Source organism: Paenibacillus ilasis (assembly GCF_043195395.1).
In the GTDB taxonomy this organism is placed as follows: Bacteria; Bacillota; Bacilli; order Paenibacillales; family Paenibacillaceae; genus Paenibacillus_AQ; species Paenibacillus_AQ lautus.
The window spans coordinates 1,139,206-1,369,891 of record NZ_JBHDJG010000001.1 but is presented as its reverse complement, the minus strand read 5'-3'; the positions used below and the strand labels follow the sequence as shown (position 1 = coordinate 1,369,891).

At 49.5% G+C, this 230,686-nt stretch carries 220 protein-coding genes, 3 pseudogenes and 1 riboswitch (2 of these 224 running past the window's edge); of the genes and pseudogenes, 64 read left to right on the top strand and 159 right to left on the bottom strand.

Translation table 11 applies throughout. The features are described 5' to 3' along the window. The 6 genes and pseudogenes from ACETK5_RS06625 to ACETK5_RS06600 all read right to left on the bottom strand — a co-directional run. Positions 1 to 3,209 carry the 5' portion of a GH32 C-terminal domain-containing protein gene (locus ACETK5_RS06625; protein ID WP_394054737.1) on the bottom strand. The gene continues 628 nt to the left of window position 1, outside the view, so only the first 3,209 of its 3,837 coding nucleotides appear in the window; it begins with the start codon at positions 3,207 to 3,209; its stop codon lies off the left edge, out of view. 89 nt (positions 3,210 to 3,298) lie between these two features. Further along, a complete protein-coding gene (locus ACETK5_RS06620; protein WP_394054735.1) occupies positions 3,299 to 4,183 on the bottom strand; it encodes an ROK family protein in 885 nt (294 codons plus the stop codon). 43 nt (positions 4,184 to 4,226) lie between these two features. After that, positions 4,227 to 5,690 carry a glycoside hydrolase family 32 protein gene (locus ACETK5_RS06615; protein WP_394054733.1) on the bottom strand — a complete coding sequence of 488 codons (1,464 nt, stop codon included), beginning with the start codon at positions 5,688 to 5,690 and terminating at the stop codon, positions 4,227 to 4,229. Positions 5,691 to 5,776: 86 nt separating this feature from the next. Next, positions 5,777 to 7,379 (bottom strand): annotated as a pseudogene (locus tag ACETK5_RS06610) (ABC transporter substrate-binding protein). A gap of 57 nt (positions 7,380 to 7,436) precedes the next feature. Further along, positions 7,437 to 8,318: a carbohydrate ABC transporter permease gene (locus ACETK5_RS06605; RefSeq protein WP_100538159.1), complete on the bottom strand. Its 882-nt coding sequence runs from the start codon at positions 8,316 to 8,318 to the stop codon at positions 7,437 to 7,439. A 16-nt stretch (positions 8,319 to 8,334) separates the two neighbouring features. Further along, positions 8,335 to 9,258, bottom strand: coding sequence for an ABC transporter permease (locus ACETK5_RS06600; RefSeq protein WP_326114107.1), 924 nt, complete (start codon positions 9,256 to 9,258; stop codon positions 8,335 to 8,337). 508 nt (positions 9,259 to 9,766) lie between these two features. On the opposite strand from ACETK5_RS06600, the gene ACETK5_RS06595 reads away from it, so the two are divergent. Further along, positions 9,767 to 10,804 carry a LacI family DNA-binding transcriptional regulator gene (locus ACETK5_RS06595; protein WP_326114090.1) on the top strand — a complete coding sequence of 346 codons (1,038 nt, stop codon included), beginning with the start codon at positions 9,767 to 9,769 and terminating at the stop codon, positions 10,802 to 10,804. A gap of 136 nt (positions 10,805 to 10,940) precedes the next feature. Here the strand turns inward: ACETK5_RS06595 and ylqF are convergent, their stop codons facing one another. The 13 genes from ylqF to wecB all read right to left on the bottom strand — a co-directional run bounded on the left by ylqF (position 10,941) and on the right by wecB (position 21,359). After that, complete coding sequence (gene ylqF, locus ACETK5_RS06590; protein ID WP_394054731.1) at positions 10,941 to 11,807, bottom strand: ribosome biogenesis GTPase YlqF; 867 nt, start codon at positions 11,805 to 11,807, stop codon at positions 10,941 to 10,943. A 53-nt stretch (positions 11,808 to 11,860) separates the two neighbouring features. Then, a complete protein-coding gene (gene lepB, locus ACETK5_RS06585) occupies positions 11,861 to 12,475 on the bottom strand; it encodes a signal peptidase I (protein WP_036663956.1) in 615 nt (204 codons plus the stop codon). 102 nt (positions 12,476 to 12,577) lie between these two features. After that, a complete protein-coding gene (gene rplS, locus ACETK5_RS06580; RefSeq protein ID WP_015736355.1) occupies positions 12,578 to 12,922 on the bottom strand; it encodes a 50S ribosomal protein L19 in 345 nt (114 codons plus the stop codon). A 240-nt stretch (positions 12,923 to 13,162) separates the two neighbouring features. Beyond that, positions 13,163 to 13,306, bottom strand: coding sequence for a hypothetical protein (locus tag ACETK5_RS06575; protein ID WP_164817561.1), 144 nt, complete (start codon positions 13,304 to 13,306; stop codon positions 13,163 to 13,165). A gap of 110 nt (positions 13,307 to 13,416) precedes the next feature. After that, the gene (locus ACETK5_RS06570; protein ID WP_394054728.1) at positions 13,417 to 15,222 is read right to left on the bottom strand and encodes a collagen-like repeat preface domain-containing protein; all 1,806 of its coding nucleotides are present in this window, start codon (positions 15,220 to 15,222) and stop codon (positions 13,417 to 13,419) included. A 185-nt stretch (positions 15,223 to 15,407) separates the two neighbouring features. Further along, positions 15,408 to 16,223 (bottom strand): tRNA (guanosine(37)-N1)-methyltransferase TrmD, encoded by an 816-nt coding sequence (gene trmD / locus ACETK5_RS06565; RefSeq protein ID WP_326118787.1) that lies wholly within the window; start codon positions 16,221 to 16,223, stop codon positions 15,408 to 15,410. Positions 16,224 to 16,226: 3 nt separating this feature from the next. After that, a complete protein-coding gene (gene rimM / locus ACETK5_RS06560; protein WP_127594326.1) occupies positions 16,227 to 16,748 on the bottom strand; it encodes a ribosome maturation factor RimM in 522 nt (173 codons plus the stop codon). Between the two features lie 111 nt (positions 16,749 to 16,859). Further along, positions 16,860 to 17,090: a KH domain-containing protein gene (locus ACETK5_RS06555; protein WP_006211360.1), complete on the bottom strand. Its 231-nt coding sequence runs from the start codon at positions 17,088 to 17,090 to the stop codon at positions 16,860 to 16,862. Between the two features lie 21 nt (positions 17,091 to 17,111). Further along, a complete protein-coding gene (gene rpsP, locus ACETK5_RS06550; protein WP_006211361.1) occupies positions 17,112 to 17,384 on the bottom strand; it encodes a 30S ribosomal protein S16 in 273 nt (90 codons plus the stop codon). A 48-nt stretch (positions 17,385 to 17,432) separates the two neighbouring features. Beyond that, entirely contained in the window at positions 17,433 to 18,815 is a 1,383-nt protein-coding gene (gene ffh / locus ACETK5_RS06545; RefSeq protein WP_076325017.1) for a signal recognition particle protein, read from the bottom strand. Between the two features lie 21 nt (positions 18,816 to 18,836). Then, the gene (locus tag ACETK5_RS06540) at positions 18,837 to 19,193 is read right to left on the bottom strand and encodes a putative DNA-binding protein (RefSeq protein ID WP_100538166.1); all 357 of its coding nucleotides are present in this window, start codon (positions 19,191 to 19,193) and stop codon (positions 18,837 to 18,839) included. A 138-nt stretch (positions 19,194 to 19,331) separates the two neighbouring features. Then, positions 19,332 to 19,979 carry a PAQR family membrane homeostasis protein TrhA gene (gene trhA, locus ACETK5_RS06535; protein ID WP_326114083.1) on the bottom strand — a complete coding sequence of 216 codons (648 nt, stop codon included), beginning with the start codon at positions 19,977 to 19,979 and terminating at the stop codon, positions 19,332 to 19,334. Between the two features lie 261 nt (positions 19,980 to 20,240). After that, the gene (gene wecB, locus ACETK5_RS06530) at positions 20,241 to 21,359 is read right to left on the bottom strand and encodes a non-hydrolyzing UDP-N-acetylglucosamine 2-epimerase (protein WP_326114082.1); all 1,119 of its coding nucleotides are present in this window, start codon (positions 21,357 to 21,359) and stop codon (positions 20,241 to 20,243) included. A 206-nt stretch (positions 21,360 to 21,565) separates the two neighbouring features. Here wecB and ACETK5_RS06525 point away from each other — a divergent pair, with 206 nt between their 5' ends. The 5 genes from ACETK5_RS06525 to ACETK5_RS06505 all read left to right on the top strand — a co-directional run bounded on the left by ACETK5_RS06525 (position 21,566) and on the right by ACETK5_RS06505 (position 25,409). After that, positions 21,566 to 22,594 carry a glycosyltransferase family protein gene (locus ACETK5_RS06525; protein ID WP_326114081.1) on the top strand — a complete coding sequence of 343 codons (1,029 nt, stop codon included), beginning with the start codon at positions 21,566 to 21,568 and terminating at the stop codon, positions 22,592 to 22,594. A 203-nt stretch (positions 22,595 to 22,797) separates the two neighbouring features. Continuing rightward, complete coding sequence (locus ACETK5_RS06520) at positions 22,798 to 23,763, top strand: glycosyltransferase family 2 protein (protein WP_394054723.1); 966 nt, start codon at positions 22,798 to 22,800, stop codon at positions 23,761 to 23,763. 29 nt (positions 23,764 to 23,792) lie between these two features. Then, on the top strand, positions 23,793 to 24,803 hold the full coding sequence (locus ACETK5_RS06515; protein ID WP_326114079.1) for a polysaccharide pyruvyl transferase family protein: 1,011 nt from the start codon (positions 23,793 to 23,795) through the stop codon (positions 24,801 to 24,803). 64 nt (positions 24,804 to 24,867) lie between these two features. Then, positions 24,868 to 25,143: a hypothetical protein gene (locus ACETK5_RS06510; RefSeq protein WP_243390771.1), complete on the top strand. Its 276-nt coding sequence runs from the start codon at positions 24,868 to 24,870 to the stop codon at positions 25,141 to 25,143. Between the two features lie 62 nt (positions 25,144 to 25,205). Then, positions 25,206 to 25,409 carry a hypothetical protein gene (locus ACETK5_RS06505; protein WP_100538172.1) on the top strand — a complete coding sequence of 68 codons (204 nt, stop codon included), beginning with the start codon at positions 25,206 to 25,208 and terminating at the stop codon, positions 25,407 to 25,409. Between the two features lie 92 nt (positions 25,410 to 25,501). Here ACETK5_RS06505 and ftsY read toward each other — a convergent pair whose 3' ends face one another. The 12 genes from ftsY to ACETK5_RS06445 form a co-directional block, all read right to left on the bottom strand. After that, positions 25,502 to 26,503, bottom strand: a complete 1,002-nt coding sequence (gene ftsY, locus ACETK5_RS06500; protein ID WP_098747111.1) for a signal recognition particle-docking protein FtsY — start codon at positions 26,501 to 26,503, stop codon at positions 25,502 to 25,504. Positions 26,504 to 26,530: 27 nt separating this feature from the next. Beyond that, positions 26,531 to 30,100 carry a chromosome segregation protein SMC gene (gene smc, locus ACETK5_RS06495; protein WP_100538173.1) on the bottom strand — a complete coding sequence of 1,190 codons (3,570 nt, stop codon included), beginning with the start codon at positions 30,098 to 30,100 and terminating at the stop codon, positions 26,531 to 26,533. Positions 30,101 to 30,305: 205 nt separating this feature from the next. Continuing rightward, positions 30,306 to 31,004 carry a ribonuclease III gene (rnc, locus tag ACETK5_RS06490; protein ID WP_071220044.1) on the bottom strand — a complete coding sequence of 233 codons (699 nt, stop codon included), beginning with the start codon at positions 31,002 to 31,004 and terminating at the stop codon, positions 30,306 to 30,308. A 12-nt stretch (positions 31,005 to 31,016) separates the two neighbouring features. Next, a complete protein-coding gene (gene fabF / locus ACETK5_RS06485) occupies positions 31,017 to 32,255 on the bottom strand; it encodes a beta-ketoacyl-ACP synthase II (protein ID WP_326114078.1) in 1,239 nt (412 codons plus the stop codon). A gap of 161 nt (positions 32,256 to 32,416) precedes the next feature. Next, positions 32,417 to 32,650: an acyl carrier protein gene (gene acpP, locus ACETK5_RS06480; RefSeq protein ID WP_006211375.1), complete on the bottom strand. Its 234-nt coding sequence runs from the start codon at positions 32,648 to 32,650 to the stop codon at positions 32,417 to 32,419. A 109-nt stretch (positions 32,651 to 32,759) separates the two neighbouring features. Then, positions 32,760 to 33,509: a 3-oxoacyl-[acyl-carrier-protein] reductase gene (fabG, locus tag ACETK5_RS06475; RefSeq protein ID WP_071220042.1), complete on the bottom strand. Its 750-nt coding sequence runs from the start codon at positions 33,507 to 33,509 to the stop codon at positions 32,760 to 32,762. A gap of 46 nt (positions 33,510 to 33,555) precedes the next feature. Next, positions 33,556 to 34,488, bottom strand: coding sequence for an ACP S-malonyltransferase (gene fabD, locus ACETK5_RS06470; RefSeq protein WP_100538176.1), 933 nt, complete (start codon positions 34,486 to 34,488; stop codon positions 33,556 to 33,558). A 52-nt stretch (positions 34,489 to 34,540) separates the two neighbouring features. Further along, complete coding sequence (locus ACETK5_RS06465; RefSeq protein ID WP_326114077.1) at positions 34,541 to 35,530, bottom strand: beta-ketoacyl-ACP synthase III; 990 nt, start codon at positions 35,528 to 35,530, stop codon at positions 34,541 to 34,543. Positions 35,531 to 35,538: 8 nt separating this feature from the next. Beyond that, positions 35,539 to 36,525 (bottom strand): phosphate acyltransferase PlsX, encoded by a 987-nt coding sequence (gene plsX, locus ACETK5_RS06460; protein WP_326114076.1) that lies wholly within the window; start codon positions 36,523 to 36,525, stop codon positions 35,539 to 35,541. Positions 36,526 to 36,549: 24 nt separating this feature from the next. Then, entirely contained in the window at positions 36,550 to 37,116 is a 567-nt protein-coding gene (gene fapR / locus ACETK5_RS06455; protein WP_036664034.1) for a transcription factor FapR, read from the bottom strand. A 188-nt stretch (positions 37,117 to 37,304) separates the two neighbouring features. Beyond that, positions 37,305 to 37,478, bottom strand: coding sequence for a 50S ribosomal protein L32 (gene rpmF, locus ACETK5_RS06450; protein ID WP_006211382.1), 174 nt, complete (start codon positions 37,476 to 37,478; stop codon positions 37,305 to 37,307). Positions 37,479 to 37,531: 53 nt separating this feature from the next. Next, complete coding sequence (locus ACETK5_RS06445; protein WP_100538179.1) at positions 37,532 to 38,041, bottom strand: YceD family protein; 510 nt, start codon at positions 38,039 to 38,041, stop codon at positions 37,532 to 37,534. A gap of 198 nt (positions 38,042 to 38,239) precedes the next feature. Between ACETK5_RS06445 and ACETK5_RS06440 the strand changes: the two genes are divergently transcribed. Beyond that, on the top strand, positions 38,240 to 39,475 hold the full coding sequence (locus ACETK5_RS06440; RefSeq protein WP_326114075.1) for a nucleotidyltransferase: 1,236 nt from the start codon (positions 38,240 to 38,242) through the stop codon (positions 39,473 to 39,475). Here the strand turns inward: ACETK5_RS06440 and ACETK5_RS06435 are convergent. Then, positions 39,465 to 40,505 carry a SepM family pheromone-processing serine protease gene (locus tag ACETK5_RS06435; RefSeq protein WP_326114074.1) on the bottom strand — a complete coding sequence of 347 codons (1,041 nt, stop codon included), beginning with the start codon at positions 40,503 to 40,505 and terminating at the stop codon, positions 39,465 to 39,467. The genes ACETK5_RS06440 and ACETK5_RS06435 overlap by 11 nt on opposite strands. 113 nt (positions 40,506 to 40,618) lie before the next feature. On the opposite strand from ACETK5_RS06435, the gene ACETK5_RS06430 reads away from it, so the two are divergent. After that, the gene (locus tag ACETK5_RS06430; protein ID WP_326114072.1) at positions 40,619 to 41,851 is read left to right on the top strand and encodes a nucleoside recognition domain-containing protein; all 1,233 of its coding nucleotides are present in this window, start codon (positions 40,619 to 40,621) and stop codon (positions 41,849 to 41,851) included. On the opposite strand, the gene coaD is transcribed toward ACETK5_RS06430, so the two are convergent. Both coaD and rsmD read right to left on the bottom strand, forming a co-directional pair. Then, complete coding sequence (gene coaD / locus ACETK5_RS06425; protein ID WP_100538183.1) at positions 41,829 to 42,344, bottom strand: pantetheine-phosphate adenylyltransferase; 516 nt, start codon at positions 42,342 to 42,344, stop codon at positions 41,829 to 41,831. The genes ACETK5_RS06430 and coaD overlap by 23 nt on opposite strands. Continuing rightward, complete coding sequence (rsmD, locus tag ACETK5_RS06420; RefSeq protein ID WP_100539459.1) at positions 42,334 to 42,939, bottom strand: 16S rRNA (guanine(966)-N(2))-methyltransferase RsmD; 606 nt, start codon at positions 42,937 to 42,939, stop codon at positions 42,334 to 42,336. Before rsmD ends, coaD begins: the two co-directional genes overlap by 11 nt. A 475-nt stretch (positions 42,940 to 43,414) precedes the next feature. Here rsmD and ACETK5_RS06415 point away from each other — a divergent pair, with 475 nt between their 5' ends. The 3 genes from ACETK5_RS06415 to ACETK5_RS06405 all read left to right on the top strand — a co-directional run bounded on the left by ACETK5_RS06415 (position 43,415) and on the right by ACETK5_RS06405 (position 46,092). Further along, on the top strand, positions 43,415 to 43,624 hold the full coding sequence (locus ACETK5_RS06415; RefSeq protein WP_100538184.1) for a DUF5316 family protein: 210 nt from the start codon (positions 43,415 to 43,417) through the stop codon (positions 43,622 to 43,624). Positions 43,625 to 43,709: 85 nt separating this feature from the next. Beyond that, positions 43,710 to 43,883: a hypothetical protein gene (locus ACETK5_RS06410; protein WP_394054715.1), complete on the top strand. Its 174-nt coding sequence runs from the start codon at positions 43,710 to 43,712 to the stop codon at positions 43,881 to 43,883. 235 nt (positions 43,884 to 44,118) lie between these two features. Continuing rightward, positions 44,119 to 46,092, top strand: coding sequence for a stalk domain-containing protein (locus tag ACETK5_RS06405; protein ID WP_394054713.1), 1,974 nt, complete (start codon positions 44,119 to 44,121; stop codon positions 46,090 to 46,092). A gap of 279 nt (positions 46,093 to 46,371) precedes the next feature. Here ACETK5_RS06405 and ACETK5_RS06400 read toward each other — a convergent pair whose 3' ends face one another. Continuing rightward, positions 46,372 to 46,479, bottom strand: coding sequence for a YjcZ family sporulation protein (locus ACETK5_RS06400; protein ID WP_243390772.1), 108 nt, complete (start codon positions 46,477 to 46,479; stop codon positions 46,372 to 46,374). A gap of 205 nt (positions 46,480 to 46,684) precedes the next feature. Further along, positions 46,685 to 46,939 (bottom strand): helix-turn-helix domain-containing protein, encoded by a 255-nt coding sequence (locus tag ACETK5_RS06395; RefSeq protein WP_326114069.1) that lies wholly within the window; start codon positions 46,937 to 46,939, stop codon positions 46,685 to 46,687. Positions 46,940 to 47,117: 178 nt separating this feature from the next. On the opposite strand from ACETK5_RS06395, the gene ACETK5_RS06390 reads away from it, so the two are divergent. Then, positions 47,118 to 47,789, top strand: a complete 672-nt coding sequence (locus tag ACETK5_RS06390; RefSeq protein ID WP_326114068.1) for a tetratricopeptide repeat protein — start codon at positions 47,118 to 47,120, stop codon at positions 47,787 to 47,789. Positions 47,790 to 47,873: 84 nt separating this feature from the next. Here ACETK5_RS06390 and ACETK5_RS06385 read toward each other — a convergent pair whose 3' ends face one another. The 4 genes from ACETK5_RS06385 to rpiA all read right to left on the bottom strand — a co-directional run bounded on the left by ACETK5_RS06385 (position 47,874) and on the right by rpiA (position 50,316). Then, positions 47,874 to 48,509 carry a GDSL-type esterase/lipase family protein gene (locus ACETK5_RS06385; protein WP_394054711.1) on the bottom strand — a complete coding sequence of 212 codons (636 nt, stop codon included), beginning with the start codon at positions 48,507 to 48,509 and terminating at the stop codon, positions 47,874 to 47,876. A gap of 129 nt (positions 48,510 to 48,638) precedes the next feature. Beyond that, positions 48,639 to 49,070, bottom strand: coding sequence for a GNAT family N-acetyltransferase (locus ACETK5_RS06380; protein WP_394054709.1), 432 nt, complete (start codon positions 49,068 to 49,070; stop codon positions 48,639 to 48,641). A gap of 30 nt (positions 49,071 to 49,100) precedes the next feature. Continuing rightward, positions 49,101 to 49,550 (bottom strand): MarR family winged helix-turn-helix transcriptional regulator, encoded by a 450-nt coding sequence (locus ACETK5_RS06375; RefSeq protein WP_100538190.1) that lies wholly within the window; start codon positions 49,548 to 49,550, stop codon positions 49,101 to 49,103. Between the two features lie 49 nt (positions 49,551 to 49,599). Continuing rightward, the gene (rpiA, locus tag ACETK5_RS06370) at positions 49,600 to 50,316 is read right to left on the bottom strand and encodes a ribose-5-phosphate isomerase RpiA (protein ID WP_326118806.1); all 717 of its coding nucleotides are present in this window, start codon (positions 50,314 to 50,316) and stop codon (positions 49,600 to 49,602) included. An 89-nt stretch (positions 50,317 to 50,405) separates the two neighbouring features. On the opposite strand from rpiA, the gene ACETK5_RS06365 reads away from it, so the two are divergent. After that, positions 50,406 to 50,603 (top strand): hypothetical protein, encoded by a 198-nt coding sequence (locus ACETK5_RS06365; protein ID WP_127594301.1) that lies wholly within the window; start codon positions 50,406 to 50,408, stop codon positions 50,601 to 50,603. A gap of 82 nt (positions 50,604 to 50,685) precedes the next feature. Here ACETK5_RS06365 and ACETK5_RS06360 read toward each other — a convergent pair whose 3' ends face one another. From ACETK5_RS06360 to ACETK5_RS06350, 3 genes are all read right to left on the bottom strand, one after another. Beyond that, positions 50,686 to 51,261 carry a macro domain-containing protein gene (locus ACETK5_RS06360; RefSeq protein WP_100538193.1) on the bottom strand — a complete coding sequence of 192 codons (576 nt, stop codon included), beginning with the start codon at positions 51,259 to 51,261 and terminating at the stop codon, positions 50,686 to 50,688. Positions 51,262 to 51,330: 69 nt separating this feature from the next. After that, positions 51,331 to 51,762, bottom strand: a complete 432-nt coding sequence (locus ACETK5_RS06355) for a hypothetical protein (RefSeq protein ID WP_127594299.1) — start codon at positions 51,760 to 51,762, stop codon at positions 51,331 to 51,333. 57 nt (positions 51,763 to 51,819) lie between these two features. After that, a complete protein-coding gene (locus ACETK5_RS06350; protein ID WP_394054706.1) occupies positions 51,820 to 52,443 on the bottom strand; it encodes a TraX family protein in 624 nt (207 codons plus the stop codon). 216 nt (positions 52,444 to 52,659) lie between these two features. Between ACETK5_RS06350 and ACETK5_RS06345 the strand changes: the two genes are divergently transcribed. Further along, positions 52,660 to 52,833, top strand: a complete 174-nt coding sequence (locus tag ACETK5_RS06345) for a hypothetical protein (RefSeq protein ID WP_394054704.1) — start codon at positions 52,660 to 52,662, stop codon at positions 52,831 to 52,833. Positions 52,834 to 52,902: 69 nt separating this feature from the next. On the opposite strand, the gene ACETK5_RS06340 is transcribed toward ACETK5_RS06345, so the two are convergent. From ACETK5_RS06340 to ACETK5_RS06325, 4 genes are all read right to left on the bottom strand, one after another. Beyond that, positions 52,903 to 56,124, bottom strand: coding sequence for a cellobiose phosphorylase (locus ACETK5_RS06340; protein WP_394054702.1), 3,222 nt, complete (start codon positions 56,122 to 56,124; stop codon positions 52,903 to 52,905). Positions 56,125 to 56,234: 110 nt separating this feature from the next. Further along, positions 56,235 to 57,245 (bottom strand): LacI family DNA-binding transcriptional regulator, encoded by a 1,011-nt coding sequence (locus ACETK5_RS06335; RefSeq protein WP_394057344.1) that lies wholly within the window; start codon positions 57,243 to 57,245, stop codon positions 56,235 to 56,237. Between the two features lie 149 nt (positions 57,246 to 57,394). Continuing rightward, on the bottom strand, positions 57,395 to 58,603 hold the full coding sequence (locus ACETK5_RS06330; protein ID WP_394054700.1) for an SLC45 family MFS transporter: 1,209 nt from the start codon (positions 58,601 to 58,603) through the stop codon (positions 57,395 to 57,397). 4 nt (positions 58,604 to 58,607) lie between these two features. Beyond that, positions 58,608 to 59,345, bottom strand: coding sequence for a glycerophosphodiester phosphodiesterase (locus ACETK5_RS06325; protein ID WP_394054698.1), 738 nt, complete (start codon positions 59,343 to 59,345; stop codon positions 58,608 to 58,610). Between the two features lie 223 nt (positions 59,346 to 59,568). On the opposite strand from ACETK5_RS06325, the gene ACETK5_RS06320 reads away from it, so the two are divergent. Next, positions 59,569 to 60,015: a MarR family winged helix-turn-helix transcriptional regulator gene (locus ACETK5_RS06320; protein WP_326118813.1), complete on the top strand. Its 447-nt coding sequence runs from the start codon at positions 59,569 to 59,571 to the stop codon at positions 60,013 to 60,015. Between the two features lie 8 nt (positions 60,016 to 60,023). Then, on the top strand, positions 60,024 to 61,262 hold the full coding sequence (locus ACETK5_RS06315) for an MFS transporter (RefSeq protein WP_394054697.1): 1,239 nt from the start codon (positions 60,024 to 60,026) through the stop codon (positions 61,260 to 61,262). Positions 61,263 to 61,412: 150 nt separating this feature from the next. Here the strand turns inward: ACETK5_RS06315 and ACETK5_RS06310 are convergent, their stop codons facing one another. The 5 genes from ACETK5_RS06310 to ACETK5_RS06290 all read right to left on the bottom strand — a co-directional run bounded on the left by ACETK5_RS06310 (position 61,413) and on the right by ACETK5_RS06290 (position 69,297). Continuing rightward, positions 61,413 to 62,717 carry an MFS transporter gene (locus tag ACETK5_RS06310; RefSeq protein WP_326114106.1) on the bottom strand — a complete coding sequence of 435 codons (1,305 nt, stop codon included), beginning with the start codon at positions 62,715 to 62,717 and terminating at the stop codon, positions 61,413 to 61,415. 85 nt (positions 62,718 to 62,802) lie between these two features. After that, positions 62,803 to 64,506: a methyl-accepting chemotaxis protein gene (locus ACETK5_RS06305; RefSeq protein ID WP_100539462.1), complete on the bottom strand. Its 1,704-nt coding sequence runs from the start codon at positions 64,504 to 64,506 to the stop codon at positions 62,803 to 62,805. Between the two features lie 310 nt (positions 64,507 to 64,816). Then, the gene (gene helD / locus ACETK5_RS06300; protein WP_326114055.1) at positions 64,817 to 67,147 is read right to left on the bottom strand and encodes an RNA polymerase recycling motor HelD; all 2,331 of its coding nucleotides are present in this window, start codon (positions 67,145 to 67,147) and stop codon (positions 64,817 to 64,819) included. 294 nt (positions 67,148 to 67,441) lie between these two features. Continuing rightward, entirely contained in the window at positions 67,442 to 68,500 is a 1,059-nt protein-coding gene (locus tag ACETK5_RS06295) for an FUSC family protein (RefSeq protein WP_100538204.1), read from the bottom strand. A 107-nt stretch (positions 68,501 to 68,607) separates the two neighbouring features. Then, a complete protein-coding gene (locus ACETK5_RS06290) occupies positions 68,608 to 69,297 on the bottom strand; it encodes a phosphatase PAP2 family protein (protein ID WP_100538205.1) in 690 nt (229 codons plus the stop codon). A gap of 192 nt (positions 69,298 to 69,489) precedes the next feature. Here ACETK5_RS06290 and ACETK5_RS06285 point away from each other — a divergent pair, with 192 nt between their 5' ends. Then, on the top strand, positions 69,490 to 70,134 hold the full coding sequence (locus tag ACETK5_RS06285; RefSeq protein ID WP_326114054.1) for an SDR family oxidoreductase: 645 nt from the start codon (positions 69,490 to 69,492) through the stop codon (positions 70,132 to 70,134). A 184-nt stretch (positions 70,135 to 70,318) separates the two neighbouring features. Here ACETK5_RS06285 and mnmH read toward each other — a convergent pair whose 3' ends face one another. Further along, complete coding sequence (gene mnmH, locus ACETK5_RS06280; protein ID WP_394054693.1) at positions 70,319 to 71,371, bottom strand: tRNA 2-selenouridine(34) synthase MnmH; 1,053 nt, start codon at positions 71,369 to 71,371, stop codon at positions 70,319 to 70,321. Between the two features lie 39 nt (positions 71,372 to 71,410). After that, positions 71,411 to 72,463, bottom strand: a complete 1,053-nt coding sequence (selD, locus tag ACETK5_RS06275) for a selenide, water dikinase SelD (protein ID WP_394054691.1) — start codon at positions 72,461 to 72,463, stop codon at positions 71,411 to 71,413. A 295-nt stretch (positions 72,464 to 72,758) separates the two neighbouring features. On the opposite strand from selD, the gene ACETK5_RS06270 reads away from it, so the two are divergent. The 3 genes from ACETK5_RS06270 (at position 72,759) to ACETK5_RS06260 (ending at position 75,626) form a co-directional block, all read left to right on the top strand. Then, the gene (locus ACETK5_RS06270; RefSeq protein WP_394054690.1) at positions 72,759 to 73,829 is read left to right on the top strand and encodes a permease; all 1,071 of its coding nucleotides are present in this window, start codon (positions 72,759 to 72,761) and stop codon (positions 73,827 to 73,829) included. Positions 73,830 to 73,963: 134 nt separating this feature from the next. Beyond that, a complete protein-coding gene (locus tag ACETK5_RS06265; protein WP_394054688.1) occupies positions 73,964 to 75,148 on the top strand; it encodes a peptidyl-prolyl cis-trans isomerase in 1,185 nt (394 codons plus the stop codon). A gap of 133 nt (positions 75,149 to 75,281) precedes the next feature. After that, on the top strand, positions 75,282 to 75,626 hold the full coding sequence (locus ACETK5_RS06260) for a LytTR family transcriptional regulator DNA-binding domain-containing protein (protein WP_009590070.1): 345 nt from the start codon (positions 75,282 to 75,284) through the stop codon (positions 75,624 to 75,626). 88 nt (positions 75,627 to 75,714) lie between these two features. Here ACETK5_RS06260 and ACETK5_RS06255 read toward each other — a convergent pair whose 3' ends face one another. Beyond that, positions 75,715 to 76,659, bottom strand: a complete 945-nt coding sequence (locus ACETK5_RS06255; RefSeq protein ID WP_394054686.1) for a hypothetical protein — start codon at positions 76,657 to 76,659, stop codon at positions 75,715 to 75,717. Positions 76,660 to 76,746: 87 nt separating this feature from the next. Here ACETK5_RS06255 and ACETK5_RS06250 point away from each other — a divergent pair, with 87 nt between their 5' ends. Next, entirely contained in the window at positions 76,747 to 77,517 is a 771-nt protein-coding gene (locus tag ACETK5_RS06250) for a YwaF family protein (RefSeq protein ID WP_394057342.1), read from the top strand. Positions 77,518 to 77,623: 106 nt separating this feature from the next. On the opposite strand, the gene ACETK5_RS06245 is transcribed toward ACETK5_RS06250, so the two are convergent. The 4 genes from ACETK5_RS06245 to ACETK5_RS06230 all read right to left on the bottom strand — a co-directional run bounded on the left by ACETK5_RS06245 (position 77,624) and on the right by ACETK5_RS06230 (position 83,425). Next, on the bottom strand, positions 77,624 to 78,616 hold the full coding sequence (locus ACETK5_RS06245) for an aldose 1-epimerase (protein ID WP_394054684.1): 993 nt from the start codon (positions 78,614 to 78,616) through the stop codon (positions 77,624 to 77,626). A 128-nt stretch (positions 78,617 to 78,744) separates the two neighbouring features. After that, a complete protein-coding gene (locus ACETK5_RS06240) occupies positions 78,745 to 80,475 on the bottom strand; it encodes a glycerol-3-phosphate dehydrogenase/oxidase (protein WP_394054682.1) in 1,731 nt (576 codons plus the stop codon). 187 nt (positions 80,476 to 80,662) lie between these two features. Next, on the bottom strand, positions 80,663 to 82,153 hold the full coding sequence (gene glpK, locus ACETK5_RS06235) for a glycerol kinase GlpK (protein WP_394054680.1): 1,491 nt from the start codon (positions 82,151 to 82,153) through the stop codon (positions 80,663 to 80,665). A 69-nt stretch (positions 82,154 to 82,222) separates the two neighbouring features. Then, a complete protein-coding gene (locus ACETK5_RS06230; protein WP_394057340.1) occupies positions 82,223 to 83,425 on the bottom strand; it encodes an ROK family transcriptional regulator in 1,203 nt (400 codons plus the stop codon). 431 nt (positions 83,426 to 83,856) lie between these two features. Here ACETK5_RS06230 and ACETK5_RS06225 point away from each other — a divergent pair, with 431 nt between their 5' ends. The 6 genes from ACETK5_RS06225 to ACETK5_RS06200 all read left to right on the top strand — a co-directional run bounded on the left by ACETK5_RS06225 (position 83,857) and on the right by ACETK5_RS06200 (position 90,514). Next, positions 83,857 to 85,119, top strand: a complete 1,263-nt coding sequence (locus tag ACETK5_RS06225; protein ID WP_100538216.1) for an ABC transporter substrate-binding protein — start codon at positions 83,857 to 83,859, stop codon at positions 85,117 to 85,119. A gap of 47 nt (positions 85,120 to 85,166) precedes the next feature. Further along, positions 85,167 to 86,108, top strand: coding sequence for a carbohydrate ABC transporter permease (locus tag ACETK5_RS06220; protein WP_100538217.1), 942 nt, complete (start codon positions 85,167 to 85,169; stop codon positions 86,106 to 86,108). Between the two features lie 16 nt (positions 86,109 to 86,124). Further along, positions 86,125 to 86,961: a carbohydrate ABC transporter permease gene (locus ACETK5_RS06215; protein WP_100538218.1), complete on the top strand. Its 837-nt coding sequence runs from the start codon at positions 86,125 to 86,127 to the stop codon at positions 86,959 to 86,961. 43 nt (positions 86,962 to 87,004) lie between these two features. Further along, the gene (locus ACETK5_RS06210) at positions 87,005 to 88,027 is read left to right on the top strand and encodes a Gfo/Idh/MocA family protein (RefSeq protein WP_394054676.1); all 1,023 of its coding nucleotides are present in this window, start codon (positions 87,005 to 87,007) and stop codon (positions 88,025 to 88,027) included. 347 nt (positions 88,028 to 88,374) lie between these two features. Beyond that, on the top strand, positions 88,375 to 89,358 hold the full coding sequence (locus ACETK5_RS06205) for a Gfo/Idh/MocA family protein (protein WP_394054674.1): 984 nt from the start codon (positions 88,375 to 88,377) through the stop codon (positions 89,356 to 89,358). 193 nt (positions 89,359 to 89,551) lie between these two features. Further along, a complete protein-coding gene (locus ACETK5_RS06200; RefSeq protein WP_326118832.1) occupies positions 89,552 to 90,514 on the top strand; it encodes a Gfo/Idh/MocA family protein in 963 nt (320 codons plus the stop codon). 158 nt (positions 90,515 to 90,672) lie between these two features. Here the strand turns inward: ACETK5_RS06200 and ACETK5_RS06195 are convergent, their stop codons facing one another. The 5 genes from ACETK5_RS06195 to ACETK5_RS06175 all read right to left on the bottom strand — a co-directional run bounded on the left by ACETK5_RS06195 (position 90,673) and on the right by ACETK5_RS06175 (position 96,037). Beyond that, entirely contained in the window at positions 90,673 to 92,097 is a 1,425-nt protein-coding gene (locus ACETK5_RS06195) for an NAD-dependent succinate-semialdehyde dehydrogenase (protein ID WP_394054672.1), read from the bottom strand. 119 nt (positions 92,098 to 92,216) lie between these two features. Further along, positions 92,217 to 93,188, bottom strand: coding sequence for a siderophore ABC transporter substrate-binding protein (locus ACETK5_RS06190; RefSeq protein WP_394054671.1), 972 nt, complete (start codon positions 93,186 to 93,188; stop codon positions 92,217 to 92,219). Between the two features lie 203 nt (positions 93,189 to 93,391). Beyond that, on the bottom strand, positions 93,392 to 94,150 hold the full coding sequence (locus tag ACETK5_RS06185) for an iron ABC transporter ATP-binding protein (RefSeq protein ID WP_076325073.1): 759 nt from the start codon (positions 94,148 to 94,150) through the stop codon (positions 93,392 to 93,394). Then, positions 94,147 to 95,094, bottom strand: coding sequence for an iron chelate uptake ABC transporter family permease subunit (locus tag ACETK5_RS06180; protein ID WP_394054669.1), 948 nt, complete (start codon positions 95,092 to 95,094; stop codon positions 94,147 to 94,149). Before ACETK5_RS06180 ends, ACETK5_RS06185 begins: the two co-directional genes overlap by 4 nt. After that, positions 95,084 to 96,037: an ABC transporter permease gene (locus ACETK5_RS06175; protein WP_100538225.1), complete on the bottom strand. Its 954-nt coding sequence runs from the start codon at positions 96,035 to 96,037 to the stop codon at positions 95,084 to 95,086. The genes ACETK5_RS06180 and ACETK5_RS06175 overlap by 11 nt, the downstream gene beginning before the upstream one ends. 523 nt (positions 96,038 to 96,560) lie before the next feature. Here ACETK5_RS06175 and ACETK5_RS06170 point away from each other — a divergent pair. After that, positions 96,561 to 97,163 (top strand): nitroreductase family protein, encoded by a 603-nt coding sequence (locus tag ACETK5_RS06170; protein ID WP_100538226.1) that lies wholly within the window; start codon positions 96,561 to 96,563, stop codon positions 97,161 to 97,163. Between the two features lie 182 nt (positions 97,164 to 97,345). Then, positions 97,346 to 97,448: riboswitch (TPP riboswitch) on the top strand. Positions 97,449 to 97,532: 84 nt separating this feature from the next. Next, positions 97,533 to 98,138, top strand: a complete 606-nt coding sequence (locus tag ACETK5_RS06165) for a YkoF family thiamine/hydroxymethylpyrimidine-binding protein (RefSeq protein ID WP_326114040.1) — start codon at positions 97,533 to 97,535, stop codon at positions 98,136 to 98,138. Between the two features lie 73 nt (positions 98,139 to 98,211). Here ACETK5_RS06165 and ACETK5_RS06160 read toward each other — a convergent pair whose 3' ends face one another. Further along, positions 98,212 to 98,307, bottom strand: a complete 96-nt coding sequence (locus ACETK5_RS06160) for a sporulation protein YjcZ (protein WP_100538228.1) — start codon at positions 98,305 to 98,307, stop codon at positions 98,212 to 98,214. A gap of 117 nt (positions 98,308 to 98,424) precedes the next feature. Continuing rightward, positions 98,425 to 99,123 carry a nucleotidyltransferase domain-containing protein gene (locus tag ACETK5_RS06155; protein WP_100538229.1) on the bottom strand — a complete coding sequence of 233 codons (699 nt, stop codon included), beginning with the start codon at positions 99,121 to 99,123 and terminating at the stop codon, positions 98,425 to 98,427. A 158-nt stretch (positions 99,124 to 99,281) separates the two neighbouring features. On the opposite strand from ACETK5_RS06155, the gene ACETK5_RS06150 reads away from it, so the two are divergent. Both ACETK5_RS06150 and ACETK5_RS06145 read left to right on the top strand, forming a co-directional pair. Continuing rightward, positions 99,282 to 99,989, top strand: coding sequence for a class I SAM-dependent methyltransferase (locus ACETK5_RS06150; protein ID WP_394054665.1), 708 nt, complete (start codon positions 99,282 to 99,284; stop codon positions 99,987 to 99,989). Positions 99,990 to 100,173: 184 nt separating this feature from the next. Then, complete coding sequence (locus ACETK5_RS06145) at positions 100,174 to 101,424, top strand: methyl-accepting chemotaxis protein (RefSeq protein ID WP_394054663.1); 1,251 nt, start codon at positions 100,174 to 100,176, stop codon at positions 101,422 to 101,424. 201 nt (positions 101,425 to 101,625) lie between these two features. Here ACETK5_RS06145 and ACETK5_RS06140 read toward each other — a convergent pair whose 3' ends face one another. From ACETK5_RS06140 to ACETK5_RS06065, 16 genes are all read right to left on the bottom strand, one after another. Beyond that, a complete protein-coding gene (locus tag ACETK5_RS06140; RefSeq protein WP_394054662.1) occupies positions 101,626 to 102,186 on the bottom strand; it encodes a histidine phosphatase family protein in 561 nt (186 codons plus the stop codon). Next, a complete protein-coding gene (locus ACETK5_RS06135) occupies positions 102,183 to 102,647 on the bottom strand; it encodes an NUDIX hydrolase (RefSeq protein WP_394054660.1) in 465 nt (154 codons plus the stop codon). The genes ACETK5_RS06140 and ACETK5_RS06135 overlap by 4 nt, the downstream gene beginning before the upstream one ends. Before the next feature lie 3 nt (positions 102,648 to 102,650). Beyond that, on the bottom strand, positions 102,651 to 103,358 hold the full coding sequence (locus tag ACETK5_RS06130) for a class I SAM-dependent methyltransferase (RefSeq protein WP_394054658.1): 708 nt from the start codon (positions 103,356 to 103,358) through the stop codon (positions 102,651 to 102,653). 101 nt (positions 103,359 to 103,459) lie between these two features. Continuing rightward, the gene (locus ACETK5_RS06125) at positions 103,460 to 104,008 is read right to left on the bottom strand and encodes a nucleotidyltransferase family protein (RefSeq protein ID WP_394057338.1); all 549 of its coding nucleotides are present in this window, start codon (positions 104,006 to 104,008) and stop codon (positions 103,460 to 103,462) included. Positions 104,009 to 104,458: 450 nt separating this feature from the next. Beyond that, positions 104,459 to 105,370, bottom strand: coding sequence for a ribokinase (gene rbsK / locus ACETK5_RS06120; RefSeq protein WP_394054656.1), 912 nt, complete (start codon positions 105,368 to 105,370; stop codon positions 104,459 to 104,461). Between the two features lie 20 nt (positions 105,371 to 105,390). Continuing rightward, positions 105,391 to 107,511, bottom strand: a complete 2,121-nt coding sequence (locus ACETK5_RS06115; RefSeq protein ID WP_394054654.1) for an ADP-ribosylglycohydrolase family protein — start codon at positions 107,509 to 107,511, stop codon at positions 105,391 to 105,393. Between the two features lie 46 nt (positions 107,512 to 107,557). Continuing rightward, on the bottom strand, positions 107,558 to 108,712 hold the full coding sequence (locus tag ACETK5_RS06110; RefSeq protein ID WP_394054652.1) for an ADP-ribosylglycohydrolase family protein: 1,155 nt from the start codon (positions 108,710 to 108,712) through the stop codon (positions 107,558 to 107,560). Positions 108,713 to 108,725: 13 nt separating this feature from the next. After that, the gene (locus ACETK5_RS06105; protein WP_394054650.1) at positions 108,726 to 110,219 is read right to left on the bottom strand and encodes an extracellular solute-binding protein; all 1,494 of its coding nucleotides are present in this window, start codon (positions 110,217 to 110,219) and stop codon (positions 108,726 to 108,728) included. Positions 110,220 to 110,289: 70 nt separating this feature from the next. Further along, positions 110,290 to 111,162, bottom strand: a complete 873-nt coding sequence (locus ACETK5_RS06100) for a carbohydrate ABC transporter permease (protein ID WP_394054648.1) — start codon at positions 111,160 to 111,162, stop codon at positions 110,290 to 110,292. A 14-nt stretch (positions 111,163 to 111,176) separates the two neighbouring features. Further along, positions 111,177 to 112,070 (bottom strand): ABC transporter permease, encoded by an 894-nt coding sequence (locus tag ACETK5_RS06095; protein WP_100538240.1) that lies wholly within the window; start codon positions 112,068 to 112,070, stop codon positions 111,177 to 111,179. A gap of 3 nt (positions 112,071 to 112,073) precedes the next feature. Then, a complete protein-coding gene (locus ACETK5_RS06090) occupies positions 112,074 to 112,400 on the bottom strand; it encodes a DUF4387 domain-containing protein (RefSeq protein WP_127594255.1) in 327 nt (108 codons plus the stop codon). 13 nt (positions 112,401 to 112,413) lie between these two features. Further along, positions 112,414 to 113,763, bottom strand: a complete 1,350-nt coding sequence (locus tag ACETK5_RS06085; protein ID WP_243390775.1) for an acyclic terpene utilization AtuA family protein — start codon at positions 113,761 to 113,763, stop codon at positions 112,414 to 112,416. A 90-nt stretch (positions 113,764 to 113,853) separates the two neighbouring features. Then, positions 113,854 to 114,552: a FadR/GntR family transcriptional regulator gene (locus ACETK5_RS06080; protein ID WP_100538243.1), complete on the bottom strand. Its 699-nt coding sequence runs from the start codon at positions 114,550 to 114,552 to the stop codon at positions 113,854 to 113,856. 349 nt (positions 114,553 to 114,901) lie between these two features. Continuing rightward, a complete protein-coding gene (locus ACETK5_RS06075; RefSeq protein ID WP_394054645.1) occupies positions 114,902 to 115,195 on the bottom strand; it encodes a hypothetical protein in 294 nt (97 codons plus the stop codon). 48 nt (positions 115,196 to 115,243) lie between these two features. Continuing rightward, a complete protein-coding gene (locus ACETK5_RS06070; RefSeq protein WP_100538244.1) occupies positions 115,244 to 116,035 on the bottom strand; it encodes a lipid II flippase Amj family protein in 792 nt (263 codons plus the stop codon). A gap of 157 nt (positions 116,036 to 116,192) precedes the next feature. After that, positions 116,193 to 117,275, bottom strand: coding sequence for a Gfo/Idh/MocA family protein (locus ACETK5_RS06065; RefSeq protein WP_100538245.1), 1,083 nt, complete (start codon positions 117,273 to 117,275; stop codon positions 116,193 to 116,195). A gap of 365 nt (positions 117,276 to 117,640) precedes the next feature. Here ACETK5_RS06065 and ACETK5_RS06060 point away from each other — a divergent pair, with 365 nt between their 5' ends. The 3 genes from ACETK5_RS06060 to ACETK5_RS06050 are packed head-to-tail and all read left to right on the top strand — an operon-like array spanning position 117,641 to position 121,495. Continuing rightward, positions 117,641 to 119,179, top strand: coding sequence for a spore germination protein (locus tag ACETK5_RS06060; RefSeq protein WP_326114020.1), 1,539 nt, complete (start codon positions 117,641 to 117,643; stop codon positions 119,177 to 119,179). A 25-nt stretch (positions 119,180 to 119,204) separates the two neighbouring features. After that, positions 119,205 to 120,296: a spore germination protein gene (locus ACETK5_RS06055; RefSeq protein WP_326114019.1), complete on the top strand. Its 1,092-nt coding sequence runs from the start codon at positions 119,205 to 119,207 to the stop codon at positions 120,294 to 120,296. Beyond that, on the top strand, positions 120,293 to 121,495 hold the full coding sequence (locus ACETK5_RS06050) for a Ger(x)C family spore germination protein (protein WP_394054643.1): 1,203 nt from the start codon (positions 120,293 to 120,295) through the stop codon (positions 121,493 to 121,495). Before ACETK5_RS06055 ends, ACETK5_RS06050 begins: the two co-directional genes overlap by 4 nt. Here ACETK5_RS06050 and ACETK5_RS06045 read toward each other — a convergent pair. The 3 genes from ACETK5_RS06045 to ACETK5_RS06035 all read right to left on the bottom strand — a co-directional run bounded on the left by ACETK5_RS06045 (position 121,474) and on the right by ACETK5_RS06035 (position 123,499). After that, positions 121,474 to 121,902 carry a GNAT family N-acetyltransferase gene (locus ACETK5_RS06045; protein WP_100538248.1) on the bottom strand — a complete coding sequence of 143 codons (429 nt, stop codon included), beginning with the start codon at positions 121,900 to 121,902 and terminating at the stop codon, positions 121,474 to 121,476. The genes ACETK5_RS06050 and ACETK5_RS06045 overlap by 22 nt on opposite strands. Before the next feature lie 14 nt (positions 121,903 to 121,916). Then, a complete protein-coding gene (locus tag ACETK5_RS06040) occupies positions 121,917 to 122,291 on the bottom strand; it encodes a sensory rhodopsin transducer (RefSeq protein WP_207797481.1) in 375 nt (124 codons plus the stop codon). Between the two features lie 101 nt (positions 122,292 to 122,392). Further along, entirely contained in the window at positions 122,393 to 123,499 is a 1,107-nt protein-coding gene (locus ACETK5_RS06035) for a rhamnogalacturonan acetylesterase (RefSeq protein ID WP_326114015.1), read from the bottom strand. A gap of 228 nt (positions 123,500 to 123,727) precedes the next feature. On the opposite strand from ACETK5_RS06035, the gene ACETK5_RS06030 reads away from it, so the two are divergent. The 6 genes from ACETK5_RS06030 to ACETK5_RS06005 all read left to right on the top strand — a co-directional run bounded on the left by ACETK5_RS06030 (position 123,728) and on the right by ACETK5_RS06005 (position 131,438). After that, positions 123,728 to 125,461, top strand: a complete 1,734-nt coding sequence (locus tag ACETK5_RS06030; protein ID WP_394054640.1) for a cache domain-containing sensor histidine kinase — start codon at positions 123,728 to 123,730, stop codon at positions 125,459 to 125,461. Positions 125,462 to 125,474: 13 nt separating this feature from the next. Further along, complete coding sequence (locus ACETK5_RS06025; RefSeq protein WP_394054638.1) at positions 125,475 to 127,022, top strand: response regulator; 1,548 nt, start codon at positions 125,475 to 125,477, stop codon at positions 127,020 to 127,022. A 143-nt stretch (positions 127,023 to 127,165) separates the two neighbouring features. Continuing rightward, positions 127,166 to 128,506 carry an ABC transporter substrate-binding protein gene (locus tag ACETK5_RS06020; RefSeq protein WP_100538253.1) on the top strand — a complete coding sequence of 447 codons (1,341 nt, stop codon included), beginning with the start codon at positions 127,166 to 127,168 and terminating at the stop codon, positions 128,504 to 128,506. 118 nt (positions 128,507 to 128,624) lie between these two features. Then, positions 128,625 to 129,524: a carbohydrate ABC transporter permease gene (locus ACETK5_RS06015; RefSeq protein WP_100538254.1), complete on the top strand. Its 900-nt coding sequence runs from the start codon at positions 128,625 to 128,627 to the stop codon at positions 129,522 to 129,524. A gap of 5 nt (positions 129,525 to 129,529) precedes the next feature. After that, on the top strand, positions 129,530 to 130,363 hold the full coding sequence (locus ACETK5_RS06010) for a carbohydrate ABC transporter permease (RefSeq protein ID WP_100538255.1): 834 nt from the start codon (positions 129,530 to 129,532) through the stop codon (positions 130,361 to 130,363). Positions 130,364 to 130,406: 43 nt separating this feature from the next. Beyond that, positions 130,407 to 131,438 carry a glycoside hydrolase family 88/105 protein gene (locus ACETK5_RS06005; RefSeq protein WP_394054635.1) on the top strand — a complete coding sequence of 344 codons (1,032 nt, stop codon included), beginning with the start codon at positions 130,407 to 130,409 and terminating at the stop codon, positions 131,436 to 131,438. Positions 131,439 to 131,538: 100 nt separating this feature from the next. On the opposite strand, the gene ACETK5_RS06000 is transcribed toward ACETK5_RS06005, so the two are convergent. Further along, the gene (locus ACETK5_RS06000; RefSeq protein ID WP_394054633.1) at positions 131,539 to 133,608 is read right to left on the bottom strand and encodes a peptidoglycan D,D-transpeptidase FtsI family protein; all 2,070 of its coding nucleotides are present in this window, start codon (positions 133,606 to 133,608) and stop codon (positions 131,539 to 131,541) included. 24 nt (positions 133,609 to 133,632) lie between these two features. Beyond that, positions 133,633 to 134,250, bottom strand: a complete 618-nt coding sequence (locus tag ACETK5_RS05995) for an NUDIX hydrolase (RefSeq protein ID WP_394054631.1) — start codon at positions 134,248 to 134,250, stop codon at positions 133,633 to 133,635. Between the two features lie 144 nt (positions 134,251 to 134,394). On the opposite strand from ACETK5_RS05995, the gene ACETK5_RS05990 reads away from it, so the two are divergent. Both ACETK5_RS05990 and ACETK5_RS05985 read left to right on the top strand, forming a co-directional pair. Further along, entirely contained in the window at positions 134,395 to 134,523 is a 129-nt protein-coding gene (locus ACETK5_RS05990; RefSeq protein WP_394054629.1) for a hypothetical protein, read from the top strand. Between the two features lie 30 nt (positions 134,524 to 134,553). Then, positions 134,554 to 134,883: a hypothetical protein gene (locus ACETK5_RS05985; protein ID WP_394054627.1), complete on the top strand. Its 330-nt coding sequence runs from the start codon at positions 134,554 to 134,556 to the stop codon at positions 134,881 to 134,883. A gap of 175 nt (positions 134,884 to 135,058) precedes the next feature. Here ACETK5_RS05985 and ACETK5_RS05980 read toward each other — a convergent pair. The 12 genes and pseudogenes from ACETK5_RS05980 to ACETK5_RS05925 all read right to left on the bottom strand — a co-directional run. Further along, positions 135,059 to 135,394: pseudogene (locus ACETK5_RS05980) on the bottom strand (potassium channel family protein); the annotation flags it as partial. Between the two features lie 104 nt (positions 135,395 to 135,498). Next, the gene (locus tag ACETK5_RS05975) at positions 135,499 to 138,834 is read right to left on the bottom strand and encodes a DEAD/DEAH box helicase (protein ID WP_394054625.1); all 3,336 of its coding nucleotides are present in this window, start codon (positions 138,832 to 138,834) and stop codon (positions 135,499 to 135,501) included. 245 nt (positions 138,835 to 139,079) lie between these two features. Then, positions 139,080 to 139,589: a GNAT family N-acetyltransferase gene (locus ACETK5_RS05970; protein ID WP_394054623.1), complete on the bottom strand. Its 510-nt coding sequence runs from the start codon at positions 139,587 to 139,589 to the stop codon at positions 139,080 to 139,082. Positions 139,590 to 139,695: 106 nt separating this feature from the next. Next, positions 139,696 to 140,586, bottom strand: coding sequence for a TIGR01777 family oxidoreductase (locus tag ACETK5_RS05965; protein ID WP_100538262.1), 891 nt, complete (start codon positions 140,584 to 140,586; stop codon positions 139,696 to 139,698). A gap of 129 nt (positions 140,587 to 140,715) precedes the next feature. Beyond that, a complete protein-coding gene (locus ACETK5_RS05960) occupies positions 140,716 to 141,849 on the bottom strand; it encodes a class I SAM-dependent methyltransferase (RefSeq protein ID WP_394054621.1) in 1,134 nt (377 codons plus the stop codon). 21 nt (positions 141,850 to 141,870) lie between these two features. After that, positions 141,871 to 142,440: a methyltransferase domain-containing protein gene (locus tag ACETK5_RS05955; RefSeq protein WP_100538263.1), complete on the bottom strand. Its 570-nt coding sequence runs from the start codon at positions 142,438 to 142,440 to the stop codon at positions 141,871 to 141,873. Between the two features lie 23 nt (positions 142,441 to 142,463). Further along, on the bottom strand, positions 142,464 to 142,637 hold the full coding sequence (locus ACETK5_RS05950; RefSeq protein ID WP_165789669.1) for a hypothetical protein: 174 nt from the start codon (positions 142,635 to 142,637) through the stop codon (positions 142,464 to 142,466). Positions 142,638 to 142,658: 21 nt separating this feature from the next. Next, the gene (locus ACETK5_RS05945) at positions 142,659 to 143,873 is read right to left on the bottom strand and encodes a glycosyltransferase family 4 protein (protein WP_394054618.1); all 1,215 of its coding nucleotides are present in this window, start codon (positions 143,871 to 143,873) and stop codon (positions 142,659 to 142,661) included. Positions 143,874 to 143,933: 60 nt separating this feature from the next. Next, positions 143,934 to 144,545, bottom strand: a complete 612-nt coding sequence (locus tag ACETK5_RS05940) for a hypothetical protein (RefSeq protein ID WP_100538265.1) — start codon at positions 144,543 to 144,545, stop codon at positions 143,934 to 143,936. Between the two features lie 119 nt (positions 144,546 to 144,664). After that, positions 144,665 to 145,594, bottom strand: coding sequence for a phosphotransferase family protein (locus tag ACETK5_RS05935; RefSeq protein WP_394054616.1), 930 nt, complete (start codon positions 145,592 to 145,594; stop codon positions 144,665 to 144,667). Beyond that, positions 145,591 to 146,136: an STM3941 family protein gene (locus tag ACETK5_RS05930; RefSeq protein ID WP_100538267.1), complete on the bottom strand. Its 546-nt coding sequence runs from the start codon at positions 146,134 to 146,136 to the stop codon at positions 145,591 to 145,593. Before ACETK5_RS05930 ends, ACETK5_RS05935 begins: the two co-directional genes overlap by 4 nt. A gap of 60 nt (positions 146,137 to 146,196) precedes the next feature. Continuing rightward, entirely contained in the window at positions 146,197 to 147,084 is an 888-nt protein-coding gene (locus ACETK5_RS05925; protein ID WP_100538268.1) for a PhzF family phenazine biosynthesis isomerase, read from the bottom strand. 194 nt (positions 147,085 to 147,278) lie between these two features. On the opposite strand from ACETK5_RS05925, the gene ACETK5_RS05920 reads away from it, so the two are divergent. Continuing rightward, complete coding sequence (locus tag ACETK5_RS05920) at positions 147,279 to 148,385, top strand: glycosyltransferase (RefSeq protein WP_100538269.1); 1,107 nt, start codon at positions 147,279 to 147,281, stop codon at positions 148,383 to 148,385. Between the two features lie 132 nt (positions 148,386 to 148,517). Here the strand turns inward: ACETK5_RS05920 and ACETK5_RS05915 are convergent, their stop codons facing one another. The 6 genes from ACETK5_RS05915 to ACETK5_RS05890 all read right to left on the bottom strand — a co-directional run bounded on the left by ACETK5_RS05915 (position 148,518) and on the right by ACETK5_RS05890 (position 154,064). Next, on the bottom strand, positions 148,518 to 150,653 hold the full coding sequence (locus tag ACETK5_RS05915; RefSeq protein WP_100538270.1) for an Ig-like domain-containing protein: 2,136 nt from the start codon (positions 150,651 to 150,653) through the stop codon (positions 148,518 to 148,520). Positions 150,654 to 150,861: 208 nt separating this feature from the next. Beyond that, on the bottom strand, positions 150,862 to 151,446 hold the full coding sequence (gene pgsA, locus ACETK5_RS05910; RefSeq protein WP_326118865.1) for a CDP-diacylglycerol--glycerol-3-phosphate 3-phosphatidyltransferase: 585 nt from the start codon (positions 151,444 to 151,446) through the stop codon (positions 150,862 to 150,864). Positions 151,447 to 151,491: 45 nt separating this feature from the next. Continuing rightward, positions 151,492 to 151,917 (bottom strand): metallothiol transferase FosB, encoded by a 426-nt coding sequence (fosB, locus tag ACETK5_RS05905; RefSeq protein ID WP_326118867.1) that lies wholly within the window; start codon positions 151,915 to 151,917, stop codon positions 151,492 to 151,494. Then, positions 151,898 to 152,611 (bottom strand): HAD family hydrolase, encoded by a 714-nt coding sequence (locus ACETK5_RS05900; protein WP_326118869.1) that lies wholly within the window; start codon positions 152,609 to 152,611, stop codon positions 151,898 to 151,900. The genes fosB and ACETK5_RS05900 overlap by 20 nt, the downstream gene beginning before the upstream one ends. Positions 152,612 to 152,628: 17 nt before the next feature. Beyond that, positions 152,629 to 153,141 carry an 8-oxo-dGTP diphosphatase gene (locus ACETK5_RS05895; RefSeq protein WP_326118870.1) on the bottom strand — a complete coding sequence of 171 codons (513 nt, stop codon included), beginning with the start codon at positions 153,139 to 153,141 and terminating at the stop codon, positions 152,629 to 152,631. A gap of 188 nt (positions 153,142 to 153,329) precedes the next feature. Then, the gene (locus tag ACETK5_RS05890) at positions 153,330 to 154,064 is read right to left on the bottom strand and encodes a sigma-70 family RNA polymerase sigma factor (RefSeq protein ID WP_394054612.1); all 735 of its coding nucleotides are present in this window, start codon (positions 154,062 to 154,064) and stop codon (positions 153,330 to 153,332) included. Between the two features lie 163 nt (positions 154,065 to 154,227). Here ACETK5_RS05890 and clpP point away from each other — a divergent pair, with 163 nt between their 5' ends. Beyond that, entirely contained in the window at positions 154,228 to 154,824 is a 597-nt protein-coding gene (clpP, locus tag ACETK5_RS05885) for an ATP-dependent Clp endopeptidase proteolytic subunit ClpP (RefSeq protein ID WP_015736473.1), read from the top strand. 70 nt (positions 154,825 to 154,894) lie between these two features. Continuing rightward, positions 154,895 to 155,107 (top strand): hypothetical protein, encoded by a 213-nt coding sequence (locus tag ACETK5_RS05880; RefSeq protein ID WP_100538274.1) that lies wholly within the window; start codon positions 154,895 to 154,897, stop codon positions 155,105 to 155,107. Between the two features lie 26 nt (positions 155,108 to 155,133). On the opposite strand, the gene ACETK5_RS05875 is transcribed toward ACETK5_RS05880, so the two are convergent. From ACETK5_RS05875 to ACETK5_RS05825, 11 genes are all read right to left on the bottom strand, one after another. Then, on the bottom strand, positions 155,134 to 156,051 hold the full coding sequence (locus ACETK5_RS05875) for a phosphotransferase family protein (protein WP_394054609.1): 918 nt from the start codon (positions 156,049 to 156,051) through the stop codon (positions 155,134 to 155,136). A gap of 30 nt (positions 156,052 to 156,081) precedes the next feature. Then, positions 156,082 to 156,369, bottom strand: coding sequence for an antibiotic biosynthesis monooxygenase family protein (locus tag ACETK5_RS05870; protein ID WP_326118875.1), 288 nt, complete (start codon positions 156,367 to 156,369; stop codon positions 156,082 to 156,084). Positions 156,370 to 156,411: 42 nt separating this feature from the next. Further along, positions 156,412 to 156,765: a DUF952 domain-containing protein gene (locus ACETK5_RS05865; RefSeq protein WP_100538277.1), complete on the bottom strand. Its 354-nt coding sequence runs from the start codon at positions 156,763 to 156,765 to the stop codon at positions 156,412 to 156,414. A 441-nt stretch (positions 156,766 to 157,206) separates the two neighbouring features. Then, positions 157,207 to 157,905 (bottom strand): cyanophycinase, encoded by a 699-nt coding sequence (locus ACETK5_RS05860; RefSeq protein WP_394054606.1) that lies wholly within the window; start codon positions 157,903 to 157,905, stop codon positions 157,207 to 157,209. Positions 157,906 to 157,920: 15 nt separating this feature from the next. Continuing rightward, positions 157,921 to 158,142, bottom strand: a complete 222-nt coding sequence (locus ACETK5_RS05855) for a hypothetical protein (protein ID WP_243390783.1) — start codon at positions 158,140 to 158,142, stop codon at positions 157,921 to 157,923. Between the two features lie 55 nt (positions 158,143 to 158,197). Further along, on the bottom strand, positions 158,198 to 158,830 hold the full coding sequence (locus ACETK5_RS05850) for a histidine phosphatase family protein (protein ID WP_394054604.1): 633 nt from the start codon (positions 158,828 to 158,830) through the stop codon (positions 158,198 to 158,200). A 34-nt stretch (positions 158,831 to 158,864) separates the two neighbouring features. After that, positions 158,865 to 159,425 (bottom strand): NUDIX hydrolase, encoded by a 561-nt coding sequence (locus tag ACETK5_RS05845; protein ID WP_394054602.1) that lies wholly within the window; start codon positions 159,423 to 159,425, stop codon positions 158,865 to 158,867. A gap of 40 nt (positions 159,426 to 159,465) precedes the next feature. Continuing rightward, a complete protein-coding gene (locus ACETK5_RS05840) occupies positions 159,466 to 160,347 on the bottom strand; it encodes a GNAT family N-acetyltransferase (protein WP_394054600.1) in 882 nt (293 codons plus the stop codon). Positions 160,348 to 160,482: 135 nt separating this feature from the next. Further along, positions 160,483 to 162,177, bottom strand: a complete 1,695-nt coding sequence (locus ACETK5_RS05835) for a M3 family oligoendopeptidase (protein WP_394054598.1) — start codon at positions 162,175 to 162,177, stop codon at positions 160,483 to 160,485. Between the two features lie 142 nt (positions 162,178 to 162,319). After that, a complete protein-coding gene (locus ACETK5_RS05830) occupies positions 162,320 to 162,634 on the bottom strand; it encodes a DMT family transporter (RefSeq protein WP_100538282.1) in 315 nt (104 codons plus the stop codon). Beyond that, positions 162,634 to 162,981 carry a DMT family transporter gene (locus ACETK5_RS05825; RefSeq protein WP_394054596.1) on the bottom strand — a complete coding sequence of 116 codons (348 nt, stop codon included), beginning with the start codon at positions 162,979 to 162,981 and terminating at the stop codon, positions 162,634 to 162,636. The genes ACETK5_RS05830 and ACETK5_RS05825 overlap by 1 nt, the downstream gene beginning before the upstream one ends. 148 nt (positions 162,982 to 163,129) lie before the next feature. Between ACETK5_RS05825 and ACETK5_RS05820 the strand changes: the two genes are divergently transcribed. Then, on the top strand, positions 163,130 to 163,996 hold the full coding sequence (locus tag ACETK5_RS05820) for a LysR family transcriptional regulator (protein ID WP_394054594.1): 867 nt from the start codon (positions 163,130 to 163,132) through the stop codon (positions 163,994 to 163,996). Between the two features lie 18 nt (positions 163,997 to 164,014). On the opposite strand, the gene ACETK5_RS05815 is transcribed toward ACETK5_RS05820, so the two are convergent. From ACETK5_RS05815 to ACETK5_RS05800, 4 genes are all read right to left on the bottom strand, one after another. Next, positions 164,015 to 164,896 carry an HAD family hydrolase gene (locus tag ACETK5_RS05815; protein ID WP_394054592.1) on the bottom strand — a complete coding sequence of 294 codons (882 nt, stop codon included), beginning with the start codon at positions 164,894 to 164,896 and terminating at the stop codon, positions 164,015 to 164,017. Between the two features lie 154 nt (positions 164,897 to 165,050). Further along, the gene (locus ACETK5_RS05810) at positions 165,051 to 165,443 is read right to left on the bottom strand and encodes a DUF6220 domain-containing protein (protein ID WP_394054590.1); all 393 of its coding nucleotides are present in this window, start codon (positions 165,441 to 165,443) and stop codon (positions 165,051 to 165,053) included. After that, on the bottom strand, positions 165,436 to 165,933 hold the full coding sequence (locus tag ACETK5_RS05805; protein WP_394054588.1) for a DUF6022 family protein: 498 nt from the start codon (positions 165,931 to 165,933) through the stop codon (positions 165,436 to 165,438). Before ACETK5_RS05805 ends, ACETK5_RS05810 begins: the two co-directional genes overlap by 8 nt. A 35-nt stretch (positions 165,934 to 165,968) precedes the next feature. Then, positions 165,969 to 166,403: a DUF6526 family protein gene (locus ACETK5_RS05800; RefSeq protein ID WP_326118881.1), complete on the bottom strand. Its 435-nt coding sequence runs from the start codon at positions 166,401 to 166,403 to the stop codon at positions 165,969 to 165,971. Between the two features lie 116 nt (positions 166,404 to 166,519). Between ACETK5_RS05800 and ACETK5_RS05795 the strand changes: the two genes are divergently transcribed. After that, complete coding sequence (locus tag ACETK5_RS05795) at positions 166,520 to 167,152, top strand: TetR/AcrR family transcriptional regulator (RefSeq protein ID WP_394054586.1); 633 nt, start codon at positions 166,520 to 166,522, stop codon at positions 167,150 to 167,152. 132 nt (positions 167,153 to 167,284) lie between these two features. Here ACETK5_RS05795 and ACETK5_RS05790 read toward each other — a convergent pair whose 3' ends face one another. The 13 genes from ACETK5_RS05790 to ACETK5_RS05730 form a co-directional block, all read right to left on the bottom strand. Next, complete coding sequence (locus ACETK5_RS05790) at positions 167,285 to 167,731, bottom strand: NUDIX hydrolase (RefSeq protein WP_394054584.1); 447 nt, start codon at positions 167,729 to 167,731, stop codon at positions 167,285 to 167,287. 21 nt (positions 167,732 to 167,752) lie between these two features. Next, positions 167,753 to 168,397: an HAD family hydrolase gene (locus ACETK5_RS05785; protein WP_394057337.1), complete on the bottom strand. Its 645-nt coding sequence runs from the start codon at positions 168,395 to 168,397 to the stop codon at positions 167,753 to 167,755. A gap of 23 nt (positions 168,398 to 168,420) precedes the next feature. Beyond that, positions 168,421 to 168,978: a hypothetical protein gene (locus tag ACETK5_RS05780; RefSeq protein ID WP_394054582.1), complete on the bottom strand. Its 558-nt coding sequence runs from the start codon at positions 168,976 to 168,978 to the stop codon at positions 168,421 to 168,423. Between the two features lie 23 nt (positions 168,979 to 169,001). Next, positions 169,002 to 169,406 carry an RDD family protein gene (locus ACETK5_RS05775; protein ID WP_100538291.1) on the bottom strand — a complete coding sequence of 135 codons (405 nt, stop codon included), beginning with the start codon at positions 169,404 to 169,406 and terminating at the stop codon, positions 169,002 to 169,004. 37 nt (positions 169,407 to 169,443) lie between these two features. Further along, the gene (locus ACETK5_RS05770; RefSeq protein ID WP_100538292.1) at positions 169,444 to 169,731 is read right to left on the bottom strand and encodes a hypothetical protein; all 288 of its coding nucleotides are present in this window, start codon (positions 169,729 to 169,731) and stop codon (positions 169,444 to 169,446) included. A gap of 57 nt (positions 169,732 to 169,788) precedes the next feature. Further along, positions 169,789 to 170,400: a bis(5'-nucleosyl)-tetraphosphatase (symmetrical) YqeK gene (gene yqeK / locus ACETK5_RS05765; protein WP_394054580.1), complete on the bottom strand. Its 612-nt coding sequence runs from the start codon at positions 170,398 to 170,400 to the stop codon at positions 169,789 to 169,791. Positions 170,401 to 170,664: 264 nt separating this feature from the next. Beyond that, positions 170,665 to 171,078 (bottom strand): VanZ family protein, encoded by a 414-nt coding sequence (locus ACETK5_RS05760; protein ID WP_394054578.1) that lies wholly within the window; start codon positions 171,076 to 171,078, stop codon positions 170,665 to 170,667. Positions 171,079 to 171,101: 23 nt separating this feature from the next. Continuing rightward, entirely contained in the window at positions 171,102 to 171,578 is a 477-nt protein-coding gene (locus tag ACETK5_RS05755; protein WP_394054576.1) for an NUDIX domain-containing protein, read from the bottom strand. Positions 171,579 to 171,766: 188 nt separating this feature from the next. Continuing rightward, positions 171,767 to 172,687: a Gfo/Idh/MocA family protein gene (locus ACETK5_RS05750; RefSeq protein WP_394054574.1), complete on the bottom strand. Its 921-nt coding sequence runs from the start codon at positions 172,685 to 172,687 to the stop codon at positions 171,767 to 171,769. Between the two features lie 274 nt (positions 172,688 to 172,961). Continuing rightward, on the bottom strand, positions 172,962 to 173,300 hold the full coding sequence (locus ACETK5_RS05745; protein WP_326113972.1) for a YrdB family protein: 339 nt from the start codon (positions 173,298 to 173,300) through the stop codon (positions 172,962 to 172,964). A gap of 49 nt (positions 173,301 to 173,349) precedes the next feature. Next, positions 173,350 to 173,793, bottom strand: a complete 444-nt coding sequence (locus ACETK5_RS05740; RefSeq protein ID WP_100539470.1) for a DinB family protein — start codon at positions 173,791 to 173,793, stop codon at positions 173,350 to 173,352. A gap of 39 nt (positions 173,794 to 173,832) precedes the next feature. Further along, positions 173,833 to 174,924: a winged helix DNA-binding domain-containing protein gene (locus ACETK5_RS05735; RefSeq protein WP_394054571.1), complete on the bottom strand. Its 1,092-nt coding sequence runs from the start codon at positions 174,922 to 174,924 to the stop codon at positions 173,833 to 173,835. A 50-nt stretch (positions 174,925 to 174,974) separates the two neighbouring features. Beyond that, complete coding sequence (locus tag ACETK5_RS05730; protein ID WP_394054569.1) at positions 174,975 to 175,760, bottom strand: ABC transporter ATP-binding protein; 786 nt, start codon at positions 175,758 to 175,760, stop codon at positions 174,975 to 174,977. A gap of 334 nt (positions 175,761 to 176,094) precedes the next feature. Here ACETK5_RS05730 and ACETK5_RS05725 point away from each other — a divergent pair, with 334 nt between their 5' ends. Next, on the top strand, positions 176,095 to 176,844 hold the full coding sequence (locus ACETK5_RS05725) for an MBL fold metallo-hydrolase (protein ID WP_304144217.1): 750 nt from the start codon (positions 176,095 to 176,097) through the stop codon (positions 176,842 to 176,844). Between the two features lie 22 nt (positions 176,845 to 176,866). Here ACETK5_RS05725 and ACETK5_RS05720 read toward each other — a convergent pair whose 3' ends face one another. Beyond that, the gene (locus ACETK5_RS05720) at positions 176,867 to 177,829 is read right to left on the bottom strand and encodes an aldose epimerase family protein (RefSeq protein WP_394054567.1); all 963 of its coding nucleotides are present in this window, start codon (positions 177,827 to 177,829) and stop codon (positions 176,867 to 176,869) included. 100 nt (positions 177,830 to 177,929) lie between these two features. Further along, positions 177,930 to 181,268: a DUF5107 domain-containing protein gene (locus ACETK5_RS05715; protein WP_394054565.1), complete on the bottom strand. Its 3,339-nt coding sequence runs from the start codon at positions 181,266 to 181,268 to the stop codon at positions 177,930 to 177,932. Between the two features lie 169 nt (positions 181,269 to 181,437). Between ACETK5_RS05715 and ACETK5_RS05710 the strand changes: the two genes are divergently transcribed. The 6 genes from ACETK5_RS05710 (at position 181,438) to ACETK5_RS05685 (ending at position 189,341) form a co-directional block, all read left to right on the top strand. Then, on the top strand, positions 181,438 to 182,331 hold the full coding sequence (locus ACETK5_RS05710) for an AraC family transcriptional regulator (protein WP_394054563.1): 894 nt from the start codon (positions 181,438 to 181,440) through the stop codon (positions 182,329 to 182,331). A 214-nt stretch (positions 182,332 to 182,545) separates the two neighbouring features. Then, positions 182,546 to 183,511, top strand: a complete 966-nt coding sequence (locus ACETK5_RS05705) for a carbohydrate ABC transporter permease (RefSeq protein ID WP_009589829.1) — start codon at positions 182,546 to 182,548, stop codon at positions 183,509 to 183,511. Continuing rightward, entirely contained in the window at positions 183,508 to 184,344 is an 837-nt protein-coding gene (locus ACETK5_RS05700) for a carbohydrate ABC transporter permease (RefSeq protein WP_009589859.1), read from the top strand. The genes ACETK5_RS05705 and ACETK5_RS05700 overlap by 4 nt, the downstream gene beginning before the upstream one ends. 163 nt (positions 184,345 to 184,507) lie before the next feature. Continuing rightward, the gene (locus ACETK5_RS05695) at positions 184,508 to 186,295 is read left to right on the top strand and encodes a cache domain-containing sensor histidine kinase (protein ID WP_394054560.1); all 1,788 of its coding nucleotides are present in this window, start codon (positions 184,508 to 184,510) and stop codon (positions 186,293 to 186,295) included. Continuing rightward, positions 186,270 to 187,889, top strand: coding sequence for a response regulator transcription factor (locus tag ACETK5_RS05690; RefSeq protein ID WP_394054558.1), 1,620 nt, complete (start codon positions 186,270 to 186,272; stop codon positions 187,887 to 187,889). The genes ACETK5_RS05695 and ACETK5_RS05690 overlap by 26 nt, the downstream gene beginning before the upstream one ends. Positions 187,890 to 188,051: 162 nt before the next feature. After that, on the top strand, positions 188,052 to 189,341 hold the full coding sequence (locus ACETK5_RS05685) for an ABC transporter substrate-binding protein (RefSeq protein WP_394054556.1): 1,290 nt from the start codon (positions 188,052 to 188,054) through the stop codon (positions 189,339 to 189,341). 200 nt (positions 189,342 to 189,541) lie between these two features. Here ACETK5_RS05685 and ACETK5_RS05680 read toward each other — a convergent pair whose 3' ends face one another. From ACETK5_RS05680 to ACETK5_RS05665, 4 genes are all read right to left on the bottom strand, one after another. Then, positions 189,542 to 191,653 carry an alpha-galactosidase gene (locus tag ACETK5_RS05680; RefSeq protein ID WP_394054554.1) on the bottom strand — a complete coding sequence of 704 codons (2,112 nt, stop codon included), beginning with the start codon at positions 191,651 to 191,653 and terminating at the stop codon, positions 189,542 to 189,544. Between the two features lie 101 nt (positions 191,654 to 191,754). After that, a complete protein-coding gene (locus ACETK5_RS05675) occupies positions 191,755 to 193,368 on the bottom strand; it encodes an ABC transporter substrate-binding protein (RefSeq protein ID WP_100538309.1) in 1,614 nt (537 codons plus the stop codon). A gap of 121 nt (positions 193,369 to 193,489) precedes the next feature. Then, complete coding sequence (locus ACETK5_RS05670; protein ID WP_394054552.1) at positions 193,490 to 195,325, bottom strand: sensor histidine kinase; 1,836 nt, start codon at positions 195,323 to 195,325, stop codon at positions 193,490 to 193,492. Beyond that, on the bottom strand, positions 195,303 to 196,844 hold the full coding sequence (locus tag ACETK5_RS05665) for a response regulator (RefSeq protein ID WP_394054550.1): 1,542 nt from the start codon (positions 196,842 to 196,844) through the stop codon (positions 195,303 to 195,305). The genes ACETK5_RS05670 and ACETK5_RS05665 overlap by 23 nt, the downstream gene beginning before the upstream one ends. A 174-nt stretch (positions 196,845 to 197,018) precedes the next feature. Here ACETK5_RS05665 and ACETK5_RS05660 point away from each other — a divergent pair, with 174 nt between their 5' ends. Both ACETK5_RS05660 and ACETK5_RS05655 read left to right on the top strand, forming a co-directional pair. Next, positions 197,019 to 197,996, top strand: coding sequence for an ABC transporter permease (locus ACETK5_RS05660; RefSeq protein WP_394054548.1), 978 nt, complete (start codon positions 197,019 to 197,021; stop codon positions 197,994 to 197,996). A gap of 19 nt (positions 197,997 to 198,015) precedes the next feature. After that, positions 198,016 to 198,909 carry a carbohydrate ABC transporter permease gene (locus ACETK5_RS05655; protein WP_009590032.1) on the top strand — a complete coding sequence of 298 codons (894 nt, stop codon included), beginning with the start codon at positions 198,016 to 198,018 and terminating at the stop codon, positions 198,907 to 198,909. 219 nt (positions 198,910 to 199,128) lie between these two features. On the opposite strand, the pseudogene ACETK5_RS05650 reads toward ACETK5_RS05655, so the two are convergent. The 10 genes and pseudogenes from ACETK5_RS05650 to ACETK5_RS05605 all read right to left on the bottom strand — a co-directional run. After that, positions 199,129 to 199,293: pseudogene (locus ACETK5_RS05650) on the bottom strand (DUF255 domain-containing protein); the annotation flags it as partial. 75 nt (positions 199,294 to 199,368) lie between these two features. Continuing rightward, a complete protein-coding gene (locus ACETK5_RS05645; RefSeq protein ID WP_394054544.1) occupies positions 199,369 to 201,495 on the bottom strand; it encodes a protein kinase domain-containing protein in 2,127 nt (708 codons plus the stop codon). Positions 201,496 to 201,700: 205 nt separating this feature from the next. Then, positions 201,701 to 205,882 (bottom strand): TIGR02680 family protein, encoded by a 4,182-nt coding sequence (locus tag ACETK5_RS05640; RefSeq protein WP_394054542.1) that lies wholly within the window; start codon positions 205,880 to 205,882, stop codon positions 201,701 to 201,703. Beyond that, on the bottom strand, positions 205,875 to 207,077 hold the full coding sequence (locus ACETK5_RS05635; protein ID WP_394054540.1) for a TIGR02678 family protein: 1,203 nt from the start codon (positions 207,075 to 207,077) through the stop codon (positions 205,875 to 205,877). The genes ACETK5_RS05640 and ACETK5_RS05635 overlap by 8 nt, the downstream gene beginning before the upstream one ends. Continuing rightward, positions 207,049 to 208,593, bottom strand: a complete 1,545-nt coding sequence (locus ACETK5_RS05630; protein ID WP_394054538.1) for a TIGR02677 family protein — start codon at positions 208,591 to 208,593, stop codon at positions 207,049 to 207,051. Before ACETK5_RS05630 ends, ACETK5_RS05635 begins: the two co-directional genes overlap by 29 nt. Before the next feature lie 1,083 nt (positions 208,594 to 209,676). Further along, a complete protein-coding gene (locus ACETK5_RS05625) occupies positions 209,677 to 212,049 on the bottom strand; it encodes a glycoside hydrolase family 95 protein (protein WP_394054536.1) in 2,373 nt (790 codons plus the stop codon). Positions 212,050 to 212,191: 142 nt separating this feature from the next. Further along, complete coding sequence (locus tag ACETK5_RS05620; RefSeq protein WP_394054534.1) at positions 212,192 to 214,801, bottom strand: carbohydrate-binding protein; 2,610 nt, start codon at positions 214,799 to 214,801, stop codon at positions 212,192 to 212,194. A 20-nt stretch (positions 214,802 to 214,821) separates the two neighbouring features. Continuing rightward, positions 214,822 to 216,882 (bottom strand): alpha-galactosidase, encoded by a 2,061-nt coding sequence (locus ACETK5_RS05615; RefSeq protein ID WP_394054532.1) that lies wholly within the window; start codon positions 216,880 to 216,882, stop codon positions 214,822 to 214,824. Positions 216,883 to 217,194: 312 nt separating this feature from the next. Then, on the bottom strand, positions 217,195 to 217,989 hold the full coding sequence (locus ACETK5_RS05610) for an SDR family oxidoreductase (RefSeq protein WP_009589915.1): 795 nt from the start codon (positions 217,987 to 217,989) through the stop codon (positions 217,195 to 217,197). A 50-nt stretch (positions 217,990 to 218,039) separates the two neighbouring features. Beyond that, the gene (locus ACETK5_RS05605; RefSeq protein ID WP_394054530.1) at positions 218,040 to 218,387 is read right to left on the bottom strand and encodes a Cif family virulence factor; all 348 of its coding nucleotides are present in this window, start codon (positions 218,385 to 218,387) and stop codon (positions 218,040 to 218,042) included. Between the two features lie 165 nt (positions 218,388 to 218,552). Here ACETK5_RS05605 and ACETK5_RS05600 point away from each other — a divergent pair, with 165 nt between their 5' ends. After that, entirely contained in the window at positions 218,553 to 219,440 is an 888-nt protein-coding gene (locus tag ACETK5_RS05600) for a LysR family transcriptional regulator (protein WP_326113948.1), read from the top strand. Between the two features lie 60 nt (positions 219,441 to 219,500). Here the strand turns inward: ACETK5_RS05600 and ACETK5_RS05595 are convergent, their stop codons facing one another. The 9 genes from ACETK5_RS05595 to ACETK5_RS05555 all read right to left on the bottom strand — a co-directional run bounded on the left by ACETK5_RS05595 (position 219,501) and on the right by ACETK5_RS05555 (position 224,687). Continuing rightward, positions 219,501 to 219,767: a hypothetical protein gene (locus tag ACETK5_RS05595; protein WP_394054528.1), complete on the bottom strand. Its 267-nt coding sequence runs from the start codon at positions 219,765 to 219,767 to the stop codon at positions 219,501 to 219,503. Between the two features lie 24 nt (positions 219,768 to 219,791). Beyond that, positions 219,792 to 220,478 (bottom strand): class I SAM-dependent methyltransferase, encoded by a 687-nt coding sequence (locus tag ACETK5_RS05590; RefSeq protein WP_394054526.1) that lies wholly within the window; start codon positions 220,476 to 220,478, stop codon positions 219,792 to 219,794. Positions 220,479 to 220,512: 34 nt separating this feature from the next. Beyond that, on the bottom strand, positions 220,513 to 221,025 hold the full coding sequence (locus ACETK5_RS05585; protein ID WP_394054524.1) for a hypothetical protein: 513 nt from the start codon (positions 221,023 to 221,025) through the stop codon (positions 220,513 to 220,515). Positions 221,026 to 221,133: 108 nt separating this feature from the next. Beyond that, positions 221,134 to 221,823, bottom strand: coding sequence for an HAD family hydrolase (locus tag ACETK5_RS05580; RefSeq protein WP_394054523.1), 690 nt, complete (start codon positions 221,821 to 221,823; stop codon positions 221,134 to 221,136). A 54-nt stretch (positions 221,824 to 221,877) separates the two neighbouring features. After that, positions 221,878 to 222,456 (bottom strand): hypothetical protein, encoded by a 579-nt coding sequence (locus tag ACETK5_RS05575; RefSeq protein WP_394054521.1) that lies wholly within the window; start codon positions 222,454 to 222,456, stop codon positions 221,878 to 221,880. A gap of 61 nt (positions 222,457 to 222,517) precedes the next feature. Then, a complete protein-coding gene (locus ACETK5_RS05570) occupies positions 222,518 to 222,985 on the bottom strand; it encodes an NUDIX domain-containing protein (protein WP_394054519.1) in 468 nt (155 codons plus the stop codon). Between the two features lie 98 nt (positions 222,986 to 223,083). Beyond that, positions 223,084 to 223,623 (bottom strand): YfiT family bacillithiol transferase, encoded by a 540-nt coding sequence (locus tag ACETK5_RS05565; protein ID WP_326118919.1) that lies wholly within the window; start codon positions 223,621 to 223,623, stop codon positions 223,084 to 223,086. 115 nt (positions 223,624 to 223,738) lie between these two features. Next, positions 223,739 to 224,155, bottom strand: a complete 417-nt coding sequence (locus tag ACETK5_RS05560; protein ID WP_394054518.1) for a hypothetical protein — start codon at positions 224,153 to 224,155, stop codon at positions 223,739 to 223,741. Positions 224,156 to 224,198: 43 nt separating this feature from the next. Next, the gene (locus ACETK5_RS05555) at positions 224,199 to 224,687 is read right to left on the bottom strand and encodes an NUDIX hydrolase (RefSeq protein WP_394054516.1); all 489 of its coding nucleotides are present in this window, start codon (positions 224,685 to 224,687) and stop codon (positions 224,199 to 224,201) included. 469 nt (positions 224,688 to 225,156) lie between these two features. Here ACETK5_RS05555 and ACETK5_RS05550 point away from each other — a divergent pair, with 469 nt between their 5' ends. The 6 genes from ACETK5_RS05550 to ACETK5_RS05525 are packed head-to-tail and all read left to right on the top strand — an operon-like array spanning position 225,157 to position 229,664. Beyond that, the gene (locus ACETK5_RS05550; RefSeq protein ID WP_100538331.1) at positions 225,157 to 225,756 is read left to right on the top strand and encodes a hypothetical protein; all 600 of its coding nucleotides are present in this window, start codon (positions 225,157 to 225,159) and stop codon (positions 225,754 to 225,756) included. A gap of 34 nt (positions 225,757 to 225,790) precedes the next feature. Beyond that, positions 225,791 to 226,522: a glycosyltransferase family 2 protein gene (locus ACETK5_RS05545; RefSeq protein ID WP_394054514.1), complete on the top strand. Its 732-nt coding sequence runs from the start codon at positions 225,791 to 225,793 to the stop codon at positions 226,520 to 226,522. Continuing rightward, positions 226,519 to 227,751 carry a glycosyltransferase family 4 protein gene (locus tag ACETK5_RS05540; protein WP_100538333.1) on the top strand — a complete coding sequence of 411 codons (1,233 nt, stop codon included), beginning with the start codon at positions 226,519 to 226,521 and terminating at the stop codon, positions 227,749 to 227,751. The genes ACETK5_RS05545 and ACETK5_RS05540 overlap by 4 nt, the downstream gene beginning before the upstream one ends. Before the next feature lie 22 nt (positions 227,752 to 227,773). After that, entirely contained in the window at positions 227,774 to 227,944 is a 171-nt protein-coding gene (locus ACETK5_RS05535; protein ID WP_165789671.1) for a hypothetical protein, read from the top strand. Between the two features lie 38 nt (positions 227,945 to 227,982). Next, positions 227,983 to 228,543 (top strand): methyltransferase domain-containing protein, encoded by a 561-nt coding sequence (locus tag ACETK5_RS05530; protein ID WP_100538334.1) that lies wholly within the window; start codon positions 227,983 to 227,985, stop codon positions 228,541 to 228,543. Between the two features lie 29 nt (positions 228,544 to 228,572). Next, positions 228,573 to 229,664 (top strand): class I SAM-dependent methyltransferase, encoded by a 1,092-nt coding sequence (locus tag ACETK5_RS05525; protein WP_394054511.1) that lies wholly within the window; start codon positions 228,573 to 228,575, stop codon positions 229,662 to 229,664. A 332-nt stretch (positions 229,665 to 229,996) separates the two neighbouring features. Here ACETK5_RS05525 and ACETK5_RS05520 read toward each other — a convergent pair whose 3' ends face one another. Further along, positions 229,997 to 230,398 carry a hypothetical protein gene (locus tag ACETK5_RS05520; protein WP_326113939.1) on the bottom strand — a complete coding sequence of 134 codons (402 nt, stop codon included), beginning with the start codon at positions 230,396 to 230,398 and terminating at the stop codon, positions 229,997 to 229,999. Positions 230,399 to 230,577: 179 nt separating this feature from the next. Between ACETK5_RS05520 and ACETK5_RS05515 the strand changes: the two genes are divergently transcribed. After that, on the top strand, positions 230,578 to 230,686 hold the start of the coding sequence (locus tag ACETK5_RS05515) for an endonuclease/exonuclease/phosphatase family protein (RefSeq protein ID WP_394054508.1). The gene runs 1,376 nt beyond the window's last position; only the first 109 of its 1,485 coding nucleotides appear in the window; its start codon is at positions 230,578 to 230,580; the stop codon falls past the right edge of the window.

The window sequence follows — 230,686 nt, the reverse complement described above, 5'->3', positions numbered from 1 at the left end:
ACCTGACGTTCCTCAAATCGACCTTCAATCTTGTAAAAGAGTCGAACAGCCTTCATACCAGGGTCCAGATTCAGATAATATCCACTGCGGCCATCCTCGCTTGCCCGAAACAGCATGGATCCTGCACCGCCTGCTTCCCCAAGCCGCATGTCCCCTTCAAACGTGAAGTCGCCTGCCTTCTCTTCCGCCATATAATTGGCATCGCTTGGATGGCTGCCCCGGATTCCATGCTCGGTAACGACCCACTTCGAAGCCTTAAGATCCGGTTTCCACCCCGTCAGATTCGTCAGAAATGTTCCGCTCGTAACCAACACGCGGGTGCTCGCTGATATCTTTCCGTTTGGAGTTGAGGCGGTAATGATGACTTCTCCCGCATTCACCGCTTTTAATACGGCATGAGTGTCATCGGATGAAACAATCCGGACGGTATCGGGATGACTGGATGTCCATACCAGAGGTTTCTTCCCGTTGCCCCGGACACGATCCACAGTTGCGTACAGCGATTCGGTCTGTCCCTGGGACAGCTCCAGCTCGTATGAATCCATTAGGATGCGGGAAGCAGGCTCCGATGGATCAAGAGGCCTCCACACGGAATCCAGCTCATGCACCTTAAGGGACTTCAGCTTCACTTGGCCGTCTTGGGTGTAGAAGCTCATCCCCCGTCTGGCCTGATCCGGAAAAATAACGTCCGAGAACAAAACGCTTCCGTCATTGCCAAACACCTCCACTGAAGATTCATCGACATAAATACGCAGCTTAACCACTCTATTTACGGGGTGCAGCAAAGCTTTGTGTTCGGTCGAGAACAAGCTGGAGAAATCCGTGGTTCCCGATGCCGAGCGGTCTATGAACATATGATGCGTGGCGTTGTTATAACCGACCACCGTCTGTTGTCCGCCGCCTTCCCGCAGTCGGAAGCCGAATTCCAGCTCGCTGCTGTCTAATGGAATCTCGATTTCCGCCTCGATTTCAAACGCGCCGGCCTGAATTCCCTTTAACACATTCTGCGAGGACTCCGTAACTTCCCTGTTATTCACATGGATTACCGTATTCCGGAGGGTTTCTAGCTCAGAGATTGGAGACTGGTGCAGACGTATTCCCTCACTCGTCGTTCTGAGCGACAACTCTCTAGGGATGGTCAGTTGACCCTTCCAGCCCGAAGTCGGAAAATTGAAGGGATAATCCCAGTTCGTCATCCATGCCAGCATGATTCTTCGATTGTCCGGCAGGTCGGAGAAGGACATGGAGGCGTAGAATTCCTTGCCCCAATCCGTTCTCAGCACGGTCCCCGCCGTATGATCATTCATAAATTTGCCGTCTGGCGTCACATCGCCGATAAAATATTCCGCATCGGAGCCTTGGGTGTTCGGATTAGCGCCGCTGCTGATCATCAACACCCATTTGCGCTGACCGGAGCCGTCCACGGCAAGCTGAAACAGATCCGGGCATTCCCACACGCCTCCACGGATATATTCCCCATACCCGAAACGGTCCGTTAAGGTCCAATCGACAAGATTGTCGGAGATATAGAAGCGGATATGGTCTCCCCCTGATACCACCATGATCCAGCGGTTGTTGGCTTCATCCCGAACCACTTTGGGATCGCGAAAATCCCATCCTCCCGGATCCTCGCCCTGTTTGCCCGGGTTCTCGATGAGGATCGGCCGTTCCTTCGAATACGTCCAGGTCCGTCCGTGATCGGTGCTGTAAGCCAGTCCGATCTTCTGATTTCCGCCCGGCCGATCAGGATTGAAGGATGTGTAGTAGGCAATGAGTCCTTTGCCTCCGGAATCCCCGAACAGACCTGAAGCGTTCGTTGTATCGGCTACGGCGGAACCCGACCAGACATGTCCGAGATCGTTCCAAGGCAGTGCGATCGGCAGCCTGTTCCAATGCACCAGATCCCGGCTTACCGCATGCGCCCACTGGCCTCCGTCCTGATGGAAGAGATGATACTCCCCTTCGAAATAGACCAATCCGTTCGGATCGCTTGCCGAGCCTCGGATTGGGCTATAATGATACTGCGGGCGGTATTCCTCCGTATAATAATCCGCCATTGGGGTTACGTACACGTCCTGAAAGTAAGCAGTTCCGGACTTTACCTTCATCCCGATCGATCCGCCCGCGTAACTACTGTCGGATACGCGGATCGCAGCGGGTTCGTAACCATCTACAGCGATTTGAATGCTGTCTTCGGAGACGTGGATCTCCACATGATGCGCACTTGTGGGCAGGCTTGGGTAGGTACGGCTCGATGCGCCGATCACCTTTCCATCCGAAGTTTCCAGCGTTACCCGCACCTGATCATCCTCTCTCCTGAATACGGCCTCGTATCCCTCCGTTCCTTGATCGTTCCCTCTCCAATAGAACCCGGCTTCAGCCAGCTCCCCTAATATGATATTGCCTTCCAGCACATAATCCGCAGCCGCATTCTTATAGATCCTGCAGGCTTCAAGCCCTTCTGATGCCGTGCCCTTAAGGCCTTTGATATCAGGCTGCCAATCTCCGCTCGTAACTGCCGGATCGAACAGATTACCTTTCCACTCGCTCACCTTGATGTTTTGAAACAGCGCGGAACCATCCCACACATGAAGACCCAAGTATCCTGTGGAATATGCCGTATCATTGACATCAATCATAGGTTCATATTGACTTCCCCAGTATACCTGGATTTGGTTCCCTACCGCCTTAACCTTGAGGTGAACGATATCTCCTTGACTTAATGAAACCTTTTTTTCTACCTTTATTCTCCCGCTATCTTCACGGGCATCCTTGAGACGAACCAAGCCTGCGCTTGGCACAATTTGCAGCATATACGATGACCAGCCATCAACGCTTGAGCGAAAGACCAGCGAAGCGTCTGCTTGCATATCCGTGATCATCACGTCGGCTTCATACACAAAATCATCCGCTCTTGTTGCGGAAATCGCGGCTGCGTTCTCACCTGGATCGGAGCTAAGCCGTAGTCCTTCAGCCGTATGTTCCATCTTGCCATTCCCCTTCAACTGCCAGCCTTCAAGGTTGGTATTCACATTGGATGCGCTTTCAAAAATGGTGCCCCCTCCTTTCTCTTTCATAGCTGCAGACTCATCTTGGACCGCTGAAGCCCATGCCGATCCCGGAGTAACGCTTGCCGCCAGCATCACGGTCATCATGATCGCAGACACCATGCGCATCATCACCGTATGTATATCCTGCGATAATTTCATATATCCACCTCTCTTCGATTCTTTACCACGCGTTATATAGGAAGGAACAGCCCGATCAATCGGGCTGCACCTCCTCAAGACGAGCCTGTTTATGATTGTGAATCTTGCCATGCCTGTATTCCCAGAGCCAATGCCCCGCACAATCCGGATTGGGTGCCTAATCCCGGTGGAACAATATAATTCCCAATATGGTGTATGATTTCGTCAGCAAGCACATACCCGTTCAAATTGCGCCGCACCTCTGCACGAATGAGGGGATACAACTGAGCTTGCTGCATAACGCCGCCGCCCAGTATGATTTTCTGCGGGGAATTCGTCAGAATCAGTCCTGTTATAGACTGCGCTAAATAATAGGCTTCTACTTCCCAAGCGGGATGGTCGGCTGGCAGCAGCTGCCCTTTCAACCCCCATCGGGCTTCAAGCGCCGGACCTGCTGCCATTCCTTCCAAGCAATCCCCATGATAGGGACAGGTTCCTGCAAAGGCATCTTCGGGATGACGTCTAACGGGAACATGCCCACCTTCGGGATGAAGCAGTCCATGTACAAGCCGGCCTTCGGAATATAGGCCTACCCCGAGACCAGTACCCACCGTATAATAAGCGCAGCTGTTCAGTCCCTTGGCTGCTCCCCAAGTCGCTTCTCCCAAAGCGGCAGCATTGACATCCGTATCCCAGCCATAGGGTATGTCCATATGCGACTTCATCTTGCCGAGGACATTGATCTGCGACCAGCCTGGTTTCGGTGTGGAAGTTACATAACCATAAGTTGGGCTATCCGGTTTCAGATCGATGGGACCAAATGACCCGATGCCAATGGCTTCTACCTGATGATCTTGAAAATACGAAACCGCTTTGGACAATGTGTCTTCCGGCTGCCCTGTCGGAAAGCTGATGCTGTCCTCAACGATTCCATCTTTGCTTCCAATGCCGCAGACAAATTTGGTGCCGCCCGCTTCTATCGCTCCAATACGCATATCGCTGGTTCTCCTTGCCATTTATCCATTCATTTAACGTTAACTAACCTCTAGAAGAAAGATCATAGATGTGCAGCGATTTTATGACCTTCCGGTCATCATCGGCAAACACGGTTACCCCCGTAGATGCAGGATCAGGATAAATCAAATCCGTGATTACCGCCTGCCCGCGATCCGCGAACAATTCCACGGACGACCGGTCCACGAATATCCGCAGCTCCAGGAGTGCGCCCGTAACCCGTAGTGACGCCATGTGCTTCCCGGAAAAATCTTCATGGAAATCAGCCAGCCCTGAACGGGTGCGATCCACATAAACTTCGTTTGTCTTGGCATCCCAGCCGACAACCGTCTCTTGGCCCGGACCTACCCTTACTTTAAACCCAAGCGAAAACGCTGCATCGAAGCGGACATGAATTTCGCAGCTCTCCAGCCGTACATCGGCTAACCGGGCAGCCGCTTCATCCACGATTACATCATGGAAGGATCGTACTTCATTTCGGTACGCTTCCATTTCACGGATCGGCTGCTGCGTTACCGCGACTTCGCCTTCCAGCGTCTCCAGCTTGAGTTCCCGGACCAAGGTCATGGCCCCCCTCCAACCATCCGTTGGCGTCAGGTTGGCGTATTTCCAATTGCTCATCCAGCCGATGAACAGCCTTCTGCCATCCGCTGCCGGAATGTCCGACCAGCTGACCCCGGCATAATTATCTCTGCCGTAATCCAGCCACCGCACATCACCTCTGGATCGTTCATCCGGCAGAAACGTTGTCCCGTCAAAGTTTCCAATGAAATATTGCGTTCTGGAGCCCTCAACATAGGCCGGATCATCGCCAATGCTGACCAGCATGACCCATTGGGCTTGACTATCTTCCGTAGAAAGAGGGAACAGATCCGGACATTCCCAGACTCCATCATGAAATCCGATGCCTTCGCCAAACTCGCTGGCAAAGGTCCATTCTTTTAAATTCGAAGATCGATAGAGGCATACCGTCTGCCCGCACGCAACAATCATCACCCATTGCGATGACGGCTCATGCCAAAACACTTTGGGATCCCGGAAATCAACATAGGTGTCATGCCTAAGGACCGGATTACCTTCATATTTGGTCCAGGTCCTCCCATTATCCTTGCTATACGCAAGACTTTGGCACTGAACGATTTGATTTGCGCCCGTCGAATCGTCATGGTGCGTAAAGATTGCCACAAGGCCGGGCTCTTGATCGAAGAACCCGCTGGAATTGTTCCAGTCCACAACCGCACTGCCTGAAAAGATCGTGCCGTGTTCATCCGGCGCTAAAGCGATGGGAAGCTCTTCCCAGGACACCAGATCCTTGCTGACCGCGTGTCCCCAATGCATGGGCCCCCAGGTTGTGCCCTTGGGATGATGCTGATAGAACAAATGGTATTCTCCTTTAAAATAGACCATCCCGTTCGGGTCATTCATCCAGTTCTCCCGGGGAGAGTAATGATAGGCATTTCGGTAATTTTCAAGTTTGATGTTAGACATTGGCTGTACTCCTTCATTATCGTAATCAGGGATATACGGCCGTATTTGGACTGATATTCCTTACACGGCCGTTTCACTTTATGAGTTTATTTCATATTTCGGTCATAACCCGTTTGCTTGATCGTCAGCCATTCCTGGAGTCCCAGTCGATCCAGCTCCTTCAGGTAGGCGTCCCAATTCCTGATTCACTTTCCCATTCTGATACCATTCGGTACGCATTCTTTCCAGGTAAGGAAACAAGTCCGCTTCAATCGTGGATAAGCGGTCCAATTCCTCGATGGAGAAAAATACTTTCGGGTACGTATTCTCCGCCTTCATGTGCGGTACCATGACATCCTTCATCAGTTTTAATCTCCATGCCGCATCATCCGGCATCGTGGTGTATTTGCCATAATACTCGTCCAAGATCGCAAGCGGGCCCGCAATACTTGTTTTTTGTCTGAGCTCTACAGGCGCCGTGCCTTCAAGCGGAAGATGCTTCAGCATCCCTTTGGCTTCGTCCAGCTCAAAAATATTTTGCTGGGTATCGTCACCGTAAGTTCCCCAGTTGTTCTGAACCGATTGGAGCGGTTCATACATCGCGTCAATCCATTTTGCCGTTTCTTCCAGCTTCTTGTTGCTGCTGGTAATGACCAATCTTCCCCGGTCAAGACCGATCCCGTTCGTTCTCGTTACATTGATCTCGCCGGATGGTCCTGCAAGCGGCGGCATCAGATCATATGTATCATTCATGCCTGTGATGTTGGCTTTATCCCAAGTAAAATACATCCCGTACCGGTGGTCTTTGCCTTTGGCCAAGTAGGTGTTCCAATCCTGCTGGAATGCTTCGATATCGATAAGTCCCTCTTTGTATAATTCATGGATGAAGTTGATTGCTTCCTTATACCCCTCCTCTGCGGCGGTAAACACCACCTTCCCGTCATCCGTAACAACGGTGTGGTCCCAATTCTCGCCCAAGCCGAATGAAGCAAACAGGAATGTCAGATCCTCGCCGCCCGGCTTATTAATGAAGGAAAGCGGTATTTCATCCGCCTGCCCGTTGCCGTTCGGATCTTGGGTTTTGAACGCTTTCAATACGGTTTTCAGCTCTTCCGTCGTAGTTGGCATGTCCAGCCCCAAGGCGTCGAGCCACTCCACGTTAATCCAGGGGAAGTTATCCACCGATTGAATCCGTTCTTTCCCTGAGCCCAACTCCTCGATCCATGGAAAAGAATAGATATGTCCATCCGGCGCCGTAATCATATTGACGTATTCCGGAGCTTCCTCCAGCACCTTCTTCAAATTCGGCATATGCTGTTCGATTAAATCCTCCACGGGAATGATGACTCCGTCCTTTGCCAGCTTCAGCAGATCGTAATCTCCGTACCCGGCGTCAAAAATGGCATCCGGCAAATCCCCGCTCGCCACGGCCAGATTGCGTTTTTCCGCAAACACATCGCTGGTATAGTTCTTCCACTTGATATGAATGCCCGTCTTCTCCTCCAGCCGCTTGTTGATCAGCTTCTCGTTAGGGTCTGCCGGAGCCAGCGGCGAGCTTTGCGTCAGGACATTCAAGGTCACCTTACCGTCCGGCGACTCTGTTGATGATTCCCCGCTGTTGCCACAGCCGGCCAAGAGCAGCACGGCTGCCAGAGCCGTAAGGGATACCGTTTTTTTACTGATATGTTTCTTTGATCTCTTCTTATTCATATCAATGACCTCCCGAATCATGTATTTGGATAATGACTTTATGTTGAAGGCGACCCGCTATTTAAGCGAGCCTACCATAACACCTTTTTCGAAGTACTTTTGGAAGAACGGGTACATAATCAAAAGCGGAAGACTGGATATCACGATCGCCGAATATTTAATCATCTCCGAGAGCCGTTTCAGCTCCGCCATCGCAAGCTGGTCGCTGATCATGCCGGGCGCCGCCTGATTTTGAATCAGAATCGACCTTAGGACAAGCTGCAGCGGGTGCAGCTTGGGATCGTCCAGATAGATCATAGCGTCGAAGAATGCGTTCCACTGGCCAACGAAGGCATACAGGGCGAGTACAAAGATAATGGGTTTGGACAGCGGAAGAACGATCCGGAAAAAGATTTTCATATCGGAAGCTCCATCCACATTGGCTGCCTCCTTCAGTTCATTCGGCACCCCTTTGAAGAAGGTTCGGGACAAAATGATATTCCACACATTCACCGCACCCGGGATGATCACGGCCCACACCGTATTGAGCATGCCTAGCTCCCTCACAAGCAAGTACGTAGGTATCAGTCCGCCTCCAAAAAATATGGTGATGATGAACAGCGTCATGAAGAAATGGCGTCCGGCCAGCCGGCTTTCCGAAAGTGCGTATCCCGCACAGACCGATACCGTTACCGTTAGTAGCGCAAATGCTGTTGAATACAACACCGCATTGCCAAAACCGCGAAGCATCGCCGGATTGGACAGGATCATCTGATATCCTTCCAGACTCCAATCGGAAATGTTAAAAGATAGTCCTTGATTCAGCAGCACGGTGGGATCCATGAACGAGGCCACCACGATATAAACCAATGGAACGACAACGACCAGTACGGCAAGCGTTAAAAAGATCGCATTTAATGACAACAGAAAGCGGTCGAAGCGTGAGTGTTTGACGGCCATGAGTATGACTCCTTTCCTAGTAGAGGCCTTCGCCTTCATTAAGTTTTCTGACAATAAAATTCACCGTTACGAGCAAAATGACATTGATGACGGAGTTGAATAAACCAACCGCTGCAGAGTACGCGTAATCGCCAGACTGCAAGCCGACCTTGTATACGTAGGTAGCGATAATTTCCGAAGTAGGAAGATTCATCGAGGTTTGCATCAGATAGGCCTTCTCAAAGCCAATCGACATAATGCCGCCTGCCGCAAGTATGAATACAATCGCCATAATCGGCCTTATGGTGGGCAGATCGATATTTCGGATGCGCTGGAGCAGGTTAGCCCCGTCCAGGCTGGCCGCATTATGCAGCTCGGGGTCCACATTCGCAAGAGCTGCCACATAGATAATCGAGGCCCAGCCCGCGCTCTGCCATATATCCGAGAGAATATAAATCCACCTGAAATATTCCGGCTGCGACATAAACATCAGCGGACTTCCCGTCATCCATATGACCCATTGATTGATTGGCCCCGTTGGGGACAAGAAGATAAACAGCATCCCGACAATGACAACCACCGAGATGAAATTGGGTGCGTAAAGAAACAATTGAACATTTTTCTTGACTGTCGCTTTGCGAACCTGATTTAACATAAGTGCAAGCAGGATCGGCACCGGAAAGCTAAAGATAAGACCAAAAAAACTCAATTTAAGCGTATTCATAAAAATGACGTCAAAATTCGGCGAGGCGATAAACTTTTCAAAATGCTTGAGCCCGACCCACTCGCTGCCGAGAATCCCTCTAATGGGACTGAAATCCTTGAATGCGATAACGGCACCGTACATCGGGACGTACTTGAATATAAGGGTCAATATAAGCGCCGGAGCTAGCAGTATGTACAGAAAATAGTTTTTCTTGATAAAAGCTAGCGTTCTTCCTGCAGAGCTCCGTCCCCTGATTCCCCCTGCCCCCTGATGGGCTGGATCCACTGAATTTTCCAAACCTGTTCCCCCGTTCTTTCTAGAGAAGTTTACATATTGCTTACAGAAAAGGCTTTCATTTTTCACTTATGTTGAATGTCGCTTTTACAATTTATCAAATGATGTAACATCAGTCAATAGTTTTTGTAAAAATTAAATTGTGCAATTGACAACAATATTTGTTCATTTATTTCACCTTCTTATCATGAAAATGAGCAGCATAAGCCGTTTTCTTTGCAAAGTTGCGGAGAATCGTTCGTTATTTCCTTGTTTGGTGATGTTTTATCCCCTGTAAATGAATATTGAAGAGAAACACAACAAAACCCGCTATGTTTAAATGTTAACTGAATTGTGCATTTGTAAAGTTGAGGTTGCTATTTTAGCTAATCTATTATACATTTGATTTAAGATATTCAGAGGTCATTAGCGACTGGAAGAAACTGCGGACCTTAGTATGAACTTGATCATTTGAGGAGAAATCAGATACATGTCGAAAGAAAAAGTCACAATTCAAGATATTGCCGATGCACTGGGGATTTCCAGAAATACGGCCTCCAAGGCGTTGAACGGGAGCGAAAGTATTCCGGACGAGACGCGCAGCAAGGTTATCCGAAAAGCGATTGAACTGAAATACAAACAATTTGCTTTCATGGAGACGGACAATCTGCTGACCAAAAACCCGGGAAATATCGCTCTTCTGACGGCAAATCTTCCGAGCACCTCCCATTTTGGCTCGCGGTTAATCAGCGGGCTTGAGAAACGAATCAGCGCGGAGGGCTATAATCTGTCCATTCATATTGTCCGGGATATCGATCGAAGCTCTCGGACGCTGCCTAACAATTTTGAATCATCCAAGGTCGATGGAATTATATGTATTGAGTTATTTGATATGGAATACACCAAGTTGCTCACAAGCCTTGGGCTTCCTACCGTATTTATCGATTGTGCGGCAGATATGTTCTACCCGGATCTGCAGGCGGATTTACTTCTGATGGAGAATGAACACAGCACCTGTCATATGACCAAGCAGCTCATTGCGCAGGGCAACACGAGCTTGGGATTTATCGGTGATATCCGTCATTGTAAGAGCTTCAATGAACGCTGGGCGGGATTTAATCGGGCTCTGACCGAGAAGGGGATACGGCTGGATTTGGAACAATGTGTTCTGAACCCGGACCGGGAATTTTTCTCTGAGTCCGATTGGATGGACAAACGACTGGGGCAAATGAAACAGATGCCGTCTGCCTTTGTATGCGCCAATGATTTTATTGCGGTCAATGTGATGAAATCGTTAAAAAATAAAAACATCTCCATTCCCGGTGACATTGCGGTGTGCGGCTTCGATAATGCACCTGAATCGCGTATTGTTGAACCTCACTTATCAACTGTACATATATATAGCGATGAAATGGGAATTGCTGCGGCTAACATGCTGTTATCCCGGGTGAAAGAACCGAAGTTACCCTATCAAGTCACGCATATCCAAACGAAGCCGATCTTCAGAGCATCTACCGAGTTACATTAGATGGCATAGAATGAGTGCAGTCTAATCTCCTCTTCCTGTTCTGATCCAGAAAAAATAACCATTCCGCCGTAATCCGGCAGAATGGTTATTTTGGGTTTAATCTGAGTAGAAGGGATCTCTCGTTCACCCTATTGAATCAATAAGGCGATTCCATGGAATAACGCCCAAGCTTGCCTGCGCGAAGCTCACGCAGGAAAATGCCCGAGGCTTTTTCCAGATCGACTCTTCCTCCGCTGACGATGCAGCCTCGTTTTCTTCCGACGGCTTCCATTACCGCAACAATTTCATCCGGGTTATCCAGATCTGTTGGGCGCTCCTTCAGATCAAAGCGCTCGCTCATCGATTCCCAATAATAGTTGGAGAAATATTTGATCGCAAAAAAGGCAATGTCCTCTACGTTCAAAATTTCCTCTTTGATGGCGCCGGTTACCGCAAGGCGGTACCCTACATTCTGATCCTCGAACTTTGGCCACAGGATACCGGGTGTATCCAGCAATTCCATCTCACCGCCGGCAACTTTAATCCACTGCTGCCCTTTCGTGACACCCGGACGGTCTCCCGTCTCCGCGATGTTACGGCCGGCAAGCCGGTTAATCAGCGTGGATTTGCCTACATTCGGTATGCCTACAATCAACACACGCATCGCTCGCGGGTTCATGCCCTTGGCTATTTGTTTGTCGATCTTCTCTTTCAGCAGCAACTTAATCTGGTTCGGAATATCCTTAACACCTGTCCCGGTTGAAGCATCTACAGGAAAGGCGGTTAGGCCGTTTTCCTTGAAATGGACTTGCCACTGCCTTGTAACCTCAGGATCTGCCAAATCGGCTTTGTTCATAATAATGAGCCGCGGCTTGCCCTGCAAAATCTCGTCAATCATCGGATTTCGGCTTGAGAGCGGAAGCCTCGCATCGATCAGTTCAATTACTGCATCGATCAGCTTCAGCTTCTCCTGAATTTGGCGGCGCGCTTTGGTCATATGTCCTGGAAACCATTGTATTGTCAAACGTCGTCACCTCTACTTTGCTCTGCAAACTTTCATCTTTCTATAGCGCCAGGCTAATGGTTGATGAGCCCTATGTCTTTAATCGGCCAGAAGATCAAGTCTGCTCGCCCGATAATATCCCCCAAAGGAACATATCCTATCATACGGCTATCCGTGCTGTTGGAGCGGTTATCGCCCATCACAAACACATGCCCCTCTGGCACAACGCCATCCTGAACGAACGAGTTCGGAAAATCTGTGTTATTGTATAATCTGTTTTCAGCATGGGCTTGATCAATCGCTTCCTGTATGTAGGTTTCATTCACAGGCTCCCCGTTGACAAGCACTTTATCGCCTTCAACTTTAACCGTATCACCAGCAACTGCGATTACGCGTTTAATGAAATCCCTGCCCTCATCAGGTACATGGAACACGATAACTTCTCCACGTTCGGGTTTGCGGATATCATATAAAATCTCGTTGACGATCAGCTTCTGATTGGATACAAAGTTAGGTTCCATGGATGGGCCCTGCACAATAAACGGTTTAAAGAGAAGCCAGCGAATGAGAACGACGAGAACCAGAGCAATGAGAAGAGCCTTCAGCCATTCTACAAGCTCGTTCTTAGCCTTTTTGGCCGGTTTCCCCACGTTGGTTTCAATTGCCTCCTGGTGTTGATCTTTCTCCATAACCCACCGTCCTTCCCTATAGATCGCTTTCGCATTATAGCGATTTTTGGATATACAAAAGGGGCTTGTATATACGCACAAGCCCCTTTTACCGCCTTGTAATTAACGACGAATTTCTTTAATTCTCGCTGCTTTACCGCGCAGTTCACGAAGATAATAAAGCTTCGCACGACGCACTTTACCACGGCGAGCCACTTCGATTTTATCGATTTTAGGCGAGTTGATTGGGAAAGTTCTTTCCACACCAACACCGTAAGAAATTTTACGAACGGTAAAAGTCTCACTGATTCCGCCACCGCGACGTTTAATTACTACACCTTCAAACAACTGGATACGCTCACGAGTTCCCTCGATAACCTTAACGTGTACTTTTAAAGTATCACCAGGACGAAAGCTCGGAATATCTTTACGAAGTTGTTCTTGAGTAATCGCTTGAACGATATTCATCTATGACTCCCTCCTCTCACACAGGTGTTCTTGCATCTTCCGGAAACTCTATGTATTTCCTTCATTATCCGCAGCGGACCACCGTATTCACAACAAAAGAAATAATAACATATTTTGCAGTTCGAATCAAGTATTTTATCTTTACACCCTTATGTATAAACCGGCTTTTGTACCGAGCTCTCGTCCATAAAAAAACCACTTCCAGCATGAAGAATCCTGCCGAAAGCGGTTAGCCTCAACTTAATTTACGGTTTCTTTCGAGTCGTGCATGCCCTTATGACGCTTGCCATAGTATTCAAGGATGTCGTCTACCGTTTGAAATTGGGCTTCTGTATTTTTTGTTTCTTCAATTTTCGCTTCATGTTGTTGTCGATGTTCTGTCATAACAAGATGCCTCCAGTCTCTCTAGTGATTCTCCAGTTACATATTACCCACCAATGCAGGAGTTGTATCAACATGATTAAAAAAATGACACTGAAGTATACAATACTGGACTATGAGCCAATTCTAAAGATAGAAATCCTTGCGCCGGTTTGCAGAGCAGTAATCGATTTGGTTGTTGGCGATAAATTATAGAGCCCAACGGTATTACCTGCACTTAAATTGATCACGGCAGATCCTGAAACTTCGGCGTTGGTTGAATTCGAGTTCATGTTCGCCGCATTAGTCGTATTACCGTTAACAACGATTCCGAAAGCATTCGGCGCAGTCGAACCAGTTTCGAGCGAAATCTGCCAATCAAAGTAGTAGAAACCAGCTGTCACAATGGTCAGGGTCGTGGCACCGTTAAAGGTTACACCTTGAAGCGTGCTTGTTGAAAAAGTAACCGGCGAGTTGGTGGCCACTTTCTGTGCCGTCCCATTACTGGCATAAATCACACTTCCACCCACAAGGACAGGGCCCGTCGGAACGGTTGGTCCGGCAGGGCCTGAGGCTCCAGCTAATCCGGTTACGACCATCGGGCCTGTTGGTCCAGTTGAACCGGTTGGACCTATGGCTCTTGCTGCCCCAGTAGCTCCTGTGGCTCCGGTTACAGCTATTTCTCCGGTCACTCTTGTCAGACCTATAACACCTGTTGACCCGGTCCTGCCTGTCGATCCTGTGCCTCCTGCTGCTCCTGTAGCTGCCGCAGCCCCTGTCTCCGCAGTTACATCTGTGGCGGCCCCTACTTCTTCTGTTGCCTCAGTCGGGCCCGGTGCGCCTGTTACACCTGTGGCGCCTGCTTCTTCTGTAGTTCCCGCAACTCCCGTTCGCCTAGTTACGCCTGTAGCCCCTGTGGCTCCTAGAACGCCTGTCACCCCGGTTACCCCTGTGACCCCTGCTTCTCCTGTAGCCCCGGCAGCCATAGCTCCAGGCGGACCTACTGGCCCGGTTTTTCCTGTAGCTCCAGTTACGCTTGTCGCCCCTGCAGCTCTGATTCCGGCGTCTCCCGTTGCCACGGTCTCGCCTATTGCCTCCGTCGCACCTGTTTCCCCAGTTGGTCCGGTCGCTCCGCTAATCCCACCCGGCACCCCCGGTGCTCCCTCAGGACTTGTTGGTCCTGCAACCTCCCTTGCACCCTTAGGGCCGGTTGCCCCCGGCAAACCGCCCAATCCGGTCGGACCTGTAGTCCCTGCTGCACCTGTTACTCCTATTGATCCTGTCGCAGTCGACGCTCCATTCGACAGTAATGCATTCATTCCATCCGCTGCTTGCAGCCTTTCCAGCTGTTGTTCTGAACTCACTGATCTGGAAGCCTGCTCATTAATGCCTTGGAACACTTCAGCAAGCCGCTGACGCGATCCAACCCCTGGCTTCGTAGTCGCGTCCATGATATATAAAGGTATATTATCCATATGGTTGACTGGTGGAGCGGCTTCCATACTCTGAATCGACTCTATGCAGGATTGGATTTCATGCTGTGAGGCGGCGATGCCCGGACCGATCTCGCTGCCGACTCCAATTCGTTCTCCATACGATTGAATCAACGTCAAAACTTCGTTCAATCTTGTTAAAATCCCTTCCAGATTATCCGCATTGGAAATCCTTGCAATTTGTTGTACGACCAGCCTAAGGCCCCGTCGTTCCCGCAGCGAGAACCTCATGCCCGAGACCAGATCGTTAAGGCTCTGCAATTGTATTTTGATTAGCGTGAAATTCTCATTAACCGGCTGTTCCACAAATGCGCGTAACCGTGATGTTAATTGACGGATCAATGTAACGAATCGAGTGGCTTGGTTCTTTCCGACACGGATTCGCCCGGGTGTAAGTCCCTGAATTACAGCCTTGCTGTCCCTACGTTTCCTTCTTTCTTGCCTCAATCGATTTCACCCCTTACGATCTCATGCATCCGCAAACGCCTATTTATCACACTATTCAATTCATACGATTTTTGTTCTCGGGTGCCAAGCAAGAAACGTGCATATTACTACATACGCGCACATGATAGAAAAAAAACGAACAGACCTGTGCTTACAGATCTGTTCGTTAGATTGAACAATAAAACTTATGAGGATCCCGCTTCTCGCTGAAGCTTGTTTAAATACGCCTGATCCTGTTTGGACAATTCCAGCTTGTCTAACAACTCCGGGCGACGCTCCCATGTCCGCTTAAGCGCTTGTTCCCGACGCCACACGTCAATATTCGCATGATGACCGCTCAGCAAAATATCCGGCACTTTCCAGCCGCGAAATTCAGCCGGACGTGTATAGTGCGGATATTCCAGCAGGCCTGTACTAAATGAATCCGTCACCGCTGAGGTTTCATTGCCAAGCACACCCGGCAGCAATCGGACCACAGAGTCGATGACAACCATCGCCGGCAGCTCTCCGCCGGTAAGCACGTAATCCCCGACGGATAACTCATCGGTAACAAGAAACTCGCGAATGCGTTCATCATAACCCTCGTAATGCCCGCATATAAACACCAGATGGTCTTCCTGAGACAACTCTTCCGCCTTTTTCTGCGTAAAGGTCTCTCCTTGCGGACACATCAGAATGACACGCGGAGGCTTGGCTGTTCCGGCGATATCCGCTGAAATCTCACCGGAAGGATTAGCCCCATCCTCATGATTTGAAATCGCATCCGCATCAAAAGCTAGGATATCCTCCACCGCAGCAAAAATCGGGTCCGGCTTTAACACCATTCCCCCTCCGCCGCCATAAGGAGTATCATCGACCTGACCATGCTTGTTCCCGGCATATTGGCGAAAGTTGATAGCATTCAAGTTCACAATTTGTTTTTCGGCCGCTTTCCCCAAAATACTCGAATGAAACACACCATCAAACATCTCGGGGAACAGCGTCAGCACATCAATCCGCATGAACTATAACAACCCTTCCATGAGATGCACGCGGACAAGCTTCGATTCCTTGTCTACATCAAGTACGACATCCGGTATGGCCGGAAGGAGAATTTCTTTTCCCTGAGGCGTTTTGACAACCCATACATCGTTAGCGCCTGGCGTCAAAATTTCGGAGATCGTGCCGAGCTCCTCGGCCGGGTCTTCATCGGTCATCACCTTGCAGCCAATGATCTCATGGAAATAGTACTCGTTCTCCGGAAGCTCCTCCTGAAGATCCGCTGGAATCTTCAACAGCGAGCCCTTATATTTTTCGGCATCATTAATGCCATGCAGCTCCTTGAATTTAAGGATATACATGTTTTTATGAAAACGGGATGTATCCACCGTTACTTCTACCTTGCTCCCTTTGTCCGGGACAATATACAACTGGCTCTTTGGAGCAAATCGCTGATCGGCAAAATCCGTATGCGGCATGACTTTAACTTCCCCGCGGATGCCGTGCGTATTCACGATTTTCCCTACGGTAAACAACTTTTCAGACATGGTCTTCCTCCTGCATCACTTAATGAACGTTCTCGCTGGTATGACCGGCTGATTTCTTCAGCATGTACGAAAAAGGGCTAGGACATGCATCCTAACCCCCTTTCGTATATTTTAAGAAATGATATCAACGGTCACCCGTTTATCCATTTTAACCGCCGCCGATGTTACGACTGTACGCAATGATTTGGCGATACGCCCTTGTTTGCCTATGACCTTCCCGACATCGTCAGGATGCACGTACAGCTCATATACAATCAAGTGCTCCTTCTCAACGGTCTTCACAGTCACATCTTCTGGATGATCCACTAAAGCCTTAGCAATAACGCGAACTAATTCTTCCATAGATAACCCTCGCGATCAGTCTTATTTCTGATGCTTCAGCTCATGAAATTTCTTCATTACGCCCGCTTTGCTAAGCAAGTTGCGAACCGTGTCAGATGCTTGCGCACCATTTTGAAGCCAGTTCAGTGCTTTCTCTTCATCGATTTTAACTTCAGCCGGTTGAGCAACCGGATTGTAATAACCGATTTCCTCGATAAAACGACCGTCACGTGGGGAACGGGAATCAGAAACCACCACGCGGTAGAAAGGAGCCTTGTGAGCACCCATGCGTTTCAGACGAATACGTACTGCCATTTGAAAATTCACCTCCTTCAAAAAATGTCCATTCGATATATCCGAGACTTAACGGAATGGAAACTTCATGCCTTTTCCGCCAGTCAAGCCTTTCAGCTGTTTCATCGCTTTGTTCTTGCCGCCTTTAGGACCCATCATATCCGAGAACTGTTTCATCACGCGGCGCATTTCGTCAAACTGCTTGATGAGCCGGTTCACTTCAGCCAGCGAGGTTCCGCTGCCTGCCGCAATCCGTTTACGGCGGTTGTGATTGATAATGTCAGGCTGCTGCTTCTCCGCCGTTGTCATGGAGTGGACGATAGCCTCGATGCGTCCCATCTGCTTCTCGTCAACCTTGAGATCCTTGGCTTGCTTCATCTTGCCCATGCCGGGAATCATATCCATCAGCTGGTCCAGAGGACCGAGCTTCTTGACCTGGTCCATCTGCTCCAGGAAATCCTCGAACGTAAATTCGGCATTACGCATTTTACGTTCCATTTCCTTGGCCTTGTCTGCATCAATGTTCGATTGTGCTTTCTCGATAAGAGACAGCATATCGCCCATTCCGAGAATCCGCGATGCCATCCGTTCCGGATGGAACGGCTCCAGCGCATCAATCTTCTCGCCAAGCGCCGCGAATTTGATCGGACATCCGGTAACCGCCTTAACCGAGAGGGCGGCACCGCCTCGAGTATCCCCGTCCAGCTTCGTGAGCACGACACCCGTCAGCGTCAATTGCTGGTTGAAGCTTTCCGCGACATTCACCGCATCCTGACCCGTCATCGCGTCAACGACAAGCAGGACTTCATCAGGATTCACAACGCTGTGAATCTGCTTCAATTCTTCCATCAGCTCTTCATCGACATGAAGACGGCCGGCGGTATCGATAATGACATAATCGTGACCATTATCTTTGGCATGCTGTAGACCCTGCTTCGCGATTTCGACCGGGCTTGTCTTGTCTCCTAAAGAGAATACCGGCACGTTGATCTGATCACCGAGTACTTCGAGCTGCTTGATCGCAGCAGGACGATAAATATCGCCGGCAACGAGCAGCGGTCGGCTGTTCTGCTTCTGAAGCAGCTTGGCCAGCTTGCCCGAAGTCGTTGTCTTACCGGCACCTTGCAAACCGGCCATCATAATGACCGTTGGCGGCTTATTGCTCTTCGCCAGTTTGGCTTGGCTTCCTCCCATCAACTCCGTCAGTTCTTTATTCACGATGTCAATGATCACCATGCCGGGCGTAAAGCTGTCCATCACTTCCTTGCCGATGGCCTTCTCTTTTACTTTGGATACGAAATCCTTAACCACTTTGAAGTTAACGTCGGCTTCTAGAAGCGCGAGTCTGACTTCACGCATGGCGGCTGTTACATCTTCTTCGGACACCTTGCCTTTACCACGAAGCTTGCTGAACACATTCTGTAGTCTGCTGGTCAATCCTTCAAACGCCATATCCGCCACCTCCGTTCATACTTAATCCCATACTTTTAAACGTTCAACCATATCGGTTATTGCATGCTTATCATGTTCCCCCAGGTCGCTACTCTCCACCATTTCCCGAAACTTATCCAGCTCCCGGATGCGCGTTTCATGCTTGCTCAGGAGCCCCAGCTTCTCTTCATAGGACTCGAGCACCTGTTCTGCGCGCTTAATATGTTCATAGACGGCCTGGCGACTAATCTCAAATTCACCAGCGATTTCTCCGAGGGAAAAATCGTCATGGAAATAATATTTCAAAAAGGTCTGCTGTTTCTCTGTCAGCAGCTGCTCATAGAAATCGAACAGCAAATTGATCCGGTTCGTCTTCTCGAGCCGATTCTCCTGACTCATTTAAGGGCACCCCCCTCGTCAAGGAAAAACACTTTACAGTTCGCTTAACGAACCTTATCATACAAAAAACAAAGAAGGATGTCAAGCCATTTCCCTTGTCATCCTTCTTCATGTGCAGGAAGCCTTCTTCCTACCCGTTCAACCGATCGGAAGAAGGTAAATCAATATCGCAAAAAAGTGGAGAATCGAACCTGCCAGCACAAACAAATGCCAGATGGCATGATGGTAAGGAAAGCCCCGCCATACATAGAATATGGTGCCCAGCGTGTACAGCACGCCACCAATGGCAAGCAAATTCATGCCTTGCGGCGCTACAACCGCCGTTAACGGATTCCAGGCAATGACGATCAGCCAGCCCATCGCAATGTAAAATATCGTGGAGAGGAACAGAAACTTCTTGACGAAGAATGCTTTAAATACGACGCCGAAGAGCGCAATGCCCCATACGATCCCGAAAAGACTCCAGCCCAGCGTTCCCCGGACGGCAACCAGCAGGAATGGCGTATACGTCCCTGCGATGAACAAGTAAATGGAGGAGTGGTCCATAAACTCAAAGAAATCCTTGGCTTTCCCGTCTCTCAAGCCGTGTACGAGCGTTGAGCTCAAATACAGCAGGAGCATCGTCGATCCGTAGATCGTGAAGCTCACCACATGCCAGGCTGTGCCTTTCAAACTTGAAAATACGATTAGGAGCACGAGTGCAGCAACGCTTAGTGCCGCTCCTATGCCATGCGTTATTGCATTCGCTATCTCTTCTCTGCGTGGATAAGTGTAAGTATTGGCCATAACAGGTATCCTTTCGCTTGAAATCTTATAGAGGTTGTTCAAAAAGTCCGCTTTTGATCACGAAGCGAATCAGGAAGCAGCTCGGCATCGAATCTTGAATTCAGCCGGGCCTTCCGGTGCTCAAGTACCCAAAACGTACGCTCCGCTCCTCAGTCCCTAGCTTCATCCAACCTTCTCGGTGCTGAAAACCTGACTTTTTGAACCCGACTTATACTTCATTATACGCCCTGCGGGCATGCAAAATCAAAGCCGCCCCCTAGATCAGCCCCCCTGCAATTGGAAAAATTGCTGAATGGCGCTGACGATTTGGCGGGACGCAGTGCCGTCGCCAAACGGATTATGGGCTTTTGACATGCTGCGGTACGCTTCCTTATCCGTCAGCAGCTGCTCTATTCCTGCCTGAACCGCTTCACACTTCGTGCCGACGCATTTTAGGGTACCGGCCGTGACTCCTTCCGGGCGTTCGGTTTTATCCCTCAGTACCAGAACCGGCTTCCCTAGCGACGGCGCTTCCTCCTGTATGCCGCCGGAGTCCGTCAAAACCAGATAGGAACGCTGCATGATATGATGCAGATCTACCACATCGAGCGGTTCGGTCAAGTGGATTCGCTCGTGCCCCTCAAGCACTTGCGCGACCGCCTCCTGCAGCACGGGGTTTGGATGGACCGGATATATCACTTCAATGTCAGGGTGCTTTCGGATCACCCGCTTCACCGCCTCAAATACCCCTTTCATCGGTTCTCCCCAATTCTCCCTGCGATGCATGGTCATCAGTATTAATCGGCTATTTTTCCGTAACTTGCTCTGTATCGGATGCTCAAAAGGAGCCTGAAGCGTCCACTTCATCGCATCGATTCCCGTGTTTCCCGTTACATATACGTGAGCCGAACGGTTCTCGGCTTTGAGATTTGCTGCGGACAGCGCCGTCGGGGCAAAGTGCATATCAGCCACCCTGCCGATCCACTCGCGGTTCATCTCCTCTGGAAACGGCGCGTACTTATCATACGTCCGCAGCCCTGCTTCCACATGTCCCACCGGAATCTTCGCGTAATACGCTGCCAAAGCACCGATGAATGCTGTCGTTGTATCCCCGTGGACCAGCACAAGATCATATGTTCTCGCTTGGAATACCTTCTCCATCCCTTTTAGCAGGTCAGCGCTCAGACTGTATAAGGATTGCCCTTCCTTCATGATATTCAGATCCGTTTGCGTCTGGATTCCAAAAAAACGAAGCACCTGATCCAGCATCTCACGATGCTGTGCGGTTACGCATACGATTGGAGTTAAACCCGGGGCTGACTCCAATTCCTTGACCAAAGGTGCCATTTTGATCGCTTCCGGACGCGTTCCGAATATAACAAGAACATTTTTCTGTTTCACGAACCTTCACTCCCCCTCGTTTTATATGAAAAGATAGATCTGAAACCTCATATCTTAAGCATTATATGGCAAGTTGATAGATTCGTTCCGGTCAGTTGCATCCTTGTAGAAATCAACCATTTTTCGGCCTTTCGGCTCATTCGTCCAATTCTATGAAGCTAGCAATGCATATATTATCCCGAGTACAAAAGAAAGGAGGAAACCTCTTGGCTGTTATCATTTATCCGAGAACGATGAACTGGTCGTATATGAAACAGAGACCGCAGCAGCTTATGACTCAATTGGGGGCGCTTGGTCATCAGGTTTTCTTCGAAAACCTGGCACCGCTGGATAAGGAGTTCAAAGAAGTGGAACCGAATGTGTTCCTATTCACAGATACCAAAACATTTCTGCACAAAAAACTGCCTGCCCTTCGCAAAGAACATCCGATTGTCGTCTGGACGACGTGGTCTAAACTCCGGACGCGCATTTCCACTCTCTTTAAGCCCGACATTACGATCTACGACTGCTGCGATGAATTTCCGCATTGGGCTAAGTATGAACCCAAAATGATTGACGAGGCGGACCATGTTGTATGTACCGCAGAGGTGATTCACACCCGGTTATCCTTGGCGTATCCGGATAAACCGCTTACCTTGATCCCGAATGGCGCTGACTCTTCATTTTTTCATATTCCATTCAGTGAAAGACCCGCCGATCTCCCTCCGGGTCCTGTTGTTGCTTATATCGGTGCTTGGGCGTATTGGGTAGATCATGAACTGTTCGCCAAAGCGGCCACTCAATTTCCAAACGTCCAATTCGTTTCCATTGGAGCTCCTTATGGCAGCTCAGGCGATTATTCGAAGCTTCCCAATGTGCATATTCTCGGGGAAAAGCCGCACCAGGAGCTCAAGCGTTATCTCGCTCACATTGACGTGGCATTGATCCCCTTCCAATACCATCCGATTACGCTGGCAACCAATCCAGTCAAAGCATACGAGTATCTGGCTTCCGGTGTTCGCGTATTGTCAACGGCTCTGCCGGAATGCATTGCCATGGAGCCGCATGTTACCACGGCGACAACCCATGATGATTTCTTGGGCAAGCTGGCCTCCATGCTCCATCACCCGGATACAGCAGAGCATAAGCTGGCCCGCATTGCCTACGCCAGAGAGAATCGCTGGGTTGAACGCGGATTGAAAGCCGATCAAGTGATTCGACAGGTCATCCTGGACAAAGGCATGAACACCCTTTGAAATCCTATGCCATACTCCGTACGCAGCCATTCGGCTATAGAGCCAGCGATACGTTAGCCTATCGTGAACAAATCATTCAGGAAGTTTCACAAATTGACCGTGAGTGGATTCTATGGGGCGGTAACATCTCTTTTTTTCATAAAAGCGCACAGACTTTCATTCCAATGCCAGCTCATATTCCAGATCGTGTTGTCTGTATTTGTATGAACGGCGCCCCACTCTATTGGAGAAAAGCCTGGCTGCTTGCCGCCCTCACCCGCTGGAACGACAGGCTTCCTGCTGCCAGATTTCTGCCTTATGATCTGCTGCCCGCCGATCCAAGCCTTACGATGCATCTAAACCCATCGCAAAGCCCTCCGTTTCAAAAGGATCTGGAGTATATTCTCCCTGTTCTGTCTGCAACAAGGATGCGAGAGAAAACCGCCAGCTCCACAGGGACTTTGTCCCCTGATATCCCTCAGCAACCTGTCGTCTCCATTCTGATGAGCATTCATAATATGAAGGACACTTTAGGCTGGAGCATCCGTTCCGTGTTGGCACAATCAAGCGATAACTGGGAGCTGTTAATAGGCGATGACGGCTCTGAGGACGATAGCTTGGAGGAAGCCTGCGCTTATACTGACAGCAGAATTCGGGTTCTGTCCCAATCGCGTAACCGCGGAAAAGCAATCATGATGAATCGCCTGCTTTTTGAAGCAAAGGGTCGATATATTCTGGAATTGGATGGAGATGACTGGCTGGTTCCCGATGCCACCGCACTCCTGGCCGAAGCGCTTGACAAGAATCCGGACGGCAGGATCGCCACAGGCTGGTATGGGTGCTGGGAACGAACCCGGCAGCTCGGTCCTCTATGGAGAAGAAACGTTGATTCGGGCAAGCTTTATTCGGCATGGTCTGCTTCCTTAAATCGAACGAATCAGCAGGGCCACCCGCTCGTCCCCCGTATGTATCGAAAGTCATCCCTAATCGCCATTGGCGGTTGGTGGAATCGGGAGGATCGTCTCGGACGTATCTTCGAAGATATCGATGTCACCGCCAGGCTTCTTAAGCACAGCTCGCCGGTTCAAGTCGATGCCCTCTTGTATCATCGCGTCATTTATGGCAGCAGTACCAGCCAACGTAACCGCAGCCTCTTCGAAGCCTGGAATCAGCAAACACACAAGAGCTAGACAGCGCTCGAAAAGGAGGTGATACGTACATGCATATTGCCGCTTCCGGGTACTATGGAATGGGAAACTTCGGTGATGATTTATTTCTTCATACCCTTCGCCAAGTATTCCACGATCATCACGTCTATCCCTGGAACGCCCGCTTGGACCCCCATCAGACGGATGCCTTCATCATCGGCGGTGGCGATTTAATTACACCCTACTCGTTCAATTCATATTACTTCCCTCCGCAGCTCAAAGGACAGCCTACCTGGGTCTACGGTGTCGGCATCGTGGATGCCTACCCGGAACACACTTGGCCGGAGGAGCAGGTATCCGCCTACCGGGAGATGATCTCCAAGGCAAACCGCGCGGTGTTCCGGGATGAACGATCGTCGGCCATCGCCAAACGGGCAGGCTTCCATCGAAACGTCGAAACAGCCCCTGACATGGTATTTGGCTATCGTCAGCCCGATATCCCGGTGAAACGTTTCTCTAAGCGTCCAACGATTGGCGTCGTTGTATTTTCCTATGAATCATTTCCGATGGACAACATGACCAAACTGCTGGGACATCTTATTGCAAAAGGCTATCATGCCGTCCTGATCCCGGTCATTCATCATCCGGGCAATGCGTACTCCGATTACAACACATGTCTGCAATTGCAGCAAAAGGTAAAGGAGTCTACACCCGGCGCTTCCATTGAGACGCTGCCGTTCCTTATGGATATTGAGCTCACTTACCGTTTCATTCAATCTGTCGACTATTTAATATCGTTCAAGCTTCACCCGTCGCTAGCCGCTTTACGCGGCGGCAAGCCTGTACTGGCGCTCAGCACCATGAGCAAAGTGCATAGCCTGCTGAGCTCTTTTCATCTCGGCCAGTACTTTACGGATTATCGTCAGCCGCTTGATGTTCTGGTCGATAAAACCGAAACCTTCCTTAAATACGGCCCTGGTCATGTGCAGCAGGTTATGCCAATGATCCGCGCAGCGGAGGAAGAAAGCACTGCCTCGCTTCGGGGTTTAAAGAAGCATATCGAAGAGCACAACCGTTGGTAATACAGAAAGGAGAATGACTATGTGTTGCTTCCTGTTCTGCAGAAGACTTGCAAGGCGAGTCAAGGTGTTAACGCGGCAGGTCGAACTTCTAAGCCAGGAAACCAGTCAATTAACTGAGCGCGTAGAGTCGCTGGAGAATCAGGTCCTCACGGGTTTAACGATTAATCCGGAGCTGGTTCAATTTTTCGAAGTCCGCACCGGCCAAAAGGTACGGGTCAGCACAACCTTTGTCACGTTGGAAGGGGTCGTTTTGGCTACTGCTGAAGATGGTGTTCAGCTCCGTGAAGCATCGGGTGACCTCGTGCTGATTCCGTTCGCCAATATTACTTCCGTTCAGTAATTCCTGCGGATGATACTGGATGTCAGCTTCAAACTTTCATTACGGCAAGGAGGTTAACCGATATGCGCTACGTGGATTGGCTGCAAGGATTTATCGGCTCGGAAACCGAAGTAACGGTGTCGGGAGATGTGATCATTGGCACGCTGACCGAAGTGGGCGAAGGAACCATCACCTTAAAAGTACCGCCCATCATCTACGGTCCTCCTACAGATACTGCCCTTATCCCGCTTCGTTCGATTGAATTCGTTCGGATCGTCTCTTCATAAAAAAACTTGTGCCCGTAGATCGAGCCGAACATGAAAAAGGACCGAAAGCATATCTTTCGGTCCTTTTGTATACATATTCGACTAGACCCGTTCTAGTCTTGTTGTTCTACGGCATTCTCTTCTTCCTTAATCAAACCCGCAAAGAGGGCATGAACAAACTGCTCCGAGTCAAAGGTCTGGAGATCACCCATTTTCTCTCCCAAGCCTACCAGCTTCACCGGAAGATTCAACTCTTGACGAATCGCGATCACGATGCCGCCCTTAGCCGTACCATCCAGCTTGGTTAATACGAGGCCGGTCACGCCGCTCTTCTCCCCGAACAGCTTCGCCTGGCTCAGTGCATTCTGTCCTGTCGTCGCATCAAGGACCATCAGCACCTCATGCGGGGCACTCGGGATTTCGCGTTGAATGACGCGGAAGATTTTATTCAGCTCTTCCATCAGATTGGTTTTGTTCTGAAGGCGTCCTGCCGTATCGCAGAGCAGAACATCCGCTTGCCGCTGCTTGGCTGCTTGAACCGCATCGAACATGACGGCTGCCGGGTCTGAGCCGGGCTGCTGTTTAATGACTTCAACGCCAACCCGTTCTCCCCATACTTCCAGCTGTTCGATTGCACCCGCACGGAACGTGTCGCCCGCTGCAAGCAAAACCTTCTTGCCCTCCTGCTTGTAACGATGCGCCAGCTTGCCAATCGTAGTTGTTTTACCGACTCCGTTAACGCCGACAAACAGAATGACCGTAATTCCATCCGGATTCTCCCGCAGCTCATTGCTGCTGTCATCACGAAGGAGTCCCATCAGCTTCTCTGACAATACCGGCTGCAGATCGGCAGCGTCCTCAATCCGCCGTTTCTTCACTTCGGCACGAAGATCGTCCATCAGATCCATGACGGTATTGACGCCGACGTCAGCGCCAATCAAAATCTCTTCCAATTCCTCGTAAAATTCTTCATCGATCTTTTTACGGCGAATCACCAGGTCCGACACTTTCTCGATAAATCCCTTCCGGGTTTTCTCGAGTCCGTCGCGGAACTGTTTTGTTACGTTTTCCGTTTTGCTGGAAATGCTCTCTTTTAACTTCTTAAAAAAGCTCATACGTACCCTCCATGTCGTTATGTTAAATTAGGCAATCTCCGCTTCCTCATTCTCAAGCTTGACGGACACCAGCTTCGACACGCCGCCTTCTTCCATCGTGACGCCGTACAGCACATCCGCCTCTTCCATCGTTCCTTTGCGGTGGGTGACCACAATAAACTGCGTTTGTTCGGAGAACTCCCGCAGATACTGGGCAAATCGGACTACGTTCGCTTCATCAAGCGCCGCTTCGACCTCATCCAGTACGCAGAACGGAACCGGCTTCACCTGCAAAATGGCAAACAGCAGCGCCATAGCGGTTAATGCACGTTCTCCACCGGAGAGCAGCTGCAGATTTTGCAGCTTCTTGCCAGGAGGCTGAGCAACGATATCTATCCCCGTCTCAAGCAATCGATCCGGATCGATCAGGACCAGGTCGGCTCGTCCGCCTCCGAACAACTTCGTAAATACCGTGCCGAACTCGCGCCGGATTGCATCGAATGTCAGCTTGAAGCGCTTGGACATTTCATCGTCCATTTCCTTAATGACCTGATACAGCGTTGTCTTCGCTTCAACCAAATCCGCCTTTTGCTCACTCAGGAACAGATATCTCTCATTGACGCGCTGGTACTCTTCAATGGCCCCCAGATTCACATCTCCCAGGGAAGTTATCGACCTCTTCAAATCACGCACTTCGTTCTGAGCGGCCGTGATGTCTTCCGGAATCGGATACCGCTGCTTGGCAAGCTCATAACTCAGCTCATAGTCCTCGCTTAATTTCTTCAATATATTCTCAAGCTCAACATCGAGCCGGTTTACTCCAATCTCGGTCTGGCGAAGCTGATCATCCACGGCCCGCAGCTGCGTGCGCTGCTCCTTGGTTTCGCTCTCTTCCAGCTCCAGCTTCCGACTTAGCGCGGTGCGTGCAGCCCGTTTGAATTCCAGCTGCTGCGTCGCCTCTTCCTTCTTCAGCTTGTACTGGTTCAGATCCTCGATCTGCTTCACGCTTTCGCTTTCGTTCTGATTCAGGTCGGCTTGAACGGAGGCCAGCATCGTGCGGTTCTGTTTCTGTTCCTTCTCGTGGTTGTCTACATCCGACTGAAGGCGCTTGAGCTGCTCCTCCAGCGAGAAGGTTTCCTGATCCAGCTTTCCTTCGCGAACCTTGAGGTTTGTCAGCTGACTCTGAAGCTCTTCCTTCGCCGATTCATTGGCTTTCCGGGCAAACTCTGCAGCTTGAATGGCCAGATGGGTCGATTTCTCTTCCTCCTCCAGCTCAGACAACAGCTTCTGGGCGCGTTCACGGCTTTGCTGAATTTCTTTGGCTTCCTTCTCTTGACTGCTCTTCTCTTCGCCTGCCAGCTCGGCTTGTTCGAGGACGTGGCGCAGCTCATGCTCAAGCTGCTTGCGGTCCCCTGCAGCCTGCTGTTCCTCAATCCGCTTGTCGTCTCCGGCTTTGCGGAGCTCGTCCAGCTTATCCTGAGATTCAATCATTTGATTCCGGACGCCTTCAATGCCCTGCTGCAGCTTCTCCAGCTGCTTCTCGGTTTCCGAAATTTCCTGATCGAGCTGCTCCAGCTGCCGCTTGCGCCCCAGCAGGCTGTTCGTTTTCTTATGCTGACTGCCGCCTGTCATGGAGCCGCCTGCATTGACCACGTCTCCCTCAAGCGTAACCACGCGGAAGCGATAGGAGAATCTGGCAGCAATCTTGTTCGCTTGCTCCAGGGTCTCGGCGATAACGACATTGCCCAGAAGACTGCCGACGATGTTACTGTATCTCGAGTCGTACTGGACCAGCTCGGAGCCAAAGCCTACAAACCCGGCTTCCCCTTCTGCCAAGTGACGGTCCGAAGCGGATACATTCCGTGGACGAATGACGTCCAAAGGCAGAAATGTCGCCCGTCCTAACTGGCGCTGCTTCAGGAAGGCAATCGCCTGCCTGGATACGGATTCGTTCTCCATGACGATATGCTGAACCGATGCGCCAAGAGCGGTCTCCATGGCAAGCTCCAGCTTTTCCGGCACGCGAATTAGCTCGGCCACCGCACCATGGACCCCGTGGAGCACGGATTTTCGGGATGCCTTCAGTACTTCCTTAACACCCAGCATAAATCCGTCAAAGTCATCTTGAAGCTCTTTCATGGTATCGCGGCGGGAAATTTGCGCTTCCCGCTTCTGCTCCCATTTCCGAAGCGCTCCCTGCGTCTCTTCCTGCAATTTCTGCAGGGATTGATATCGCTCACTCTCGCTGATATAACCGCTGCGGAGGTCTGCAATCTCTTTCCCGAATCGTTCAATACTCCGATCGATGCTCTCTTTGCGGCGGAGCAAATCCTCTTTCAGGGCTTCCCATTTACCGGACTCCTCTTGCGCCCGATTCATTCGACGGTCCAGCGCTTCCTGCTGCTGGTCGGCGTACCGGATTTCATTCCGGGCTTGAGCCATTTGGTTCATAAGCTCCAGTAAATTCCCCTTCAAGCTCTCTTCCTGCTGCTGGCTGATTCCGCCGGTTACGCCAACCAGCTTCGCTTCTTCCGCTGACAGCTGGTCCCGCACCTGGGTTAATTCCTGCTGGAGCTCCTGCAGCTTGCTCTTCATGCTCGCAAGCTCGCCTACGCGCTCTCCCAAACGATGATCGCCTGATTGCAAACTGTCTTCCAGCTGCTCGCGCGTACGTTCCAGGTTGCGGCGGCGTTCCTTGAGCACCTCGCCATAGCCTTCGCTTTTCTCAAATAGCTCGCTGAATTGAAGCAGCTGGCTCTGCAGATCCTCAACTTCCTGCTCCAGCTGGCGCAGCGCCGATCGGTCACTCTCCAGCTTGGCATCGTGCGCGGATACAACCGTGGACAAGGCGAGCTGCTCTTCCTTCAGCTGCTCCAGCTTGGCATTGGCCTCGCTCCATGAGGTATGTATCTGTTCGATCTGATACACATACAGAGAAATTTCCTTGTGCTTCAGCTCTTCCCGAAGCTCCTTGTAGCGAATGGCCTTCTCGGACTGCTCTTTCAGCGGTCCGATCTGATCTTCAAGCTCTGTGACCAAGTCGTGGATACGAAGCAGGTTTTGCTCCGTTTCATCCAGCTTGCGCACAGACTCTTTTTTACGAGATTTATATTTAACGATCCCGGACGCTTCCTCAAATATCCCCCGGCGATCTTCTGAACGTGTACTCAAAATTTCCTCAATGCGGCCTTGTCCAATGATGGAATAGGCTTCTTTACCGATTCCGGTGTCCATGAACAGCTCCGTAATATCCTTCAGCCGGCACGATTGCCGATTAATGAAATACTCGCTGTCCCCGCTCCGGTGCACCCGTCTGGTTACAGTCACTTCATTAAAATCCAGCGGCAATACATGATCCTCGTTATCCAGCGTAAGGGAGACTTCTCCATAATTAACCGCTTTGCGCGCATCGCTCCCGGCAAAGATAATATCCTCCATCTTGCCGCCGCGAAGCGATTTGGCGCTTTGCTCGCCAAGCACCCAGCGGATTCCATCGGAAATGTTACTCTTACCGCTGCCATTCGGACCTACAACGGCTGTAATTCCCCGGACAAATTCCATCTCCGTCTTGTCGGCAAACGATTTAAATCCTGCTAACTCGATCCGTTTCAAAAACATATTCGACCTATCACCTCTCCTGCTATTGTACCATAAGTAGAATCGGCTTCACCGCCGTCTTTGGACGAGGTCCATCTACATTGTAAGCAGCTGTCCCTTTACAAAAGACAGACAACGAAAAGAGCAAAAAACAGTCATCCTATCCGGGTCCGGTTATCCGCTTGACTGCTCTTTGCTCTTTGTTTGTCATCACATCAGCGAAGCTTTAGGCATCCGCACGTTTCAGCTGCTTTAAGGCTACTGCCGCTGCCTGCTGCTCGGCTTCTTTCTTGGATCTGCCGCTTCCGCGTCCAAGACATTCGCTTCCCATGTATACCTCCGAGACAAACTCCCGCTCATGTGCCGGTCCTCGCTCTTCTACGATACGATATTCCAGTGCGCCCATGCCGTGATGCTGGGTCAGTTCCTGAAGCTCGGTCTTATAATCGCTCATCTGCGGACGACCGTTGACGGTCACCGTGGGAAAGACATGGTCGCTCAAAAACCGGCGAACCGCTTCCAATCCCTGATCCAGATAAAGCGCCCCCACAAATGACTCAAATACGTCTGCCAGAAGAGCCGGGCGGGTTCGACCGCCCGTCATTTCCTCTCCTTTGCCTAGCAGAACGTAACGACCAAAGTCCAGACCTACAGCGAATTGCACCAGGGAGGGCTCACATACGATAGCAGCCCGCAGCTTGGTTAACTCGCCTTCCGGACGGTCCGGAAAAAGGTTGTATAAGAATTCACTCACCGTCAGCTCCAGAACAGCATCTCCTAGAAATTCAAGACGCTCGTTGTCCTGGCTCTGACTGAAGCGATGTTCGTTTACATAAGATGCGTGGGTAAAGGCCTGCTTCAGCAGCATTGCATTGCGAAACTGGATTTGAAGTTTATGCTGTAACTGCTTCAGATCTCCACTCAACACACTGTCCCCTTACTCGGCGTATTTTTTCAGGATAATCGTAGCATTATGCCCGCCAAATCCGAACGAATTGGACATGACGATATCCAAATCGGCTTTACGCGGGTGATTCGGTACGTAGTCAAGATCACATTCCGGATCTTGATCCTCCAGGTTAATCGTTGGTGCAATGGTTTGGTTCTTCAAGCTCAGTCCGCAGATAACCGCCTCAACGCCGCCGGCAGCTCCAAGCAAATGACCTGTCATCGACTTGGTTGAACTAACGGCCACTTTATAGGCATGGTCACCAAGAGCCATCTTAACGGCCTTCGTTTCCGAGCGGTCACCCACCGGCGTTGAAGTCCCGTGAGCATTAATGTAGTCCACTTCCTCGGGCGCGATGCCCGCGTCGCGGATCGCCATCTTCATGCAGCGAGCTGCTCCGTCCGGATCCGGCTCGGTTATATGATGGGCATCGGCACTAAGGCCATAGCCAACCACTTCGGCATAAATTCTGGCTCCGCGCTTCAACGCATGCTCCAGAGATTCGATCACAAGCACGCCTGCGCCTTCACCCATAACAAAACCGTCGCGGCCGGTATCGAACGGCCGGCTGGCTTTCTCCGGCTCGTCATTGCGGGTTGACATTGCACGCATAGCGCAGAAACCAGCCATCCCTGTTGGACGAATGGTTGCCTCCGCCCCGCCGCAGATCATGACATCCGCATCACCGCGCTGAATCAGACGGTATGAATCGCCGATCGAATGCGTTCCGGTGGCACAAGCCGTAACCTGTGTGGTGTTCGGACCCTTGGCTCCCAGATTGATCGACATCTGGCCTGAGGCCATGTTGGCGATCATCATCGGAATAAAGAATGGGCTTACACGTTTCGGGCCCTTCTCGAGCAGGATATTATGCTGATCCTCCCAAGTTCCCAAACCGCCGATACCCGATCCGATCGAAACGCCAACCCGCTCTGCATCGGCATTCAGGCCAATTTCAAGACCACTGTCCTCAAGCGCCTTCGAGCCGGCTGCAACCGCAAGCTGTACAAAACGGTCCATCCTGCGGGCTTCTTTGCGATCCATGTAATCCTCCGGATTAAAATCCTTCATGGATGCTGCGATCTGCGTGGTGTAATCACTCACATCAAATGCCTCGATGCGGGATACGCCAGACTTGCCTTCCATTAAACTGTTCCAGAATGTATCCAGGTCTTGACCAATCGAGGTCATGACTCCCATTCCTGTTACAACGACTCTATGTTTCAAACAGACTCACCTCTATATGGACTGCCCGTCCATCTATGAAGCCGCAAATGCAGACTCATGATAACGACGGCAGTAATAATCTATCACTTGTTCGTGCTGAAGCTTGGATTGAATGTGGAGAAGTCCCGTCTTGCTAAAGAACGGGACTTAACTGTAATGACTTAGGTATGAGATTGTATGTAATTTACAACTTCACCTACGGTCGTAATTTTCTCCGCATCTTCATCAGAGATCTCCATATCAAACTCATCTTCCAACTCCATCACCAATTCAACTACATCGAGAGAATCAGCTCCAAGGTCGTCTTTGAAAGATGCTTCTAATGTTACGTCGGCTTCGTCAACACCCAGGCGGTCGATAACGATGCGTTTCACGCGTTCCAATACATCGGACATCCGGCTCACCTCCTCTTGGTAATTATACGAGATATGACTTCAAATTGCCATAGAAGGCATTTGAAAACGATTTAATGCCCGGCGGCCAGCGCCGGAACATTGGCGGCGCCTACATATACATGCCGCCATCCACATGCAGCACTTGTCCAGTCATATAGGATGCACTGGAAGATGCTAGAAAAGCAACCACGCCGGCAATCTCCTCCGGCTGACCCAGTCGGGCGAGCGGAATTCCGCCAAGCAGGCCTTCCCGCATGTCCTCAGGAAGTTCCCGGGTCATATCGGTGTCGATAAAACCAGGAGCCACGGCGTTCACCGTAATTCCACGGGAGGCCAGTTCCCGCGCGGCTGATTTGGTCAGACCGATGACTCCGGCTTTGGCCGCAACATAGTTGGCCTGCCCCGGATTGCCAAGCGCTCCGACAACGGAGGAAATGTTGATAATGCGTCCATAACGTTGTTTCATCATAGGACGCGTCACCGCCTTAAGACAATTGAATACCCCTTTCAGATTCGTTTCGATTACCTGATCGAACTCCTCTTCCTTCATCCGCATGATTAGATTATCTCTAGTAATCCCTGCATTATTCACCAGGATATCAATTCGACCAAAAGTCTCCAACACCTGCTTTACCATGGCATCGGCTTCTTCGGTCCGTCCAACGTTGGATTTAACCGCGATGGCCGATACGCCCTTTGCACGAATCGCTTCCACGACCTCGGCTGCAGCTGCTTCGCTTCCTGCATAATTGACGGCAACGTTAGCGCCCAGATCCGCAAGTCCGAGAGCAATGCTCCGGCCAATGCCGCGGGAAGCACCCGTAACAAGCGCAGTCTGTCCTTTTAGAGCTTCACTCATACCTATTCCTCCTTTCCAGAGTCATCTGACTTTCATCCATCGTTATTTATACGACCGTCTCCAAACTGCTGATGCTGTCCAGACTATTTACATTAATGACTTTGACGGATTTGTCAATCTTCTTGATCAAACCGCTGAGAACACTCCCCGGACCAATCTCGACAAAGGTATCCACGCCTTGAGCGATCATCCATTCCACACTGTCATGCCAAAGCACGGGGGAGTATACCTGCTCTACCAGCAAACCGCGGATGGCAGCGGCATCTTCCACTGGACGCGCCGTCACATTGGCAACTACCGGAACGGAAGGGGGATTAAACGCAGCCTGCTCCAGTTTACCAGCCAGCTGGTTAGCCGCCCCCTTCATCAAGGTCGAATGGAAGGGTCCGCTTACCTCCAGAGGGATGGCCCGCTTACCGCCTGCTTCCTTAACTCTTTCTGCGGCAGCTGCAACGCCTTGGGCGGAGCCCGAGATGACAATTTGACCCGGACAGTTCATGTTCGCAAGTTCTACAACATGTCCCTCTGCCGTAATGCTCTTGCACAGCTCGGACAAAGCCTCGCGGTCTGCGCCAAGCACGGCCGCCATTGCGCCTTGACCACCGGGAACGGCTGCCTCCATGTATTCTCCTCGCGCTCTAACGATCGACACAGCTTCTTCGAACGATAGCACGCCTGCGCTTACAAGTGCGCTGTATTCGCCAAGCGAATGTCCCGCAACGTAATCCGGTTCGATCCCCTTGCCGCGAATGGCTTCCAGATAAGCCATACTGGTAGCCAGTAGAGCTGGCTGAGTGTTTGCCGTTTGTTTCAAATCTTCATCAGGACCATTAAAAATAATGGAGCTGAGCGGAAATCCAAGCTGAGCATCCGCGGTTAGAAACAGATCCCTTGCGGCAGGAACCGCATCATAGGCATCCTTTCCCATTCCGACGGACTGAGCGCCTTGACCTGGAAATATAAATGCTGTTTTACCCAAAATCGTTAGCTCCCTTCTCTTTTATTTCACTAGGCCTAAAAAAGCATTCTGTTTACCAGATTAGTACGGAAGAACCCCATGTCAATCCGCCGCCAAAACCAACCATCAACACCTTGTCTCCTTCTTTCAGGCGGCCGGACTCCTGTGCTTCGACAAGAGCTAGCGGAACGGAAGCAGCTGAGGTATTGGCGTATTTATCAACATTAATCACGACCTTCTCTTCCGGAAGCTCCAAGCGCTCCATGGCAGACTTAATAATCCGGATGTTCGCTTGATGAGGAATGAATAAGTCGATATCTTTTTTGTCGATGCCTGCTTTGGATAATACGGCTTCCGTGGCAGATCCCATCACCCGTACCGCAAATTTGAACACTTCGCGGCCGTTCATATAAATAAAGTGTTTATTCGTGTTAATCGTTTCAGCGGATGCCGGCAATCTCGAGCCGCCTGCCTCAATATAGAGATGTGCTCCGCCCGCACCTTCAGCACCCAGATCAAAGGCTTGGAACCCGCGGCCTTCCGGCACTTCACCGACAATCGCCGCACCGGCACCGTCACCGAACAGGACACAGGTATTGCGGTCGGTATAGTCCGTAATGCGGGACAAGCAGTCCACCCCGATCACCAAAGCGTTGTTGTACATGCCCGTCCTCACGAAATTTGTAGCTGTAGCCAGTCCGTATACAAATCCCGAGCAAGCAGCCGACAGGTCAAATGCCGCCGCTTTTTTAGCACCAAGCCGATCCTGGAGCAAACATGCGGTTGAGGGAAAGAACATATCCGGCGTAATGGTCGCCACAATAATCAATTCCAGATCCTCGGCGTTCATTCCAGCGGATTTCAACGCGTTCACAGCAGCGTGGTAAGCCAGATCCGACGTCGCTTCATTCGGAGCGGCAATATGCCGTTCCCGGATTCCCGTCATCGAGACAATCCATTCATCGCTTGTATCTACCATTTTCTCTAAATCACGATTTGACAATATTTTCTCAGGTACGTATTTGCCTGTGCCAATAATACCGACCGGACGCAAATTGTTCATTTCCTCACTCACTTCCCGCTGATTTCATTCGAAATACTCTCTACCAACTGGTTCTGCAGCGCCGTCCGCGCTTGGCGAACCCCATTCTTGATGGCGTTCGCATCCGATGAACCATGGCTCTTAACGACCAGACCGCTCAGACCAAGCAGGGGAGCTCCGCCATGCTCCTTATAATCGAGCGTTGATTTCAGGCTGCGCAGCTCCGGCATCATCAAGGCAGCAGCCATCTTGGTCTTAAGCGACTTGCTGAACTGCTCTTTCAACAGCGAAAAGAGTGCGCCAGCCGTTCCTTCAATCGATTTCAACAAAATATTGCCCGAGAACCCGTCACATACGAGCACATCACAAACCCCGTTCATGACGTCGCGCGACTCGACGTTGCCAACAAAATGAATAGGCAGCTCCTCCAGCAGCGGATAAGCATGCTTCGTCAATTCATTCCCCTTGCCCGGCTCGGTACCGACATTTAACAGCCCGACCCGCGGTTTGGTGATTCCGTGCACCTTCTCGCGATACAGGCTGCCCATTAATGCGTACTGCTGCAGATGCTCAGGCTTCGAATCCATGTTTGCTCCGAGATCCAAGGCGAGCATCCCCTTGCCGTCGAGAGTAGGAATCATAGGCGCAAGGGCTGGACGCTCAATCCCCTTCATCCTGCCCACAACGAGCAACCCGGTCGTCATAAGGGCCCCCGTATTGCCTGCCGAGATCATGGCATCGGCTTCACCTTCGCGAATCATGCGCCCCGCCACAACCATCGAAGCATCCTTCTTCCGGCGAACAGCCTTAACCGGCTCATCCTCCGCTTCAATGACTTCACTTGCATGAACCACCTTCAGATTGGACGGCTTGTCCTTTAGCAGCGCTCCAATCTGCGCTTCATCCCCAACGAGGATAATCTCGGTATCGCTCCATTCCCGTGCGGCAATCAGCGCTCCCTCGACGTTACTCTGGGGGGCATTGTCGCCGCCCATCGCATCAATCGCAATTCTCATGCCAAACTTCCTCCTTTACTTATGTCATTCCCCTGCAGATCGGTAGATTACGAAATTCCCCTGAAACACCATTTCATCAGCGACATAAGTAAACACTTCCACCTTGGCCTTTCCCTTCTGGCCGGCAATGGACCTAACGTAGGCTTTGGCAATGCATTTCTCGCCGAGACGCACCTGTCTCAAAAACCGTATATCCGCTGAAGACGTCAATGCGATTTCTTCATTGATTACGGCAATGGCAAGTGAATTGGCTTGAGCGAACACGTAATGCCCGCGGGCAATCCGCGTTTTGCTGAATACATGCTCCTCACGGATTTCAAATATCGATATTCCGCTCTTGTCCAACTGCAAGTCAACGACATCCCCGATCACCTCTTCGAGCGACAAGGAACGAACCTGGTCATAGGAATGCTCCGCCATCTGCTTCATTCGCTCACGAAGCTCCGGGATGCCAAGTTCCATACGGTCAAGGCGTATCGTCTGAATGCTCACTTTAAGCTGGCGAGTCAACTCGCGGTCTGTAACAAAGGGATTCTCGTCGATCAGCTGAATCAGCCGCTGGTGACGGTCTTTCTTGGATAAACGATCGATGACGAAACAACTCCTTCTGCCGCTATGAAAGCCGCCATTCTTCAAACATACATATATGTAAATTAGTCGCAAATATTAGAACCTGGTACTAATGTTAAGTATAAATCATGTCACGTCAAAAAGAAAGGGGGGACTTCGGACAAAAAAAATAGCACCTCACCAAAGATGAAGTACTACTTATTTAAAAACTATTGTTTGATGATCTCTCTTGCCTTATACGTTCCGCATACTTTACATACGCGATGAGCAAGCTTCAATTCTCCACATTGCTCGCATTTCACCATGCCTGGCACAGCCAGCTTAAAATGAGTACGACGCTTGTCACGACGTGTTTTGGACGTTCTACGTTGAGGTACTGCCATGTTCCCACCTCCTTATCAGTTCAACCCGCTAAACACGGGTGCCATATCCATCATCATTTAAAGAAGTCCTTCAGTCCGGCTAGCCTAGGATCGATCACTTCCGTATCGCAGTCGCACGTGCCTTCATTCAGGTCTTTGCCGCAATTCGGGCAGAGTCCCTTGCAGTCGGCTTTACATACCGGAGCTAGCGGCAGGTGGAGCAAAAATGCTTCTTCTACATAGGGAGTGAGATCCACACTCTCACCTTGCACGTATGTAGTGTCATCATTCTCATCCTGAATGGTTTCAGGATCTTCCACCGGCTGGAATACTTCATGAAAGGGGATGTGCACATGTTCGCTGATCGGCTTCAGGCAGCGGGAGCAATTCATCTCCAGCTCGCCTTGCAATCGTCCACGAACATCCACCGTACCCGAAACCGTTGGGGTTGCTGTCAAATCCACGTCTAATGGCTGAACAGCAATGATATCCTTCCGGTCCTTAACGGCATTGCTTACATCCACGGTTTGATGGAACTGTAACGGTTGATCGCTGGTTGTCAATTTACGAAATTGAATTAGCATATCCATCACTCCAAACAAACAAAGATTATTATACCGATTCCCGAAGACTTTTGTCAACAGGATAACCCTAACAACCTCTATATTGTTACCCGATATTTCACTTCATACTACCAGAATTACAACGCTCCGAGGAGAGGCGCTTATTGTTGCAGGAACGTCATGCAATTATGTTATATTCTAATCAAGGAGTTGAAACGAATGAAGACGGTTGGCATTGTTGTTGAATATAATCCCTTACATAACGGTCATGTGCTGCACTATCGCAGATCCAAAGAAATAACGGGGGCGGGTGCCGTCGTCGCGGTGATGAGCGGTCCGTTTCTCCAGCGCGGCGAACCTGCCATTGCAGGCAAGCGCGCACGGGCCGAAATGGCCCTTGCCATGGGAGTTGACCTGTGCATTGAACTGCCGGTAACCTATGCCGTGCAGCCTGCGGAGTGGTTCGCGTACGGTGCGGTAGCCATTCTGGAAGCCACAGGGGTGGTGGACTATCTTTCCTTCGGATCGGAGAGCGGTACGCTGGAGCAGATTCTGCCGCTGTCCCGTTCGCTTGCCAGCGAATCCGGCGAGCTCCAATCCGAAATTGAAAAGCGACTCCAGGAAGGCATGAACTTCCCGTCTGCTTACGGCGCTGCCGCTGCAGCCCTATTCGGTGAGTCCGGACCTGCAATTGCCCACTTGCAAGAGCTGCTCACGCAGCCGAACAATTCCCTGGGCCTGCACTACCTGATCGCTCTAGAGCGCCTGGGAAGCCGCATTACACCCTATACCATTCCAAGAGAAAACGCACAGTACCATGATCCCGTGCCGGGAGCGTCGTCCATTGCCAGTGCTACCGCCATCCGGAACATCATACTTTCACAGGGATTGGAAGCAGCCAGACCCTACATCCCCGAATTCACGCATAGCATCATGGAGCGGGAAATGGAGAACGGACTAGCTCCCGTCCACTGGGAACGGTTTCGCCAGCCACTGTTTCAATCCCTGCTCACGCATACGCCCGCGCAGCTTGAAGGCTTCCTTGAAGTGACCGAAGGCTTGGAGTATCGGGTTCAGCGCATGCTTGCCCGGTTAAAGCAGCCTACGGTTGAAGCTCTCCTCGAAGCGTTAAAAACCAAACGCTATACCCGCACCAAGCTTCAGCGGATGCTCCTGCATATCATGCTGAATCATGACAAAGCATCCATGAATCGCCAAGAATTGGCCAAAGGTCCGGGATATATCCGGGTCCTCGGCTTCAGCGACACCGGGCGTTCCTTGTTGAAACGAATGAAGCAGAGTGCCTCGCTCCCCGTCATTCAGAAGCCGACAACGCTGGAGCATCCACAGCTGGAGAGGGACCTGATGGCAGCCGCCGTTTACGCCAACGGACACCCTAAACCGAATATCCGCCATTATTACAGTGATTACCTGCTGCCGCCACTCACCCCTTAGGCGGCAGCTGCTCCAGATAATCTACTGCATCCTGCAGATCCTCAACCGGGATCAGCTCCATGTCCGTTTTGATTCGGTCCGCCCGCTTCTTGGCTTCCTCGTAATTTTTTTGCGGCACAAAAAAGATATCGGCTTCCTTCCGGTCAGCCGCGACGATCTTGTGCTTCACGCCGCCAATGGGACCTACGGCGCCTGATTTGTCAATGGTACCCGTTCCCGCTACCCGGTAACCTTTGCTTAAATCACCATCGGTGAGCTGGTTATAAATTTCAAGGGTAAAGATCAGTCCGGCTGACGGCCCACCGATATTGGTATCCGCAAAATGAATGGTGTGGTCGGGATTCGCCGGCTCCACGCTTTGCATCGTAGCAATCATGACGCCCAGACCCGGACGCTCCGCTCCGGTCTTCTCATCCTTAATGCTAACAAGCTGAACTTGTTCCTTCACGGTTTTCCCCTTGCGTTCGAGCTCCACGGATACCACTTCCCCGATGCTTTTCCCGCTTAACAGGCTGGCAATTTTCTCATTATCCTCTGCCGGCTGCCCATTGATCTTAATCAATTTATCGCCTGGCCGGAAATGCTCGGCATTAGCAGAATTGTCGGAGATCGACATCACGAATACATAAGCAGGCTCGATGCTGTAGTCAATTCCTGCTTCCTGATAGGCAGCTTCCATCGCAGACGACTGGGAAGAATTCATGTAATACACTTGTGTGGCTGCATATTCATCCTTGTTCTGATCGCCCATTTTTTCTGCCTTTTTCACAACCTCCGCATTGGGGTTAAACGCAGACATCATCAACAAAGCCATATTGGCATAGCTTGCCGACACGGTTGTCATCATAAATGTGCCCTCTTCCGCCGGATCGCTCTTCTCGACATTGATCATGGGCCGAACCTCTTCGGCACTCCCGGGCTGGTATACAAGATAAGGGGTCGGCATATAAACGACAACGTACAGCATGACCCCAACCATTAACAAATACAGCGCAATTTTTAAGCCATTCGGTTTTACAGACTTCTTCATGTAGTTTCCTTCCCTCCGCCTTATATATCCAGCCTTCCACCAAGTTTGGTCTGACGGTTGTCTCCTTTGCATAAAGTTGTACTAGCCATGTTTACGCTGAAAGGAGATTCCTTATGAATAAAGACAACGCCGTCAAGTCATCAAACGGGCTGTGGAACACCATCCTGCTGGGTGCCGCCGCTTTCCTGCTTGTACTGGCTGTCGTCAGCGCGCCCGAACCTGCCTTCCAAGCCACCCTGCAAGCACTCAAGCTATGGTGGAATATCGTATTTCCCGCTTTGCTGCCTTTTCTCGTTCTGGTGGAAATACTCATTGCCTATGGCTGGGCCCATGGAATTGGCGTACTGCTGGACCCTTTGATGAAAAAAACATTCAAACTTCCCGGTGCTGGCGGCTGGGTTCTTATAACAGGAATGACTGCCGGGTTCCCGGCAGGGGCGCAGGCCGCCTCCGGAATGTATAAACAAGGCGAGCTTCGTGCCATTGATGCTGGCAGGCTCGCTGCTTTATCCCACTTCTGCAATCCAATGACCATTCTCGTTGTCATCGGAACTGGCCTGCTGCATAAACCGGAAGCCGGTTATCTGCTGCTGATCGTTCATTGGATTTCCGGGCTACTGGCCGCATGGATATTCAGCCTCTTCCATAAACAGGCTTCTTCAGAAGACACACGGCCGTTTACAGCAACTTTAAACCAAGTCCGAACAAGCGAATTAGCCCGGCGCCCCCTCATTAAAAGGGCAGCGACTGCAGCGCTGGAGGCCCATCAACGGGATGGACGGAGCTTCGGCAAATTACTGGGAGATTCCGTTACCCGTTCGGTTCAGACCTTAATGATGACAGGCGGGTTTATCTTGTTCTTCGCCGTCCTGACCAGAGTATTGACCGGTCACCTGCTGCCGCAGCTTCCACCCTATCTTGTATCCGGAATATTGGAGGCCCATCTGGCAGCCCAGTCCATTAGTGCCTCGGCATTCCAAGCCGGAGTTTTGCAGCTGGCTGTTCTATCCGCCGCACTGGCGTGGAGCGGCATCAGCGCTCAGCTGCAAAGCTTGTCGCTGATGCGGGAAACCGGTCTCTCTTGGCGTTACTTTATGACGAAGCGAGCCCTGCATTCGGTACTCGCCTTTGGAATTACACTGGCCATGTGGAAGCCGGTCAGCGCCCTTTCAGCAGGCATCATGCCTGCTTTCCGAACGGAACCGCTGGATCACGCCAATACAGATCAGCACTTCAACTTTTGGAGCGGATTGCCTTCATTCTTGCAGGTTCAAGGCGTGATCTGCTTATTATTGATAGCGGCGTTCTGGCTGTGTTCCCGTCTTATTGACCGTTATCGCCGCTAAATTTACGGCGCATCGCGGCATGGACCTCAGGGCTAACCAAGTCCGTTGTATCTCCATTAAAATGGGCGATTTCCTTAACAAGACTTGAACTCAGGAACGAATATTTCGGGTGCGTCATCATAAAAATCGTCTCCGCATCCGGGTTCAGCTTATGATTGGTGGATGCCAGTTGAAGTTCATACTCAAAGTCGGTCACCGTGCGGATCCCCCGTACGATGACCTGGGCATTCTTCTGGCGGATATAATTTGCCAAAAGGTCACGGAAGCTGTCGATTTCCACATTCGGAAGATGTGCGGTTTCCTGCCTCAAGAGGTCCTTGCGCTCTTCAATCGTGAACAGCGGGTTCTTGCTTAGATTATTCAACACGGCCACAATCAGCAGATCAAACTGCTTGGAAGCGCGTGTGATGATGTCCATATGTCCCATGGTGACCGGATCAAAACTTCCCGGGTATACGGCAACACGGTATGTACTAGTATTCTCATTTGTCATCCTGTAATTCCTCCTCATCAAGCTCTGACGCTTGATCTTGCGCTGTGTCGTAACGGTATATCGATATGGCGGTTTCTCCGTACTTCGCGGTCCGGAAACAACAAAAATCACCAAATTTCTCAGGATAATTGTAGCTTGATTCGTATTCCAATACCACCACTGCCGAATCTTGCAGTAAACCTCGCTCTGCCATATCCAGCATCAGCTCGTCACCATTCTTAAACCGGTATGGCGGGTCCAAAAAGACCAAATCAAAGCTGTAGCCGCGCTTTTCAAGCGCTTTAAGCGCGCGCGCCGCATCGTTGCGGTACACCTCTGCGCTTTCTTCAAGCCTGGCCGCCTTCAAATTATCCTTGATCGTACTGATGCTCTTCGGTTCCACATCAATAAAAACAGCACGATCCATCCCCCGGCTTAACGCCTCAATGCCAAGGCCTCCCGTGCCTGCGAACAGATCAAGCAGGGCGCCCCCCTCAAAGTAAGGGCCGATCATACTGAATATGGATTCTTTCACTTTATCCGTCGTCGGACGGGTGCTTGTACCAGGCACACTTTTGAGCGGCCGGCCCTTCGCACTTCCGGATACTACTCTCACTGCTTCATTCACCCGTTTCATTATCTATAAATTCATTGCCAAGACAACGCCATTGACAGTGATTATCGTAACACAATCATCCCATATATGAAAAACGAAACATAACGACTCTCCATTTTTTTTCAAAGTCATGTATATTTCTACCACAGCCGGGCATCCTTGAAATATCGACATCAATGAATGTCGTAGACAACCGCGGAGAAGACTTACGTTTCCCCATAAGCTCTTCGTCCGGTTTCTCCTCTCCCATGAGGGAATCTCTTCGGAGGTTCCCGAACTAAATCCCTGTAACGGCAATGTTTATTACAGGGATTTAGTTCTTTTTTTATGTTGAGCCGCTAAACGAAGTTGAGTGGCATTTTGTCATATCAATCTGCTACTTCTAGTCAGACGATGCACTTACCTGTATAAAAAGTATAACCATTCCCTCTCAGCGAACGTTCTAACAATAAAGGGCATGATGGGGGAACACGTGATGAACCTGTTTTTATATGCAGGATTGGCTTGCCTGGCGATTGCAGGGCTTCTATCCGGAGTGTTTATTACTACGGATTACCAACAAAGAGACTACTTCTTTACTGAACCCAAGGACGACCGCGTATCCAGGGAGAAAGTATCCATCTGGTTCTTACTAGCCGGTTTCGTATTTCTTGCGGTCGCCGGTATTGTGTATTTGTTTCGCTAGGGGGGACACTGTGAATATTTGCCCACTCCCCGCAGCGGACGAATAAAGGCACAGAAGCATCTGTAACGAGAGGAGGATCTGATTCATGAATCTTTTTGTTATTAGCCATGAAGATACAGAAATAGAACGAACGAGAATGAAATATGCCTTGATCGCTTTAATCTCTATTCTCACGTTCAGGAAAATCGCCAAAATCGAAACAGTAAAGAATGATTTATACGCGGCTCTATTGCTGTTGAAGGGAACTGGCATTCCTTAATCAGGTTTCTGCAACCACGATGAATCCCCTTAACTAACGCCGTTAGTTCGAGGCAATACAACGAACTATCGCGAGTTTAACCGGCAAGGCGCCCCCGGATATCCGGCGGGCGTTTTTTTGTTCCCTTTTTTAGCCATAACACCAAGCGACAAATTGCAGGAATAGCACCGATTTTGTCGAATCAATATAGCTGTTTGAAAAATATTCCTAATTGTAGTGAAGAGAGGTCATGTAAGTGAGAAGAACGTTGTATGTTCTCGTATGGTTTAGCATGCTGGTGGGACTTGGTTTTGCAGGCACGACGCACGGGATCGCTTCTGCCGAAGAGTCCAAGCTCCAGATCAGCGACATTGCGGGAAGAAACACCTACCTGATGAGCGATGGCTCCATGTGGTCCTTGATTGACGGACGACATGCCATTCGCACGCCGGGTAAAGTTGCAGCCATCAGCGGTTATGAATATGCAGGCATCGGTATGACGCAGGATGGGCGATTAGTGGAATGGGATATCGGCAAGGGACCCAAGGTCGTTCCGGGAACAAGCGGGGTGAAGCAGATAGCGGGTTACTACTGGCTGAAGTCAGACGGCACCGTATGGAACGGCTCGGAAAAAGCAAAAAACCTCAGCGGCATTTTGCTCATCGCCAATGCGGATCAAGAATTTGCCGCCTTGTCCTCAAACGGGGAGCTGCTATTAGAGGATAACTACAAAAAGGGACAATTCAAGAAGCTCGGTATCGTGGAAAACCCGGCAGGGGTCAAATCCATGACGGTTCACAGCGGGCGTGTTGCCCTATTGCGTGACAACGGTGATGTGGTTGTATACGAAACGTCCAACTTCGACGATAACGGGCGCATCATCCCGGTTACCGTCGCCCAGAACGCAGCTCATATCGTTTACGCATCCAATGAGCCGACGGATCTTCTGATTGTGACGCTCCAAGACGGAACCGTATGGACAACCGGAGTGTATAAAGACCGCTGGAAGCTCAAGGAGCAGGTCTCCGGACTAAGCGGGATCGTGAGAACCTCCATTTACGGAAATGCCAAGGATCTGTCGGAAGGGTTCTATGCACAGCGCTCGGACGGAAGCTGGATACATCACACGAACGGACAGAACAAATCGGTTGATGTGCCTGTCGTTAAGGCCTTATCGGTTTCGGTATCCGATGCCAAGCCTTATGTAGGCGACACCCTGGAAGTCAGTATCCAGGAGACTTACACAAACGGGGCCAAGATTAAAGTGCCGGTTAAAGATGCCCAGATCGATATAGACAAGCCTTATTTGATGAGCATACAGAAGAATGGAACACTGAAGTCTGCGGGCGTTGGCAAGACACAGATTACGGTAACCTCGGGCGGTTTGTCCAAATCGATAACGGTATCGTCCAGTCTGCGCAACAATTTGAAATATGCGAAACAAGTAAACGGGAATATCATGGTGCCGGCCAAATCCGTCATTCAGGCACTGGGCGGCACCTATTCGGCCAAAAACGGAGCCGTGGAGGCCAAGTTCGGAGAGACCGTGCTCTCGTTCACGGCCGGCAGCAACCAGGCCAAGCTGAATGATAGCCCGCTGCGTCTAAAGGCGGTTCCGATAACCGACAAAGGCGAGCTGCTGATTCCAGCCACCATATTATCCGATGTTCTGGGCGCGAAAATCAGCTGGGATGCCAAGTGGAAGCAAGCGAATATCTCCTTCGGCGGAGATGCAGCTATGACCGTTGTCTCCAGCGAAACGGCCGGCTTGATCAAAAAAGCGATGCAAGGCAGCTTGGTTAAATTTATCGGCCGAACGTATTGGGTGAACGATTTCGAAGACTTGGAACGTTTCTCGAAATTGACGGTAACCGACATTTTGCCGGACGACAAAGGCGAATTCAACGTGATCTTCAAAACGGGATCAGGAAAAACCGTGAAAAGCTATCCTATGCGCTCTTCGGAAGTGATGCAGCTGTTTGCAGACCGTTCTTCGTTATTAAATTTCGACCCTTACCAAAAATACAAATGGTCCGCATCGGTCTGGAAACAGATTAAAGCAGGCCAGGTTTCCCTCGGCATGACAAAAGAACAGGTGCAGCTTTCATGGGGGAACCCGGCAGCCAAGGACATTACCACCGGCGGCGGGAAAACCATTGAAACCTGGGGTTACTCGAATTTTGATATCGTATCTTTCGTAAACGGTAAGGTTATATTGATTATGATGTAGCAGCAGGAACAGACCGGGACAAGAGCTTGAACCCGGGTCCATGTTCGTTCTCCCAAAAACAGACCACTCTTTCGAGCGGTCTGTTTTTATTAGGGATTTTCTGATAGGCGCTTAACCATATGATTCAAAACAAGTCATTAGCCCCGATTGTCGCTTCATCAAAAACAAGACCGCCCTAAGAAGAGGCCATGCCTCTTTTGGACGGTCTGTCGTTGTGACTGCTCAAGGTGCTCGGTGTTCACTTATTGATTCAGTTGGTTTGTTCACTCAAAAGATGGATTAGATAAATGCGCGAGTAATGATAACTAACAAGATGAATAATACCAGAATAGCACCTATAGAAGAGCCATATCCATAACCACCATAACCTTCTCCTACTCCGCTCACATGAATCCCTCCTTTTTTGAACATACCACATGTTATGTCGGTTCCGCTCAAATGAACTGGGCTGCCGCCTGTTCGAGATAAGATTAATGAATTGGCCCATGCATTCGGAACTGCCGGATACGACTATAGAAAATCACCCTTGATTCCCATATGAAAAAGGCGCGGTGGAACGGTCGTTCACCACGCCTCATGTAATTTTTGATTCTTATACCTGCGAAAGCAGTTCTTTTCCATCCCGCTCGTTGACATGGTCTGAATGTACATTTCGTCTGCGGCGATCGATCAAACCTTCCTCGCCCAACTCACGGTATTTGCGCATCCACACTTTCAGCCGTCCGATATCTGATATTTGTAAGGCGGATGCCACTTCTTTCTTAGTCATACCCTCCAGCCGCATGGCGACTGCCTTTTTTTTCGTTTCGAAACTGTAATGATGAAATATTTGTCCCTTTTTCGCCATGATTATCACCTCTTTACTACCTTTATCGGCTATCATCGACCTTCTTTCAATACCTATGGCCTATTCCGACATGCGCATGTCTTCAAGGTCTATAGAACCGATCGTGTTTCCACCTAAATAAATCCATGTTATGGTATAATTTGTGTTACAAATTTACATAGAAATTGAGGGATCTCTTTTGTCTAAACTCATCATTTTTGGATTTCTGTTCTACATCTTCGGTAATCCGATTACGGCAATTCTTGTGCTGCTTCTCATCGTGTATGTGCTGGATCGCCGTTTTGTCGGGGTATTTCCCAGCTTGACCAAGCCAATCAAGCGTGCACGGAATATTTCCAAGCTGCGCAGACTGATTGCTGTGAGCCCTAGCGACGTTTCATCAAGGCACGAGCTTGCCAGATTGCTACTGGAGCGCCGTAAGTATGGGGAGGCTCTGAAGCTGCTGGAATCCATAGAATCCAGTCTAGAGGACTCCGCCGAATTCTGGGACGATATCGGACATGCACGCCTGCATACCGGCAGCATCACACAAGGGGAGGCGGATATGATCCGGGCACTGGAGATCAACCCGAGGGTCAAATATGGCCGGCCTTATCTTAGGCTTGCCGATGCATTTCGGGATTCGGATCGGGAGAAGGCCCTCCATTATTTGGAACAGTTCCATTCCATTCACTCTTCCTCCAGCGAAGCCTTTTATTTGCTGGGTTATATGTATCAATCGCTTGGAAGGACCGAAGATGCCAAGAAGTCTTATCAGGAATCGCTGGATGTGTATCGGTCACTGCCCAAGTACAAGAAACGGCAAGAACGCAAATGGGCCGTACGAAGTTTTTTCAGGAAATTATTTTAAATAATATGTGATTACCATAAACCAAGGGCGCCCACACGGTCAAAAGACCATGGGACGCCCTTTTTTTCTTGATCATTCGGTTATTTATGCAAGTGGCTTGTACCCAAGCCGGTTTAATTGTTCCGCGATCACCCGGTACCCTCGGCCATTCGGGTGTAAACCGTCCACCGACATCAGTTCTTTCTCTCGGCCTGAAAATTGTGTGTAAATATCAGCTATTCGAAAATAGCCGTCACTTAACCCCATCAAATGCCGATTGAACCGAATCACGTATTCCGTTGCCTCCGTCCAGGCCGGATATGGATTATACAGACCGATAGCGCGAATAAAATAAGGTTTGCTGACCGGTGACTTTATTTTACGGATATGTCTAACGGTATTAGCCACATGATTCTGACATCGATACAAAGCAGCGTCCAGCACCTCCCGCTTCGGTCGCCCCCCCGTGGACTTTACCGCACGTATCAAGTCATTGCCTCCGATCGATATCGTGATGATCTGGGCCTGCTGCAGATGATAGCGATACGTAGGAAGTCGAACGACACGATCGTATAACTCATCCGAGGTTAATCCATTGACCCCAAGATTCTCATGGGCCACGAACTGGCGAAGCTTCTCCTCCGCCATCCGACGGTATAACGGAACAAAACCGCTGCCAGGCATTGCCCCAAACCCGAAGGTCAAGGAATCGCCGACAGCGGTATAATGGTACACCAACATGTTCACCCCCTGCCCCGCTCGTTACGATATTATATGAGGAAGGCCCCCATTGCGAAACGGGTTTATTGTCTTGAATGGCAATTTTAATTCCACTCGAAGTCGGCAAACATGCTTTTTTATATAAATGGCCTATTCTTCGGACTCCTCCACCTCGTAAATGCAGCGGAATCTTTCAACGCCCGGATACTTCTCTCCCAGGCTGTATACCTCAAAGCCGATACTGCGGTAGAAGTTTACGGCTTCTTCATCCGTTTCCGCAATGACTCGGGCCGGCTTAGGCTGGACCTCAAGGAGCAGCTCCAAAATCATTCCGCGTCCATATCCCTTTCCCCGATTCTCCGGAAGAACGGCAAGGTGCCGAATGGTAAGCTCGTCCCGATCGACATCAAAACCGATGATTCCTAAGAGAAGTCCGTCCTCTTCAAATCCAAACAGCCGGCTTCGGCCCGTCTGATAAGCAGCTGCCGCCTGATCCACCGCCTCCGGATCCGAAAATACCGAGTAGCTGAGCAGTTCCTTTACTTCGGGTTGCATCGCTTGCATCGTTATATCTTTAAGCATACATATCTCCAATCTAAAACTTGTTTAGGTCTACAGCATCTTCTCTGCACTGATCCCCAGCTTGCGCAGCAGCGCCGCCGCTTGCACTCTCTCGTCTTCCGACAAGCCGCTGAGAACCTTAACCATTAATTCCTGATGCTGAGGGAAAATGGCTTCGAAGAATTCTTGTCCCTCTGCGGTAAGCTCAGCATAAATGACGCGCCGATCCTCAGCGGAAGCCCGGCGAACCAGCAGGTTTTTCTTTTGAAGCTTATCCACCACGTATGTAATGTTACCGCTGGAAATGAGCACCTTCTCCCCTATTTTTTGCAGCGGCTGCGGTCCTTTGTGATAGAGTACATCCAATACACCGAATTCGGTGGAGTTCAATCCGTGACTATTGATGCTGCGATTGGAATGTGTCATCACTGCGTTATAAGCTCTGGCAAGGACAACCAGCAAATGTAACGGGGTATCCTCGTGTTCTTGAATATCCGACATATTTCACCCTCCGAAAGATATCATGTAATTAAGGTTAATGAACGCCAGATCAACTGTCAAATATATTCTTTGCTCCTATGCTCCCGGAATGCAATATCCGTACCGTTCCATCCCGGCAGCCTATGATCGCTTGGTCGGCCATACCGATAAACAGCCCATGTTCAACCACGCCCGGAATGGCGCCTAGCCGAGAGCTTAATTCCTCTGGACGGGCAATATGCTGAAACCGGCAATCAGCAATATAATTCCCGTTATCCGTAACGTAAAACCCTTCATCTTGCTTACGGCGGATTAACACCGAACAGCCAAGCTGGGCCAGTGACCGAACCGTCCACTCATATGCAAAAGGGACAATCTCAACCGGCAGCGGGAAAGCGCCGAGTTGAGTTACGGCTTTCGCTTCATCCGCCACAATCACAAGCCGTTCGCTGTGAAAAGCAGTGATCTTCTCACGGAGAAGGGCCCCGCCCCCTCCCTTGATTAACCGCAGCTGATCATCCAGCTCATCAGCCCCGTCAATCGTCAAATCCAAGCGTTCGATCTGATGTATGGGGGTCAGGGATATCCCTTGTTCCATCGCAAGCTTCTCCGAAGCTTCAGAGGTAGCCACAGCCTGGATCGAGAGCCCGGATCTGACCATCTCGCCGATTTTGAGAATGGCGTAATAAGCGGTTGAGCCCGTGCCCAGTCCTATCTTCATTCCATCCTGCACATACTTGGCGGCATGCTCCGCCGCCATTTTCTTCATATTATATTCACTTGTCATGTGAACCCCCTCCTTCGTCTTAAGCTGAATCAAATGCTATAATATGGGGTGAATTGATGAGATTTCATAACTAACGAAAGGATTATACCATGCGAACAGAGAACCAGATCAAATCCAAGATCAATGAACTTACAATGCAGAAGAAAAAGCTGCAAACCCGCTTGACTGCTCTCGAAGAGAACAGTCCGGAGCGAGCTTCTCTTCTCAATCAGGAAGCCCGCCTCGACGATATGATCACGATGCTGGAATGGGTACTGTTTGAGCCAAGCGGTTCCTATCATATGTAAAGTCGACTGACAAACGGCAGGGGCGCTAACTGCGCCCCTGATTTTTATTAAGGTTATAGAATTAATAATTTTTAAGCGGAGCTTATATTTGCGCCTCCTTCTCCTGCGTGAACTGCTCAAGCCAATGGACATAGAGTTCTTCATTATCAGGAGAAAAACAAACGAAGTCAATCCGATCCAGACGGTTATCCGGCAGATCCTCCTCAAGCAGCTTCGTAACCGCCTTTAACGCAACGTCACATGCCGGAGCCTTAGGATACTCATAGATACCCGTGCTTATATTAGGAAAGGCGATGCTTCTGGCACCCACCTCGATTGCAAGCAGAAGACTGTTGCGGTAGCATTCCGCCAGCGTATGCTCCTCACGCCGTCCACCGCCCTCCCAGATCGGGCCAACCGTATGAATGATATGCTGGGCAGGCAGCCGGCCTGCTCCGGTGATGACGGCGTTGCCAGGCGGGCATCCGCCTTGCTGCTTGCGAATTTCCATACACTGCTCCATGATCTCCGGCCCGCCGGCGCTATGAATTGCGCCGTCCACGCCTTTTCCACCCAGCAGTCCCGAATTTGCAGCATTGACGATAATGTCGCCCGTCCATGTCGTAATATCGCCTATAAAGACGGAGACCGATGTCCTTCCGATTTTAAATGTTTTCATTTCGGAAAATCTCCTTTCGGTCTTTTATTTCTTTATTACCCCGCAAGTGGGTGGATTGACCCTGTTTGCCTATTCTGTTCTCGGCTTTTTTTTCGCAGCTGCAGACAGTCGGTCGGTCAAACTCTTCTCTTCCGGTCCTTGCAGCGCTTCCTCCACCGTACGGTAGAACATCAGCGTGCCGGTGTCCCTGGCCTTGGTCAAATGATGAAGAAACACATGGCCGGCTTGCTCCAGCTTCAGATCCTCGGATTCATTCTTGACCCGGCAAAGATATACCTTCATCATGCCTTGCGGATCGCGGAATTCCATGACCCCGATGGGACTCATCGACCTTTTGTCCTCCTCCGTGAACTGAGGCGTCATATAAACGGTATATTCCGAAGCAGGCGGAGGAATGTATGCTTCCCGTTTTTTATCCGCAATTAATTTGGAGTTCATGAATGCGATGTAACCCGCCGCCGCGAACAAAAGAATGCCGGCAGCAATTGCGATATTCAACATGTATGTCTCTCCTTGTATATAATCAATCCATCGGGCATTCACCTATAGAGTTTTTCTCTATAAAAACACCCGTAATAACGCAATAATCAGTAAATGCAGCGGATAAAATGAACGCCATACCCAGCGGCTCACCCGGATGGACTCCAGCTTCTTCCATACATGCGGGCCATAAGCTATTACAGCCGTCGGGATGACGCTCCACATCTGCAGCTCCCAGTTATTAAGGAACCAGAATAACAGGTTCAACACCATATGAAGCGGAACAAGCCAGCTGGCCTGGGCATATCGGAATATCAAAATCAACAGCAGGCCGTAAGCTCCGTAATCAAACGGAAATCCACTCATTAACGCACAGGCGGCAACAACAACCATCCACGATAACAGCTGGGAATCCGATCGTTCCAGCACATACAAAACGATGGCCCCAGCTACCAGGGTAATGACCACATTCAACCCTTCAGGATCCAGCGCAAGCTGATAGGGAATTTGAGAAATCGCAGCAATAACGGCCAGCCGAATGATATACTTGGGTCTCGAAGAAGTGAAGCGGTGCCCCTGAACGAGAGCATAGACGTAGATTGGGAATGCAATGCGGCCGATGATTCTCCAAACCTCCTGGCGCGGAAAAAACACAAGCCCTACATGATCAATCAGCATCGTCAGCATGGCGATCCACTGCATGATAACCCCCTCCTCGCACTCGAAGATATTGAATCCATATGTACTTGAAATCGATATATCTATTATGGGTTGCAACACGGGGACTTGCAAGCGAAGAAAACATGAAGGAACCGGATATCCGGCATCCTAAGTCCATATCCTCTATAATAAGAACAATAGCAGCTTGAGAAGGGAACTTGTTTGGATCAACATGATGCAGATGGAGGTGACGGCCTTATGGAAAAGAAAAAAAACAACATGGCCCTTGGGATTAGCATGGGGATCGGCGTTGGCGTAGCGATTGGAGTTGCCATGAAAAATATCGCTATCGGCATTGCGATCGGTGCTGGCATTGGCATTATGTTTGGCTCAGCCATGACAAGCAATAATGAAAAGCCTCCTAATGAATAAAAAAACTTCTCATAACTATCAATAGACCACCCGAGATTTGCCGGGTGGTCTACTTGGAGCAAGTGACATCTATCTCATTACAGCATGAATTGCCCGGATGTTCCCATTGCGGACTTCATGAGCCAACTCTCCTGTAAGGAGGGGGCCATCCACCTCGATCGAATCCCCTCCCACCGTAATGAGCGTTAATCGCTGAATCGTAACGCCGTCCTGACCATACGTATTTGCTGCGCGCTCACTGCGATACGTCACCTTGACGGAACCAAGGAAGGTGAACGACACTTCTTGATTCTCATCAAACAGCCACGCCGGAAGCACAGGGTTCAGATGCAGCTGAAGCTGGTTGTCTTCGTAACGGAATACCTTTTTCCCAGCCATCATCGAAATCCACATACTTAGGAATTCGGCAGTCGATCCACTCAGCCTTGCCACAAAGCCTCGTCCATGCACGTGAGGATCCGGATTCACACTGCTGGCAATGAACGAGGAGTTCTCCAGCGTACTTCGTCCATAAACGGCTGGGTCCAAAAAAGGGATTAGGGAAGTTTTGATTTCCGAGAAAAACTCGTCATACAATCCGGCTTTTAATAATGAAAGCAAGTATTTATAGGTCATATGCAAAAATACGGATTCCCGCTCCAGCCAGCCCGCTGTAAATGCTCGGATGCGTCCAATTTCATCCGTTTCGCCTTCCAGGCTGACGGACGTTTTATACATCCCCAGCGCGGAATCATACAGATTGGAAGCCTTGATCCGGTCATACATCGTTCTTGCCTGGCCTTCATCGGCGAGCTTCATTCCGCGGGCCGGCGCCTCCAGGAAATGCGGGAGCGCATAGGCCTTGAATTCAAGCACTTTTGCAGCGGGCAAACCATAGCGCGTGATGACCGGGTTCCCCGCTGCATCCCGAACCTCTTCATAGCGCTCGGCTTCAAAGCGGAAATACGTTGGCACGATTCCGCCTCCCATCTGCTCGGCACGCTGAATTCCTTCTTCGATTTTGTCCAGAAATGCCGCGTACATATCCTTCACGTTCTTCACCGAAAGTTCAACCTCCTGGCCGCTGATCCCGTACCGGACCGATGCACGATAGGCCTCACGCTGCTCCGCTACCCTGTCCCAATAACCGAATGAGTCCAGTGAGCCGGACTGATATTGCTGTACGGCTTCGTATACACTCACTAAGTAAGACGCAATCTCTTCCGGGACCTGAATCGCTTGATGGCCGAACCGCTCGGCCGCATCCACGATAAATGCGACCATACGCTTCAATTCCATCGTTTCGCTCATGCCCGACCCAAACAGGCCCGGCAAGCCGTTCATCGCGTCATTCCAGCCCGGCTTGTTCGCCTCCATCTCTACCCCCATCCCGTAAGGATCGAGTGTTGCCATTTTATTAAGGGACAATGAGATCATTTTGACAAACAGATTCGTGCGGTAAATGCTGCCTTGTCCGCTATCTACCCGCAGCCATTCCGCCGCGTTCCGTTTTCTGCCGAGCTTGTTCAGCTTCTCCTCGTCCTCCAGCAGCGCACCGTATTGCCGTACCTTGCCACGGCTGATCACAACCTTCTCACTTCGTGGAAGGACGTACACCGGGCTGTCGAAGAACGTATACGTATTCTCGCCAAACAATAGTTCCTCATAACGGTCGGGATAAATGTCCAAGTAGGTATCAACCAAATCCATATTATAAGTCCAATGATCCGACCAGAAACCCTCGCCGAACGAAGCCGCAAAATGTTGATCGGATATACTCAACAGCCCGGATAAGAACTGTTCCTCACCGATCTCCAGCCGGATGCCTTGATCCGAAATCGCGTTGATGATTTTACCCGGCGTATAATCCCCGGCGCATGCCTTGGCCAGCTTCTCATAATCTTCCTGCGCCGCGGAGGCCCGCAGCAGCGTCTCCAGTTCCTCCGCCTTCCCTTCACTTACGCGGAATTTCGTTCCCTCTACGCTAAGCGGGTTATAACCGTCGGCTTGAATAAGACTGAAGAACATCCGAATGTTGAATGTGCCCACCTTCGGGTTGAAAAACACGTCATTTCGGCGGTTCTGATTCATATCCCGGAAATTGCCGTTCCCTTGTGAATAGTACTCCGGCGAAAGAGAAAAGAAGTTATAATCCCGCTCCGGATCCCCATGCTTGCGGGAGTATAGGTGGACGACCACTCCTTCCTTCCCGTTATCGAATAGGAACGGATATCCGCCCCGCAAAAAATTGTCCAGATAGGACTGACGGCTGTATTCATCAAATAGGGGTAATCCCGTTTTGGTAGCAACATCCTCGGTCAAGTTCCGGGTCAATGCCGAGGCCTCCTCGCGTTTCTTGAGGATATAGGCAGGAGAACACAAATCTTTTGAGCGCTTGTTGATTTTGCCGATATCGTTCACATGACCAATCAGCGTATAAACGGTCGCCGTCTCCCCGGGCGCAAGCCGGGCCGATAACCCGCTGAAGCCGCATGGCACCTTGTTAACGGGATACGGCGTGGCGTTCATCAAAGCTTCCATCGAACTTACAGCAAATCGATCGGGATAGATTAATGAAGTGTTTCCGCCGAATACAAGCTCAAAGTCTACAAGCGGCTTGATCAACTGCCCATGCTGATCAAACGACAGATAGAAGTGACCGCTCGTAACTTCGCTAACTTCCGCCTCGTCGTGCGTACTGGAGCGAACCTTATAGAACGGGATCCCCTGATCAAGGTTCTCCACTTCCATCCAGCTCCGCAGCAGATTGCCAACCTCCTTGTACCCGCTGTTCTCGACACCGTAAGGCAGAATCTCCGGCATGCCGTCCAGCAGCTCGAACGATTCCGTCCGAGTTCCGATATTCGTGATGCTGACCTCGCGGACAAGGGCGGCAAAATCTTCACCGGGCAGCTGAAAGTACGATACCGAAGTGCGAAGTCCGTTACCGGCGTGCTCCTCCTCAATGACAAGTTCATTCTGACGGATCAACATCGTTCTCTTCGCATGAGAATCCGGCTGAAAGGACTGGAACGGCTCATAAACGGACGGTGCCCCCGCCAACTTGATAAACGTACGGAAGCCGGTAGCGGAGACGTTCTTATACGAGATATTCGCCGGAGAAAATTCCATGATCGGCGAGTTCTTATCGCGTATGCCGAAGCTGCATATCCCCTGCCCCCGATTCACATAAAAGGTCCACATCGGAATCCCTTTCAAGCCTGCGATTCCGGGCAGAAAGCTGGAGAATGGTTTGGCAAGGTCATACTGCTCGATAACAAAGGTATCCTTCTCAAAACGATAATTTGACATGTTCAGATCCTCCTTAAATTGGGTTCATAATCGACTCGACTTCAGAATCAATTCAGATTTCGAAACCGGTTTCGAAAAGCGGCAAAAATGAGTCCTGCCTTTAGGTTCACCTAGGTGACCGGGCGGCAGGATTCCCGGATAATCAATTGAACTGGCAGCATAACCGACTTGACTGCTGCGTTTTGTTCTTCGATGGAAGAAAGAAGGATCTCCGCCGCAACGGTGCCCAGCTGCTCCGTATCCTGGCGTATTGTCGTTAATGCAGGGGTGATGTAACGGGACATTTCAATATCATCAAAACCGATGATGGACACATCTCCCGGTACATTCAGGCCCTGATCCTGAACGGCACGAATAGCTCCAAGCGCGAGTAGATCTCCAGCTGCAAAAACAGCAGTCGGCCGATCCTCTAGCCCCAGCAGCCTCTTCATGGCTTCATATCCACTCTCAGTGGAGAAAAAATCGCTGCCGGTTATGTACTCTTCCCTTAGGTCCAGATCAAGCTCCCGAAGGGCTTGCTCATAGCCTTGCTGGCGCTGCTCGCCTGCAAACGTATTCAATCCGCCCGATATGTGGGCAATGCTGCGATGTCCAAGCGAATGCAAATACCGAAGTGCCTGCACGCTGCCTCCGATGTTATCGGAGTAAACCGAATGCACAAACTCCGGTGAGGAGTCCAGAATGACGCACGGAATGCCGCTCTCCAGAAGCTCCTGGAAATCAGGGTCCTCGCTGCTCGACAGAATGACGACCACACCGTCGACGCCCCGGATTTTGCAATGCTCCACATAACTGCTTCTTCGGCCGCCGACATCCTTGGAGATGAACATCAGATCATACCCTTTGGATACGGCAATTTTCTTAAAGCTTTCGATCACGGCTCCAAAATAGGGGTGACGAATCCCTGCTCCCGTAGCCTCCACAAAGAGAATACCAATGGTCCAGGATCGCTTCGTCGTAAGCGATCTGGCGTTTGCGTTCGGAAGATAGCCCATTTCCTTCGCGGTTGCCAGGATCTTGGCTCTCGTCTTCTCCCGGACATCCGGATAGTTGTTGAAGACTTTGGACACCGTCGTAGGCGAATAGCCTGTTTTCTTGGCAATATCATAAATCGTTGTCAACCTTGGAATCAGCTCCTGCACCTTCGCCGGCATATTCTAATTCAAATCTATCTGATATTAGATTCTACCTGTGCTGGCAGGCTCTCGTCAATGTTATTCCGCACGGACTAGCAGGAGCCGAACCTACGGTTATCAAACAAACCAATCGGCTAGGACAAGCCGGCGGAAGCGGTCTGCGATTGTGCAGGACTTTCCGTTTCCTGGTGGCGAATCATCAGAACGCAGATCAATGCAAGCAGCATGCTGCCTGCGGCACAATAAAACAGAATCGAATACCCCATGCCATCAATGAGCTTCCCTAGAAGAGGCGGTGACGAGATCGCCGCCAGCGAGGATACCAAATAGTACATTCCTGTCCGCGTCCCAATGCTGTCCTCCGATCCGGTAGATACGATAAACGGATAGGAGTTAATATTGATGCAAGCCCAGAATAATCCGCCAACGGTCAGCAATACACGGAGCCATAGCAGTGATTCGACCCAAGGTACGAGCGCGAAGACAATGAACAGCCCGCTGACGCCGATCAGAATCATCCGTTTCTTGCCGAATTTACCGCCAAGCCATCCGCTTGGAATGGCGAACAGAACAAAGGCGAGTGAAAAAAACGTTAGGGAAAAGGAAGCCTGCGATTCCGTTAGGCCCATCTCATTTTTCCCGTACAAAGTAAACAGCGTCTCAACTCCCTGATAAGCGACAAACCAGAAAAATATCGCCGCCAAGAGCAGCACCGTCGTCCGATTGATCTGACTCTTAAAGGAAACTTTAGCTTTAGCGGCCGTCTGAGCTTGATAGCCTGGAGCGTCACGCTTCTCTTGAATAAACGTTCTCAAAATGAACAACGACACCAGCGTTATGCCGGCTGCGGCAATAAAAGGCAAAGAATGATGAGCGCTATACAGTACCGAGCCCACGCCAAAAGCCAATATGGACCCTATGCCGCCCATAAAATTAATGATGCCGTTGGCTCTCGTGCGGCGTTTCTCCTCCGTAATATCCGGCATTAATGAAACGGTGGGCGAACGATACAGGCTCATGGCCAGGTTCATGAGGACCATGAACAGTATCAATGTTACCATCCCGGTGTGAAACGGAATGATTGCGGTAAACAGAGCGCCAAGCGGCATTCCGATGAGCAGGTAAGGCATTCTTCTGCCATACCGGGTATGAGTACGGTCGCTTCGACTTCCAATCCATGGCTGCAAGAACAAGGCAAAGTAATTGTCGATCGTCATAAAAAAACCGATCAGTGCGACGCTCGATATGTAATCCTCCAGAAAATAGGGCACAAACGCATTGTAGAGCGCCCAGGTAATGCTAATGCTGAAAAAGCCAAAGCCCAGCAGCCATGTTTTTTTCACAAAGTCACGCTCCCTTGGTCTGTAGCAATCCCCCGAGTACATCCGGATAATCCGTAATAATGCCAGCCACGTCTGCATCGATCAAGGCTTTCATCTGTTCCTCGTCATTGACGGTCCAAGGGTGATAGACTACGCCATGCTGCTTTGCTTCCGTTACCCATTCCGGCAGAACCGCGCGATGGTATGCGTGAAGCGCATCCGCTTTCGCCAATTTGGCATACTCCCACGGTTTGTATAACCCTTCCCCATACAGCAGGCCGGTACGGATTTCAGGATCAATATGCTTGCACTCCACCAGAGAATAATGATTGAAGCTTGAAATGACGATTTGCTCTGACATTTTGTAATGCCTTACGGTCTCGATCACACGCTTTTCCAGCTCAGGATATTGAATCGACCCGTTCTTCAGCTCGATGTTCACGATCGTACCATGGCTTTTTGTCAATTCCAGCAGTTCTTCCAGCAGCGGAATCCGTTCCCCTTGAAAGGCGGCCCCAAACCATGAGCCTGCGTCCAACTTGGCCAGCTCCTCATATGTATAATCCTTGACAAGCCCTTCAGCCCCCGTCGTACGTGCGACACTCTCGTCATGGATCAAAACCAGCTTTCCATCCTTCGTCATCTGAACATCAGTTTCAATCCCGGTAGCACCCTGCTCCAAGCCTTTGGCAAAGGCAGCCATCGTATTCTCGGGGCATATGGCCGATGACCCGCGGTGTGCAAAATTAATCAATTGTGACATTTGTACTTCCTCCTGAGTGGTGAGATATTGGTTTGTACTATAAATATAGCTCGCCATTGTTAGAGCTATGTTATCATTCCATTTTTCATATTCCACATCGTTTAACGAAACCCTGTCATGTAGACAATTAATTTTTTAAATGGTTTGACTGATTTGTATGTCAGGCATATAATTGTTTAGACAACTATTTTGAAAATTTGAAATGAAAGGTGTGACTTGTTTCTTGAAAATACCTAAACGCAACCCCTCCATCGGATTTCATCTGGGTTACACCTATCGCCGCGCCTCCCATTTGTTTGCGAATGCCTTGAAGCCCTATGATATTACCCCCGAGCAATGGTTGGTTCTGTACCACATCGGAGAGCATGAAGGGGTGAATCAGAAGGAAGTTGCCGCCAAAGCAGACAAGGATCAACCGACCACTACCCGTATTTTGGATCTGCTCGAGAAAAAAGGATATACCCGCAAATCCGTATCGGTTAACGACCGGAGAGCTTTCCAGCTCTTTTTGACGGATACAGGGAAAGAATTGATCGCGGCAACCACAACCATCGAAAGTCAATGCGGAAGCCAGTTAATCGAAGGCATTGACGATCATCAATTAGAGATGTTCTGGGACACACTCTCACGCATCAATGCCAACATAGACAACTTACACAAACAGGAGTGATGTTTCACATGAATGAAATGAATACAAAACAACGTTTATGGACCAAAGAATTCATCACCTTGATGGTCAGCAACCTATTTCTGTTTCTGACCCTGCAGATGATGCTGACCACGCTGCCCGCATACGCCAAGGAGGCGTTTATGGCAAGTCCGCTTCAAGTCAGCCTGATAACCAGCCTGTTCGCCTTCAGCGCGATCGCCTCCCGCTTCGTGTCAAGCAAAGCGCTGGAAAAAGGAAAACTGCGCCTGCTGCTGTACGTCGGGCTGATGATTTCGCTTGCAGCCACGCTGGGCTATTACTGGGCATCCGGGATCGCCTTTCTGCTGCTGATGCGCGTTTTGTTTGGCATCGGCTTTGGCATGACAAGCACCTCGTTTCCTACGATGGCATCGGACGTCATTCCTATCAAACGACTGGGCGAAGGCATGGGATACTTCGGATTATCCACTACGCTCGCCATGTCGATCGGCCCGATGATCGGCTTGACGCTCCTGCAAGACGGGGGGTTCACACCGCTTGTGGTCATCACCGTCATCATCAATATACTTAGCTTCCCACTCGCCTACGTTCTAACGTCAAGATCGGCAAAACGGAAAACGGAGCGCCCCGCAGCGGTTCAACCTCGAATTGAGGATCAACCGAAGGGCTCATTCAACAAAAAGCTGATTCTCCCCAGCGTCCTTAACTTTTTGATGTCCATTACGTACGGAGGGCTGCTAAGCTTCATGGCGTTGTTCGGCACCGAGGCTCACCTCCGGAATCCCCAGTATTTCTTCTTGTTCAATGCCATTGCCATCATTCTGGTACGGCCGTTCTCCGGCAGAATCTATGACCGCTATGGACACAAGGCGATGGTTATACCCGCTGCTGTTCTGATGGTCACCGGTCTGCTGTTGCTGACCTTCGCCTCATCGACGGGTACTATGCTGTTATCAGCATTATGTTATGGCCTTGGCTTCGGCGCGATGCAGCCGTCCATCCAGACCTGGATGATCCAGGAGGTTCATCCGCTCCAGCGCGGCATGGCCAACGGCATGTTCTTCAACTCCCTGGATTTCGGTGTCGCTATCGGCTCGATCGCGCTCGGCTCCATTGCCAAATCCACTTCGTACACGATCATGTACCGATATTCCGCCATTGCGCTTGTGCTGTTAATCCTGATTTATATCATCATGCAGGTAACCGGCAAATCGCGCTCCAAAGCAACCTTAAAGCTTGAGGATACCGAACCCACCGCTGCAGGATAACGGAGATTGCAGCGAAGCCAAGAGAAGCAGCGGCATATGAACTTCGAAAACGTCTCAGGAATGGACCAGGAAACAAAGTAGACGATGAAAGTTCCTCGATTTCAATATGCTCCCCGTCCATATCCGGATATGAGAAAAAGGTCTTGTCCATTATTTATGGACAAGACCTTTCTTTTTCAAGCCCTGCGGTTTCTTGAAGTCGACTCGGTATGAGTTCCCTCCGGTGTCGTCTTTCTTCGCCTCCGGCTTCACGGCGAATAATGTGAGCAGGCCGCCTACCGCCGCGACAGCTGCCAACGTGCCGAACAGAACCCAATGATTCGCCCCGAGCAGCAGCGAGACAACTGGCGGACCAAGCGATACGCCGATAAAGCGCATACTGCTGTACAGAGAGGTAATGGTACCGCGCTGTTCCTTCTCTATACCTTCCGTCAGCAGCGTGTCCATGCATGGCAGGACCATCCCGATCCCGATGCCGCCAAGCGTCATCATTCCGACTACAAAATAGATCTGAGCGCTAAATCCGGTGACGATCAGGGAGGCCGTCAATATGGCCATACCCGCGAAACCGGTCCACTTTTTAGCCGCTTTATTTTTGCCCGTGAATTTACCGGCTAAATAGGAAGACAGACATAGCAAAGCCAGCGGAATCGCAAGCACCAGCCCTTTCACCACACCTTGTAAATGGTAAGTGCTCTCGAGCGTTTCCGACAAATAGAAAAGTACGCCGAATACGCCAAACATCGCGATGCCGCCGATGGCAAATATCGCATACAGCCATCTTCCCTTCTCGTGCAAAACCTGCTTGGTTGTTTTCAAAAACTCGCGAATGGATTGTTTGTCGTTGTCGTTCGACTTCGGTGTCTTCACAAGAAAAATGACAAGCACGATAGAGATCAAGCATAGAATCGGAATAGCTATAAAGGGCAAGAACCAAATAAAACTTCCGAGCAGGGCACCTAGTATCGGGCTGACTACCTTGCCAAACGTATTGGAGGTTTCGATAATACCCAAACTCTTACTGACCTCTTCTTCCTCTTTAAACATGTCACCGACAAGCGGAATGACAATGGGGAATGCCCCGGCAGCACCAATCCCCTGCAGAAACCGTCCCGCCAAAATAACGTAATATGCCGCCGTCCCACTCAGCATCCAGGCTGCCACAGCCGAGACAGCTCCGCCTAATGCCGCAATAATTAAGCTGGGGATGATGATCTTCTTTCGTCCATACCGATCCGATAAATAACCGGCAATCGGAATCAGTAAGATGGCTACAACAGCATATACCGTTATAAGCATACTGACTTTGAAGGAACTGATCCCCAGAGCTTTTGAAATCTGCGGCAAGATGGGAATCAGCATGGAATTGCCCAACGTCATGATGAGTGGTATGGATGCAAGGGCAACCAGATCCCATTTCTTGTTTTCCATGAGAGAAGACCACCTTTGCGTTATCTGTCATCCATATTGTAGGTTCTTTTGCCCAGAATATGCATGATTGCAAGGTGGCCGTTTTTTCCCATATGCCATTTTTCCTTATTTATACTTTAAAGCCGGACATCAACTGCCGAAGCTTGCCAGACATTACATTCAAATCTTCAACGGAATTTGTAATTTCCTCCATAGAGGCCAGCTGCTCTTCCGTGGCAGCACTGACGCTTTGGGTTCCGCCTGCCGTCGTCTCCGTGACCTCCTGAATTCTGCGGATTGCGTGAACAAGCTCCCCTGCTCCGGAGTTCATCTGTTCTGTTGCAACGGTGACACTCTGAATTTGTTCGTTCAATTCTCCGACGGATTGCTCAATTTCCTTAAAGGCTCTCTCGGCTCCTTGCGCCACGTTCATGCCCTGGGTCACTTCACGGGTCCCCTGCTCCATGACGCCGGCCAAATCAACAATATCCTGCTGAAGCTCATGGACGAATTGTCTGATTTCAACGGAGGAGTTTGATGCCTGATCAGCCAATTTCCTGACCTCGGCCGCTACAACCGCAAACCCTCTGCCATGCTCGCCCGCCCGAGCCGCCTCAATCGAGGCATTCAAAGCAAGCAGTGATGTCTGCTCTGCAATTTCGATAATGATCTGTCCCATCGCACCGATGTTGGAGGCCTTTTCGCCGAGCGCCCGCACCGACTGCGCGGATTGATCCACACTGGTGCGTATGCCTTCCATTTGAGCCAGTGTATGTATAAGTGCCTGTTCCCCTCCAGCCGCAAGTTGGTTCGTCGTTGCTGCCAATCCGGAGACGTCTTGGGCGGCATGCGCGATATGTTTCATTCCTTCCGCCATGTCCGTTATCGTAGCTGTCGTTTCCTCTGTATCCTGAAGCTGGTTCTCTACCCCGGCCGCCAGCTCTTCCATGATGCCTGAGGTTTGCTGGGAAGCTTGACGGATTTCCTCGGTCGTGGAGTGCAGCGTCGAAGCTGCGACACCGACTTTGCCGGCCGTATCCTGCACCTGTACGACAAGCTCCCTGAAGCCATCGACCAATTTGTTATAAGCGTCGGCTACATCCCTGATTTCGTCTTTCGTTGTGATATGTAATCGGGTAACCAGATCACCCCCGCCTTCGGCAATCTTCAAAAGCTGACTGCTCATCTGATTCAACGGACGGATCGAGCGAGTAAGAAGATAACCCTGTATAGCAAAATAAACAACGGCTGCGATTCCGATCAGCATAATGATCAAATTCTGAAATCGGCTGCTGGCCGCAATTTGATCAGCCTGCTTAGCCAAGGCTTCATTTTTATCTACCGTAAATTGTGCGATAAGCGTACTAAATGACTTGCGCACTTCGCGTTCCTGGTTAAATGCAGCTTCATATACCCGAAACGGCACAGCCTTGTAAAATCCGGTATCATACCCCAATTTGTTTAACACCTCAGAAACGGCTTCGGTGTAGATGACATACCCGGTTTCGATCTCGTTAAACACTTTGTGGTCTTCCTCAGCCGTCATCAAGCCTTTGGTTTCGGCCATGAGTTTGGCGACGGACTCCTGTTTCGCTTTCAATGAATCGGCAAAGGTCGAATCACCGGTCAATAAGTAGCCACGCTCATCATTAGATACGCCCGTCAATAGGGTCTCCAATTGCGTCAGGTTATAGATGACCTTCTGATCCACTTCAATAATCTTGCTGAACCTCTTCTCCGTCATATTCGAAGTGATGAACGCGATGATTACGATCACCGCCGTAACCGTTGCAAGAATCGTAGACGAAAGAATTAATTTTGTTTTTATCTTCATCCGCAAGCACCCGACCTTTGATATAAGTAATATACCCCCAATCCTTTTTTCGTCAAATTTGTGTCCAAAATGAATAGACGGGGCGATCGAGAAAGCGCTTTTCCCGAAAATAATTGAAAAAAATTATTAATCACCGGTCAAATCATCATAAATATTGGATAACTCCCTCCTTATGGTATAAAGAATACTCCCCATCTCACCCTAAATATCTTTCCGTTTTTTTCCTTTTCCATGAAACATGTTTGGATTTCATATAACAATCATGAAAAAAGGCCTGCCTAAGCCGTGGCTCAGACAGACCTTTATTCATTTAATATTCATCCGGGATAAAATGGCTCTTTTCCCCGATATGATACACATGAAGTTTGTGCATGGCACGCGTACATGCGGTGTAGAACAGTTTGCGGTCGCTTTCGCGGTGGTACACATCCTCGGAGCCGTTGTATATGATCACCGCGTCGAATTCCACGCCCTTGGCTAGATAGGCAGGAACGACAAGCGTTCCTTTCTCGAAAGCAGGAGTAGTTTTGGTAATTAATCGCGCAGGTATATCTGCTGACAGCTGCTCGTGTACGCGTCTGCTCTCCTCTTCTGTCCGGCAGATCACCGCCACGTACTGGAATCCCTGTTCATGAAGCTCACGGATATCAGAGACAATCGCTCCATGCAGGTGTTCCTCATCGTTCACCGCAACCACACGCGGAGCTTCGCCGCTCCGGTTAAATGGAACGATCCGCTCCCCGCCCGGTATCATCTGCCGTGTGAAATCAACGATTTCATACGTGGACCGGTAGCTTTGCGTCAGATTGATGACCTCCGTATCGTCCTTGCCGTAAAGACTCACCAGATTTTCCAGATTGCCGAGCGCCTCTCCATGTGCGTAAATCGCTTGATTGAGATCCCCCAGCACCGTCATTTTCGCACGCGGGAACAACCGCTTCAGGAATTCCAGCTGAAATCCCGAATAGTCCTGTACTTCATCCACAATCACATGACGAATCGACGTGTTCGTGCGGAAACCTTGAAGCAGCTCCTTCAGATAGAGGAACGGAGTCGCATCCTCATACAACAGCGATTTGTTGTCCAGTGACGCAACGGTAAGCTTGCAGATTTCCTCCCAATCATCCGGGAGTCTCTCCAAATTCCCGGCCGCCCGGCGAAATAGCGATTCATCCGTATATAATTTTCGGTACATGCCCTTCACATCCACATATCGGAACCGCTTGATCCAGCGTCTAACCGGCTTGAGCCGGTTGCTGATGACCATTTTGGCAAGGACATCCCTTTCCTTATCAAAATCGTCAAACGTATCCGCCTTCCGGTTTTGCTTACGACGCATCGTTTGAAAGGCCCGTTGATAATCATCCGTATCCAGCAGCTGGATTTGCTCCTCCACCCACGGGGCGTCTTTTTCGCTCTGAGCGAACTCCGACAGGCGTTTCAGCATCCACTCTTTCATCAGGTCGATCCGGCCAGCGAGCTTAACCGCCGAATCATAACTATAGAACTGCGCGGACATTTCGTCGGAGCTGACGATAACCTTACCTTGGAATACGACCGGCTTAAAGAGCATCCCGCCCTTCTCCAGCAGCTCCTTGTATTGTCTGATGGTGTCAAGATAAGCTCCCGAGGATTTATAGGATATGCTCTCAAGTCGTGCCCGGTACCGCGGCGAATCATCCGCATTCAGCAAGGTTTCCGTCTGTGTGAACACGTCTTCGAGCTCAAACTCTTTCCCGAGCCGGTGTTCCAGATAAGACTGGAAGGTCGTCTGCTGCATATTGTCCTCGCCGAGCTCCGGAAGGACTGTGGATACATAACTATTGAACAGCGGATTCGGGGAGAACAGAATCATCTGATCGGCCCGGAGTGTCTCCCGGTACTTATACAACAGATAAGCCACTCGCTGCAGTGCGGCTGAGGTTTTGCCGCTGCCGGCAGCCCCCTGAACGATCAGCATTCGGGTTTTGTCGTTTCGGATGACGGCATTCTGTTCCTTCTGAATCGTAGCTACGATGCTCTTCATACGATCATCCGCGCTATGGCTGAGCACCTGCTGCAGCAGCTCATCACCAATCGTCACACCGGTATCAAACAATACCTTGATCTCGCCGTTATGGATGACGAATTGGCGCTTAAGCAGCATTTTGCCTTTGACCGTACCCGAAGGCGTTTCATATTGGGCCGGACCGGGTGCCCCGTCATAATACAAGCTTGATATCGGAGCCCTCCAGTCATAAACGAGAAACGTCTCCATATGTTCATCCAAAAAAGATCCTGTCCCTAAATAAATGGTGTCCGTCTCCGTGGTTCCATCCTCTTGAAAATCAATGCGTCCAAAGTAAGGGGATTCCACAAGTTTTCTATACTTTTTAAGCAGCTTGCTGGATTGCAGATGAGCATGCTCACGTTCCGCGAGCACTTGCGACTGCTGTCTCAGGTTGGTGGACGTTTCACCCAAATCGTCCGGGTTGCTGAAGTTGACCGTAACTTCGTCCCAAAAGTCTTTCCGCATATCAATCACGACTTCACGGATATCTCCGACGCTCGCTTCCAACTGAGATATTTTATTACTGATTTTCGTTGTCACTTCCGTTACCCGTGCCTGTTCTTCTTGCCAATCCTGTTCGCTGATAGCCATTTGTTCATCCCCCTAATATACTGGTTGACAGCGCAATTCGTCTGTGATAAAATACAATTGTGATATTCTAAACATATTGTCAATGTTTAATGACAAACCATTGCTAATTATAGCAATGTGTCCCGTATAATTCAACATCGAATCTCAGTAACCGACCCACCGGGGCGGTTTTTTTGCGTTTATATACAATACCATTCCCAAGGCTCACTGCCAAGAGGAATCATCCTAAATCCTGGTGCATGAAAAGCCGATCAAATATGGCATCTTGATCGGCACCCAAATGATGAACTTCTCTTATTTACGCAGCCACGAGAACAAGGCCTCCTCCTGCTCTTTATCATCCACGACACGGCTAATTTGATCCGCTACCCGGTTCAGCCGGTCAAGCTGATATCCGTAATCATACATGGAGGCGGCCACCACCGATAGCCGAAGCCCCCCTGGATTGGCGCCTGGTCCGCACATCACCTGCTCCATGAACGCTTCATTGTTCTCCGCCATGGTCTCGGCTTCGTCCTCATTCGGTTTCAGTTTATCTTCGAATTTCCACAAAATATGCTCATGGTACTTCATTAACCGCTCCAGATTGTGATCAAACTGCTCGTCGATTTCTTCGGACCGTTCCGCCTGAAAATAGTGGTTCTCCACCGCATCCAGCACTTCATATCCCTTACGAAGGGATTGCAGCAATTGCTTATACACTACAAGCTGTCTGGCTTGACTGTACTTGGCCCGCTTCAGCTTCTTCTGCTCTTCCTCAAATAAATTGTATTTGTCGGACAACGATTTGATCGCGGATTCCAGTTCCTTCTTCTCCGCACGGTATACCGAATCCTTCATTTCGTGGGAGATGGCCGTGCGCAGCAGCAGCGACATTTTGCCAAATACAATATGAATCCGCGTGATGTACTGTTCCTTGGGTTTCGGGGGAAACACAAGAATATTGATAAGAAATGCTGATATGATACCGATAATCGTCAGAATAAAGCGATTGAGCGCAAAATCCCATTGCCCGGAAGCTTCCATCACGGAGATGACCGTGACAAGCGTAAGTCCGATGGTCTCGCCCATTTTGAGCTTCATGCAAATCATAATCACTAGAATACATACCAAACCGACGGAAATCGGCTGATTCGATAAAAAATATCCTCCGAGCATCGCCAGAATCGCACCGAGCGTACTGGTCTGCAGCTGGTCCAGGAAATATCTCCACGACCTGTATATGGACGGCTGCATCGCAAATATCGCGGCTATGGCGGCAACGACAGGGGATTTAAAATCAAACAGCATGGCTAAATAAAGAGCCAGCGTCACGGCTAAGCCGGTTTTGAACATTCTTGCTCCAAACGCCACAGACAGCCCTCCTTACCTAACCCAATTTCACATCTATGGATACACACCATGATACATACTCCTCCGTTTGAACCGCTATTACATGAATTACCCTTACGTTTCCAATGTTATGCAATTTCAGATTCATTCACATGCTCCGGGTTGGCCCGCTTCCCCATCCTTTTCTCATAAGATCGGACCAGATATGCAAGCCAAGCGCAAGAAGCCAGATATCCGCCAACGATATCGCTTGGATAATGGACCCCAAGATAGACCCGGCTTAGTCCGATGCCGAGAATCATTACGACGGAGATGGATATTAATGTGCCTCTCCCCGCTCTGCTGTCAATATGTCTCCACAACAAGTAAGCCAACACGCTGTAGAACGAGAAGGCGACCATGGAATGTCCGCTGGGATAGCTGTACCCCGTAATTTCAATTAAGCGGTGGATGTCGGGCCTGGCCCGTTGAAAGACCCATTTTAATAATACATTCAGAATAGATGAACCGAAGACGACCACAATAAGGAGAAGGATCTCCACGCGGTGTCCCAGTACCCAATATAGCACGGCGATTACAATCAGACATAACACAATCACCGGTCCGATAGAACCTATAAACGACAGCCCAATGGCGATATCCGTGATAAGCGGATGCTCCCAGGCTTGTACCGTTGTTATGATCGCCAAATCAAACGATGCCAGGCTTTGCCGCATTACCAAAGCAGCCAGCGTGACAAATCCTATCAAGCTGATCATCGAAATGAGGAAAATCCAGCGTTGTCTTCCTGAAGTCGGGTGTAGCTTCTGTCCGCTCAACTCTCTTTTCTCCTTTGCCTTTGTTTCGAATCCGTGCGAATTGGTGAAAACAAGATAATATCATTTTCCTGAGATAAAGGAAAGTCCATTTGGGATATACATGAAATATCTCGTAGTCTATGTCAAAATCGCAATGATTACTCTTTCAAGGGTATTTATACCAAAAAGTTTACCATAAAGGAGCATGTCCACATGAAGGTTCTCGTTGTCGGTGCCAACGGCCAAATAGGCAACCAGCTTACACATCTGTTGCAAGACCATGAAGGCTATACCGTAAGAGCAATGGTACGAAAAGAGGAACAAGCAGCCACATATGAAGCTGCCGGAATAGAGTGTGTTCTTGCGAACCTGGAAGGGTCGGTCGAGGAGCTTGCTGACGCGGCGATGAATTGCCAGGCGGTGGTATTCGCTGCCGGCTCAGGCGGAGCTACCGGATACGACAAAACCCTGTTAATCGATCTGGATGGAGCCGCAAAAATGATGGAAGCCGCCGAGCAGGCGTCTGTCTCGCGCTTTGTGATGGTAAGCGCGATGGGGGCGCATCATCGGGAATTTTGGAATGAGGAGATCAAACCGTATTATGTCGCCAAGCATTACGCGGATCGCCTGCTTCGTCAGAGCAGCCTCTCGTACACCATCATTCGTCCAGGGGGACTTACGAATAACCCCGGTACCGGACGCATCACCGCTGCGGAGAATATCCAGGGCGGATCGATTCCGCGTGAGGATGTAGCACGAACGATACTGTTATCCCTAGATGAAGAAAATACCTTCCGTCGTTCCTTCGATCTGATTTCAGGAGATACTCCTATATCCGAAGCGTTATCCTCCATTTAAAGAGAATGCCTTTGTCAAAAAAAATCGCCCCTCAGCATAAGCGATACGTTGGTATCGGCTCATACTTCAGGGACGATTTTCCATACTAGTTCCATCTTAACCAGCTCACAATAAAAGCGGTCAATGCCAACGCAGGCGCATAGTTTATGATTTACTTTGTCGCAGTAGCCTTTGTTTTGCTGCCTTACGCGCCTGTCTTCCGCAGCATTTGATTCCGCAATATATCTTTAACCGCAACCACCGCTTCTTCCACCCGGTCTACCGCCACAACAATGGGAGTGCTGCCCTCATATTGGCTGAAGGAGTGATTGTACTTGGGATCATAATAATGCTCGAGCAGCAGCTGTATTCCCTGAGCAAACCGCCCCTCTTCCAAAGACTTGCCGATTTCCGCGGCGATAGGTGTGTGGATCCTGTTTTTGATTAATTGAAAGGCCGCCAAATATTGCTCTTTAAAAGCGGCAGGGTTGTAATCCTCCAGGATCTGGCGAACCCGTTCCGCCATCGGCAGTTCCAACACGATGGCTACCCCCGACTCCTTCTTCTTCATCAGGAAATCGGGAACGGCGATTTTGCCGATCCGTTTGCTCTCCGCCTCAAATAACAAATACGGCGAAGATTCCAGTTGCTTCAGCCGCTCAACCAATCCCGAATCAAACGTCTTCTGATTATTCGCCTGTAGACCAACATGCCCAAAGATCGAGCCGCGATGTCCTGCCAGCCCTTCCAGGTCCACGACCGGGTAGCCTTCCTGCTGGAGCTGTCTAAGCACGGCCGTCTTGCCGGTCCCTGTCAATCCGTGGAGGACAAATGCTTCCGCGTCCAGACTCTTATGCTCCAGCGTATCCAGCACATACTTCCGGTATGCCTTAATCCCGCCCGTAATCCGATTGACATGGATATCCATCAAAGAGAGAACGGTTGCGGCAGTCCGGCTGCGCATGCCACCACGCCAGCAATAGACCGCCTTATCTCCCTCGATGTCCTTGAATTGCTTCACAAAGCTCGGGAGCTTGGCCGACATAATGGCAAGTCCACGCTCTTTAGCCGCATCCACGCTCACCTGCTTATAAATCGTCCCGATCTCCGCCCGTTCTTCATCATTGAAGACCGGAATGTTCAGACTTCCCGGAATCGTGGAATCCCTATACTCCGAAGGGGAACGGACATCAATCAAAGTAATCTTCTTCCTGCTTTGCAGTTCCATTAATTCTTTTACGGTGATGTCTTGAAACATGTCTGTTCGCTCCTTTATTGAAACAAAACGCGATTCACTTTATAACTCAACAACAATGCGATTCGGATGGTCATGCACGACCTCGCCGATTCTTCCAGCTTCCAGCCCGGCATGGCGAAGCTCTGACAGAAGCTGATCTGCCTGCGAGCCATCAACCGCAATGAGGAGTCCTCCCGAAGTTACGGCATCGCACAAAATCCACTTATCGATCTGGTCCATGTTGTCCGGGAAATGCACGTCGTCCTTCACGTGATCATAATTGTTCTTCGTACCGCCTGGAATAACACCGCCGTCGGCCATCTCGCGAACCCGCTCCAGAATAGGAACAGAAGGTTTAGATATCCGGATCCCCGTGCCGCTTCCTTTGGCCATTTCGAGCGCATGGCCAAGGAGACCGAAACCTGTCACGTCGGTGCAAGCATGCACCTCATACGGTTCCATGAGCTCGGCAGCCGTTTTGTTCAATGCCGCCATCACGGCGGTAACTCGGCGAATCTCCTCATCGCTTAACAGATCCTTTTTGATGGAACTCGTAAGGATACCCACGCCGATTGGCTTCGTTAGAATCAAGGCATCGCCTGGCTTCGCGCCGGCATTGGTTCTTACTCTGTCCGGATGGACAGTACCTGTAACGGTAAGGCCGAATTTGGGTTCTTTGTCATCGATGGAGTGCCCGCCAACCAGGGTAACCCCCGCTTCCTTCAATTTATCTCCTGCACCTCTCAAAATATCCGTCAATACCTGCTTGTCCAGCGTGGAGATCGGAAATGCCACGATATTCAAAGCAGTCAACGGCTTGCCTCCCATAGCATAAATATCGCTGATGGCATTCGCTGCAGCCACTTGTCCGAAATCATAGGGATCATCCACAATCGGCGTAAAGAAATCGACGGTCTGAACCATAGCCAACTCATCCGTGAGACGGTATACGCCTGCATCATCACTTGTATCCAAACCTACCAATAAATTAGGATTCGGCTCAGCTTGCGGAAGCTTGCGAATGACCTGAGCCAGGTCCGCTGGCCCGATCTTGCAGCCGCATCCTCCTTTAGAGGAATACGAGGTTAATTTTATTTTCTCCGATTGATTCATCACGGGTCTTCCCTTCGTCTTAAGAGTTGAATTTAACAAAACACATGCAACAAACCCGGCGTGGATGCTTAAAAAACGTCTCATCTACCCCGGGGATAATCTGATATTCGTCCGTTTACTAACACTTGTGATCACACACCATATCTATATTATAAGAAATCGGCTGCTCCAAGTCTAATGATCTTCCTATTTCTTGCAATTACCGGGAATATCTTTCTTCGTTCTGTCCACAATGTGATATACTAATTGATTGGATATGTACATCATTTCATAACGCATCGGGGGAGTATAGATCATGAATCACTCAAGCGACGGCAGAATGGCCTTTGATCATTCGGATCGCAGAAGAACCATCTGGTTCATCACCATCTTCATCATCATTGCAGCAACAGGGCTAACCTACGTAAAATGGTGGCCTTATTACGATAAAGCGCTCAAAGCCATTATGGAGCACAGCATCGGCTCCTCCATATTAGGCATGGACCCGGGCAATGCCGTACCTTCTTGGCAAGCGGCCTGGGACTATGCGGTCACGTATTTTAAAGCCGTTTGGAAAGCGGCGGTGCTCGGTATCCTGCTCGGGACCTTGATTCAGTCGCTGCTTCCTTCCCAGTGGCTGCTCCGCGTTCTCGGCAAAACCACCTTCGGCAGCACGGCGATTGGAGGAATTGCCTCCATTCCGGGCATGATGTGCTCTTGCTGCGCAGCACCGATCGCGATCGGTCTGCGTAAGAAAAAGGTGTCCGTGGGCTCCGCCCTCGCGTTCTGGATCGGCAATCCCACCATCAATCCGGCAACACTCGTCTTCATGACGTTTGTTTTATCATGGAAATTCACCGCGCTGCGTTTGGTCTTCGGCCTCATTCTAACCTTTGGCGTCAGTTACCTCGCTAACCGCTTCGCCAAAGAGGCGGATCCCATCGAGATTGACGCACCAGTGAGCACCGATCAACCCGATGAACGTCCGCTGTGGCTGCGCTGCTTCTCCAGCATTGGTCATATGATAATTCGCGTGGTTCCGGCGTATTTTATAGCCGTGCTTCTCCTTGGCGCATTGCAAGTGTGGATGTTCCCGCATTTGGGAGCAGCCGCCGGAAACACGCTGCTGGCCGTCATCTTCTTCTCCGTGATGGGAATGCTGTTTGTCATTCCAACTGCAGCGGAAATCCCGATCATTCAGGCCTTTATGGCAGCGGGCCTCGGAGCGGGTCCGGCCGCAGCCCTGCTTCTGACGCTGCCGGCCATCAGTCTTCCGTCCCTGCTCATGGTAAGACGCTCATTCCCGAGGAACGTCATGTGGTTTGTTGTTGCTTCCGTTGTCCTGCTTGGAATTGTATGTGGTATAGCGGGAATGCTGATCCTGTAGGTCCAGCTCCAACTTTTTCGATTATCTTTTCAATTTTTATTTTTTCTTAAGGTAAACCCTTGGCTTATCTGGTAAAGTGATTAAAGAATGAACCAACTCATTATTACATGCAGTCGAAGGGAGTCAATCATTAAATGAAAGATAACGATTTGCAGCCAAACCATCCGGGGCAACCCGAGGATGAACAGGGACAAGCCCAAGAGAAAGAGAATAACCAACAAGATCCGGGCAGCTTGTCTAATGAAAAAGAAAGAATCGATTCAACCTATCCTGAGCCCATCGAGCTTCACAAGGATGCGGACGAACAGCCTACGCTCATGCATCCAGCAGGGGATCAACCGCTTTACGATGAACAGTCTCCTGCAGGTGGCGGCGGGAACGGAAGCAAAGGTTGGATGATCGCTTCGCTGGTATTGGCGGCAGCGTTAATTGTCGTCCTGATTGTCCCTCCGTTTGCCAAGGGATCCGGCAATGAAGCTATAGCTAAAGTCAATGACGTTAACATTACCAAGGATAATCTGTACGATGAGCTTGTCAGCGTAGGTGGTAAACAAACACTCAATTCCATGATCACTGAGGAATTGATCCAGCAGGAACTCAAGAAGAAATCCATTACGGTAACTGACGCTGATGTGAATAAAGAAGTAGATACCTTGAAGGCGACCTTCCCGTCCGAGGATCAATTCAATTCAGCTCTGCAGCAATCCGGCATGACGCTCGACGACCTGAAGGAGCAGACCAAGACCCAGGTTGAGCTCAAAAAATTGATGGCCGACAAAATCAAAGTAACTGATGAAGAAATTAAAGAAATCTACGACCAAAACAAAGAAAGTTTTGCTACTCCTGAGCAAGTTCGCGCTTCCCACATCCTGGTGGAAACCAAGGAAGAAGCCGATGCCATCGTGAAGCAATTGAAGGAAGGCGCCGACTTTGCAGCGATTGCCAAAGAGAAGAACCAAGATGCTACGAAGGAGACCGGCGGCGACCTGGACTTCTTCGGACGCGGCCAGATGGACCCTGCATTTGAAGAAGCAGCGTTCAAATTGAAGAAGGGTGAAATCAGCGACCCGGTGAAGAGTTCTTTTGGTTACCACATCATCAAGGTTACCGATCGTAAAGAAGCCACGAACCCTACCCTTGAAGATAAGAAGGAAGAAATTCGCAGTCAGCTTGAGAACCAGAAGGTTTACTCCGAATCCACAGCCTACATTCAAGAGCTGAAGGACAAAGCAACCATCACCAATACGCTGGAAGAAACTGCGGCTGAAACGCCAGCAGATCCTGCAGCGGAAACACCAGAAGCACCTGCTGCACCTTAAACGTTAGTCCAAGCCCCTACCCTTGCGGTATGGGCTTTTTTTAATGTCAAATAAAAAGTTCTTTAAACCCTAGGGAAAACATGTTAGAATGTAAGCGTTATCAAATGTTGATCTTGGAAAAGGGGGAAGCAGAATGATGAAGCACGTATCGGAATCCCGCAACATGTATGAGGACTTCGTGGTGGAGACAGACATTCTGTTCTTTAAAACCGGATCGCACGGTTTGGTCAGCTTTCACGGCAGAAACTATAACATTAAAAAGAGAATGACTGCCGAAAAAATCGCATCCCTGCTCTCCGGTAAACAGTTCTATCATGTCGGCGGCAACTGCTATGTCAACGTTGACAAAATCACGACGGTAGAACAAGGCATCGTTTACTTTGGGGAGAAGGCACCTTCTGCTAAACATCTTCGGATTCCGAGATGGAAGCAAGAGTCGCTCAAGCGCCTTGTCGCTGAAGTAAAACAGCCTGTTTGAGTGAGCTGCGCTCTCTTCTGAAATGGGGCGCAACACACAGAAGATCCCGTATCCGTTAACCGGAGGCGGGATCTTTTGGTTTGTAGGGTTAAAGCTTCAGTTTTTTAGTATTGACAATGTAAAGGTTCTTCAGCGGCATGGCACCATTTCTGTACTTCCGGGCACCGGATTCAAACAGAACGTACAGGTCATTGCCCCGCATCGCAATATTTTCGGACATCGGAGGCATCGTCAGCGGCGTAGCCGCAGCCTTTCCCTTGGTTCCACGAGTATAGATGAGCAATTTACTTGCATTGTTACGACCGCAGGACTGGCTGTACACCACGCGTGATTTCGTCACGACCGCCCCTTGTATTCGGTCAGGAGTACTCCATGTATAGGTCGCTTTGCGGTTCGACGGCAAGCCGTCGCTGGACGTCAAGGGATAACCTCGCAGCTTGCCCTTGGGTCCCGGCGCACACTGTTTGCCGCCTTGATCCTCGCCATCCATATATTCGCCAATCCATAGAATGCCGTCAGAATAAGTGGCATAGGATGCTTTATGGCCGAGCGCATATGGGGTCATGACGATATTGCTGTAATCTTTTTTGCTGCTAATGGTACTCAGCGGAATTTTGTACACATTTTTGCCGGACGTCACCCACAGATGTTTTTTGCTAACCGCAAGCCCTCCGACATGCCCGGTATGCTTTTTGCTGCCGCTCTCATACAAATAGAATGTTTTGATGCGTTTATTGGTTTTGCTGCTTGTAATCGAGATGCTGCTGGCTTGATCGCTATCCTTATTACCCCAATAATGCGATATAATGATCCAGTTCTTGCTCGGAACGAGGGCCAGCCCTTGCGGAATCCACTCCTTGGTCCCGGAGTAACCAGGAATCGGGGCTCCCTTTTTGCTGATATCGAAAAACTTTTTGTACTTCGAGCTGGCTGCTTCGACCCCTCCGGGATGAGCAAGTCCGCTTAAGCTGAAGATCAGCGCTAAGCTAAGCAGGAGACTCGCATAACGTTTGGTTACCTGTCGTTTACTCACAATAAATGCACCTCTCTTCCATCGTCATATCATCTATAATGGTATTATCAAATTTTAGGTTTATGAACATAGAGAGGATGATCACGCATCGATCCCTATTTTGATCCGAGATATCCGGAAGCGTTTGCTGCTTTCTCCACCGAACATTGGATAGCCATTCTGGTGTTTATCGCCCTTTGCTCCCTATTGTACTTGTTCAGGACGGCAATCGCCTCCAAGTCTTCTCTGCAAAAAAACGTGAGATGGGGGCTGTTTGCTGCACTTTCGTTACCCGAAGCCTCCCTTTATATCTGGTATGCGTTAACGGGAATATGGGACCCTGCCACTTCCCTTCCATTGGAATTGTGCAGTTTGACCCTGTTTCTCTCCATCGCCATCCTGCTTACGGATGAACGCCGTCTATATCCGTTGGTTTACTTCGCCGGAATTGGTGGGGCCTTGCAGGCTATATTAACGCCCAATCTGGGTTACCCTTTCCCACACTTCCGGTTCTTTCATTTCTTTGTTGTCCATATCGCGATCATATTGACGGCATTGTACATGACATGGGTGCGAGGATACCGTCCAACCTGGAAATCCATCGCCTGGACGATGGTCTTCCTGAACGTATCCGCATTCGTTGTCGGTCTGGTCAACCTCGCTGTCGGCTCGAACTATATGTTCCTGATGCGCAAGCCCGACACCGCTTCACTGCTGGACCTGCTGGGACCGCATCCCGTATACATCCTCGTTGAGGAGCTCATCGCACTCGCGCTGTTTATCCTTATGTATATCGCCTTTTTTGTCATTCCGGATCGCTTGAAACGGAGTCGCCGCCATAAACAGCAACAACCGCCCTTTTCTTCGGCTGACAGTTGAAGAAGGAGTCCTATACATATAAAGCGTATGGACTGCAAACGCCCGCGTATTCGGGTGCTGCAATATCCATACGCTTTTTTCCATTGAAAAGGCCTAGACCAGATCCTTAATCCTTAAGATACAGCCTGGAGGTTGCTTCCCAAATTTCGCCCGGAGCCAAACCGAACAGACCGATATCGTCAGCCGGCAGGTCCACGTTCGGCGCATTTACCAGGTTAATCTGCGGTTCGGGACAGAAGAACTTCCGGGATGCCTCGTTGTTCCATACCATCCACTGCTTATACGAGTTGCCGACATCATAAACGAATGTTTTCCCGAGCTTGGTATCCGTCAATTCCATACGATTTCTGCCGTTTTGCGGGACGGCCGTGTAATGGTTGTCCATCGAATCAAAATAGGGAGTTACGCCGCTTGTCCGAAGCAGCTCCTCTTCTGCCGTAAGCGTCTGGAATTTGCCTGTCGGCAGCATCCGCTCACTCATTTCCCACCGCTCGCCGATCGTTATTCTCACGACGCAGTCATCCGCCGTGCTCTCGGGAGCAAACGGAGCGTTGATTGCCGTATGGAAAGCAAGCAGGCACGGCATGTTGCCGGTTCCGAGATTACGAATAAACACATGCTGAGCCAAACCATCCTGATTCAGCGTATAGCGAAGCCGGAACGTGAACGGGTGCGGAAGCATGGCATACACGGGATGATTCTCATCAATGGTGACCGAAACCACCACGTAGCTTTCAGCCTCGCTGCTGCCAAAATCCTCGACGCTCCAAGGGATCGTATGTAAAAAGCCATGGAGGTGATTGCCCGTCGCTTCTTCATTGATCGGGAACTGATAGGTTTGTCCATTCCATGGAAACCGGCCGTCCTCATAACGATTAGGCGGAAAAAGAACAGGAATGCCGTGAACGCCCGGATTGGATTTGAATGCTTCCATTTCGTCTGCTTCCGGTTCGCGAAGGAACCGGTAACCGCTTTCGTTATCCCTAAAAGCGATGAGATTGCCTCCGATTTCGGGCAATATCGCCGCTTCGTAAGGGCCGTGCTGGAGCCAAACCGCGCGCTCCCCGTGATATGATCCTTCATACGCTTTGTGGTTCATCGGGTGATCTCTCCTCTCAAGTGTGAACGTATATAGATTATCATACCAAAGCCCTTACTTCTATATTTTCGGGGTGGATGGTCGGCCCATCCCCCCCACTCATTCCGTCCGTTTAAAATTGCTGCCGGTTAAGACGAAAGCTTCGTTTTAGAAGCGTTTTGCGGAATTGGAGCCGGGGCCGATTGATCGCTTGCTGCAGGCTGTGTGGCCGAGACCAACTCCTCATCCAGTTCCTTCGTGTATTCAAGTGTCTGCTGCTCGCTCCACCCCAGTACCGCAGCCATATAATCGATCACAGGCTGTTTCCATTTTCTCGTCCAATCGATATGGAATAACAGGGAACCCGTGCGACGGATAAAAAAGTCAGCCGGCTTCGCTGCCATCTCATGCTGAATCGCATACATCAGCGGAACCAGTACCGATACCGGAAGCGCTGCTGCTTCCCCCTGATCGGAGCCCTCCTTGGCCAAGCGGAACAATTCCGACACGTTGGAGCCGTACATTCGCGCCCACTGCTCGGCGAGCTTACGGTCAATTCCTTGCATTGCGCCGATCTCCGCCTGCTTGCGGACAAAATCAGGGAATTGGCCGGATCCGCCTACCTGACCGCCGGAAATCGGCAGATTTTTCGTTACGCAGGCACCATACGCTTTGCCGCCGTTCTCTAGAATCCGTTGCGCAACCAGGTCGACAACGGTGCCGGCCATTTTGCGATAGCCGGTCAGCTTGCCACCGGCAATAGTAATCAAGCCGGACGGAGACTCCCAAATTTCATCCTTGCGTGAAATTTCGGAGGGACTTTTGCCTTCCTCCAAAATAAGGGGCCGTACTCCAGCCCATCCCGACTCGACGTCTGCCGGACTTAGCTTCACGCCAGGGAACATGTAATGAATGGCTTTCAAAATATAATCCCGGTCCTCCACCGTGATCAAGGGACGCACGGGATCGGCTTTGTAGACCGTATCGGTGGTTCCCACGTAGGTCTTCCCGTCGCGGGGAATAGCAAACACCATTCGGCCGTCTGGTGTATCGAAGTACACCGCTTGACGAAGCGGGAACTTGGATTGATCGATGACCAGATGAACCCCTTTGGTCAGTTGAAGCATTTTCCCCTTCTTAGACTTATCCATTTCGCGCACCTGATCCACCCAGGGCCCTGCGGCGTTTACAATTTTGGTTCCGGATACGGACTTGACCCCGCCACCCAGCATATCTCTTACGGTGATACCGGTAATTCGTCCATTCGCATCATAATTCAACGATTCGGCCTTCGTGTAATTGAACAGAACCGCCCCTCTGGCGGCTGCCTCCTTCATGACCTCCAGCGTCAGCCTGGCATCGTCCGTCCGGTATTCCACATAATAACCACCGCCCTTAAGACCCTCCTGCTTCAGAAGCGGCTCCCTCTTCAGCGTTTCGGATGCGGACAGCATGGAACGCCGTTCTCCCCGCTTTACGCCGGCCAGGAAATCATACACCATCAACCCGATGGAGGTGCTGAACTTCCCAAAGGTGCCACCCTGGTGTATCGGCAGCAGCATCCACTCCGGCGTCGTTACATGCGGCCCATTCTCATACACAACGGCCCGTTCTTTGCCTACCTCGGCCACCATGCCGACTTCAAACTGCTTCAGGTACCGCAGGCCGCCATGCACCAGCTTGGTCGAACGACTGCTCGTTCCTGCGGCAAAATCCTGCATCTCGACCAACAAAACGGACATCCCGCGCGTGACCGCATCCAGCGCAATCCCTGCACCGGTTATGCCCCCTCCGATAACAATCAGATCGAAGGTTCCCTCTGCCATTTCTTGAAATCGATGCCTGCGGTCCAAACTTGAAAACGACTGTGCCTGCTTCACAATGAATCCCTCCCAGTATGATTTACCCTGTTTTTATCTATCGTTACCTTCCAATGCAAAAAGACAGCAAAAAAGAGACCACGAAACACGCAGTAGCAACCCCATATCATGAGGTATTCCGCGCCTAGTGGTCTCTCCAAGTCTCCAGACATATATTCACTTATTGCTCATTATACCATAGAAAATGCTAATGAAAAGCCATTGCCGCATAAACGGCTTTTTTCCAGCCGCTGTATAATTGCTCCCTTACGTCTTCCTCCATGGTTGGCTTGAAGCTTTGTCCCATGCTCCATTTGCTGCAGATTTCCTCCTGATCTTTCCAGAAGCCGACAGCGAGCCCCGCCAGGTAGGCGGCACCGAGTGCCGTTGTCTCCGTAATGTTCGGCTGTTCCACCGGAACATTCAGGATGTCGCTTTGGAATTCCATGAGAAACGTGTTGGTAACAGCCCCTCCATCCACCCGCAGGGATGTGATATTATAGCCGGAATCTTCTTCCATCACGGATAGGACATCCCGTGTTTGATATGCAAGCGACTCCAGGGTTGCACGGATGAAATGCTCTTTCGACGTGCCACGTGTCAGGCCGAAGACAGCCCCTCGGACATCGCTGTTCCAGTATGGACTGCCAAGTCCGACAAAGGCCGGCACCACGTACACGCCCTCCGTGGAGTTGACCCGGCGCGCATAGGGCTCGCTGTCCTTCGCTTCGCGGAACATCCGAAGACCGTCGCGCAGCCACTGGATCGCCGAGCCGGCCACGAACACGCTGCCTTCGAGCGCATACTGTACGCTGCCATCCAATCCCCAGGCGATCGTAGTGATCAGTCCATGCTCGGATTTTACGGGCTTGTCACCGGTGTTCATCAGCATAAAGCTGCCGGTTCCGTAGGTTGTCTTCACCATGCCTTCCGAGAAGCAGGTCTGCCCAAATAGCGCCGCTTGCTGATCGCCGGCTGCTCCGGCAATCGGAACCTCGCGTCCGAAGAAATGATAGGAAACCGTTTTGGCATACACTTCGGAAGAAGGCCTGACTTCAGGCAGCATGGACTTGGGGATGTCCAGCAGCTGCAGCAGCTCCTCATCCCATTTCAATTCATGAATGTTATACAGCATCGTACGAGAGGCGTTGGAATAATCGGTCACGTGCGCCTGGCCTCCGGACAGCTTCCAGATCAGCCAAGTATCGATGGTCCCGAAAATAATATCTCCGCGCTCGGCCCGCTCACGGGCACCGTCTACATGATCGAGGATCCATTTGATCTTCGTTCCCGAGAAATAAGGATCAATCAAAAGTCCGGTCTTTCCCCTAACCGTCCCGTCATGCCCGGCAGCTATCAGCTCCTCGCAGATACCGGCCGTCTGACGGGATTGCCAAACAATGGCGTGATATATCGGTTCTCCACTATTCCGATCCCATACCACGGCCGTCTCCCGCTGATTCGTAATCCCGATTCCCGCAATCTGATCCGCCTTCACGCCCGCTTCGGATAAGCAGGTCGCAATGACCGCAAGAATGGAACCCCATATTTCATTGGCATTCTGCTCCACCCAGCCCGGCTTGGGAAAATACTGCGGAAACTCCTTATGAGCTGAGTGTACGATTTCTCCTTCCTTGTTGAACAGGATCGCGCGCGAGCTTGTCGTTCCTTGGTCAAGCGCCAGAATGTACTGCTCCAATCAACTTCTCCCCTTCCGCATATGCATTTAACCAAAGATAACGTGCAGGTGGAAACGTTGTCAAATCCATTATTCCGTCAGGGAGAAGCCTAGCAAGTCCTGCAGCAGGACCGAAGCCGCACCCATTAGCTTCTCATCCTCGCCAAGAGAGGCCAGACCAAATACCAAATCCTCCTTCAGAATCGGAAGCGCGTGCCGGTCTATATAGCTGCGAACCATTTCCAGCAATTCCGGATTTCCATGCGCCATGTCTCCACCCAGGATTAGCGCTTCGGGATTAAACATATTGACCAGGTTGACGATGGCTGCTCCCAGAAGCTCCGCCACTTCCTCATTCAGATCCCTTGCCAGCTTGTCCCCTCTACGAAGAGCTTCCTTGAATACGGACGGAACAATTTGACTGTAATCTCCCCCGCTCATCTCCTGGATCAGTGTCGGTCTCCCCGTTGCGATCGCCGTAATAATTCGCGAATACACGGCAATCCAGCTGATGTAACTGTCCAAGCAGCCTACATTGCCGCATTCGCAGCGGATTCCGCTGCGGTTTATGCTCGTATGCCCGAATTCGCCGGCACCGCCATGCTTGCCCCTTAGGAGATGATCGTTAATCAAAATACCGGAACCCAGCCCGTCGCCAATGGAAATATAAATCAGGTTCGCGAATGCGTAATCGCCAAATCGGCGTTCAGCCAGCACAACGGAATTCATATCGTTCTCCACCCAGGTTCGCAGCCCGTAGCGTTCTTCAACCATCCGTTTCATCGGAACATCGGTCATGCGAAGTTTTGTGTTATAGTGCACCATGCCCTGACTATCACTCACAATGCCCGGCACCGTAATGGAAATCCCGACACACCGCTCCAAGTCTTCTTGTCCTGTCATGAAATCATCCATCAGGCTCAGCAATCGTTCGACAACGGCTTCTCCTTGGAGGCCGGTTAGAGGATGTGTTTCCTTCTGCAGCACCCTCGCCTCCAGATTCATGCGGGCCAGCATCATGACCGAATTCGTTATCGCTACCGCGAACAAATAATGATTATCCGGATTGAATTTAAGCAGAATGGGCTTTCTTCCTCCGCTGGAGGAGCCAGTTCCAATCTCGGAAACGTAGCCTTCCTTAATTAGCTCCTGTACAGCTGAGGCGACCGTGGAGGGACTCAGCTTGTTTTTTTTGGCCAGATCGATTCTGGATATAGGTCCCTCTGTGCGGATCTTGTTCAGCACCTTGGACCGGTTTAATGCCTGAATCAGCTTGTGGTCACCTTTTTTCATATTGTTCAAAACAAGCTCAACCTTTCTATAGTTTCTTCATCGTAGTGCGACTTTCTGTATCGGAAAAATGAGGATAGAATCACTATAACATTTTCAACAAGCAGATATAAACTTATTCCATCTATCGAATTAACATGCAGCGTAAGATCTGATAGTGATTCTCTCATATTGTGAAAAAAAGAATTTAAAAGGTTTTGAAATCGCTATCTTGAAAAATAAACAAGGTGATTATATAATCTTTCGCAATAGAAGCTGGTTATTCTGTCAAGAAAGATAGCATATGGATGTTAACTTTTTTCGACTTATGGAATAACTACCGCTTTTATACCACCTACATAAAGGGGGCGCTTAAGGGGTCCGATTCTCTCTGTACAAGCCGTACAACCAACCACGCTTGATCAAAATCATATGAATTCAAGGAGGGTTATCTGATGAAAAAAAGAATGTCTGTCCTGATCTCGGTATTATTCGTGCTCACCGCGTTACTGTCCGCATGCGGAGGCGGCAATGCCTCTGGAGGAAATAACGGCAAGAAGGTCATCAACGTTGCGCTATGGGACGAAAATGTGCGGGATACGCTGGACAAATCCATTAAGATTTTCAATGAGAAGCACCCGAATGTTGAAGTGAAAGTGACTTACACCCCTTGGGCCGATTATTGGACCAAGCTGAAAACCAGCCTCGCCGGCAACAGCGGTCCTGACGTTTACTGGATGAACGGTCCTAACTTTCACTCCTATGCCTCCTCCGGTCTGATCAAAGACCTGTCTCCCCTAATTGAGCAAAGCGGTCTGGACACCTCGGTTTATACCGAAGCGCTTGTCGATATGTACACCTATCAGGGTAAGCTTCACGGACTTCCTTATTTCCAGGATTCCGTCGGACTTTTTTATAATAAAGAATTGTTTGACAAGGCCGGGCTGCCCTATCCAGACGATACATGGACCTGGGAAACGGTAGAAGAGAACGCGGCCAAACTGACGGATAAATCAAACGGGATCTACGGCTACATTACGCCGATCGACAGCCAAATCGGTTATTACAACTATATTGCCCAGGCTGGCGGGTTCGTGATATCCGACGATAAAAAAACATCCGGTTACGATACGCCGGAAGCTCTTTCGGCATTCAAATGGCAGCAGAGCTTGATTGAGAAAGGCTACTCTCCGAATGCGCAGCAGCAGCTTGAAACCAAGTCGCGCCAGCTGTTCGGCTCGGGCAAGGCCGCCATGTTCCCGGGAATCTCCGTCAACTCTCCGGAACTCCACAAGCTGCTTGGCGACAAGCTGGGTGTCGCGGTTCTGCCCGCAGGAAAGGAAAAGGCGTCCATCGTCCATGGCCTCAGCTGGGCCATCAACGGCAAGACCAAGGTCGAGCAGGAGTCATGGGAATTGATTCAGATTCTATCCGGCAAGGAAGGACAGGAATTGCTGGCTGACTCTGGCTTCTCGATGCCTGCGTACAAAGGCACGGAGGGCGGCTGGCTGAAGTCTATTCCATCTCTTGATCTGCAGGTGTTCGTGGACAGTCTGGAGTTCGCCGTACCATATCCCGTATCCCAGAAAACCGCTGAGTGGCAAGACGCTGAAGTAAAGGAAATTCAGGCGGCTTTCCTCGGAAAGAAATCGTTTGAAGAAGCGCTGAAAAATGCCGGCGAACAGATGAATGCCATCCTTGCGACAGAAACCAAATGACGAGCAGCCGCTCCCAATACGGAAATTAAGAAAGGACGGTGCAGCCTGTGAGCTCTCCCATCACTGTGACCACAGAACCTCCTAAAACAACAGCCAAGCGAAAAGCAGGGAAACTTGCCGTTCACGAAGCCATGTGGGGATACATCTTCATTCTGCCTGTCGTGCTGGGCCTCGGTCTGTTCTATATGGCACCTTCCGCAGCATCCCTGTTTCTGTCGTTTACATCGTGGGATGGACTAACTTCACCTCAATTCATCGGACTTGATAACTTTGCAAATTTGATGAAGGACGACAAATTCACCGGTTCCATGCTGAACACGATGATGTATACCGTAGGTACGGTGCCGTTATCCGTTGCACTCGCAACGGTGCTGGCCGTGCTCCTGAACCAGAAGATCAAAGGCATGGTCTTCTACCGCACCTTCTATTTCATTCCCGTCATCACCATGCCGATCGCGGTCGGCATGGTATGGAAATGGTTGTACAACTCCGAATTCGGATTGATCAACCATGTGCTGGGGATCATGAACCTGCCGCAGCCCAATTGGCTGTTCGATGAGAGATTCGCCTTGTTCTCCATCGTGCTCGTCAGTGTCTGGAGCAGCATCGGATACAATGCCGTCATTCTGCTGTCCGGCCTGCAGGGCATCTCCGGCAGCTATTATGAAGCAGCTTCGCTTGACGGAGCAGGGACGCTGTATAAGTTCTTTCGGATTACACTGCCCCTGCTGACGCCCAGCTTGTTCTTTGTCTTGGTCATGTCCTTCATCAATTCGTTCCAGGTGTTTGACCTGATCTTCATCATGATGGATCAACAGACCACGATGCTGGAATCCACCCGGACGGTGGTATACAGCATCTGGGAAGACGGCTTCAAATACTTCAACATGGGTTACGCTTCAGCGCAGGCCTTCATTCTGTTTATCGTTATTCTGATCATTACCATGGTCCAGATGTATATTCAGAAGCGCTGGGTCCACTACCAATAACAGGAGGTGTGTAGACGTGAATACTTCAACCAATGCAGGTAAAGCAAGCCGTCTGACGGTCCACATCCTGTTAGCAGTCGGGGCGCTGCTTATGATTATGCCGTTTCTGTGGATGATCTCGACATCCTTCAAGTCATTTGCCGATTCCATGTCCGTTCCGCCGAAATGGCTGCCTGTGGAATGGCATCCGGACAATTACCTGCGGGTCATTCAAACCATCGATTTCGGTACCTATTATTTGAACACCGTTATCGTGACGGTGGGGCGGACGGCTGGTCAACTCATTCTGTGCTCCCTTGCAGCCTATGCCTTTGCCAGCTTGAGATTCCCTTTCAAGAACGCCATCTTTCTCGCGCTCTTGGCCGTATTGATGGTCCCTTCCCAGGTCGTTATGATTCCGAGCTTTGTCATCATGCGCGAGTTCAATTGGCTGGACACGTTCTATGTGCTCATCGTACCCGGCATATTCAGTGCCTTCGGCACATTCTTATTGAGACAGTTCTTTATGACGCTGCCGAAAGACCTGGAGGAAGCCGCCAAAATCGACGGCTGCAGTTATTTCCGGATTTACTGGAATATATACTTGCCGTTATCCAAGGCGGCTCTCGTCTCCCTGGCGATCTTCACCATATTAGCCTCATGGAACGATCTGTTATGGCCGCTCATCATGACGAGCTCTGAGGAGATGCGCGTACTTTCCATCGGGATTTCCAGCTTCCAGGGACAGCATTCCACCGATTACCCGCTGCTGATGGCAGGCGCCCTAATGGCTACCCTGCCCATCATCATCCTGTTTATTTTCCTTCAGCGTTACTTCATTGAAGGCATTGCCATGAACGGGATTAAAGGTTAGAACTCGGAAAGCACCAACCATGCAAAAAAAGGAGTGTACGGAAATGTTACAGGTGTTAGTTATTGGTGCGGGCGCCATGGGAAGAACCCATGCCGCCGCCTACGCTTCGATGCCGGGCGTCCAGCTTGCCGGGATTGCCGATATCCGGACGGAGAAAGCGCAGCAGCTGGCGGACAGACACGGGGCACAGGCCTATGCTTCATTCAAAGCAGCAGTTGAAGGTTTGGGTTCTGATCAGATTGATGTCATTGACGTCTGCCTGCCAACCCCGCTTCACAAGGAATACGTTGTGAAAGCAGCGGACATCGGCAAGCATGTCATATGTGAGAAACCGCTGGCCAGAAGCGAGAAAGACGCGCGCTTCATAATCAACTATTGCCACGAAAAAGGAGTACGATTATTTGTCGGTCATGTGCTCCGCTTTTTCCCGGAATATGTGAAGGCCAAGTCGCTTCTGGATCAGGGCAGCATCGGAAAACCCGCGGTCATTCGGGCAGGCCGTGGCGGCGGTTATCCTGTGGGCTGGAACCATTGGTACAGCGACTTCGGAGCGAGCGGCGGAATTACGCTGGACGCGATGATTCATGATTTTGACTACCTGCGCTGGTGCTTCGGCGAGGTGGAGCGCGTTTATGCCAAAGGGCTCCATGGTCGTCATCAGACCCAGCTGGATTATTCGCTGGTAACCCTTCGTTTTCGAAGTGGTGTCATCGCGCATGTGGAAGGCACCTGGGCGCACGAGGGTTTCTCCATGAATTTAGAGATGGCGGGCACAAGCGGCATTATCGATTATGACAGTGCCAAGGACAGCCCTCTCCTCTTCAAAACACGGAGCAGTTCCGCTACCATCCCCGGCGTCGTCGTGCCGGAAAGCCCGCTGGAGCATAGTCCCTATTACCGGGAACTGGAGCACTTCATGTCGTGCATCCGCGATGGCTGCGAGCCGCTCGTAACGGCTGAAGACGCATACGAAGCGCTTCGTATCGCGCTTGCCGCTATAGCCTCGATGGCCTCCGGCGGGCCAGTGGTTATCGAAGATGCTGCGTTTACACTTACTTCACCATAAGAAAAATACGTATCGACGTAATTTCTCAGAAGACAGACCGCATATAGGGGAAATTTTTCTTGCGAGATAAGGAGGCTAAGCCTCTGATGCTTATACTTTCTAATCTCTAAAGAAAATACGTATCGACGTAATTCCTCAGAAGACAGACCGCATACAGCGGAAATTTTTCTTGCGAGATAAGGAGGCTAAGCCTCTGATGCTTATACTTTCTTATCTCTAAAGAAAATGCCTATCGACGTAATTTCTCAGAAGACAGACCGCGTACAGCGGAAATTTTTCTTGCGAGATAAGGAGGCTAAGCCTCTGATGCTTATACTTTCTAATCTCTTTAAAAAGGAGTGAAGGCCATGAAATTAGGAGTGATCAGCTTTGCGCATATGCATGCGTTCAGTTATACCAAAGCGCTGCAGGGGATCGAAGGCGTAGAGCTTGCCGGGATAGCCGATCCTGTAGAGGAGCGCGGACGGAAATACGCCGAGTATTTCGGAACAGCCTATTATCGGGATTATCACGAGCTGCTTAGTCAGGGCCTGGATGGCGTCATTGTCACATCCGAGAATGTCCATCATAAGGAGCACGTTCTGGCCGCCGCTGCAGCCGGGGTGCATGTGCTCTGCGAAAAACCGCTTTCGACTAACATACAGGATGCACAGGTCATGATTGATGCGTGCAAAGCAAGCGGCGTGCTGCTGCAAACGGCATTTCCCGTACGTTACCATGCTGCGGTCGTTCGGGCCAAACAGATGGTCGATGATGGAAGACTAGGCCGTATCCTGGCGATGAAGGGGACCAACCGCGGGCGCAATCCCGGCGGTTGGTTCATCGATTCGGAGCTATCCGGCGGAGGTGCCGTCATTGATCATACGGTGCATGTCGCCGATATCATGCGCTGGATTACAGGTGCCGAGGTGAAGGACGTGTATGCCGAAGTCGACCATCTCATCTCGGAATCTCCCATTGATGATTGCGGCATTCTGACCATGGAATTCCATAATGGTGTGTTTGCCACGCTGGATTGCAGCTGGTCCCGCAATAAGGAGTTTCCGACATGGGGCGACGTCACCTTGGAGATTGTCGGCTCTGCCGGGACCCTAAGCGTTAATGCCACCAGCCAGAAACTGCACGTATACACCGATGATTCCGGCTACCACCATCATGCATGGGGAGACAGCATGGATGCCAGCCTGATCAGGGATTTCGTATCCTCGATCTCCTCCGGCGCTGCAGAGGCATCCGTCACCGGTGAAGATGGTCTCAAGGCACTTGCCGTGGCTGTAGCCGCCTACCGATCGTCCGAGAGCCATCGGGCCATCACTATGTCGGAGCTGTAATCGTTAACCGGCACAGAAGGCATGCTCGTGGTATTTGAGGAGGTCTTCTGTGCTTTTTTTCATAGCGGATCCGGCAATCCAGGTTCAAATGAATGCTTGAATAATATGGATAGCGGGGCTATAATCACGTGTGAGTAATCGAGTTACCGGAATATGTAACCATCATCTTATACGATCAGGAGTGAGGCAATCTATGATTAAAGCAGGCGTGCTTGGAGCGGGAGGCATGGGCGCTGTCCATATCAAAAACCTTCACGGGAACGAATATGTTCAGCTGGCCGCGATATGCGATACGAATGAAGCGTTAGCCAAGCAGCAGGCCGAGCTGTACGGTACGGCTTATTACACGGACGGCAGCACGATGCTGGAGCAGGAGCAGCTGGATGTGCTGTATGTATGCATTCCTCCATTTTGCCATGGAGATATCGAAGAGCAGGCAGCCGCGAAGGGCATTCACCTGATGGTGGAAAAGCCGCTGGGTCTGGACGCCCAGTCCGTCCGCCACAAAGCCAAGGTCATTGCTGAAAGCGGAATCATTGCAGCCTCCGGCTATTGTCTGCGATACCTGGACACCGTTGCGATCGCCAAAGACTTTCTCAAGGACAAAAAAATCGGCATGGTCCGCGCCCACTACATAACAACGCCTGTACCAACTCCTTGGTGGCGAAAGAAAGCATTATCCGGGGGGCAGCTGGTTGAGCAATCCACGCATACCATGGATTTGGTTCGCTACCTGTGCGGCGATATCACCCGCCTGTATGCCGATATGAAGCTGCTGCTGGTGAACGACATTCCGGACCTCGACATTCCGGATGTGGGCGCCATCCAATTCGTGTTGGATTCCGGAGCTGTCGGCCATATGCAAACTGGATTTATCCAGTTTGATCACCGCAGCGGGATCGAGATCATGGGCCGCGACTTCCGCGTCGTTCTGGACGGAACCACGCTCTCCATCGTAGACAAGGAGAAAGAAATCGTGTACCGGAGCAAAACGGACTTTTACAAAAACCTTACCAATGCCTTGATCGACGCCATTCGTAACAACGACCCGAGCCTCGTGCTGGCATCTTATGAAGACGGCTTCAAGACGCTGGAAGTAACGCTGGCCGCCAATGAATCCGCGGAAACCGGCAAACCTGTCATCCTACAGTCATAATAAAAAGGGGCTGCTTGTGGTCTGTAGACCTTGAGCATGCCCCTTCATGTTTGGTTAAGAGTGTTTAGTTCGTATCAAGCAACACGGCAAGCTGCATTGTCTCCGGGCAGCTTGCCGCTTGCGCGTAATCATATGGGAGAGTTGAGCCCATTCCACTCTTATAAACCAAGCGAAATGTACTTCACCTCCAGGAACTCATCCATTCCGTAGTGCCCGCCTTCCCGGCCGAGTCCACTCTCTTTGAATCCGCCGAAGGGCGCTTGCGCCGTTGAAGGTACGGGATCATTCACGCCCACAATCCCGTAATCCAGCGATTCCGCAATGTTCACCGCTTCGCCCAGATTCTGCGTAAATACATAGGCAGCTAATCCATAGGGACTGTTATTGGCACGCTGCACCGCTTCGTCTATCGTTTTGAACGTGGTAATCGGGGCAAGGGGGCCGAAGGTTTCCTCGTTCATGCATTCCATGTCGTCGGTTGCGTTCATTATGACCGTAGGCTCAATATAGTTGCGGCCCAGCTCAGATAATGCTTGACCTCCTGCCAGTATCACGCCGCCCTTCTCTTCTGCGTCCTTGATCTGCCTTACGACTTTATCCACAGCGTCCCGGTTAATCAAAGGACCGATATCGACGCCGTTCTCCAGTCCATTTCCTACCTTCAATTGCTTTACAAGCTCAGCAAACCTCGCGGCAAACTCCTGCGCAATGCCTTCCTGAACATAAACCCGGTTGGCACATACGCAGGTCTGTCCCCCGTTGCGGAACTTGGAGGAGATTAATCCCGCAGCCGCTTGATTCAGGTCCGCCTGATCCGTCACGATAAACGGCGCATGACCGCCCAGCTCCAGCGATATTTTCTTGACGTTAACGGCAGCTCCGGCCATCAGCTGTTTCCCCACTTCGGTTGATCCTGTAAACGACAGCTTTCTTACGCGGCTGTCCGCCTGCCACACGCCGGAAATATCGCTAGAAGATCCGGTTACGATGTTCATGACCCCAGCAGGAATCCCGGCCTGATCGGCAAGCTCCACCAGCTTGATGGCCGTGAACGGCGTCTCACCGGATGGTTTGATCACCACGGTGCATCCGGCGGCCAGAGCAGGCGCCACCTTACGGGTAATCATGGAGGCCGGGAAGTTCCACGGCGTAATCGCTGCTACGACACCAACAGGCTGCTTGGTTACGATGATGCGTTGGCGGCTGGATGATCCGGGTATGGTCTCGCCGTAGATTCGCTTGCCTTCCTCCGCATACCAGGACACAAAGCTGTTGGCATATTGAATCTCGCCCGCTGCTTCCTTAAGCGGTTTCCCCTGCTCTGTTGTCATAATCCGCGCCAATTCATCCGTATGTTCCTCTATGAGCTGATGCCAGCGGCGCAGCAGTTCCCCCCGCTCATTCGCCGTTCTGCGGGACCACGCCGGAAAAGCATCGGCTGCCGCATCGACGGCAAGCCCGGCTTCCTTCTTGCCGGCCTTGGACACGGTGCCGATCACCTTTCCATCCGCCGGATTATATACATCCATCTGTTCCTCGGTCTGAATCCATTGTCCAGCAATATAGATTTGATTTCGAAACATAGTAAAGACCTCCTCCTTCTTATTATCCGATACCCACCTACCCTAATGCAAAAAAATAAAACACTGGGGCTTCATGGGAAGCTCCAGTGTTTCCTCTATTCATAACGACTACGCTAAACTTATTTAATAGCTGCGTCTACTTCCGTGATCATTTCGGATACGGACGTCAGGCCGCCACCGGAAAGATACCAGAAATCCGGGTTCAGGTAAACGATGTGACCCTCTTTCGCCGCATTCGTTGTTTTCACAAGTTCATTCTCAACCACCGCTTTAGCGCCTGAATCCCCTTCACCGGTGGCAACCGCTGCGCCACGGTCAACAACAAAGAGATAATCCGGGTTCATCTCAACGATGTACTCATTCGAAATGTCTTTACCATGTGTGCTGACTTCAATGTTAGGATCTACGGCTCCGAAACCGAACACGTCATGCAGAATGCCAAAACGGGAACCTGGTCCGTATGCACTGATTTTGCCTTCGTTAGCCAGGATGATCAATGCCTTCTTGCCGGTTGCTGTAGCTTTCTCATTCAAAGCTTTGATGTTCTCATCGATCGCAGCAAGCTCTTTTTCCACTTCTGCTTCTTTACCGAAGATTTGACCCAGCGTGTTCATGTTTGCTTTAAAGGATTCCATGTATTTGCTTGTATCAACGCCCAGGAAGATGGTTGGAGCAATTTTGCTGAGTTCCTCATACGCATCTTGCTGTCTGCCGGAAATGATGATCAGATCCGGGTTAATGCTGTTGATTTTCTCAAAGTCCGGCTCTTTCAAGCTGCCCACATTCTCGTATTTCTTGTCTTCAAATTTGGACAGGTAGGCCGGGATATTCGCTTGTGGAACGCCCAAAACCTCTATGCCCAGTTTATCGACAGAGTCCAGAATACCGAAATCGAAAACAACGACGCGGGAAGGATTCTTCTTAACAGGCGTTTCACCCAGTTGATGGGTAATCGTGATTTCTTCGGTTGCAGCCGGTGTATCTCCAGCTGCATCTCCACCACCCGTGCCGCTTGTTTTATCGTCTTGACCACAAGCCGCGAGTACAAGCGTGAACATTGCTACCATAAATAAAGCCACCCATTTTTTCATTGTTTACACCCCAATTTTTTATATTTAAAAAAGCTCTATAATTCAACATATATTTGAATTTATGGTTGAATATGTAATTCAATTCGAACAGATTAAATCATGCCGTCTTGTACCCAAGGCAGCCCTGTCCTTGTATATGATAAGGATTCCGTGCTGTTGTTCTCCTTAGAATCCTTATCCTCCACTCTCTGATACCATGTCGCTTAGCCGTAATATACGCATACCCGATTGTCATTAATCTCTTCGATCTCAATGTCCATGTCATAGATGCCGCGAAGCACATTGCTCTGAATGATGTTCTCGGTCTTCCCTTCGCTTTCAATGGCTCCATCCTTCAATGCGACGATGTAATCCGAATAGAAGGAGGCGAAGTTGATGTCATGAATAACGATGACAATCGTCTTGTTCAGATCAGCGACAAGCTTTCTGAGAATCTTCATAATCTGTACGGAGTGTTTCATATCCAGATTGTTCAAAGGCTCATCCAGCAGGATATACTCTGTATTCTGGGCGATAACCATCGCAATGTAGGCACGCTGGGTCTGACCGCCACTGAGCTGATGAAGATATTTATGCTGCATATCCCCAAGCTCCATATAGGAAATCGCTTCATCCACGTATTTCTCGTCTTCCGCATTCAATCTGCCCTGAGAGTATGGAAAACGACCGAAGGATACAAGCTCACGCACCGTCAGCCGGAGGCTGATATGGTTGGATTGTTTCAGGATCGAAACCTTCTTCGCCAGATCGCCGCTCTTCCATTGGCTAACCTCTTTACCATCCACCGTAATTTGTCCGCTGTCCTTGCCTGTTAATCTGCTAATCATGGACAGCAAAGTACTCTTGCCGGCACCGTTCGGGCCGATAAAGGAAGTGATTTGACCTTTCGGGATCGTAACCGACACGTTATCAACGACTTTTTTGCCGCCATAGACTTTCGATACGTTCGTAACCTGGATCATGCTTTACTCTCCTTTAGTAGCAGGTATATGAAGTAGACACCGCCGATGAAGTTGATAATGACGCTGAGCGTTGTAGAGAACGTAAACACCCGTTCTACAACCAATTGACCGCCGACCAGCGCAATAACGCTAATCAGTATGGATGCTGCAATTAAATATGAATGCCTGTACGTCTTCATAACTTCGTACGCAACATTGACAACCAGGAGCCCGAGGAATGTAATCGGCCCCACCAAAGCGGTGGCCACCGAGATCAGAACTGCAACCACAATCAGAAGCCGCTTCACAACATAATCATAATTCACGCCGAGATTGATCGCCTGCTCACGGCCTAGTGCCAGCACGTTCAGGTACTTGGCAAACCGGGCAAAATACAGCAAGGTCAGCGCAATAACAATGACGGAAAGGACCAGAAGCTCGGTCTTTACATTGTTAAAGCTGGCAAACATTTTGTCTGCCACAAACTGGAATTCGTTTGGATCAATCAGCACTTCCATGAAGGAAGACATACTGGAGAACAGGGTCCCAAAAATCATGCCGATCAGCAGCAGGAAGTAAATGTTGTTTCCTTCCCTTTTGAACAAAATCTTATATAAGACTCCCGCAAACAGGATCATCCCGCCGACGTTGATCAAAAAGTTAACGTTGCTGCCCAGTTTGTACAGCGTAAAGGATCCGAAGACAAAGATGACGGTGGTCTGGATCAGGATATATAAGGAATCTAATCCCATAACGCTTGGCGTCAGTATCCGGTTATTCGTGACCGTTTGAAACACCGTGGTAGACAGAGCAATCGCTCCGCCGGTCAGAATAATGGCCAGCACCTTCTTGATTCTTCTTGGAAGCGCGTAATCCCAATTGCCGCCAAGATCAATGAACAGAAAGACTGCCACCAGGATGATTGCCGCTGCGGCCAACAGGCCGAGTTTGGCTTTATAAGTCATATGCCTTTCTCCTCATCAGTAAGAAAATGAATATACCGCTTCCGAGTACGCCCACGGTTAGACTAATCGGAATTTCATAGGGATAAATAATAATCCGGCCCAGGATGTCACAGAACAGTACGAACCCGGCCCCCAACAGCGCGGTATGCGAAAGGCTTTTTTTCAAATGGTCTCCTAAGTATAAACTGACAATATTAGGTATGATCAGACCAAGAAACGGAATAACGCCGACGGTCAGCACGACGGATGCCGTAACCAGCGCCACGATGACCAGTCCCAGATTCACAACTCTCCGGTAGTGAAGGCCCAGGTTGGTTGCAAACTCCTCTCCCATTCCGGCCACCGTAAACTTGTTGGCAAACAGATACGCCAGAATCACAAGCGGGATACTAATATAGAGCATTTCATACTGGCCCTTCATGATCATGGAAAAATCACCCTGAAGCCATGCGGACATATTCTGAATAAGATCATATTTGTAGGCAAAGAAAGTGGCTATCGAACTGACGATATTACCAAACATCAGTCCAACGAGCGGGATGAAGATCGCATCCTTGAACTTGATCCGATCCAGGATCTTCATGAAGATAAAGGTTCCTGCCAGAGCGAATACAAAGGCCACAAGCATTTTGATAAGCGGTCCGCTTGTCGTGAAGACGAGCATCGCTACCAAAATCCCCAGTCTGGCTGAGTCCATCGTACCTGCCGTGGTCGGCGATACGAACTTATTGCGGCTGAGCTGCTGCATGATCAATCCGCAGATGCTCATGCTGACACCCGCCAATATGAGACTGACAAGCCTAGGAATCCGGCTTACAAGCATAATATGCTGTTGTTGTTCTGTCATCGAAAACAGTTGCAGTGGCGAGATATCTTTAACTCCAATAAATAATGAAATTACGGAGAGTACCACAACGGCTGCAAATAAGTATCTAATCTTCATGGCTCTTCCTTCTATGCGTATGTCTCTAAACACCCGGGATCTTGCAATTTTCATCACCATTCTCATTGAGATTGATTATCAATTGCGTTCTGATATGCATTATATCATCCTCATTCTGGCTCGACAAGTATAATTGAGAATGAAAATCAATTAATAGCTTCATACATGTATATTTTGTTCATGAATTGTTCATAATATGAAGTTTCGAGGAGACATAACTAATATCCACAGGCAGAGTCACACTTTCGTTAAGCTTCCCTTTAATGAGACTTCTCTAAAAACAAGACGAATTCAATTCATATTAAATACATAAGAAAAATTATATTTAATCAAAAGCCGTTGACAATTGCTCTAAGTTATATTAATATCCTAACATAATTATTATTTCTAACTAAACGTAAGTTAATATGGAATGATAATTAAATTGATTGCAATAAAAAGCAAAATGCATATTTGCTTGAAGTAAAGGACATCTTCTTATCAGGCGAATGCAAATTCGATTACACCAGGAGGTTTTTTTTCAATGTCTAAAGATTTTTCAACTGCACTCAAAAATCGCCGTTCTTATTACGGGATTAGCAAAGAATCCGTTATCTCGGACGAGCGTATCCAAGAAATCGTAAACGAAGCGGTTAAGTATACCCCTTCTTCTTTCAACTCCCAAAGTGCACGCGTCGTTGTATTGCTTGGCGAACAGCATGATAAACTGTGGAACATGACGGAAGGCATCCTGAAGGAAGTCGTTGGCGATGAAGAAGCCTTCAAATCCACGGCCGACAAAATGGCTGCATTCCGCGCTGGTTACGGTACGGTATTGTTCTTCGAGGACAACAACGTCATTGCCGGGCTGCAACAAAACTTTGCCGCTTATGCCGACAACTTCCCGGTTTGGTCCAACCAATCCAACGGCATGCTGCAATTTGTAGTATGGACATCCCTTGAAGCAGAAGGTCTGGGTGCATCCCTGCAGCACTACAACCCGCTGATCGACGAAAAAGTAAAATCCGAATGGAACATCCCAGAAAGCTGGAAGCTGATTGCTCAAATGCCTTTCGGTAAGCCGGTTGCTGAACCAGGCGAAAAAGAATTTGCACCGCTGGAAGATCGCGTGAAAGTATACAACTAAACCAATAGATGAAAAAACCGCCTTCCTAAGTTCCTGCAACTGGGATAGGCGGTCTTTTTTATAATGGGCAAAGATTGAAAAACCGATCGCAAAACGATACAATTACACAGGTAAGAACCCTCGAATTCCTACGATAACGGAGGCTCCGGGGCAAACTTGCAATAACCAACTACATAGGATGTTGGCTGTACTAGGGGTGCCATGTGCTGAGAGACGGCGGGCTGCCGTTAACCCTTATCACCCGATCTAGGTCATACTAGCGTGGGGAAGTGTAGCATTTATGTTTATTTCTTTTCGTAGGCATAACTGCACCTTCTTCATGGGGTGCGGTTTTTTTGCGTGGACTTATATTATGGGGAGGAAATGACAATGAATGAGCTTGTATGCGGAACCAGCCGGATCGTCGGATGCCGGTTCTCGGTATTTCCCATGACGGACCGGTTTGTAGAGGTCATCATGGACGCACTACAATCTGTGGATACGGAGAAAGTGTGGATTCAGACAGATGATGTGAGCACCTGTATTCGTGGACGAGCAGAGCATGTCTTTGATGTTACAAGGGCGATATTCGCCCATGCCGCGGCGAGCGGCGTGCACACCGTTTTTAATGGTACTTATTCCATCGGCTGCCCCGGTGATACGGACGCCGATGTATATATGACTGAGGATTCGACCCTCTTAAACCGTGACATCGGAGAACATGCCGAAATCGAGACTGCCTGCCAATTCGCTCTTTACCCCATGGGTACCGATAACTATATGGAAGTCATCTACAGTGAAGTAAATCGTGCGAAGGAAGCCGGGACATTCGCCGGAAGCGTTCATTACGCCAGCCGATTGGACGGGTCCCTGTCCCGGGTATTTGGATCGCTTGAAGACGCGTTTTTACATGCGATTCAATCCGACAGCAGCCATCTGGTCATGACTGCAGTTGTGTCCGCACACAGCCCATCAATCAAAGCCGCATCGAATTGAGTTCTATTGAGGCAGACAAAAGCCCGGCAAAAGCCGGGCTTTCCTGTCACTAGCTGCCAAGAATCTTGACAGTTTAAACCCAAGCACTCAAGATAATTACGAGCAGGATAAAGAGAACCAAAATAGTTCCTACTGAATTGCCCCATGCGCCGCCGTATTCTCCGCTCATGAAGATCCCCTCCTGGATTTAAAGAATGACGTGATGTAATCACACTATTATAGTATTGCCCGCTTTGTGCTAGTGTCACGGCTAATGTACCTCTCTTTATATATTGGTTAGGAAATATTATTCCTCAAAACCAATGAGAAGCTTCCCTCCGTACGGACGGAGCATTTCCTCGGTGAATGCCATCAGAGCTGAGGGATCATCCTGGCGATACATCGCCGCGAGCGCTGCTTCCAATCGGTCTCCCAAGATTGTGTCATAGCGGCTGAACAGCCGGAACAGTGTTTTCCCTTCACCCGTCCACTCCCGGTTCACCCTAAGTACAAATTCACAGAGAATCGCCGCGATTTTGTGCACCGTAAACCATTTTTCGCCATCCCTTCGTGGACCCTCCAAGTCCAGCATGTACTCGGTTAGCATATAACGGTATTGGTTCATGTCGGTTAGCGTCAAGGGCATGGGGCCGTAATTCAAATCGCTTCGGGCCTCCGCCCGTACCTCTTCTCCCTCGGGCAGCGCGCGCAGCACCGTCCCATCCGCAATCATCCGCTGCATTGACGGATTCGCCGCCATGACGCCCTCGTCGAAATATTCGCGATACGAGGATAAAGACAATATAAATATTTCCGCGATCCACCCATGTGCCTCTATCGTCTTCCTGCTGAAATCATATCCGTCCCGTTCTATGACCATGATGTCCAAATCGGATTGTTCATTATATTCGCCTCTGCTCGCACTGCCGCCGAGCACAGCAAGCAAACAGTCGGGATAATCGTGTTGAATGACACGTTTCGCTGCCTCTACCGGTTCCATCCTCATGACGTTTCCTCCAATATGACTCTAATCCTCCCGAAAAAAGGGCTCAAAATATCTAATTCAGCTAAAACCCTAAACGTACCTGAATCATATGGTAAATAAACGATTACCCTCATGTTGATCATAAGGAAGAAGGGATAGATGAGATGAACTATATTCATATGCTCTCCAAATTAGGCATGGGCAGTGCCCACCCGGGAGGATTCGAGGCAACCCTCAGAATGCTGAAGAATTTTCCCATTCAACCGGGCAGCCGCATTCTGGAGGTGGGGTGCGGAACTGGCAGAACCGCATGCCATCTTTCGGAGATGGGGTATCAAGTGACCGCCATTGACCTAAACGAGAATATGATCAAAAAAGCCCGCGCAAGAGCCAAGGCTATGGAAATCGATGTCCAGTTCCATCAGGCGGATGTATGCGCATTGCCTTTCGAGGACAACCAATTTGATCTGATCATGGCCGAGTCCGTTACTGTATTTACAGATACTTCGAAATCGCTGCCCGAATATTACCGCGTTCTGGATCATGGAGGTGTCCTGCTGGACAGAGAATTGCTGCTAGATAAGCCCATGCCGGAGGCAAAGCTTCAGGAACTGCTCGAATTCTTCGGGATCCCTAATCTCATGATGAGGGAAGAATGGGCGGAGTCGCTCTTGGCTTGCGGGTTTAAACAAGAAGAGATTCTGGAGTACAATCACTTCAATGAGCAGTTAAAGGAAGAGCAAACACGTCATTTGGATACATTAGAACAGCGCGATAAAGGACTTCTGTTCGATGTTGCGCTTTGGGAAACGCTGTTCAAGCATGACCGCATGATCCTGGACAATACCGATTATCTCGCTTCCGCCTTATTCCGGGCTGTAAAATAAAATCATTTCCTATCTGTGCATTAAGGGGGATTCGCATATTCGCTGCGTATCCCCTCTCCCTCCTCAAATTTCAGTTCTTTCGACCTAATTCAACACTTTTTGTCATTTCGTTCTATCTAGTTTTGCCCGTCGATGCTATAATCATGGTAAATATATCCTATGTTGTTGAGGAGGACTCATTCTTATGGCATGGTTCAACAGACTCCCTATCTCGCGGAAAATTACCGCAGCCTGTTTTCTCATTGCCGCTTTGTTTGCGGTTCCAATGCTGCTTGCATTTATTCTAATGGGTAAAGCAATCATTGGTGTGGTCATCGTCGTGGCACTAACCGGTCTTACGGTTCCTCTTTCTCGCCTCATTGAGAAAGCGCTTACGAATTCCTTTGCGGAAATCTCCAGCGTTTCCGCCAAAATCGCTAAAGGCGACTTCACCTTCCAGGTAGAAGAGGTTGGGGGAATGAACGATCTCAGCCGAACGTTCAACAGCATGGTGGACAAGCTTCGTAAAATATTGCAGGAGACCTCGGATATCACCCGCCAGGTCATGACGTCAAGCTCAAACATCTCGATTAAAAACCAGGAGCTCATTCAAGTGATGAATCAGGTCTCCTTATCCTCCAATGAGCTGGCCGTCGGCGCTAACGAAATTTCGGAAGACGTAGCCGAAATGACGCATTCCATCCGTGAGATCGAAGAGAAGGTCAGCAATTATACGCATTCAACCCAGGAAATGAATACCCGTTCGATCGAAACGCTGGGACTGGTTGAGCAAGGAAGGGACTCCGTTGCCAAGCAGTCTGCCGGAATGCAGCGTAATATTGACGCAACGGCCAAGGTCTCGGAATCCATTGATGCACTGGCCCAGAGTGCCAGGGGAATTACGCAGATCACGGAGACGATCTCGGAACTTGCCGATCAGACCAACTTGTTATCCTTGAACGCATCCATTGAAGCCGCAAGAGCAGGGGAGCATGGCGCGGGCTTTGCCGTCGTAGCCCAAGAGGTGCGTAAATTGGCCGAAGAATCCACGTCATCGACACGGGAAGTATTCAATCTCGTACGGAGCATCGAATCGGACGTGAAACATGCGACTCAGAACATTAAAATTAATGAAGAGGTCGTCAGGCAGCAAACCGAAATGATCCGTGAAGCTGAGCTGGTGTTCATGGAGATTCTAAACAGTGTGCAGTATATTTCGGAGCAGATCGCTGCTTTCTCCAAGGAGAGCGAATCCATGCTGGATAGTGCGAAGAGCATTTCTTCCGCGATTCAGAATATATCGGCGATCACACAGCAATCCGCCGCAGGAACGGAGCAGGTGTCGGCATCCATGAATGAAGGCATTTCATCGATCCAGAAGATGGCCGAGGAAGCAGAAGCGATGAATAATGCCGTCTTCCGGCTGCAAAAAACGATCAACATTTTCAAATTTTAAGTATGGTACAGACTACATAATGTATACTGCTTTCGAAGCGACTACGGACCGAAAATGCAAGAAATGGCTGTGCGAGGATAACATCCTGAGCACAGCCATTTTTTCATTTGTACCATTATTAAATCTGACGAACCGTATGTCATGAGAGCAAATCTTCAAATGGGGCAGCTCCCTTTTTGTATCATATAGAGTACACCAGCATTATTGCTCGCTCCATAACCGCGCTGTATTCGCAAGCCGTCCTTCTTCAAACTCGACTCGGTATATATCCGGCAGCGTCATTCCTTGCCAGAACTGATAGTCGAATCGTTGATCATAGTGCTGCAGCATGAGTGTCATAATGTCGCCATGCGTGCCAATCACAACGCGCTTGCCTATATGTGTATTCAGGATTTCCTCCAGCACCTGGACTGCTCGGCTTTGCGCGGTTTTGCTGGATTCCCCTCCGGGGAAGGAAGTGGCTGGATCCTGAAACAGTATCTTTTTGGCATCGAGGAATGAATGCCCCTGAAAATCTCCGGCATTCCGTTCCCTCAAGTCCTCTTGCTCCGCAATCGGTAGTCCTAAAGCGTCCGCCAATGGTTGGACCGTATCCTTGGCTCGCTGATAGGGGCTTGATATGATAACGTCAATCCCTTCCCCCAGGAGTAATTCCTTGACTCGAACCGCAGCGAGCGAACCCTCCGCAGACAATCTCCGCGACCTTTCCTTCCCTTCGATAAAGGGAGATTCCGCATGCCTCACAAAATAGAAAGTTGTCATCCCTCAATCTCTGCTTCTTTAGGAGTCTCACCCTTTAACACGGGCTCCATCATCATCTCTACAAATGGGGTTAACGGTAACAAGCCCAATGACTCCAAAGGAATCCATTTTGCTCCTAATGAGTCCTGGCCGTCACCGTCCGTCTTGATCACGGCCTGATGATCCAGCAGCTCGACATCATACATAATGCCGATGTGATGCAGCTCTTCCATCTGATTCGCTCCATACTGATATACGATCGTGTAGGATACAGCTGTCCGAATGGTTCCCTTAATTGGAGAAAGCCCGGTTTCCTCTATAAATTCGCGCTGCAGCGTAAACTCCGGCTCTTCTCCGAACTCAATGGAGCCGCCCGGTAAATCCCACTTCCCCTTGTGCGGCCCTCTCGCTTTCTGGATCAACAGGATATGATCATGCTGAATCAATACTCCATAAACGCCGAGATGCGTATGTTTCACCACGGGTCAACACACTCCTTTTCTTGCAGTGAAGGTGATCCATTGACTTCGGAATCGTACGTCTCTCCCATCCTTCACTTCTTGAATATTCTGCTGCACCTGCCGCCTCGTTAGGATCTCCCATTCCGAATACAGCTCATCAAGGATGGAAAAGGCCCTGTCGGCGGATAGATTCAACTCGATTAAGCCTTCCTCCTCCAAGCCCGTTTCCTGATCGATTTCCTTAACCTCTGTGCTCATCAATATGCAATGTATACCCTGCTCCACGGTTCCTGCCTGCATCTGTTCGATCTTGGATACGAAGGCTTCCTCGGAGCTCATATGCTCCAGACATGAACATGCAACGATGTAATGATAGGTATCCTCGGCAATTTCATAGTGCTTCACGTCTGCCACAAGTGCCTCAAGGTTTGAGCTTACGCCATGCAATGCGGCATACTGCTGCAGCTTGTCGACTGCCGATGGCAGCAGATCCACGCAGGTGACCTTCCCGTTCGTCGATTGGATCCGCTGCGCAACCGGGATACTATTACGCCCAACACCACAGGCCAGATCCAGTACCCGCATCTCTTGAAATGACAATAATTCCAAATGATCCAGGACCGTCTGAACGGGCTTGGCTAACCAGCTTCCAGGTTGAAATAATACAGCTTGTTCATATAGTTTCTCGTGATACGACATTTCCTTTTCACGTGCGCGGTTAAATATGTCCATACAACAGCCCCTCGTTCCGGCCGTTAATAGGCCACTCTATAAATTCCACATGGACAACCTCATTTCCTTGCTCACCGCAGCTCCTGGTTGGATACCTTTGTCTAATCATCGCTTATCGTTAGCTGCGGCCAAAGATCCTCCCATTGTTTCTTCCCTACCCGTTCCAAATAATAGCTTCGCTTATGGAAGTTAGGGCTTCTGCGAACCCGAAGCGCAAATAAATCCTCCAATCCATAAGGACAGCAGAGCTCAAGCTCTCCCTCGGCGTTCAGCCTTGCCCCGACCGCGGTAGCCGTCTCCGGCCAATAGGTTAACGCTGCATGGGTCGAGTTATAAGGCTCATCTCCATTCTTCACATGCATTCTGGCCTGATTCTTAACCGACCATTTCTGGTTCCCCGTCGAGATCCTTAAATGTTGCTCCAAGTCTGCATCCCGCTCTTCAGAAACATCCTCCGGATCGAAGTATACGACATCGATATCCGTATGCCGGTCCGTCCCTTCTAACCCATGAAGCAGGTCCCACACATAATTTCGAATGTAGCCTGCAGCAATATAGCATTGCGGCAGCCCCAAGTCGCGAACGCTGCCCAAATCGGTCATCAATTGCTTATGCTGGCTTATGTACTCCTTTAACCGTTCCTCTAACATACCATCCACCGCCAATGACATGATATTCTTCTTCGCCCTCTTACAATTCAACCTCCACCGGTTCTTCTATTGGCTAGCCGCAACTTGAATAAGAGCATAATCCTAAAATCCTGTATCCGTGTAAAAAAGCATAGACCGCTTCACGAGGAAAACGGTCTATGCACGCTCATAGGTAAATCTATTATATTCCAAATAATCCCTGATCGGCAAGACAGGCAGGGATTATAGGGCGCAGCGGGTGATGCCCGAGCTGCGTATTGGGCCAAGCTGTGCATGCCGGGCTGGAAAGCAGGCTGCCCAGCCCAGCCACTGTAAGAGAGCTAGGCGTATTTATCATCGGGAAGCAGGCTAAACCGCCGCGTCCACTCTCCGTCGCATGTTCGAAATGCGATGGGGGAAGATAACAAAAGCGAGAAGGCAACTAAACGCCCTCTCGCTTATTGCAACGGATTACTGAATCATAAAAGCCAAAATCTCTTCCTTGGACGGTATGGAGGATGCAGCGCCCGGACGGGTCACCGTCAGTGCAGCCGCTGCAGTTGCAAACTGAAGCGCCTCTTCCGTTTCCAGTCCCTCCGTGCAAGCCGCCGCATACGCACCGATAAAGGTATCTCCTGCCGCCGTGGTATCCACAGGTTTGACGCGGAAAGCCGGAACAGTGAAACGCTCGCCCCGTGCATTCCCATAGAAGCAGCCTAACTCGCCAAGGGTGATGATCACGTTGGAGGTGCCTCTGTCGATGATCGATGCTGCAGCAGCATTAGCTGAAGCTGCGTCCTCCACCTTTAGGCCGCTTACCACTTCTGCTTCCGTTTCGTTCACAATCAATGTATCTATCAGCGGTAACACATCTTGAGGGATCTTTCGCGCAGGCGCCGGATTCAGCCAGACGCGAACGCCTGCATTGCTGGCCGATTGGATAACATATTGCGTCGTCTGCCACGGAATTTCATTCTGCAGCAGCACAGCATATACTCCATCCCACTTCACCTCGGCGGCAACATCCTCTTCGGTCAGCCGTCCATTGGCTCCTTCCGAGAGCACGATATAATTCTCGCCTTCATCGTTGACCGTGATGATCGCAATACCTGAGGTGCCTGGCTTGGAGAGGACCGATGTAACGCCAACCCCGCGCTCTTCCAAGGAAGTAACCAGCGTATTCCCAAATGGATCAAGACCAACCGCACCGACCATGGTACAATCCGCACCGGCCGAGGCCGCAGCCACAGCCTGATTCGCCCCTTTACCTCCAGGAAAAAAAGATGTGCCCCTGCTATGAATCGTTTCCCCCGGCCGGGGAAACTGCTCTACTTTACTCACAACATCCATATTAATGCTTCCAATGACAACCAGCTTACGCAAAGATAACCCGCTCCCTTCTCTTAAACCGGCTTCGGCTCCGTTGCACGGACGTGAACATCCTTGATCTCATTCTCGCCGTCCTCGAGGCAGCCAAAGCCGAACATGCCATGACCAAAGGCGGTATCCTTGCATTCCAGCACATTCTCTCCATTAATATACAAGATGAACCGATCCTTCTCGGACACCAGCTTCAGGCGGTATTCTTGACCCAATGCCCAATCGTATCTTGCCGTAATCAGACGCGTGATCCCGAAGTCCTGTTTCATAAACGATACGGAGTTCGGGCCGTCGAAGCCGGCCAGATAATGACGCATGACGCCCTGTGCCCTCGTAATCAGACAATGGCTGTTGCCGGATATCGGTTTGATGGTAGCCTCCATCTCCATATCTCCGGCGTAGTAATTGCCGGAATAGGACGAGGTATCCCCTTGCGAAGTACAATGCAGCACGCCGTCACGCAGCTCCCATATTCCCCGATGATGCGAGAATGGAGTGATAGAAGCGAACTCTTTAGCCTGCTTGGCAAAATCGATTGTATAGTCCGCAGCTCCCGTGATGCGGAATTGCCCGACGAACAAACTTCCGATGGCGCGGTTCAAGAGCGGCGACGGGCTCTCGAGTATCCAGCCGATCTCATCAATCATGGCGCCTTCGGTATCCGGAATGACGAATTCAACCGCATTCCACTCTCCGCCCGCAGGAGTATACGTTGCCAATCGAATGTCCTCCTGCGTATAGGTATTGCGCACATACGGAGTCAAGGTTACCGGTTCGCCTTCCCACTGATCCACATAAATTTGGGCGGATACGGTCTGTCCGCTGTAGGCCAGGGGGGCAAAGGTCGGCTTATATTTCTCATCATTAAACTCCGCCCGGCGATAGAACGGTTTATAGTAGATTTTGCTGCTATCGCCTTCTACCAGTCGGTCAAAGACGACTTCTAAGGAGCCTCTGCCGTCATAGGCATTCTTGGTTGAATGGCGCAGGACAGGCGTCTTGAACGAATGACTCGTCCGAAAGCCGTGCGTGGATCCCGGCAGGTCGAAATCGAAGTAGACCTCCCCTTGCTTCACCCGCCGCACCAACGCTTCAGGTGCCTTCTCTCCGTTGAGGCGATAACCCAGTAGGGCAAGCTCTTTTGCGAATGTCGGAAAATCCACCAGGTTCAAGTACCCCGACACGCTGGAGGCTACGATAAAGTCATTAATCGGTTTGCGATAGTGTTCTGGAATCCCCGCCAAACCGCCGTATACGCCGAGGATCGTCCCTACGTTTCCTGCATTGCAATCGGTATCCCAGCCGCACATTGATGCAATCTCTACCGTACGTGCAAAATCTCCCTCACCGTACAACAGAGCTACCACGCAGACCCCCGCATTCGGGATAATGTGGCATACGCCCGTATATTTATCGTATCCCCAGTGATCCTCCAAGTATTGACGACACGCCCGGAAATCCGATGGATGCTCCCGGTGGAAGTCCATCACCGCATGGACCACGCGTGCATAGGTGGAGTCATCCGGAATCATGCGAAGTCCTTCCGCGATAATCTCATCCATGGTTGAAGCATCAAAGGCTTTGGCTATGCAAGCAGCCATGAAGCGGGCACCATACAGCCCATTGCCGTCGTGGGAGACGCTGGCTGCTTTTTCGGCGTAATCCGCTGCTTTTTCCGCTTGCCCAGGGAACAGCAGGCCCCAGGAATCAATGAAGATCTGGCCGCCGATCTGCTCCGCCATCTCCGTGCCGTTGACCTCGATCGAACCCGAACGAGGGGCCGGGATGCCTTTGCGCAGATTCATATAGGCGCGGTGTTCGGTACTGATATCCTCGCCGCCCCACCAGAACATGCCGATCCCTTCCCTTGCGTAATTGAGCCATGCTTTGCCCACATCCTCCGGCTCTAACTCTCGGTCCGTCGCATCGTCATACAGCGCACGAATAAAGAAAACCGGACCATTTGCGTCATCGTCCGCGGCAAAGGTTTTGTACGGCTTCACGTAATCCCGGATATCGCCGTATACGTCCCGAATGCGTTCATACGTCCAAGCAACCGGTTCAATGGGGGCACCGAGTCTTATGCCAATGTTCATACCGATGAATCCCGCATATACCGTCTCTACATAATGTTTAGGTATCATTTGCTCTCCCTCCTAGCTTTGAAACCATGTCCGTGCACATGAAAAGCTAACGATTCATCATTCGCTTTCGGTTCTCGTTGATCCGCAAATCCTCCTCAATGATCTTCGCGGCAATGCCGCTGAACCGGTCGGCGATGGCACACAGGTCCAAGCGGTTCACCTTATTCAATTGCTCGATATCTTCCTCGCGGATGACCTCGGCGCCATACATGGCGCCCAGGATTACCCCGGCCATGACGCCGATCGAGTCCGTATCACGTCCGGAGTTAACCCCGTCCAGAATCGAACGATAGTAATCGCCTTCATTGAGAACGATAAACGCCAGTGCCATGGGCAGCTCTTCAATCGACCATAAGCGGCTTGGGGTGTAATGGTTGCTTGGGATGCCAACCTTGTCGATATGACGGCTCACGTCATCGCCCATCGGCGAATATTTAAGCATGATCGCCTGAAACACCTCGATCACTTTGTCCATGTCTTCCCGCTCCTGCCGCAGATCATAGGCAGCTTGCGTCATCTCTTGAATGGCAGCTTTCGTGCCGTCTTTTGCCAAGCTGATGGCGGTGCGGACAATATCGTCCACACTCACCTCCGGCTCAAACGCCTTTGCCACGCAAGCGGCCAGTACGCCCGCAGCTTCCAGGCCGTAGCTGCTCTGATGACCCATCGCAAACAGGATGGCTTCATCATAAGCCGCCTTGGGATTGCCGGCATTGACGATCCCGATTGGGGCGATGTACATCGCCGCCCCGCAGTTCACCATATTCCCGATGCCGCCTTCTCTCGGGTCGCAATTGGCGAGCACAAGACGCATAAAGATATATTTTTCCGGATAGAACAATCGATCGATGATCAACGTCTCCTCATTCAGCTCAGGGACAAACGTCTTGCGGAACGCAATCTCCTTCACGAATTCATTGCCCATATCATAGGCATCCAAATGCCTGCCCTCGGTAAGATACACATTCATGAGCGCAATGGTCATCAGCGTATCGTCCGTGACAATCCCATCGCCCCTTACCCGTCCAAGCCGGACGTCGGCCGGCAGATCCATCTTATGCCATCTTGTCATCAGGGATTCCACGCGTCCGTATTTGGACTTGATTTCCTCGTACGTTAATTTCTCGATTGGAGCTCCCATTGCGTCTCCGAGCGCGGTGGATATCACCACGCCCCTCACCCGGTCACGAAACGAAGTCATAGTCATAGGCTCCTTACTTGATGTTTTCGTTGGCGTATTTCGTAATTTCTGCACCGCCCGCAGCATTCCAGGCTTCAACGAATTGGTCGAATTGGGACAAGTCCTTCTTGCCCGTAATAAAGTCCGTCGAGTATTCCTTGTACAGGTTGTTCATTGCGTCCCAGTTGGCAATGAACTGCTCGGGAATGATAAAGTTGTTGTCTTCCGTGTAGAATTCGGTAGCCATTTTCAACGATTCGGAGCCCGGCTCACCCAGGAGAGGCGTTTTCAAAGGCATTTCGGATTTGATCTCGGTCGGCTCCCAGAAACGCGCATACCATTCGGTGTAGTACTTCTCGTTCAACTCAATCTCGCCGTCAACCACCTTGTAATGCTCATCTTTAAAACCGAGGCGGTCCAGCATTTGCCCCTTCGGGCTTGCAAGGTAATCGAAGACCTTGAACGCCACGTCTTTATGCGGCGACTGCGAAGAGATCGCAAGTCCTCTGGATTCCTTCGTCACATCGGTAGCCCCAAAGCCTTGAGCTTCGCCCTTGGCCGGCGGCAGCACTATCAGATTGGCGTCGTCTCCGCCCAGTTCCTGCATTCTTCCGTCATACAAATCGATGATTTTGCCGGCTGTGCCCGTAATAACGGCAGCTTCTCCTTTATAGAAGGCATCCTCCTTGGTATCCCACTGCTTTGTAATAAATTGCGGGTCAAGAAGCCCTTCCTTGTAGAGCTTATTGTAGAACGTCAGCTTTTCTTTTTCCTTCTGAGAAACCTTGGAGTACTCATAAGTTCCGTCTTCCTTCTTGAGCCAAGTCGTATCCAAACCGAAAGCCGTATTAAAAATGAAGTTGATCTCGGCAATATCGCCTGCTGCCGTCAGCGCGTAACTCGGCTTGCCTTCACCCGGCTTCTTCTCCACCAGTTCCTTGAAGAAGGCGTAATAATTGTCGACGGTCGGGTTCTCCATCAAGGCCTTGGAGCTCTCCATGGCATTAAACCAATCGGCCCGAATGACCGGCGTCTTCGGTGCTAGCGGCTTGATCCACAGCAGATACGGATAACTCGCCATCCGGGTCTTGTTGTGCGGCTCGATGATATTTTTAATGTAGGTTGAATTTTCAATGTAAGGTGTCAGATCTTCCAGCAGACCTTGATCGGCAATTTGCTGGTCACCGCCCTGGAAATAGATGATATCTGGAATGGTTCCGCCTAACAGCAAGAGATTCAGGTTCTCGGCATAACTCCCTTGAGCCAGATCCACAAGCTCGAATTTCACGTTCAAGCCTTCGTCTTCGGCCAGGGATTTCTCCAAGGTCTCGAAGAATTTAACCGAAACAGGGTTCGCCGTTCCTTCATCCTTGTACACAATTTTCAGCGTAACGGGATCACCGCTTCCGTCAGGCTGCGCGGTCCCGGTTTCGGTCTGACCCGCCTCCGGTGTCTTCGAATTCGACGTACATGCTGACATAACCATAACCAGCATGGCAACGATGAATAACAGGCTTAATTTTTTCATGTTCATCTTTCTCCCCTTTTTTGAATTTGAACATTTATGCCTTATAAGTAAGCTGCCTTCGCCCTCCCGCTTAATCCTTCACTCCGCCCTCCAGTTCGCCTTTCGCGTAATATTTCAGAATGAACGGATATAGGAACAGCAGCGGTACAATCGCAATCATGATCGTACCTGCCTGCAGGGAAGCGAAATCAAAGTTGATCGAGCTGTCGAACATGTTTTGGTTGCCGATTAAGGACGTATTGTCCTTGCGGACAACAAACTGTCTGAGCACGACCTGCAGCGGCCATTTGGTCGGGTCCGAAATGTAGAGCGTGGCTCTGAAATATTCATTCCAGTGATACACCCCGTAGAACAAACCCATTGTCGCCAGCCCCGGTTTGGACAGCGGCAGTATGATTCGGCTGTATAAGCGAAAATGACCTGCGCCGTCGATTCGGGATGCCTCCAGAATCTCCTCCGGAATGTCCTGAATGAACCGCATGAGAATAAAGAGATAGTACACGTTGATCGCTTTGTACAGGATCAGTGAAGTTAGCGTATTCATCAGTCCGAGATCCTTCACGAGCAGGTATTCGGGAATCATGCCCGGCTCGAACACCATAATGACGATCAGAAAGAATAACACGACCTTTTTACCGATAAATTCGGTTCTGGCCAGCACGTATGCTGCCATCGAGGTCAGCAGCAGATTTAGGAATGTGCCCGCCACGGTAATCCATACGGAATTCAGAATACTGCCCGTAATCAAGGGATTGGACAATAACAGTTGGTAATTGATCGTTGAGAATCCCTTCGGAAAAATGTCCAGTCCGCCCATCAAGTGGGCTTTGCCGGGATCGGTTAAGGACAGCGCCAGCAGATTCAGGAGAGGAACCAATACCATGAGCGTAAACACAAACAACATGAGATAAATGACGATTTTCGAAATTTCCAGCCGTCTCATCGTAAAACCCTCCTTTACCAGACGCCCTTACCCGAGAAGCGCTTCGATATGAAGTGCGTGCCCAGGATGAGGATGATACCGATCACGCCCTTGAACAGACTCGCTGCGGTTGCATAAGCAAACTGTCCGTTCCCGATACCGATTCGGTACACATACGTGTCCAGAATATCCACCACACTGATGATGGAATCGTTCATAAAGTTAAACACCTGATCAAAACCAGCATTCATGAAGAAGCCCAGATTTAGAATGAAGACGGTTACAACTGTGCTGTATAAATGAGGAAGCGTAATGTACCTCATCTGCTGCAGCCGGGTCGCCCCGTCGATCTTGGCTGCTTCATACAATCCTGGGCTGATCTTCATGATGGCTGCCAGATATATGATGGAATCCCAGCCGGCGCTTCGCCATATTTCGGAGAATACGAGCACCCAACGGATATGCTCCTTGCTGGTCATGTAATCCACGGATGGCAGTTGAAAGAAATTCGCAATCAGATTGACTCCGCCTTCGGCAGGATTCAAGAGACTGATCCAGATCCCGGCAATAACAACCCAGGACAGGAAATGCGGCAGATAGACTACGGATTGCACATATTTGCGGTATTTCGAGCTACGAACTTCATTAATAAGCAGTGACAGCATAATCGGAATCGGGAATACGAATACGATTTTCATCAAACTGATGATGATGGTATTCTGCAGCACGCTTGTGAAGGCGGGCGAGCTGAACAGCGTCTTGAAGTGCTTCCACCCGACCCATACATGATCCCCCAGAATCCGGTAATCCTGAAAGGCGAGTTTCATGCCGTACAGCGGAATGATATGAAAAATAAAAAAGTAGAGCAGAGGCAGCGACAGCATCGCGTATAGTACCCAATCCTGCCTTAAGCGTCTTAACACCTTCATGGCTTACCCCTCCTCCAGATGTTCGATGGATAGCTTCATGAGGGGAGCATGCTGCTGGGCTCCGTACACGTCGCGGTCGCCGACACTGCCTGACGATATGTCCCGAGACATCGTGATTTTGAAGCCCAGCGCCTGGTCGAAGAATACCAGGTGATGAATCTGCTCCTCCCTGATCTGATACAGCTCGCATATCGTCCGTTTCGTAATGATACCGGACTGTTTCACTCTGTCATATTGCTCCTTGGAATCAAACAACACGTCTAACGTAATTTCGAAGGGGCCCGAGTTTTTACTTCGCAGCACCTTCGCCAAATCGCCGAGTTGAGTCACGGTTTGATCCTCCTTATCGATGCTCTATCCGAAAAGCATTATTTTTCATTTCCATCAGGTGGTAGACGGAGAATTCATAGACAGGACCGAACTCGATATCGCTTGGCGCGAATGGAAAAGCCAGATTGCCTGCCGTTGATTTACGGCCTTCGTAGCCATAATGCAGGAAGGTGGAACGCACCGTTGCGCAGATGCTGTTCGCCAATTCCTGCGTCTTGGCCACCACTTCGAACATGACGCCGACCTCGTGTCCAGCGAACGACTCGGGCTCCTTGCTTCCGAGAACGCCGTTCTTGCCATAGTTGTAGAATTGAATCCGATAATCCGATTCCGGAATTTCCCGGTAATATTCCCGTGCCTGGCTGCGAACATATTCCTCAACCTCTTCCAGCTTCCCGATCAGGATCGGATCCCGGATCCCCGCCACCACGAAGGTCCGATAAGCGACGCGTCTAGCGCCTTCCAGCTTGATGAAATATTTCTCCGCCGGAAGGAACCGGCTGCCGGTTACGCGAACGACACCTTCCTCCTCTTCCTCGAAGCGGCAGTTCTCCAAATCAAGCGTAAATCCGGGACCATGCAGAATATAAGGATGTTCCTTCTCATAAAAGGTATGTGCCGCAACGCTGGTCGGGCTGCACGTCCGGTTCGGGTTGAGTGACTGAACGGTAAACGAATCGTCGCTGATCGTGCCAAGAATGCTGTCTTTGGTTGTTCCCGGTTCCGCGCACAATGCGCCGCATTCCAATATTTTGCCCAGATGATAGGATAGCCCCGGGTCCTTGCCGTGATAGATCCCGATCGCCGCGAACGGGGAAGGATCATACGCCCGGCCGCAGACGATAATGTCCACGCCTTGTTGAAGCGCTTCCACAATAGGCTCGTGTCCCATCTGGGCAACGATGCTGTTGGTGGAGTCAATCAACTCACTGGTGAGTGGCGGAATATTTGGGCTTAGTGCCTTAATCCGCCCTTCTTCCTTCGCCTGATGGATTTCCTCCTGCGTAAAGTCGGCCCATATGACAGATACCTTGGCCTGAAGGCCCCGTTCATCCAAAATTTCATCAATGATCTCTAGCGTCCAATTCACATGGGTCCGTGCGCCCGAGCCGCCAGCCGAGCCAATGATGATCGGAATTTTTCGGGGCAAACCGTTCGTGAGCATAATGTCCAGGTCTTTCTTAACCGCCCGCTTGCTGACGATCGATACGCCGGCGCCCAGCTTATGGGGTCCCCCATCCGTTGAGCCTGCATCAACAACGATGCCGTGCGGATCGAACTCCAGGCCGTTCATAAAGGATTGTTCAGGAAAGCCATATCCCAGCATGCCGCAGGGTGATAGTATTCGAATGTCTGTATTCATCAGCAGTCCCTCTTTACCAAAATATTCACCCATGACCATTGGATAATTGGATTATCCAATTTGTGCTAAAAGGGGGACGTTTCTCCCCTCTTATACATGAATGTAGTTTTTCTGTATGTTTTCTTTAACCCGGCTGAGATGGTTCAGCAAAGCCAGCTTTGCTTTTACCGGATCGCGTTCCTTAATGGCTTGCAAAATAAGTAAATGCTCTTCGTAGACCTCGCTCTTGCGACCCGGAATCTGGGCGGTTTTGCTCAGCGTCCGCTGAAGCAAATCCATGTGCAATTCAATCATATTGACGAGAACCACGTTATGCGTGGCTTTGGCGATCGACAGGTGAAACGCCTGATCCGGCTTCGAACGATCCTCCGCATTTTGATCGATCTGTCCCCATGCTTCAAATGCAGCCACAATCTCGGCAATATCCTCATCGGTTGCCCGCTTCGCCGCCAGCTCCACGATTCCCGTCTCGAACAATTCCCGCGCCTCCAGCAATTCTATAATGGTAGCGCGTTCAATATTGTCCAGAATGCGGCTTCGATCCTCGGCTACATCCAGTGCTTTGCTCAGGAAACGTCCGCCGCCCGGTCTGGCTTCAATCAGCCCCTCGCGTTCCAGAATGCGAAAGGCTTCTCGCAATGTTCCGCGGCTAATGCCAAACGATTGGGCCAGCTCCCGTTCTGTCGGAAGAACGTCTCCCGGAGCCAGATTCCCTTCCAGAATCAGATTCTTGATCTGTTCGATAACATCCTCGTACACCCGATGATATTTAATCTTCTTAATGGTCATATGACTACCCTCTCTATCCCTACTTGCGCAAACGATAATTGGGTGATCCAATTAACCGCATGTTTAGCATAAACGCATCTGAAAAGGCTGTCAAGCATAAAAATAGCGCTTTCATTGCTGTTTTATAGGTATATAATGCCTTATTTACGTTGTGTACCGGATAATTGGGTGACCCAATTATCTTCATTTGTCCCTATTTGTCCCTATTTGTCCATACCGTCGAGTATGGATTACTTCAAATATGAGATAAGGTTTTGGATCCAACATCGATTATAAATCCCAAGACAAAATAACCCTGGCTTTGGACAGGAATCCATGACAGGGTTTATGCTCTCTAGAAAATCCAATGTTAGGATTGCGGTCTTCGTTTTGCCAACATCCATCTAATACTTCCATATAAGCTGCCTAATACAATAAAGCCTCCCATTACAGCCACGGTAAACCATTCGCTATTGCGCTCGATCATTCCAAAAGCTACCTGAGCCTGGAGGGATTCCGCCTGTTCATATTGCAGAGCCAAATCTATATTCCGGACATGTCTCTGTGTTAGCACCATCCCTTGCAGCATCATAAATACAAAATAGCCTACATATATCGCTGCAGCAAACAGCACGGATTCCATCACTACACGTTTACGTGTCATTATGATTCTTCCTCTCTCCTTCTGACTTTCTAACCACAACCACTGTCCTTATATCCACTTCACAATCTCGCTGATCACACAAGCGGCCGGAATGATCACGAGCTGTGCCAGCATGGTTCCAAAAAACCTTGAAACCATCAGCATCGTATATACTTTGCCAAGCTGGTCCCTCGCTTCCTCGTTCCGAGTTGCCTTGTCGGTAATCAAGCCAAGCTGGGGATCGATAAATATCGTTAAAATAATCGTCGCGATTCCGTTGATTAACCCGGACGCTTGAGATGCTGTAGTGCTGTACTGAGGGATGAGATGAGCTGCGTACAGGGACGACAGAACACCGACTGTGTAAAAAGCCGTGACCACAATATTCAGCATAATAAACCGTTTAGGTACCCCTAAGTAACGAAACTGACTCCATTTCAAATTGGGCTTTCTTATGTAATGCCTTGTGTTCTTGAGCTGTCCAATGGTCACGCTTGATACCAGCTTCGGAATCGATCCGGCGACCTCCAGCTTGCTGATGACTCTGCTGAACAGATTGACGAAGGTAGGAAACAACGCGATTGCAACAATCGTTCCGATCGAGGCGGCCAACAAAATCGCCCTGAAATAGGAGAGCACGTCAAACGAAGGATCCACTTTCGCATAATCAACAAATTTGGCCGTCAGCGGGGCTTGAACTAAGTTGGACGTTCGGGAAACCAGCACAATGATCCCCGTCAACGATAATGCAACAGCAATCTTGTTTAGCTTCACCCCCGCATATCTTGCGGAGTATGACAAGGTTTCCGCCGTATGAATAATCATGGTCAGTACAAACACAACGATCAAGCTCTGTATCATAGAGGTTTCCTCCCCACCTGATGTTGGTCAAAACGTCGAACCCTATACTGTCGCCCTTGACCAATGGGGTCTGCAAGCTCCAGCCCACTCTTTATATCTATCCGATTTGCTATCGGATTAGTACGTGCCCTCCCTGCTCTTCCAGCATCACTTTCCATTAGCCATGCCGAATGATAGATCCATAATTAACGCTGACTCGGCTGTGCGTCTCGGACGACAGACGAATCGCATCCAGAACAGCTTGTACCCTGTGGCCATCCACGAAATACGGCATATTCAACGTTGATGGGTTTGCATTTATACTGTGGTATATCCCATCTATCATCTGATAAAAACCGTTATAGTAGTGCGCCGCTGGTGCCTCCAGATCCGTAGGCGGTTGGAACGTCTCAATATCGACAGACTCAAACGCCCCGCCAAAACTGCATTCGAGAGAACGGTCATCTCGCATGATCAGCGTTCCCTTGGTCCCGTAAATCTCCAACGTCCAACCCATGCCACGAATTCCCGGAAAAAATACATCCGCAAGGAGAGAGGCTCCGCCCTTAAAACGCCCCGAAAAAGTAAAGGCATCTTCCGCGTCCCTAAGCTCAAGCCCTTCATCTCCGTTATAGGCCGAGATCTGAATTCTCAGGTCGCCGTACACTTCCGTAATCTCTTCGTCCATCCACCATAAGAGTGAATCTACCATATGCGAACCGATCGCAAACAGGAATCCACCTCCATCCTCACGGCGTGCTTCCCATCCCCGGTAAGAATTAGCCATTAGGGAATACCCGGGGAAGCTTCCTGTATATTTGATATGCTGAATGTCTCCCAGCTCTTTACCCTGCAGCATGTGCTTTATTCGCTGCCGAATCGGCGTCCATCTCCATTGAAAATTAACGAAACCTTGTCGATCCACCCGTTCCGACTCACTCAGCATTTGTAACGTTTGCTCCGTATTCATGCCCAGAGGCTTCTCCGTCAGGACATGGTGGCCGGATTGCAAGGCGAGCATCGTCATTTCATAATGATGGACCGGTGCCGATACGATCGATATCAGATCCAACTGCTCATTCTCCAGCATCTCACGCCAATTCCTGTAATACGGAATTCCATTCCACGTGCGGCCCTCCGAGCGTTGTCGATGGACACTGGCAATGGATTTCACCTCCATCCCCGGGTGCATCCGAAAAATGGGAGCATGAACGCAACCGCCAAATCCGGTCCCTATGATTCCTACTGACAATGTCTTCATCCTATGGAACCTCCTAACATCAAGCTGCCCGCTTGATGTTATTTTAACATTATTTCCCTCCCTCGTATCCTGCGATTTTGACCAAGCGAACCTTTCCAAGATCAATGTACTCCCGCATCCCCGAGGTTTAAGTTTAAACGGTTGTTGCTTAGATAATAATGGGAAAGATAGAGGCTTATGCTTATACGACGCTAATGCTGGCTTAACAGGGGGATTAACATGTGGAACATGGTGCTTTCCTACCTTCCGGATTGGAAGGTTTTTATGCAGGGTTTCATCGCATTTATGATTCCGTATATGATCTCAAGGCTTTTTAAATGGATTCATAACTCAAAGGAAGACTGAGGAAATGGCAGGTATTCACAATGAAACAACATGAGAGCGAAAAAAACAAAACATTGAATTCTGCTCAACCCTCATTAGAGCATTTTACGGGGAAATTCGCCTTGGATCTTGAACTGGTGAGAAAAGAAATCGGTCATAACTCGGATGTGCACTTTAGGGAGTTTCACATGGGAGGCACAGGCATTTGTGCAGCCATCATTTTCGTAGAAGGACTGTCGGATAAAGAACTCATCGACAAACATATTATGAAATCTCTTATGGTGAGCTTCTCCGAAAAAAATAACCCAGATCCATCTTCTGTGCTAGGGGCCATTTCTAAAGAGTTTATTAAAAATCAAGTTCTTACCATTAGTGAAGTAACAGAAGCACCTCATGTAAACGACTTGGTGTCCAAGGTATTGACAGGTTCGACCGCATTGTTAGTGGATGGTGTGCAGAATGTGCTCATTCTCGGTACAACCAAAGGGAAATCGCGCAGTATTGAAGAGCCGACTTCGGAACCATTGGTTCGAGGTCCACGGGTAGGTTTCACGGAATCGTTAAGTGATAATACCGCCCTTTTACGACAGCATGGTGACAACTACAACTTATCCATCATCAAGTTTCAAGTCGGACAACGTTCGAAAAAAGAACTTGTCATCGCCTATATCAAAGACATGGCAGACCCTGCTTTGGTGGAAGAGGTCCAGGCAAGAATCAAAAAAATAAATATGGATGATGTACCGGAATCAGGCTATGTAGAGCAGCTGATCGAGGATAATTACCTCAGTCCTTTTACACAAGTACAGAATACGGAGCGTCCCGACCGCGTTTACAGTGCCTTGATGGAAGGACGAGTTGCGATTTTGTTGGATGGGACACCCTTCGCTCTGATCGTTCCGGTTTCATTTAGTATGATGCTGCACTCACCAGAGGACTATTACGATCGTTGGTTACCTACTTTTCTCATCCGTCTATTGCGCTATTTCGCGGCCCTTATCTCGCTTTTTGGACCCTCCTTGTATATTTCGTTTGTCTCGTTTCACCAGGGATTGATCCCAACCAAACTGGCCTTGTCTATCATGGGCACGAGGGAAGGCGTACCATTTCCCGCACTAATCGAAGCACTGATTATGGAAGTCGCGATCGAGATTTTGCGGGAGGGTGGGCTGCGATTGCCTAAACCCATTGGTCCGGCCATGGGTATCGTCGGTGGATTGGTCATAGGAGAAGCTGCCGTACAAGCGGGGATTGTCAGCCCAATTATGGTGATCGTGGTGGCGTTAACCGCCATTTCCTCCTTTGCCATCCCTCAATACAGCGCTGGAATTACGTTTCGCATGCTTCGTTTTATAGCCATGTTTTTCGCTGCTGTGTTTGGATTATACGGGGTCGTTCTGTTTTTCCTTTTCCTTTGCAGCCATCTAGTAAGGTTGGAGAGTTTTGGTGTTCCCTTTGTCACTCCGATCGTTCCTTATCGAGTAAGTGATTGGAAAGACTATATGATTCGTATGCCACTTGTGAAGATGAAACGCCGTCGGAAGGCGATACATAGGAAAGACTCCATCCGCAAAGGATAGCTCTCTATGAAAGGAAATAAACAACATGTTGGGTAGTCCAAAAGAACAAATTACGAATTCACAAGCAGTTGTTATCCTCGTTAACTATATTCTTGCAGCCGGGATCCTCACCCTCCCCCGAACATCTGTGGAGAAAGTGAAAACACCGGATGTGTGGATCACCGTTATTTTGGGCGGGATGATCGCCATGATCGTGGGGTTGATCATCGTGAAATTAAACCAGCGATTCCCCGAAAAAACCTTCTATCAATACAGCCAAGAAATTGTAGGAAAATGGGTGGGCGGGTTCCTCAGTTTACTTATTATCGGCTACTTTTTTACCATTTCTGCATACGAAGTCAGAACCATGGCAGAAGTAACCGGCCTTTTTTTGCTGGAAGGCACCCCCACCTGGGCCATTATCCTGCCTTTTATGTGGATAGGTCTCTATCTGATCATAGGCGGAATAAACACGATCGCCCGTTTGTTTGAAATCATATTCCCTATTACAATCGTCATTTTCTTACTGGTTGCCTTTTTGAGCTTAGGCATATTTGAGATGGATAATCTCCGTCCCGTATTAGGATTGGGAATTGGCCCCATGCTAAAAGGAATAAAGACAACCGCTCTTGCATTTTTAGGTTCTGAAATTATGCTGCTCCTTGTAGCGTTTATGAAACAGCCGGACAAAGCCGTAAAAGTTGTTTTAGTTGGAGTATTCATCCCCTTGCTCTTTTACGTCATCACCGTTGTTATGGTCATAGGAGCCCTGTCTATCGATGGAGTGGTCACAAGTACATGGCCTACACTTGAGCTTATGCGAAGTTTTGAAATCCCCGGTTTGATCTTTGAACGTTTTGAATCTTTGCTGCTTGTGATATGGATTATGCAAATATTTACGACCTTTACCATTACCTACTATGCGGCAGCTTTAGGGCTAGCGCAGCTCTTCAAAAAGAAGATTCATCCCTTTACATATGGCTTGATTCCGATTATTTACGTCATTGCGATGGTTCCAAAAAATATCAATGACCTCTTTAAACTGGGGGATATCATCGGCAATGTCGCGTTATTATTATTTGCTGTACTGCCATTCATCTTACTTCTAGTATCGAGTTTGAGAGGTGGAAAAGCATGAAGCACATCACGATACGGTTCCTCTTGAGTGCGCTGTTGATTCTTATACTCCTACCTCTTACAGGTTGCTGGAGCAAAAAAGAAATTGAAGATCTGGGCCTCATTGTAGGCACTTCTTTGGATTTGGAAAAACAAGGGTGGCCTCAAGAAGAGTCAGCGGGACAAGCAGGCGGGCGTCTTAACCGGGATCGAATTACGATAACCAATCAATTTGTCACCTCAGAAACAACAGGAAAAGGAGCAAAAACAGGTTCATCACCGCAAAAAGCTTACAATAACGTTTCTGAAACAGGAGATGCGATCCTGCCAACTTTACGCAATATGGTATTAAGAATCGACAAACGTGCCTTTGCCGAACATTCAAAAGTGATAATCATTGGAGAGGACCTTGCGCGTACCTTGGATATGCAAAAGATTTTGGATTTTTTTATTAGAGAACAAGAGATGAGACCAAGCGGCCTCCTTCTAATTGCTCAAAACCGTGCGAGTAAAACACTAGAATCGAAAAAACCGATGGATATCCCAGCATTCCGACTCGTTGAAATGACACACGGTCACGGAAGAACCACCAAAATTTTACCTCCCACTACACTTACCAAAATAGAGGGGAAGCTGCATTCCGGAGCCAGCTTTCTTTTGCAAAATGTCGTCTCGTCATCCAATGGAGAAACGAAATTTTCAGGAGCTGCCGTCATTGAAGGGAAAACGAAAAAACTACGTGGTTTTTTGAATGAAAAGGAAATAGAGGGCTTAACGTGGATAACCGGAAAGGGGAAAGGCGGTTTGGTTAAAAGCGTTGATAAAAAGACAGGTCAGCCTGTTATATACGAAATATTGTCTATGAAAAGTAAAATTAAACCTCATGTTGATGGAAACAATATCTCGTTTAATATAGAAATCGAGTCTGAAGGAAGAATTGCCGAGCATTGGGTCGTTTCGGAGAAAACCATCGAAACTGAATTTTTGAAAAGAGTGGAAAAAGCGATTGAAGACGAGGTTGAACGTTTGGTAAAGAATGTACTCGATAAAATTCAACATGAATACAAGACAGACGTTTCCGGTTTCGGAAACAAATTAAGAATTAAGTATCCTCATATATGGAAGACAGCCAAAAAAGATTGGGATCAAACATTTAGTGAGGTTCCGATCCAGTATGAGGTAAAAATAACGATCAAAGATTATGGGACGTCCGATGAATGAGTTCGCTGTATATCCTTCTTCATCCCAATGGTAAATCGCTGAAAGCCCAGCTTCTCATAATACGGTTCCAGCCCTTCCTCACACATCAGTTGCGGGAAGACCCGGGACTTCTCGCAATGTTCAACCAATCGATGGAGGATCTGTCGGCCGATCCCTCTGGACCGATAATCCGGATGTACGCCTAATCCGCATATAACGCCGGTAATAACCCCATCGGAGATCAAACGTCCCATGCCTACCAATCTCCGTCCTTCATATGCATAGATGGCATACCAGCTCTGCAAGCACATGGTTTTCAATTCCGTAACGGAGAGATGAATGGAGTTCCAACCTAGCGAAGCATACAAAGCCTCTAGTTGACGAAAGTCCTCAGGCGGCTCTGAGGTATATGTCACAGTCTGTACCATACAATCACCATCCTTTAGGATCTGGTTACCGGATACGCCATAACACTCATCAAGGCATTCTCAGCCTGAGTGGAATCGAGACGGCTGTATTGAACAAATACGGGTGCACTGCTCGTAACTTCCATGGCATAGGGAATACCTGGAGGAATACCTTGCCCGCCGTCCGTTTGAAGCGAGCTGGTTCGTATGTGCTTGGTTCTTCTTGCTGGTACGATGGTTTCCATTCCCAGCAATGGATCACGATCCTCGAAGTAAGCATGAATCGTAACCACAACGTCCTGCTCGGTTAAGTTCAACACACAGACGGATTCATGACTGGTTAGTTCTCCGCTGCTTTCAGGAGGGATATACCCGTCGGGAATAATCCATTGTTTTTCACCTTTTGACATGCGTTTCACTCCTCGCAACTCATCGATTTAGGCTGCATAAATAAAAATACATTCGCTATGGACACCGAAAATTCCTTTAATCCTCGTTCCGACCCATCAGGCTAGCGCAAAAACAGAGACAACGGCTGGAGTCCAAGCGCCTTCAAACGGCGAGCCACCATGTCGGCCAACCGGGCCGCACCGCGCTCTTGAAAATGAGTGTTGTCCGTTACACCCTGCGGAAACAGAAGAAACTCCCCTGGCCTCCCCCACATAAACACGGATTTGGTCCCTTCGGGACCCAGCTGGTTAAAATACTCCAAACTCAGCGCAGCCAAATCGATTAAGGGTATACGCTCCTCATCCGCCAGTTCCCGCACCGCCGTGATATAATCGCCATGCGTATCCTCCAATAACCCCTTGCTATCAAAATAACGGCGGTGAACGGGCGTTACCAGAATCGGAGTCGCCTGTTTCTCCCGGCAAACATCCACGTATTTCTTCAAAGAATCCTTGTATGTCGAAAAAGGCTCGGTATACCTCTCCTCATCCCGCTTTTGATCGTTATGGCCAAACTGAATCAGCATATAATCATGAGGCTTCATCTTCTCAGATATTTGCTCCAGAATTCCCTCCGTAATAAAACTCTTGGAGCTTCGGCCGGAACGGGCATAATTGCTTACAGCCGCATCCGCTTTAATATAAGCGGGCAGCATTTGCCCCCACCCGGCATAGGGATAACCGTCAGCCGGTTGGTTCGTTACCGTTGAATCCCCCGCCAGAAACACATGGCAAGCATGCGGCGCAGGTGCCACTTCCAAAGCATTAATCCGGGGAGCACGGCCCGAGAAGGTCAATACGATTTTGCCTTGAACAGCCGGCACCGTCACACTAAATCGTTCAAAGTGACCTGCCGGTATGCGTTTCCCATCCAGCAGCATCTGCCCTTCCGTTCCCCGAATGGAGGTTTCGGTATCAAACCAGGCATCGCCGATCAGTAGATGCAGGGTGTACAAGCCATCGATCACATCGACCTGAAACGCAGCATGCAGTGGTATTACAAAATCTCGCATTAACGCCTTCTCCCCTGCCCGATTCACAGCGGATAGGTGAGATAAAGAATGGAATCCAAAGCCAAGTTCCGGACTATATAAGGTTTCAGCGGTTATTTTGGTATGTTCGTGGCCCGGCGCTTCCGTACCGAAATCGAATTTATACCTGCATTGCAACGAACTTCACCTCCCTTTGTCGCTTTCATCTAAAAACATTATCGTATGGGAGCCCCCCTAACATAAATTCAAATAACCGACCTCCTTGTTCAAATAACCGACTACCTGACGAATCTTTGATATTGATATTCCAGATGCTGTAATAACGATGTCTATGTTGACAGCGTTTACAACCCGGTACATAATGTGTACACGACATTTTAGGCCCCTGCGCAAGGAGACGTTGCCGTGCAAAAATGGATGACGATCTATAAAAATATGAAAATCAAAAATAAGCTTTCCCTTCTTATCAGCTTAATCGTTGCGATGGCATTTACCTTCGCCGTCATCGTCCAGCAATATGCATTCTCCATCTACGACGAGCAGCTTTACCTCAAATCATCACAGGTCTTACACCTGTCCTCCTCTGCGATTGAGTCAGAGCTCGAACGGATCGAACAGTTGTCCTTCAACATCATGACCGATACCCAGATTCAAAATATGTTACGTTCCATCGCCGGGAGCGACTCCGACTATGACCGTCTCATCCTGCGGCAGCATTTGGTGGACCGCCTCCTGAATTATGTAGGCTCCGAGCCGATGCTGTATTCCATCCATCTGATCGATTCCTACGATAAACAGCAGGATGTCGGCAGTGTCGTCCCGATTAATCCCGCCAAAAAGAAGTTTATTCTTCAGCTTGCCGGAGATGCGGATGGAGAAGAACGCTGGGTGTACCCGGACGAAACGGATTCGGCTCTTGTACTTTCCCGGGAAATAAGATCCTACTCCGGAACCTTATTCGATCTTAACTACTTGGGAACCATCATTATTCGGATCAATATGGACAAAATCGTCCGGAAATCCGCCGGCGGAGAAGGCGACCTGATCGTGACCTCGGGTGCGGATGTGATCTACCCTGCAACGCCGCACTTTGATCCGTCGGTCATTCAATTCTCCCTGTCATCCGGAAACGGGTACCTTACCCGCGAAATCGATGGCCATACCTACTTCATTGCACATAACCGATCGGGCAACACGGGGTGGACGTATATGAATGTCACGCCTTTTAATCAGACCTTCAAGCAAATCATATTCATTAAAGAGCTTGTCATCATCGTGTTTACCGTTATCTTCGCGATTGCGATTCTGCTCGGCATCCGGTTCAGCCGAGGCCTGACACGTCCTATCGAAAGTCTCATCTCTCGGATGAAGCTTGCGGAAAAAGGAAACTTTGCGGAAGCCAACGTACTGCCTCAGGACGCTGCTCCTGTCGCCATGAACGAGCTGGGCCTGCTGCATCGGACGTTCCGTCTCATGATCGAGAGAATCAATGCGCTGATTACCGAGAACTATTCGAACCGGCTGTTAATCAAAGAGACCGAGTTCAAAGCGCTGCAAGCGCAAATCAACCCCCACTTTCTGTATAACACGTTGGAATCCGTGAACTGGCTGGCGAAGATGAACAAGCAAACCCAAATCTCCGACATGGTGCAGGCCTTAGCCTTCCTTCTTCGTAACTCCGTCAGCTTGAAAGAGCCAATTCTGACACTGGGAGAGGAACTCGAGATTGTCCGAAACTACGTCATTATTCAGAAGTTCCGGTTTGAAGACCGCCTAGATTTCACGATGGATGTGAAGGAGCAGGATTTGCAGCGCAAAATTCCAAAGCTGTCCCTTCAGCCACTGCTTGAAAATGCGATTCATTATGCGCTGGAGCCATCCGTTAACCCTTGCCGAATAACGTTGTCCTGCAAGGAGACTCCTTCCGCTTTCTGCGTCATGGTTGAGGATGACGGCCCCGGCATGCCGCCGGATACATTGACCCGATTGCGAAACGGCGACTTGGCTACCAGCGGTAACGGGATTGGACTGTTAAACATCGATGAACGGATCAAGCTGGCTTTTGGCGACCACTACGGTTTAACCATCGACAGCGGATCGGGTCTTGGGACCCGCGTAATTCTGTCTTTACCCAAATAACGGAGGGATTCGGATGTACAAAGTTCTGCTCGTGGACGATGAACGAATTATTCTGGACGGCATATCTCAAATGGTGGACTGGAAGGCATATCGAACCGAGCTGGCGGGTACCGCCCAGAACGGAATTCAAGCGTATGAGAAAATCGTCAGGGAGAGCCCGGATATCGTCGTTTGCGACATTCGCATGCCCGGGCTGGATGGGCTTGAGCTCGTAGCCAAAACCTATGCCTCCCATCCACATATCAAATTTGTGCTGCTCTCCGGTTACGGCGAATTTGAATATGCCAACCGTGCCATGCAATACGGCGTGAAGCATTACCTGCTCAAGCCGACCGACGAGGTCAAGATCGGAGGGGCGCTGAAAGAGGTCACTGACGAGCTGACCCTGAACGAAAACAAGGAGTCTTTTATCCAGGAGATGAAAGGCCGACTTCGAAAGGTGCTGCCTCATGTCAAAGAACAGGTGCTCAAGGAGTTTGTCACCAACAAAACCTATGGACGCCATGACTTGGAGGAGTACCGAAGCCTGTTCGAAACGAATTTCGATCAGCCCGTCCGTCTGCTGTTGTTCCAGCTGGAGGGCATCGTTGAATATGAGCATCAATTCGCCGTGAAGAACATTGCCGAGGATCTGTTGGACACAACGCTCCTGAGTACGACGATCGGGCAGCATGTACTGGTGCTCATTGAGAACCAAAAAGATCAACAGCGGCTCCATCAACAGCTGCAGGATATCCGGTGTACTTTTAAACAGTATTACAAGATGGACGTAACGATCGCGATCAGCGATCCCGGACCTGTTACCCTGGCTCGAAACCTGTACCGGGATACGCTGCAATGCCTGAACTACCGCTTCTATCTAGATGAGAGCGGGATGATCACTACAGAAGACACGCTTCACGCCGGCGGCTTGGAAGGAACGTTTGTCCTCGACGAGGAACGACTCTGCATGCCGGTCCGATCCGGCCACCGCAATGAAGCGGAGCTGGCCCTGACCGAATTCGTCCAGGAACTGAAGCGTGCGCAGCTGAGCATCGAGATGACCAAATCCTATATCATTCAGCAATACGTGTCCCTCATCCGGCTGACCGATCCGGACCAGATGCAGGAACGTTACGCGCGGATCCCGGAAATCGCCGAAATGAGCACGCTCCAAGCGATTCAAGCCGTACTGGAAGAAACGGTACGGGAAATCACGCTGCGAAACTTCGAGCAGAACAAAGTCAAGTATAATGCCATCGTCCGCAAGGTAGTTGAGATTATCGAGGAGCAACTGGGAAACTCGGAGCTTACACTCAATCTGGTGGCAAACGACATGCTGTATATGAACGCCGACTATCTTGGCAAGCTGTTCAAGAAGGAGACCGGTGAGAAATTCTCCAATTACGTGATGAAACTACGGATGAAGCGCGCAACCGAAATGATGGCAAGCGATCCCGATATCAAGATTTTTGAAATGGCCGAGCGGCTCGGTTTCGGTGATAATCCTCAATATTTCAGCCAGGTGTTCAAGAAACAGATCGGGTGCACTCCCTCCGAATATATGAAAAAGAGTGATTAACTTGTACGTACATCTCTGCTTTTTAAACAAATTGCACGGTTTTTTTCCTTACTCTTTCCCCGGGGAAACAAGATAATTGGGAATGTAAGCACTAACAATTGAAACGATATAAAGTGGTTTATCAACAAAGGGGAGGAAATGGAATGAAAAAAGTGTTAAACGCGGTTCTAATGTTTTCCCTGATCGGAAGCTTGATTGGCTGTTCGGGCGGCGGCGCTGCCGAACCACCAGCCAGCGGCGGAACCGGAACGGAGACACCGCCGGCGGCTGCAAGCGATAGCAAGGATCCGGTCAAACTCCGCATTGCTTGGTGGGGCGGACAGTCCCGGCATGATTATACCTTGAAGGTCATTGAAATGTATGAGTCCCAGAATCCGCATGTTACGATTGAGCCGGAGTACGCTCCATTTGATGACTACTGGAAAAAGCTTGCTCCCCAAGCGGTGGCTGGCGGACTCCCGGACATTATTCAAATGGACATCTCTTATCTGAATCAATATGCTGGCCGGAATCAGCTCGCGGATTTGAAGCCGTTCACCGAGAGCGGCGAGTTGGATGTCGCCGATGTCAGCGAGAATGCGCTGAGCGGCGGTGAGGTCAACGGTAAGCTCGTTGCCATGAACCTCGGCGTGAACGCACTTCAGACCACTTTCGACGTTGAGACGATGAAGAAGAACGGTATCGATATTCCATCCAAAGAGTGGACTTGGGACGACATGGACACAATGGGTGCCCAAGCCAAGGAAAAAGGCCTGCAAATCGGAGGCTTTGCTTACCGGCATGACGTCTTCTTCCCGTACTACCTAAGAACCATCGGCCAGAAAATGTACAGCGCTGACGGTAAAACGATCGGATACAGCGACGATAAGCCTTTTATCGATTATTTCACCCGCTACCAGAAATGGTACGACAACGGATATATCCTGTCTCTGGACAAGGAAGCCCAGAAGAAAGGCGTAGCAGAAGAGGATGAAATTGTCCTTGGCAACTCCATATCGGGCACCGGCTGGTCCAACCAATTCCTTGCCGTGGCCAATCTGGTCACCGATCGCCCGTTGGAGCTGAATCCGATGCCAGGCCCTGGAACGAAGGATGGTCTTTTCCTGAAACCTTCGATGTACTTCTCGGTCACCGAAACGTCCAAGCATAAAGAGGAAGCCGCTAAATTCATCAGCTTCTTCATTAACGACATCGAGGCCAACAAGCTGATTAAGGGCGAGCGCGGCGTTCCCGTATCCGCCAAGGTGAAGGAAGCGCTCAAGCCGCTCCTCTCGGAGAACGAAGCCAAAATTTTCGACTATGTTACTTGGGCTGAGGCCAACAGCACACCAGGTGATCCGCCTAACCCGATTGGCGCGGTGGAGATCGAGAAGCTGCTGCGAGATCTCAGCGAACGCATCCTGTTCAAGAAAATCTCGATCGAAGATGCCGCGGCCGAGTTCCGCAAGGAAGCGAATGCCATCTTGGCCAGATCTCAGCAATAACCAGGACACGGCTAGACAAGGCATCTCCGGCACATCTTTCCCGTGCAAGAGATGCCTTTTTACATCAGTGACCCCTGCACGGGGCGCAACCAAATCTGAATCGTAGGGGTTGAAATCTATGAAGAGGCTCCGTGAGAACGAGCACATCACCGGTTACGTGTTTTCAGCGCCGTTCGTTCTTGGTTTTCTCATCTTTACCTTATATCCAATCCTCTCGTCCCTGTATTATTCGTTCACCAATTATAATCTGATGGAAGCGCCAAGATGGCTGGGCATAGGGAATTATGAACGATTGTTCCTCGAGGACGACAAAATCGGCAAGTCGTTTCAGGTCACGTTCACCTATGTATTCGCCAGCGTTCCCCTTCGCCTCATATTTGCCCTCTTCGTTGCCATGATTCTGAATACCGCAACCAAGGCCGTAGGGCTGTACCGCTCCGCCTTCTACCTGCCTTCACTCATCGGCGGAAGCGTGGCCGTGGCCATCATGTGGCAGCAGATCTTCGGCGACAAGGGACTCGTGAACTCTGCCCTGTCCCTCTTCGGGATCCACTCCACGACCTCTTGGATCGGGAATCCCAGCACGGCGCTTTGGACGCTGATTGCATTGTCCATCTGGCAGTTCGGCTCTTCAATGATTATTTTTCTGGCCGGCTTGAAGAATATCCCAAGGGATTACTACGAAGCCGCCAGCGTGGACGGCGCCAACGCGGTCCATCGCTTTTTCAAAATTACGCTGCCTATGCTCAGTCCGATTATTTTGTTCAATCTGACGCTCCAGACGATTTCAGCGTTCCTGACCTTCACCCCCGCCTACATCATTTCGCGCGGAGAAGGCGGACCGCTCGATCAAACGCTGCTCTATTCGCTTTATTTGTACCGCAAGGCGTTCTCGCATTTTGAAATGGGTTACGCGTCAGCGCTTGCCTGGATCATGCTCATTATCGTCGGTATCCTGACCCTGCTCATCTTCAGATCATCCACCCGCTGGGTTCATTACGAGTCGAAAGGAGATTGACGATTATGACCAAATCCAGACGTGTTCTCTACCATACCCTGGTCGGATTGTTCGCCCTCGGCATGACCTATCCGATTCTGTGGCTGGTGGCAAGCTCGCTTAAACCGAACCATGAAATATTCACGACGGCTTACAGCCTGATTCCGAGTCGGCTGGAATTCTCGAATTATGCTACGGGCTGGAAGGGATTCGCCGGGACCACCTTCGGCACCTTCTTCAAGAACTCGTTCATCATTGTCATCATTTCCACCATGGGTGCCGTCGCTTCCTCTGCGCTTGTCGCCTTCGGCCTGGCTCGGACCAAGTTCTTCGGACAGCAGTTCTGGTTCGCCTGCATGATGATTACGATGATGCTGCCCCATGATGTCGTGATCGTTCCGCAATATGTGATGTTTGCCAAATTCGGCTGGCTGTCTTCCTTTAAACCATTAATTGTTCCCCAATTCTTCGGCATTCCGTTCTTCATCTTCCTGATCATGCAATTTATCCGCACCATTCCGAAGGAACTGGACGAAGCCGCCAAAATTGACGGATGCAGCAAGTACGGGATTTTCTTCCGGGTCGTTGTGCCGCTGATCGTGCCCGCTCTCATTACGTGTTCGATTTTCTCCTTCTACTGGAGATGGGATGATTTCATCAATCCGCTCATTTATTTGAACAACCCGGAGAAATATCCGGTGTCACTTGCCTTGAAGCTGTTCCTTGACGGCGAGTCGCTTAATAACTGGGGCGGCATGTTTGCCATGGCTACCTTATCGCTGCTGCCGGTCGTCATCGTCTTCTTTATCTTCCAGAAATACATCGTGGAAGGGATCAGCACGACGGGATTGAAAGGGTAATTCATACACATCGACGCAATTGAATATGAAGGGAGTTTTAACAATGGCTGCACTTGTATTTGATGATCAACAGATTGAGAATGTCATAGACCGCGTGGTTGACCGGACCTTTCGCATGGATTTCAGCTGGGATTGGCCGGGCGGGGTTGCCTTTTACGGAGTATGCGAGGCCTATAAGGCCACTGGCAAAAAGGAGTATCTGGAACAACTGAAAGCCTGGGTCGACGAAAACATGGAGGAGGGGCTGCCGAAGCTGTCCGTCAACGGCGTCTCCATCGGCCACTCCCTCCTCACCTTGTACGAGGTTTATGAGGATGAGCGTTATATCGAAACGGCCAAGGAAATGGCCGATTATCTCACGCATGATGCGCTGCGTTTCGGCAACGGCATCTTTCAGCATACGGTGAACTCCGAAACGTATAACTTTCCGGAACAGGCGTGGGTCGATACCATGTTCATGGCAGGCTACTTCCTGCTTCGGATTGGCGTGATGCTGGACCGGGAGGATTACTTCGAGGATGGCTTGAAGCAGTATCACGGCCACGAGGATTGCCTGCAGGATCCCGTCACAAATCTCTATTATCACGGCTGGGACAATATCGCCGGAAACCATATGTCAGGCGTCTTCTGGTGCCGGGGCAATGCCTGGGCTGCCATCACGATGGCCCGTGCTCTGGAGCTCGTCCCGGTAACGCATCCCTCCTTCATGATCATCGAAGGCTCGCTGCGCGACCAGCTTAGCGCCCTGGTCCGGCTGCAGCATGAATCCGGCCTGTGGCATACGATTACAACCGATCCGCAATCTCCGCTGGAAACGTCCGGCTCAGCCGGTATCGCTGCTGCCCTGCTCGCCAAAGGACGCATCTACAATAAATACACGCAGAAATCGATTGACGGGATCTTGTCCAAGATCACCGAGGATGGTACCGTTACCGGCGTCTCCGCGGGAACGGCCGTCATGAAGGACGCCGCGGGATACAAAGGCGTGCCCGATAAGCGGATACAAGGCTGGGGTCAAGGCCTGGCATTAACCTTTCTCGCAGAAGTGCTCAAGATCAAGGACAATCCTTATTGATGAAATGCGACACAAAAAAGGCAGGATTGGAGAGGAGAAGTTCACCTCTACAGCCTGCCTTTGGTTTATGCAATTTAACGCGACTCTGCGACTACGCTTCTTATCTATTGTCCCCTGTCTCGTCCTCGCCGCTATCCTTCTTCTGCTCTTCAGTCTTCTTCGGATGCGGCGTTCCGTCAAGTCCGTAGACTTCGTCATAAGCGTCGAATATCTTCCTCGCAATCGGCGCGGCGCTTTGCGAGCCGAAGCCGCCTTCCGGCACAACGACGGCCACCGCCAGCTTCGGATTATCCCGCGGAGCAAAGGCGATGAAAACACCGTTATCAAGGTTAACACCTTTATATGATTGCTCGGATGTACCTGTTTTGCGGGCAAAGTCGTATTTAAAATCTTCGAAGGCTGCAAGACCCTGTGTATTCATCCCCCGCTTGACGGTCTGCCAGTATGCCTTGGGGAATTCAATCTCATCCAGGACCTCGCGCCCGAATTCCTTGACCACGTTGCCATCCTGATCCGTGATTTTGCTGACCAGCTGCGGCTTGATCCGCTTGCCTTCATTCGCCAGCATGACGGTGTATTGGGCAAGTTGAAGAGGGGTGTATTTCCCCATCTGCCCGAAGGACGCATAAGCTAACGCAGCCAGATTACTTCCCGCTGCCTTCGTATCGGTATACTCTCCCCGGCCCTTTAATTCCCCGGGCAAGCCACTCCCCGTTACAACTCCAAGACCAAACTGCTCCATATACTGACCCCAGACCTCAACGCCCTTCTCCCCGCCATACTTATTGACTAACCTTTTGCCAATCATATCGATCATAAAAGCATTCGAGGATTGCTGGATAGCTTGTTGAGCTTTAATGGGGCCATTTCGATGTCCACCTGAGTTAGAGATCTTTTTTTCATGTCCTTCCCGACCAATGGATGCAAAGCCCTGATCGGGATACGTCTCATTAAGACCGAATAACCCCTCATTCAGCCCGATCAACACAGACAGCGGTTTAATGACGGAACCGAGATAGATCATGGATTCGAACCCATGTCCCGATCTGCCTGAGCCAAATATCGTGATCGTGCCGTTTCCTGTCGCATCCACGATTTCCTGCGTAATTTTGCCACCATTTACCCGCACATTCGAGTCGTAATCCGGCATGCTCGCCATCGCAACCACATGACCGGTATCCACCTCCATGGCGACCGCATATCCAGTTAAGGCATCCTTATGTAACTTACCCGATACCGGATGAGTATGAAGATATTGAAGCTGATCCATGATGGCCTGCTCCGTGGCAAGCTGAATGTCTTTATGAATCGTGGTGTGAATATCATGGCCTTTTTCAGGGGCGACCATCGTCGGTACGCCGTCCACCATATTCTGAGGATTGATCGGAATGCTGAGATACCCGCTCTTGCCGCGCAGTTCTTCTTGATACATCCGTTCCAATCCGTCATAGCCAATCCACTCTTCTTCCGTGTAGATCAAGCCGGGATTCTTCTGATCCTTGTTGCTCTGATCAATAGCCTCATAATCCTTAAGGTCTTTAGAGCCTCTGAACTTCTTTAGAAATCCGATCGTCTGAACGGCCACCGTATCCGGATCATAGTGCCTTACATTCTCCTCCACGATCTGGATGCCGGGGAACTTGGCGCGGTTCTCCATAAAATAAGCGATCTCTTCCTTCGTCAAATCGGACTTGATCCGTCTCGGCTCATATCCATGCTGCTTGATATACTCCAAATCCAAGGCGTCAATCACTTCTTTGACGGTCATCGGCTCCATGTCCGGATCCCCATACTTGTTAAACGCCTGGACAAGCCGCTTCGCTATCTCCTCCGCTTCCGGTCGGTTTTCTTTTCCTTTGTCCGTCTTCTTGCTGTAATCCTTCATCAGGGTGATGTATAGAGAATTTGAAGCCGTAGAGTAAGCAAGCTTCGTGCCGGATGCATCGATGATGGAACCTCGGATCGGCTGCAGCGGGAAATGCTTCTGCTCTCCGCCGGTTTCCTGACTCGCCAGCTCCGGTCCCTCAACGAACTGCAAGATGGCCATGCGAATGATGATGACGCAAAAGATAAGAAATGCACTAAAAAAGAAAATATTGATCCGTCCATTAAATCTTCGTTTCATTTCCGCTTCATCTGGTACGTCCTTATAAGGTTTAAAACCTATCACATTGTCTACGCTCCTTTATATGGTTTAATCCAGCCAAGTTGGCAAATGTGGCTGTTTCTCGAATTCGAAGATTCGCTGTAATTGTTCCTTCGTATTTCGTTCCTCAGACAGCGGAGGCAGTTCGTCCTGCCGGAAAAAACCGACCGCGGATGTTTCTGTCCCCACGCCTGCAGCTCCGCCCGTAATGTCGCAATGAATAAACATTTTGTACACATGGAAGGCAGATGGCGGATGGTTATGAAATTTCTTGTCTAATACGGCCAGCAGCCTCCCTGCACGCACGTCGTAACCGGCCTCTTCCTTCACTTCCTTCACCACGACCTCCGCAGGCGATAGTCCGATGTCCGCCCATCCTCCCGGCAGCGCCCAAGCTCCGTCGGCCTTTTCCTTCACCAGCAGCAGCTTTCCGTCTTGAAAAATAACGCCGCGGACATCCACCTTCGGCGTTTGGTATCCGGTTTCACTCGCAAACAGGGTACGAATCTTCTCGTCGCCTGCTTCGGTATACTCCTGCATGATCTTGATGCTGAGCTCCCTCAGCTGCTCAAACCGTTCCTTGTCATAGACATCCCTCGTATATTCCAGTCCGGCCTGGCTGATCGCCTGTATCTCTTTTGCCCAATCCAACCATTTTAGTGTCATAGATTCATCCCTCTTCGATTTCTTCTCATATATATAACGCCTGCTACTCACGATTGGTTTATAATGGAAGTGTTTGATTTCAAAATTATAACATATTTTCCGCCTGATTATGAGACGAGTGATATATTAAGGGGGCTTTATTACATGAAGAAAACCCGATCGGTTCTATATGTAATCCTGCTAATCGTTATGTTTGGTACAGGGTATTATGTCGGATCAAGGTCAGAGAATTTAAAACCGATCTCAAAGGACAATGCGCGCCAAGCCGTCTAGTCCCTATGGGTTAAGTCCGTCGAACCTCCGATGCCCAAGGTGACAATCGACGGCACCGAAATCGCGGTGCAGCGAGGCTGGTACCTTTATTCATGGTGCAACGGGGATAAGTGTTCGATGACGGATGCAGTCCGACCGGAGCTGAAGGATATAACACCTGTTGTTGTCAAAGGCGGTGTGGACATTAAAACAACGCCACCCGAAGGAATACATGGCTTCACCATCCTAAATCTGACGGATCCCGATAACGACGGATATACCGTACCGACAGTACCCGGCTCGTATCTGTACGAAATTCACTGTACATGGCCTCTGGATCAGGGACGCGCCAGCTTTTATTTTGCGGTAACGGTCCAATAGGGTAAGCAGCTCAACTAGAGCGATATCAGTGGACATAAAAAAAAAGATGACCTCTGACGAATTCAGAGGTCATCTGCTTGCTAGTTAAGTCCAAGACTGTTTTCTATGCACCTTCCACAAATCGGGTCACAGCACAAACGCCTGGAATGTTTCCTTTTTTCCATTAGGAATTCTTTCAGTCTTTCTCATCCCTTTGATTCGTTCGGATTAAGGCATACGCCAATTGTCCCGCCATCCCAAGGAATAAACCCGTACCAACGACAATATAGACCATCGTGAATGTTTTACCGAGCGGCGTCTGCGGCACGAATTCCGGATGACCTACCGTGCTCAACGTCACTACGCAGAAATATAGAGCGTCCAACACGGATAACCCTTCCTGCCTGGTATAAAACATCGTACCCGATAACAGCATAATGACAATCAGGACAAACAGCGCTACAAAATAACGCTGCTTAAACGCTCGAAATAAACCGCTGAAAAGACGTTTTAATGTTAGTAAAAAAGATAATCATCCCAAAAACCGTCCTATTCTCTAACTGGAGTATACGTTACATAAATCACATACAGCTATTATATCAGCGTTTATACCCTGCGCCCATCCTCACTTAGAGGCTAACCCTGAAGCGTCAGCAGCTCCCGGATTTCCGCCTCGGTCCAGCTTGGAAGCGACTCTCCTCCCGGTTGAACCAATTCCTCGATCAGATCCTTCTTCTTCTGCTGCAGAGCGACCATTTTATCCTCGATGGTATCCTGAGCCACCAGCCGTATCACCTGCACAACCTTCTTCTGTCCGATGCGATGTGCCCGGTCCGTCGCCTGCTGCTCCACAGCCGGATTCCACCAAAGGTCATACAAGATCACCGTATCGGCCCCGGTCAGGTTCAGCCCCGTTCCGCCTGCCTTCAGCGATATGAGGAACACTTCCCGTTCTCCCTCGTTAAAGCGTTGGCACAGCTCCACTCGCTCCGAGGCCGGAGTCTGTCCATCCAAGTAGAAAAACGGAATCCCCCGATATCCGAGCTCCCCGGCAATCAGATTCAGCATCCCCGTAAACTGGGAGAATACCAGCATCCGTCTTCCCGCAAGGCGACATTCTTCAATGGTTTCCATGAGCTGCTCAAACTTGGCCGAACTGCCCTCATAGCCTTCCACGAAAAGGGCCGGGTGACAGCAGATCTGGCGCAGACGGGTAATACCCGCCAGGATGCGAATCCGGCTCTTCTGAAAGCCATCCTGCGCCAAATGCTTGAGCGTCTCCTGCCTTAACTTCGCAAGATAGGCGGTATAGAGCTTTTTCTGTTCGATCAGCAGACCCGATGACTGAACCGTCTCGATCTTCTCCGGCAGCTCCTTAAGCACATCTGATTTCAGCCTGCGAAGCAGGAAGGGACGCACCCTTCTCACCACGGTTTCTTTCGGCAATTCCTGAAACGCTTTTCGATCTCCAAAGAGTGCCGGGAAAACGGCATCATATATGGACCACAATTCCTCCAGTCGGTTCTCGACCGGAGTGCCTGTCAGCGCAAACCGATAACGGGCATGCAGCGTTTTTACAACCTGAGCCGTTTGCGTCGTGTAATTTTTGAAGAATTGGGCTTCATCCAGAATTAACGTTAAAAACGGCAGCTTCGCATAGCGTTCAACGTCCCTGCGTAGCAGCGGGTAAGAAGTAATGATGACATCTGCATTCCCCGCATTCTGTATGATTTTAGCCCGCTCGTTCTGCGTACCATCGGCAATGACGGCCTTGATCTCGGGTGCAAACTTCTGGAGCTCGTTATGCCAGTTATAGAGCAGAGAAGCCGGCGCCACGATGAGTGCAGGTTCGTTGCGCTCTCTGATCTCCGGGAGCACCGATAGAATGAAAGCAATGCTCTGAATCGTTTTGCCGAGACCCATATCATCGGCCAAGATGCCGCCAAAGCGGTAGTGGGCCATCGTCTTCATCCATTGGAAGCCAAATTTCTGATAATCCCGGAGGACCGTTTCGAGGCTCGGCGGCACGGCAAAATCCAAATGATCCGGATTCTTCACGTGCTGCAGCATTCGGCGCAAGGATCGGCCAAGCTGGACCGTTGATCCCGTATCTTCCCAATCCAGCAGCTGAAGTCCTTGGACTGCCGGCATTTTGAACTGCGTGCCCTCCCCTTCGTATAACCAAGGCCCTACCCGGTTCATTAAGGCGACCACCGCCTGGAACTCGGCGCTTTCCAGGGGAAGCAGCGCTCCGTTTCGCAACCGGTGATATTTGCGTTTTTCTTCAAGCGATTTGACGATCTCCCGGATTTCGGCTTCTCGAATCCCCTCCATATCAAACTTCAATTCAAGCCAATCCGTCCGTTCGTCGACCTCCACCCGCACCTTGGCTCCCATCGGTTCAGTAAGCACCCGTTCCTTCACGGCCGTCGTTGCATAAACAACCAGCAGCTTCTCCAGCTGCGGTATCGTATGGTACAGGAAATCGTATTCGGCATCCTCATCGTTCATGAAGAAACCGCCATCGGTCTTGGCAAAGGAGGCGTTCTCCATGAGCTCGAGAATCCGCTGCTCCTGCTCTCCGTCGCGAACGAGGATTGAGCTGCTGCTGCGTATGGCACGATGTCCCTCCAACGGATTAATGGTGATGTCTCCGTAATGAAATTCGAGTCCGGCCAAAAGCCGGCCACGCACCCGGTCCAGATAGAGCTTCGCTTTTAAAGGCGTTTTGACAATGCGGTCGGATACAGTCTGCGCCACATGGACACTTCCAAGCTTCATCAGTCCCGGAACCACCCGTTCCATAATGGACTCCATCATCTCAGGTTGAATCCGGATATGCGGTTTATTCGAATTCTCAAGCAGCAATTTCATCTCGGAGAGTCTTCTGCAAGCATCCAATTCAAGCTGAATGAGCTTACCGTCCACAATGACGAGGCCGTAGCCTTCCAGAACGATCATTCGCTCCAGTCCCTCGATCTTCATCAGGTAATGATCATCCCCGGCTTCATCAAACTCGAATTGAAGGGGGATCGGATCTTGAACGAATTCCAGCTTATCCGTGAGGATCCCGTCCAAAGACAACAGGGAATGGTTCGAATGGGATAATCGTTCCCTTACCTGGGGCCAAAAAGTGGGAGGAATAATCAGCATTCGGTCACCGCTTCCGTTTTTCCCATGCGAGGTATACATGTCCATTGACTGTTTATACATGCTTTCATGATCGTATATACGAATCAGCTCCTGGAGAATATCATCATCCTCCTTTTGAAAGCTGTGGAAGTCCGGATCGTACGTGAAATTCTTCGTGAATATGCAGGTTTCAGCGTGTTTTACACACGCCAAAAACTCTCGAATCCGCTGTACGATGTACAGGCGTTTCTTACCTACTCGCAGTTCAACGCCGAACAAGTATTTCCGATTTCCGTAAGGATATAATTTGAAAATGAACTCCATCTCCAGCACCTCTCGGGTGTCAAACCTGGAAGCTGCCGTAGCTCTCCGGCCTTCAGAATATGAGAACAATCCGAGCAGCTGGCTGCTGAGCAGCGCATCTTGTTCCCCTTCATCCATGCTTCTGTCATGCTCCGGGGAGTACCGAGGCGTTAATTGCCCGTCTCCGGCATTTCCATTGACAGAAGGATGTAATAACGATGGATAGGGGCGCATTGGAGCTTCTACCATTTGCTCAATATCACGGATGTTCAGGAGCAGAGCCGCAATATGCCTGCAGCGCTTCCGGGAGAATCCATAATCGATACAGCTGCATTCGGTGAATACATCCCCGTTTGAGTCAATCTCGACATAGACGATACCCGACTCCTGATCCGTCACTTCAGCCTCGTATTTTCGAGTGTCCGGATCTTGTTTCCGCATCGTTACATGTCCATCTCTATATAAAACCCCGCCGCGATCGTAGGAGGTCTTTCCGCATAATAGCTTGATCACCCGTTCAGTCAGCTGGTAACCCATAACCACAATCCCTTCTCTATTTACTGCTAAAAAACAGTATACCATTTTGTGCGGAAAGGCCCATGCTTCCAAGTTTATACTTTCTGATATCTAAAAAAGAACTCGCCGCTACGGCAAGTTCTTGCGCTGCTTCTCATCATAACGGATCAATCGATCATAACGCTTGTTATTCCCTCTCCATGCCCCGATAGATATGATGAAACCGACTATCCGTCCCGCTCCATCCAACCCCTCCGCTTCGTGGCTTAGATACGTTTGTAATACAGCACCGTCCCGTCCAGTTGGCCGTTAGAGGATATGGCATAATCAGGAATGACTCCTGCTTGGATGTAACCCAGAGACTGATATAGCTTGTTGGAGGGGTCCCCCTCCCGGGTATCTAAGACCAGCAAGGTTCTGCCCTCTTCCTTGGCTTTAGGCTCGAGATGTTGCATCAACGCTCTGCCGATCCCTCCGCGACGGGATGCAGGATCCACCATCAGTTTCGCTACCTCGGCCCGGTGTCTGCCATTCGCCTTCATGGCGCACTGCAATTGAACCGTGCCGATCATCTGCCCATCCTGCACAGCTACCCACAGGGTAACCCCTGGGCCAAGCACATCCTCCCAGTAAGCGGAAGCTTCATCATAAGACAGTGGAGCTAAGAATCCCACCGATGCTCCCTCTTCTACTACCCGAATCAATAATTCCGTTAATTGATGATGCGTGTCGGTTTCTAATTGTTCGACCTCCATAATCGTAAACGCAGCATTCATGATAGGACACTCCCTCTGTCATCTAATAAACTCATTCTATCCGTTCGATTACCATATGCAATCATTTTTTTACGATGCGAAACCAAGGAGCGTGCTCGGAATCCCCTTATCGTTTTAAGATGTCAGCCAGTGCTTTATTCAGCGTGTCGTATGTAAATTGAAAACCTGCCTTGCAGAGTCTGTCCGGAATCACCCAGCGGCTCTTCAGCACGAGTTCCGTTTCGGTTTGAATAAGCCGAGCGCCCAGCTCAAGCAGCCATTTAGGTGATGGCAATCCCGTTCCACGATTTAATGCTAACCGAAGCTGCTCCATCAGTTCCTTGTTCGTAACCGGATAAGGAGAAGCACAGTTGATAACCCCGCTCAGCTCTGCCCTCTCTTGTAAAAACAGAATAATGCGATACAAATCCTCTACATGAATCCAGCTGAACTTTTGCTTGCCCGTGCCTTGAACGCCACCGAGTCCGTATTTTACCAAGTTAACATAAGGAGTCATGACGCCGCCGCCCGGCCCCAGCACGATAGCAATACGCAGGGCGATCTGTCTTGTCTGAGGCAGCAAGAACGAGAAGAAGGCACGCTCCCATTCCTTGGCAACCTCAACGGAGAAACCTGAGCCGATTTCGCCCTGCTCCTCCGTCATCGGCTTATCATCGGCATGGCGATAAATCGTGGCCGTACTGGAATTAAACCAAGTACGCGGAGGAGTATGGCATGCCTCGATGGCACTGCCGAGTATATTCGTTGTATCTATTCTTGAATTCAGAATAAGCTCCTTATTTTTTTCATCGTAACGGCAATTGACTGATTTACCTGCCAGATTAATCAGCATATCTGCCCCGTCCAGAGCAGCGACGATGGCTTCTTGATCGTTCCATGCGATATGGCCTTTCCGTCGGGATATCATCAGTATTTGTGTTTGCGGCTCATTCGTGAATTTTTTGGCAAGATAAGTTCCAATAAAACCAGTTCCACCAGCCAGAACGATCTTTTTCATAGAATAGAATCAGCTCTTTTCTCTATGATTTATCCACATCATAAACGTTCAATTTAACCATGGTTTCTTACAATATATCATTGTTTCAATAGAGAATAAAAAGAAAACACCTCCCATAATCGAAGATGTTCATTCATAGCTGCCGGAATTGTAGGATGATTTCAGATAAACACCAAACTCTCTCTTCTTCCCGGTTCCTTCGGTATCTGCCAATTTCTCATATCTGTCAAAATGCGTTCCCGCAAGCAAAATGGACTTCTCCTTCTCCGGCTCGGCCCCGGATTCCCAAAAAAGCATCCCTGTCACGCCCTGGTCTAATTTCCTCAAAAATGCTTCCCGTACCGGCACATCGTCCATCAAATGATAAAATACGGTTAAAAGCAATCCGATATCGAATGTATCCGAACAAGTTGAGCGTTCAAACCGTTCCTCCTTCAGGTCAAAGTGAACCCTTTCTAGAACGTTTAGCTGCCTTGCCAGCTCGTAATGCTCAGCCAATGGCTCATAGCCTGTTACGATGGCCCCCTGACGCGCAAAGTGTCTGGCATAAAATCCGATATTGCAGCCAATATCGATCACCCTTTTTCCTCGAACGGATGAAGAACCCAAATACTCCATAATCAGGTCCATACGGGTTGGATAGGCATCATCCCGTTCACTTTTCAAATGCATGAAGTAAGGATTCAATATCGGAGTATATATCAACGTTCGAAGATGGCGGGAAAAGACCTCGGTTACCTGGTTCACAGCATCCGTATGCTTCCAAAACTCATAATCATCTTCGGTCATTCGGGCGGGGACCTGCCTAACTCCGCTGCAATACTGAAAGATGGCCCGATGGTGACCGTCTTTCACATGAAAATAACCGCCCTTTCTGTCGTATTCGACCATAATCGGATCTTTATTGAAATGATCCAGGTCATTGGTGAATAAGGCAGCCATCGTGCCATATTGCAAGCGCCGCTGCTCCAATAGATCGTAGTCCGAGATCGGCACTTCCATATCACGGGTGGTAAATATGGAGGCATGCCAACCCAGATACAACGTCGGGTATTCCCCTTGACCCATAAGGTAACGGAACAATTGCAAATGAGGTGTCAAGCGAGCAATGGGTAGATCCCCATATCTTTTATGGACTTCATACCAGGCGTCCGTGTAGTGTGGAATTAATACGGTTTTATGTTCTTCATCTATGAAGTCCGTAAACAACAATTCCAGCGGCACTTTCGTGACCATGGTCTGCAGATGTGGTTCGGATGACATCGTACAAGCCTCCCTACTGACCTACTTGCCTTGTATCGAAAACAAATACGTGGAAAAATCACGGTTAATGTAATCCTTAAAATGCCTTTTGTCGACGACGGGAAACAGTTCCAGATCCTCCGTTGTCCATGTGCTCAAGTGGGTCTCGAATTCATTGCCGTACGCAGCTCCCTGCGGCCAGTCTGTTCCAATCGGAATATTAAGCAGGACAAAGCGGGATTTTTCAATACAGGTCTGCAGCAGGACAAGCGCCGGCTCTTTTGTAAAGTGCTCCAGAACATCACCTAGAATAATCAGATCAAATTGTCCTGGCTGAACCTCCGCTTGTATATGATCGAACGCATCCGCAACGTGGATGATATTATAGAAACAGGAATGATAGGTATCAATATTGACCGGATAGATTTCAATCCCTTCGATTCGCGTGTCCCAATATGTGCGGAATACGCGCCCCTCCCAGACATCCAAATATTCACGGCAGATCATCCCCCATCGGCCAAAACCAACGCCGACATCCAGGACGGACTTAGGAGATACATACCGGATCAGATCCACACAATAAGATAAATTCTGCCAGTTTGATGTTCCCATTCCCCTACCTCCATTCGATCGTTCTATTTCATATTCATCATCATATTAATAATCCGGTAATCCGGTATGAAATAATCCTTAGGAAGCTTGCTTACCGTTTGCTCCCACACCACTTGATAGACCATTAAAGACGAATCGGAATGATTGACCAGAAACAAATGACGGTACTGGTCTCCGGGTACCTCTACCCCATGCATGGTCATTCCTCCCTTACCTAGTTACTGTGCCCTGCTCATCTCTTTTCGGTAAACTTCCAGTACTCGCTTCACCATGGAATCCAGACCACGATGAGCCAAAGCCCATTTCCGCGCTTCTTTACCAAGAAGCCCACGGTACGCTTCATCTTCCAACAACAGACTCAGATGTGCAGTAAGCATATCGTCATTTCCCGACTGAAAAAGAAGGCCGTTCACCTCATGCTGTACCGCTTCCTTAAGACCGCCCGCATCCGAAGATACGATCGGCAATCCGGCAATCTGCGCCTCCATGACAGAATAGGACAAGGTCTCCATTAGACTCGGTATAACAAAAATATCCGCAAGCCCTAACAACGTGGGAACATCGTCACGCGAGCCCCAAAAACGGACTGCCCCCACTATACCCAGCTGACGAACGCGCTCTTCGTACAATGATCGCTGATCACCGTCTCCAACAAGCCAGCACTCCCAGTCCTGACGTAAAGTCTGGAGTTTACCCATGGCTTCCAACAATACGTGAATGCCCTTTTCATAACTGAGTCTGGAAGTGCAGATGATCACTTTTTTGTCCACCGGCCGGGTCAGTTCGTGTTCCTTCTTCAGCCTGTCTTCGAAGCTTAGAATATCCATCGCATAGGGAATCAATGAAATTCGGGATTCCGGCAGAGCGAAATGCGATACCATGACATCCCTAAGCCACACAGAAGCCAGCAGCACCTGATCGCTGGATGAGCCCCCGATGTTCTCGACAGATTTGTAATAGTTCCAGACGAGCTGTGGGCTGGAAGGTTTAATCCCTTGATCGTTCTGAATCATATCCAAAATGGTAAGTGCCACGGAGGCATGAATGCTGGTGATCAAAGGAATGCCCGCAGGCTTTACACGACTGACGGCTGCCGCGGCCAGTACATCCTGTGCATGAATTACATCGTATTGCTCCAAGTCCAAATAAGAAAGCGTCAACTCCAAACATAACCGCTCGCATTCAGCATGCCTGACCCAATTATCCGAGAAAATAGGCGATGCAGCAGGAAGATTCGACTCCAGCATCGGCCTGTAATGACTCTTGAACACCTTCCGGTTGTCATCTCCATATACATAAAAACAATCAATGCTATCACCAACCATGTCGACCTCATGGCCCAGTGCTTCAAGCCCCTGCTTGATCTGCTGCATATACTTCCATAATCCACCGACATGAGGAATCAGGAATATCGTCACGAGCAATATCTTCAAGTACCTCACCCTTTTCGTAGAAACCTCGTAATAACCAGCTTCCTTATATTGCGAAGTTATTTACAGGATCGGCTCCCCTAATCGGTAGTTGTGAAACTCATCTCTCGTTAAATGAACAATTTCCTCAACTCTCCATCGATAGAAAGTGAAGATGGCGGGTCCGCCGATTTTTCGCAGCTTATGCCGCTCCCCATAATAAATCAACCCATTCGGAGCGCTGTATACTCTGCCGTTAACAAGAAAAGGCGTAAGTAGCGATGAATCATGGATCAGATCCCCTTCAGGAAGTAAAGCGATTAGTTCGTCCGGCAAGGTGACGACACTTGAATAATTAAAATGGAGCCTGAAATACATTTCGAGGGATACAATCGGATGAAGACGCTGATCGCTCCACAGATAGATTTCCGACCCGCTGCTTTTTACTAGAAGGGTTGCAGGACTGTTCATGATGAAATCCCCGCTTATGTTTAGAGGTGAACCGGTCTCCATTCCTTCGAGTGTCGACTCATCCAATTTCACAATACCTTTCGCGGTAAATCCGTACGAATGGAATGTCACCATATCGCCAATGGGACGCTTCTTGCTATGCTCAACCAAATACACAGCAGAATCCAAGCCCCTAATTAGAATGCCATCCGGTACACGGCTCCTCACCCGATCGGTATGATGCATGACATTCCCACCCTTCAACTTAACCTAGTCCAGTATATTCTTGGCCAATCATTCTGGACTCGTCAGGTAACTATTCCGTTTCACACATTTCTCTCACAAAAAAAGATCCCCGTAGGGATCTATCGATTTAATAGAGATATGATTTGGTTTTTCATGAATTGATAGCTGTGGGGATCATCCTTCTTCGCATAAAAACGAAGTCCGTCCAGCGCTTTGAACAGTTGATGGCCTAACAGTCTCTCTTCAAAATAAGGAATACCTACGCCTTGCTGCTCCAACGCCTGCTGCAGCCTTTTCGGAAACTCCAGCATCGGGTACCACGTATGAAGAACAGAGACATCCAGCATGAAGTCGCCGAACATGGCCATCTCCCAATCCACGATCCCCGTTACGTTCCCGTTCTCTCCCAGCATATTGCCCAAATGGAAATCTCCATGTACAAGATATCGCTCCGGAGGCGAATAGCGAACCAGTTCGATCATCGTTTGGTAAATTTCTTCGAAAAACTCTTTTTCCAGAAAGCTGTTCTCATACAGATTGTGCCATCCATGGTAGAACCCTTCTTGCTCCTCATCGAAAACAGACGTGATGTAGTCCAGCCATGAACGATGGACAGCCTTGCCTTCCGGAGTAATCCAGCCATAACCCTCATGGGAATCCGCGACATGTATCTGACGGATCCGCATGAATTGATGGACAATGCCCGGGATAAGCCCTCGAATTTGCGTCGGCTCAAGAGCACTTATCGGCGTACCGGATACTTTGTCCGAAATGGAGAAGTGAATATTCTCCACTTTCCCTATCTTGTGAATACGGGGAATGGGCAAAGATTGCGCGCCGTACATATCGTAGATTTTGAACACTTTATGAAGGCTGTCCCCATTATCCTTAAAATGAATGACATAATCGGCATCGCCCTTACGGTAACTGAACACCTTGCTTAGTTCCCCCATCTCGATGGGGGTGACATTCATTACCGATTCCCCTTCAATATGCTTCAGATGACTTATCGCCATATCCAAAGACATCTCCGGCTTAAATGTTTTCATATCATGCTCTCCTCCTTCATCATCTGATCCGGGCTCGACTTGGACGCATTCCATCTTCGATATAACAAGGGGAACAATTCATATAAATTAGCGGAGATGCTCGATGCAGAAATATGAATAGTCGAACCCGTCATGCCTTTATTCATGTTCATGAGCTTCCGTTTCCAGGCAGGGTGCCTGGACATCAGATGATCAGGATCATAAACCTCAATTCCTATGAACTTCTCACTCTTGATCTGATAGATATGCATATTTTTAATTTCGTTCCACGCGACGGCTCCAGCGCTCACATAGGAGGATTTATCGACGATGCCCTCCTTATTGATCAAGAGTGCCGGATCCGATTGGAAAAGCTTGGTGATGGCAAACACCAGTCCCGCGCCAAAAAACAAAGCGCAGATGATTCCGACAATGGCGATAACCATGTTGTCCGATGTCACCCCACCGTATACCAATCCACTACCTAGCAGCACAAACGCCAGAGAGCCTATTAGCATTTTGGTCACCTTGGGATAGATCTTTATTTCTTCTTGTTCCTGCATTCGTCGCACTCCTTGGTTGTATTAACCTATGTAGGCGTTTTATCATCCGATGGACATCCATCAATAGCTAACTTGGAATTCCTTAACGAACACCGCCGTGCCGGAAATGTAGACATCCATGGTCTCTTTCCAGCGCTCCACTTGAACCTGTACCCTACCGTCTTTCCCCATTTCCTGGCCTTGTTCAATAGTAAATCGAGCAGAGGATATCTCAGGGTTCAAGTACGTCAAATAATAAGCCCCCATTACGCCCGATGCAGTTCCAGTTACCGGGTCTTCTACGGTGCCGGAGTACGGCGAAGAGAAATGTCTCGCATGCATGAACGAAGACCCATCCATCGTTTCCAGGCAAAAAGGATGCAGCGAGGCTTTTGGATTTTTTGTTAAAATATCCGGAAACGCTGCATTGTCAGGCACCATCCGGTCAAAATGCTCCAATCCTTTTATCGGCACCAACAATGTCCAGATCCCCGTGCTTCCATACACAATGGGCATACTGAAGTCCAAATCGTCACGCTTCAGACCTATGGAGGATGCCAGGCGGTCAACATCTCCCCCATAGGATATGAATTGAGGATGATCCTGCTTCATTTTCATGGTTAACTGGCCCTCGGCATTTTGAAATTCTATAGGCAAAATACCCACCTTGGTCTCCATCCACACGGTTTCTTTTTCCGGCAGCAGTCCCTTGGTTTTCAAGGCATACATGGATGCCATGGTAGCATGGCCGCACAAATTCATTTCATGGCCGGGAGTAAAATACCTTAGTCTAATATCCGCTTGCTCTGATTTTAAGATAAAGGTGGTTTCATTGAATCCAACGCTGCGGGCGATGGATTGCATCTCTTCCTCCGCGAGATCATCTGCATTCAAGACCACACCAGCAGGATTTCCCTTGTTAGGCTGCACCGAGAATGCATCATAATGAAGTACGTTTATTGATTTCATGTTTCTCTGATCCTTCTTTCTGCACCGTCTAGGATTTGAGCATCGAAGTTTAGTGAAAATTTTACCATTAGGGATTTGTTAAATCCAGACCAAATTTACAAACGGCTTCCTACATACGGTTCATTTCGTAAGCCCACTTGAATATATATCTGGCATATTCTTATGAATCAAAACCATACATGGGGGTAATTTCATTGAACACTATCAGCCTGTGCATGATCGTAAAAAACGAGGAACTCGTTTTAAACCGCTGTTTATCCTGTGTTGCCGACATCGTGGATGAGATCATTATTGTTGATACAGGCTCAACCGATCGTACAAAAGAAATCGCTCAATCCTTTACGGAGTCCATCTATGATTTTGAGTGGATTGACGATTTCTCGGCTGCGCGAAATTTTGCTTTTAGTAAGGCTACCCAGGACTATATCTTATGGCTCGATGCTGACGATATCCTGCTGGAAGAAGACCAGCTCAAGTTAAAAGTGCTTAAGGAAACCCTTGCGTCCGGCATTGATTCCGTTACCATGCTCTACCATTTAAGTTCAGACGAATTTGGCAATGTCACCTTCAGTCTCCGGCGCAACCGCCTTGTGAAGCGAATCAGGGGCTTCCGATGGATTGGACCCGTTCATGAGTATTTAGAGGTCTATGGCAATATCATTAATAGTGATGTAGCGGTTACCCATCTCAGCTCGAAGGATGATCCCGATACCGGCCGAAATCTTAGAATCTACGAGAAACGTGCGGCCGCTGGCGAATCGTTCACGCCACGAGATTTATTCTATTATGCGAATGAATTAAAGGATCACGGCCAATTCGAGAAGGCTATTGATAATTACGAACAATTTTTACATACGGAAAAAGGTTGGATTGAGGATATACTCACGGCCTGCAGCAGGCTCTCCGATTGCCATCACGAGCTCGGAAACGGGCAAGCCTCTTTTGAATCCTCTATCAGATCCCTGCATTATGCGCCACCACGGTCAGAATTCTGCTGCCGCATCGGTTACCATTTTTTCTTAAAAAACAACTACGATACGGCCATCTACTGGTATAAACTGGCGAGCGAGCTTGAACTGCCTTCGGATTACATGGGATTTCACAATCCCTCCTTCTCCACCTGGCTGCCTCACCTGCAATTGGCCGTTTGTTACGACCGGATCGGAGCCCATGCTCTTGCGAATCAGCATAATGAGAAGGCGCTTGTCTATCGCCCAGGTGATGAGACGATGCTGGCTAACCAAGAATATTTTCGAAACAAGCTGCAGGAGCTCCAAAGCGACCAAGAGAACCGGGAGTGAGGTGGATATTATACGATTGACGAATTGTATGTACTCGTGGAAGCGACGGATTTTCATGTGAACTCCAGAACCTCTCTTAGAATAAACAGCAGCCCGGCTTCTAATGAGCCGGGCTGCTGCTATTTATTGGATCTATTTGACAGAGACGGTGATGGATACGGTCTTTGAATCGTACTGCCCTTTAATGCGGGCGGTTCCCTTCGCGATCGCTTCAATACGTCCGTTCGTTACTTTGGCAACGCTGGAGTTGCTGGTTGTCCAAACGGCTGTGTCTCCAACATTTGTTTTCGCGCCGGTATCGAATTCAGCTGTAACCGTTACAGTCTTAACGTCACCGGGCTTCAGGTTCAGTTTCTTCTCGCTTGCCGTCAATTTCTTCAATTTCGGAACTACGTTTACCTTGACTGTAACCTCTTTGCCTTGGTAAGAACCCGTAATCGTAGCCGTTCCCTCGGCAACCGCTTTAACAGACGTTTTGGATACCGTCACAATCGCGCTGTCCGAGGAGCTCCAATTCATCTTGGAGGAGAGCGAAACCGTCTTGCCGTTACTGTAATAGCCTGTAACTTTAATCGATTTGGATTTCTTGATGTTGAGATCGATTTTCTCGGGCTCTACAACGATCTTGACAACTTCCTGCTCAACCACGACCGGAATCTTGATGTCTTTATTCAGATAAGTTCCTTTCAGTGTAGTCGAGCCTTTGGTTAATCCCTTAAGCGTACCGTCCTTAATGACAGCTGCTGAGCCTGTCAGTGACCATTCAACGGAAGAAGTCACATCGCTCTCCGTGCCATCTTCAAAAACAGCATTTACTTTCGGCAGCGCAATGCTTCTGCCCATAACCAGCTGATACTCTTCTACATCCGGCAGCAGCACCAGCACTTTTTCATTGACAGTAACCGGCACCGTCGCTACTTCTCTGGAACCGATCTTACCGGTAATTGTTGCTGTACCGGCATCAATGGCTTTGATTTTGCCGTCTTCGGTCGTTACCACTTTCTCATCGCTGGAAGTCCAGATAACCGCGCTGCTGAAATCCTCTTTCTCGTCGTCCAGAAGCGTTCCCGTCACTTTAGGGAATGATTTGGATTCGCCTTTGAGCACGTCCACTTCCGTTTCGGCTGCCTCAAACTTGGTCACGGTCGGATATACTTTTACCGTGAATTCTTTGCTGATTCCCAAGTAACTCACCTTGATGGTGGAAGTTCCCGAAGCTCTCGCTGTAATCACGCCACCATTAACGGATACGGCCAGCGGGTTGGATGAGGTCCATTCCCCGGTCACGTCAATGGATTGCGAAGCCGCGTTGCGAACCTTGGCTTTGACCGTAATCGAATCATTCATAAACAGAACCGGATTCTTGACGAAATCCGTCTGATCCAGAATCAACGCTTCATAAGGATTGCGCACATACACATCCACTTTGGCCGTTGAACCCAGATAGCTCACGCTGATCGTAGATTTACCCAACGCAACCGGTTTTAGCTTGCCATCCTCAATCGTAGCTACGGAAGAATTGGACGATTTCAGCTCTACCTTGTCCGTTACGTCCATACCTGCATCGGTCTCCGACTGCTTGGCAAAGACTTTCAGCTCAACAGGCGCATCGCCAACTAAGAGCTCCTGATCTTCGCCCGGCACGATCGCAAGCTTTTGGTAAGGCGCGACGACTTTTACCGTAAAAGAAGCCTTAAGCCCTTTGTATTCCGCAGTCACGGTTGCGCTTCCCAAACCTACAAGGGTCAATTCGCCTTTGCTTACTTTTACTACGCTGTCATCGGAAGTGGTCCACTTCGCTTCCGTGGTGACGTCGTTCGTTCCGTCAGCCAACGCTTTAACGGTTAGACCTTCCGTTCCAAGCTTATGTTCCACTTTATCCGGTTGATCCAGTTTAAACTCATCAATGGCAAATTTGACATCGACTTCAATCGTTTTGATCGCGCCTTTGTATTTTGCCGTAATTCGAGCCGTACCTTTCTCCAGTGGAATAATGAGTCCACCGTCAACCTTTACGATTCTTGTGTTGGACGAAGTCCACGTCGACTCATTGGTTACATCCTTCTTCGTAGAAGAGCCTTCAATGTTAGCCAATACGCGAAGTTGTTCCGTTGTTTCATTAACGGTTAAGTAAATTTTGCTCTCGTTCGTATCAAATTCAATCGACGTTACGTCCCCGGAGGCGGCGAATACGCTGGTTGGAAAAACCATCGCCAACATCATCACAACGACAAGAAAGATCTTCGTTGTCTTTCTGTTTAAGCTCATTTATTTCTCTCCTTTGTACCTTCTGTCTCTCAGGCTTTTTTTCAGTCTATCTCTATATCGACAATCCGGGATTAAATCGTTACCTTCCGACGCCAAAATAGGCACAAAGTAGGATAATTTCCCAGCTCCGAATCGCGGAAAAATTCCGGCGTGATGAAATGGACAGCTTCCCTATCAGTCTAAACCCGGGGAATGGTCATCCTGCTTATCAGTTCAATTGTATGAGTTTATAATTGTTCAACAGATAATGGATGCCCGAGTAAATCGTCAAGGCTACTGCTGCAAGCATGAGAAATTCATCCACTTGAATCATCGTGATGAGCTGAAACGGATAATTATCCAGCAATACCGCTGCAATGGCTATCACCTGAAGCACCATTTTCCATTTGCCTAGACTGTCAGCGGACAAAGCGATTCCCTGCTCAGATGCGACCATCCTAAGCCCTGTGATTACAAATTCACGCGCAATGATGGCAACGGCTATCCATGTCGCAACCATCCCAGACTGAACCATCATGATTAAGGCCACCGATATGAGCAGTTTATCCGCGAGCGGGTCCAGCAATTTTCCGAGATTCGTGATTTGATTGTATTTTCTCGCGATGTAACCGTCCAGCTTGTCCGTAGCCGAAGCAAGAAGGAATACGCCCAGCGCGATATCAATTCCATAAACATGAATAAATCCGAAGAAGCCGCTATTCTCGGTCAACCATAATGGGTACTCTGCAAAAAAAAGAATAAATAATGGAATCAACAACATTCTGGCTATCGTTATTTTGTTGGCAAGATTCATCGGCTCATCCCCTCGATCTGCAATTGGAATCGTTCGTACCCCTAACTATTCGGCATCGTAAAAGGTCATATGCTCTTTATCCGCGCGGTAATAATCCAGCCTGTCTTTCAAACCGCCCGTATGAAACTCGAACATATGTCCATCTGGGTCCAGGAAGTAGATCGACTTCTTGTCCTTCTCATCCCTTGCCCTGCCCGGCAGAATCTCCACCTGGAGCGCTTGCAGACGAAGCAGCGTTGATTCATATTCATCCTCTTCCATAGTAAAGGCAATATGCGTATACGTTCTATTCGCGGTGCTTCTGTCGACCTGTTCTTCATTTAAAGCAATCCACAGTCCGTTCAGATCGAAATAAGCCAGCTTTCTCCCTTTGACCAGAAGTTTGGCTTCAAACACATCCCTGTAAAAAGCGATGGACCTTTCCAATTCCGAAACAGAAAAGCAAAGATGGTTAATGGCTTGCAGGTTCATTGTTAGGCGACTCCATTTCATTAATAGATTCGATGATGTCCAGCACATGCAGCGGTTGATGGATCTTCTCATACTCGCTCTCAAGGTATGTATTGAACCAATAGGCGTGATATGGCGTAAGACCGGCATTGCTGGCGCCCCTCAGTTCGTCTGAACCGCCATCCCCGATAAACAGAGATTCCTGCGGTGCCACGGACAATCGGTTACAAGCCAATCGATAGATTTCGGTATTCGGCTTGGCTGCCCCAACCTTATAAGAGAAAATGACGTCATCGAAGTAGGGTGCCAAGCCGCTCTGGCCAAAAGAAATCACCTCTTCTTCCGAGCAATTGCTGATCAAGCCCAGCTTTAATCCCCGTTTACGCAAAAGGCCGAGCATCTCATAGATTTCCTGTGGAATGGCGCTGAAAGGGATTGTCTTCTCGCTTACTCTCGATTGGTAGAGAAACTCGACGTGTTCCTCATGATAGGGCAAACTTCGCGACTCCAGAATATCCCGGATAACAGCATGATAACTGGGATAATGCCCATTCATTCTTCGCTCAAACCGGATACGCCACTCCCGTTTAAACTCTGCTTCCGATAGCCCGAGGCTATTCATATAATCATAGGGCCTCTTGGATATCCGCTTGCCCTTTTCGAACTCCGTGATTAACGTCTCGTACAAATCGAAGAACACTGCTCTGACCACCATGAACACAGCTCCCTTCGTTAATCAACGACACCTGCCGCCTGAGGCATTTTAGCCGGATACTGCTTGATTGTTTCATCCAGAACAATCCCCGTCTTCTCATCCCATATCTCGCTTAATTCAAATGTGCCTTCTTCAAAAAACAGGGGGAACCGGCGCTTAAACCAATCCTGCATGGGCAGTTTCAATGCCGCTTCCCGATCCACCCATACCAGCTCGCCTTCGGGGGGATTCTCCAGCAACTCCCCTTCAAAAGAAGTGGCCAAATAATTAAACACCATATACCGAAGACCTGTATTCGGTTCACACGATTCCTCGAGGCCCTTATAGATGATGTCCTTCACAATTAAACCGGTTTCTTCCCGAACCTCCCGAATCGCTCCGTTCACAATGCTTTCCGGAAAATCCACTTTGCCGCCGGGCGCAATATAACCGGGAAATCCTTTGGCATCCGGTCTATTCATCAGCAGGATTCTGCTTCCGTCTTGGATCATGCACATGGTGTACAACTTCACTTCGGTCTGCAACCTCATCCCTCATTCCTTACGGTTCTACGTGGTTATAGTATACAACCAGAAACGCTGGATGACGATATGATGAACGGAGATTTCATGTCTTCTGCTTGCAATTCAGGTTTGTAAATCTTCGTAAAAAAAGACCCGAGCAGCTTCTGCTCCGGCCTTTCCGGTAAGTGTATGATCAGCCTTGTCAAATCTCCGCTTTACGCGGCCATTCTCATGTCGGACGAATATCCGCCATACGTCATATAACTTGCGCTCGGGGTTTGAACCTGCATCGGAACCATGCAACCGATGGCTGATGCTTCACTGCTATTCCATTGAATAAGTCTTACGACCGCTTCAACATCCCCGGATTGGTAAGCCTCAGCCAATGCCCGAAGATTTAGCGTCATTTCCTCCTCTTCCGGCATGGTCAAGATAAGTTCCTCTTCTTCTGGATCCATCGATTGCAGCACTTTGTGAGCACGATGAAGAGCCGCTTTCACCGCTCCCTCCGTCGTTTTCAGTTTAACCGCGGTTTCCGAAACCGAATATTCATACACTTCACGAAGCAGCAGCACCGTTCGCTGCAGGGGCGACAAGTGTTCCCGCAGCCATTGAAAAGCGAACTCGATGTTCAGTTTGCTGTCCTCGTTCGACGTTTCTTCCCTAGGCAAAACTTGTTCCAGCTTCTCATCCAGAATTCGTCTATAGGTCTGATCCCGGCGGACCCGGTCAATCCATGTATTCTTGGCAATCCGAAGCAGCAGCGCTTCGGGATTAACATGGCTCCGCTGCTTCATATGCTCCAGTGCCTTGATCCAAGTGTCCTGCACCAGATCATCGGAATCCCATGGGGAGTTTGTAAGGGACAGACAATATCTGTGCAGGGTAGCATTCATTTCCTCCAGGCTCAGATCAGCCGGAGGGGTGACGCTCGGTCGATATATCGTCATCGGAAGCTAACTCCTTTCCTCATCTCGGTAAGATATCTTATAGGTAAACGAACGAAGGTATCTTTTCGTTACTTTGATGGTCGAAAATTTTATTTCGTGGTTTCTCCGTATCTTTTGCGGCTGCCTCTTCGTTTACTTGCTGAAACCAGAAAACCTAACGAATATGGAGGATGAAACCATGAATATTGTTCCTTATGTTGTTGAACAAACCAACCGGGGTGAACGATCTTACGATATTTATTCCAGATTGCTGAAGGATCGGATCGTGTTTGTGGGTGCAGCCATCGATGACGCCATCGCTAACAGTATTATTGCACAGCTGCTGTTTCTGGCGGCTGAGGATCCTGAGAAGGATATCCACATGTACATTAACAGTCCGGGCGGCTCTGTTTCTGCGGGCTTTGGCATTTACGATACCATGCAGATTATCAAACCTCAAGTTAATACGATCTGCACGGGCTTCGCCGCTTCTTACGGCGCGATCCTGCTGCTGGCGGGGGCTAAAGGCAAACGCCTCGCGCTGCCGAACAGCGAGATCATGATCCATCAGCCGCTGGGTGGTGTACAGGGGCAGGCCACCGATATTGCCATTACGGCTAAACGCATCTTGAAAACCCGCGAGAAGCTGGCGCACATTATATCCGAGCGGACAGGGCAATCGGTCGAACGCGTCGAAAAGGATATGGAGCGGGATTATTTTATGTCGGCAGAAGAAGCGAAGGAATACGGGATCATTGACGATATCGTCACTAAACTGTGACGCTAATCGTAATCATGTCCAACACTGCAAGCCCCGATACTATATTTTATTCACAAGGAGTGAACCGTGTATGCTGAAAAGTTTGCTGAACCAGGAAGTGAGCATTTATTTTACGGATGGAAGCTATGTGCGGAGCGGCACGCTGGAGGAAGTAGGCGAGCAATTCATCCGGTACAAGGATGAATACGAGATGCTGTATGTACCGTTAACCGCAATCCGTTACGTTTCGGTGAATACCAAGGAACGAGACAAACCGAAGGTCGGTTTCACGCCAACCTCCTGATGGATAACAAGAACCGCATGGGCAACTTAGCTCATGCGGTTTTCGTCTGTATCGCTATTTATTTTGTCTAATATGAATGAGACCATTCGCTGTTTGCAGACATCGTTCTGCTCCCTCTGGTGAAAGCCGATAAATTGCAGGGCATGAATAACGGAGTAGAAATCAATCAGCGCCCGCTGCTCTCGGTTCGCTCCCCACTGCCTGCATAACGCCTCCACGTAGGGCATTCCCTGATCTCCAATATCGGAGACCACCGCCGTCTGGGTGAGGGCGATCATGTACAGTGGATCCCCGTAACAGACCCAGTCGAAATCAACGATGCCCTGAAGCTTGCCTTCAGCTACAATTACATTCTTGATCGTAAGATCATCAAGGAAACAGACAGGCTCCACTCGGTCGAAATAAGGCGTGTAACGCTGCTTCATTTTTTGCAATAGGACAATGGTTTCCGGAGTAACTTCATCGATAATATGATCTATATGACTGCAGAAATCACGTTCTATGATCTGTGTCCAAGATGAAAAAGGGCCCTGCTCCCCGATCGGAACCCATCCGAATCCGCTGCCCCTGGGAAGCTCTGACACGCTGCGCTGGTAGGAAATGATCTGCTGGGCAAGTTCAGCTAATTGTTCACGCGTCATTCCCTCAAGCTCATATCGGAGGTCCCGTCCGGGAAAGTGCTCCAGTATCATATAAGCAAAGGGGACCTTTTCCAAGGATACATCCGTTCGGATCACGTTCGGTACCGGCAAACCTAATGAAGAGAGAATCGCAATATTGTCCGCTGTATGCCTCAGGACGCCGGGCTTGTGATTGGTTCTGAGAATGATTTGTTCGTCTGAAAATGTCACGTTGTATACCTGATTGGTATGGCCAAATGACATGCGTTCGATCTTTAGCGGCGGACTGCCGTAATCCTCCATTATAAGATCTTCCAGGTTCATCTCCACCACCTGCCTTAACGGTTGTTTTATTTATACATCTTCAAAATGTTCAACGACGGGAAATGGATCGTAAAAGTGATGCAGTAATTCTTTCCATTCCTGATATTCGGCGGATCCCCTAAATCCTATCGTGTGATCCTCCAGCGTCTCCCATTTCACCAATAGAACGTATTTGTGTGGATCCTCCAGGCACCGCTTCAACTCATGATGGATATAACCCTCCATCTTGGATATGATTCCTGAGGCGACTTGGAAATTGCGTTCAAAATCTGCCGTAAGTCCTGGTTTCACCTGCAGCATGGCCACTTCGAGTATCATTGCATTCCCTCCTTGTTATAAGGCTACGATTTATATTGCGTTCTATCCTCTATATTCAAGCTCGGTAGAAGCCTGAAAAGTAAATACTCCCTCTTCATCCGGCTCAAGACGATACACCTTCTGGACGGCATTCAGGTTCAGCCCTCCATAAATATGCGGGTACAACTGGTTCATCTCATATAAGTCCTCGTATACAATCTCCGCATCCACCTGATCTTCCTGAATACCTAATACCAATAGATCCGTCCTGCCTGAGTAGAACGTATTGGCTACTCCGCCGACTTGCTCCTCTGTGGAGCAATGGATGAATCGGTCCGTCTCTAAGCTCGGCGGCTCGTACAATCTATGCTCTCGTGCTGCCATCCAGACTTCCTTAGAAATCATATGATAGATCATGCTGTCCGTTCCCCCAGTCGCTTATTTTTCGTACTATCTTGACACACTTGAGATAAAAAAACCATTCTTTTCTTATAGTTTTCATGAAGGCATCCTTCTCATTAGCGAGATCTGGCGGAGCGCCCCTTTTTTCCTAATAGGAGACGCTCCGTGTACGAATCGTTCCTCCCATCGCTGTTCTTGTCCGGAATCGTTTCGTCCTTTCCGCTACGTTGTGCGAAAACATACGTTAGACATACGAAAAGAACCATTTCTTGGTTTCTGATTGAGGACTGACGAAAATGAGTCTAGAGGTCGGATGGCTTTCGCTGCCCATAATCTACACAAGCAAGCGGCAAGAGCAAGAAAAGGCGGTGCAAGGATAACATCCTGAGCATCGCCATTTCTTCATTTGACACATTTTGTTAATCTGACGAATCTACCGCTTAGTGAGTAAACTACCTACTTATGGGACAGCCCCTTTACGATCGTATACTGATCCAGGTCAACATCCTCGAAGATTACTTCATGGACGGATTCCCCCAAAGCATACGCCAGCTGTCCATTGATAAAAACGGCGCAGGCCTGCTCATCGATGCCGATCCCGCGCTTCACCTTCTTAGTTCTCATACCTTCCAGCAGATTGGACTGGTCGCTCCACTCCGTATAATGTACGCTGATCAATATATTTGAAAATAACCCTACCCCTTGCTTAAACAACATTACGCCTTGTTCATTATCCAGCGGCGATATGAGGCAGATCTCCGGAAGAATCAAGGCGCCTGCCGAATTCCCCGCAATTGGAACACCCTTCTCGTAACGATCGATTAACAGCTCTTTAAAGGGACCGGTTGCGTAATAGTGATGGTATTTCTCCGTGTTGCCACCGCCAATAAATATTCCCGTAGCCTGTGACAACACCTGTTCGACATGTTCCATGTCCAGCTTTCCATGATCGTCTGGGACGATCACCTGCATATCCTGGGCACCCGAGTCTTTCCACATCCGCTGAAAAAGGGGAACATACTCCTCCCAGCCCGGTTTGTTCATGATGCATAATGCGATTCTAGCGTTGGAACCGCCGGCTTGCTTTATAAATTGTCTATTGGCCTCTGCTTGAAAGGAATGTCCTCCGAGCAAATATAGATATCGATCCCTCAAGATAACGCCCCCCTACTACTTCTTTTTCGGACCACGTTTGTAAACATAGAACAGCAGCACGGATATAAAATAAATCGGAAGCAGGATCATGCCAATCACGGCACTCAGCAGGACGATGGAAAGTTGGCCGCGGTCTGCCATATCATCGTAATTCACATACCCGTATACAACCCAAACCAGCCATACCAACGTCACGGCATATCCTATTTTATAAGGGAATCTCACAGCATTGTTCACATCCTAGAAGTTGTTTGGGTTTGCCGGCCTCCTACAGCAAACCAGCGAACGATCATTACGCACCCTGCTCCTCCCTGTAATGGCTGACATCCCCATGCAGAATGATGGAAGGCGCCTCATCGGTCAGTTCGATCTTGCTCAGGCATGTCGGGTGGATGTATGGCAGATCCCACAGCCGGTCCATGCTTCTCCCTTCAAAATGAGCCATTAACAGCTTGACCACTACGGTATGCGTGACCAGCAAAATACTGGCGCCTGGATTCGAAGCAACAATATCGACAAGCTTGTTAACCGCACGTTCTCTGACCTCATGAAAAGTCTCGCTGCCCGGGACGCCGAACAGCTCTGGATGATTCCAGAAATGATCCAGCTGCTGAGGAAATAATTCGCCGATCCGTTCCTGTATCTGTCCCTCCCATACGCCCAAATTAATTTCTTTGAATTCATCGCAAGCCGTAACCGACACATCTCGGTCCCCTCTAATAATCTCGGCTGTATGGAATGCTCTGTTACTGGTACTTGAGTAGATGAGGTCGATAGGGTCATGCTGCAAGGCTTCGCCGAGCCATTCCGCTTGCTGAACGCCCAGCTTCGTCAGCGGCGAATCCATATGTCCTTGAAAACGGTGCAACACATTCCACTCGGTCTGTCCGTGTCTCACGAGATAGATCGTGGTTGTTTCTTTCATCAATCGTTCCCTCCCTAACCTAAGGTGCAACTCATCATTCATCGTTTAACTTAATCGAAAGGTCTTCTTGCCGTATGGCATAAGCCAGCTTGTACAGGTCCGCAATATCTTGCCTGCCGGTCTCTTCAAATCGCTTAACGGCTTCCTCCAAATCAACAGATTCTACCGCGATGACCTGCTCGCCATCTTCGGGATTTAGCGGCTCTCCGACGATGCACACATCCCCATAACCTACCAATCGGGCAAAATGAGGATGGGGAATATGCGGCCGATAGGGGGTCTTGCTGTTGGATTCACAACGAAACTGGCCAAAGATTCGATACGACTCAAGTTCTGCACCCAACTCCTCCCTCACTTCCCGTCTAAGTCCATCCATATAGGACTCCCCGGGTTCCAGGGTTCCTCCAGGAAGCTCCCAACTTCCGTCCGCTACCTGAAAAATAATGCAGCGATCCCCGTCAAATGGAAGGATGGTAACATTGCTGACCTTCGATTCATTGATTTCTTCGCCAAAGGCAAACCTGGCTCTCACTACGCCCCAATGGATATCATTCGAGAGGGCCGGGTACAGGCTCAAATCCCTGTTTTTTCTCATACACGCAATTCCTTTCGAATTTTACAAATATTTATGCTACCTATGTAGCACTGTATTCATGAACCATAAGCACCTGCTCCATCGAGCTCGTAAATCCAAGCTCCTTCAGCACGTTCACCAGTTCCTTATGCGAAGCTCGGATGTTGAATGCGGACCGCTTGCAGGCATAACCGGGTTGTATCATCTCCAGTACCGCGGTCTTCATCACGGCTTCTGCATCCGGATGTCCTGGAGCGGCTTCACAGCGAAACAGCGTAATTGCTGCCAAACTACCTGTGGCATCAAACACCCGCTTAAACAAACCAAAGCCCACCGGTTCTTCTCCTTCATACACAATAACGCATTCGCCATCCTTGATACTGGAAGCGTCTGTCTGCCAGACTTCACCGGATCGATAGAAGGCTACGGAGGCAGCCTCCGCAGCTAGGCCTCTGACCAGCGTATACGGTGAACGAGTATTCTTCGCACCTTGCTGCTCCGGAGGCTGTTCATTCGTCATGATGAGCAGCCGGTCGATGATATGATATCCAACGCTTTCGTAGAGACGAATCGCTGGCGCATTCGTGCTGATCGCCTCTAAATAGGCACGACGGACGCCTTGTTCTACGTACAGCTCTTCGTTTTTCTCCATCATGTTCTTGCCGATTCCCTTCCCCCGGAAATCAGGGGCTATCGCCGTCCCGCCGTTACGTGCAATCTTAACGCCATCTTCCTCCCGAAAGCCGTTCATGACGATGCCGGCCGGTACGCCATCCATGTAACAAGCGAGTGATCTCTCCATGCACAGACCATCATTTCCGATACGGGCAATGAAACGGTCCAGCGGCATCGAGGCGTTCACCATGTATCCTTCAAATGAGTGATTCCACAGCTCCGATACTTCCCGAATCGGAAGCGCGCTTAACGGTTTGTATGTAATCATAGTCAAATCCTCCTAATTAGCCATGAGTGAGTAAGGCATACTTAGAGATGCTCTCTATTAAAAACATGCAGGAAGCACACCTGAGTAACGTACTCATCGTGTTCTCCTGCATGTCTTAGCCATGCTTATTTACGTTTAAAGAGCTGCATCATCTACGCTATCCAGCCAAGCCTCGATGCTGCCAATGACGGAAGTGACACAGCCATCCTCGAATGGGGAGATCAGACCTGCCACCTTCACCAATTCGGTGAACGACTTGCTTCCGCCTTGACGGCAGAGGTGCAGATAATCTGCCCATGCAGCGGATTGATCCTCATGCATCCTTTTCCAGAATTGGAATGCACAGATTTGAGCCAAGGTATAGTCGATATAATAGAACGGCGAATTAAAGATATGACCTTGTTTATGCCAGAAACCGCCTTGTTCCAGATACGCATTATCTTCATAGTTCCGGTGCGGCAGATATTTTCGTTCGATCTCGCGCCATGCCTGTTTGCGTTCGGCCGGCGTTGCATCCGGATTCTCATAAACAAAATGCTGGAATTCATCAACCGTGACCCCGTAAGGAATGAAGATGAGTCCGCTCGCGAGATGGTCGAAGCGGTATTTATCCGCCTCGTCTTCGAAGAAGCGGTCCATCCACGGCCATGTGAAGAACTCCATGCTCATGGAATGAATTTCGCACGCCTCATAGGTAGGAAATCCATACTCCGGTACCTCGAACCCTCTGCTCTCGTACACTTGGAACGCATGACCGGCTTCGTGCGTCAGCACATCAATATCGCCGGAAGTCCCGTTAAAGTTGGAGAAAATAAACGGTGCGCCGTACTCGCTAATATAGGTGCAGTATCCGCCGCTCTGCTTGCCTTTTTTGGCAACAAGATCCATGAGGCCGTTCTCCTGCATGAAGGTAAAGAACTCGTGAGTTTCCGGAGACAATTCTTCATACATCTTCGCACCATGGTTGACGATCCAATCCGGGTCACCCTTAGGTGTGGCATTCCCCGATTTGAATGAGAAGTTCTCATCGTAGTACAGCAATTGGTCCACATCGATTCGTTTCTGCTGACGTTCTCTCAGCTTGGATGCAACAGGTACGATATGCTCCAGCACCTGGTTACGGAAATTAGCGACCATCTCCGCGTTATAATCCGTGCGGGCCATGCGAGCATAACCAAGCTCTACGTAATTGTTAAATCCAAGCTTCTTGGCAATCTTGGTTCTTACTTTAACCAGATCATCATAGATACGGTCGAAGTTTGCTTCGTTCTCAGCCATGAAGCCGCTGGACGCCTCCATTGCACGTTTACGCATATTGCGGTCCGTCGATTGCTGGAAAGGAATCAATTGCGACAAGGTACGCTCTTCACCTTCGAACTGAATTTTGGCAGAAGCGATCAGCTTCGAATATTCCGTCGTCAGTTTATTCTCCTGCTGCAAGTCCTCAATGATCTCAGGACTGAATGTTTTGAGGGAGAGCTCTGCCAGCTGGAACAGCTGCCGCCCCCATTTGTTCTCAAGCTCGGCTCTGAATTTAGAATCCACGAGGGCACGATAATAATCCGTTATGTATTCCTGGATGACCGGTCCGTTCTCGTCGAAGAAATCCTGCTCTGCCTTATAGAACTCGTCGTTTGTATCAATCGAGTGACGGATGTACACCAGTTGACTCAGGGTGTCCATCTCACTACGGAGTTTGTTAATGCGGGTCATCGCCTCATCCTGCTCCTCATACGTGCTGGCGGAGGTGAAGGCGCTAAGCTGTTCTTTAAACTTTTGCTCAAAAGCTTTAACGTCGGGGCGTTCATAGCGATATTCGCTGAATTTCATAAGATACACCTATCCTTTCCCATATAAAAAATGCATCCTGGCGTCTGATCGCATGGATTCAAAACACCAAACTATATCTAAATTCTATATGCGAATCAGAATATCCTTCACAGGTCTATGAAATTCTACACGCCCCTATGGGTTACGTTATAATCTTAAGGCCAATCGCTGAAGCCAGGATTAAAGCAATGAAAAATATCCGACGTGCTTCCTTCGGTTCTCCAAAAGCAAACATCCCCAGCAAGGTACTGCCGGCCGTCCCCATTCCCGTCCAAATCGCATAAGCGGTTCCCATGGAAATAAAGGCCATCGCGTACGTCAGCAGCAGAAAACTCGAACCGAGCGAACAGGCCAAAAAGATGTAGGAGCCCAAGCTGCGAGTCAGGCTCACCCTTCTTAACGCAATCACACCCAACACTTCACATAACCCTGCGGCGATCAGAGCGATCCATTCCATTACGCACCACTCTCCTTCGCCTGATTATCCGTGTCTTTCGTGACCAGTTTGAGTCCCAACACCCCTGCAGCCAACATGCCAATCAGCAGCAGCTTGATGGGATTCGCTTCCTCGCCAAACACGAGAATCTCCACCAGCACCGTGCCGGCTGTGCCGAGCCCTGTGAAGATCACATAGACCGTACCGATAGGAAGTTTAGCCGCAGAGTCCAGAAAAACTTTAAAGCTGAATATAATCGAAGCGATGGTAATGATCCACTGCCACCAGGTATCGGAATGCTTCAAACCGGATACCCATACAACCTCCAGTGCCCCCGCCAATAATAAGAGCCACCATGCCTTTTTCATCCTCCAACATCCTTCCACTCTTTATTTGTATATAAAATGTTTGTGATGTAGTTGTGATTGTAATCTAAAAATGGCATACCGTATAATGATAATAAATAATGATGTCATCATTTTTAGTGATGTCTGGAGGAGAGAGAGGATGGTTTAGATGGAGCTTACCGATCTGAAGGTTTTTCTGAGGATTGCCGATGAAGGGAATATCACCCGCGCTGCGGAGCAACTTGGGTATGTGCAGTCCAATGTTACGGCCCGGGTCAAAAAGCTCGAGAATGAACTGGGAGTTCCCTTATTCAACAGACACGCCAATGGAGTGACTTTGACGGAAAAAGGGCGCACGTTCCGGGACTATGCGTGTACTATTCACAATCTGTCTGAAGAAGCGGTGCGTGCTGTACAGGAAACGCCTTATCCAAGCGGTTCTTTAACCATTGGCGTCGTGGATACGGTGCATTGCGGACATTTCATTAAATCCTTGTCGGACTATCAAACCATGTACCCGGACGTCAAGCTATCGCTCTTGACCGGCAGCTCTTCGGAGCTGATTACCCAAGTATTAAACTATCAGCTGGACGGGGCATTTGTGACGGGAAACATTCCGCCGAAGCTGGTTGCTGATTATATAGAAGAGGATGAGGTCAAACTGCTGACCAAATCGAAGGAGCAGCCCTTTCCCGATCTGGCGGTGACCAAATGGGCCGTTGCTCCGGCGGGATGCCCGTTTCGAAGCATCCTCGAAAGATGGCTGTTAAGCCAAGGGATTCCGCTGACCAATATGATCGAAGTCTCATCATTAGAGACCCAATTAGGCATCGTACAATCAGGTCTTGCCGCTACGCTGCTCCCCACCTCCGTCTTGAGTGGAGAATTTGCGAATATGGGCAGCTTCTCGATCCCGGAAGCCTTCCGGCACACCTCGACAAGCCTGATCCGGCGTAACGACCGGTTCAAGAACAAGGCATTTTCCGCTTTTGCCGAGCTGGTTAAGGTTAATTTCGATAAGACGGAAGGTTTATGAATAATTACACTTTCAACGTCATAATTGTCCTCCTAGAGTGGATATGGTGGTATTCTTCCGCGATAGTTCCATCTGCCGCTCGATATAATGGGCGACGCCATCAAGCTCATTCGAGTCGATAATATGGTCAGCCAGCTGCAGTATCCTCTCGTGCGCGTTCCGGACTGCGATCCGCATGCCTCCGGCCTCGAACAGGCCTACATCATTGATGTGGTCGCCGAATACCACCGTGTTCTCCAGATCAATCCCCATGTGGGCGGACCATAATCGGAGACCGTCTCTTTTGTTTGCTTTGACATGGCTGAATTCGAGGAAATAGTGGTTGCGAATGTAATAATCCGGCATCATATGCGCATGAATCACGTCGCCGTATAATGCCGTGACCTCTTGCCGAATCGGCTCCAATTCCTCATGTAGTCCAATGTATGTAAGAGCTAAAGTCCGGAAATCCGGCGGACAGTTCAGGTTCTTCACTTCCAGGAACCGCGGATCATGGGGGCGGGAGGCATAGAAGGTCATCTCTCCCTCTCTGCGCAGCGTCTCATGCAGAACTCGCTCCCGCTGATCCTTATCGAGCGAGAAATAAAAGGGGGTAATGCCGTGCTTTCTTCCGACGTCGATAATCTCATTCGAAATGTCGCGCTCCAGCCAGTATCCATTTACAACGGTTTGATTCACTCCGTCATATATTAAAGCGCCGTTATATAGAATCACGGGGTATTTCCACGGGATAACCGATACAACGCTTTGAGCGCTAATATTGCCGCGGGCAGTGGCAAACGTAACAACCACGTCCTGCTCCAGCGCATTCGAGATAACATCCCTAGTATAGGGTGAAAGTGTCTGATCTGATCGCAGAAGCGTTCCATCCAGATCCGTAATATATGCTCTTTTCTTCATCAAGAAGCAATGCCTCCTTCGCCGTCCAGTATGTGACAAAACCCAGCCATAGAGCAGCTCTATCTAAGACTGGGTCATTATTATGAATGAGACGTCTTCCATGATTATACAACTTCTATGATAGAGATGGTAAAGGTTAATTGCTTATTTCGCTTCAATCCCCATCTATTTTAGATCCTTTACCTGATCGGATAATGTCAACACTACCCCAAAACAACATTAAAGCAATGACCGGGTGGAGTGCAGATAGAAATCCGATCTGAGACGAGAATACCGCTGTTAAGAACATCCCGATCACCATACCGAATAAACCTATGCTTCTCCGAAGTAATCGTCGGGAAAGTCCTCCTATCCATGCCATGATTGCCATGATGAGTGGTACAAAGGCAAAATATCTCGCAAAGCTAACATGGGCTGCCCAACTTCCTGGATCCACAAACAGTGCCATTCCGGCGATAAGAACTTGAAGCGCAACACTAACACTGAATATCAAAGTGAGCACGATAAACGAAGCACGGGAAACTCGAACCAAGTTTATGTTATTCATACCTCTCATCCTCCCAATCTATAGATCCCCATGCTTCCGGTTGCCAATGAGAAATCACCTCTTTTATTGCTGTTACGTCGGTTTGAGGAATGGCATATATTTGCGGCACGATAGGAATACGAAAAGTAGTATGGTCGTGAAAAAAACGCGTGATTAAGGTACCTATTGCCCTTTCATTATCATAGTGAATCACACTCCAAAATCGCCTCTCCCTCTCTTCCCACGGCCCCCAAAGCTCCTCAGATTGTGGAAAGGTACCCGGCATTACGGGTTTAGGGGTTAAACCTGCACTGTATACTTCTGCTTCCAATGGACGGAATAGCTTGGAACAAAAGAGTCCATAAGCGTAATCTCCTTTATTTTGAAAAATATGCTCAAGCTCGTTCTGGTTCTCTTCCCATACATTCTGCCACTGATCATCCATATATCTCTGGCAGTAATGAGCCAATGCCTTCATCATGGATACGTTTAAACGCTCTGTTAAGATCATATTCTATCCTCCACCTTTTAATTTGGATATGTGAGTTATACTCGATGATGATCAGATCTCCAGTTCCGGATAGCAAGCTTGATATTTTTGGATGATAAGTTTTCGTTAACAGCTTTCTCACACAGCATTAGAAACTCATCATCCGAAGCAAATCGAAGTGCAATGATTTGTTCTATTGTCAGATTTGGATCCAGGAGCCTCCCTGTCATTACAAAATGCCTTAGGTTCTCTTCTGCTCGAATTACGCGATCTTGCACCTTACAAACGAATTGCCGGATGAGAAATAAGGTCATAACCACCGAAAATGACATGAGTATGAGAAGCAATGACGTAAATAACGATATTCCACGCATATTCGTCACAAACAGATAAACGAATGCTGCGGCGACCATAGCAAAGCTAAGCGGCACAAGAAAAAAATGAAATGCAGGCACATGTCTTTCATGGTTGCTGTAGGATTGATTTTTCATAGGAATACCTCCTTTCTTTATTGTGAGTGAGCACACACTCATTACTAGATATCACGTTTCCCAACTCATCCAAGGTGAATGCCTTGACTTTGAATGAGTGCACACTCATAATACAAGTGGAACCATTACGAAGTCAACAGAGCGAGGGGATTATTTTGGATTTAAAGAGCAAGATCGCCGATGCAGCGGAGCTGGTCATTCGCACAAATGGATTGGCCAAAGCAACAACGAAAGAAATTGCCAGAACCGCCGGGTGTTCAGAAGGCTCGCTGTACAATCATTTTAAGAGCAAAGACGATCTATACCTTCACATTTTACGCGGACAATTACAAAATTTTATGCAGACACTCATATCTCTCAGAGATCTTATCGGAAAAGATACAGTACGCAGCAATCTGGAAAAAGTGGCTCGTGCGGGCCTATCGGATTACTATCAATCCATGCCTCTGATCAGTTCCATCTTCTCTGAGCCAGGACTGTTAGCACAACACAGGGAAGGTTTCACCACTCGGAATGAAGGCCCGCACCGGGCAAATGAAGCAGTTGAATCCTATTTGCTGGGGGAGCAGCGACTTGGGAGAGTATCGGAGCATGTTAAACCGAGATCCGCTGCGGACATGCTGCTTGGAAGCTGCTTCCAATATGCATTTCAATTAAACTTTCTAGACCGCCCCTTATCTGATGAAGAACAGAATGAGTTTGTATATTCGGTGTTGGATACATTGTTTCTAGGGATGGGGAATAAATGACCGGAGAGCCACGGGTGGTAACAGAAGAATCGCCGCATACCAGAGTCCCTGTAAGGGACTCCCTGCCTCAGGTGGAAACATGAAGCTGTACAGCGAGAATAGGGTGACGCAGACAAATAAATTAAGAACTCATCACGTAGCCTCGGCCAACATTCCCGACAGAATGCCAGCCCTGCGGATGACCTCAATCCTTTCCTCGCGGCCTTCGATCGCCCTTATCATTTCGATGGCTGTATCAAAATTCATTACGACATATCCGGTTGTTTCATAACTCCCCGGTCTTTCTGCGAAACACTTCACGCCCACCAGATAAAATAATCGATAAGCATCAAACTCCTTCCAATGCCATGCCGCGAACAGGGTCCGTTCATCGCTGATTTCGATTCCGGCCTCCTCCAAGGATTCACGGCTCAAGCCATCCATAATCGACTCACCGGGTTCCAGCCGCCCTCCTATAGTTGTGAGCACCTTCTCTTCACGATCCCATACCATGACAACATCTCCATTATCTAGAACGGGAACACAGTGTACACTGCCAATCTGTATACCCTCAGGAATTTCGGTTATAAAGCTCAGCACAGGGGATGGCACCTCCGATACTTATTTGGTGATACGCGGCTGAAGATAACCTATAACTTCTTGTATATGCTGAATCTCGGCAAACGGAAAAACACCCATGCTGTTCATTCTCGCGATGTCCCCGCGATAGGCGATAAATGAAATTCCGGCGCTCTCGGAGGCCTTACCATCCACCCAGGCATCTCCGACAGATAACCATTCCTCCGGCGAAGTATGAGGGAAATGCTTCAGCACCTCCATATAACCATCGGGTGCCGGCTTTAACAATCCCATGGCCTCCCTGCCAATAATGAGATCAAAATAATGCGCAATCTTGTTCTCTTCCAGTGCGGCCATCGCTGCTTCCACCGCATTATTCGTCACAATGGCCAGATGCAGCTGCCCATGCAATTGCTGAACAAGCTTTCTTGCTCCCGCTTCAAGAACCGCACCCATCATCCCCCTCATCTCATGTTCCTTGGCAATATCCCACATCGCGTGACGAAGATCTTCCGACAGCAGCCCTGTATTCATGGCTTCAGCAATGATGGTTGAGGTGGTGTGGGTGTCCATGGCCAGACCTTGGGGCAAGATTCTGTGAAGGCATAAAAAGGCGTAGATGTCCCTCTTCATTGCACCAAAATCAATGCTGGAATGCAGCAGCGTATTATCCATATCAAAGACAATGCCTTTTATCGTAAACGCGATATCTAATCAACTCCAGTCATAGAAATGCCTTGAATTGCTGCCCCGTCAGGCAATCCAGATTTGGGTATGCTGATCAAGGATGTGACGCTTGCCTGACCAGGGTAACCCTCCGTCCCTTCATCCTGTTGGGATGCTAAAGTGATGTATAAGTGATTCTTTTCATTCTCTAATTGTCCGCTAGCCATCTTCATGGACGCAATCCGGAAACCTCGGGCAGACGGAAGCTGCCCACCGCTGACCAACAAATAAATTTCCTGATCCGTTTCCTTAAGCACCCACCCGCCGGGAGCCATATTTATGCCGTCATCATAAAGCTGTTGAATGACCGGGTCAAGGCACTCAATCGAACGGTACTCCCAGGTAAATTCCGGAGAGGTCTTGGTGTATAAAAGCTGCGTGTAGTGGATTTGCAAATAGTCGATCTCATGGAGTATACGTTCTTCTTCCGTCGCATTTTGTACTTCATAGGAATCATTGCTTCTAGGCCCATGGCTCCCAGCAATCAACATCATTATAACAATCATGGTGAAGATCAGCCTTTTGCTGATACTTAATCGCATATACTCGTAAACCCCTTCATCTCCTAATCATGTACAACTTCCGTACCGGCGATAAAATCGTGCAGGGAACGCTTATCTTCGCGCATCGCAACCATAAATATGCTCACAATGAGTCCAATTCCAAACGTCAGTGCATACACAATTCCGGCTACGAGGTTGCGGAGCAGCATTGTTCCAATGCCCGGCGGCTCAAGAAAATCGAATTTGCGAATGCGGATGCCGCATATGCGCTTGCCAATCGTATAACCATTCCAATACACGGGCACCAACATAGCATACAGACCGTAAATCAAATCGGAAATCCGCTCATTCTCAAAGTTTCCCGTGATAATTCCTGCAATGATGGATAAAGGAAGAGCAATAATTAGACCGTCCAGAAGATTGGCGCCTAGGCGGATCCAAAAGCCGGCAACTTGGTTTTCCCCCACTCAATATACCCCCTTAAAAAATCAAAATAACATTCAATTATGGACTCCTATCGGCGTTGTCTGGCTGGTCAATCTCCTCCCAGTTATGCTTGATCTTGTTCAGGTCATCCTTTAGCCATTTACGAATGATAGGGACGATGATGCATAAGATACCAATAATCAAACTGATGATGCTGAATATCCACGGCCCTTTTCCTATTTCCGATAACAAGTCTTCAAACGTCCTGGGGCTGTATATCCCCACAATCGCAGCTGTTAAATACCGGATACCGTACAAAAAAGCCGAAATACAGATAAAAATAATACCCATCGTTTTATGGTTCATAGTGTGTGTAGTCCTTCCTTTTAACGGTGCCGCACACAAAGCAAGCAGCTGCCATGATTATACCCTTTGGGCGTTTAGCTCACTTCTGGCGGCGATTAACCACGGATGCACCAATTTCATTTTGTCGCGTTGATTCCATACATGGTCCAAATACACAAGCGCCGCTCCGTCTAAATCCAAATCGTCCAGTTTATTGCGCATGTCCGCTTGGTAGGCGTGATCGCCTTCAAGTTGCCATGAGATCTTATCCGCAACGAATAATACCTTATCCAATTGGCTCGCCCCGGCTTTTAACGTTGTATGGCATTCAATAGCGTTTAATATGTCCGGTGAGGTGCAGCCGAAGATGCGCTGAGCCATTTCCATGGAGAGCTTCTGATGAATGATCCTGATATATCGATGTTCCTCTTCCATAATGGGTAGAGACCATTCTTCCGCGGCCTCCTTCATTTCACTTACCGAAATAGCATTGCTGATATCATGCAGCAGCGCCGCCTGCCGGGCTGCATCTGGGCTTACATTAAATAACGGTGCGATGGCTAACGCCTCTTGTACTACATTCATGATATGCTCGAACGTTTCCTGCTCTCCATGCTTGATTAGAAAAGCTTCTACATCATCCCTTAGGTTATATGTAAACTCTATGCCATACGTCAGCTTACTAAACACGGAATCCCTCATCCTAGACCACACCTTTCCGCACAACATTTTCCAATCGCTCATATCATTGTAAGCTTCGGTTCCTGATTGAACAATAATTATTTTCCACAATTCCCCATGTTGGCGTCATCCATCTCATGTTGAGAATGTAACTTCTACACAACAAAATCAGTCACAAATAAAAAAAACAGAATGACTTCCCTACATCGTAGTTAAGTCATTCTGCTGCCTGTTATACACGATTTTATGTATGATCGAAATATGCGGTTACGGTTATCTGCTCCTCGATTTCATGATGACCCCAAGCAAACCATAGCCCATGGTAACTCCTACCGAGTTCAACATAAAATCATCCACATCCAAGCTTCCCCGTCGCGAGAGCAGCTGTGTCATTTCGAGCACGAATAACCCGGCCAAAAAGTAAGCAAACATCTTACGAAATCGAATTTGAAATGCAAGCGGAATGAGTACTCCAAAGGGTACAAACACAGCGATATTCCCAACGATATTGATCAATGAGCCCCAGCTGCGAATCGGAAAATACCTTGTTATCGTCGAGAATGGAACCAGATTATAACTGAATTCCGGCTGCGTTGTCCTCCCGAATCCCCAAATCATCCAGTATGCTAACAACATGGTGTATCCAATGAGGAGGATCAAGGTGATCATTTTAACATGGGATTTCATGAAGGTCTCCTGTTAAACTGAATTCACACATATTTATCCAATACATAATCCTCGATCATGTCAATATTTCGGCGTTCCTGTGCGTACTGTTTAATGTGTTTCTTGATATTCGGATACAAAATAATGTCGCCCAGCTGCTCAAGCGGAATCCATTTCACATCGGTTTGATTCGGATCTGGCACAGCCGGAAGTTTGGGGGACGATCCTTCATGTGGATAACATTCAAACACGATGTATAGCGTATGAAAGCCCGAACTGTTATCTCTAGACTGTTTATGCGGAGCATTCTCGTACACAAAAGCAACAGGCCCAGTCTGCGCTTCCAGCGTGGTTTCCTCATACAATTCTCTCAAGGCCCCCTCTGCGATCGACTCTCCTGGCTCGGCCCCGCCCCCCGGCAAATTGTAATGCAATCCGTTCTCATCTACATACTCAACCAACAAAACGTGCTCATTCTGAAAAACCAATGCTGTCGGTCTCACCCGAATATGATATGTCATCTTAACCACCTCTCCACACGGCTAACGAATAGCTGCTGAACTTCCTTGATCTGTCTATCATACAATTAACGAGACTAATATGGAAATATTATGTATAATTGCAGGTCAAAAAGGTCATCAGGCGAGACGAGTCACATCGCCCCCCCAACAACCTCCATCCCTCAGGGATTCACATGGCGTCTGTTCCGTTATCGTCCTGTTCGATCGTTATCATCCAGTCTCACGGTTTCACCCGTTTCGCGGGAGACATTCGCAGCCTCCAGAAATCGAATGATCTCCAGCGTCTCAGATAAAGGAACATCCGAGACACCTGTCGTGAACATCCTCATGATCTGTTCCAGCAGACTCGCATAATAGGGTTTGTGATGCGCCATAATGTCCACAAAGCTGCTAGCCTCCACGCGATGAATGGTCATCCCAAATCGATCATTACCTGCACGGTTGCCACGAATTATCCCGATCCTCCCGTCATTCCAAACCGCCGTTAATACCTCATGCAATTCCGTCGCGGCGACATGTACGCTTACGCAACCGGGTCCAAGAACGCGGTAAAGCATCTCCGCCGCGTGGATTCCATACCAAAAAAATCCCGGCTGTGTAGGTTGAAGCGGAAGTGGTCCGACGCAATCCACGCCAATGATATCATCCACACCGCCCCGAGCCAGTTCATCCTGAAGTCCTTGTGCATATCGAAGAGACGAGCTGCTCATAACGGTAACCTGGAACTGCTCCGCCAGTTCGGCAATTTCCACTGCGTCCTTACTGCTCACCGCAAACGGCTTATCGATAAATACCATTTGGCAATGAGGAGCAATCGCGCGAAACAAGGACAGATGCGACCTTCCGTCGACCGCTTCGAGCATGACGGCATCGACCTGTTTGGCCACGTCTTCCGGAGAATCCAATATTTCGGCTCCCCATCCAGCGAGTTCCTTCGTATATCCCTCCACCCGGCTTATGCTAAGTTCGAAGTCTGGGGATCCTCCGGGAAATGCCGCTGTAACCCGTGCGCCGGGAACGTAATAGGGGTGCGCCTTGTCATGCAGCATTTTCGAGAAAATGGAGACATGCGATGTATCCAAACCAATCATACCGATCTTCAAGGTCATAAGTTCATACTCCTTTACCTGCAGGATTTTAGATGATCACGATGGCTTTTCCATTCGCTACGTTACTGAGAGATATCAGCAGCCGGAACATAGGCTTTTCTAACAATCATCATATCACCCTGAACGACTAAAGGACGTGACTTTAATTCGTCTTTTAACCTAAACCTGGATCCGACACAAAAAGACCGCCTCCATCTGTTTATCAGACGTTGGCAGCCTCCTAGCGGACTTATAAATGCGTCGTGCAGTTGTATAAGGGGCAATTCCAGATACTCTACGGCTGCATCCTCCATCTTATCACGATGAGGCGGTTGACCAGAGCCACAAAAGCAAACACAATGGCAAACGTTATAAAGCCCGAGGATACCTGGCATGCCACCGCGGTTGCAAATATAAGAAATTCGATAAGCAGCACCACGGCAAGCGGCAGCTTGATCCTTGCTTTCGGAGAAATGGTCATGCCCCAGATGACGGCTGCAAGCAGTGGAAGCCCAATACCGAGTGCAACCTGTGCCATGAGCCCGGAGCCATAATGGAACCCCCAGTAACCTATCGAAAATAATAGAATCAATTCCAGGATAAATCGGATAGCAAGATTCAGCACTTTGAACATGGTGGGATACCTTTCGTTTCCTGTTGTATTCCTACTGTCAATGCTGTAATCACAGCTCGATTTGCTCCAGGTGATGGATCATATGATCCACATAATCGTTAAACAACCACTCCAGCGTGACCTCCGTTTTATCGGGCAGCACACATTTTTTCTGGAAATCAGACGAATCGGCTTTTTGCATGACACGCAGAATCATCCAGTTCATCTGCTGCCACAGCGACAACACTTCCGTTTGGTCATATTGATCCTGGTAATCGTTCACCCGGACCCAATCGTTCTGCGCGTACCCTTGAATGGCAATCGGATAATCGGAGAGCAAAATTTTTACAAACCGGATATGGTTATTGACTGCCGAATCGCATAGGTGACCCAGGATCTCCTTCTTGGACCATTTATCAGGCGCAAGCTTCAGATTGAACTCCACCTCATTAGTCGCCGTTACAATTTCCGTCATTTCGGCAATCAATGATTCCAATTTCATGATTGACTCCATCATTATCTTCCTCCTAAGAGCTCCTCTCAGCCGATAGGCTTAGAGAGCTTGATTCCATTCTATTCGTGTCGTCGGCATTCCAACGAAATCGCTATATTGCTTGGCAGCTTTCATAAACTCCTCTTCTCGCTCGTTCCTTAGCGAGAACGGACTAAACGTGATTTCGATGCCGCTGCGCTTAATTTCCCGCTTCCAGACACCGACCACTTCGCCGCCTGCCACCATCATGGGTTGAAATACCCCGTTGCGATGGGGAGCGATCTTCGCATCGTGCTCTGTCTCTATGATCGCGCTGCGGTCCTTGTAACCCAAGTAATATTCATCAAAACCCGGAAGCAGAACCACCGAATCCGTATCAGCGGACACGGCCGGCTCAGTAACAGAGCTCCAGTATTCCGTGCCGTTGACAAAATCTAAACGAAGATTTGATTTGACCGCCTCAAAGCCTCGTTTAGCTTCCGTCAGCGTTAACCCGACCCACCATGCAAAATCCTGAATCGTGGCTGGTCCGTGCCCTGTAAAATAGCGAAGCGCCAGCTCCGCCAGCGATTCTTCGAGCGTCAGTTCCCTCGATTTCGGTACCCACTCATCGAGCAGCACGAAGCTTTGCTGTTTGCCTTCATGCGGGCCGAAACAGATCATGCCTGTCCGCCCCAAATATCCGAGAATGTAGTAGCCGCGGCCGTTCTTGGTGCTGATCCCCGCTTCCTCCAGCAGTTCCATTAGTCTGGGACGGGATATGGGTGTACAGCCACTCAACGCATCGCTGATTAGCGTCCTGCACCGATGGAGCGTACCTTCGTCAAGCTCAAGTTCGGCCTGCTTCTTCTTGTCATTCGTTTGAAAGCGCGATTCCGTCAGCTTCACCATCCATTTGGCATCCTCGGACGGTACGAAGAATATCGTCCCTCGCATCGGCCAGGTTAGCACGATTTTGCGATCGTTAAGGGCCTGCTCCACATCGGATACCTTGGCGGACTTCGTACGGAGACCGATTCCCCAGACCGCTTGGTGGTAATCCTGGGCTTGCACAGCGCCGAGATTTCTGACGACTTCCTCCGGAGTTTCATGCTTCATGCCGGTTATCCCTGAATTGAACAGCCTTCGGTTCGCTATGATTCGATTTGGCACAATGGTCACTCTCCTAGGTCATGAATATCTCGCGAGCTTAAAAGCCATCATTATAAGTCCGGAATGGACATCCAGGCTCGATCATTCTGCCAGCTCACCTCGACCGGCGTCTCAAAAAACGAGGTCAAATTGTCGCTGGTCAGCATGTCCCGGGAACGCCCCTTCCCGAACACGGTGCCCCGGCGGATGAGCAAGGAGTGCGAGAAAATCGGCAGTATTTCTTCGATATGATGCGTAACGAACAGCAGGGTCGGCGCATCAGGCTTTGAAGCCAGTGCCGTAATACTGGACAGCAGCGCTTCCCTCGACAGAAAATCCAGTCCGTTACAGGCCTCATCCAGTATCAACAGCCTGGGCGAAGCCATAAGCGCCCGGGCAATCAGCAGCTTCTGCTTCTCCCCTTGCGAACAAGTCTCATATGTACGACCCAGCAGATGAATACAATTAAAATCCTTCATCAGCTGCTCGACCTGTTCCCGGTCAGCTTCATCCACCTTCTGATAAAGGCCGATCGAGGCGTGTTTGCCGCTAATCACGACATCCAGCGTGGATTCGCTCGGCCGGATTCTTTCCTGCAGCGAGGAGCTGACCCAGCCTATCGATTTACGCAATTCTCTTAAATCCACCCTGCCAAAACGATGCCCGAGCACCGAAACCGTACCGCTGGTCGGCCAGATGTAACCATTAATCATATTCAAAATGGTGGTCTTTCCGGACCCGTTCAGCCCAAGAACCGCCCAATGCTCTCCTTGCTGTACGGTCCAATCCACGCCTGTAAGAACGGTCTTCTGCTCCCGTTTCCAGGTTACGTTATTCAGTTCAATCGTCGTGTTCATCACTGCTCCCTCTCCTTCTTCAATCTGCTGCGAAATTTCGTTTCTCTTTTCAAGGATTATACCAGCAATTACATATTCCTCAATAAAAATATGAAATCCAGCCTTGTGATCAGGCTACGATTTGGAATCAAGCGATGAGTGCCAGGCTGGACATTTCATGCCTAAACGAAGATTCTAGTCAATAAATTATATATTGACAAATAATTGTTTTTGTGTTATGATAAAATATTTATCTATTTACATAAATTTGTTGATTTGATAATCTACTTCTGCTCAGTCTTCTCTGGAAGTTGAAATCGGGAGAAGAAATCCCTATATAGTGGAGGTAAGTAACATGTTAATCGATCAAGGCATTGCCATGCTGGAAATTTCCGCAGCCATGATGGGACGTATTGAAACGATCCACCCGACGTTCCTCTGGGATCATCAGAATTTGGTGCTTATCGATACCGGCTATCCCGGACAGTTCGCGCTGATTCAGAAGCAGTTATCGAACATCGGGTTTTCCGTTCAGGACGTAAACAAAATTATTATAACACACCAGGATTTGGATCATATCGGCAGTTTGCCGGCCGTTATCCAACATAGCAAGCGAGCCCCCGAAGTGTTCGCCAGCGAAATCGAAAAGCCTTATATCGAAGGCGATACAAGGCTTGTCAAATTATCGCCCGAGGCTATCGCTCAAGCTATGGCATCGCTGCCGGACAACGTGCCTACAGAGTGGAGAAATGCGTTTAAGCATACCCTCGAGAACCCTCCTACAGCCCCCGTGCATCGTATTGTGCGCGACGGCGAGGAGCTGCCTTTTGGCGGCAGCATTATCGTGATCCATACGCCGGGCCATACCCCCGGCCACACCAGCTTATATCACATACCGAGCAAAACCCTGATTGCCGCGGATGCGCTGAACGTCAGGGAGGGACAACTGATCGGGCCGGATCCGGCAACCACTTTCGATTTGGCGTTAGCCCAGCTCTCTTTGCAGAAGTTCACCCACTATGACATCCGTAACGTGATCTGTTACCACGGCGGATTATTTACGGACAATCCCAACCAGCGCATTCGTGAATTGGCTTATGCTTAAGCGTTTGTTGGTCCACTTTTGGTCATGAAGGCTTCCCTTGTTTATATCCATCGATCCAGCTAATCTCAAGGTACCAAGTATACGTGCCGCCGGCCGGCACTTCGGCCGCTGCCTGACGATGCATGGCATACGAGAGATCATCGAGTTGCCCCGTCGCAGGCTCCAGCGCAAGATGGTACTGTCCTTGATAGCCGCCATAGTTCGCCCAAATCGCTAGATAAGGCACCTGCTCTTTAGGAAACGTCATGCGGAGTCCTTCCCTCGCAAGCGGATCGTAAATGGAGGCTGTCCCCTCCGGCAGCTCGCCTGCAAAATAGAATTTCTCGGCAGTTGCTTCAAGCCTGCTCTCGGTTCGATTCAAGCGGATATGGGGCTTTTCATCCCATGGCTGCGGCCATTTCCGAATATCGCCGAATTCTCCCAATCGACCGTTCGCCGAGTACGATACGATGACCTCCCTCAGCTCGTTGGGAACCATAATCTCTGCGCCTTCATCGATCTGAAACAACGGATGGGCTGCCCACAGGAAAGAGAATGGGAACGGACTCGAATTATGAACGGCATAATCGATCCGCAGGGTATCTTCACGGGGGAAGGAGTAGGTTTTGCGCAGCTGATAAGGGATTCGGATTCCCTGTACGCTGCAATGAAGCTGTTCTTGTTCGCCGCGCGCCTTCCATGGAATGGCCCATACCTCGCCATGATCCGGAAGCTCCGTTCCTTCCCATGGATACGCGGGATACCGGCAGTCATTGATCGTTGGAAACATTTCGTCCCAGCCGCTGCCGTCCCGCTGTCCAAAGGAGCTTGCATACCCGTTCGTTTCCAGAGCTCCAGCAGGCTGCACCAGCCATTCCCGGCCAGTCTTTCGATTGCGAAGCGAGATGACCCTGCTTCCGAGTTCAGGCACCAGGACCATCTCCATAACCTCCGTGCGCCCTGTCCAAACCTCATATTTATCCAGCATCCCTTTGCTCCAGATCATCTTCGTCATCCTCCTCCGTTATAAGTCAAAGGCATTACCCGGAATACACAAATGCTCAAGGACCGTTCATACCGGCCCTTGAGAATAAAGTGTCAATCTTTTACATCAACGTCTTGCAAAGCGACAAATGCAACGCAGCTCCTTGATGGTGAGACTCCAGCTGCAGCACCTCGCGGAACAGCTTCTCCGCGGACTGCCGGTCACCGAGACCAAGATGCCCAAGCCCCATCATGTAGCGGCAATGAATTTCGTTTCTTCGGTCCAGATCTTCATCAAACACCAGGAAGTCCGGCAGCGATACAGCAAAGTAATCGATGCTCTGAGGCTCGAATATATGCTTCTCCCCGTAATCGATCAGCTTGTTAAACCGGCTGCGGGCTTCATTCTCTCGGCCCAGCCTCCGCAGCGCGGCCCCTTGATAAAAAATCATGTGCGGCGGCTGATCGTTGTAATACATTGCACTGGTCGGCTCATCCAGCCCCTCCGAAGCTTTCAGGAAGTACGCCTCCGCCTCTTCGGACAAGCCCAGCCCCTCATATGCGCAGCCCAGGTAATAGTCAATGTTGTTCTCCTGCGCTCCCGTGAGTTTCCCTTCATTGATGTTGAGCGGATACTGCTTGGCAGTAAGGAGCTGCTCTATGGCTTCCTCGCAGTGACGCTCCTGAAGCAGCTGCTTCGCCCGCTCCACACGGGCCAACACATACTGGGCCGGCACCTTGCCCTCGCCGCCTTCCCATGGGTGAAAGTTGCGTTTCAGAATCAATGCCAATGCCTCCTCATAACGATTCAGCGTATTGTGCAGCGTCAAATATTCCAGATATAAATCGTCACGCTGCTCGACCAGCTCCATGTGCTCCTCCATCCTTTTCAAGCGATCGGCTGGAGTATGACCGAGCTTTTTATACAGCTGGTCCAGCTCGTAGAAGACCCTGGCGTCCGCCGGATTCAGCGAGAAGGCGGTTTGCAGGGATGCCAATGCTTTATCGCGGTCCTGCCTCTTGTTATAGTAAGCGAGCGCCAGATTCCGATGCGGCGTAGCGAAGCTGCCATCCAGAGCAACGGAAGCTTCCCAACTGCTTATGGCTTCCTCGTAGCGCTTCTTGTCGTACAGCAGATTTCCTAAGTAGTACATCGCCTTCGCATCCTGCGGCTGTACGCTGAGCGCCAGCTTTAACGTCACGTAGTCATGCAGGGAATTCGGGAAACAGTACGACGGATCGGCCTCCGAGGCCAATCGGTAGCAAGCGGATGCCTCTTCCGCCCGGTTCATCTTCATGAGTGCACTGCCTTGGTAGTAATAAACCATTGGATAGACAGCAGGTGCCGTAAGGCGTTCGAGGCGCTGCAGCACATCCAAAGCGTCGCCATATTGGCCTGCATCCGCATAGTCCTGAGCAACGGCGATATAATTATGCGGATGATCGCGCAGGAGCTGGACAAGTGATTCGTAAGCATGACGGCTCTTGTCCTCTTGCTTCAATTCTTGATATACGGCTGCCAGCTCGTTCATCGCGCCCGCATCCATAGGATCCAGCTTCAGCGTTTCCTCAAGCCATAACGCGGCATCCGCCAAGCGCCCCTGCCTCCTTAAAATGATGCTCTTCAGATGCCGCGCTTTATAATTACGGTACTGGGCAGCCAGGGACCGTTCGATCAGCTCGAACGCCTCCTCATATTCCTGCTTCTCGCAGGCAATCTGGGCTAAAGCCAGATATCCCGCCCCTTGCCAAGCCCCCGACCAGACCGACTTGTACAAATTAGCGTACGCTTCGTCCAAACGCCCCTGCCATTTCAAGGCTTTGCCCAAATGATAGAATGGTTCGCTGTCATAGGGCCGGGCATTGTGGCGGGTCAAGGTTTCAATGGCTTTTTTAAAATAAGTCTCACTTTGCGTGAAGCACCCTCTGCGCAGCAGGAGCAAACCATAGGCATTGTTCAGCCTGACGTCTCCGGCATCGCGCCGAAGACCTTCTATATAATAGGCTTCCGGTTCATAGGTTGCGTGCCTGTACTGCTCCAGATGCTGCCCTGCCAAGAACAGCGCTTCGGTATTCTTCAGCTCCTCCGGCTTGCCAATTGCCGTGGCCGGGTCCGGCGTCCGCTCCAAGGTACGCGGCTTGGGCTGGTAAGCGACCAGTTCTCTGCCGTCCTCAGCGAATACCGCCACCCGCACATCTTCTTCCCTGACACCGGGATCCAGTTCGATCTCGGCCTGGAAGGTGTCGGCTGGCGACAGCTTGACTTTCCGTTCCAAATAGGTGCGTCCCGCTCCGGTCACCAGGATGCGAGCCCCTTCCCTAACCGAGGTGGCATAGACATGGACAACGGCCTTATGGTCTTGAACTTCGAGATTTACGGCGGCATCAATGGACGCGTTCTTCACCAGCCCGATGTCTTTATAGGGCAAGAAGTACTGCTTGAAGCTTTTCTCCTCATACGGTGCCAGCCAGGTGAAATCGGGCTGGTTATCGGTATACACGCCGGTCATGAGCTCGATGTACGGGCCGTCTTCGTCGGTCAAGTTGCGATCCCAGGCTTGGCCGAATTCGCCGTGCCCCCATGTCCACTGTTTTTTGCCGGGGGATATATGTTTATTGGCGACATGCAGAATCCCCGCTTTCAAGCCATGGTCATATCCGCCGACGAAATCATAATCCGAATGATAAGCCATATAGGAAGTCGGAACGGGAATGTTGCGGTACATGGAAATATCGACGCCCGCCGAATAGTCCTGCTTATAATACGTGCCGGTGGCGATCGGGAATTTGGACACGTCCCGTTTCCCGTGGTCGAACACCGCGTGAACATCCGGCGGGAATACGGACTGGGTATGATCGTTGACCGCTACGGCCGGATTCGCCCACCACAGAAAAGTCTGCGGCTCCGAGGTCCGATTGTACATCTGCGCGTGAATTTCAAGATACGCCTTGCCCGGATACAACGTGAAACCTGTAGACACCTTCGTTCCGTACATCCGGTCGATCTCGCCGACCCATACCGTCTTGCTGCCATCCGGATGATTCTCAAGTCTCCACTCTACTTCGCCATAGGTGTTAGGCCGGTGATGCTGCGGCCAGTTGAACTCGATTCCTCCTGATATCCATGGACCTGCAAGGCCAACCAAAGCCGGCTTGATCACTTGATTGTGGTATACAAAATCATAGTTGTTGGTTTTATCGATGGCCCGGTAGATGCGGCCGCCAATCTGCGGCATGATCTGAATCTGCACGTAATCATTTTCAAGGAAAATGATCCGGTAGGGCTTTAAAACTTTCTCATCGTATATTTTATCGATGACCGGCAGCGGATAAACACGCCCCGAGCTCCCCTGATACACCCGTTTCTCCAAAAACATCGGGTTCAGGTCCGGCTTCCCCACTTCATACGTGGGAATCTCCACGGTCTCTTCCCGTACGCTCACTTGCAGCTGTTTTGTCATGATTCGTCATCCCTCCATTGATATCAGCATTGGCTGCTTCATGTCTCTATTTTATAAGCACGTCTGCACGCAGAGCCATTGACGATATCATGTTCATGATGGATTATATTCTGATTATCTTGCTCTCCATCAGGTTGACAAGGCTGCCGTCCCGATACATAGTAAAACTATGGATACCATACGAAAATCAGACGGATTCGAGTCCCAGAAAATCATTGTCCTCCCGGATCATATTATGAAAGAAGCGGCCCGCCATCCGCTTGTGGAACCGCTGCATGTAACCGACATCGGGTACTTTCCGCGCGCGCTGCATCACTACCGGGAACGCCCGGAGGGCAGCGGCGCATACATCTTAATCTACTGCGTGGAAGGTGAAGGCTGGTACCGATTGAACGGTGGCAAAACCTATCAGCTGCTCAAGGGACAGGCGATCGTCCTCCCGCCGGATTTGCCGCATGAATATGCATCCTCGGAGCTTCATCCTTGGAGCATTTACTGGTGGCATATGAAGGGTACGCATGCGGGCCTATTATTTGAAGGCTTTAGCCATTCGGCGGAACCTGCCGTCCTTCCGGTCGACCAATCAAGGAGCATCGTGGAGCTGTTTCAGGAAAGTTACGAGCTGCTGCAAAAAGGGTATACGCTCAACCATATCATCCATGTCTCGCAGTTAGCCGGCCACTTGGCGGCCGTCATCCGCCTCGCCCGGCTCCAACCGCAGCGGGGGCAGGATCAGCATAATAAGCATGACATGGAGCAGACGCTTCGGTTCATGGCCGAGCATCTGGAGGGCCATGTGAGCCTGAAGGAGCTGGCGGCCTACGCCAATCTGTCCATTCCGCACTTCACCTTCCGGTTCAAGGAAGCGACGGGCTACTCCCCCATCGATTACTATCTGCGGCTCAAAATCCAGCGAGCCTGCCAGCATCTGGACCTGACCGGCCAGAGCGTCAAGGAGATCAGCCATCGTCTCGGCTTCCAGGACCCCTACTACTTCTCGCGGCTGTTCAAAAAAATCATGGGAAAATCCCCTTCCGAGTACCGAGATACCCGGAAGGGGTAGGTCACTTATTGCCTCTTAGCTGCAGCGCGTTATTCGTAACGTCGCTGCTTGTTCTTTTCCGGCGTCGTTTCCTCGAAGGACGATGCCCCTGCACTTTCTCCCGAACTCGCTCCTTAATCATTCAATTATGAAAGAATTTGTGCATCTTTCGCCTACAGGCCCGATTTCCATCAGGATACAATGGGAGCTATCAATAGGCGAGAGGTGATTAATCATGAATGCACAAACGGTACAGTCGTCGGACAAGGCCGGACTGTACAAGGGCATGAAAGCGGTTGCCAAAACACTCAAAGGGCGCTGGAACGCGCCGATAGCCGGCTACCTGTTCATCGCCCCCTGGCTGCTGGGCTTTCTTATTTTACAGCTGTGGCCCATTATCCAGTCCTTCTATCTATCCTTCACCGAGTATTCGCTGCTGGAGCCGGCCCGCTGGATCGGGCTCGAGAACTACCAGGATATCGCTCAAGACCGGCTCTTCTTCAATTCGCTGAAGGTGACATTCCTGTACGTGATCGCTTCCGTGCCGCTGAAACTGCTGGTCGCGCTGGTTGTAGCCCTGCTGTTGAACCGGAACATCCGGGGCATATCCTTCTACCGGACGATCATTTACCTGCCGTCCCTGATCGGCGGAAGCTTGGCGGTGGCCGTGCTGTGGCGCAATATTTTCGGCCTGAACGGCTTCATTAATCAGCTCGCGATATGGGTCGGAATCGCCCCCAAAAACTGGATCGGCACCCCCTCCACCGCCCTCGGCACCCTGGTGCTGCTGACGGCCTGGCAGTTCGGTTCATCGATGATTATTTTCCTTGCCGGTCTTAAACAAATCCCAAGCGAGCTGTATGAGGCTGCCTCCGTGGACGGGGCCTCTCCGCTCCGCAAGTTCATCCGGATCACCTTGCCCATGTTATCCCCGGTCATCCTGTTTAATCTGATCATGGGCATCATCAACGCATTCCAAATGTTCACTTCGGCTTTCGTGGTCACGAATGGAGGACCGGTCAATTCAACCGAGATGTTTGCCCTGTTCCTGTACAACAAAGCCTTCGGATCTCTGCAGATGGGCTATGCCTCGGCCTTGGCCTGGATACTGCTTGTTATCATCGGCATCGCCACGGCCCTTAATTTTATCGCATCCAAATACTGGGTCTTCTACGAAACCGAAACGGAGGGCCGCAAATGACGGGTGCTCATAAAAAACAAAACTGGCTGGTCCATGTGCTGATGATCGCATTCTGTTTTGTGATGTTTTATCCCGTGCTTTGGTGGATCGGCGCCTCCTTCAAATCGACGCCGGAAATCAGTCTACCCACCCTGTTCCCTAAGGTATGGTTGTGGCAAAATTATACGGAAGGCTGGATGGCGCTGCCCAAGTATACCTTTACACGCTTCTTTATGAACAGCCTCAAGCTCAACGTGGCGACCACGATTTTACATGTCATTTCAGCCAGCCTGGTGGCTTTCGGCTTCGCTAGACTGTCCTTTCCGCTGAAGGGGTTATGGTTTTCCATCCTATTGATGACCCTGATGCTTCCGGGACAAGTCACGCTCATCCCGCAGTATACGATGTTCCATTCCTTCGACTGGATTAATACGTATCTGCCGTTGATCGTCCCGTCGGCCATGGGCGGAGCGTTCTTTATTTTCCTGATTGTCCAGTTCATCCGCGGCATTCCGCGGGAGCTTGATGAGTCGGCAAAAATCGACGGCTGCACCTGGTTCGGCATTTATTTGCGCATCATCATGCCGCTGACCCTGCCGGCACTCATCACGGTTACGATTTTCTCGTTTATTTGGGGCTGGGACGAATACTTTGGGCCTCTGATTTATCTGAACACCGTGGACAAGTATACCGTCCCGCTCGCGCTCAGGATGTTCATCGACTCCCAGTCGGCCGTTCCGTGGGGGCAGCTGCTTGCCGTATCCCTGCTCTCCGTTCTGCCGCCGGTGATCATTTTCTTTCTGGCGCAAAAGCATTTCGTGGAAGGGATCGCCACATCCGGGCTGAAAGGTTAAGGTTCAGAGCGGTAAACGGATAGCTGTGCCGCGTTATTTCCAACTCTTCTTCAGGTAACGGTTAAGCCGGACAATCGCGATCATCCGGCTTCCGCCATCATGGGCATTGAGGCAGCATTGCGAATGCTGTGTCCTCATGGCTTCCAAAGGAAGGGGAAAACGCATGAATCCGTTTCGCACGTTCCGCATCGATTACGTTTTTTTCTTCAGCTTTGCCGGTTTTATCGCGATCCTCATCACGATTATGATGATTGTCAGCTATCGGTTCTCAGCAGATGAGCAGGCGGACAGCGCCTCCAAGTACCAACAGGCGGTGCTGCAGCAGCTCAACAAACAGCTTACCGACCAGATGAGCGCTGTGGAGCAAACCTCGCTCGCCGTGTCCATCAACTCGCCTCTGGTCAACTATGTAACGATGAAAGGAGATTATTATGAACGCAAGACGGCCAGGGACGAGCTGAACCGGGATTATTTGGCGCCGATGCTGAACAGCTCGCGCTCGATGTTTTCCTTTCAGATTTATATGAGCGATCCGCTTCAGGTCGATCCCAACGCCAACATTCAGTACCTCCCGCTCGCCTCGGCCAGCCGGGAGAGCTGGTATCCGGCCGTCGACAAATCCGATTTTCTCTGGATCGGCCAGCGGGAGGTCGGTTCGCCGCAGGGAAAACAGCAGGTGATCAGCTTTGTCCGTAAAATCACAACGCTGGACGGTGTGAACCGGGGAATTCTGATTATCAATGTCCGGGTTAAATTTCTGCGGGAAATTCTGACGGAAGACAACTCCTCGGCCAGCCGGCTGCTGCTCGACTCCGGCGGCCGGATGATCATGCACACCCGGATTGCTCCGCCGCCCGGGGAAATCAATGCCATCCTGGAGCGGGTCAGCGGGGACACCGGCCATGCGCATCAGCTGCTGGCCGCCGCCGGCTCACTGCCGGAGAAGAACATGCTTACCGTGTGGTCCCGGACGTCCCCGGGCAGCTGGATGCTGGTGGAGCTTACGCCCTGGAAGGAAATCACCAGCGGGAGTGTCCGCCTGGCGTGGACAATGGCCATGGTGGGAGCCGCCGCCATTCTGCTGTCCCTATTCTTCACGTTGTTCCTTTCCCGGAATTTCACACGGCCGATCCGGAGGCTGGTTCAGCTGATGCAGGCGTTCAATCCAGGGAAGCGCGGGCAGCCGCTGCCGACGGAATACCGCAACGAATTCGGCAGCCTGTTCAGCGGCTACCGCAAGCTCACCGAGCGGATCGAAACGCTGTATCAGTCGCTGGAGCAGCAGTATAAAGCGCAGCGCGAAGCGGAGATTAAGGCGCTTCAAGCGATGATTAACCCTCATTTTCTCTACAACACCCTGGATCAGCTGAACTGGATGGCGCTTGAAGCCGGCCAGGAGAAGATCAGCCGCGTGCTCGAGCTGATGGGGCAGATGTTTCGCATCGGCCTGTCGGGCGGCGAATCCATGATTCCGATTCAGGAAGAGCTTCTGCATGTTGATTGCTATCTGAGAATCCAACAGTTCAAGTGGGGCGAAGGATTGGAATGGCACATCGATTGCCCGAAGGAAGTACAGCATCTGATGATTCCGAAGCTGACCCTGCAGCCCTTTGTGGAAAATGCCATTATGCATGGTTTTCATGGCAGACGCCAGGGCCTGATCCATCTGACTTGTGCGGTAGAAGACCGAGGCATCCGGATTTGGATTCGGGACGACGGCATCGGGCTGCGTAAAGACTGGAAAACGCGAAAACGCCATCCGACGGGCGGATACGGCATCCGCAACGTCACCGAGCGCATTCAGGTTTATTTCGGCCCGCCCTTTGGCGTTTCGCTTCGCAACCGTACCGATGCGCCAGGCAGCGAAGTGGAGATCTATTGGCCCAAGCTGAATCAGCAGCGCAATCACGAAGGGGGAAGAATACATGTGGACCATCGCAATCGTGGATGACGACCGGCAAGTGCTCGGCGGCATGTCCCGGCTGATCCCTTGGGAGCAGCTCGGAGTAAGGCCCGCCGGGGAGGCCATGGATGGCGAAGAAGGACTGAGGCTGATTGAAGCAAGCCAACCCGACATCGTCATTACGGATATTTATATGCCGGTCATGAACGGCCTCGACATGATCGAACAGCTCCGTAAGCAGCAGTACACCGGCAAAATCATCATTTTGAGCGGGTACTCGGATTTTGACTACGCTCGTAAAGCGCTGCGGCTGCAGGTCGACGATTATTTGCCCAAGCCGGCCTCACCGACCACGATCCGCGAGGTGCTGCAGCGCGTCACCCGCGAGCTTGCGGAGCGCCGCGCGCTGGAAGACAGGGAGCGGGAGCTTCAAAACCAACTCATGGAGTATGAGCCGTATCTGGAAAGGGAATGGGTCAAATCCGTCCTCACCGGAGGGACTTCCTCCCCGTTGACGGATCCCTCCCGTATGCTGGAGCGGCTCGGGTGGAAGAATGCCCAATTTATGATGCTGGCCTTGGAAATCAAGCGGCAGGGACGCATGGAAGGCATCTCCGTCCGGGATTGGCACCTGTTCCGTTTCGCCGTAGGCAACACGGTGGAGGAGCTGGCCGGGCAGGACGGGCTGCGCAGCTATTTCCTGGAGCTGCATAGTCACCATATGGCACTGCTGCTGTATAAGCCCCTCTCCTGGCCGACGGAAGCGTTCCGCTCGGAAGTTCTGGCGCTGGCAGGGCGAATCATTTCGTCCGTGCATCGATTCCTCAAGGTCAAGCTGCACATCGGCGCCGGTCTTCGCAAGGACGACTGGCTTGCCATCTCCGACTCCACCGAAGAAGCGTTTCAAGCACTCGCCGAGCGTCGCGAACCGGATGTCGCCCTTCCCTGTGTCTACGTATATAACGAAGGCGGCTTCCGGCATACGGCACCACGGAACGTGCGGCCGGTGCGATTTTTCCAGGAGATGACCGACGCCGTGCGGACCTTTGACGAGCCCAGAGCGCTGCTGGCGCTGGACGACTTCTTCCGCAAGGACAGCGGCGCGGCTCAGCTCCAGCCCGACGAGCTTACCGCCATCGGAACGCAGCTGTTTGCCATCCTCTCCTTTACTCTGTATGAGTCGGGTATCCGGCTCGACGATGAGCTGCCTCTTACCGAATTGACCAAAGAACTGGGGCAATTGGAAGATGCCCGGCAGTGGAAGGCATGGGTAGCGGAAAAAGTGAACCGAATCTGTTCGCGTTACACGCCGAATGAAAACCTCAAGCATAAGGAAACGGTCGATTATATCATCCAATACATTCATGAGCATTACGCCGAGAACATCCATCTTCAGGATGTGGCCGACCAGGTCTATATCTCCAAAAACTATCTCAGCACCTTATTCCGCCAGTTTACAGGTGAAACCTTTGGCGATTATCTAACCAGGGTGCGAATGGAAAAAGCCAAGAGCATGGTTCTCGAGAAAAAGCTGCTGATCGCCGAAATCGCCGAGCGGGTCGGTTATCGGAATGTTCCCTACTTTACCACCCTGTTCAAAAAGCATACCGGACGCAGTCCCACCGAGTTCCACAAAGCCTAAACGGATGGTCCCGTTTACTCCTGGCGACTGAGCATCTCGCCCCCCTTTATTCGATCATCGTAAAATACTGAAATGATTTGTTGATTTGTCCCCTACGAGCAGGACCCTGGACTTGGTACGGTAAAGGAAGAAGATCAGTTACTTAAGGGAGGTTCATTTCCAATGAGAAAATCATGGCACCGTCTCGCCGCCGGCGCTGCGGCTGTGCTGTCACTGTCCCTGGTTCTTTCCGCCTGCAGCGGGATCAAGAAAGAAGAAACCGGATCTGCGGTGTCGGGAGACGGCAAATCCATCACGCTCCGAATCATGTGGTGGGGCTCTCAGGCCCGGCATGACGCAACTCTGAAAGCGCTTGATCTGTACTCTGAAAAGCACCCGGGTATCACGTTCGAACCGGAGTATCAGTCGTTCGACGGGTATCAAGACAAGCTGTCGACCCAGTCCGCGGGGAAAAACACGCCGGATATTTTCCAAATGGATGCTGCCTGGTTCAACGATTGGGCGTCCAGCGGACGGCTGGAGGAGCTCTCCTCCATTCCGGAGGACCATATCGATAAGGTGCTGCTCGAGACAGGCACCTACCAGGGCAAGCTGTACGCAATGCCGCTTGGCAACAACGCCTGGGGCATGGTGTACAACAAGACGATGATGGACAGCCTCGGCGTTCAGCCGCCGAAGACATGGGACGAATTTTTCGCCATGGCGCGCGACCTGAAGCCGAAGCTGGCTAAGGACCAATACCTCACGCGGGACCTGACCGCGGATGGAGCATTCTACATGTCGTATCAGCTGAGCATGGGCAAGGGCTTCTCCATGAGCAAGGACGGAAAATTCCATTATGACGAGGCTACCTGGAAGGATTGGATGAACAAATGGGCGGAGCTGCGCAAGGACCAACTCGTAACACCCCCTGACGTGACCGTGTCGGATAAAGCGCAGGACGCGCAAATGGACCTGCTCATCCAGGAAAAGATTCTGCTTCGGGGCGCGCATGCCGCGGAATTCGGCGGAACGGATGCCTTAAAACCCGGCGTCATGGCGTTAACGACCCAGCCGAGGGGAACGCAGGCCGGCGGCTGGCTGAAAGCCTCCATGTACTGGAGCGTCAGCCCCAACAGCCAATATAAAGAAGAAGCGAAGGAGTTCATCGACTGGTTTGTCAACAGCGAGGAAGCCGGAGAAATTTTGGGCACTTCGCGGGGGATTCCGGTCAACAAAACCGTAGCCGATGCACTCCAGCCCAAATTTACGGACGTTGATAAAAGCTCCCTCGGCCTGATCAACGAGGTGTCCAAGGACGGGGCCGCGTTTGACCCCGGCCCCGGGAATAAGGGCGGCTGGGCCAACTTCACGAAGGAATACGATAACATCACGCAGTCAATCATGTTCGGTAAAATCAGCATCGACGAGGGCTGGGACCAGATTGTCAAATTGAGCAAAAGCCTGGAGTAATTCATACCGAAAAGCTGTTGTTTTTGTTTGGATAGAACCGCCACGCGGAAGCGGTGGCACCAAAAAGCACCTGAACGTATCGGGTGCTTTTTCTCGCGATCTAATATCATGCATAACATTGACGTCAACGTGGAAGTCAACGGCAAAAAAACGCCGCATTGTCTATCAGACAACACGGCGCTTTCTATTTAGGCAATATCTCATCCCTGTCTCTGAATCCGATAAACCAAGCTATCAAAATCCCCGCGCAGCGGCAGCTCGATCCCGATGTTCATGAGCGCCCTGCCGCTCCATGTACCTTCAAGCCCCTCGATGCCATACGACTGATCGGCTTGCAGTCCGGTAAGCCGCAGTCTCGGCAGCGGTTCGCCCAGCTTCTGGCTGTGCAGGAACGCAAACAGCACGTTGTCGCTGCCGTCTTCGCTGCCGTACTGCACGGCCGTTACGCCTTTATGCCGAAGCGAGTCCAAGCGATACTGGCTGCCGAACTGAACCAGATGACGAATGGATTTATACTGCGCGACAAATTCGGCCGATTCCGCAATCAGCTCGTCGCTCCACTCATTCAGGTTGGAGCCGATGCCGAGCGTTCCCATCATGGCGCTGTGGAAGCGATATTTCAGGGATACCTGTCTGCGATTCATCCCTGTCGGCGACTCCGTCACCCAGCAGGTCATCATCCGCGGAGCATACGTGTACGAGAAGCCCTCCTGAATGCTGAGACGGTCAAAGGCATCCGTATTATCGCTCGGCCAGGATTGGTCGGCATACCGGAAGATGCCAAGATCGATGCGCGCTCCGCCGCCGGCGCAGGTTTCAAACGCCACATGCGGGAACTTGCGCCGCAGCTCCGCCCAAATCTCGTACAGGCTCTGAACGTGGCGAATCCAGATCTCCTTCTGGCGGTGAAGCGGATGATCCTTCATGCCGGGTTCGGTTACGGTCCGGTTCATATCCCATTTAATGAACTTGATGTCATGCTTCTCCAGCAGGTCCGTCATAAACTGCACAATGTAAGCCTTAACCTCCGGCTTCGAAATGTTCAGCAGCAGCTGATTGCGAAGCTCCGAGCGCTCCCGCGTCTCGAAATGGTACACCCAATCCGGGTGCTCCCGGTACAGGTCGCTGTCCGGATTGACGGCCTCCGGCTCCACCCAGATGCCGAAATCCATGCCCAGCTCATGCACCCGGTTAATCAGCTCGCCGAGGCCGTTCGGGAATTTCTCCCGGTTCACGAACCAATCGCCAAGCCCGGCGCGGTCGTGGTTGCGCCCGCCGAACCACCCGTCGTCCACGACGAACAATTCCACGCCCAAACGCGCGGCTCTCTCGGCCAAAGCCATTTGATCCTTGGCATTGACATCGAAGTACGTCGCTTCCCAAGAGTTATACAGGACCGGTCTCGTTTGGCCGCCCGGCAGGACATCCGAATATTGATAGCGATGCAGCTGCCGGCTCATCCCGCCAAAGCCGCCGCTGCTGTATCCCCCGACCAAGCTTGGCGTATCGAAGGCTTCTCCCGCTTCCAGCACCCACTCGCTGTCGAAGTCATTGATGCCCCCGGTCACCCGGACATGCTCGAACACCGTCCGCTCGGCCGTGATCTTCCAGTTCCCGCTCCAGGCAAGCGCGCCGAACCAGACCTGCCCCGCCGACTCCGTGGCATGTCCGTCATCCATCGCAAACCACGGGTTAGCGTGGCTGTCCGTAAAGCCCCTGCGGGATTCCAGCACCTTCTTCCCTTCGGTGAGGAAGGTGCTGCGCAGCTGAAATTCGCCGGACCATTTCCCGGTCACGTGCGTAAGCCGGTAATCCGCCAGATAGGGGATGACCCATGCCGCGGATTGCACATTTTCCAGCACGATATCCGCCTCGCCGCGGTTGACGATCCGGGCTGAACGTTCGATCAGGTCGCACTCGGGAATCGCCCGGTAGTACAGTTCCACTTCGAGTGGGTACGCTTCGTCCTTCAAGACGATGACCAGCGTCTCCCTGCCTTCCGTCTGCAGCGTGCGGTGTCCGGCATAACGAACCGCCAAGTCGCGCACGCCATCCGGCATGCGGACCTTCAGGCTGGGCTCGCTGTATTTGACGCCGCCCCAGAAGCTGTATTCCTCCACCTCCGAATGGACTTCCGCGTCAAACGAGCTGTGCGATCCCGGCCGCAGCAGCGGCGCAGCGTCTTCGATCGCGACGGACTCCCCCCAGTAGAGATGCTGCAGATTGCCGCTGTCGTTGATGCCGAACAGATAGGAGCTGTTATCGGTTTGTATCGCAAACACGCGAAACTGTTCTTGGTATTGAATGTTCACAGAATATCATCCTTCCGATTCGTGTTGATCTGGTTTATGCCTGCGCAAGAAAAAAAGGAGGAGTCAAAAGACGAAGCATCTTTTGACTCCCCTTGGTCAGATTATTTGCCCCACAGCTCTTGACGTTTGTTGAAGTTGTCCGTATAAATCTTTTCCAGCTTGGCCAGGCCAGCCGCCTCGATCTCGGCCATCATCTGGTTATAGGATTCCACCACTTGGTCCTCGGACGGCGACAGGGCCATTTTCAGGAAATATTTATTGATGGTGTCGTTCACCTTCGTTTCCATAATGGCTTCCGGCGTTCCGCCAGCCGGACCCAGATTGTCATACGGTGCCGTATCAAACGACGTATCGGCCAGGTTCTTGATCGCCAGATCCGTGACCGGATCGGTCTGGTAACGGCCCATCAGGTCATACGGGGTTCCGTCCTCGCCGGGACCGTTCTTGATCATCCAGGTCCACTTGCGAATGCCCGTCGTACGGGAAGCTTCATCCCAATTCTTCTTGAAGGCGTCCAGCACTTCTTGTCTTGGCACATGCTTGCCGTCCTTCATGTCCCAATGCTCGCCCTCTACTCCCCACATCAGCAGATACTGGCCTTCCTCGCTGGCCAGGAAATCCAGCAGCTTCATCGTACGCACCGGATCCTTGTTGGAGCGGCTGATGGCGACGCCGTCCCAGCCAAGAGAGCTCTTCGGTCCGTAAGTGGCCTCTTCCGGCTTCACGCCCGGGGCCAGCACTTTATATTGGTAGAACTGACGCTCGTCCTCGGTAGCCTTATCGGCTGCCTCGGTTTTGAGCAGCGCATTCGCATTTCCCACATTCCAGAGCGCTTCCGCCGTGGCGAATACGTTGCCGTTGCCCAGCTTCTGCTCGAACTGCTTGGTCTTCATCGTTGCCCATTCCTTATCGAGCAGGCCTTTGCGGTACAGGGAGTTCAGAAACTTGACCATTTCGAGATAGCGCGGATCGCGGACGTCCTTCTTCAGCTCCCCGTTCGTTTCGTAATACGGCATCATGCCGTACATGCCCTTGAAGCTGCCGGTCACGGCTCCGACGTTCTCGCCATTGAGCGTCATCGGAATGCTTTCTTTGCCGTCAATCGTTGGATATTTCTCCTTGAACTTGACAAGCAGCTGCTCGAACTCCTCCGCGGTAAACGGCTCGCCGTTGTTCACCTTATCGCCGACGCCCAGCTCCTTCATGATGTCCATGCGCATCATGAATCCGAACACCGGGTACTGCTCCAAGCCGTACCAGTTGGAGAAATAATAATTGTTGCCGTCCTCGCTTCGCGTTTTGGCAAGCGTGTCGCCGTACATTTTTTTGATATTCGGTCCGTGCTCTTCGATCAGATCATTCAGCGGAATCACCGCGCCAGAGGTAATATACTTGTTCATGATATCGCTTCCACGACTCATCAAAATAACGTCGGGAAGATCGCCGCTGGCCAGCATCAGATTCAACTTCTCGACCGGATTGCCCGTAGGCTGCTGGATCTCGACGGTGACGCCTGTCTTTTCCGTTATCACTTTAGCGACCGGATTCGTAAAGGCATCCCCCGTGTTTTGGTCAAACCAGGTTAACGTGATCGGCGCGTTGCTGTCCGTCTCCGTGCCGCTGTCTCCGCCCGATGCCGCCTTCTGGTTGCCGCCGCAAGCCGAAAGCGTTGTCATAACGAGCGCTGCTGCCAGAATCAATTTTAGTTTCTTCATTCCCTGAACCCCTTTCTAAGGTCGTCATATTCATGTGCTCGAATATATCTATCATTGTAAAAATCGGGAGTTCATTGATCTATAACGCAATCTTACAATCCATGATGCAAAATGTCTTCATTCAGGGTAACGCCTGCTGCGGGTCCCGTTCGTTTGCAGGATGCCTATCGCAGATTACAGGTATCCGAATGGTCACCGCGGTTCCGATGCCGAGCCGGCTGAAGATGCTGACGCCATATTCTTCCCCATAGGTGAGTTTGATCCGGTCATCCACATTTTTCACGCCGTAGCCTGACAGATTATCCGATTTGTTCAGCGCATGATCGAGCTGTTCCGGCGTCATCCCGATGCCGTCGTCGATGACCTGGAGCAAGATGTCGTCCCCCTCCTGCCTCAGCTTCACGTTAATGTTGATTCCCGATTCGTCCCCAATGGCATGATTGATGCAGTTCTCGATGAAGGGCTGCAGAATCAGCTTGATCGTCGTGTTCCCGAACAGCTGCTCATCCAGGTCGTAATGCATATGAAGCTTGTCCCGGAACCGGATCTTCTGGATCGCGACATAATTTTTCACCAGGTTGATTTCCTGCTCCAGCAGAATGATGCGCTTCCCTTTATTCAGCGACACCCGGTAATACTTGGCCAAATAATTGACCATTTGATACACCTGCATAGCCCCTTCCTTAATCGCCAGGGAAGAGATGGAGGACAAGGTGTTGTACAGAAAATGGGGGTTGATCTGGGCCTGGAGCGTATTCAGCTCCGACTCCTTCCTTGCAATCTCCTTCACGTACACGTCATGGATCAGGGATTGGATGGTTGATGCCATCTTATTGAACGCAAAGGACACCTGGCCGATCTCGTCATGCCCCATCGGCTTAATCGACAGCCGGAAATCCCCGCGCTCCACCTTCCGGATCTGCTGCAGCAGCTCCTCGATCCGCTTGGTCATGACCTTGGTCGTAAAATAAAGCAGCAGGATGGCCATGCCAATCGCCAGTACGGAGAACCAGATGACATTCTTGGTCGCCTGATTCGCATTGGCCAGCAGCTCGTCGTAGGGCACGGTGATGACGGTGGACCAGCCGTTACTGAGCTTTTTATACGTGAAAAAACGTTCCTGCCCGTTAATCCTCATATCGAATGAGCCTGCATCCTGGGTCATCCGCTCCTGAATCGGGAACACGTCGAACAGCTGGTTCGATTGGAGGTTCTGATCCCCCGTGCTGATCACGCCGCCAGATTCGTCGATAATATAGACGCTTTTGTTGTCGTTTTCCATTTTGATCAGGGAGTAGAATTCGTTTGCGTTAATGTCCATAGTCAAAATCCCGTACGGATGCTGCAGGCTGAAATAGCTTAATGAACGGGCAATGGTGATATGTGCATCATTGGCCCTGAAATCCTCGGAATGAAAGTACACCGTACTGCCGGCGGCATCCAGCACCTGTTCCTCCATCGCCGAAGACATCTCTTCCGTATATTTGACGTATTGGCCGTCGGAATAAAGCGTATGGTTCCCCGTATAAATCGTAATGCCCAGAATGTTGGCATTCAGGGTCATCAGAGACGGCAGCGTCCGGTTGATATATTGGAAAGCATCCAAATAATAATACGCCTGCTCATAGTCGGTAGACAGATAATTGCGGAGCTGCGCATCCATGTAAAGGATGTTCGACAGCTGATTGTAGTACTCCAGCCGTTTCTCCACGTTGGTGTTAATCTGTGCCAGCGATCCGCCCAAGGCCGTATAGGTATGCTCCGTAATCGTGCTGCGCGTCGAAGAATACGAATAATAGATCAGCAGCGAGAACGGCAGGATGATGACGATCAGAAAGATGAAAAAGAACTTGTGCCGGAGCCGCCAGTTGGTGTATGCGCGTAAGTGCGCGAACGGGAAAGCCCCTGCCAGACGGCTCCACGGGCCGGACGGGCTAGATGTTTTTGCGGTATTCATTCGGCGTAACTCCTTGGCTTTTTAAGAATAAGGAAATGAAGTAGGATGTGCTCTCATAACCGACCCTTTGGGCGATGTCCTGCACTTTGAGCGAATCGTCGGCGAGCAGCTCCTTGGCTTTGTTCAGCCGGATTTTGGTTAGGTAATCATGGATCGTCATGCCGGTTTTCTCCTTAAAGATGGAACGAAGGTAGTTGGGAGACAGATATACCTGATCGGACAAACTGTTGATCGTGATGGCCTGATGATAGGTCTGGTCGATCGTCGTGCGCACCTGGTGCACCAGCCTTGCATTTTTGTCCATGAACCGGTGCTCCAGCGTCCGAATCGCATGCCCGGCGAAATCCATGATGATCGCTTCGATTTCAATAATGGTTCGGCACTGATAGATGGATTGGTAAAGCTCCGCCCGCTTGTGGCTCTCCGTGATCGGTTCGTGAATCCCCTCCAGCAGACGCTCCACCAGTCCGATGGCAAAATCGCACACTTCGGTTTTTCGGATCCGCAGCATGACCAGCCGTTTGAAATAATCCCGCAGCTTCTGCGCGGCCTGCTCGGACGCCAGCTGATGAATGTCCTCGAAATAGGCCGTCTCTTGGAAAGGAGGAATTTGCCGGCTCTCCAGCTGCCGCAACACATCCTTGGCATAGATGACTCTCCCGTTCCCGACATAAAACATCTCCTCCAGCATCAGCCGCGTCTCCCGGTATAAATCCTGGATGCGGGACAGCTCTTCCGGCTCCTCGTTCACGGCCGCGGTCATCGTGAAGCCCAGCGCATCCTGCATCTGCTTCAGCAGATCCTCCCACGTAAAGCGGCTCAGATGGCTGGCGGCATCCATGAAGATGCCCAGCTCGCCTTCCCGGCAGACGACCAGATCCGCCTCCAGCTTCTTGTCCGCAAGCCACTCCTCCATATGCGTCTGCAGACGCGCCATGCCATCTTCGAGGGACAGCCCCGGCTGTGCAGCGTGCGGAGCATCGAGGCCGAGCAGCGTAAGGGTATACGTTCTCGGCTCCGTATGGCGGGACAGCTTATGGTAGCTGGCAGCGAGGTTTCGGAATCGCTCCTCGTTCTGCTCGAACATCATCTCTCGTACAATATTGGATTTGGTCACGCGAATGGAGCGGTTCTTCATCCGCACTTCCTCGCAGCGCCGTTTGACTTTATCGATAACGCTTACAATTTCGCTCAGATCCAGCGGCTTCAATAAATAGCCGACGGCTCCCACGTTTAAGGCTGATTTCACATAATTGAATTCATCGTGTCCGGTCAGGAAAACGAACTGTATCCAGTCGAATAACTCACTCACCCGTTTCGCCATATCAAGCCCGTTCATGACGGGCATCTGAACGTCCGTCAGTACGATATCGGGCTGAATCACCTCGATCTTCTCCAGGGCATCCCTGCCGTTCAGGGCTGTTCCGGCCACGTATATCCCCATCTCTTCCCAACGAATATAATCTCGGATCATCTCTAGCTCTAGCTCTTCGTCATCTACGAGAAAAATGCTATACATGCTCATACCCCCTGTGTCGGCTTTATCCCTTAATATTATAGCGATTTCGTTATTTTAACTATGGGAACAAGCAATGTAAGTTATTTTCAAGCATCTTTCGTTACATTGTCATATCGACACTCATTTTTTCGGAGTCTTATAATTTGAGTTAACTTGAGATGCGAGGTGCCCCATATGAAATCTGCTACAACCTTACAGACGCGGAGTGACTTGAGCTTGAGTCCTCATCGAAAAAGCCGCTGGGCCATGCTGAAGCAGCAGAAGTATTTATTCCTGATGATGCTGCCCGGACTGATCTGGGCCATTGTGTTTGCGTATACGCCCATGGTTGGTCTATACATGTCCTTCGTCAATTACCAGCCGACGCTCGGCGGCTTCTGGTCGACCCTGTTTTCGAGCGAGTTCGTCGGCCTGGAGTGGTTCCGTTACTTCTTCAACAACGGCGACTTCTGGATCGTCATGCGAAATACGCTGGCCTCCACGCTGATCACGCTTCTCTTCTCATTCCCGATGCCGATCCTGATCGCCATCGCAATTAATGAGATCAAGAATGTGAAGTTCAAAAAGACGGTGCAAACCGCCTCCTATCTTCCCTATTTCATATCCTGGGTTATCGCGGCCAACATCATCGTGACCCTGCTCTCCTCGGATGGTGCCATTAACGGCATTTTGAAATTCCTCCACATTACCGATGAAAGCGTTTTATTCCTGCAGAACGGCAAGTACTTCTGGTGGATCGTCGCGCTCGGCAATACGTGGAAGGATATGGGCTACAGCTCGATCATGTATTTGGCGGCCATCTCGTCGATCAACCAGGAGCTCTATGAAGCGGCCAAGGTCGACGGCGCCAACCGTTTTAAGCAGATCCGTTACATCACTCTGCCCCACCTGAAGCCAACGATTGTCATTTTGCTGATCCTGGCGCTTGGCGGCATCCTGAACGCGGGCTTCGACCAGCACTTCCTGCTCGGCAATGACCTGACGCGGGATTACTCCGACGTCCTGTCCACCTATTCGTTCCGCTACGGTATCCAGAACGGCATGTTCTCCTATGCGGCAGCCGTCGGCATGTTCAGCTCTGTGGTGGCGTTCATTATCGTGGTTATCGTCAACTATACGGCGAAGAAACTGAACGAGCAGTCCCTATTCTAAACCATAAGGAGGTACATCCATGTTAAGCAAAAAAACCGTGCCCGAGCGTATCTTCGATGCCTCTTTATACCTGTTCCTGACCGGCATCTTTCTCGTGACCTTCTATCCGTTCTGGAACATCCTGGTTATCTCCTTGAACGATGCGACCGATACAATGCGGGGCAATCTGTACTTCTGGCCGCGCGTGCCAACCATCGAGAGCTACCTGACCATCTTCCGGAACCCGGAAATCTGGAGCGCCATTAAGATTACCGTGCTGCGTACCATCGTCGGGACCGCAGTATCCATCTTCTTCATCACGCTGCTCGCCTATCCGCTCAGCAAGCGCAATCTCCTTGGATGGAAATACTTCTCCTTCTTCTTTGTGTTCACGATGTATTTCGGCGGCGGACTGATCCCGACGTATATGATCATCAAATCCCTGGGGCTGATCGACTCCTTCTGGGTCTACATCTTCCCCGGCCTGATCGGCGTCTTCCTGATGATTCTGGTGCGCACCTTCATGGAGCAAATCCCCGGCGAGATCGAGGAATCCTCCAAAATCGACGGCGCGAACGACCTGCAGACGTTCTTCCGCATCATCATGCCGCTGTGCGTGCCGGTGCTCGCGACGATCGGCCTGTTCCTGGCCATCGGCCATTGGAACTCCTGGTATGACTCCTATGTGTATACCTACAAGCCGGAGCTGAAGACCCTGCAGGCCGTCCTGGTCAAAATCCTCAACCAGTTCCAGACCGCCGGCATGATGTCCGACGCGCAGCAGCTAGCCCAGGGCTCCAAGCGGATCCCGGTCTCCAGCGAAAGCATCCGGATGGCGGTGACCATGGTCGCCACGCTGCCGATCATTATGGTGTATCCTTTTGTGCAAAGGTATTTTGTGAAGGGGATTATGATGGGGGCTATCAAGAGTTAGGTTGTGGGAAAATGAAGAGGGCCCTTACCCGGAGGGGTAAGGGCTTGTCTTTTTTCTAGAGCTGTAATTGTATGTTTTTAATTTCACATGTATTAATATTAGTGATCTTCTTTGAATTTAGCTTCGAGGATTTCATCCTTTCTTGGTGGGTACATCAAATCTTGAATAGTTATAGTTTCAAATACTAAAGTAAAGGAGGTACGTCTGAATCAACAACTAGCTGTACCCAATAGATAAGGAGACAGGCTTGTTGTCGCGCTTGGCGAATTTAAAATCTTCTTCCGACCAAGGGAAGCAATTCAACGGATTATTTACTTGTTGCAACAGATATGAGAACTTTTCCTTGGCTAATCTATTAGGTAATGAGTTATTATGATGAATCACCTCTCCGATGAGATTTGGTAAAGGGTTAGTTTACCCAAAATGGGGAAGGGCTCAAGTCTGAAAATTCATCACTTGTTAGTAATCATTCAATACTTCTTGTATCTCATGAGGGTGTTCAATTTCCTGCAACAAACTTTTCAGCAAATCACGATATTCCGAATAGTTTGTTTGAATTATAAATGCTACTTGTTGAGATATTAAAGTAAAACTATTCATTGACACCAGGATACCAACAAGTAATGATTGTGCCATAAGATTATTAAATTTCAACGCAATATTCATTAATATCCTTGTAACATTTATTTGTAATGCTATATTTTGTGACTCATAGTAAATACAATCTATAAGTAAAGATACTTGATCCCAGTCAGCTTCATTAATATTTGTTACATTTGATATATTTTCTTCAGTCATACGTACAAAAGGAATCATTAGCGCGTCATATTTGGCACACTTCGCAAATACATTTATCGGAATTGATTTAAATGGTACTATAAACTTTTCAATAACCCAATCAGAATCTTCGATTTGAACTGAAGCAATACACTGTAAAACATAATTAACATCGGCCGAGAAATCTTTATATACATATGTTTCCAAGCTACAAAACGGAAAATTTTCTTTTCTAATACTTTTTCTATCTATCAGATTAAGGTCGTCAATAAGTTCCTTAGTTGTCTGATATCGTTTAGCGCGATCTTCCTCCATGGCCTTCATAACAATTAGCTGATATGTTACTATCTTTCTGTACCGTTCTTCTGGCGATCTCCCACTTAATAAATAATAGAGCATTGCACCTAATGAATAAATATCAGATAAATGATCGGCACTCTTCAAACTGTTTAATTGTTCGGGAGCGGTATAACCTGCTCTTCCATAACCATTAACAAAGAGTCCTGTTGATTTCGATTGCGATCGCTTATCTTTTGCTAGTCCAAAATCAGCAACCTTTACTACTATACTCCCGTCACTCTCTTTAAATAACAAAATATTATGAGGAGCTAAATCTCGATGACTAATTTTGCGGTCATGAAGATAAGCTATACCACTTAAAATATCTTTAAAAATACTTATTCTCACTTCTTCTGATATATTGGAATTCAGTCCCAACCATTCATCTAATGAAGCATCTGCCAGAGGCATTGTGAAAAGGAATGGCTCATTCACAAGTTGTATTTTGCTAATTTCAATTATATTTCTATGAGAAGCTTTCTCCTTTAAAAACTTCACTTCTCTTTTGAATCGGAGATAATGATCGTCTCCTTCTACTTCATTATTTATAAACATACGGGATCTTTCGAAAAGAACTTTACATGCCAATTCTTTTTTTAATATAGGATCAAACACTCTATATACTTCTGCAAAGGATCCTTCACCAATCTTTTTTAAGGGAATTAGTTGATATTCTTTTCCCTCCTCATTATCTAAAATCCATAAACGATTTGTTTTTTTAGTAGCATCTGGACAGAATAAAATATGATACCCCTTTAAAATATCTTTAATCTGTTCTTCATTTGGTTTTGGAATGAGCTCAGTTCCTGATGTCAAATGATTTAATACTTGTAATGCAAACAGCAAAATTTTACCGCCATCAGATCTAGGATTGAAATGATAAAAGTTATCAGTAACCTCATAAGCTAGCATTGGCAAATAGATGTTACTACTTAAAGGTAAGTAATCAAACAATTTACCAATTAATTCAAGCGATTGTTTAAGGAGCTCTGGGCTCTTTTTGTACATAATATGAATGAATGGTGCATTTTTATAAGTCTTGATAAATAAAATAAATTGGTAGAATGAACTTTCCATTTGATATTCACTCAAAAGTGTTTGGAAAAATTTCATTTTTTCTGTATCATAACGCTGCTTGTCTTCACTTTTTGAAGTTAACTTCCCCCCGTAGTACATTTTCAAAAAATCATTTAGATCATATCCATCGAATAATTCTCGATATTTACTATTCCGAATTTCCTTTTCTATTTTGTCCGCAGCAATTGGGATTACCTTCTCTTTCCCATAATCCGAACCCAAAAATCCGTTTAATACCCGCAATTCATCAGATGTTGGATCTTCAAGATTAACTATCGTACTTTTGGTAATTCTTCCGTAACTTCTGTATTTTTGACGAAAAAGCAAGAACACTCTATTAAAACCATCGATGTTCCGGAAAATTTCGACTAATTGCTGTAGTGATGATTCCATCTATCCAGTTTCCTCCGGCATGTTTTTCTATAATATTTTAGCAGCATATTAAAGCTAAGTTCTTTCATCTTTTTAAAGCGATCGTAAGGGTAATCGTTCAAGATAAATAAAACCCATCATCTTGTCACACTATCCTCATAAATTTGTCCTGTTTGCTGCCTTCATGAGGAGTTTCATTCACCTGCATGTGTGAACTCTAAATAACTCAAAACAATGTAACCTGAGCAAACGAAGATTGAACTTCTTCACTTGTTTCATACGGCTCTTCCACACGCGTCCGCTTAATACCATTCCATGAGTATGAAGTTGAATTAACAAGGTTTGAATTCCCCATTCGGCTCAAAACATAAATCGACAGATCAGGCACTACATCGAAACACCCCCATAAGGACTGGGAGTTTAATGTGTAATCAAAGTCATACATCTCAATAACTTTGAATGCTTCTTTGATATTGTTATCATCTACGCCAGCAAACGCTTCGTCTAATGCGAAAATACGAGGTGCTTCGCAATGAGCATTTTGCAAACGTGCATCAACCGCGGCTAGGAGTGGCGTATACATCGCCATTGCTCGCTCGCCACCAGAGAAGGTGTTGTAGTTGCTTTTCTTCATCTCTTTACGCTTTTCGCCTGTTTTTTCGTAGTAAATAATGAATTCATACCAATCACGATAATCCAAGACCAACTTAATATCTTCCATGAAGGTTGGTGTACCACTCAACTCAGATTTGCGTTTCGCTTCATACACCTTGGAACGAAAATGCTGGGCTATCCTTTTCCTATCAGAATCCGCAAGCCATATAGGATCCTTCTCCAAAAATCGCATTAGTTCTATCGTATCGAGTTCTTGTTCATTGTCGGTCCTTTTCGGTGACCACACGACATCAAACTTCAGTCCGCTGGAGTTCTGCGTCTTTTCCATTATTGTGTTGATGCGTATTACCCATTCTTTTGCATTTCGAATTTTGTTTTTTATCGTTTCTCCGATATGGTTAATCAGGATATCTTCGTAAATCTCACGGTCCTTTTCAGCCATTAACTCTGCAAGCGTTTTGTCATGCTCATTTAGTTTGGTTTTGGCAAACGACGGCGAAACACGACGCCCCTGATACTCTAGTGTAATTTTTTCACGTCTGGCTATCGTTTTAAGCATTTCAACTCGACTTTCGTCTTCAATAGCCATATGAGAAAAATCAACTTTGAATTCCACTGGCTCCATCATTAAGTTGTATTCCGGCAATCCTTTGTCCGCATCCGAGAAGACGTTGCCCAACTCACTTTTATTTTTCGTTCTATCCTTCTTCGCGAGGAGTTGCCCGAACTTCGACATGACACTCTCGGCAAGCGATTTGGTATCTGATTCGGTTTCAAGCCCAAACTTCTCACTGAATTCTTTTAGATCTTGCAGAAATGCAATTTCCCACGCCAAAACAAGCTCCTTCATGAACCGTTCTTTCTTCTCTCCAATTGGAAGGCGAACACGGAGATTTTTCAAATCGTTTTTCAGATCATTGAGTTGTCTGTCCAGTACCCTTTGGTCCTTTGGCAATTGTTCTAGTTTTCCGTTAATACTTTTGGCAAGCTCACGAATGTTATCCGCATCAATGTTCTGTAATTGTTTTTCATAATTTTCGATTCGAACGTTTATTTTCTTGATTTGCCCGTCTAGTGATAGAACGGCTGCCCATGCGTCATCCACACCATCTTTAATAGCGTCAATCTTGTCATCTTGATTCTTTAGGAGAATTTGTTTATCCCCTCGTGAACGGTAAGCGCCTTTTAGATTTGATAACGCTCGCTCGAAATCGCGTAAGCCATCACACGCGCCATTTACTACCTGCTCATTTTTCTCAATAGCAATGTCTTCGAACTCTGCGTTCAGTTTCCTACTTTGCGCCTCAACGCTGGTTTTTAGTACCTTGAATTTTTCGTTTAACGACGCGAGCTCAGGTTCCAACAATTCCGCGATGCGTTTTGCAACGGCTTCAAACTGTTGCTGAGCATCCTTTAGCGCCGAAAATTTCGGGAACGATTGGTACTCAGCTTCAATTTGCTTTTGTCGCGCTTTACTTTCATTAGAAAGCACTTTAAGCTCTTCAATTTCAAACTCAAGAGCAGCAACTTTTTCTTTTAACGCTGAGATTTTGCGGAGTCGCTCTTGTTCCCGCGCATGCTTCCCAATGTATTTGGCTACACCATACTGCGAAGCTGTTCCGGCAGTAAAAGAACCTTTAAATGATCCTTCAGCCGTTACAAAATAGGCGTCCGAATCTGAAACTGAAATCCCCTTCAGTACTGCTAGCACATCATCATGACTCACTTCGCCTGCGCCCGCAACATCTAGATACTTTGTCAGATTGTTCGGCGCCTGAGACTGATGAGTACTAAGAACCGTTGCGGACAACGCTTCATTATAACGGTTAGCGGGTACAATTAGCGAAGTTAGTACACCGGTTTCGGTCAATACCGACTCCAAACATGACTTCTGTTCCTCAGTGAGGTCTCTTTTGAAATCAACTACAGCGTAAAACGGAACGTACGGAATTCTTTTTTCTTTGAATTCCTGTATCTGGTTTTGCTTGGCCACCGGAAGCTCAGGTTCGATTTCATCAGCGCCCTTAAGAACACCGATTTCTTCTATAGTAAGATTTCTTTCATCAACCTTTGATTGCATTTGTGCTTCTAGCGATGCTTGCTCCTTAAGACACTGAGACACTTGTTCTTCGCGCTCACCCGAGATTGGTGCCATCAATTGTTCTTCAGTCACATTTTCTAGATATCCATTAATCATCCGTTTCACGCTCGTAATGCTATTAACGTTAAGCACAAGAGTTGTTAATTCGCTTATCCAGTTTTCAAGCTCTCCGTAAGCGTTGTTTCGTTCCATATCATAGATGTTCGCAAGGGTCATACGCTTTTCTCTTTCGTTTTCAAGAACGCCTTGTTTCTCTTCGATTTGTTGTCTCATACCATCTAGTTCACGCTTCTTTTGATCCAGTTCTTTAATTTGTTTCAGTAACACACCAAGCCTTTGGAGCCGGATTCTTATTTCGGATTCCCAATTTGCAAAATTATAATCGCCAATTTTTTCATTTCGCTTGAAATGGTCTGAGAATGACAAATAGATGTCTTCAAATGCCGCATCCATTCCCAGCTCCTCCAAACTTTCCAACGCGGCTTTTAATTCTTTCTCAATTGCCCACAATTCATTTTCAATATTACGCCGTTCGTTATTAGCATCCGTTAATGATTCTTTCTTGGACTCATAGCGATTTGATTTGTCTGATTTTTCATTCGATATTCGAGTTAGCTCTTGTCTGGCAGATTGAAGAGTATCGTCCAAATCAGCTACTTCATCATGCCTCAATTCTTGCCTTGCTTGCTTCAACCCTTCAATTTCACTTTCAATGTTTTGGATTTCTTGCTCGGTCTTTTCGTAGTCAAAACTTTTGCTTTCAATATCACTTAGTACCGTCTGATGTTCCAACGCAATGGCATTCCACGTGTTTTTGCTGTCCAAATAGTACTTAGCCTTTTCCGCAAATACATATGAAACATAATCGTCATACCCTTTATCCAGTTTCGTTACAAAACCAAGGTCGCTTTGCGTTTTTAGAATTTCCCGCTGTGTTTGGTCTTGCGCTTCTACGGTAGTGGTTAAAGCGGACAACTCATGGTCGGATAGTGGCGGCAATGATTCGTTCAACGTTTCCTTTAAATCGTCAGGCCCTCCACCTTTGGTTAACTTAGGGCTTTTAAGCCGTACGAGAACATCGGTAAAAAGCTTAAGTCCTGTTACATCCGGAAATTTAAATAGATTCTTATTAATCAGTCCAGCGTATTCTTTACTATCAACGACCGTACCACTCTCGCCGATTGCTGCCGTTATTTCTTTTCTATCTAAAGGGATTTGCTCCGGCGAACCATCTAATACTTCTACCTTATAGAGCGAAATCGGATTTGGTCCGCGCCCAATACGTCGAGAACGGTCATGAATTACAAACCCCCAGGCATCTTCCAATCTTCTGTTTTTTCGTTTGGAATGCAGTCCAAATCCCGTCGTGATGTACTGCTCCGTGTTCGTCAACTTATATTCAATCACAACATAACCAATGCGCTCGATGATGTCCTTGTTTAACGACTCTTCGCCAAGCAAGATGTCATAAAACTTGCGGTCACTTGACTCAAATGGGTCCAATCTCTTAGGGTCTTTGTTTCCATCCAGCATGAATGTAAAAAGCGTGTTCATAGCAATCGACTTTCCCGCACCATTATGCCCGCGCAGTAGCAATCTTCCGTTCTTAAAGTAATATTCTTCATAATTAAAATACCAATAATTAAATAGGATGACGCGGTGAGGCTTCCAACGCCGTGCATTGTCAGTCATTATTATGCTCCTTTATTTTTTCTTCTTTAGGTTTTTCGAAAAATTTTCCGATTACATCGTACAACTTCAAATCACCTTCTTGCGTTGCCTCCGCTAACTTCCATTCAAATAGCATGTTTTTGATTACATTCTTAACTTCAGCGACACTCATGCTTTTTAGGCCCGTCGTCCATCCATGGCTATGTTCATCTATAAGCTGCCGACACAAAATATCCAAATCAATATTTGTTAAAATGACCGTTCCGTCTTTTTGTTCAACGAGACTATCGCTATCGTCGATGATTTTAAGCCGTAACAACGTTGCAAATTGAATCAGTAGGTTCGATTCAGCATTGCTTGCCGGAAAAAAGCGCCGAAACGTACCGACACTCTCTTTTACTAAAAATGCACTGCTCCCGTAGACATCCACATTCATATCGTAGTATTTTTCGGCATGCTCATTTAGATGGCGACCATACTGTCTTAAGTAATCAAAATCTGCCGCTGATACTTCATGCTTATACAAGGCTGGTTCTAAAAACAGTTTTCGGTACAGTAAATGCTTCCTTTCTACACCTAATTCCCGTTCCTGTGTTTCTTGAAGCATCACGATATCATTTAGCGTCAATTTCTCTTCAACATTAAAACTAATATTGCGCATAAAATATTTCACAAGTCCGGTTGATCGTAGTAGTGCGTCATTCGTTTCTTTCTCTTGGAAGTCTTCAATATTCTTATCCATTACTTCTATCAAACACCGCCGAACAGCTTCTTTCAATGCGCGGACAAGGGATAGTCGGTTTTTATATCCCTCGTTGCCCTTCCATGTTAATGCCGGCGTATCTTCACTGACTATTCCCTTTGAATTCCTTGGATAGTACGAAACGACCGCTTGGCAAACGTCCGACAACGCAAATTGTTTTGATGCCTTTCCATCCAAAAACGCAAGTACACAGTAAAAAATGACATAATCTTTCACTTCTTTGAAATCTGATATGCCTGTTGACGGTTGAGGAGTTACTTGAAACTTCTCAACTTTTGCAAAATTCGCCCCAACCACCAATTTAAAACGGAAGTAGTCCTTAAAGTAATCCCGTAGGAATCCTTCGTTTTGTTTAATTTCATAAAAGAGATCCGGATTTTCCTTACGCACAATCCAAAAATTATCAAGCAATTGATGAATGCAATCAAGAGACTCCTGAGACAGCCTTTTCATATGTTTTCACCTCTGTGAATATCATTTCGAAATCCGGCAAGAAGAGGACTCCATCCGAACAATGCAATTCGATGATATCGTTACTAACCTTATAGAGTTTAAATTTCACGCCAAATTCTGTAGTGCCTTCATAGATGCCATAACCCACTGGATTCAAAAGCGCCGCACTTATCCAATCCAACAATGCTTTTCGAACAAACGGTTCAACTCCGCTATCTAAATCCTTTAAAACCAAGCAAGGCTGCTCCACGAGCGCTTTTAGTTTACTTTCCTCGTACGCTAGCCGCTCTGCGAGCAACCGCTGCAATTCGAGTGACTCCTGGCTCACTTTCGATACCTTCAAATTCTGTTTTGTTGTTCCATTGGACGGTGGGCGAATACGGTAAGACACATCTATTTCATCAGGGTCAAAATCCCATACCGTACCATCATTCCTTTCCGACGGCTTCCGTGCGACTTTGAAATGCTGGATGCCTTCGAATCCAAATAGATAAGAAAAAACCTTATGGGCTTCTTCCAAGTTGCCGGACTCGTGTACCATGTCTGCAAGTCGTAAAAACTCTGTTACTCGACTCTTTTTCACAAATTGCCGCTCTGCATGAAAATGTGCAAGTTTAGACATTTTGCTGATGGCATCTCTAGTACGAACTTCAAGATGAAACGCTTTGCTCGGCTTGGTATCACTTTCCAAAAACCAGTTACGAATGCCTGTCCATACATCAAAAAAAGTATCGAAATACTCTTTGTCCGACACAACTGTCGTGGTCGGGATATTTTTCTTATGACGGACGAGTTGCAATATGATGTTCTGAATTTTCTTCTCAGAAATGCGGGTTATAATGTTAATTATCAGAGGTGAATTGCGGTTAAGCTCAACCATGAAATCCGTTAAGTAAGAACGAAACTGATTTTTAAATACGATAAAGGCATCAGTTTCCATTTTGCTGTCCAATTTATCACCGCTGATATGATTCAAATAATCTGAAGCATCATTATCAAGCTTTGTAAACCGTTCGAACAACTCGTCCCACGCTTCATATAATTGAACAAGCGAAGTCGAATCTAAATCGGTTTGCACAGAGAATCCGTTTAATTTAACAAGCGCATCATATAAGCGCTCGGTGAGTTTTTTATCCAACGAACCGCCACGTATACGATGAAGTTTTTTCTCCATAAAAATAAGCATTTTTTCAAATTCAATCGTATAATCCGTTAGAGAATACGTTTTTCGATTCTTAATAAGTTCTTCTAATGTAACAGCATCTGTATTATCCTGATTCAACACTAAGTTATTGTTTTGAACTAAAACAGATAAATCAGCATCTTGCTCTTCGAGCGTGTAATCTTCAAACTCCGGAAATTGTTTAAGATGCGTGAAAATTTCTATCGGTAAAACATCATTATTAAATATACGATGTTGCTCATACATGTATCTTAATATTGGGCGATATCGGTGCGTTTTTTGTGTCGACAAATAACTTGCTTCTTTTATTACACGCATCAATGACAAATCCAAACGAAACACTCCTTTTCTAAGTTAGATTTTACATAATTAGGTAACCATAGCCTCATTTTCATTTGAAAATACCGATATTGGAGATGGTCGAATCCTCTCCGCTCCCATTACCGAGGGGTGAATGCCCCGATGCTTGAATCCAAAGTTAACTGAAGTTCAGATTTCCTGATTAACTTTCAAGAATATTCTTTTTCAAGATATCAATAAAGCTCTTTACTCTATTTATTGCCTCTTTATATGAAATTGTAAATCTGACAATAGCCAATTTAGGTACATTGTACCATATCTAATTAGTCTTCTGGAATTTTTTCCAGAAGACTCCAAAGATTCATCCTAATTCAAATCACTTATACAAACCGTCAATTCCACCCGATTCCTTTCACGGTCATATTCAATCCGTTCCACCAACTTCTTTAACGCTCGATTCTTCTATTCGCTCGTAACTGCAGCGCTCCACAACTCTCTATACTACCCACTCGCTCATTTATCTGCTTCACAATCGGAAAATTGCCTTGATCGAATATCATTTTTCGCAAATCTCTCAGCCCCTCCTCCAACTTCTGTACCTGCCTTTCACTCCAAAAATACTTGATCATAATCATGTCCTCTTCATAGGATTCATGCAGCTTGTCCAGTGCCCGCTTCTGCTTTCTTTAAATCCTACTCATTGACCTCAATGATCGTCTGCGTATCACTACGACTTCTATGCAACTCAATCTCCCGTAGTACTTTAGGTCTACATGGATAATTCGATTACACAGAGCTTTAAAAAATCAGGGCTAGTTGAGGATGAGATGGAAAGCTATCAAAATTAAATATAAAAACAAGCTGATATCCATTTACACAAGAAGGAAATCAGCTTGTTTCAGTTCAGTGTGTAAAAATTCAAACATAACCTAAGTAACCAAAATACTTTTTGAAACGAATTCACTACCTCAAAAAGCACTCGTTTTTTTGTAATTGAATTACGTATTTAACAAACTTGAAATATATCCATGGTACATCTAAATGGGTGTGAAAAATCACCTAGTACTTCTAATCACTCGTCATCAAATCGCTTTGCAACTCCCTAAAACTAACCAGCTAACTCATACTACCTAAACACTTTATTTCAAGTTCTATAGCTGGCTGCAATATAACCACCACCCCTGCCTCAAGACCCACCTCCATCTCCCTTCCCCCATAAAACACCTTCACACTCCCACTCTCATTCCCCTTCACCCTCGCCTCAACCAACTTCCCATCTTCCCAGCTCATATCCACCTCAATATTCCCTTTCGCCTTCAGCCCTTTCACACTGCCTGTCGGCCATATCGCCGGCAGTGCGGGCAGAAGATGTATCTCGCCCTCGTGGCTCTGCAGCAGCATTTCCGCAATGGCGGCGGTGCCGCCGAAGTTGCCATCGATGACAAAGATGTTGGCCTCGGCTCCGGCTACGCCGGGTTTGGAGTAGCTGAGCATGTTGTCGAAGCACAGCTCCCCGATCAGGTGGGCGATATGCTGCACGGCCTGGTCTCCGTCATGCAATCGGGCGTAGAAGAGTCCGAACAGGGCCGCGGTAAATTCGATATCCTCCAGGTCGGCCCGGCTGTTCCGGTTCTCCAATGTCACTCGAGCTGCCGCGGCTAGTTCCGGCGTACGATGCGGCGTGATTTGGCTGCCGGGATACAGAGCATATAGATGCGACAGATGGCGGTGCTCCGGCTGCGCCTCCTCATAGTCCTCCAGCCATTCCTGCAGTTGCCCCTTCTTGCCGATCATCAGCGGAGGCAATTGATCCAGCGCCGTCTGCCACTTCTGCTGAAGCTCCTCATCCATGCCCAGCGTCTGTGCTGCCTTCACGCAGAACGCCAGCAGATCCCGGACCAAGACCTGATCCATGGTCGGGCCCATGGACAGCTGCTGATGCCCATCCTCCGGTTTGCTTGTATAAAAGCTGTTTTCCGGCGAATTCGACGGACCTGTCACCAGCCAGCCATACTGCGGATGCACGGTCATGTAATCCATGAAAAAGGCTGCGGCCTCCTTCAGGACGGGATAAGCCAGCTCTTCCAGAAAAGCCTGATCGCGGTTGTACGCGTAGTGCTCCATCATATGTGTCGCGATCCATAGTCCGCCCGTCACGTTAAGCCCCCAGGAAGTCCCCCACCCCGGTGACGCAAATCCCCAGGCATTGGAGAAGACATGGGCCACCCAGCCGTCGGCATCGTAATAATGGCGCGCCGCCGAGCGTCCGGCCACCGATAGCTGCTGGATATACCGCATGAGCGGCTCATGGCTCTCGCTCAGGTTCGCGGCCTCCGTCGGAAAATAATTCATCTGGGTGTTCACATCCAGGTGATAATCGCAGCTCCAGGCCATTTTGTTGGCTTCGCCGTCATTCCATATGCCTTGCAAATGCATGGGCAGGATGGAGTCTTGTCGCGACCCGCTAATCGTCAAGTACCGGCCATATTGATAAAACAACGCAAATAACGCCGGATCGTCCCAGTTGCCCTGCTTAAACCTGCCGATCCGCTGGTCTGTAGGCAGACTGGCATGCTCGGAGCTTCCCAGCTCCACTCGTACGCGGGCATACAGCGGCTGATAATCCGCCAGATGCTTGGCTCTCAGCGCGTCATATCCCAGCAGCAGAGCCTGATCTAGCTGCAACGCGCTTTTCTCACGCCAGCTCTCACCTTCTTGACGGTAATCCGTATTCACCGCAAAATACATCGCCGCCTCATCCGCTCCAGATACGTTTATGGTGTCATCCGTGCAACTCACCTGCCCGCCTTTCGCTACGACCTGAAGCTGACCTTGGCAGGACACCCCGCACTCCCCATTGCTATGTACGCTTTCCAGCGCCTGTCCCTGGAATTCGATTGTGTCCTTCCCAGTAACGACAGCATGAAAAGGACCATTCTCCCCTCGAATCGAAATGCGCAACCACACGCCTGACGAGCCAATGCTGCTGCGGATCCGCGAAACGATGACCTGATCGGCATGGGAAGCAAAGACCTCTCGCGTCATCTCCACTCCATCGATCTCGTAGAAAGAACGCGCCACCGCCTCCTGCAGATCCAGTTCCCGATGGAACAGCGGCTCAGCTGCTGCATCTTGTCTCCCGCCTTCGGATGGCTTCACGTTATGATCAAACTCCAGAACGACTTGGCATAGTCCCAGATTGGTGCCAAAATTCAATTTTTCCGGCTCCAGGTGCTTCTTGGCCAGTCGATCGCCTGCGCGATAATCCCCCTGGAAGAAATGCTGCCGCATCCGCTCCAAATCCGCTTTGCTGTTGCTTTGCCCTTGAGCCGGCTCCGGCTGGCCGGACCAATAGGTGGTTTCGGTGATATTCCATATCTCTCTGTCAGGAGTGGATACCACCACATTTCCCATTCGGCCATTGCCGATCGGCAGCCCTTGCGACCAGCCCTGGGCCGGTTTCGTGTACCATAGTTTCATATCTGACATGTTGTTTTCTCCTCTTCATTTGATTTTCCATTATCGAGACAAGCGCTCTCCCTTACAGCAAAAGCAAGAAATCGCGATTCCCGGATGGAGCCGAGAACCGCGATGGACTTGCAGATGTACATGATGAATCGATGACTACTTGTTATGGATTAGGGACGATTTTATAAAGCTTGGATTCGGCCGCTTTTAGCGTCACATCCAGCGAAGGGCCAGACACCGTCTGAGATAGGCCGCTCCATACATCCGTCACCGTATAGGACGCCGCCCCTTCCGAAGCGATACCGGCACGAACGAGATCCACGGTATGCTGTGCCGCATGTTGCGTATAGTTAAATACGGCTACATAGTGGGTTCCCTGATCGTCCAGCACGAATACGTCCGCTGCCTGCGTGCCCGTGTTGCCTTCTACCGGCCGGAACGCCTTGCCCTTCATCGCCAGCCCGTTCACTTCCGGGTTGGTCAGCAGCGTTTCCATGTACTGCCGTGCCCTCGCATCCGTTACGTCATCCGAATTCAGGAAGACCGTGCCGGAGATCGCGGCCGCATTGACGCGAGACTGCGCGCCTTCGATCGATCCGCCTTTGGTCAAGTGCATATAGTCCGGATCGGTATAATGGTAGATCGTTCCGTTCTGCCACCAGCCGTACGTCAGATTGTTCAGCTGGTATTCCGTGCTGCCGATGCTGCCGTCGATATCGCAGGAGATGCGGCGGCTGTGCGCATATTGGCTAGGGAACAGCGGCGCGATGGAAGCGCTGATGAACATGGAGCCGTCCAGCACTTCATTCACGTAAGCCATTCCTTGGTTATAAGCCTGAATGCCGGTTTGAACGTTGGCATCATAATGCTTGCCTTCCATTGCCCCATGGCTCAGAAAATCGATTTTAATATATTCAAAGCCCTTGCTCTTAAACTTATTCATGTAATAATCGATCCGCTGCTTCACGCCCGGATGCGTCGGATCCACGGCATAAGCGCCGTCCAGCGTTGGCAGCACGTTACCCTCCAAATCGCGCAGCACGATATCGCCGTATTTATATTTGCCGTTGGTCCCTTCGACCTCCTGTTCCATATTGTTGCCCCAGTACACAAACGGCGAATAATAGATGCCGGCCTTCTGTCCATTGCTATGAATGAGCTGAACCAGATCCGTCAGCTGCTGATCCGTCATGTTATCCCAATAGGAATCGAGATTGATATAGATATTGTCTTCATTGTTGAAGGAATGGTTCTGAATATGGTCTTTAAAATAATTCGAGACGGAAACCGCCTTGTCAAAGCTCAAATCGCTGGCATAAGCTCCCCAACTGTTCCAGCCGACCGGAACGCCTTCAGGAATGTCCTCGCCAAAGGCTAACGGAGGCTGGATCGCTGCATTCACCTGGCCAAATTCCTCCAGCCCGGTCCGGTAATCCTCGAAAAAGCCGACCATGATTTTCGGCGAAGCAATCTGCTTGCCCGTTACCTTTCCATGCGGAATCGTGTCCCATGTGGAGGTGGATGACGTAAATCCGCCATATACGCGCAGTTTGTTCAATTTGTCATTCGAGCCGCTCCAATAGATACCGGTTTTCCACGTGTCATGCGTCACCGATCCGATAACGAGGCCGTTCCGGCTCGTATTGTCATAGATGGCCGTCAGCTCCGAGCTGACATACAGACCGTTGTTGAGGCCGGTATTCATCGACTTCGCCTGGTATCTGGACCAAGCATCATTGTCGAACGGAACGACGAGGACCCGGTTATCGTCATAGCTGCCGATGTCGATGCCGCCCCTCGCTTCCATCGCGATAGGTGCGATATTCCCAGTAGATATTGCGGAATAGTGGGTAGCGACTGTTTCCGTAAGCAAATATGGCCCGTCTTCATAGACGTAATAGATTTGGCTGAGCGATGGCATTCCCCCATCCTCATTCACGACCGTCACCTTGATGCCCTTGCCGGTAGCATCCTGGAATGGGACAACTTGATTTTTATAGAATTTATGATGTTTATATTCCTTGCTTGCAACCATCCGGTCGAGCTGGATCTCACTGTATAACCCCTTGGCAACCGCTTTGCCGTTCCAATTGTATTGGGACAATCCGGTCGAGGTATTGTACAGCAGCTCATACGTCGGATTGGACACCTTGAAGCCGTTGGCATACTCGGTTAGGGTGATGGAGCCATAGCTCGTGGCTTTCTTTTGCTTGCCTAAATCGCCAATGCTTCCATCAGGGCCTGATCCGTCATCGCCGGCTGAATCAAAGGTCAGCTCAATCTTGTCAAAATCGGGCGAATAACCGCCTGCATCATCGAACAGAATCGTGTTGCTGCCCTGATTCAAATAGATTTGGATCTGATAAGTGCCGATCGTGTTCCAATCTGCTGTTTTCGGAAAACTGAAGTTCTCCTTCTCCGCTCCGTTTACGGAGATCGAAGCCGCGCGGGAATCCCCGGAGATGTAGAACATGTTCATATTGTAGATACCGGCCTTATCGGCCTGAATCCCGTTGAACGTCAGCGTGGAGCCGCCGTACAAATTGCCGGCTTTTTGCCCGGCTGAACAGAAGCCGCAATCGACCGCTCCTGCATTGCCGGTAAACGTGTTCTGAGATGCCTCGGCCTCGTAGGAAAGGATGCCTCCGGCCGTTTGACTCGGCTGCTGCGGTTCTGCCGAAGCAAAGGAGCTCCCTAGCATAGACCCCACTAACAGAATCGATAAGAATAGCATAAATGGCTTTTGGAAGAATTTGAACGGATGAATACGCACTGAACCTCTCCTCCTTCTATTCATTGATTTCGGCTTAATTTCAGGATTTTCGATTCGGCTGGCGCCAGCTCGACCGTAAGTGTGCCCTCCGATTGACCCGCTGTTCCTTCCCACACATCCAGGACCGTGTAGGAAGCGTGCGCCTCGAGGCCGCAGCGTTCCAAGGAAACCGTCTTCTGTATGGAGTCGGCCCCGTCAAAGTTAAATACGGCAATATACGTGGTTCCCGGTTCGCTTGGATGGGTCAGTACAAACGTATCCGCAGCCTGTTTCCCGAGATTCCCCTCTACGGGCACAAAGGTTCTACCCAATCGGGCAATCTCAGTGATTGCCTCATTTCCCAGCCAGGTCTTGGCGCGCCATGCCGCTTCCTCATGCCGGAAGTCATCGCCCAGCAGCAGCACCGTTCCCGAGATCACGGACGCGGTCAGACGGCTTCGCCCTTCATGGCGGGTCGTCGAATCCTGGTTGAAGCTTTTATAGATCACGGCATGATCCGGATCGTTAAATCGGTACAGAGTATCGTTCATCCACCACCCGTGCGTCAGCGAGTTCAGCAAATATTCCGTATCCTTGATCGTTCCGAATACATCGCAGGAAATTCTGCGGCTGTGCGCATAGGAATAAGGGAACAGCGGGGCAATCGACAGGTTGATGAAGAACGGTCTGCCGATCCGCTCCGGGGAGAGCTTTTCCGTCAGATACGAGAGGCCGTAGTTGTATGCAGCGATCCCCGTCGTAATATCCGGGTTATGATGCTTGCCCTCCAGAGCCCCGTGCGCCATGAAGTCCAGTTTAATATACTCAAATCCCTCGGAGATGAATTTATCCATGAACCAATCGATTCGCGCCAGGTTTCCGGGATGTGTAGGATCAATCGCAAGTCCGCCGTCAACATCCGGCAAAATCTCGCCATCCTGGTCGCGAAGCAGGATATCGCCATAGGTATACTTCCCTTCGGTGCCCTCCACGGAGTTCCCGAACCCAGCCGGACTTCCCCAGAAAGCAAACGGCGTCCAGTATGTACCGGGTTTGTGCCCGTTCTCGCGGACCCTTTTCAAGGCATCCTCCATCTCGGCAGGCGTCAGGCGATCCCAGAACGCATCGAAATTCACGTACAGGGTATTCTCGTTATGAAAGCCTTGCGGCTGAACCTCCCGCTTCAGAAAATCGCTCGTCGCCACATACAGGTCGTAATCCAGCGTGCTCATGGCGGCCGACCAGCTGTTCCAGCCGATCGGGACGCCGCCGTCCCAGCTCAGTGCAGGCGCTATCTTCGTATTCGCTTCCCCATACGCTTCGAGTCCTGTCCGGTAATCGTCGTAATCCCCTACCATAACCAGCGGAGATGCGACGCGCGTTCCTCTTACGTAGCCATGCGGCTGGGAATCTCGGGTCATGATGTCGGCCGCGCCAGCGTACAGTTCCAGTTCATCCAGCTTGCCTGCCGTTTCCCCTTTCACGCGAATGCCGGTCTTCCACACGTCATGACTGATCGATCCCAAGATCAATCCATTACGGTTATTCGGCTGGAACAAGGCCGTCACTTCGTAGCTTTCCGTCTCCAGCGGGGCCGTCTCCGTCAGATAGCGCACCCATTTGTCATTGTCATAAGGCACGCGCAGCACATGCAGCGCTTCTGCCGGAACCGTCTCGCTCCCGCTGGATACGCTATCGGTTTTCACCACCGCGATGCGGTTTACCTTTAAGTCCTCCTGACCGACAATGACGACCCGTGTGATGAAAGATGAAGCCCCTTCATAGACGTAAAAATGCTGTTCCAGTCCTGGGAGCAGATCGGATTCATGCTTAATCACGGCATGGATTCCTGTTCCGAACGAATCTTGGATCTTCTCGGGCTGCCCTATCATATAGTGGCGGTCGTAATGTCCCGTATGGTATTCCCGGCCCTGCCATCGAAAGCCGCTTCGTACTTCTTGCAGAGCGAATCCCTTGCTGCCTGCGTAGGCGTAACCGCCTTTTTCCAAATCCACCTTAATGGCCACCAGACCATTCGCCAAGCGAATGTGACTTTCGGCATTCACCCCCACGTTCACCGCCGTATCGCTGCTTCCTAACATCTGTGGATTGCCTCCTTCTGCGTGCGTCTGTGCTGCATTCAGGCCGTTATAGCATCAAGCGCCTTTTACAGCTTGCTACCATTATAGAAGCGCGGGTAAAGCGCTTACTATACAACGATCTTCCGATCCATATCGGGATGTAACGCATCTGGAGCAACTCATTTGTTAAAATGCAATATGATCACTCTCCGCCGATCGCTGGCGATGGACCCACTCGAAAAAAAAGGCTATCGCAGAGCGCCTAAGTTCTCCGGATAGCCTGTTTTACATATGGATGATGAAGTACCACTGTTCTCAAGCTAGATCTAATCATTAGACGGTTGGTATGGTGCCGCCGTCGATCACATATTCGCTTCCCGTTATGGATGACGCCCGGTCCGATACAAGAAATGCCACCAGCTCTGCTACCTCTTCCGGAAGCCCGGGACGTCCTAAAGGGATCCCACCGAGCGAATCCATCAATTCCTGAAGCGCACTTTCTCGGCTTCCTGATACCGACGCAATCCGGTCGATCATGGCATCTGCAGCCTCCGTCTGAATGAATCCGGGCGATACGGCGTTAATTCGAATGCCCCGCGGGGAAAACTCGTTGGATAACCCTTTACTGTAATTGGCAAGGGCAGCCTTCGCCGCGGCATAAGCCAGCGTGGTTTCATAGAGCGGCAAGCGTCTCTGTATCGAAGTAATATGAATGATGGCACCTGATCCCTGCTCTACCATGTACGGCAGCAGCCCCCTGTCCAAACGAACCGCTGCGAGAAGATTCCAATTCAAGGCTTGAACCCAATCCTCGTCGGTTAAGGCAAGCGCCCCTCCAGGGGGTGTAGTCGAACCGCCTACGCAGTGCACCACGATGTCAATTCCATGCAGGTGCTCCTGTACACCTTGAACCACCTTGTCGACGCCTGTAGACGTCGCAATATCGGCTTGAACGAACAAGCCGGAGCCGACCCGAACGCTAGGTTCGGAACGGGCGGTAGTCAGTACAGCCGCCCCACCGTCTGAAAGCCGCTTTACGATGGCCTGACCCATTCCTCTGGTTCCTCCAGTAACCAGCACTCTTTTGCCTTCAAACTCATTCCATGGTCCTTCATGTCTTTGTTTCATAATTGCCCTCCAGTATTCGTACCCTTAAATTTTGAATATGGTATTTTTTCTTACTTGGATTCAGAGATCTGCAATTTTGAAATCTGACCGCTTTGCACCGTGAAACAAAATTCAAAATAGTAAGGGCCTGCCGGATAATCACCATTTACTTCGGTTGAAACGATGTACTGGTCTAGGCGATGATGAATGTTGGTCGCCCGGACATTTACCCGTGCGCCGATAAATTCGTCGTCGCTCCATTTCTGTATGGCTGCCTTGCCCCTGAACTCCCTGCTGTCATCGACGACTATAGCATCCTTGCCGAAGCATGAAAGCATCCGGTTTGTATCATGATCATTGCTTGCGGATATAAATGTGCGAATTACACTCTGCAGCTGCTTCTCGCTTATCTCGATCATAACGCTTCACTCCTTATGATTTGATATTCCTCAGGCTTGACGCCGCTTATCCTCCCCCGGTCCGGTTGAAGACAAAGATATCTTACCTTGACGCTTTCATAACGTCCAATTTATAATAATCATAAAATTTATAAATAAAATTCATATAAAGTAGGTGCTTGAAGATTGGAGCTTACCCAGCTGGAGTATTTTTTGATGGTTTCCCGTCTTCAACATATGACGAAGGCTTCGAAAGCGCTCAGCATCACGCAGCCGGCATTAAGCCACGCTATCTCCAAGTTGGAGAGCGAGCTGGGCGTCCCTCTTTTTGAACGAAATGGCCGTAATGTGAAGCTTAACCGCTATGGCAGCATGTTTGCCAGATGGGTGGAGCAGGCACTCCAGGACATTCAAAACGGGATGCAGGAAATCGAAGAATCGTCCAATCCCGATACGGGGATCATTTCGGTTTCTTACCTGAATATTTTAGGGGTCGATCTCGTCCCTGCTCTTGTCAGGACCTATCAGCTGGCTCATCCCAAGGTTCGTTTTGAATTAAACCAGGGAAACCTCGGCGATATTGACGAACATTTGGAAAAAGGGCATTCGGACCTCATGATTACATCTAGGGAATCTACTATGGACCAACATAACTGGCTGGTCATGAGAACCATGCCTTTATATATCGTGGTTTCAAGCCGCCACCGCTTGGCGAAACGTCCCTCCCTGAGTCTGATGGATTTGTCCGGAGAGCCGTTCGTCGGCCTGAAGCATAATTGCGGCCTTCGAGCCACGATTCAATCGCGATTTCAGCATACCGGCTTTATTCTGTCTTCGACGTACGATGCAGAAGATTTGACCACCGTAGCGGGTTTTATTAAAGAGGGACTTGGCGTCTCCGTTCTGCCGAAAACGGCCGGCCTTATGCTGGAAGGTCTCTCGTGGATTCCCATTACCGATGAAGGCTGGTTTTGGGAGATTGGCTTAAAATGGCGCGAAGACCGCTACCTCTCGCCTGCGGCAAGACGATTCATTGAATATGTGAAGCATCATTATCAAGTCGGCGGGAAGTAACCGTTTGGTACACAATAAAAAGGCTATCCAGGTCAAAATGACGCTTGGATGGCCTTTGAATCATTGAAAGATCACATCGACCACCTGGGTCACAACTACGCACTCTATGACGAAGATTCCCAAACAACAAATATAGAAAACGGACAGCTTCAGCTCTCCGAATTGATCCTTCCAAAACCGTCCTCGAAACAAGGATATGATGTCCGGTGTAAACGAATATTTCACCGATTGCTTCAGATCGTCCACATCATTAAAAATCCGTCTAAACACCCACTTGTATATCGGAATGTTAAGAATAAACAAAACCACATACATTAGAAGCTCCACGAGGCCACATCCTTCGTCCTTTGCTTAAACATGTTTCCACCAGATCCCTGCGCACTCCGGCACGGTTGACCATTGTTTCGCCTGGATCTTGTCCGTTAGCTCTTCTCCAAAAAAGAATCCCGTGTGTTGCAGTGCCTCTTCTACTGTATCAAATACATAATCCGTTCGAATCCACTGATGGCTAAATCCGTATCGATGCTCCAATTGAGCGTAATAGCCGGTTAGGAAATCGGGAGGATTCGGTGTCTCCGTTCCGGTTCCCATCGTTTCCAGAATCAAGATCGTCCCGCCTGGTCTCAAAACGCGCTGCAGCTCTGCCATGACAAGTCCGAGATTGTCACTCCATTGCTCATGGCTTGAATCAGCCAGATAACTAATACTCCAGCCCGATACGATCAGATCTACACTCGAGGAATCAACCGGCAGGCTGCGATGATCAGCGACTACGGTAGTCCAATTGCGAGAATCATAAACTTCGGATAATTTGTCATCTAAAATATTCAGCATCGGCTCGGATATATCGGTACAAATCAAGGATTTGGCATCACGGGCAAGCACCATAGATAATCGGCCTGATCCTGCACCCAAATCAAGTACATCCAAGCCCTCGTATGGTCTGATACCATGAATGATACCCGATAAATCGGGCTGCTTGCTAACCATGGCCTCATAAGCTTCGGCCTGCTTATCGTAAATCCCGTTCGTAGACATAACATGCCATCCCCTATCCTACCTGCTTCCAGGTTTAATTCTTCACTGATGTTCGCTGTCTTCTGTTCAAGAGTCCTTGGATCAACTTGTACCCGAAACACAATAGAAGCGAGAAGGCAACCATCATAAAGTACGTGTTTACATTAAAGAATTGATTATTCATATGGATCGATAAAATACCGGTTGTGATGGATTCGATATGAACCCAGTCCATTTCACCATATCTGGATTCGAATGCTTCAGCTTGGATTGATCTATATATTTCGAGTCTATGAAGCTGATATATATAACCCGTTATAATATAGCCGGTCAGAGCTAAGATCAAGAGGCTTAACCTGCTCAGGGATACCTTCACACCTTTCCATACACGAATCCATTGATAGACCAACACGAGAAAAAGGATACTCAGAGGGATAAGCAGCAGGATGGCGGGATTGCCGTTACCGGAACTGCCGCCGGGTATGGGTGTCATCGCATTTCCGAATAGAACCAGGATCAGACAGACAAGCGCATTGATGAGCAAACCGATGACTTGTTTTATTTTCATTTGTGATCTCCACCTCACTCAAGCTTCCCTGCAAAAGCCTCTCGTCATAAATATCTAAGGCATCTAAAGGTTATGAAGTGACCCGCGTCCTTAACATTACGCTGCCGCTTACCATTCCTCATCGTGTTCGGTATAAATACGAATCAATTCCTCCAGCTTATGTATGGTCCTGTACGGCCTTACTTCTTCGGAGTAGTCCCAGCTTCCAGCTCTCGTACACCATATGGGTTTGATACCGCATTGCGCTGCTCCAATGATATCGTTATGCGGGTGGTCTCCCACGAACCACGTCTCTGATGGCAGTACGTTAAGCAGATCTAAAGCCCTCATGTAGATCCTTGGATCCGGTTTTTTAACGCCAGCCTCTTCGGAAATTACGATGGAATCGAAATACTCAAGTATACCCAGTTGACGGATCTTCCCCTCTTGAACTTGAACGGTTCCATTGGTGATGATGCCAAGCCTCAATCCCTGAGACTTCAAATGACGGAGAACGGGAAACAGCTGATCCATCGGCTGGATACATAGCGGGATTTCTTCCCTGAAAAATGTCAGATATTCGTCGGCCGTAGGCGGATTCACCCACTGAAGATGCTCGACCAGCATCTCATACACCTCGCGCTTATCCCGGTAACCGTTATGATCCGCCTCCTTAAATCGCTTGGCTATCCTAAGCTGAGTATCTTCATCGGAGTCCGGGAAATACCTGGCAATCAATCGCTCAATGAACGAGTCAATCGCCGCCCTTCTGTCCGTTAATGTTTCATCCAAATCAAAAATTATCGCTTTTAACGTCATAGCGGACCTGCTTTCTGTTGTCTTGGTCTAGGAAAGGGATCACCTCTGTATATCCTACTTCGGTACAATCTCATAGCTATTGACCAACCCGCGCTCATCAAAGTAAATAAAAAGACCCTCACTCTTGTAATCGACCCTTCGCAGTGATCCAAGATCATACACAGCTTTATCGTCATCGCCATTTGCCCATTTGGCATTGTCGTTGGCACCGAGGCGGTCCGTCACTTCCCCCTGAGTTAATCCGATCAAATCATGTTTCTCCAAAAAATCGTCCACCATAATCGATCTTTGTTCTGGATAACCAACCCAACGGTTGTAATCGAAGTGCTGCTGCGATTGGTTGTAACTTAAGGCGTAGATTGAAAAAGATAAGAGAAGTACCCCGATAATGCCAGTCGACCAATAATGCGTGGGATGTAACTTGCTCCTCGATGTTTTGGATATTAGATACAGAATGAGCAGCAGCAACAGAACAGGCAAAGAAACCAATACTACCGATAAAAAAGACAATACAATATGATAGTGGTAGATCAACCGGATGATTACTCCGGCATAGATCACAACGTATAGGCCTACGACCAAACCAAGAACGGCAGCATGCGGATTCCATCTTGCTTCCTTGCTCTCCGACATAGGCCGCTCACCTCCAAGTTAAGTTCATGCATACGTTTTAGATTTCAGTCTATCATACCCTTCAGAATAGAGCCCGCTCTCCATTCGCTTTGATGAAAATATGCTCCGGATATTTTAAAGCCGTGGGCGGAAGTTGATCCTCTGGAAAGAACACGAGCTCCACAAACTCGTCGTTCTCACGATCCAACTCCCCCGAAATGATGCGGCACTCGAACACAATCGTGAGGTACTCCACTTGATGTCCGTTGCTGTACGTATATCGGCGTTCTTTTCCACCATATACTCCAATAATTCGTTCAGGTACGATATCAAGCCCCGTTTCTTCCTTCGCTTCGCGAGTCATCGCCTCTGCCGGGGATTCCCCAAGCTCGATGGCGCCAGCCACAAGTCCCCATAATGCTTCTTGATGCTTTCTTCCAAATAAAATAAAATCCTGCTCATTACGGATAATCCCCGCAACGGATGGCATAAATATTAACTGGTTTCCGATCTTTTCTCTTAGATCCTTATAGTAGTCTGACATTCCCATGATTTGATGGCTCCTTTGGATTCCTAATCAAATGGATGATTAGAATCTGTTCGCTATTATTAACGCCAAGCATACTTCGATCTCCAGCTCAATTAGCCTCACTCCTTATGTAACTTCGCGTTTTCACGGTTCAATATGGATGTAATCTGCGCGATATGATGCTGGTTGTGCCACACGAATCGCTGCAGCGCGATATCCAGGGTAATACTGCCGAGCACTTGAGTTCTCATCGTTCTTTTGAAATCCTCAGGCTGTAAATCCTTAAGCAGGATAAGAAAACGAAAATGAAGTGTTTCCAGAAGCGAAAGCGAGTTCTCTATGGGAACCTCCGTGTAATCACTCAGCTCCGCCCATAAATCCTCCCGGTACGAGCTTGCCAGCGGCTCATTCTCGGTCAATGCACGTTTAAATCGCAAGTATGCGTTCATGTCGTTATCAGCCAGATGGTGCACGATTTGCTGAATGCTCCAACCCTCTTCACAATAGGGATATCGAAGCAGAGCATGGGGGCATTTCATTATGATTTGCCGAAGCGTCGGTGCGATCGTCGGAATGAGTTGTATAAACTTATGCCTTTCCTCTAATGTTGGCTCTTCTATCGGCTCAAAGGAACCAAGGGGAAAACGAATACCGCCCACTTCCTTACCTCCTCGATACATCATCGTATCCTACGGTTCCAAGCAACAAAGGATCTGTGTTTCACAACAGCACTAAACCATCTTGCCCTACCCTTTACTAGAACTCAGTCATAGCTTAGCCCCGATATCTGTTGTCTCCAACGGATCGTATAAACAATACACCTGAGAATACGGTAAGCAGCATGTGAATTTCCGGTTTTCCTAACACCTCTATAACGAAAAACCTTCCTAAGCCAAACCACTCTGCCCAATAGATCCACGGAATAAACACCACGACCATAAGTATAATAGCAGGTAACAGTAACCAGCTTACATGAATATGCCCTTTAATCACATATCCTAGCGCTCTCCACTCTATTAAAACTCCGAAAAGGAATCCCCATAGGCTCATCTTTAATAAGAAAAATAGCTGAGGAGAAAAATCTTGATACGATCTTTGAATTTCATGAAGAGTTTCTGTCATCAGGTACAGTAATATGAACATACCAATCATAACGAATCCGCCAAAAGCGATTTTTTTAAATTGGATCATCCCTCTTTCACTCCTTTATTCAGAAAAAACACGAAATGACACGCTAAGAAATATGATTATGCGATTCGCTTGAAGTTAGAAGCAAAGAAGGATGAAACAATTCAAGCGAGTGCTGAACGCCATTCTTGAGATTCTCCACGATCTGTCTCATCACGGCAGCATCCCGGAATTCCATGCTGTCATCCGCCAGGATATCGGACAGCTTAACCCACCGGCTATCTTTAATCTCGCCAGCTCCCAATTGAAGCAAGCCCCCCACCACTTCTCCGGTAAAATGGAACATGATGACTGGGTGATTCAAGCTGCTGATAAATGGATACACGCCTGTGGTGCCTGTCAACTGGACATCATAACCAGTCTCTTCCTTCACTTCTCTTATATCCGCCTCAAGCATAGCTTCCCCAGGCTCGATGCGCCCTCCCGGGAAGGTCCAGGTATCCCGCACCGAAGGTTTATTTTCTTGGATGATGAGCACTTGATCCCCTTGAAAAAGGGTAACGCTGACCACAAGAACATTTCCATTTTCCGTCATATCCACATCCCTTTGCACATGATCATAAACAAACAGAACCCACCTTTGGCGTTAACCACGAGGAGGGTTCTTGGATGAAATATTGGCTGATTAACATCATTCTACCGTTAAAGCACATAACGTGCAATCGCGCGGCGTTGTTGAAAATTCAATACAAATGACTCCCCTTCTCGCGCATAATGATCCAGGCTTGTCCATAAGGATCCGTAAAATCCAGAAACCATGCGAAGCCTTAGTCCCGAATCTGCTCAATTCACGCGGCAACGGCAGATAAATAGGACTCAGTTCTACGATAACTCGATTGGTTTTGAATATAAATGATGCCTCTAGTCTCCTGCAAGTCACTCTTGCAAGGAGTCTTTTTTTTGAAGATAGAGTCACGCGTCGGGTCAGGCTGCTAAAGCAAAGAGTATATTATTGAAGACTGGTGAAGGGAGGGAGTACTATTAATAATAACCATGCCCAGAACATGATTACCAAGATTCCCGATGGAACGCTTGTCCGCGGTTCGGGCTCGGCTGTATTTCTGATTGAACACGGCAAAAAACGGCCCGTTATGGATTCCAGTTCCTTTTATTTTTACAAACTAATGACCAATAAAATCATACCACTTGAGGATATGCTGCTTCGCCCGTATCCTCTTGGAGAAGGCGTGACGGCGGCTTCGGGACCGTGGGCGAAGTGCGCCCCGGCAACTGTATTCGTAAAGGGGAGCGGATCTGGGATCTATTTGTGGATGGACAGCCGTTTGTTCCCGATCCAGTCTGGGGAAGTGTTCCGACGTTTGCGGTGCCAAATGGACGAAATCGTGCATGTCCCGGATTCCTTGGTTCGTTCTTTGCCGGTTGGACACTCCATTAGCACCTCTTTTTTTCTTCAGCATCCGGTTCTAAACGGACGCCTGTACTGCTCCCCGAACGGTCATATTTACTACGGCGAACGGCGAATGCTGCGAAAAGTGGAAGGTCCCATGGTTTTTTCCTACTTTCAATGGAGCGTCGATCAGCTGATCTATTTAACCCAAGATGAATTTATAAAAAGCCCGATCGGAAAGCCGGTACTTTCCTAACCGGGGTCAAGACACGGGCGGGAGGCAAGAAGACATGTTACCGAAGGTTACAGTTATTATCCCTTTTTACAACTGTTCCTATGTTCAACAAGCCGTAGAGAGTGCTTTGGCGCAAACCTATCCTGAGATGGAAGTCATTGTGGTCGATGACGGGTCTTCCGAGCATATGGATCTCCTAACTCCTTATATTGACCGCATCCGGTATATCCGAAAGATCAACGGGGGAACGGCTTCCGCTCTTAACGCCGGTATTCGAGAAGCTAAAGGAGATTATATCGCTTGGCTTAGTTCGGACGACTATTATCTCCCCAACAAAATAGCACGCCAAATTTCGTTTATGCTGGAACGCGGAGCGTGGATCAGCAGTACAAACTTCAACTTCGTCAACGAACGGAACATAGTGCTCCAAGAAGCCCCTAATTTTTCGTTTTCTTCAACTGTGGAGCTGCTTGATCGATTAAAAACTGCATGTCCGATTAATGGCTGCACCACCATGATGAAAAGACACCTTTTTGAAAAGGTCGGCATGTTCAATGAAAAGATTAAATACACGCAGGATTACGACATGTGGTGCCGGGTCGTGCTCACCGGTTACGAATTTCATTACTTGCATGATATTCTTCTGCACTACCGTTATCATCCGAACATGGGGACCTTAAAGCACCAAAACGCCCTTAAGCAAGAATTCGCGGCCCTTCAGGCCATATATAGCGACAGGCTGGAGCAGCGAAGACAGGTATTACTAACAGGAGGGCGGAAGCCTTGAAAATTTTGCTGGCTACCTATTTTCAAATCCCGCATGTCGGCGGAGTGTGGAAATATATGTTGCAGGTGAAACAGGGACTTGAACAAGAAGGGCATCAGGTGGATCTTTTTGGGAACGGACTGAACCGATTTTATATTTTCAACGGTAACCAGGAGGTTCCGAAGGTTCACTTCAAAGAAATGTTCGATCACAAGATAACCCCTGCCACCGCGCCTTTAATTGCCGAGCATCCCTGGGTCAGGGGGGCGGAGACCGACAGGTATAACATGGAGTTATCGCTCGCTTTTATCGGCCTTGACCAATACGATATCATACACGCGCAGGACGTTCTTGCCGCCGCTGCCATAAAACGCATAAAACCCGAACGGATACCGTTGGTGACCTCCATTCACGCTTCTGCGGCTCTCACGGTACTGGATATGCTGAAGAACAACAAAACTTCTTCGGAAGACCCGATGAGCTCCTTGGTCTGGAAATACTATAAATCTATGGAATACTTGGGAAGCTCGGTAAGCGATAAAATCCTTCTTGCTTCCGAATGGCTTAAGGAAGTGATGGTTCATCAATTTAGGGCTCCGTCCGAACGGATTGCTCTTATTCCTTACGCCATCGACATCCCTTTTTTTCACAGCAGCATGCGTACGGTTTCCCTAAATCCGATCGCGAAGCCCACGGGTAAAACCGTGATCATCAGCACTTCGCGTCTTAGCTACGAGAAGGGGATCCATGTCTTGCTGAATGCCTTGTGCAGGCTGTATGTAGACCGCCAGGACTGGGAGTGCTGGCTGGTCGGAGACGGGGACAAACGCAAGGAATACGAGGAGTTATGCCTCCGGATGGGCATTCAGTCGGCGGTGCGTTTCCTGGGAAGCCGGGAGGACGTCCCCTATTTGCTGAGTCAGGCCGAAATTTTCGCAATGCCCAGTTTGATGGAAACCCTATCCTACTCGGTTATGGAAGCACAGCTAGCAGGTCTTCCCATCGCATCATCCAGCGCAGGCGGATTAAAAGAAGCGGTACGGCATAACGTTGATGGATTGCTGTCGCCTCCGGGAGACGCGCATGTACTTTATCTGCACTTGGGCCGGTTGCTGTCAGATCCATCTTTCCGGCGCAGGCTTGGAGACAATGCGCTGGCGTGGGCCTTAAAAAACAGGTCTCTCCAGACGATGGTCAAGCGTTTGACAGAGGTTTATTCGGAGCAGGTGTCTCTAAAAAAACAATCCTAATTTTAAAAAGGCGGTGTTTGTCATGAACGTGCATCAGGTTCCCGGGGACAGATACAACGGGTTGTTTTTAACCCAGCTTTCCCAGCCGCATATTGTTGTCAACCGACAGGTGTGGGACCGGATTTCCGCCAATCTCCCCAAAGAATACTTCCTTCCGGATTTCCGCATCATCAATCTCATGATGAACGCTTAGGACCATCGCCTCAATAAGAATTAGAGGGGAAGAAGAATATGGGAACATCCAATTGGCAAAATATTTCATATTGCGTGGAACTACTCCGTCAAATTTCACCGTCCTCGGTACTTGATGTCGGCGTTGGATTTGGCCGCTGGGGCATGTTATGCCGCGAATTCCTCGATGTGTGGTCAGGTCGGGTATTTCGCAAGGATTGGAAGGTAAGGGTGGAAGGAATCGAAATATTTCCTAAAAACATTGACCGGTACCATTCGTATTTCTACGATAAGATTCACATCGCTGACGCTTTTGAATTTATTCCGTCTTCTTCCCCCGGAGAATATGACGTCATAATCATGGGTGATGTTCTGGAGCACTTCGAAAAGGACAAGGCGGTTACCCTTCTGAATGCTGGCATTGCAAGAAGCAAGCACGTTCTGCTGAACATTCCCATCGGAACGGAATGGCCGCAAGGTACGGTGTACGGCAATGAGTTCGAGGCCCACCGCAGCATCTGGACAACCGAGGAACTTGATGCTTTCCCGGTTAAAGCCAAAAGGCATTTTAAAGATTATATTAACCGAGATTTTTCAACGTATTTATTTTCTTCGAAGTAAGGGGATTTCGATAAATTGGAGGGTGAGCGATGTCCGGGTATTTACATGTTGATGTCCCGATTGAACTGCTGTTCACGGATCTGGTCACGGAGGAAGGAAAAAAGGATGTTCCGAACTACACCGATCACTGGTACGAACATCATAAGCTTTCCGCTGATATTCCAATCATGCGTTTTAATTCGCACAAAAGCCTGTACCGATATTTCATGAACGAACAAGCCAGCCCGTCGGCGTACCTGGATTGGTATAAGAATATCTATATCACCCGGGGAATCGAACCACCTTTAAATGATCAAGAGGTCATCGCCTTTAGGAAAAATCAGTTTCACATGATGAAGGTGGATTTATCGTCCAATAGCGCTTTTTTACACCAAAATCCGCCTTTGGTGAAATTTAATCGCGCAGGAGGTTATTTTAACCTGAGGGACGGGCATCACAGGTCGACTTTTTTGTACTGCCAAGGTAAAAGGAGCATTAAAGTCAAAATATCCTGCGAAGATTATATTCACTGGATGAATATCGAAGGGCTTTCGGAGGTTGCCGATTCTTTTCAGAGATATCAACGGAACCTTATTTATACACCCATACTGCACCCTTCCTATCTTCATTTGAAAAGCGAGCGCGACCAAATCTATCCGACAAGACTTGATATCATGATGGATTTCTTGGGCTCACGTTCGCTTCGCGGTACGAAAGTGATCGATATCGGCTGCAATATCGGATATTACGCGCGGCATTTCGTTCGCGAAGGTGCGCACGTAACCGGGCTGGAACCGATGGCTGAGCATTATGATCTGGCTTTGCGGCTGAATCAGCTGGAAAGGGTGAACTTTAATCTGCTTCCGGACCGCTTCGAATCTTCATCTAGACTTCAGAGATATGAGATTGGCATCCTGTTAACCGTTTTTTATCATCTTATGGGAGACCGGGATATCCGTAACGCTTTTTTGCGCAAAATCAATCAATGCATAACCGATTTGCTTTTCTGGGAATCCGGCGGCGAGCCTGAAACGGAAAAATCGCTTCTGCTGCAAAATACGCATTTCACCCGGTACGTGAAGCTGGCGGCAACATCGGGCACAGGGAAAGTAAGGGAGCTCGGCGTATTCTTAAAAACCTGAAATGGGTGTTTACAGGTGAGCTAAAACTCGGGAGGCGGTGCTCTTGAGACGTTAATTACAGCGTTGAGGTCAAAAGATCCTGCAGGTACAATGGCTCTTCTTGGCCTCATTCATGTACCGACCCACCGCAAGAGCCGGGAATGACCGGAGACATAAAAACCGCGGTGGGGCTAGGTTTACATATCACGAACAGCCTGATGAAACTTTTCCGGGATCATGTGCTACATAACGCGGAAGTAGAGTAAGCTAACCTGCACTCAACCTCTGGTTGAGTGCAGGTTTTGTCCGTCTTCATGTTAGTTTAAGGGCCTTAGATCGTAACTAACGCAGAATCAATACACCCTTCTTTCCTGCGTAGCCTCCTCAAGCCATGAGATAAGCCCCATTTTGCTAATATAGATTTCGTTTTGCACCACAATATAAGGAAACCGCGAACCCGCAGCAGCCCCCTGCCCTCTTACCGCATTCTCGGCTGAGATGATATTTTTCACCTGATACTCGGTCAGGTTCAAGAATTCAGCGGTTTGTTCAAGAGTCATTAACGGACTTTCAGATTGCACCAAGTAGGCTTCATCCGCAACAGCTGGCACAGACTTTGAACCCTCAGTCCCCTGAAGTATAAAACTCGCCGCAACGATGGAAATCCCGATAATCAAAGAGCTGATAATTGAACTGTAATTCAATGTCTTCAAACCATAATCACCTCGATCCATAATGGTATATTCCTGATACACTCAACCATTTCCTCCACGAATATCCAAAAGGAAAGCAAAAACCTAAAATATTGTAAATACGCAACCCGCTAAAAATAAGATATGATATGGGCAAATCAGGAAGGGAGGACAGGATAAACCTACTTAATTACCGGCTTTAGAAGAAACATCATCTTGCACATGACGAAGGAGGAACTTTAATGAGAATCCCCAAAATCACCAGCCTGTTCATGATGCTTACATTTTTGACGTCGGCGTCGCTATCCGCTTCCGGCGAACTGGCAAGCACGGCCGAAGCATCGTCAGGAC

Bases quoted from the DNA above. Each gene is read 5' to 3' on its own strand.
- ACETK5_RS06620 (WP_394054735.1), bottom strand. From the start codon at position 4,183: ATGCGTATTGGAGCGATAGAAGCGGGCGGCACCAAATTTGTCTGCGGC.
- ACETK5_RS06615 (WP_394054733.1), bottom strand. From the start codon at position 5,690: ATGTCTAACATCAAACTTGAAAATTACCGAAATGCCTATCATTACTCT.
- ACETK5_RS06605 (WP_100538159.1), bottom strand. From the start codon at position 8,318: ATGGCCGTCAAACACTCACGCTTCGACCGCTTTCTGTTGTCATTAAAT.
- ACETK5_RS06595 (WP_326114090.1), top strand. From the start codon at position 9,767: ATGTCGAAAGAAAAAGTCACAATTCAAGATATTGCCGATGCACTGGGG.
- lepB (WP_036663956.1), bottom strand. From the start codon at position 12,475: ATGGAGAAAGATCAACACCAGGAGGCAATTGAAACCAACGTGGGGAAA.
- rplS (WP_015736355.1), bottom strand. From the start codon at position 12,922: ATGAATATCGTTCAAGCGATTACTCAAGAACAACTTCGTAAAGATATT.
- ACETK5_RS06575 (WP_164817561.1), bottom strand. From the start codon at position 13,306: ATGACAGAACATCGACAACAACATGAAGCGAAAATTGAAGAAACAAAA.
- trmD (WP_326118787.1), bottom strand. From the start codon at position 16,223: ATGCGGATTGATGTGCTGACGCTGTTCCCCGAGATGTTTGATGGTGTG.
- rimM (WP_127594326.1), bottom strand. From the start codon at position 16,748: ATGTCTGAAAAGTTGTTTACCGTAGGGAAAATCGTGAATACGCACGGC.
- ACETK5_RS06555 (WP_006211360.1), bottom strand. From the start codon at position 17,090: ATGGAAGAATTAGTTCGCGTTATTGCTAAGGCTTTAGTGGATCATCCA.
- rpsP (WP_006211361.1), bottom strand. From the start codon at position 17,384: ATGGCAGTACGTATTCGTCTGAAACGCATGGGTGCTCACAAGGCTCCT.
- ffh (WP_076325017.1), bottom strand. From the start codon at position 18,815: ATGGCGTTTGAAGGATTGACCAGCAGACTACAGAATGTGTTCAGCAAG.
- ACETK5_RS06540 (WP_100538166.1), bottom strand. From the start codon at position 19,193: ATGAGTCAGGAGAATCGGCTCGAGAAGACGAACCGGATCAATTTGCTG.
- trhA (WP_326114083.1), bottom strand. From the start codon at position 19,979: ATGGCCAATACTTACACTTATCCACGCAGAGAAGAGATAGCGAATGCA.
- ACETK5_RS06520 (WP_394054723.1), top strand. From the start codon at position 22,798: ATGAACGGCGCCCCACTCTATTGGAGAAAAGCCTGGCTGCTTGCCGCC.
- ACETK5_RS06515 (WP_326114079.1), top strand. From the start codon at position 23,793: ATGCATATTGCCGCTTCCGGGTACTATGGAATGGGAAACTTCGGTGAT.
- ACETK5_RS06505 (WP_100538172.1), top strand. From the start codon at position 25,206: ATGCGCTACGTGGATTGGCTGCAAGGATTTATCGGCTCGGAAACCGAA.
- ftsY (WP_098747111.1), bottom strand. From the start codon at position 26,503: ATGAGCTTTTTTAAGAAGTTAAAAGAGAGCATTTCCAGCAAAACGGAA.
- smc (WP_100538173.1), bottom strand. From the start codon at position 30,100: ATGTTTTTGAAACGGATCGAGTTAGCAGGATTTAAATCGTTTGCCGAC.
- acpP (WP_006211375.1), bottom strand. From the start codon at position 32,650: ATGTCCGATGTATTGGAACGCGTGAAACGCATCGTTATCGACCGCCTG.
- fabG (WP_071220042.1), bottom strand. From the start codon at position 33,509: ATGAGTGAAGCTCTAAAAGGACAGACTGCGCTTGTTACGGGTGCTTCC.
- ACETK5_RS06465 (WP_326114077.1), bottom strand. From the start codon at position 35,530: ATGAACAATTTGCGTCCGGTCGGTATTATTGGCACAGGCAAATACGTA.
- plsX (WP_326114076.1), bottom strand. From the start codon at position 36,525: ATGAGAATTGCGATTGATGCGATGGGCGGCGACAATGCCCCCCAGAGT.
- rpmF (WP_006211382.1), bottom strand. From the start codon at position 37,478: ATGGCAGTACCTCAACGTAGAACGTCCAAAACACGTCGTGACAAGCGT.
- ACETK5_RS06445 (WP_100538179.1), bottom strand. From the start codon at position 38,041: ATGCTAATTCAATTTCGTAAATTGACAACCAGCGATCAACCGTTACAG.
- ACETK5_RS06440 (WP_326114075.1), top strand. From the start codon at position 38,240: ATGAAGACGGTTGGCATTGTTGTTGAATATAATCCCTTACATAACGGT.
- ACETK5_RS06435 (WP_326114074.1), bottom strand. From the start codon at position 40,505: ATGAAGAAGTCTGTAAAACCGAATGGCTTAAAAATTGCGCTGTATTTG.
- ACETK5_RS06430 (WP_326114072.1), top strand. From the start codon at position 40,619: ATGAATAAAGACAACGCCGTCAAGTCATCAAACGGGCTGTGGAACACC.
- coaD (WP_100538183.1), bottom strand. From the start codon at position 42,344: ATGACAAATGAGAATACTAGTACATACCGTGTTGCCGTATACCCGGGA.
- ACETK5_RS06415 (WP_100538184.1), top strand. From the start codon at position 43,415: ATGAACCTGTTTTTATATGCAGGATTGGCTTGCCTGGCGATTGCAGGG.
- ACETK5_RS06410 (WP_394054715.1), top strand. From the start codon at position 43,710: ATGAATCTTTTTGTTATTAGCCATGAAGATACAGAAATAGAACGAACG.
- ACETK5_RS06395 (WP_326114069.1), bottom strand. From the start codon at position 46,939: ATGGCGAAAAAGGGACAAATATTTCATCATTACAGTTTCGAAACGAAA.
- ACETK5_RS06385 (WP_394054711.1), bottom strand. From the start codon at position 48,509: ATGTTGGTGTACCATTATACCGCTGTCGGCGATTCCTTGACCTTCGGG.
- ACETK5_RS06380 (WP_394054709.1), bottom strand. From the start codon at position 49,070: ATGCTTAAAGATATAACGATGCAAGCGATGCAACCCGAAGTAAAGGAA.
- ACETK5_RS06375 (WP_100538190.1), bottom strand. From the start codon at position 49,550: ATGTCGGATATTCAAGAACACGAGGATACCCCGTTACATTTGCTGGTT.
- rpiA (WP_326118806.1), bottom strand. From the start codon at position 50,316: ATGACAAGTGAATATAATATGAAGAAAATGGCGGCGGAGCATGCCGCC.
- ACETK5_RS06365 (WP_127594301.1), top strand. From the start codon at position 50,406: ATGCGAACAGAGAACCAGATCAAATCCAAGATCAATGAACTTACAATG.
- ACETK5_RS06360 (WP_100538193.1), bottom strand. From the start codon at position 51,261: ATGAAAACATTTAAAATCGGAAGGACATCGGTCTCCGTCTTTATAGGC.
- ACETK5_RS06355 (WP_127594299.1), bottom strand. From the start codon at position 51,762: ATGTTGAATATCGCAATTGCTGCCGGCATTCTTTTGTTCGCGGCGGCG.
- ACETK5_RS06350 (WP_394054706.1), bottom strand. From the start codon at position 52,443: ATGCAGTGGATCGCCATGCTGACGATGCTGATTGATCATGTAGGGCTT.
- ACETK5_RS06345 (WP_394054704.1), top strand. From the start codon at position 52,660: ATGGAAAAGAAAAAAAACAACATGGCCCTTGGGATTAGCATGGGGATC.
- ACETK5_RS06340 (WP_394054702.1), bottom strand. From the start codon at position 56,124: ATGTCAAATTATCGTTTTGAGAAGGATACCTTTGTTATCGAGCAGTAT.
- ACETK5_RS06325 (WP_394054698.1), bottom strand. From the start codon at position 59,345: ATGTCACAATTGATTAATTTTGCACACCGCGGGTCATCGGCCATATGC.
- ACETK5_RS06315 (WP_394054697.1), top strand. From the start codon at position 60,024: ATGAATGAAATGAATACAAAACAACGTTTATGGACCAAAGAATTCATC.
- ACETK5_RS06305 (WP_100539462.1), bottom strand. From the start codon at position 64,506: ATGAAGATAAAAACAAAATTAATTCTTTCGTCTACGATTCTTGCAACG.
- helD (WP_326114055.1), bottom strand. From the start codon at position 67,147: ATGGCTATCAGCGAACAGGATTGGCAAGAAGAACAGGCACGGGTAACG.
- ACETK5_RS06285 (WP_326114054.1), top strand. From the start codon at position 69,490: ATGAAGGTTCTCGTTGTCGGTGCCAACGGCCAAATAGGCAACCAGCTT.
- mnmH (WP_394054693.1), bottom strand. From the start codon at position 71,371: ATGTTTCAAGACATCACCGTAAAAGAATTAATGGAACTGCAAAGCAGG.
- selD (WP_394054691.1), bottom strand. From the start codon at position 72,463: ATGAATCAATCGGAGAAAATAAAATTAACCTCGTATTCCTCTAAAGGA.
- ACETK5_RS06270 (WP_394054690.1), top strand. From the start codon at position 72,759: ATGAATCACTCAAGCGACGGCAGAATGGCCTTTGATCATTCGGATCGC.
- ACETK5_RS06265 (WP_394054688.1), top strand. From the start codon at position 73,964: ATGAAAGATAACGATTTGCAGCCAAACCATCCGGGGCAACCCGAGGAT.
- ACETK5_RS06260 (WP_009590070.1), top strand. From the start codon at position 75,282: ATGATGAAGCACGTATCGGAATCCCGCAACATGTATGAGGACTTCGTG.
- ACETK5_RS06245 (WP_394054684.1), bottom strand. From the start codon at position 78,616: ATGAACCACAAAGCGTATGAAGGATCATATCACGGGGAGCGCGCGGTT.
- ACETK5_RS06230 (WP_394057340.1), bottom strand. From the start codon at position 83,425: ATGAAAAAAGGTGACCACAAGCTGATTCAGGCATTAAACCGGTCCAAG.
- ACETK5_RS06225 (WP_100538216.1), top strand. From the start codon at position 83,857: ATGAAAAAAAGAATGTCTGTCCTGATCTCGGTATTATTCGTGCTCACC.
- ACETK5_RS06210 (WP_394054676.1), top strand. From the start codon at position 87,005: ATGTTACAGGTGTTAGTTATTGGTGCGGGCGCCATGGGAAGAACCCAT.
- ACETK5_RS06205 (WP_394054674.1), top strand. From the start codon at position 88,375: ATGAAATTAGGAGTGATCAGCTTTGCGCATATGCATGCGTTCAGTTAT.
- ACETK5_RS06200 (WP_326118832.1), top strand. From the start codon at position 89,552: ATGATTAAAGCAGGCGTGCTTGGAGCGGGAGGCATGGGCGCTGTCCAT.
- ACETK5_RS06195 (WP_394054672.1), bottom strand. From the start codon at position 92,097: ATGTTTCGAAATCAAATCTATATTGCTGGACAATGGATTCAGACCGAG.
- ACETK5_RS06190 (WP_394054671.1), bottom strand. From the start codon at position 93,188: ATGAAAAAATGGGTGGCTTTATTTATGGTAGCAATGTTCACGCTTGTA.
- ACETK5_RS06185 (WP_076325073.1), bottom strand. From the start codon at position 94,150: ATGATCCAGGTTACGAACGTATCGAAAGTCTATGGCGGCAAAAAAGTC.
- ACETK5_RS06180 (WP_394054669.1), bottom strand. From the start codon at position 95,094: ATGACTTATAAAGCCAAACTCGGCCTGTTGGCCGCAGCGGCAATCATC.
- ACETK5_RS06175 (WP_100538225.1), bottom strand. From the start codon at position 96,037: ATGAAGATTAGATACTTATTTGCAGCCGTTGTGGTACTCTCCGTAATT.
- ACETK5_RS06170 (WP_100538226.1), top strand. From the start codon at position 96,561: ATGTCTAAAGATTTTTCAACTGCACTCAAAAATCGCCGTTCTTATTAC.
- ACETK5_RS06165 (WP_326114040.1), top strand. From the start codon at position 97,533: ATGAATGAGCTTGTATGCGGAACCAGCCGGATCGTCGGATGCCGGTTC.
- ACETK5_RS06160 (WP_100538228.1), bottom strand. From the start codon at position 98,307: ATGAGCGGAGAATACGGCGGCGCATGGGGCAATTCAGTAGGAACTATT.
- ACETK5_RS06155 (WP_100538229.1), bottom strand. From the start codon at position 99,123: ATGAGGATGGAACCGGTAGAGGCAGCGAAACGTGTCATTCAACACGAT.
- ACETK5_RS06150 (WP_394054665.1), top strand. From the start codon at position 99,282: ATGCTCTCCAAATTAGGCATGGGCAGTGCCCACCCGGGAGGATTCGAG.
- ACETK5_RS06145 (WP_394054663.1), top strand. From the start codon at position 100,174: ATGGCATGGTTCAACAGACTCCCTATCTCGCGGAAAATTACCGCAGCC.
- ACETK5_RS06140 (WP_394054662.1), bottom strand. From the start codon at position 102,186: ATGACAACTTTCTATTTTGTGAGGCATGCGGAATCTCCCTTTATCGAA.
- ACETK5_RS06130 (WP_394054658.1), bottom strand. From the start codon at position 103,358: ATGGACATATTTAACCGCGCACGTGAAAAGGAAATGTCGTATCACGAG.
- ACETK5_RS06125 (WP_394057338.1), bottom strand. From the start codon at position 104,008: ATGTTAGAGGAACGGTTAAAGGAGTACATAAGCCAGCATAAGCAATTG.
- ACETK5_RS06115 (WP_394054654.1), bottom strand. From the start codon at position 107,511: ATGATACCTAAACATTATGTAGAGACGGTATATGCGGGATTCATCGGT.
- ACETK5_RS06110 (WP_394054652.1), bottom strand. From the start codon at position 108,712: ATGACTTCGTTTCGTGACCGGGTGAGGGGCGTGGTGATATCCACCGCG.
- ACETK5_RS06105 (WP_394054650.1), bottom strand. From the start codon at position 110,219: ATGAAAAAATTAAGCCTGTTATTCATCGTTGCCATGCTGGTTATGGTT.
- ACETK5_RS06100 (WP_394054648.1), bottom strand. From the start codon at position 111,162: ATGAGACGGCTGGAAATTTCGAAAATCGTCATTTATCTCATGTTGTTT.
- ACETK5_RS06095 (WP_100538240.1), bottom strand. From the start codon at position 112,070: ATGAAGGTGTTAAGACGCTTAAGGCAGGATTGGGTACTATACGCGATG.
- ACETK5_RS06085 (WP_243390775.1), bottom strand. From the start codon at position 113,763: ATGAATACAGACATTCGAATACTATCACCCTGCGGCATGCTGGGATAT.
- ACETK5_RS06080 (WP_100538243.1), bottom strand. From the start codon at position 114,552: ATGACCATTAAGAAGATTAAATATCATCGGGTGTACGAGGATGTTATC.
- ACETK5_RS06075 (WP_394054645.1), bottom strand. From the start codon at position 115,195: ATGACACGTAAACGTGTAGTGATGGAATCCGTGCTGTTTGCTGCAGCG.
- ACETK5_RS06070 (WP_100538244.1), bottom strand. From the start codon at position 116,035: ATGATACAGAGCTTGATCGTTGTGTTTGTACTGACCATGATTATTCAT.
- ACETK5_RS06065 (WP_100538245.1), bottom strand. From the start codon at position 117,275: ATGAAGACATTGTCAGTAGGAATCATAGGGACCGGATTTGGCGGTTGC.
- ACETK5_RS06060 (WP_326114020.1), top strand. From the start codon at position 117,641: ATGAAACAACATGAGAGCGAAAAAAACAAAACATTGAATTCTGCTCAA.
- ACETK5_RS06055 (WP_326114019.1), top strand. From the start codon at position 119,205: ATGTTGGGTAGTCCAAAAGAACAAATTACGAATTCACAAGCAGTTGTT.
- ACETK5_RS06050 (WP_394054643.1), top strand. From the start codon at position 120,293: ATGAAGCACATCACGATACGGTTCCTCTTGAGTGCGCTGTTGATTCTT.
- ACETK5_RS06045 (WP_100538248.1), bottom strand. From the start codon at position 121,902: ATGGTACAGACTGTGACATATACCTCAGAGCCGCCTGAGGACTTTCGT.
- ACETK5_RS06040 (WP_207797481.1), bottom strand. From the start codon at position 122,291: ATGTCAAAAGGTGAAAAACAATGGATTATTCCCGACGGGTATATCCCT.
- ACETK5_RS06025 (WP_394054638.1), top strand. From the start codon at position 125,475: ATGTACAAAGTTCTGCTCGTGGACGATGAACGAATTATTCTGGACGGC.
- ACETK5_RS06020 (WP_100538253.1), top strand. From the start codon at position 127,166: ATGAAAAAAGTGTTAAACGCGGTTCTAATGTTTTCCCTGATCGGAAGC.
- ACETK5_RS06015 (WP_100538254.1), top strand. From the start codon at position 128,625: ATGAAGAGGCTCCGTGAGAACGAGCACATCACCGGTTACGTGTTTTCA.
- ACETK5_RS06010 (WP_100538255.1), top strand. From the start codon at position 129,530: ATGACCAAATCCAGACGTGTTCTCTACCATACCCTGGTCGGATTGTTC.
- ACETK5_RS06005 (WP_394054635.1), top strand. From the start codon at position 130,407: ATGGCTGCACTTGTATTTGATGATCAACAGATTGAGAATGTCATAGAC.
- ACETK5_RS05995 (WP_394054631.1), bottom strand. From the start codon at position 134,250: ATGACACTAAAATGGTTGGATTGGGCAAAAGAGATACAGGCGATCAGC.
- ACETK5_RS05990 (WP_394054629.1), top strand. From the start codon at position 134,395: ATGAAGAAAACCCGATCGGTTCTATATGTAATCCTGCTAATCGTTATG.
- ACETK5_RS05985 (WP_394054627.1), top strand. From the start codon at position 134,554: ATGCCCAAGGTGACAATCGACGGCACCGAAATCGCGGTGCAGCGAGGC.
- ACETK5_RS05975 (WP_394054625.1), bottom strand. From the start codon at position 138,834: ATGGGTTACCAGCTGACTGAACGGGTGATCAAGCTATTATGCGGAAAG.
- ACETK5_RS05970 (WP_394054623.1), bottom strand. From the start codon at position 139,589: ATGAATGCTGCGTTTACGATTATGGAGGTCGAACAATTAGAAACCGAC.
- ACETK5_RS05965 (WP_100538262.1), bottom strand. From the start codon at position 140,586: ATGAAAAAGATCGTTCTGGCTGGTGGAACTGGTTTTATTGGAACTTAT.
- ACETK5_RS05960 (WP_394054621.1), bottom strand. From the start codon at position 141,849: ATGTCATCCGAACCACATCTGCAGACCATGGTCACGAAAGTGCCGCTG.
- ACETK5_RS05955 (WP_100538263.1), bottom strand. From the start codon at position 142,440: ATGGGAACATCAAACTGGCAGAATTTATCTTATTGTGTGGATCTGATC.
- ACETK5_RS05950 (WP_165789669.1), bottom strand. From the start codon at position 142,637: ATGCATGGGGTAGAGGTACCCGGAGACCAGTACCGTCATTTGTTTCTG.
- ACETK5_RS05940 (WP_100538265.1), bottom strand. From the start codon at position 144,545: ATGCATCATACCGATCGGGTGAGGAGCCGTGTACCGGATGGCATTCTA.
- ACETK5_RS05935 (WP_394054616.1), bottom strand. From the start codon at position 145,594: ATGAAAACATTTAAGCCGGAGATGTCTTTGGATATGGCGATAAGTCAT.
- ACETK5_RS05930 (WP_100538267.1), bottom strand. From the start codon at position 146,136: ATGCAGGAACAAGAAGAAATAAAGATCTATCCCAAGGTGACCAAAATG.
- ACETK5_RS05925 (WP_100538268.1), bottom strand. From the start codon at position 147,084: ATGAAATCAATAAACGTACTTCATTATGATGCATTCTCGGTGCAGCCT.
- ACETK5_RS05915 (WP_100538270.1), bottom strand. From the start codon at position 150,653: ATGAGCTTAAACAGAAAGACAACGAAGATCTTTCTTGTCGTTGTGATG.
- pgsA (WP_326118865.1), bottom strand. From the start codon at position 151,446: ATGAATCTTGCCAACAAAATAACGATAGCCAGAATGTTGTTGATTCCA.
- fosB (WP_326118867.1), bottom strand. From the start codon at position 151,917: ATGAACCTGCAAGCCATTAACCATCTTTGCTTTTCTGTTTCGGAATTG.
- ACETK5_RS05900 (WP_326118869.1), bottom strand. From the start codon at position 152,611: ATGGTGGTCAGAGCAGTGTTCTTCGATTTGTACGAGACGTTAATCACG.
- ACETK5_RS05895 (WP_326118870.1), bottom strand. From the start codon at position 153,141: ATGAGGTTGCAGACCGAAGTGAAGTTGTACACCATGTGCATGATCCAA.
- ACETK5_RS05890 (WP_394054612.1), bottom strand. From the start codon at position 154,064: ATGACGATATATCGACCGAGCGTCACCCCTCCGGCTGATCTGAGCCTG.
- clpP (WP_015736473.1), top strand. From the start codon at position 154,228: ATGGAGGATGAAACCATGAATATTGTTCCTTATGTTGTTGAACAAACC.
- ACETK5_RS05880 (WP_100538274.1), top strand. From the start codon at position 154,895: ATGCTGAAAAGTTTGCTGAACCAGGAAGTGAGCATTTATTTTACGGAT.
- ACETK5_RS05875 (WP_394054609.1), bottom strand. From the start codon at position 156,051: ATGAACCTGGAAGATCTTATAATGGAGGATTACGGCAGTCCGCCGCTA.
- ACETK5_RS05870 (WP_326118875.1), bottom strand. From the start codon at position 156,369: ATGATACTCGAAGTGGCCATGCTGCAGGTGAAACCAGGACTTACGGCA.
- ACETK5_RS05865 (WP_100538277.1), bottom strand. From the start codon at position 156,765: ATGATCTATCATATGATTTCTAAGGAAGTCTGGATGGCAGCACGAGAG.
- ACETK5_RS05850 (WP_394054604.1), bottom strand. From the start codon at position 158,830: ATGAAAGAAACAACCACGATCTATCTCGTGAGACACGGACAGACCGAG.
- ACETK5_RS05845 (WP_394054602.1), bottom strand. From the start codon at position 159,425: ATGAGAAAAAACAGGGATTTGAGCCTGTACCCGGCCCTCTCGAATGAT.
- ACETK5_RS05840 (WP_394054600.1), bottom strand. From the start codon at position 160,347: ATGATTACATACAAACCGTTAAGCGCGCTTCCGATTCGGGAAGTATCG.
- ACETK5_RS05835 (WP_394054598.1), bottom strand. From the start codon at position 162,177: ATGAAATTCAGCGAATATCGCTATGAACGCCCCGACGTTAAAGCTTTT.
- ACETK5_RS05830 (WP_100538282.1), bottom strand. From the start codon at position 162,634: ATGGAATGGATCGCTCTGATCGCCGCAGGGTTATGTGAAGTGTTGGGT.
- ACETK5_RS05825 (WP_394054596.1), bottom strand. From the start codon at position 162,981: ATGAAAAAGGCATGGTGGCTCTTATTATTGGCGGGGGCACTGGAGGTT.
- ACETK5_RS05820 (WP_394054594.1), top strand. From the start codon at position 163,130: ATGGAGCTTACCGATCTGAAGGTTTTTCTGAGGATTGCCGATGAAGGG.
- ACETK5_RS05815 (WP_394054592.1), bottom strand. From the start codon at position 164,896: ATGAAGAAAAGAGCATATATTACGGATCTGGATGGAACGCTTCTGCGA.
- ACETK5_RS05810 (WP_394054590.1), bottom strand. From the start codon at position 165,443: ATGAATAACATAAACTTGGTTCGAGTTTCCCGTGCTTCGTTTATCGTG.
- ACETK5_RS05805 (WP_394054588.1), bottom strand. From the start codon at position 165,933: ATGATCTTAACAGAGCGTTTAAACGTATCCATGATGAAGGCATTGGCT.
- ACETK5_RS05800 (WP_326118881.1), bottom strand. From the start codon at position 166,403: ATGAAAAATCAATCCTACAGCAACCATGAAAGACATGTGCCTGCATTT.
- ACETK5_RS05780 (WP_394054582.1), bottom strand. From the start codon at position 168,978: ATGCGATTAAGTATCAGCAAAAGGCTGATCTTCACCATGATTGTTATA.
- ACETK5_RS05770 (WP_100538292.1), bottom strand. From the start codon at position 169,731: ATGAACCATAAAACGATGGGTATTATTTTTATCTGTATTTCGGCTTTT.
- ACETK5_RS05760 (WP_394054578.1), bottom strand. From the start codon at position 171,078: ATGAAATCCCATGTTAAAATGATCACCTTGATCCTCCTCATTGGATAC.
- ACETK5_RS05755 (WP_394054576.1), bottom strand. From the start codon at position 171,578: ATGACATATCATATTCGGGTGAGACCGACAGCATTGGTTTTTCAGAAT.
- ACETK5_RS05750 (WP_394054574.1), bottom strand. From the start codon at position 172,687: ATGACCTTGAAGATCGGTATGATTGGTTTGGATACATCGCATGTCTCC.
- ACETK5_RS05745 (WP_326113972.1), bottom strand. From the start codon at position 173,300: ATGTTCAAAGTGCTGAATCTTGCTATCCGATTTATCCTGGAATTGATT.
- ACETK5_RS05740 (WP_100539470.1), bottom strand. From the start codon at position 173,793: ATGGAGTCAATCATGAAATTGGAATCATTGATTGCCGAAATGACGGAA.
- ACETK5_RS05730 (WP_394054569.1), bottom strand. From the start codon at position 175,760: ATGAACACGACGATTGAACTGAATAACGTAACCTGGAAACGGGAGCAG.
- ACETK5_RS05725 (WP_304144217.1), top strand. From the start codon at position 176,095: ATGTTAATCGATCAAGGCATTGCCATGCTGGAAATTTCCGCAGCCATG.
- ACETK5_RS05720 (WP_394054567.1), bottom strand. From the start codon at position 177,829: ATGATCTGGAGCAAAGGGATGCTGGATAAATATGAGGTTTGGACAGGG.
- ACETK5_RS05715 (WP_394054565.1), bottom strand. From the start codon at position 181,268: ATGACAAAACAGCTGCAAGTGAGCGTACGGGAAGAGACCGTGGAGATT.
- ACETK5_RS05710 (WP_394054563.1), top strand. From the start codon at position 181,438: ATGGATACCATACGAAAATCAGACGGATTCGAGTCCCAGAAAATCATT.
- ACETK5_RS05705 (WP_009589829.1), top strand. From the start codon at position 182,546: ATGAATGCACAAACGGTACAGTCGTCGGACAAGGCCGGACTGTACAAG.
- ACETK5_RS05700 (WP_009589859.1), top strand. From the start codon at position 183,508: ATGACGGGTGCTCATAAAAAACAAAACTGGCTGGTCCATGTGCTGATG.
- ACETK5_RS05695 (WP_394054560.1), top strand. From the start codon at position 184,508: ATGAATCCGTTTCGCACGTTCCGCATCGATTACGTTTTTTTCTTCAGC.
- ACETK5_RS05690 (WP_394054558.1), top strand. From the start codon at position 186,270: ATGTGGACCATCGCAATCGTGGATGACGACCGGCAAGTGCTCGGCGGC.
- ACETK5_RS05685 (WP_394054556.1), top strand. From the start codon at position 188,052: ATGAGAAAATCATGGCACCGTCTCGCCGCCGGCGCTGCGGCTGTGCTG.
- ACETK5_RS05675 (WP_100538309.1), bottom strand. From the start codon at position 193,368: ATGAAGAAACTAAAATTGATTCTGGCAGCAGCGCTCGTTATGACAACG.
- ACETK5_RS05670 (WP_394054552.1), bottom strand. From the start codon at position 195,325: ATGAATACCGCAAAAACATCTAGCCCGTCCGGCCCGTGGAGCCGTCTG.
- ACETK5_RS05665 (WP_394054550.1), bottom strand. From the start codon at position 196,844: ATGTATAGCATTTTTCTCGTAGATGACGAAGAGCTAGAGCTAGAGATG.
- ACETK5_RS05660 (WP_394054548.1), top strand. From the start codon at position 197,019: ATGAAATCTGCTACAACCTTACAGACGCGGAGTGACTTGAGCTTGAGT.
- ACETK5_RS05655 (WP_009590032.1), top strand. From the start codon at position 198,016: ATGTTAAGCAAAAAAACCGTGCCCGAGCGTATCTTCGATGCCTCTTTA.
- ACETK5_RS05645 (WP_394054544.1), bottom strand. From the start codon at position 201,495: ATGGAATCATCACTACAGCAATTAGTCGAAATTTTCCGGAACATCGAT.
- ACETK5_RS05640 (WP_394054542.1), bottom strand. From the start codon at position 205,882: ATGACTGACAATGCACGGCGTTGGAAGCCTCACCGCGTCATCCTATTT.
- ACETK5_RS05635 (WP_394054540.1), bottom strand. From the start codon at position 207,077: ATGAAAAGGCTGTCTCAGGAGTCTCTTGATTGCATTCATCAATTGCTT.
- ACETK5_RS05625 (WP_394054536.1), bottom strand. From the start codon at position 212,049: ATGTCAGATATGAAACTATGGTACACGAAACCGGCCCAGGGCTGGTCG.
- ACETK5_RS05615 (WP_394054532.1), bottom strand. From the start codon at position 216,882: ATGTTAGGAAGCAGCGATACGGCGGTGAACGTGGGGGTGAATGCCGAA.
- ACETK5_RS05610 (WP_009589915.1), bottom strand. From the start codon at position 217,989: ATGAAACAAAGACATGAAGGACCATGGAATGAGTTTGAAGGCAAAAGA.
- ACETK5_RS05605 (WP_394054530.1), bottom strand. From the start codon at position 218,387: ATGATCGAGATAAGCGAGAAGCAGCTGCAGAGTGTAATTCGCACATTT.
- ACETK5_RS05590 (WP_394054526.1), bottom strand. From the start codon at position 220,478: ATGTCTACGAACGGGATTTACGATAAGCAGGCCGAAGCTTATGAGGCC.
- ACETK5_RS05585 (WP_394054524.1), bottom strand. From the start codon at position 221,025: ATGAAAATAAAACAAGTCATCGGTTTGCTCATCAATGCGCTTGTCTGT.
- ACETK5_RS05580 (WP_394054523.1), bottom strand. From the start codon at position 221,823: ATGACGTTAAAAGCGATAATTTTTGATTTGGATGAAACATTAACGGAC.
- ACETK5_RS05575 (WP_394054521.1), bottom strand. From the start codon at position 222,456: ATGTCGGAGAGCAAGGAAGCAAGATGGAATCCGCATGCTGCCGTTCTT.
- ACETK5_RS05570 (WP_394054519.1), bottom strand. From the start codon at position 222,985: ATGGGAATGTCAGACTACTATAAGGATCTAAGAGAAAAGATCGGAAAC.
- ACETK5_RS05560 (WP_394054518.1), bottom strand. From the start codon at position 224,155: ATGATCCAATTTAAAAAAATCGCTTTTGGCGGATTCGTTATGATTGGT.
- ACETK5_RS05555 (WP_394054516.1), bottom strand. From the start codon at position 224,687: ATGACGGAAAATGGAAATGTTCTTGTGGTCAGCGTTACCCTTTTTCAA.
- ACETK5_RS05550 (WP_100538331.1), top strand. From the start codon at position 225,157: ATGATTACCAAGATTCCCGATGGAACGCTTGTCCGCGGTTCGGGCTCG.
- ACETK5_RS05545 (WP_394054514.1), top strand. From the start codon at position 225,791: ATGTTACCGAAGGTTACAGTTATTATCCCTTTTTACAACTGTTCCTAT.
- ACETK5_RS05535 (WP_165789671.1), top strand. From the start codon at position 227,774: ATGAACGTGCATCAGGTTCCCGGGGACAGATACAACGGGTTGTTTTTA.
- ACETK5_RS05530 (WP_100538334.1), top strand. From the start codon at position 227,983: ATGGGAACATCCAATTGGCAAAATATTTCATATTGCGTGGAACTACTC.
- ACETK5_RS05525 (WP_394054511.1), top strand. From the start codon at position 228,573: ATGTCCGGGTATTTACATGTTGATGTCCCGATTGAACTGCTGTTCACG.